The organism is Croceibacterium ferulae (assembly GCF_003660445.1).
GTDB classification, from domain to species: Bacteria; Pseudomonadota; Alphaproteobacteria; order Sphingomonadales; family Sphingomonadaceae; genus Croceibacterium; species Croceibacterium ferulae.
Genome location: NZ_QZVQ01000002.1, coordinates 223,790 through 450,003 on the forward strand (window position 1 = coordinate 223,790; position 226,214 = coordinate 450,003).

216 protein-coding genes and 3 tRNA genes (2 of these 219 running past the window's edge) are annotated in these 226,214 nt (G+C 68.0%); 92 read left to right on the forward strand and 127 right to left on the reverse strand.

Annotated elements, in window-relative coordinates; genetic code table 11:
- The 6 genes from bcsA to D5S08_RS01805 form a co-directional block, all read left to right on the forward strand.
- A protein-coding gene (gene bcsA, locus D5S08_RS01780; RefSeq protein WP_121114908.1) for a UDP-forming cellulose synthase catalytic subunit crosses the window boundary here: on the forward strand, positions 1-3,941 show its 3' portion. The gene continues 532 nt to the left of window position 1, outside the view; only the last 3,941 of its 4,473 coding nucleotides appear in the window; the start codon falls outside the window, past its left edge; the stop codon is at positions 3,939-3,941.
- Positions 3,938-7,210 (forward strand): cellulose biosynthesis protein BcsC, encoded by a 3,273-nt coding sequence (locus D5S08_RS01785; protein WP_121114910.1) that lies wholly within the window; start codon positions 3,938-3,940, stop codon positions 7,208-7,210. The genes bcsA and D5S08_RS01785 overlap by 4 nt, the downstream gene beginning before the upstream one ends.
- Before the next feature lie 13 nt (positions 7,211-7,223).
- Positions 7,224-8,261 carry a family 8 glycosyl hydrolase gene (locus tag D5S08_RS01790; protein ID WP_162301899.1) on the forward strand — a complete coding sequence of 346 codons (1,038 nt, stop codon included), beginning with the start codon at positions 7,224-7,226 and terminating at the stop codon, positions 8,259-8,261.
- A gap of 65 nt (positions 8,262-8,326) precedes the next feature.
- The gene (gene serS, locus D5S08_RS01795; RefSeq protein ID WP_121114914.1) at positions 8,327-9,604 is read left to right on the forward strand and encodes a serine--tRNA ligase; all 1,278 of its coding nucleotides are present in this window, start codon (positions 8,327-8,329) and stop codon (positions 9,602-9,604) included.
- A gap of 1 nt (position 9,605) precedes the next feature.
- Entirely contained in the window at positions 9,606-10,361 is a 756-nt protein-coding gene (gene surE / locus D5S08_RS01800) for a 5'/3'-nucleotidase SurE (RefSeq protein ID WP_121114915.1), read from the forward strand.
- Positions 10,362-10,363: 2 nt separating this feature from the next.
- Positions 10,364-11,425, forward strand: coding sequence for a potassium channel family protein (locus tag D5S08_RS01805; protein WP_121114917.1), 1,062 nt, complete (start codon positions 10,364-10,366; stop codon positions 11,423-11,425).
- Between the two features lie 4 nt (positions 11,426-11,429).
- Here the strand turns inward: D5S08_RS01805 and D5S08_RS01810 are convergent, their stop codons facing one another.
- The 7 genes from D5S08_RS01810 to D5S08_RS01840 all read right to left on the reverse strand — a co-directional run bounded on the left by D5S08_RS01810 (position 11,430) and on the right by D5S08_RS01840 (position 17,247).
- Complete coding sequence (locus D5S08_RS01810; protein ID WP_121114919.1) at positions 11,430-11,861, reverse strand: DUF1761 domain-containing protein; 432 nt, start codon at positions 11,859-11,861, stop codon at positions 11,430-11,432.
- Positions 11,862-11,910: 49 nt separating this feature from the next.
- On the reverse strand, positions 11,911-12,834 hold the full coding sequence (locus tag D5S08_RS01815; protein ID WP_121114921.1) for an NAD-dependent epimerase/dehydratase family protein: 924 nt from the start codon (positions 12,832-12,834) through the stop codon (positions 11,911-11,913).
- Positions 12,831-13,964: a glutamate 5-kinase gene (gene proB / locus D5S08_RS01820; RefSeq protein ID WP_121114923.1), complete on the reverse strand. Its 1,134-nt coding sequence runs from the start codon at positions 13,962-13,964 to the stop codon at positions 12,831-12,833. The genes D5S08_RS01815 and proB overlap by 4 nt, the downstream gene beginning before the upstream one ends.
- 50 nt (positions 13,965-14,014) lie before the next feature.
- Positions 14,015-15,079, reverse strand: coding sequence for a GTPase ObgE (gene obgE, locus D5S08_RS01825; protein WP_121114924.1), 1,065 nt, complete (start codon positions 15,077-15,079; stop codon positions 14,015-14,017).
- A gap of 108 nt (positions 15,080-15,187) precedes the next feature.
- Positions 15,188-15,263: transfer RNA gene (locus tag D5S08_RS01830), tRNA-Ala, on the reverse strand.
- 126 nt (positions 15,264-15,389) lie between these two features.
- A complete protein-coding gene (locus D5S08_RS01835; protein ID WP_126665470.1) occupies positions 15,390-16,277 on the reverse strand; it encodes a hypothetical protein in 888 nt (295 codons plus the stop codon).
- Between the two features lie 187 nt (positions 16,278-16,464).
- Positions 16,465-17,247: a Bax inhibitor-1/YccA family protein gene (locus D5S08_RS01840; protein WP_121114928.1), complete on the reverse strand. Its 783-nt coding sequence runs from the start codon at positions 17,245-17,247 to the stop codon at positions 16,465-16,467.
- 218 nt (positions 17,248-17,465) lie between these two features.
- On the opposite strand from D5S08_RS01840, the gene D5S08_RS01845 reads away from it, so the two are divergent.
- Positions 17,466-17,816 (forward strand): hypothetical protein, encoded by a 351-nt coding sequence (locus tag D5S08_RS01845; protein WP_121114931.1) that lies wholly within the window; start codon positions 17,466-17,468, stop codon positions 17,814-17,816.
- A 7-nt stretch (positions 17,817-17,823) separates the two neighbouring features.
- Here the strand turns inward: D5S08_RS01845 and D5S08_RS01850 are convergent, their stop codons facing one another.
- The 23 genes from D5S08_RS01850 to D5S08_RS01960 all read right to left on the reverse strand — a co-directional run bounded on the left by D5S08_RS01850 (position 17,824) and on the right by D5S08_RS01960 (position 42,703).
- On the reverse strand, positions 17,824-18,621 hold the full coding sequence (locus D5S08_RS01850) for a pyrroline-5-carboxylate reductase family protein (RefSeq protein ID WP_121115441.1): 798 nt from the start codon (positions 18,619-18,621) through the stop codon (positions 17,824-17,826).
- Between the two features lie 7 nt (positions 18,622-18,628).
- Entirely contained in the window at positions 18,629-19,135 is a 507-nt protein-coding gene (locus D5S08_RS01855; protein WP_241557162.1) for a type III secretion system chaperone family protein, read from the reverse strand.
- A gap of 153 nt (positions 19,136-19,288) precedes the next feature.
- A complete protein-coding gene (locus D5S08_RS01860) occupies positions 19,289-20,974 on the reverse strand; it encodes a tetratricopeptide repeat protein (protein WP_121114933.1) in 1,686 nt (561 codons plus the stop codon).
- 103 nt (positions 20,975-21,077) lie between these two features.
- On the reverse strand, positions 21,078-22,652 hold the full coding sequence (gene ftsZ, locus D5S08_RS01865) for a cell division protein FtsZ (RefSeq protein WP_121114935.1): 1,575 nt from the start codon (positions 22,650-22,652) through the stop codon (positions 21,078-21,080).
- A gap of 132 nt (positions 22,653-22,784) precedes the next feature.
- Positions 22,785-24,077: a cell division protein FtsA gene (gene ftsA / locus D5S08_RS01870; RefSeq protein WP_121114937.1), complete on the reverse strand. Its 1,293-nt coding sequence runs from the start codon at positions 24,075-24,077 to the stop codon at positions 22,785-22,787.
- Positions 24,077-24,994 carry a cell division protein FtsQ/DivIB gene (locus D5S08_RS01875; RefSeq protein ID WP_121114939.1) on the reverse strand — a complete coding sequence of 306 codons (918 nt, stop codon included), beginning with the start codon at positions 24,992-24,994 and terminating at the stop codon, positions 24,077-24,079. Before D5S08_RS01875 ends, ftsA begins: the two co-directional genes overlap by 1 nt.
- Positions 24,994-26,004, reverse strand: a complete 1,011-nt coding sequence (locus D5S08_RS01880; protein ID WP_121114941.1) for a D-alanine--D-alanine ligase — start codon at positions 26,002-26,004, stop codon at positions 24,994-24,996. Before D5S08_RS01880 ends, D5S08_RS01875 begins: the two co-directional genes overlap by 1 nt.
- The gene (murB, locus tag D5S08_RS01885) at positions 26,001-26,897 is read right to left on the reverse strand and encodes a UDP-N-acetylmuramate dehydrogenase (RefSeq protein ID WP_121115445.1); all 897 of its coding nucleotides are present in this window, start codon (positions 26,895-26,897) and stop codon (positions 26,001-26,003) included. Before murB ends, D5S08_RS01880 begins: the two co-directional genes overlap by 4 nt.
- Positions 26,894-28,330: a UDP-N-acetylmuramate--L-alanine ligase gene (gene murC / locus D5S08_RS01890; RefSeq protein WP_121114943.1), complete on the reverse strand. Its 1,437-nt coding sequence runs from the start codon at positions 28,328-28,330 to the stop codon at positions 26,894-26,896. The genes murB and murC overlap by 4 nt, the downstream gene beginning before the upstream one ends.
- Positions 28,327-29,547: an undecaprenyldiphospho-muramoylpentapeptide beta-N-acetylglucosaminyltransferase gene (gene murG / locus D5S08_RS01895; RefSeq protein WP_121114945.1), complete on the reverse strand. Its 1,221-nt coding sequence runs from the start codon at positions 29,545-29,547 to the stop codon at positions 28,327-28,329. The genes murC and murG overlap by 4 nt, the downstream gene beginning before the upstream one ends.
- On the reverse strand, positions 29,544-30,752 hold the full coding sequence (locus D5S08_RS01900) for an FtsW/RodA/SpoVE family cell cycle protein (RefSeq protein ID WP_121114947.1): 1,209 nt from the start codon (positions 30,750-30,752) through the stop codon (positions 29,544-29,546). Before D5S08_RS01900 ends, murG begins: the two co-directional genes overlap by 4 nt.
- The gene (gene murD, locus D5S08_RS01905) at positions 30,749-32,101 is read right to left on the reverse strand and encodes a UDP-N-acetylmuramoyl-L-alanine--D-glutamate ligase (RefSeq protein ID WP_121114949.1); all 1,353 of its coding nucleotides are present in this window, start codon (positions 32,099-32,101) and stop codon (positions 30,749-30,751) included. The genes D5S08_RS01900 and murD overlap by 4 nt, the downstream gene beginning before the upstream one ends.
- Positions 32,098-33,165, reverse strand: a complete 1,068-nt coding sequence (gene mraY / locus D5S08_RS01910; RefSeq protein WP_121114951.1) for a phospho-N-acetylmuramoyl-pentapeptide-transferase — start codon at positions 33,163-33,165, stop codon at positions 32,098-32,100. The genes murD and mraY overlap by 4 nt, the downstream gene beginning before the upstream one ends.
- Positions 33,166-33,215: 50 nt before the next feature.
- The gene (locus D5S08_RS01915) at positions 33,216-34,679 is read right to left on the reverse strand and encodes a UDP-N-acetylmuramoyl-tripeptide--D-alanyl-D-alanine ligase (RefSeq protein WP_121114953.1); all 1,464 of its coding nucleotides are present in this window, start codon (positions 34,677-34,679) and stop codon (positions 33,216-33,218) included.
- The gene (locus D5S08_RS01920; RefSeq protein WP_121114955.1) at positions 34,676-36,157 is read right to left on the reverse strand and encodes a UDP-N-acetylmuramoyl-L-alanyl-D-glutamate--2,6-diaminopimelate ligase; all 1,482 of its coding nucleotides are present in this window, start codon (positions 36,155-36,157) and stop codon (positions 34,676-34,678) included. The genes D5S08_RS01915 and D5S08_RS01920 overlap by 4 nt, the downstream gene beginning before the upstream one ends.
- Positions 36,154-37,995, reverse strand: coding sequence for a peptidoglycan D,D-transpeptidase FtsI family protein (locus D5S08_RS01925; RefSeq protein WP_121114957.1), 1,842 nt, complete (start codon positions 37,993-37,995; stop codon positions 36,154-36,156). Before D5S08_RS01925 ends, D5S08_RS01920 begins: the two co-directional genes overlap by 4 nt.
- Positions 37,992-38,495: a hypothetical protein gene (locus D5S08_RS01930; RefSeq protein ID WP_121114959.1), complete on the reverse strand. Its 504-nt coding sequence runs from the start codon at positions 38,493-38,495 to the stop codon at positions 37,992-37,994. The genes D5S08_RS01925 and D5S08_RS01930 overlap by 4 nt, the downstream gene beginning before the upstream one ends.
- Positions 38,492-39,466 (reverse strand): 16S rRNA (cytosine(1402)-N(4))-methyltransferase RsmH, encoded by a 975-nt coding sequence (rsmH, locus tag D5S08_RS01935; RefSeq protein WP_241557163.1) that lies wholly within the window; start codon positions 39,464-39,466, stop codon positions 38,492-38,494. The genes D5S08_RS01930 and rsmH overlap by 4 nt, the downstream gene beginning before the upstream one ends.
- Positions 39,463-39,960 (reverse strand): division/cell wall cluster transcriptional repressor MraZ, encoded by a 498-nt coding sequence (locus D5S08_RS01940; protein WP_121115449.1) that lies wholly within the window; start codon positions 39,958-39,960, stop codon positions 39,463-39,465. Before D5S08_RS01940 ends, rsmH begins: the two co-directional genes overlap by 4 nt.
- Positions 39,961-40,141: 181 nt before the next feature.
- Entirely contained in the window at positions 40,142-40,960 is an 819-nt protein-coding gene (locus D5S08_RS01945; protein WP_126665471.1) for an ABC transporter, read from the reverse strand.
- A 16-nt stretch (positions 40,961-40,976) separates the two neighbouring features.
- On the reverse strand, positions 40,977-41,315 hold the full coding sequence (locus D5S08_RS01950) for a hypothetical protein (RefSeq protein WP_121114963.1): 339 nt from the start codon (positions 41,313-41,315) through the stop codon (positions 40,977-40,979).
- The gene (locus D5S08_RS01955) at positions 41,315-42,322 is read right to left on the reverse strand and encodes a cysteine synthase A (protein ID WP_121114964.1); all 1,008 of its coding nucleotides are present in this window, start codon (positions 42,320-42,322) and stop codon (positions 41,315-41,317) included. Before D5S08_RS01955 ends, D5S08_RS01950 begins: the two co-directional genes overlap by 1 nt.
- A 63-nt stretch (positions 42,323-42,385) precedes the next feature.
- Positions 42,386-42,703: a 2Fe-2S iron-sulfur cluster-binding protein gene (locus D5S08_RS01960; RefSeq protein ID WP_121114966.1), complete on the reverse strand. Its 318-nt coding sequence runs from the start codon at positions 42,701-42,703 to the stop codon at positions 42,386-42,388.
- 71 nt (positions 42,704-42,774) lie between these two features.
- Here D5S08_RS01960 and D5S08_RS01965 point away from each other — a divergent pair, with 71 nt between their 5' ends.
- The gene (locus D5S08_RS01965; RefSeq protein ID WP_121115451.1) at positions 42,775-43,392 is read left to right on the forward strand and encodes a DNA-3-methyladenine glycosylase family protein; all 618 of its coding nucleotides are present in this window, start codon (positions 42,775-42,777) and stop codon (positions 43,390-43,392) included.
- A 10-nt stretch (positions 43,393-43,402) separates the two neighbouring features.
- Here D5S08_RS01965 and D5S08_RS01970 read toward each other — a convergent pair whose 3' ends face one another.
- Both D5S08_RS01970 and D5S08_RS01975 read right to left on the reverse strand, forming a co-directional pair.
- Complete coding sequence (locus tag D5S08_RS01970) at positions 43,403-43,699, reverse strand: hypothetical protein (protein ID WP_421757441.1); 297 nt, start codon at positions 43,697-43,699, stop codon at positions 43,403-43,405.
- 7 nt (positions 43,700-43,706) lie between these two features.
- Positions 43,707-44,990: a capsule biosynthesis protein gene (locus D5S08_RS01975; RefSeq protein WP_175578856.1), complete on the reverse strand. Its 1,284-nt coding sequence runs from the start codon at positions 44,988-44,990 to the stop codon at positions 43,707-43,709.
- Positions 44,991-45,172: 182 nt separating this feature from the next.
- On the opposite strand from D5S08_RS01975, the gene D5S08_RS01980 reads away from it, so the two are divergent.
- Positions 45,173-46,645 (forward strand): LTA synthase family protein, encoded by a 1,473-nt coding sequence (locus tag D5S08_RS01980; protein ID WP_121114968.1) that lies wholly within the window; start codon positions 45,173-45,175, stop codon positions 46,643-46,645.
- On the opposite strand, the gene D5S08_RS01985 is transcribed toward D5S08_RS01980, so the two are convergent.
- Positions 46,634-47,407, reverse strand: coding sequence for an SDR family NAD(P)-dependent oxidoreductase (locus tag D5S08_RS01985; RefSeq protein ID WP_121114970.1), 774 nt, complete (start codon positions 47,405-47,407; stop codon positions 46,634-46,636). The two genes, D5S08_RS01980 and D5S08_RS01985, sit on opposite strands and share 12 nt — an antisense overlap.
- A 182-nt stretch (positions 47,408-47,589) precedes the next feature.
- Here D5S08_RS01985 and D5S08_RS01990 point away from each other — a divergent pair, with 182 nt between their 5' ends.
- The 6 genes from D5S08_RS01990 to D5S08_RS02015 all read left to right on the forward strand — a co-directional run bounded on the left by D5S08_RS01990 (position 47,590) and on the right by D5S08_RS02015 (position 53,799).
- Positions 47,590-48,174 (forward strand): sterol desaturase family protein, encoded by a 585-nt coding sequence (locus D5S08_RS01990; protein ID WP_241557164.1) that lies wholly within the window; start codon positions 47,590-47,592, stop codon positions 48,172-48,174.
- Between the two features lie 376 nt (positions 48,175-48,550).
- Entirely contained in the window at positions 48,551-49,540 is a 990-nt protein-coding gene (locus D5S08_RS01995) for a KpsF/GutQ family sugar-phosphate isomerase (protein ID WP_121114974.1), read from the forward strand.
- A 43-nt stretch (positions 49,541-49,583) separates the two neighbouring features.
- A complete protein-coding gene (locus tag D5S08_RS02000) occupies positions 49,584-50,393 on the forward strand; it encodes a 3-deoxy-manno-octulosonate cytidylyltransferase (RefSeq protein WP_121114976.1) in 810 nt (269 codons plus the stop codon).
- A gap of 12 nt (positions 50,394-50,405) precedes the next feature.
- A complete protein-coding gene (locus tag D5S08_RS02005; RefSeq protein ID WP_121114978.1) occupies positions 50,406-51,017 on the forward strand; it encodes a histidine phosphatase family protein in 612 nt (203 codons plus the stop codon).
- Positions 50,996-52,612 carry a capsular polysaccharide export protein, LipB/KpsS family gene (locus D5S08_RS02010; protein ID WP_241557165.1) on the forward strand — a complete coding sequence of 539 codons (1,617 nt, stop codon included), beginning with the start codon at positions 50,996-50,998 and terminating at the stop codon, positions 52,610-52,612. Before D5S08_RS02005 ends, D5S08_RS02010 begins: the two co-directional genes overlap by 22 nt.
- Complete coding sequence (locus D5S08_RS02015; RefSeq protein ID WP_121114980.1) at positions 52,609-53,799, forward strand: glycosyltransferase family 4 protein; 1,191 nt, start codon at positions 52,609-52,611, stop codon at positions 53,797-53,799. Before D5S08_RS02010 ends, D5S08_RS02015 begins: the two co-directional genes overlap by 4 nt.
- 10 nt (positions 53,800-53,809) lie before the next feature.
- Here the strand turns inward: D5S08_RS02015 and D5S08_RS02020 are convergent, their stop codons facing one another.
- The 15 genes from D5S08_RS02020 to hisB all read right to left on the reverse strand — a co-directional run bounded on the left by D5S08_RS02020 (position 53,810) and on the right by hisB (position 64,365).
- On the reverse strand, positions 53,810-54,346 hold the full coding sequence (locus D5S08_RS02020) for a J domain-containing protein (protein ID WP_121114982.1): 537 nt from the start codon (positions 54,344-54,346) through the stop codon (positions 53,810-53,812).
- Positions 54,347-54,461: 115 nt separating this feature from the next.
- Positions 54,462-54,974 (reverse strand): peptidoglycan-associated lipoprotein Pal, encoded by a 513-nt coding sequence (pal, locus tag D5S08_RS02025; RefSeq protein WP_121114984.1) that lies wholly within the window; start codon positions 54,972-54,974, stop codon positions 54,462-54,464.
- A gap of 59 nt (positions 54,975-55,033) precedes the next feature.
- On the reverse strand, positions 55,034-56,428 hold the full coding sequence (gene tolB, locus D5S08_RS02030; protein ID WP_121114985.1) for a Tol-Pal system beta propeller repeat protein TolB: 1,395 nt from the start codon (positions 56,426-56,428) through the stop codon (positions 55,034-55,036).
- Positions 56,429-56,433: 5 nt separating this feature from the next.
- Positions 56,434-57,345, reverse strand: coding sequence for a hypothetical protein (locus D5S08_RS02035; protein WP_121114987.1), 912 nt, complete (start codon positions 57,343-57,345; stop codon positions 56,434-56,436).
- A 10-nt stretch (positions 57,346-57,355) separates the two neighbouring features.
- On the reverse strand, positions 57,356-57,808 hold the full coding sequence (locus D5S08_RS02040; protein ID WP_121114989.1) for an ExbD/TolR family protein: 453 nt from the start codon (positions 57,806-57,808) through the stop codon (positions 57,356-57,358).
- Positions 57,808-58,515, reverse strand: coding sequence for a protein TolQ (gene tolQ, locus D5S08_RS02045; RefSeq protein WP_121114991.1), 708 nt, complete (start codon positions 58,513-58,515; stop codon positions 57,808-57,810). Before tolQ ends, D5S08_RS02040 begins: the two co-directional genes overlap by 1 nt.
- On the reverse strand, positions 58,515-59,000 hold the full coding sequence (locus tag D5S08_RS02050) for a YbgC/FadM family acyl-CoA thioesterase (RefSeq protein WP_121114993.1): 486 nt from the start codon (positions 58,998-59,000) through the stop codon (positions 58,515-58,517). Before D5S08_RS02050 ends, tolQ begins: the two co-directional genes overlap by 1 nt.
- Positions 59,001-59,003: 3 nt before the next feature.
- A complete protein-coding gene (locus D5S08_RS02055) occupies positions 59,004-59,381 on the reverse strand; it encodes a histidine triad nucleotide-binding protein (protein ID WP_121114996.1) in 378 nt (125 codons plus the stop codon).
- Entirely contained in the window at positions 59,381-59,698 is a 318-nt protein-coding gene (locus D5S08_RS02060) for a phosphoribosyl-ATP diphosphatase (protein WP_121114998.1), read from the reverse strand. The genes D5S08_RS02055 and D5S08_RS02060 overlap by 1 nt, the downstream gene beginning before the upstream one ends.
- Entirely contained in the window at positions 59,698-60,459 is a 762-nt protein-coding gene (gene hisF / locus D5S08_RS02065) for an imidazole glycerol phosphate synthase subunit HisF (RefSeq protein WP_121115000.1), read from the reverse strand. Before hisF ends, D5S08_RS02060 begins: the two co-directional genes overlap by 1 nt.
- The gene (gene hisA, locus D5S08_RS02070) at positions 60,456-61,184 is read right to left on the reverse strand and encodes a 1-(5-phosphoribosyl)-5-[(5-phosphoribosylamino)methylideneamino]imidazole-4-carboxamide isomerase (RefSeq protein ID WP_121115002.1); all 729 of its coding nucleotides are present in this window, start codon (positions 61,182-61,184) and stop codon (positions 60,456-60,458) included. Before hisA ends, hisF begins: the two co-directional genes overlap by 4 nt.
- A 29-nt stretch (positions 61,185-61,213) precedes the next feature.
- Entirely contained in the window at positions 61,214-62,344 is a 1,131-nt protein-coding gene (locus D5S08_RS02075; RefSeq protein WP_121115004.1) for a glycoside hydrolase family 130 protein, read from the reverse strand.
- The gene (locus D5S08_RS02080) at positions 62,341-63,114 is read right to left on the reverse strand and encodes an SDR family oxidoreductase (RefSeq protein ID WP_121115006.1); all 774 of its coding nucleotides are present in this window, start codon (positions 63,112-63,114) and stop codon (positions 62,341-62,343) included. The genes D5S08_RS02075 and D5S08_RS02080 overlap by 4 nt, the downstream gene beginning before the upstream one ends.
- 35 nt (positions 63,115-63,149) lie before the next feature.
- Entirely contained in the window at positions 63,150-63,779 is a 630-nt protein-coding gene (gene hisH / locus D5S08_RS02085; RefSeq protein WP_121115008.1) for an imidazole glycerol phosphate synthase subunit HisH, read from the reverse strand.
- Positions 63,772-64,365 (reverse strand): imidazoleglycerol-phosphate dehydratase HisB, encoded by a 594-nt coding sequence (gene hisB / locus D5S08_RS02090; protein ID WP_121115010.1) that lies wholly within the window; start codon positions 64,363-64,365, stop codon positions 63,772-63,774. Before hisB ends, hisH begins: the two co-directional genes overlap by 8 nt.
- 83 nt (positions 64,366-64,448) lie before the next feature.
- Between hisB and D5S08_RS02095 the strand changes: the two genes are divergently transcribed.
- From D5S08_RS02095 to D5S08_RS02125, 7 genes are all read left to right on the forward strand, one after another.
- Positions 64,449-64,955, forward strand: a complete 507-nt coding sequence (locus tag D5S08_RS02095) for an SspB family protein (RefSeq protein WP_121115012.1) — start codon at positions 64,449-64,451, stop codon at positions 64,953-64,955.
- Positions 64,956-65,099: 144 nt separating this feature from the next.
- Positions 65,100-65,489, forward strand: a complete 390-nt coding sequence (locus tag D5S08_RS02100; protein ID WP_126665472.1) for a hypothetical protein — start codon at positions 65,100-65,102, stop codon at positions 65,487-65,489.
- A gap of 60 nt (positions 65,490-65,549) precedes the next feature.
- Entirely contained in the window at positions 65,550-66,227 is a 678-nt protein-coding gene (gene gmk, locus D5S08_RS02105) for a guanylate kinase (RefSeq protein ID WP_121115016.1), read from the forward strand.
- A 59-nt stretch (positions 66,228-66,286) separates the two neighbouring features.
- Positions 66,287-67,126 (forward strand): 2,3,4,5-tetrahydropyridine-2,6-dicarboxylate N-succinyltransferase, encoded by an 840-nt coding sequence (gene dapD / locus D5S08_RS02110; protein ID WP_121115018.1) that lies wholly within the window; start codon positions 66,287-66,289, stop codon positions 67,124-67,126.
- Between the two features lie 100 nt (positions 67,127-67,226).
- The gene (locus D5S08_RS02115) at positions 67,227-67,538 is read left to right on the forward strand and encodes a hypothetical protein (RefSeq protein WP_121115020.1); all 312 of its coding nucleotides are present in this window, start codon (positions 67,227-67,229) and stop codon (positions 67,536-67,538) included.
- Positions 67,539-67,559: 21 nt separating this feature from the next.
- The gene (locus D5S08_RS02120; protein ID WP_121115022.1) at positions 67,560-67,901 is read left to right on the forward strand and encodes a DUF3140 domain-containing protein; all 342 of its coding nucleotides are present in this window, start codon (positions 67,560-67,562) and stop codon (positions 67,899-67,901) included.
- Positions 67,894-68,322 carry a DUF1810 domain-containing protein gene (locus D5S08_RS02125; protein WP_121115024.1) on the forward strand — a complete coding sequence of 143 codons (429 nt, stop codon included), beginning with the start codon at positions 67,894-67,896 and terminating at the stop codon, positions 68,320-68,322. Before D5S08_RS02120 ends, D5S08_RS02125 begins: the two co-directional genes overlap by 8 nt.
- Before the next feature lie 4 nt (positions 68,323-68,326).
- On the opposite strand, the gene D5S08_RS02130 is transcribed toward D5S08_RS02125, so the two are convergent.
- Both D5S08_RS02130 and D5S08_RS02135 read right to left on the reverse strand, forming a co-directional pair.
- Positions 68,327-69,658: a dipeptidase gene (locus D5S08_RS02130; RefSeq protein WP_121115026.1), complete on the reverse strand. Its 1,332-nt coding sequence runs from the start codon at positions 69,656-69,658 to the stop codon at positions 68,327-68,329.
- A complete protein-coding gene (locus D5S08_RS02135) occupies positions 69,655-70,458 on the reverse strand; it encodes a DUF72 domain-containing protein (RefSeq protein ID WP_121115028.1) in 804 nt (267 codons plus the stop codon). Before D5S08_RS02135 ends, D5S08_RS02130 begins: the two co-directional genes overlap by 4 nt.
- 86 nt (positions 70,459-70,544) lie before the next feature.
- On the opposite strand from D5S08_RS02135, the gene D5S08_RS02140 reads away from it, so the two are divergent.
- Together D5S08_RS02140 and D5S08_RS02145 are read left to right on the forward strand one after the other, a co-directional pair.
- Positions 70,545-71,000: a pyridoxamine 5'-phosphate oxidase family protein gene (locus D5S08_RS02140; RefSeq protein WP_241557166.1), complete on the forward strand. Its 456-nt coding sequence runs from the start codon at positions 70,545-70,547 to the stop codon at positions 70,998-71,000.
- Between the two features lie 4 nt (positions 71,001-71,004).
- Complete coding sequence (locus tag D5S08_RS02145) at positions 71,005-71,406, forward strand: DoxX family protein (protein ID WP_162301900.1); 402 nt, start codon at positions 71,005-71,007, stop codon at positions 71,404-71,406.
- A 3-nt stretch (positions 71,407-71,409) separates the two neighbouring features.
- Here the strand turns inward: D5S08_RS02145 and D5S08_RS02150 are convergent, their stop codons facing one another.
- Together D5S08_RS02150 and D5S08_RS02155 are read right to left on the reverse strand one after the other, a co-directional pair.
- The gene (locus D5S08_RS02150; RefSeq protein ID WP_121115032.1) at positions 71,410-71,661 is read right to left on the reverse strand and encodes an SWIB/MDM2 domain-containing protein; all 252 of its coding nucleotides are present in this window, start codon (positions 71,659-71,661) and stop codon (positions 71,410-71,412) included.
- Positions 71,662-71,733: 72 nt separating this feature from the next.
- Positions 71,734-72,330: a YbhB/YbcL family Raf kinase inhibitor-like protein gene (locus D5S08_RS02155; protein ID WP_121115034.1), complete on the reverse strand. Its 597-nt coding sequence runs from the start codon at positions 72,328-72,330 to the stop codon at positions 71,734-71,736.
- A gap of 153 nt (positions 72,331-72,483) precedes the next feature.
- Between D5S08_RS02155 and D5S08_RS02160 the strand changes: the two genes are divergently transcribed.
- Positions 72,484-73,935 (forward strand): S41 family peptidase, encoded by a 1,452-nt coding sequence (locus tag D5S08_RS02160; RefSeq protein ID WP_121115036.1) that lies wholly within the window; start codon positions 72,484-72,486, stop codon positions 73,933-73,935.
- A gap of 19 nt (positions 73,936-73,954) precedes the next feature.
- On the opposite strand, the gene D5S08_RS02165 is transcribed toward D5S08_RS02160, so the two are convergent.
- Both D5S08_RS02165 and D5S08_RS02170 read right to left on the reverse strand, forming a co-directional pair.
- Positions 73,955-76,801: a M16 family metallopeptidase gene (locus D5S08_RS02165; protein WP_241557167.1), complete on the reverse strand. Its 2,847-nt coding sequence runs from the start codon at positions 76,799-76,801 to the stop codon at positions 73,955-73,957.
- Positions 76,802-76,831: 30 nt separating this feature from the next.
- Complete coding sequence (locus D5S08_RS02170) at positions 76,832-77,425, reverse strand: J domain-containing protein (protein WP_121115038.1); 594 nt, start codon at positions 77,423-77,425, stop codon at positions 76,832-76,834.
- A gap of 54 nt (positions 77,426-77,479) precedes the next feature.
- On the opposite strand from D5S08_RS02170, the gene D5S08_RS02175 reads away from it, so the two are divergent.
- Positions 77,480-77,761 carry a BolA family protein gene (locus D5S08_RS02175; RefSeq protein ID WP_121115040.1) on the forward strand — a complete coding sequence of 94 codons (282 nt, stop codon included), beginning with the start codon at positions 77,480-77,482 and terminating at the stop codon, positions 77,759-77,761.
- A 61-nt stretch (positions 77,762-77,822) separates the two neighbouring features.
- Here the strand turns inward: D5S08_RS02175 and D5S08_RS02180 are convergent, their stop codons facing one another.
- The 9 genes from D5S08_RS02180 to argH all read right to left on the reverse strand — a co-directional run bounded on the left by D5S08_RS02180 (position 77,823) and on the right by argH (position 87,064).
- Positions 77,823-80,078 carry a FepA family TonB-dependent siderophore receptor gene (locus D5S08_RS02180; RefSeq protein WP_121115042.1) on the reverse strand — a complete coding sequence of 752 codons (2,256 nt, stop codon included), beginning with the start codon at positions 80,076-80,078 and terminating at the stop codon, positions 77,823-77,825.
- A gap of 194 nt (positions 80,079-80,272) precedes the next feature.
- On the reverse strand, positions 80,273-81,130 hold the full coding sequence (locus D5S08_RS02185; protein WP_121115044.1) for a manganese catalase family protein: 858 nt from the start codon (positions 81,128-81,130) through the stop codon (positions 80,273-80,275).
- A gap of 99 nt (positions 81,131-81,229) precedes the next feature.
- Positions 81,230-82,153, reverse strand: coding sequence for a transposase (locus D5S08_RS02190; protein ID WP_121115046.1), 924 nt, complete (start codon positions 82,151-82,153; stop codon positions 81,230-81,232).
- On the reverse strand, positions 82,141-83,106 hold the full coding sequence (locus D5S08_RS02195) for a hypothetical protein (protein WP_121115048.1): 966 nt from the start codon (positions 83,104-83,106) through the stop codon (positions 82,141-82,143). The genes D5S08_RS02190 and D5S08_RS02195 overlap by 13 nt, the downstream gene beginning before the upstream one ends.
- A 27-nt stretch (positions 83,107-83,133) precedes the next feature.
- Entirely contained in the window at positions 83,134-83,274 is a 141-nt protein-coding gene (locus D5S08_RS16655; RefSeq protein WP_155522961.1) for a hypothetical protein, read from the reverse strand.
- 108 nt (positions 83,275-83,382) lie between these two features.
- Positions 83,383-84,165 (reverse strand): precorrin-2 dehydrogenase/sirohydrochlorin ferrochelatase family protein, encoded by a 783-nt coding sequence (locus tag D5S08_RS02200; protein ID WP_121115050.1) that lies wholly within the window; start codon positions 84,163-84,165, stop codon positions 83,383-83,385.
- A gap of 10 nt (positions 84,166-84,175) precedes the next feature.
- The gene (gene lysA, locus D5S08_RS02205; protein ID WP_121115052.1) at positions 84,176-85,438 is read right to left on the reverse strand and encodes a diaminopimelate decarboxylase; all 1,263 of its coding nucleotides are present in this window, start codon (positions 85,436-85,438) and stop codon (positions 84,176-84,178) included.
- Positions 85,439-85,443: 5 nt separating this feature from the next.
- The gene (locus D5S08_RS02210; protein ID WP_121115054.1) at positions 85,444-85,686 is read right to left on the reverse strand and encodes a hypothetical protein; all 243 of its coding nucleotides are present in this window, start codon (positions 85,684-85,686) and stop codon (positions 85,444-85,446) included.
- Positions 85,687-85,690: 4 nt separating this feature from the next.
- On the reverse strand, positions 85,691-87,064 hold the full coding sequence (gene argH / locus D5S08_RS02215; protein ID WP_121115462.1) for an argininosuccinate lyase: 1,374 nt from the start codon (positions 87,062-87,064) through the stop codon (positions 85,691-85,693).
- A 19-nt stretch (positions 87,065-87,083) separates the two neighbouring features.
- On the opposite strand from argH, the gene D5S08_RS02220 reads away from it, so the two are divergent.
- Positions 87,084-87,704, forward strand: a complete 621-nt coding sequence (locus D5S08_RS02220) for a TlpA family protein disulfide reductase (protein ID WP_338322931.1) — start codon at positions 87,084-87,086, stop codon at positions 87,702-87,704.
- Positions 87,705-87,992: 288 nt separating this feature from the next.
- Positions 87,993-88,580 (forward strand): DUF4142 domain-containing protein, encoded by a 588-nt coding sequence (locus D5S08_RS02225; RefSeq protein WP_241557168.1) that lies wholly within the window; start codon positions 87,993-87,995, stop codon positions 88,578-88,580.
- A gap of 60 nt (positions 88,581-88,640) precedes the next feature.
- On the opposite strand, the gene D5S08_RS02230 is transcribed toward D5S08_RS02225, so the two are convergent.
- The 5 genes from D5S08_RS02230 to D5S08_RS02250 all read right to left on the reverse strand — a co-directional run bounded on the left by D5S08_RS02230 (position 88,641) and on the right by D5S08_RS02250 (position 94,148).
- Positions 88,641-88,716: transfer RNA gene (locus D5S08_RS02230), tRNA-Val, on the reverse strand.
- A gap of 46 nt (positions 88,717-88,762) precedes the next feature.
- Positions 88,763-90,055 (reverse strand): adenylosuccinate synthase, encoded by a 1,293-nt coding sequence (locus tag D5S08_RS02235; RefSeq protein WP_121115056.1) that lies wholly within the window; start codon positions 90,053-90,055, stop codon positions 88,763-88,765.
- A gap of 94 nt (positions 90,056-90,149) precedes the next feature.
- Positions 90,150-91,256 (reverse strand): ATP phosphoribosyltransferase regulatory subunit, encoded by a 1,107-nt coding sequence (locus D5S08_RS02240; protein ID WP_121115058.1) that lies wholly within the window; start codon positions 91,254-91,256, stop codon positions 90,150-90,152.
- Between the two features lie 67 nt (positions 91,257-91,323).
- Positions 91,324-92,907 carry a phosphoglycerate dehydrogenase gene (gene serA, locus D5S08_RS02245; protein ID WP_121115060.1) on the reverse strand — a complete coding sequence of 528 codons (1,584 nt, stop codon included), beginning with the start codon at positions 92,905-92,907 and terminating at the stop codon, positions 91,324-91,326.
- Positions 92,908-92,996: 89 nt separating this feature from the next.
- Positions 92,997-94,148, reverse strand: coding sequence for a phosphoserine transaminase (locus tag D5S08_RS02250; RefSeq protein WP_121115062.1), 1,152 nt, complete (start codon positions 94,146-94,148; stop codon positions 92,997-92,999).
- Between the two features lie 132 nt (positions 94,149-94,280).
- On the opposite strand from D5S08_RS02250, the gene D5S08_RS02255 reads away from it, so the two are divergent.
- A complete protein-coding gene (locus D5S08_RS02255; protein WP_121115064.1) occupies positions 94,281-94,964 on the forward strand; it encodes an extensin family protein in 684 nt (227 codons plus the stop codon).
- On the opposite strand, the gene D5S08_RS02260 is transcribed toward D5S08_RS02255, so the two are convergent.
- Positions 94,961-96,268: a BNR repeat-containing protein gene (locus D5S08_RS02260; RefSeq protein ID WP_121115065.1), complete on the reverse strand. Its 1,308-nt coding sequence runs from the start codon at positions 96,266-96,268 to the stop codon at positions 94,961-94,963. The genes D5S08_RS02255 and D5S08_RS02260 overlap by 4 nt on opposite strands.
- A complete protein-coding gene (locus tag D5S08_RS02265) occupies positions 96,255-97,448 on the reverse strand; it encodes a glycoside hydrolase family 88/105 protein (RefSeq protein ID WP_241557169.1) in 1,194 nt (397 codons plus the stop codon). Before D5S08_RS02265 ends, D5S08_RS02260 begins: the two co-directional genes overlap by 14 nt.
- A gap of 105 nt (positions 97,449-97,553) precedes the next feature.
- On the opposite strand from D5S08_RS02265, the gene D5S08_RS02270 reads away from it, so the two are divergent.
- Positions 97,554-100,817 (forward strand): glycoside hydrolase family 2 TIM barrel-domain containing protein, encoded by a 3,264-nt coding sequence (locus tag D5S08_RS02270; protein ID WP_121115069.1) that lies wholly within the window; start codon positions 97,554-97,556, stop codon positions 100,815-100,817.
- Between the two features lie 31 nt (positions 100,818-100,848).
- Here the strand turns inward: D5S08_RS02270 and D5S08_RS02275 are convergent, their stop codons facing one another.
- From D5S08_RS02275 to D5S08_RS02300, 6 genes are all read right to left on the reverse strand, one after another.
- The gene (locus D5S08_RS02275) at positions 100,849-101,586 is read right to left on the reverse strand and encodes a response regulator transcription factor (RefSeq protein ID WP_121115467.1); all 738 of its coding nucleotides are present in this window, start codon (positions 101,584-101,586) and stop codon (positions 100,849-100,851) included.
- Positions 101,587-101,799: 213 nt separating this feature from the next.
- Positions 101,800-102,549 carry a proteasome-type protease gene (locus tag D5S08_RS02280; protein ID WP_121115071.1) on the reverse strand — a complete coding sequence of 250 codons (750 nt, stop codon included), beginning with the start codon at positions 102,547-102,549 and terminating at the stop codon, positions 101,800-101,802.
- Positions 102,550-102,595: 46 nt separating this feature from the next.
- Positions 102,596-103,420, reverse strand: a complete 825-nt coding sequence (locus tag D5S08_RS02285; protein WP_121115073.1) for a transglutaminase family protein — start codon at positions 103,418-103,420, stop codon at positions 102,596-102,598.
- A 13-nt stretch (positions 103,421-103,433) separates the two neighbouring features.
- Entirely contained in the window at positions 103,434-104,378 is a 945-nt protein-coding gene (locus D5S08_RS02290; RefSeq protein WP_121115469.1) for an alpha-E domain-containing protein, read from the reverse strand.
- Positions 104,379-104,427: 49 nt separating this feature from the next.
- Entirely contained in the window at positions 104,428-105,858 is a 1,431-nt protein-coding gene (locus D5S08_RS02295) for a circularly permuted type 2 ATP-grasp protein (RefSeq protein WP_121115075.1), read from the reverse strand.
- Positions 105,859-105,928: 70 nt separating this feature from the next.
- Positions 105,929-106,723, reverse strand: a complete 795-nt coding sequence (locus D5S08_RS02300) for an esterase/lipase family protein (protein WP_241557170.1) — start codon at positions 106,721-106,723, stop codon at positions 105,929-105,931.
- A gap of 143 nt (positions 106,724-106,866) precedes the next feature.
- Between D5S08_RS02300 and uvrB the strand changes: the two genes are divergently transcribed.
- Positions 106,867-109,053: an excinuclease ABC subunit UvrB gene (gene uvrB / locus D5S08_RS02305; protein WP_121115079.1), complete on the forward strand. Its 2,187-nt coding sequence runs from the start codon at positions 106,867-106,869 to the stop codon at positions 109,051-109,053.
- A gap of 15 nt (positions 109,054-109,068) precedes the next feature.
- Here uvrB and D5S08_RS02310 read toward each other — a convergent pair whose 3' ends face one another.
- Positions 109,069-109,524 carry a c-type cytochrome gene (locus tag D5S08_RS02310; protein WP_121115081.1) on the reverse strand — a complete coding sequence of 152 codons (456 nt, stop codon included), beginning with the start codon at positions 109,522-109,524 and terminating at the stop codon, positions 109,069-109,071.
- Positions 109,525-109,609: 85 nt separating this feature from the next.
- Entirely contained in the window at positions 109,610-110,626 is a 1,017-nt protein-coding gene (locus D5S08_RS02315; RefSeq protein ID WP_121115083.1) for an alpha/beta fold hydrolase, read from the reverse strand.
- Between the two features lie 75 nt (positions 110,627-110,701).
- Here D5S08_RS02315 and D5S08_RS02320 point away from each other — a divergent pair, with 75 nt between their 5' ends.
- Positions 110,702-111,295, forward strand: a complete 594-nt coding sequence (locus D5S08_RS02320; protein WP_121115086.1) for a hypothetical protein — start codon at positions 110,702-110,704, stop codon at positions 111,293-111,295.
- Here D5S08_RS02320 and D5S08_RS02325 read toward each other — a convergent pair.
- On the reverse strand, positions 111,292-113,307 hold the full coding sequence (locus D5S08_RS02325) for a protein-disulfide reductase DsbD family protein (protein ID WP_241557171.1): 2,016 nt from the start codon (positions 113,305-113,307) through the stop codon (positions 111,292-111,294). The two genes, D5S08_RS02320 and D5S08_RS02325, sit on opposite strands and share 4 nt — an antisense overlap.
- Positions 113,308-113,347: 40 nt before the next feature.
- Here D5S08_RS02325 and D5S08_RS02330 point away from each other — a divergent pair, with 40 nt between their 5' ends.
- Positions 113,348-114,562, forward strand: coding sequence for an FAD-dependent monooxygenase (locus D5S08_RS02330; RefSeq protein WP_121115090.1), 1,215 nt, complete (start codon positions 113,348-113,350; stop codon positions 114,560-114,562).
- Here D5S08_RS02330 and D5S08_RS02335 read toward each other — a convergent pair.
- The 3 genes from D5S08_RS02335 to hemC are packed head-to-tail and all read right to left on the reverse strand — an operon-like array spanning position 114,548 to position 117,095.
- Complete coding sequence (locus D5S08_RS02335) at positions 114,548-115,507, reverse strand: MICOS complex subunit MIC60 (RefSeq protein ID WP_241557172.1); 960 nt, start codon at positions 115,505-115,507, stop codon at positions 114,548-114,550. The two genes, D5S08_RS02330 and D5S08_RS02335, sit on opposite strands and share 15 nt — an antisense overlap.
- On the reverse strand, positions 115,507-116,202 hold the full coding sequence (locus D5S08_RS02340) for a uroporphyrinogen-III synthase (protein ID WP_121115092.1): 696 nt from the start codon (positions 116,200-116,202) through the stop codon (positions 115,507-115,509). Before D5S08_RS02340 ends, D5S08_RS02335 begins: the two co-directional genes overlap by 1 nt.
- Positions 116,199-117,095, reverse strand: coding sequence for a hydroxymethylbilane synthase (gene hemC, locus D5S08_RS02345; RefSeq protein WP_121115094.1), 897 nt, complete (start codon positions 117,093-117,095; stop codon positions 116,199-116,201). Before hemC ends, D5S08_RS02340 begins: the two co-directional genes overlap by 4 nt.
- Positions 117,096-117,145: 50 nt before the next feature.
- Between hemC and tsaD the strand changes: the two genes are divergently transcribed.
- From tsaD to D5S08_RS02385, 8 genes are all read left to right on the forward strand, one after another.
- Positions 117,146-118,180: a tRNA (adenosine(37)-N6)-threonylcarbamoyltransferase complex transferase subunit TsaD gene (gene tsaD, locus D5S08_RS02350; protein WP_121115473.1), complete on the forward strand. Its 1,035-nt coding sequence runs from the start codon at positions 117,146-117,148 to the stop codon at positions 118,178-118,180.
- Positions 118,177-119,166, forward strand: a complete 990-nt coding sequence (locus D5S08_RS02355) for an NAD(P)H-dependent glycerol-3-phosphate dehydrogenase (protein ID WP_121115096.1) — start codon at positions 118,177-118,179, stop codon at positions 119,164-119,166. Before tsaD ends, D5S08_RS02355 begins: the two co-directional genes overlap by 4 nt.
- 35 nt (positions 119,167-119,201) lie before the next feature.
- Positions 119,202-120,734, forward strand: coding sequence for a lipopolysaccharide biosynthesis protein (locus D5S08_RS02360; protein WP_121115476.1), 1,533 nt, complete (start codon positions 119,202-119,204; stop codon positions 120,732-120,734).
- Between the two features lie 39 nt (positions 120,735-120,773).
- The gene (locus D5S08_RS02365; RefSeq protein WP_121115098.1) at positions 120,774-121,424 is read left to right on the forward strand and encodes a hypothetical protein; all 651 of its coding nucleotides are present in this window, start codon (positions 120,774-120,776) and stop codon (positions 121,422-121,424) included.
- An 85-nt stretch (positions 121,425-121,509) separates the two neighbouring features.
- Complete coding sequence (locus tag D5S08_RS02370; protein ID WP_121115101.1) at positions 121,510-121,893, forward strand: response regulator; 384 nt, start codon at positions 121,510-121,512, stop codon at positions 121,891-121,893.
- 61 nt (positions 121,894-121,954) lie between these two features.
- Positions 121,955-122,776 (forward strand): hypothetical protein, encoded by an 822-nt coding sequence (locus tag D5S08_RS02375; protein ID WP_121115103.1) that lies wholly within the window; start codon positions 121,955-121,957, stop codon positions 122,774-122,776.
- Positions 122,777-122,886: 110 nt separating this feature from the next.
- Positions 122,887-123,486 (forward strand): phosphatase PAP2 family protein, encoded by a 600-nt coding sequence (locus D5S08_RS02380; RefSeq protein WP_162301901.1) that lies wholly within the window; start codon positions 122,887-122,889, stop codon positions 123,484-123,486.
- 30 nt (positions 123,487-123,516) lie between these two features.
- Positions 123,517-124,704: an acyltransferase family protein gene (locus D5S08_RS02385; RefSeq protein ID WP_126665473.1), complete on the forward strand. Its 1,188-nt coding sequence runs from the start codon at positions 123,517-123,519 to the stop codon at positions 124,702-124,704.
- Here D5S08_RS02385 and D5S08_RS02390 read toward each other — a convergent pair whose 3' ends face one another.
- The 6 genes from D5S08_RS02390 to D5S08_RS02415 form a co-directional block, all read right to left on the reverse strand.
- Positions 124,705-127,002, reverse strand: coding sequence for an FdhF/YdeP family oxidoreductase (locus D5S08_RS02390; RefSeq protein ID WP_121115109.1), 2,298 nt, complete (start codon positions 127,000-127,002; stop codon positions 124,705-124,707).
- A gap of 61 nt (positions 127,003-127,063) precedes the next feature.
- A complete protein-coding gene (locus D5S08_RS02395; RefSeq protein ID WP_121115111.1) occupies positions 127,064-128,206 on the reverse strand; it encodes a beta-barrel domain-containing protein in 1,143 nt (380 codons plus the stop codon).
- Positions 128,207-128,211: 5 nt separating this feature from the next.
- Positions 128,212-130,413: an ATP-binding cassette domain-containing protein gene (locus D5S08_RS02400; protein WP_121115113.1), complete on the reverse strand. Its 2,202-nt coding sequence runs from the start codon at positions 130,411-130,413 to the stop codon at positions 128,212-128,214.
- Positions 130,410-131,732 (reverse strand): TolC family protein, encoded by a 1,323-nt coding sequence (locus D5S08_RS02405; protein WP_121115115.1) that lies wholly within the window; start codon positions 131,730-131,732, stop codon positions 130,410-130,412. Before D5S08_RS02405 ends, D5S08_RS02400 begins: the two co-directional genes overlap by 4 nt.
- A 173-nt stretch (positions 131,733-131,905) precedes the next feature.
- A complete protein-coding gene (locus D5S08_RS02410; protein WP_121115116.1) occupies positions 131,906-132,487 on the reverse strand; it encodes a nucleotidyltransferase family protein in 582 nt (193 codons plus the stop codon).
- Positions 132,488-132,492: 5 nt separating this feature from the next.
- Complete coding sequence (locus D5S08_RS02415; protein ID WP_162301902.1) at positions 132,493-133,362, reverse strand: XdhC family protein; 870 nt, start codon at positions 133,360-133,362, stop codon at positions 132,493-132,495.
- A 77-nt stretch (positions 133,363-133,439) separates the two neighbouring features.
- Here D5S08_RS02415 and D5S08_RS02420 point away from each other — a divergent pair, with 77 nt between their 5' ends.
- The 7 genes from D5S08_RS02420 (at position 133,440) to D5S08_RS02450 (ending at position 140,273) form a co-directional block, all read left to right on the forward strand.
- Positions 133,440-134,390, forward strand: a complete 951-nt coding sequence (locus tag D5S08_RS02420) for a hypothetical protein (protein WP_126665475.1) — start codon at positions 133,440-133,442, stop codon at positions 134,388-134,390.
- 78 nt (positions 134,391-134,468) lie between these two features.
- Entirely contained in the window at positions 134,469-135,539 is a 1,071-nt protein-coding gene (gmd, locus tag D5S08_RS02425) for a GDP-mannose 4,6-dehydratase (protein ID WP_121115122.1), read from the forward strand.
- A gap of 68 nt (positions 135,540-135,607) precedes the next feature.
- Positions 135,608-136,582 carry a GDP-L-fucose synthase gene (gene fcl, locus D5S08_RS02430; protein WP_121115124.1) on the forward strand — a complete coding sequence of 325 codons (975 nt, stop codon included), beginning with the start codon at positions 135,608-135,610 and terminating at the stop codon, positions 136,580-136,582.
- A 31-nt stretch (positions 136,583-136,613) separates the two neighbouring features.
- Positions 136,614-137,837, forward strand: coding sequence for a WcaI family glycosyltransferase (locus tag D5S08_RS02435; RefSeq protein WP_121115126.1), 1,224 nt, complete (start codon positions 136,614-136,616; stop codon positions 137,835-137,837).
- Positions 137,838-137,845: 8 nt separating this feature from the next.
- A complete protein-coding gene (locus tag D5S08_RS02440) occupies positions 137,846-138,874 on the forward strand; it encodes a glycosyltransferase (protein WP_162301903.1) in 1,029 nt (342 codons plus the stop codon).
- A 4-nt stretch (positions 138,875-138,878) separates the two neighbouring features.
- Entirely contained in the window at positions 138,879-139,778 is a 900-nt protein-coding gene (locus D5S08_RS02445; RefSeq protein ID WP_121115129.1) for a hypothetical protein, read from the forward strand.
- Between the two features lie 24 nt (positions 139,779-139,802).
- The gene (locus tag D5S08_RS02450; protein WP_121115131.1) at positions 139,803-140,273 is read left to right on the forward strand and encodes a hypothetical protein; all 471 of its coding nucleotides are present in this window, start codon (positions 139,803-139,805) and stop codon (positions 140,271-140,273) included.
- A 127-nt stretch (positions 140,274-140,400) separates the two neighbouring features.
- On the opposite strand, the gene D5S08_RS02455 is transcribed toward D5S08_RS02450, so the two are convergent.
- Together D5S08_RS02455 and D5S08_RS02460 are read right to left on the reverse strand one after the other, a co-directional pair.
- Complete coding sequence (locus D5S08_RS02455; RefSeq protein WP_121115133.1) at positions 140,401-142,677, reverse strand: hypothetical protein; 2,277 nt, start codon at positions 142,675-142,677, stop codon at positions 140,401-140,403.
- On the reverse strand, positions 142,674-143,129 hold the full coding sequence (locus D5S08_RS02460; protein WP_126665476.1) for a hypothetical protein: 456 nt from the start codon (positions 143,127-143,129) through the stop codon (positions 142,674-142,676). The genes D5S08_RS02455 and D5S08_RS02460 overlap by 4 nt, the downstream gene beginning before the upstream one ends.
- Positions 143,130-143,346: 217 nt before the next feature.
- Between D5S08_RS02460 and D5S08_RS02465 the strand changes: the two genes are divergently transcribed.
- The gene (locus D5S08_RS02465; RefSeq protein WP_121115137.1) at positions 143,347-144,525 is read left to right on the forward strand and encodes a glycosyltransferase family 4 protein; all 1,179 of its coding nucleotides are present in this window, start codon (positions 143,347-143,349) and stop codon (positions 144,523-144,525) included.
- A 51-nt stretch (positions 144,526-144,576) separates the two neighbouring features.
- On the opposite strand, the gene gcvPB is transcribed toward D5S08_RS02465, so the two are convergent.
- The 4 genes from gcvPB to gcvT are packed head-to-tail and all read right to left on the reverse strand — an operon-like array spanning position 144,577 to position 149,033.
- A complete protein-coding gene (gene gcvPB, locus D5S08_RS02470; RefSeq protein WP_121115139.1) occupies positions 144,577-146,136 on the reverse strand; it encodes an aminomethyl-transferring glycine dehydrogenase subunit GcvPB in 1,560 nt (519 codons plus the stop codon).
- Positions 146,133-147,491, reverse strand: a complete 1,359-nt coding sequence (gcvPA, locus tag D5S08_RS02475; RefSeq protein WP_121115141.1) for an aminomethyl-transferring glycine dehydrogenase subunit GcvPA — start codon at positions 147,489-147,491, stop codon at positions 146,133-146,135. The genes gcvPB and gcvPA overlap by 4 nt, the downstream gene beginning before the upstream one ends.
- A gap of 28 nt (positions 147,492-147,519) precedes the next feature.
- Positions 147,520-147,894, reverse strand: a complete 375-nt coding sequence (gcvH, locus tag D5S08_RS02480; protein WP_121115143.1) for a glycine cleavage system protein GcvH — start codon at positions 147,892-147,894, stop codon at positions 147,520-147,522.
- On the reverse strand, positions 147,894-149,033 hold the full coding sequence (gene gcvT, locus D5S08_RS02485) for a glycine cleavage system aminomethyltransferase GcvT (protein ID WP_121115145.1): 1,140 nt from the start codon (positions 149,031-149,033) through the stop codon (positions 147,894-147,896). The genes gcvH and gcvT overlap by 1 nt, the downstream gene beginning before the upstream one ends.
- Before the next feature lie 64 nt (positions 149,034-149,097).
- Between gcvT and D5S08_RS16335 the strand changes: the two genes are divergently transcribed.
- Together D5S08_RS16335 and D5S08_RS02490 are read left to right on the forward strand one after the other, a co-directional pair.
- Positions 149,098-149,343: a hypothetical protein gene (locus tag D5S08_RS16335; RefSeq protein ID WP_126665477.1), complete on the forward strand. Its 246-nt coding sequence runs from the start codon at positions 149,098-149,100 to the stop codon at positions 149,341-149,343.
- A gap of 27 nt (positions 149,344-149,370) precedes the next feature.
- Positions 149,371-149,868 (forward strand): Lrp/AsnC family transcriptional regulator, encoded by a 498-nt coding sequence (locus tag D5S08_RS02490; protein ID WP_121115147.1) that lies wholly within the window; start codon positions 149,371-149,373, stop codon positions 149,866-149,868.
- Between the two features lie 95 nt (positions 149,869-149,963).
- On the opposite strand, the gene D5S08_RS02495 is transcribed toward D5S08_RS02490, so the two are convergent.
- On the reverse strand, positions 149,964-151,037 hold the full coding sequence (locus D5S08_RS02495) for a YihY/virulence factor BrkB family protein (protein WP_241557173.1): 1,074 nt from the start codon (positions 151,035-151,037) through the stop codon (positions 149,964-149,966).
- 162 nt (positions 151,038-151,199) lie between these two features.
- On the opposite strand from D5S08_RS02495, the gene D5S08_RS02500 reads away from it, so the two are divergent.
- Genes D5S08_RS02500 through D5S08_RS02535 form a run of 8 tightly spaced genes read left to right on the forward strand, consistent with a single transcriptional unit; the run spans position 151,200 to position 161,066 of the window.
- A complete protein-coding gene (locus D5S08_RS02500) occupies positions 151,200-153,473 on the forward strand; it encodes an autotransporter assembly complex protein TamA (RefSeq protein WP_241557174.1) in 2,274 nt (757 codons plus the stop codon).
- Positions 153,473-157,723, forward strand: a complete 4,251-nt coding sequence (locus D5S08_RS02505) for a translocation/assembly module TamB domain-containing protein (RefSeq protein WP_121115149.1) — start codon at positions 153,473-153,475, stop codon at positions 157,721-157,723. The genes D5S08_RS02500 and D5S08_RS02505 overlap by 1 nt, the downstream gene beginning before the upstream one ends.
- Positions 157,723-157,941: a hypothetical protein gene (locus D5S08_RS02510; RefSeq protein ID WP_121115151.1), complete on the forward strand. Its 219-nt coding sequence runs from the start codon at positions 157,723-157,725 to the stop codon at positions 157,939-157,941. Before D5S08_RS02505 ends, D5S08_RS02510 begins: the two co-directional genes overlap by 1 nt.
- A 45-nt stretch (positions 157,942-157,986) precedes the next feature.
- Positions 157,987-158,391 carry a fluoride efflux transporter CrcB gene (gene crcB, locus D5S08_RS02515; protein ID WP_121115153.1) on the forward strand — a complete coding sequence of 135 codons (405 nt, stop codon included), beginning with the start codon at positions 157,987-157,989 and terminating at the stop codon, positions 158,389-158,391.
- Positions 158,388-159,521: an RluA family pseudouridine synthase gene (locus D5S08_RS02520; protein WP_121115155.1), complete on the forward strand. Its 1,134-nt coding sequence runs from the start codon at positions 158,388-158,390 to the stop codon at positions 159,519-159,521. The genes crcB and D5S08_RS02520 overlap by 4 nt, the downstream gene beginning before the upstream one ends.
- Positions 159,521-160,177 carry an HAD-IA family hydrolase gene (locus D5S08_RS02525; protein WP_175578857.1) on the forward strand — a complete coding sequence of 219 codons (657 nt, stop codon included), beginning with the start codon at positions 159,521-159,523 and terminating at the stop codon, positions 160,175-160,177. The genes D5S08_RS02520 and D5S08_RS02525 overlap by 1 nt, the downstream gene beginning before the upstream one ends.
- On the forward strand, positions 160,174-160,380 hold the full coding sequence (locus D5S08_RS02530; protein WP_121115158.1) for a hypothetical protein: 207 nt from the start codon (positions 160,174-160,176) through the stop codon (positions 160,378-160,380). The genes D5S08_RS02525 and D5S08_RS02530 overlap by 4 nt, the downstream gene beginning before the upstream one ends.
- Entirely contained in the window at positions 160,377-161,066 is a 690-nt protein-coding gene (locus D5S08_RS02535; protein ID WP_121115160.1) for an ATP12 family chaperone protein, read from the forward strand. The genes D5S08_RS02530 and D5S08_RS02535 overlap by 4 nt, the downstream gene beginning before the upstream one ends.
- Positions 161,067-161,072: 6 nt before the next feature.
- Here D5S08_RS02535 and D5S08_RS02540 read toward each other — a convergent pair whose 3' ends face one another.
- From D5S08_RS02540 to D5S08_RS02555, 4 genes are read right to left on the reverse strand one after another with little or no spacing between them, the layout of a single operon-like run.
- Positions 161,073-161,672, reverse strand: a complete 600-nt coding sequence (locus D5S08_RS02540; RefSeq protein WP_121115162.1) for an ABC-type transport auxiliary lipoprotein family protein — start codon at positions 161,670-161,672, stop codon at positions 161,073-161,075.
- Positions 161,673-161,694: 22 nt separating this feature from the next.
- Entirely contained in the window at positions 161,695-162,636 is a 942-nt protein-coding gene (locus D5S08_RS02545; protein ID WP_121115164.1) for an MlaD family protein, read from the reverse strand.
- A 9-nt stretch (positions 162,637-162,645) separates the two neighbouring features.
- Complete coding sequence (locus D5S08_RS02550) at positions 162,646-163,572, reverse strand: ABC transporter ATP-binding protein (protein WP_121115166.1); 927 nt, start codon at positions 163,570-163,572, stop codon at positions 162,646-162,648.
- Between the two features lies 1 nt (position 163,573).
- Positions 163,574-164,692, reverse strand: a complete 1,119-nt coding sequence (locus D5S08_RS02555; protein WP_121115168.1) for an ABC transporter permease — start codon at positions 164,690-164,692, stop codon at positions 163,574-163,576.
- Between the two features lie 86 nt (positions 164,693-164,778).
- Here D5S08_RS02555 and D5S08_RS02560 point away from each other — a divergent pair, with 86 nt between their 5' ends.
- Positions 164,779-167,451: a valine--tRNA ligase gene (locus tag D5S08_RS02560; RefSeq protein WP_121115170.1), complete on the forward strand. Its 2,673-nt coding sequence runs from the start codon at positions 164,779-164,781 to the stop codon at positions 167,449-167,451.
- Between the two features lie 19 nt (positions 167,452-167,470).
- On the forward strand, positions 167,471-168,205 hold the full coding sequence (locus tag D5S08_RS02565) for a 7-carboxy-7-deazaguanine synthase QueE (protein ID WP_121115172.1): 735 nt from the start codon (positions 167,471-167,473) through the stop codon (positions 168,203-168,205).
- A gap of 6 nt (positions 168,206-168,211) precedes the next feature.
- Here the strand turns inward: D5S08_RS02565 and D5S08_RS02570 are convergent, their stop codons facing one another.
- The 5 genes from D5S08_RS02570 to D5S08_RS02590 all read right to left on the reverse strand — a co-directional run bounded on the left by D5S08_RS02570 (position 168,212) and on the right by D5S08_RS02590 (position 174,366).
- Positions 168,212-169,846, reverse strand: coding sequence for an ATP-binding protein (locus tag D5S08_RS02570; protein ID WP_121115174.1), 1,635 nt, complete (start codon positions 169,844-169,846; stop codon positions 168,212-168,214).
- Positions 169,847-169,924: 78 nt separating this feature from the next.
- Complete coding sequence (locus D5S08_RS02575) at positions 169,925-170,683, reverse strand: TIGR02186 family protein (protein WP_121115176.1); 759 nt, start codon at positions 170,681-170,683, stop codon at positions 169,925-169,927.
- The gene (locus tag D5S08_RS02580) at positions 170,680-171,594 is read right to left on the reverse strand and encodes a sulfite exporter TauE/SafE family protein (RefSeq protein ID WP_121115178.1); all 915 of its coding nucleotides are present in this window, start codon (positions 171,592-171,594) and stop codon (positions 170,680-170,682) included. Before D5S08_RS02580 ends, D5S08_RS02575 begins: the two co-directional genes overlap by 4 nt.
- Before the next feature lie 55 nt (positions 171,595-171,649).
- Positions 171,650-172,930, reverse strand: a complete 1,281-nt coding sequence (locus D5S08_RS02585; protein WP_121115180.1) for a hypothetical protein — start codon at positions 172,928-172,930, stop codon at positions 171,650-171,652.
- Positions 172,927-174,366, reverse strand: a complete 1,440-nt coding sequence (locus D5S08_RS02590) for a glycosyl transferase family protein (protein ID WP_121115182.1) — start codon at positions 174,364-174,366, stop codon at positions 172,927-172,929. The genes D5S08_RS02585 and D5S08_RS02590 overlap by 4 nt, the downstream gene beginning before the upstream one ends.
- A gap of 147 nt (positions 174,367-174,513) precedes the next feature.
- On the opposite strand from D5S08_RS02590, the gene nhaA reads away from it, so the two are divergent.
- Complete coding sequence (gene nhaA, locus D5S08_RS02595) at positions 174,514-175,710, forward strand: Na+/H+ antiporter NhaA (RefSeq protein WP_121115184.1); 1,197 nt, start codon at positions 174,514-174,516, stop codon at positions 175,708-175,710.
- Between the two features lie 12 nt (positions 175,711-175,722).
- On the opposite strand, the gene D5S08_RS02600 is transcribed toward nhaA, so the two are convergent.
- Together D5S08_RS02600 and D5S08_RS17075 are read right to left on the reverse strand one after the other, a co-directional pair.
- Positions 175,723-176,031, reverse strand: coding sequence for a DUF3297 family protein (locus tag D5S08_RS02600; protein WP_241557194.1), 309 nt, complete (start codon positions 176,029-176,031; stop codon positions 175,723-175,725).
- A gap of 48 nt (positions 176,032-176,079) precedes the next feature.
- The gene (locus D5S08_RS17075; RefSeq protein ID WP_121115188.1) at positions 176,080-176,442 is read right to left on the reverse strand and encodes a hypothetical protein; all 363 of its coding nucleotides are present in this window, start codon (positions 176,440-176,442) and stop codon (positions 176,080-176,082) included.
- 140 nt (positions 176,443-176,582) lie between these two features.
- Between D5S08_RS17075 and D5S08_RS02610 the strand changes: the two genes are divergently transcribed.
- Both D5S08_RS02610 and tig read left to right on the forward strand, forming a co-directional pair.
- Positions 176,583-176,667: transfer RNA gene (locus D5S08_RS02610), tRNA-Leu, on the forward strand.
- A gap of 64 nt (positions 176,668-176,731) precedes the next feature.
- Positions 176,732-178,306 (forward strand): trigger factor, encoded by a 1,575-nt coding sequence (gene tig / locus D5S08_RS02615; protein WP_121115190.1) that lies wholly within the window; start codon positions 176,732-176,734, stop codon positions 178,304-178,306.
- Between the two features lie 69 nt (positions 178,307-178,375).
- Here the strand turns inward: tig and D5S08_RS02620 are convergent, their stop codons facing one another.
- Entirely contained in the window at positions 178,376-179,140 is a 765-nt protein-coding gene (locus D5S08_RS02620) for a glutaredoxin family protein (RefSeq protein ID WP_121115192.1), read from the reverse strand.
- Positions 179,141-179,213: 73 nt separating this feature from the next.
- Here D5S08_RS02620 and D5S08_RS02625 point away from each other — a divergent pair, with 73 nt between their 5' ends.
- The 3 genes from D5S08_RS02625 (at position 179,214) to clpX (ending at position 181,974) form a co-directional block, all read left to right on the forward strand.
- Positions 179,214-179,627 carry a MerR family transcriptional regulator gene (locus tag D5S08_RS02625; RefSeq protein ID WP_121115194.1) on the forward strand — a complete coding sequence of 138 codons (414 nt, stop codon included), beginning with the start codon at positions 179,214-179,216 and terminating at the stop codon, positions 179,625-179,627.
- Between the two features lie 105 nt (positions 179,628-179,732).
- Positions 179,733-180,425 carry an ATP-dependent Clp protease proteolytic subunit gene (locus D5S08_RS02630; RefSeq protein ID WP_121115196.1) on the forward strand — a complete coding sequence of 231 codons (693 nt, stop codon included), beginning with the start codon at positions 179,733-179,735 and terminating at the stop codon, positions 180,423-180,425.
- Positions 180,426-180,705: 280 nt separating this feature from the next.
- On the forward strand, positions 180,706-181,974 hold the full coding sequence (gene clpX, locus D5S08_RS02635; RefSeq protein ID WP_121115482.1) for an ATP-dependent Clp protease ATP-binding subunit ClpX: 1,269 nt from the start codon (positions 180,706-180,708) through the stop codon (positions 181,972-181,974).
- Between the two features lie 268 nt (positions 181,975-182,242).
- On the opposite strand, the gene D5S08_RS02640 is transcribed toward clpX, so the two are convergent.
- The 12 genes from D5S08_RS02640 to D5S08_RS02695 form a co-directional block, all read right to left on the reverse strand.
- Positions 182,243-183,169 (reverse strand): cation diffusion facilitator family transporter, encoded by a 927-nt coding sequence (locus tag D5S08_RS02640; protein WP_121115198.1) that lies wholly within the window; start codon positions 183,167-183,169, stop codon positions 182,243-182,245.
- Positions 183,169-183,840 (reverse strand): monofunctional biosynthetic peptidoglycan transglycosylase, encoded by a 672-nt coding sequence (mtgA, locus tag D5S08_RS02645; RefSeq protein WP_121115200.1) that lies wholly within the window; start codon positions 183,838-183,840, stop codon positions 183,169-183,171. Before mtgA ends, D5S08_RS02640 begins: the two co-directional genes overlap by 1 nt.
- A 72-nt stretch (positions 183,841-183,912) precedes the next feature.
- Complete coding sequence (gene tatC, locus D5S08_RS02650) at positions 183,913-184,737, reverse strand: twin-arginine translocase subunit TatC (protein WP_121115202.1); 825 nt, start codon at positions 184,735-184,737, stop codon at positions 183,913-183,915.
- Positions 184,734-185,189 (reverse strand): Sec-independent protein translocase protein TatB, encoded by a 456-nt coding sequence (gene tatB / locus D5S08_RS02655; RefSeq protein WP_121115204.1) that lies wholly within the window; start codon positions 185,187-185,189, stop codon positions 184,734-184,736. Before tatB ends, tatC begins: the two co-directional genes overlap by 4 nt.
- Before the next feature lie 26 nt (positions 185,190-185,215).
- A complete protein-coding gene (gene tatA, locus D5S08_RS02660; RefSeq protein ID WP_421757442.1) occupies positions 185,216-185,473 on the reverse strand; it encodes a twin-arginine translocase TatA/TatE family subunit in 258 nt (85 codons plus the stop codon).
- Between the two features lie 31 nt (positions 185,474-185,504).
- Positions 185,505-186,104: an SMC-Scp complex subunit ScpB gene (scpB, locus tag D5S08_RS02665; RefSeq protein WP_121115208.1), complete on the reverse strand. Its 600-nt coding sequence runs from the start codon at positions 186,102-186,104 to the stop codon at positions 185,505-185,507.
- The gene (locus D5S08_RS02670; protein ID WP_121115210.1) at positions 186,101-186,871 is read right to left on the reverse strand and encodes a segregation and condensation protein A; all 771 of its coding nucleotides are present in this window, start codon (positions 186,869-186,871) and stop codon (positions 186,101-186,103) included. Before D5S08_RS02670 ends, scpB begins: the two co-directional genes overlap by 4 nt.
- Entirely contained in the window at positions 186,868-187,878 is a 1,011-nt protein-coding gene (nagZ, locus tag D5S08_RS02675) for a beta-N-acetylhexosaminidase (protein ID WP_121115484.1), read from the reverse strand. Before nagZ ends, D5S08_RS02670 begins: the two co-directional genes overlap by 4 nt.
- Positions 187,875-188,420, reverse strand: coding sequence for a cytochrome b (locus D5S08_RS02680; protein ID WP_121115212.1), 546 nt, complete (start codon positions 188,418-188,420; stop codon positions 187,875-187,877). The genes nagZ and D5S08_RS02680 overlap by 4 nt, the downstream gene beginning before the upstream one ends.
- Positions 188,421-188,432: 12 nt before the next feature.
- On the reverse strand, positions 188,433-189,044 hold the full coding sequence (locus D5S08_RS02685) for an SPOR domain-containing protein (protein ID WP_121115214.1): 612 nt from the start codon (positions 189,042-189,044) through the stop codon (positions 188,433-188,435).
- A gap of 4 nt (positions 189,045-189,048) precedes the next feature.
- Complete coding sequence (gene argS, locus D5S08_RS02690; protein ID WP_121115216.1) at positions 189,049-190,791, reverse strand: arginine--tRNA ligase; 1,743 nt, start codon at positions 190,789-190,791, stop codon at positions 189,049-189,051.
- A 51-nt stretch (positions 190,792-190,842) separates the two neighbouring features.
- Positions 190,843-191,493 carry a hypothetical protein gene (locus D5S08_RS02695; RefSeq protein WP_121115218.1) on the reverse strand — a complete coding sequence of 217 codons (651 nt, stop codon included), beginning with the start codon at positions 191,491-191,493 and terminating at the stop codon, positions 190,843-190,845.
- A 78-nt stretch (positions 191,494-191,571) separates the two neighbouring features.
- Between D5S08_RS02695 and ispH the strand changes: the two genes are divergently transcribed.
- Genes ispH through rnhA form a run of 3 tightly spaced genes read left to right on the forward strand, consistent with a single transcriptional unit; the run spans position 191,572 to position 193,959 of the window.
- A complete protein-coding gene (ispH, locus tag D5S08_RS02700; RefSeq protein ID WP_121115220.1) occupies positions 191,572-192,549 on the forward strand; it encodes a 4-hydroxy-3-methylbut-2-enyl diphosphate reductase in 978 nt (325 codons plus the stop codon).
- A gap of 19 nt (positions 192,550-192,568) precedes the next feature.
- Positions 192,569-193,519, forward strand: a complete 951-nt coding sequence (thrB, locus tag D5S08_RS02705) for a homoserine kinase (RefSeq protein WP_121115222.1) — start codon at positions 192,569-192,571, stop codon at positions 193,517-193,519.
- The gene (gene rnhA, locus D5S08_RS02710) at positions 193,516-193,959 is read left to right on the forward strand and encodes a ribonuclease HI (protein ID WP_121115224.1); all 444 of its coding nucleotides are present in this window, start codon (positions 193,516-193,518) and stop codon (positions 193,957-193,959) included. Before thrB ends, rnhA begins: the two co-directional genes overlap by 4 nt.
- Before the next feature lie 10 nt (positions 193,960-193,969).
- Here rnhA and D5S08_RS02715 read toward each other — a convergent pair whose 3' ends face one another.
- From D5S08_RS02715 to D5S08_RS02730, 3 genes are all read right to left on the reverse strand, one after another.
- Positions 193,970-194,470 (reverse strand): hypothetical protein, encoded by a 501-nt coding sequence (locus D5S08_RS02715; RefSeq protein ID WP_121115226.1) that lies wholly within the window; start codon positions 194,468-194,470, stop codon positions 193,970-193,972.
- A gap of 698 nt (positions 194,471-195,168) precedes the next feature.
- Positions 195,169-196,275 (reverse strand): NAD(P)/FAD-dependent oxidoreductase, encoded by a 1,107-nt coding sequence (locus D5S08_RS02725; RefSeq protein WP_277750399.1) that lies wholly within the window; start codon positions 196,273-196,275, stop codon positions 195,169-195,171.
- Entirely contained in the window at positions 196,272-197,222 is a 951-nt protein-coding gene (locus D5S08_RS02730; protein WP_121115490.1) for an alpha/beta fold hydrolase, read from the reverse strand. Before D5S08_RS02730 ends, D5S08_RS02725 begins: the two co-directional genes overlap by 4 nt.
- Positions 197,223-197,275: 53 nt before the next feature.
- Between D5S08_RS02730 and D5S08_RS02735 the strand changes: the two genes are divergently transcribed.
- The 7 genes from D5S08_RS02735 to D5S08_RS02765 all read left to right on the forward strand — a co-directional run bounded on the left by D5S08_RS02735 (position 197,276) and on the right by D5S08_RS02765 (position 204,392).
- Entirely contained in the window at positions 197,276-197,740 is a 465-nt protein-coding gene (locus D5S08_RS02735) for an A24 family peptidase (RefSeq protein WP_121115228.1), read from the forward strand.
- 90 nt (positions 197,741-197,830) lie between these two features.
- Positions 197,831-198,835, forward strand: coding sequence for a Flp pilus assembly protein CpaB (gene cpaB / locus D5S08_RS02740; RefSeq protein WP_121115230.1), 1,005 nt, complete (start codon positions 197,831-197,833; stop codon positions 198,833-198,835).
- 53 nt (positions 198,836-198,888) lie between these two features.
- Positions 198,889-200,355, forward strand: coding sequence for a type II and III secretion system protein family protein (locus D5S08_RS02745; RefSeq protein WP_121115232.1), 1,467 nt, complete (start codon positions 198,889-198,891; stop codon positions 200,353-200,355).
- Complete coding sequence (locus tag D5S08_RS02750; protein WP_162301904.1) at positions 200,352-201,086, forward strand: CpaD family pilus assembly protein; 735 nt, start codon at positions 200,352-200,354, stop codon at positions 201,084-201,086. The genes D5S08_RS02745 and D5S08_RS02750 overlap by 4 nt, the downstream gene beginning before the upstream one ends.
- Positions 201,083-202,375: a CpaE/TadZ family protein gene (locus D5S08_RS02755; RefSeq protein ID WP_121115236.1), complete on the forward strand. Its 1,293-nt coding sequence runs from the start codon at positions 201,083-201,085 to the stop codon at positions 202,373-202,375. Before D5S08_RS02750 ends, D5S08_RS02755 begins: the two co-directional genes overlap by 4 nt.
- Complete coding sequence (locus D5S08_RS02760; RefSeq protein WP_121115238.1) at positions 202,375-203,346, forward strand: type II secretion system F family protein; 972 nt, start codon at positions 202,375-202,377, stop codon at positions 203,344-203,346. The genes D5S08_RS02755 and D5S08_RS02760 overlap by 1 nt, the downstream gene beginning before the upstream one ends.
- Before the next feature lie 17 nt (positions 203,347-203,363).
- Positions 203,364-204,392, forward strand: a complete 1,029-nt coding sequence (locus tag D5S08_RS02765) for a type II secretion system F family protein (protein WP_121115240.1) — start codon at positions 203,364-203,366, stop codon at positions 204,390-204,392.
- 27 nt (positions 204,393-204,419) lie between these two features.
- Here D5S08_RS02765 and D5S08_RS02770 read toward each other — a convergent pair whose 3' ends face one another.
- Complete coding sequence (locus D5S08_RS02770; RefSeq protein WP_121115242.1) at positions 204,420-204,914, reverse strand: MarR family winged helix-turn-helix transcriptional regulator; 495 nt, start codon at positions 204,912-204,914, stop codon at positions 204,420-204,422.
- Between the two features lie 328 nt (positions 204,915-205,242).
- Here D5S08_RS02770 and D5S08_RS02775 point away from each other — a divergent pair, with 328 nt between their 5' ends.
- Entirely contained in the window at positions 205,243-208,503 is a 3,261-nt protein-coding gene (locus tag D5S08_RS02775) for a TonB-dependent receptor domain-containing protein (RefSeq protein WP_121115244.1), read from the forward strand.
- Positions 208,504-208,594: 91 nt separating this feature from the next.
- Positions 208,595-209,587: a 2OG-Fe(II) oxygenase gene (locus D5S08_RS02780; RefSeq protein WP_162301905.1), complete on the forward strand. Its 993-nt coding sequence runs from the start codon at positions 208,595-208,597 to the stop codon at positions 209,585-209,587.
- 6 nt (positions 209,588-209,593) lie between these two features.
- Here the strand turns inward: D5S08_RS02780 and clpB are convergent, their stop codons facing one another.
- Complete coding sequence (clpB, locus tag D5S08_RS02785; protein WP_121115247.1) at positions 209,594-212,173, reverse strand: ATP-dependent chaperone ClpB; 2,580 nt, start codon at positions 212,171-212,173, stop codon at positions 209,594-209,596.
- Between the two features lie 189 nt (positions 212,174-212,362).
- Here clpB and D5S08_RS02790 point away from each other — a divergent pair, with 189 nt between their 5' ends.
- The 3 genes from D5S08_RS02790 to D5S08_RS02800 are packed head-to-tail and all read left to right on the forward strand — an operon-like array spanning position 212,363 to position 214,396.
- On the forward strand, positions 212,363-213,382 hold the full coding sequence (locus D5S08_RS02790) for an LLM class flavin-dependent oxidoreductase (RefSeq protein ID WP_121115249.1): 1,020 nt from the start codon (positions 212,363-212,365) through the stop codon (positions 213,380-213,382).
- A 58-nt stretch (positions 213,383-213,440) separates the two neighbouring features.
- Entirely contained in the window at positions 213,441-213,647 is a 207-nt protein-coding gene (locus tag D5S08_RS02795) for a hypothetical protein (protein ID WP_121115250.1), read from the forward strand.
- The gene (locus D5S08_RS02800; protein WP_121115253.1) at positions 213,644-214,396 is read left to right on the forward strand and encodes a hypothetical protein; all 753 of its coding nucleotides are present in this window, start codon (positions 213,644-213,646) and stop codon (positions 214,394-214,396) included. The genes D5S08_RS02795 and D5S08_RS02800 overlap by 4 nt, the downstream gene beginning before the upstream one ends.
- 6 nt (positions 214,397-214,402) lie before the next feature.
- Here the strand turns inward: D5S08_RS02800 and D5S08_RS02805 are convergent, their stop codons facing one another.
- A complete protein-coding gene (locus tag D5S08_RS02805) occupies positions 214,403-215,743 on the reverse strand; it encodes an MFS transporter (RefSeq protein ID WP_121115255.1) in 1,341 nt (446 codons plus the stop codon).
- Between the two features lie 190 nt (positions 215,744-215,933).
- On the opposite strand from D5S08_RS02805, the gene cyoA reads away from it, so the two are divergent.
- From cyoA to D5S08_RS02850, 9 genes are read left to right on the forward strand one after another with little or no spacing between them, the layout of a single operon-like run.
- Entirely contained in the window at positions 215,934-217,106 is a 1,173-nt protein-coding gene (cyoA, locus tag D5S08_RS02810) for a ubiquinol oxidase subunit II (RefSeq protein ID WP_121115257.1), read from the forward strand.
- Positions 217,107-217,124: 18 nt separating this feature from the next.
- The gene (locus D5S08_RS02815; RefSeq protein WP_121115259.1) at positions 217,125-217,385 is read left to right on the forward strand and encodes a hypothetical protein; all 261 of its coding nucleotides are present in this window, start codon (positions 217,125-217,127) and stop codon (positions 217,383-217,385) included.
- Positions 217,382-219,415: a cytochrome o ubiquinol oxidase subunit I gene (gene cyoB / locus D5S08_RS02820; RefSeq protein WP_121115261.1), complete on the forward strand. Its 2,034-nt coding sequence runs from the start codon at positions 217,382-217,384 to the stop codon at positions 219,413-219,415. Before D5S08_RS02815 ends, cyoB begins: the two co-directional genes overlap by 4 nt.
- 5 nt (positions 219,416-219,420) lie before the next feature.
- Entirely contained in the window at positions 219,421-220,083 is a 663-nt protein-coding gene (gene cyoC, locus D5S08_RS02825; protein ID WP_121115492.1) for a cytochrome o ubiquinol oxidase subunit III, read from the forward strand.
- A complete protein-coding gene (gene cyoD / locus D5S08_RS17435; protein WP_121115263.1) occupies positions 220,080-220,568 on the forward strand; it encodes a cytochrome o ubiquinol oxidase subunit IV in 489 nt (162 codons plus the stop codon). The genes cyoC and cyoD overlap by 4 nt, the downstream gene beginning before the upstream one ends.
- An 18-nt stretch (positions 220,569-220,586) precedes the next feature.
- On the forward strand, positions 220,587-221,327 hold the full coding sequence (locus D5S08_RS02835) for an SURF1 family protein (protein WP_121115265.1): 741 nt from the start codon (positions 220,587-220,589) through the stop codon (positions 221,325-221,327).
- Between the two features lie 18 nt (positions 221,328-221,345).
- Complete coding sequence (locus tag D5S08_RS02840) at positions 221,346-222,680, forward strand: ATP-binding protein (RefSeq protein WP_241557175.1); 1,335 nt, start codon at positions 221,346-221,348, stop codon at positions 222,678-222,680.
- Complete coding sequence (locus D5S08_RS02845; protein ID WP_121115268.1) at positions 222,673-223,242, forward strand: response regulator transcription factor; 570 nt, start codon at positions 222,673-222,675, stop codon at positions 223,240-223,242. The genes D5S08_RS02840 and D5S08_RS02845 overlap by 8 nt, the downstream gene beginning before the upstream one ends.
- Before the next feature lie 42 nt (positions 223,243-223,284).
- Positions 223,285-224,547 carry a spinster family MFS transporter gene (locus tag D5S08_RS02850; RefSeq protein WP_121115270.1) on the forward strand — a complete coding sequence of 421 codons (1,263 nt, stop codon included), beginning with the start codon at positions 223,285-223,287 and terminating at the stop codon, positions 224,545-224,547.
- On the opposite strand, the gene D5S08_RS02855 is transcribed toward D5S08_RS02850, so the two are convergent.
- Together D5S08_RS02855 and D5S08_RS02860 are read right to left on the reverse strand one after the other, a co-directional pair.
- On the reverse strand, positions 224,544-224,903 hold the full coding sequence (locus D5S08_RS02855; protein WP_121115272.1) for a UrcA family protein: 360 nt from the start codon (positions 224,901-224,903) through the stop codon (positions 224,544-224,546). The two genes, D5S08_RS02850 and D5S08_RS02855, sit on opposite strands and share 4 nt — an antisense overlap.
- A gap of 144 nt (positions 224,904-225,047) precedes the next feature.
- Positions 225,048-225,758 (reverse strand): SDR family NAD(P)-dependent oxidoreductase, encoded by a 711-nt coding sequence (locus D5S08_RS02860; RefSeq protein ID WP_121115274.1) that lies wholly within the window; start codon positions 225,756-225,758, stop codon positions 225,048-225,050.
- A 131-nt stretch (positions 225,759-225,889) separates the two neighbouring features.
- Here D5S08_RS02860 and D5S08_RS02865 point away from each other — a divergent pair, with 131 nt between their 5' ends.
- A protein-coding gene (locus tag D5S08_RS02865; protein ID WP_126665478.1) for a DUF6491 family protein crosses the window boundary here: on the forward strand, positions 225,890-226,214 show its 5' portion. The gene runs 80 nt beyond the window's last position; only the first 325 of its 405 coding nucleotides appear in the window; its start codon is at positions 225,890-225,892; its stop codon lies off the right edge, out of view.

A 226,214-nucleotide genomic window follows, 5' to 3' on the forward strand; every position in this document is an offset into this window, starting at 1 on the left:
TCGCGCGGGAGGTCGGCTGCGGTTACCTGACGCGGGCGGACAACAACCACGCCAAGGCCGGCAATCTCAACACCGCGCTTCGCAAGACCAGTGGCGATCTGATCGCGATCTTCGACTGCGATCACGTGCCGACCCGCGCCTTCCTGCAGCTGTCCGTCGGCTGGTTCCAGAAGGACCGCAAGCTCGCTCTGCTGCAGACGCCGCACCACATGTATTCGCCCGATCCGGTGCAGCGCAACCTGCGGTCCGTGAAGGACCAGCCGGGCGAAGGCGACCTGTTCTACGGCCCGATCCAGAAGGGCAACGACCTGTGGAACGCGGCCTTCTTCTGCGGGTCGTGCGCGATCATCCGACGGCAGTCGCTGGCCGATGTCGGCGGCTTCGCGTTCGAGACGGTGACGGAGGACGCGCATACCGCGCTGAAGCTGCAGCGGCGCGGCTGGAACACCGCCTATGTCGACACGCGCCTGTCCGCCGGTCTGGCGACGGAGCGGCTGGTGCTGCATATCGGGCAGCGCATCCGCTGGGCGCGCGGGATGACGCAGATCATGCGGATCGACAATCCGCTGTTCGGGCCCGGCCTCAGCTGGCAGCAGCGGCTTTGCTACCTCAATGCGATGCTGCACTTCCAGTTTCCGCTGCCGCGCATCGTGTTCCTGACCAGCCCGCTGGCCTATCTGCTGTTCGGCGCGAACATCATCCAGGCGTCCGCCTCCATGATCTTCGCCTATGCCCTGCCGCATCTGTACTGTTCCATGGTGGCCGGCAGCCTGACGCACGGGCCCGACCGGCGCCCGTTCTGGAGCGAGATCTACGAGACGCTGATCGCCTTCCATCTGGTCAAGCCGACGGTGCTGACCTGGTTTCAGCCGCGCAAGGGCAAGTTCAACGTGACCGACAAGGGGGAGACGCTGGACCAGAGCTTCTTCGACCGGCAGGCCGTGCGGCCGCATCTGCTGTGCATCGCGCTGATCGTGCTGGGCGTGGGCTGGGGCGCGGTGAAGCTGGTCTTCTTCCCTCATCTGTTCGACATTCAGGGCGATACCTTCGCGCTGAACGCGGCCTGGGCGACCTTCAGCCTGCTGATCCTGACCGCCGCCGTCTCCGTCGCCTATGAAGCGCGGCAGGCCCGCCGCTTCGTGCGCATCCCGGCCGACCTGCCCTGCACCATCCACTTCGCCAACGGCCACATCCTGGACGGCCGGACAGAGGAGGTCTCCATGGGCGGCCTGACCGCGCTGCTGCCGAAGGACATCCTGGCCGACACCAGCAAGTGGGAGCCGACCCATGTCTCCATGCCGATGGCGCACGAGACGCTGACCCTGCCGGTGCAGCCCGTCAGCCTGAAGAACGGCGCCGTGCGCGTGCGCTTCCCGCGCCTCGACCTACGGCAGGAGCGCCAGCTGGTGCGCGCCGTGATGGGCCGTGCCGATGCTTGGACCCGTTCCACCCCACGCCGGCAAGTGCCTGCCCTGACCGCTTTCAAGGACATTCTGGTGATCGCATTCGTCACGATCGGGCGCCTGCTCGGCTTCAACCGCGCGGAACGCCGCGCCGAAGCCGCCGCCATCCGCCTGCAGGAGGAAGAGAACCGCAAGCTGGAACAGGAACTGGGCGGGCGCCAGGGCGCGCTGCGCGGTGCATCGCGGCCCGGCCTGCCGGACCTGGAGCCGGTCGCCAGAACACGCCGCACCCTGCCCGCAGCGCTGGGCGCCATCGCCCTGCTGCTGGCGGGACTGCTGCTGCCCGGCCATGACGGCGCTGCCCGGGCGCAGGCCGGCCCGCAGCCCGGGGTGAACGCGGCCGCAACCACCAGCGCCGCCGGCACCACCCGCCGCGTGCTGACCCTGCGCGACCTCAGGATCCTGCGCCCCATCCGGCTGGAAGGCACCCGCGGAGAGATCGGCATCCCCTTCGGCATGCGGCAGGACGAGGTCGTCACCGGTGCCCGCATGGTGCTGAATTTCGCCAGCAGCCCCGCCCTGCTGGCGGATCTGAGCCAGCTGGTCGTGCTGCTGAATGACGAGGTCGTGCAGGTCATCCCCCTTACCGCGGCCGAGGCCGCCGGGCGGGTCGTCACCATCCCGGTCAACCCGGCGCTGTTCCTGCCCGGCGACAACCGGCTGAACCTGCGGCTGGTCGGCCACTACACCCGCGATTGCGAGGATCCGTTCCACTCCACCTTGTGGACCAACGTCAGCAATGTGCGATCCTGGCTGGACCTGAATGTGCAGCGCCTGCGCCTGCCGCCCGACCTTGCCCGCCTGCCGCGCCCGCTGTTCGATCCGGACCAGACCCAGACGCTGGTGCTGCCCTTCGTCTTCGGCGGCGCGCCCGATGCGCCGATGCTGGAAGCGGCGGCCGCAATCGCCGGCTGGATGGGCGCGGAGGCGAGCTATCGCGGGTTCGACTTCCCGCCGATGGTCGGCCGCCTGCCGCGTGGTGACGCGGTGGTGTTCCTGCGCGCCGGCCAGACCCTGCCCGGCATCACCCTGCCCGTCGGCGGGGCGCAGGCGCGGATCATCCCCAATCCCACCGATCCGTTCGGGCAGCTGCTGGTCGTCAGCGGCGCCAGCAATCGTGACCTGAAGCTGGCAGCCGCCGCCATCGCCAGCGGCCGGGTGGCGTTCCGCGGGCCGGACGCCCAGCTGAACGGCGCGCGCATTCCCGCCTACCCCGCCTATGGCGCGCCGCGTTGGCTGCGCACCGATCGCCCGGTCGCGCTGGGCGAGCTGGTCGCGGCAAACACCCTGCAGGGCATGGGCCTGCGCCCGGGCGCGCTGGCGGTGCAGTTCCGCGCCGCGCCCGACCTGTTCTTCTGGCCGCGCGACGGGGGTCATCTCGACCTCGACTACCGCTACCCCCAGGCTGACTGGATGGACAAGCGCGGCAGCCGGATGGACGTGTCGCTGAACGGCCAGTTCCAGCGCAGCCTGCCGCTGGCCCGGGCCAGCTGGTGGCAGTCGCTGTTCGGCAATTCGGCTGCCAGCTCCCTCACCAGCGATGCCCGCGTGACCCTGCCGCGCTATGACCTGTATGGTCAGAACGAGCTGGTGTTCGATTACAACATGGTGTTGGCCGACAAGCAGGAATGCAGCGGCACCCTGCCCGAGAATGTGCGGACAGCCGTGCTGCCGACCACCAGGATCGACCTGACGGACGCCTATCACGCGCTGCGGATGCCGGACCTCGCCAGCTTCGCCAATGCCGGCTACCCCTTCACCATCCACCCCGATCTGGCGCGCACCGCCGTGGTGCTGGGCCGGGCGCCCACGGCCGAGACGATCCGCGCCTTCCTGGTGCTGATGGGCCGGTTCGGCGATGCCACCGGCGCCCCCGCCACCCGCGTGCGGGTACTGGCAGAAGGCAATGAGCGTCAGCTGGACGGCCTGGACGTGATCGTGCTGGGCGACACGCAGCTGGCCGAAGGCAACCCGCTCTTCACCAATGCGCCGGTCTCTGGCAGCGGCGGGCGGCTGAGCGTGGTGCAGGGTTCGCCCGTGACCCGCGCCTTCGACGGCTACACCCCGTTCTCCGACCAGCAGGGAGAGGCGGCCGAGTTCGTGTCCACGCTGGACGGGTTCCAGGGCATTGTCGGGTTCCAGTCCCCCTACTCCGGCGACCGGTCCGTGGTGGCGATCCTGGCGGACGACCCCGCCTTGCTGCCACTGCTGGTGCAGAACATGGCCGACCTGCAGATCAACGCGCAGATTGGCGGCGACCTGTCCGTGTTCAATGGCGAGGGCATGAGCAGCTACGCCGTCGGCCCAAGCTACTGGAGCGGATCGCTGCCGCTGTGGGTGCGCATCGCCTACTGGTTCAGCCAGTACCCGCTGCTGCTGGCAGCGGGCGGCCTGCTGATCGCATTCCTGGTGGCCGGCCCGCTGCTGCTGGTGCTGCGCCGCCGTGCGGCCCGCCGCCTTGACGGAGAAGGTGCATGAGCCGGCAGGCGACACGCAGCCTCGCCCTGCTGCTGAGTGCCGGCACGCTGGCGCTGGGCGGCACCGCCCTGCCCGCCGGCCCGGCACAGGCGCAGGCCACCGGGGTGGAGGCGCTGCTGGCACAGGCGCGCTATTGGCGCAGCCAGGGGCGGGACGACCGTGCCCGCGATGCCTACCGCCGCGTGCTGCAGATCGATCCCGGCAATGCCGAGGCGCGACGCGGCGTGGCCGGCGGCGGCACACCCGCGCCGACAGCCCGGCCCGCCCCCAGCCCGGCACCCGCGCCTGCACCTGCACCTGCACCCGCAGCGCGGACCAGCGTCGCGCCGGCGCCGGCTGCCAGACCCGCAGCCCGCCCCGCCGCACCACGTGACACCGGCGGCGAACAGCGCGCGCAAGGTTTCCGGGCGCTGGAAGCCGGCCAGCTGGATCGCGCCGCCAGCCTGTTCCAGTCGGCGCTGGGCCGGAACCGGTCGGATGACGAGGCGCTGGGCGGCCTTGGCATCGTGCGCCTGCGCCAGAGCCGCTTTGTGGAAGCGCGCGACCTGCTGACGCGCGCCACCTCCCTGGGCAATGCGACCCAATGGGCCGATGCGCTGCGTAGCGCGCGTTTCTATGGCGGGATCGAGGAGGCACGCGCCACCCTCTCCGCCGGCGACGTGGCCGGCGCCGAGGCGCAGGCGCAGGCGCTGGTCCGCAGCGGGTTCGAAACGCCGGCGCCTGCGCTGCTGCTGCTGGCCGAAATCTACGAACAGCAGGGCCGCTATGCCGATGCGGCCGACATCCTGGCGCAGGCAGGCGCCAATCCCGGAGCCGAGGCCGACCAGCTGCAAAGCCGCGCCGCACGCAACCGTGCGCTGGCGGCAGCCCGCAGCGGCGATGCCGACACGGCAGAGGAAGCCTTCGTCAGCGGCCTGCTGCTCGATCCGAACGATCCATGGATCCGCTACGAGTTCGGCCGCTGGCTGATCGCCCGGGGCCGCGCGGCGGAGGGTGATTCCACGATTGCGGCGCTGTCCGGGATCGGCACGGCCGATGCGCTATATGCGGCGGCGCTGCTGCAGGAGGAGCTGGGCCGGCCGGGAGAGGCGCAACGGCTGGTCGATCGCATTCCCGATGCGGAACGGTCGGCGCTGGTCCGCAGCTTCGCCAACAGCCTGGCGCTGCAGCGGCAGCTGGAACAGGCGCGTGCGCTGGCGGCACAAGGGCAGGAGGCAGAGGCGAGTTCCACCCTGCGTCGCCTGGCCGCCGATCCCGCCTATGCCGCGCAACGCCCGCAGATCGCGCAGGCGCTGCTCGACACCGGCGACCGGGCGGGCGCGGCCGACGTTGCACGGGGCGCGCTGGCAGGCGGCGCGGCCGACGCTGCCGGCTACGAAACGCTGGTGCGCGTGTTGTCGGGTGCTGGAGCCGATGTGGAGGCGCGCGCCGCACTGGCGGGTGCGCGCCAGCGGCTGGGCGGCGCTCAGGTCGAACGGCTGGACGCGGTGCTGTCCGTCTCGCGGGCAGAACGGTTGCGGGCGGATGGCCAGCTGGCCGAAGCGTTCGACCTGCTGCAGGAAGCCTGGCGGGTGGAGCCGAACAGCACGGAGGTGCTGTTCCAGCTTGGCCTGCTGTACGAAGCCGGCAACATGCCCGCGCAGGGCGCGCAGACCTTCCAGCTGCTGCTGGCACGCAAGCCGGACGATGTGCCGGCCCTGCTCGGCCTGGCCCGCACCGCCACCGCCGCGGGCGACAACCGCCTGGCGGAAGATGCGCTGCGCCGGGCGATGGCGCAGGCGCCGGAGGATCACGAGGTCTATCTGGCGGCGGCCGATCTGGCGCGCGCACGGGGTGACGAGCGCCGGGCCGTGCGCCTGCTGGAGCAGGCCCGGCTGTTCTATGGCCGCAGCCGCGGGATGGCGCTGGGCGACCTGTCCGCCGGCAACCCCTTCGCCAGCACCGCGCTCGGCACCAATCCGTTCCGGGCGCAACAGGCGCGCGCGCAAGCCCCCGCCAGCATCAATCCCTTCGCCTTGAGCGGCGGCGATACCCGCCTGCCCGGCGATGCTGTCTCCACCGGTTTTCCACAGGCCTATGCACAGGACGAGCCGACCGTAGCGGCGGACCCGGTGCTGGCGCGGATCGACCGCGACATCCGCACGCTGAGCAACGAGGCCGGCCCGCGGGTCGAAGTCGATGCCGGCTTCCGCGACCGTTCGGGCGAGGAAGGCTTGAGCGCGCTCAGCGAGCTGAATGGCACCGCCCGCTTCTCCACCGATCTCGGCCCCGGCCGGATCGGTGTGGAGGCGGAGCTGGTCGCGCTCGACAGCGGCGTGCCCTCCCGCTCCGCCCAGGCCCGCTTCGGCCGCAACGCCACGGCAGAGGCGCAGGCGATCGTGGACGAGGTCGAGACTCCGCTGGTGCTGGCGCAGACGCAGCATGCGGCAGGCGTGGCGCCCAGCCTGTTCTATGCCGGCGACCGGTTCGATGCGCGGATCGGCACCACGCCATTGGGCTTCGAATATCAGGAGATCACCGGCCGGCTGGAGGCCCGCCCACGCCTCGGCCCCAGCACGGTCGCCCGGGCCTGGGTCGAGCGACAGGCGGTGGATGACACCATCCTGTCCTATGCCGGAACGCGCGACCCGGTGACGGGCGCCTTCTGGGGGCAGGTCATGCAGACCGGCGGCGGCGTGTCGCTGTCGTGGGATCAGGCCGGCAACGGCGTCTATGGCGATATCGCCTATCACCAGTATCGCGGGCGCGAGGTGGCGGACAATCACAGCGTGCAGGGCAATGTCGGTGGCTACCTGCTGCTGCATCAGGGCGCCCGCGACCGGATCGTGGCCGGGGCCAATTTCAATTATCAGGCCTACGACAACAGCCAGAACAACTTCACCTACGGTCATGGCGGCTATTTCAGCCCGCAGACCTTCCTCGCCGTCAGCTTCCCGCTGCGCTACATCCACACGGACGATCGCTGGGAAATGGAGCTGCAGGCCGCGCCCGGTTACCAGAGCTTCGATCAGGACCAGACGGCGATCTACCCCACCGATCCCGCCGCGCAGGCGCAGCTGGATGCGCTGAAGCAGATCAACACCGATGTGCGCAGCTATTATGACGGGCTCAGCCAGACGGGCTTCGCCTTCTCCGGCCGGGGCCGCGCCTCCTATCAGGTCAGCCCCCGTACACGCATCATCGGCGATCTGGGTTACGACACATTCGGGATCTTCAATGAATTCACCTCCACCATCGGGATTCGCCAGCAGCTCGGCGACGGCAATTAGGGTGCGCCATGCATTGTCCCGGCGCCTGTTCTGCATCGGTGCCGCGACCGGCGTGGTGAGCGCCTGCATCGGCAGCGACAGCTCGGCCTCCCCGCCGACACCGACGCCGACGACGACACCGATGCCGGGCGGCACCGCGCCTGTCAGCTGGGCCGGCTTCAGCGGGAGGTTTCTCGACCAATCCGGCCGGGTGATCGACAATGGCAACAAGGGCGTCAGCCATTCCGAAGGGCAAGGCTATGGCATGGTCATGGCCGCCCATGCCGGCGATCGACAAGGTTTCACCCGCATGTGGGACTGGACGCGGGACACGCTGCTGCGGCCCGAAGGGCTGCTGGCCTGGCGCTACGTTCCAACGGCCACCCCCCCTGTGGCCGATCCCAACAACGCCACCGACGGCGATATTCTGGTCGCCTGGGCGCTGGGCATCGCCGGCGCGCGATGGAACCGGCAGGATTGGCTGGCGCAGGCGGCGGTCATGCGCGCCGCAATCCTGGCGCGCGTGACGGTGACGCTTGCCGGGCGGCGCGTGCTGCTGCCGGGGGTCGCCGGCTTTGCAGAAGGCGGGCGGGTGACGCTGAACCCGGCCTATTATGTCTGGCCGGCGCTGGATGCCTTCCACGCGGTGGCGCCTGCTGAAGGCTGGGACACGATCATCGCCGATGGCACATGGCTGCTGACGCAGGCGCGCTTCGGGCAGCACCAATTGCCGACCGACTGGGTGGAATTGGCCCCCGATGGCGCGCTACGGCCCGCTCCCGGCCGATCGCCCTGGTTCGGCTTCGATGCCGTGCGCGTGCCGCTCTATGCCCAGCTGGGCGGGCGCAGCGGGCTGGCGCGGCCGGCGGCGGAATATTGGCAGGGACGGCGGAGTGCCGGGCAGATGATCCCCGCCTGGGTGGATGTCACGAACGGCGCCATCGCGGAATATGCCGGCAGCGCCGGGGTGGAGGCGATCGTTGCGCTGACCGGCGGTGGCACAGCGCCGCACGCCCTGTCCGACGATTATTACGCCGCCGTGCTGCAGGTGCTGGCGACGCTGCGGCCCTAACCCGATGCCTCCGGGATGTGCGGCCGCTCTGGACAAGCAGCCCCGCGCCCCGGCATAGGCCGCTGATGCACGATTTGCGCCTGATCCGCGACGACCCGCAATCCTTCGATGCCGGCCTCGCCCGCCGCGGCGTGGAGCCTGCCAGCGCCCGCATCCTGTCCCTCGACGAGCAGCGCCGCGCCGCCGCCACGTCCGCGCAGGAGGCACTGGCCCGCCGCAACGAGGCTTCCAAGGCGATCGGCCAGGCCATGGGCAAGGGCGACACCGCCACGGCCGAGGCACTGAAGGCCGAGGTCGCCGCGCTGAAGACCGACCTGCCCGCACTGGAACAGGCGGAGCGGGATGCGGCGACAGAGCTCGACGGCATGCTGGCGGCCCTGCCCAACATCCCCGCCGACGATGTGCCCGAAGGCGATGACGAGGGCGGCAATGTCGAGGTCGCCCGCTGGGGCAGCCCGCGAGATTTTGCCTTCCAGCCGAACGAACATGCCGACCTCGGCCCCGCGCTGGGCCTGGACTTCGAGACCGGCGCGGCCATGTCCGGCGCGCGCTTCACCTTCCTGCGCGGGCAAATGGCGCGACTCAGCCGGGCGCTGGGGCAGTTCATGCTGGACCACCAGACGGCGCAGCGCGGCTACACCGAGTGCGTCGTGCCGCTGCTGGTGCGGGACGAGGCGGTGTACGGCACCGGGCAGCTGCCCAAGTTCGCGGAGGATCTGTTCCGCACCACTGACGGCCGCTGGCTGATCCCCACCGCGGAGGTCAGCCTGACCAATTCGGTGCGCGAACAGATCATCGCCGACCTCTCCCAGCCGATCCGCCTGACCGCCCTGACCCCCTGCTTCCGCTCCGAAGCCGGTGCCGCGGGCCGTGACACGCGCGGCTATATCCGCCAGCACCAGTTCGAGAAGGTGGAGCTTGTCAGCATCTGCCGGACGGAGGATCACGCGGCGGAGCACGCCCATATGGTCGCCAGCGCGGAAGGCGTGCTGGAAGCGCTGGAGCTGCCATACCGCCGCATGCTGCTCTGCGCCGGGGACATGGGCGCGACCGCGAAGCGGACCTTCGACCTGGAGGTGTGGCTGCCCGGACAGGGCGCCTATCGCGAGATCAGCTCCATCAGCTGGTGCGGCGATTACCAGGCGCGGCGGATGAATGCGCGCTACCGGCCTGAAGGTCAGAAGGGCACCGCCTTCGCGCACACCCTGAACGGATCGGGTCTCGCCGTCGGTCGCACGCTGGTGGCTGTGCTGGAGAACGGCCAACAGGCGGATGGCTCTGTCATCATCCCGGCGGCCCTGCGCCCTTATATGGGCGGCATCGAAGCCCTGGAGCCTGCCTGACATGCGCATCCTGCTGACCAATGATGACGGCATCCATGCCCCCGGCCTGCACCTGCTGGAGCAGGTCGCCGCCACCCTGTCGGACGATGTGTGGGTCTGCGCCCCGGCACTGGAACAGTCGGGCACCGGCCATTCGCTGACGCTGCACATGCCGGTCCGCCTGCACGAGCATGGTCATCAACGCTTCTCGGTCGGCGGGACGCCCACCGACTCGATCAACCTTGCCTTGCGCAAGCTGTTCACGGACCGAAAGCCTGACCTCGTCATTTCCGGCATCAATCATGGCGAGAACCTGGCGGACGACATCACCTATTCCGGCACGATCAATGCGGCGATGGAAGCGGCGCTGGCCGGCATCCCGGCCATTGCGATGAGCCAGGCGCTGCGCAATGCTGGCCATGGCTTCGCCGCGGCGGAAGGCTGGGCCGCGAAGGTGATCGGCCCGCTGACCCGCTTCGCCATGGCCAAGCGCACGCTGGTCAACGTCAACTTCCCTGCCCTGCCCGCCGCCGATGTGCGCGGGGTGAAGGTGGCGCGGCAAGGCTTCCACGATTACGCGCGCGGGTCGCTGGTCGAAGGGACCGATCCGCGCGGGCGACCCTATTTCTGGTTCGGGCTGGAGGATGTGGAGCACACGCTGGACCATGGCACCGATCTGGAAGCGGTGAATGACGGGTTCGTCTCGGTCACTCCGCTGCAGGTCGACCTGACCGATCATGCGGCGATGGGCCGTCTGGCGGAGGCGCTGGACGGCTAGCGATGAAGCCGGCCAGGAGCCATGTGCAGCGCATCCGCGCCCGCCGCTTCATCCCGCTGAAGCGCGCGTTGCGGGTACCGGTATGGGCCGATATCGGCCTACGGGTGGGCGGCGCGATGGTGCTGGTCTTCCTGGTGGTGCTGATCCACTGGTTCGACCGGGACGGACTGGTCGACAATTATGACGGGCACATCACCTTCCTGGATGTTGTCTATTTCACGATGATCTCCATCACCACGACCGGCTTTGGCGACATCGCGCCGGTCAGCCCGCAATCGCGGCTGGTGGAGGCGGTGCTGGTGACGCCGATCCGCTTCGCCGTGATCTTCATCTTCGTGGGCGCGGCCTACAATTTCGTCATCAAGCGCAGCTGGGAAAAATTCCGCATGAACCGCATCCAGAACCAGCTGACCAACCATTACGTCGTGCTCGGCTTCGGCGTTTCCGGCGCCGAGTCGGTGGCGGAGCTGGTCGCTCGCGGCACCGATCCGCGCTGCATCGTGGTCATGGACATGGACCGCGAACGGCTGGCCCAGGCGGAGGAGATGGGCTGCAACGTGATCGAGGCGGACGCCACCCGCGACGAGCACCTGATGGCAGTGCGGATCGCAGAGGCGCAGACGGTGCTGGTATCCGCGGGGCGGGATGATTCCTCTATCCTGATCGTGCTGACCGTCCGCCATCTGGCGCCCAAGGTGCCGATCAGCGTGGTGGTGCGCGCGGAAGACAATGAATTGCTGGCGCGGCAGGCAGGGGCCAACAACGTCATCAACCCGGTCCGATTCACCGGGCTGCTGCTGGCCGGCAGCGCGCAAGGGGCGCATGTCGCCGACTATCTGATGGACCTGGCCAGCGTGGGCGGGCGCGTGCAGCTGGTGGAACGGCCCGTGCTGGCTGACGAGATCGGCCGGCCGATGAACGAGCTGGCGACCGGCGGCTATGCGCTGCGCATCTACCGGCAGGAGCAGGCGATCGGTTTCTGGGAATGTGCCAATGGCGTGTTCCAGGCCGGCGACGTCGTGGTCGAGATCCGCCCCAACGACCCCGCAGGCACGGATCAGTAAGCCGTCAGTCCAGCCAGCAATGGATCGCGCCCATCAGCACGGTGCCGATGGTGAGATAACCCGCATCGATCGCGAACAGCTTGCCGGGCCGCATCTGCAACAGATACATGATACCGATGGCCGGCGTCAGCAGCATGGCCCCGTAACCGAAGGCGATCATCATCTTCGCCCGGTCCGACGGGCCGGTCATGGCATATTGGTGCCCCAGCGTCAGGGATATCAGCAGCTCGAACGCGAAGACCAGCAGCATGACCAGCCAGGTGGGATTGCGGCGCATCGGCCGGCCACCCAGCGTATTGGCGCGGTTCGCCATCTCGTCCGAAATGCCTGTCAGCCGGCCCCATGCCCCGCCCAGCAGCACAGTGTACCACAGCACGCCCAGCCCGAAGAAAGCGGCGGCGCCCAGAAACACCGCGGTGAAGTTCACATTGCCCATGCCGATCGGCTAGCGCAGATCGGCCCGGCGCGCCATGCGCAATGGCCGGCTACAGCCAGCCTTTCGCGCGGTACCAGGCGGCGGTCGCCGCCAGCCCGTCTCCGGTGGCGATCTCCGGCCGCCAGAGATCCGCTGGCGGCGCCTTTTCCGGCCGGCACACCCAATCCGGATGGGTCATGTAGCCGACCCGGTCCGCCGTCAGCTTCGCCCCCGTGCCCCGCACCATGCCGTCAAGCCGGGCGGCCAGCAGCAGGGCGGCGCGCGGCAGATGCGGCACGCGCACCCGCCGGCCAACAGCGGCCCCGATCGCCTGCGCCATTTCCCGGTGGCTCCATCCGCCGGCGCGGCCATCATCCGGTTCGAACAAACGCTGCGACACGTCGGGACTGGCGGGCACCAACGCCAGCAGCACTCGGGCCAGGTCCATCACATGGATCATGGAGGCGCGCCCTGCCGGCGGCATCGGTATCACGCCCCAGCGGGCAGCCTTGAACAGCTCCAGCATCTCCCGGTCACGCGGGCCGTAAATCGCCGGCGGACGCACGATCGTCCAGTCAAGCCCGCTGACCTGCACCAGTTCCTCCGCATGGAACTTCGACCGGCCATAGGCGGACAGGGCCGGCTCCCGCGCGGACAGGCTGGACACGAAGACGAAGCGCGACACGCCGCCGGCCTGCGCGGCATGGACCAGCGCCTCCGTCCCTTCGACATTGCCCTGGTGGAAGCGGGCCGGGTCGGGCGCGCTGACCACCCCGGCCAGATGCAGCACCGCCTGCGTGCCCGCCACCAGCCGTTCCAGCGCGGCGGTGTCGGCCAGGTCGCCTCGGATCCAGGTCACGCCGGCCCGCGGCGGCTGTTCGGACCGGGCCAGCGCCCGCACCGAGATGCCGCGCCCAATGGCGAGTTCGATCAGCGCGCTGCCGACGAAACCGGTCCCCCCGGTCAGGGCCAGCGGCGGCGTAGCTTCGTTCACAGCACGACCAGCTGATCGCGGTGGATCACCGCGGATCGAGGTGAATAGCCGAGCAGGTCTTCGTGATCTTCGCTGCGATGGCCCATGATCCGCTCCACCTCCGCGCTGGAATATTCGGCCAGGCCCTGCGCCAGCTGGAGTCCGTTCTCGTCGCGCACACCCACCGGATCGCCGCGACGGAACGCGCCTTCGACCGCGCGGATGCCGCTCGCCAGCAGGCTGTTGCCATGCTGCAGCGCTTCAGCGCATCCGCCGTCGACGACCACGACCCCCTTCATCCGCTGCCGGCCGCCCAGCCACGCCTTGCGCCCGCTGTCCCGCCGCGTCGGCAGGAACAGCGTGCCGATGTCCTGCGAGATGGCTCGGGTCAGTGGCCGGGCGTGCTGGCCGTTGATGATGCCCAGCGTGATACCCGCACGGGTGGCGATCTTGGCGGCGATCAGCTTGCTGCTCATGCCGCCCGATCCCATGCCCGATCCGCTGTCGCCACTGGCCATCGCCTGCACGGCCGGGGTAACGCCTTGGATCCTTGGCACAAGGCTGGCGCCCGGCTCCTTGGGGTTGCGATCATACAGGCCGTCCACGTCGGACAGCAGCATCACCACCTGCGCATTGGCCGCCTGCGCCACGCGCGCGGCCAGCCGGTCATTATCGCCGAAGCGGATCTCCTGCGTGGCGACCGAATCGTTCTCGTTGATCACCGGCACCGCGCCCGCCTTCAGCAGGCGGCCCAGCGTGGCCGAAGCGTTGAGATAGCGGCGGCGATCCTCCAGATCCTCCACCGTCAGCAGCAGCTGCGCCGCCACCAGGCCATGCTCGGCCAGCAATTGCGACCACAGGCCGGCCAGCGCGATCTGCCCCACCGCGGCGCTGGCCTGCGCATCGGCCAGGCTGCCGCGCCCGCCATGCGGCAGGCCCAGCTTGGCTGCACCCAGCGCCACCGCCCCCGATCCGACCAGGATGATCTGCTGGCCACGCTTCCGGGCGGCGGCGATTTCCGCCACCAGCCCGGCCATCCACTCCGACTGGGGCACACCGCCTTCGCCGAACAGCAGGGCAGAGCCCACTTTCAACACCAGGCGCTGCACGATTTGCGGATCGGCGAGGTCGGATATGGAAGTAATGGTCATGCCTGCAGCGTCTAGCGGCCCGCACCGGCAGGAAACAAGGGGGGGGGGGCTCAGTCCAGCGGTGACCAGGACTGACCGTCAGCTGCCGGCTCCACTTCGGACTCCACCGTCTTGGTTTCGGTGGCGGTACGGGCCGGCAGGTGCCCGATCACCGCATCCATCAGGGCCGCCATGCCGGCACCGGTCGCACCGGAGATGGGGAACACCAGCTCCGCCCCCGCCGCCCGCAATTCCGCCGCGAAGCCTTCTGCCAGCTCGGCATCGGCCAGGTCGATCTTGTTCAGCGCGATCAGGCGCGGCTTCTCGTCCAGCCCGGCACCATAGGCAGACAGCTCTTCTTCCACGATGCGCATTGCCTGCGCCGGATCGCTGTCGGAGATGTCGACCAGATGGATCAGCACGCGGCAGCGTTCGATATGGCCCAGGAACCGGTCACCGATCCCGGCGCCGTCCGCCGCGCCTTCGATCAGGCCCGGAATGTCGGCCAGCACGAATTCGCGGTCACGATGCTGCACCACGCCCAGGCTGGGCACCAGCGTGGTGAAGGCGTAATCGCCGACCTTGGCGCGGGTGTTCGACACCTGGTTGATGAAGGTGGACTTGCCCGCATTGGGCAGGCCGACCAGGCCGGCATCGGCCAGCAGCTTCAGCCGCAGCCAGACCCACAGCTCCTCACCCGCGATGCCGGGCTGATGGTTGCGCGGCGCGCGGTTGGTGGAGGTCTTGTAGCTGGCGTTGCCGCGCCCGCCCATGCCGCCTTCGACCATGACGACACGCTGGCCGGGCTCGGTGAAGTCGGCCAGCACCGTCTCGCGATCCTCGTCCAGCACCTGCGTGCCCACGGGCACGGCGATGACGAGGTCCGGCGCGCTTTTGCCCGTCCGATCCTTGCCCATGCCGTGACCACCGCGCAGGGCCTTGAAATGCTGGGCATAGCGGAAGTCGATCAGGGTGTTGAGGCCGGCCACCGCTTCGAACACGATGTCGCCGCCGCGGCCGCCATTGCCGCCGTCGGGGCCGCCATATTCGATGTACTTCTCGCGTCGGAAGCTGACGGCACCGGGGCCGCCCGAACCGGAACGCAGATAAATCTTGGCCTGATCGAGGAAATGCATGCCGCTCCAGATAGGTTCGGGGGACGGCTTGCGCCAGTCAGCGGCGCATAATGGCGCCGATCGAACCGACCCGCCCGCATCTCATGATCGCGAGCCGGCGGGTGACACTGGTGGAGCCGAGGGGGATCGAACCCCTGACCTCGTCATTGCGAACGACGCGCTCTCCCATCTGAGCTACGGCCCCGTTCAGTGTCAGCCCCGTCATCGGCCCAGCCGGCAACGCGGAGCGCGCGCCTTAGCGGCAATCGCCGGCGGTTGGAAGGGCTTTGTGAGCCACCTTCAGCCGCCGGCGAAGCTGTGCCTCAGCCGATCAACTGCCCTGAACGCCGCTGGCCACCGGCTGGACAATCGGGGTCTCCTGGGTTGCAGGCACCGCGATCAGCGGGATGGTGGCGCCGGTCTGCGGATCGGTCACCTCCCCGACCAGGGTCGCTTCGGATCCTTCCGTCGGACCGGCCGCGATGCTGCTTTGTCCCGCGCCGTGTACCGCGACATAGCCCGGCTGGGAGGCACCGTAGAGCGCGCCATACTTCGCGTCCCAAGCGGCCGAGTCGGCCAGGTAACGTTCGTACTCCTCGAAGAACCGGGCGAACACACCTTCGAATCGGGCCAGACCGGTGGCGGAGAACGCCATCGGGTCACTCGGCGGATTCGCGATTGCGTCATTCGAAAGCGCCAGCGCCTCGTTGCAGAAGCTGGCACGGGCGCCGGGGCTGGCGAAGTAGTTGTAGACCGCCGTCATGTACAACTCACGCGCCTGGATCGCTTTCCGTCGATCGCCCTGCTCCTGCCGGAACCGGCGCTCGATCGTGGCATTGGCGATATCCAGCTTGGGGTCGGCTGCGCGCAGAAACGCACCATAGGCTTCCGTGATCGGCGCCTGCGATGCTTCGGAACAGTTCAGCGCGGCCACGTTCCAGGCGGAACGGAAGTGCCACAATGTGTCATGCTCCCCCAGATCGGTGTTCACGGTGACGCGGCGACCATCGGGGCCGCGCGCAGGCACCGCCATGAGATACGGCGCACCTGCGGGTGGTACAGGCCGGTAAGGCACTGCCTCCACGACCGGCGGGGGCGGCGGGGGTGGCGGTGGGGGCGGCGGCGGTGCCTTGGCGCACGCTGCCAGCAGGCCGATGGAGGTGGTAACAAGGGTAGCCTTCAGCGCCTTGCCCAACCAGGCCGGCAAAGTGGAATGCATGTGAAAATCGTCCCTGATGTAACGGAGCCACCCTGCCGGTCGCACCGCCTTGCGGCATGTCGAGGACTGATGGTGTAACGCCTTCACAGCACAAAGAAAATGCCCGGAATGCACTGTGGCAATCCGGGCAGGATCAATCGATTTCCCGCAGCGCCGTCGAGTGCCGGCGCCGCTGGTCAGGTCATGCTCAGTCGCGCTGGACGCCCATGAAGCGCAGCAGGAACAGGAACATGTTGATGAAGTCCAGATACAGGCTCAGCGCGCCCATGATCACCATCTTGCCCAGCGGGAAAGCCGCCGCGACGCCCGGATTGGTCACCTTCATGCGCTGCACCTGCAGGTACTCCGTCTTCAGCCGCTGCGTGTCGTAGGCGGTCAGACCGGCGAAGATCAGCACGCCGATGAAGCTGACTGCCCACATCAGGGCTTCGGACTGCAGGAACATGTTGATCAGGCTGGCGATGATCAGGCCGATCACGCCCATGATCAGGAAGCTGCCCATGCCGGACAGATCCTTCTGGGTGGTGTAGCCGAACAGGCTGAGGCCCGCGAAGGCACCGGCCGTGGCGAAGAACGTCGAAGCGACGGATGCGCCGGTATAGACCAGGAAGATGGTCGACAGCGACAGGCCCATCAGGAAGGCGAAGCCCCAGAACAGCAGCTGCAGCGTGCCGGTGCTGAACTTCTTGGCGCCGAAGCTCATCGCGAACACGATCGCCAGCGGCGACAGCGCCACCAGCCACATCATCGGGCCGCTGGCAAAGCTGTAGGCCAGCCCCGACCGGGCGGTCAGCAGCGCGACCACGCCGGTCAGCAGCACGCCAGATGCCATGTAGTTGTAGATGGAAAGCATGTGCTTGCGCAGGCCCGCATCGTTGACCGTGCGGACCTCGCCAGCCTGGCTCGGCGACGCACCGAATGCCGGGCGGCCGAAGCCCTGCCTGCCACGGGAGTCGTTCCAGTCTGCCATTGTAATCCTGTCTCCGTATATGGCGGCCAACAATCGGGGCCGCTCGCTGAAGTGCAATATCATCCTTCGGCGGGGCGCTTTCAAGGAAAACCGGACCGGCGGCGGATACGGCCAAATTCAGCAATCCTTTGATACGTATCACGCCGGGCCGATCTTCGGGAACTCGGCCGCCGGGCGTTCCGTTTCGCCGGCTCTGCCTGCAGAACGGAAGACTCCCCATGGATCATCGCAGAATTGGCCTCGGCCTCGGCATCTTCTCCATCGGGCTCGGCCTGGGCGAGCTGTTCGCCAGCCGCCACATCACACGCGCACTCGATGCCGAAGGGCACGAGACCTTGGTCAAGGCATTCGGCGCGCGCGAATTGCTGGCGGGCGCCGGCCTGCTGGCCGCACCCACCGCGCCAATCAATGCCTGGGCGCGCGCGGCCGGCGACGTGATGGACATCGCCGCCGCCGGTGCCGCGGTGCGCAACAGCCCACGCAACAGCATCGCCTGGGGCGCCCTCGCTTTCGTGGTCGGCGCGCTGGTCCTTGATACGCTGACCGCCCGCGAATTCGCGAAGCGGTAAGGTCCGGTCAGGCGCCGCGCGCCTCGGCCGCCATTTCGGCGCTGCGATCGCGCGCGGCGCGCAGGCAATCCAGCACCAGCGCGTTGATCGCGCCGTCTTTGTCCAGCACATTCAGGCCGGCGCGGGTCACGCCCCCTGGGCTGGCGACGCGATCCGCCAGCACGCCCGGATCGTCCGGGCTTGCCGCGGCCAGCGCCGAGGCGCCTTCCGCCATCGCCACCGCCAGCCGGGCGGCCTTGTCAGGCGCCATGCCCAGTTCGCGAGCGGCAGCAGCCAACGCCTCGATATAGCGGTAGACAAAGGCCGGCCCGGAACCCGCCAGGGCGGTGACCAAGTCGAAATCCTCTTCGCCGAACCATTCGGGCGTGCCCAGCGGCTGCATCAGCGCGAACACCGCATCGCGGGCAGCCTCGTTCAGCCCGTCCGCCGCCAAGGCGACGGGGCTCTTGCCCAGCGCCACCGCCAGGTTCGGCATGACCCGCACCAGCCCTGCTGCATCGGCGAAACGCCGGCGCAGGCTGGCCAGTTCGACACCGGCGAGCAGCGACAGCACGATCGTGCCCGTCCCGGCAAGCGGAGCGAGCGTGGGCGCCGCTCCGTCCAGACCCTGCGGCTTGATCCCCAGCAGAATCGCGTCGAAGCGCTCACCCGTGGGCAGTTCGGCCAGATGCCGGACGCCGGCCGGCAGGTTGGTCGCCCGCGGGTCGACCACGGTGAAGCTGCCGGCGGACATTCCGCCAGCCAGCCAGCCGCGCAGCATGGCGCCGGCCATGTTGCCGCAACCCACCAGCAGGATGTTCTGCATATTCACCTCAAGCCTCCCCTGCGGCATCGACCAGCGCCGCCTCCAGCGCCTCACGCGGGCGCTTGTCCCCCCACAGCACGAACTGGAACGCCGGGTAGAACCGGTCGCATTCGGCCACGGCGCTTTCGATCGCCTGGCTGGCCATGGCGATGCTCAGCAGCCCTTCGTCGCCCAGCATCAGGCCATGGCGGTACAGCAGCACGCCGCCATTGGACCACATCTCGAAATGACCCAGCCAGACCTGTTCGTTGATCAGCGTCAGCAATTCCTGCGCCGGGCGGCGCTTGGCGTCGGGCACACGCACTTCGGGCAGGCACAGGATCTGCAGCACGCGATCCTCCGCCCGCCAGACGCAGCGCAGCTGGTAGCTGGTCCAGCTCCCCTGGATCTCGCCGCTGATCTCGTCATCGCTCACCAGCTGGCAGGGCCAGCCATGCGCTTCGAACAGCTGGGCCAGCATCTCCACCGGCGCCGCATCGTCCGCGTCGTCCATCACTTCCCGCTCGGTATTCATGCGGCCTGGTTCCGTTTCGTCATCATTGCCCTGCTGTGCCCGCTATGCCGGGGCGAAGGCAAACCGCAGGGGCAAGGCTGCGGGGCATAAGCGATCTTGCCTGTTGGCAAGGTGTGCACAATCCCGCCGGAAACAAGCGGCAGACCGCTTCCGTCAGTCGAGGGCGCGGACGTCCTCGCCCCGCGCGCTGGTGAAACGGAAGCTGTCCACCCCGGCTTCCTTCAACGATGCGACAAGCGTTTCGGCCTCCGCCGCGCTGTAGGGGCCGGCCAGCAGGCGGGTACGGCCGTCCCAATCCGCCAGATGCGGCTCGGCATCCTGCAGCAGGTCACCGGCCTTGCGGCGGATGCGGCGCCAGTCGAAGCCCAGCGCGGCCACATCCTGCCCGGTCGCGACCTGCACCCAGTGTCGGCTGGGGACCGGAGGTGGCGGCGGCGGAGCCGGAGGTGGTGGTGGCTTGGGCCGTTCGCGCGGCGGTGCGATCGTGGTGATGTCCACCCCGCCCGCTGCGACCGGATCGGGTGTGGCTGCCGGTTGGACAAAGGTCGCGAACGCTTCCGCCAGGCCAAGCTGTGCGGGAGGCTCGATGAGCGCCGGCGCTGGCGCCGGCGCCTGAACGGGTGCGTGAGCTGCCGCTTCGGCGAAAGCGGGCGCAGGTGCAGGCTGGGGTGCGTAAGCTTCGGCCGCGGGCGGCATCTGCGGCTCCGCCACGGCAACCACCACCGGTACCGCCGCGGGCTGCGGCCCGTAAGTCTCTGCCGTGGGCTGCATCTGCGGCTCCGCCACGGCAACCATCACCGGTTCCGCCGCGGGCGACGGCGAGGGTTGCCCCACCGGCGGCAGTTCTCCGGATACTCCCGCAGGTGTGAAGGCCGGTTGCACCTGCTGCTGCAGAATCAATCCCGTGGCGGGTTCCGGCACTGCCGCAACCACGGTCGCTGCCGGTGCCGGTGTCGGGGACGGCAGTTGCTGCACGACGGGCTGCGAGATCGTGGATGCGGGTGCAGAGCCCATGATGGCGCCGCTGGGCACCAGGCGCGCATCAATCGACCGTGAGTCTTGCGGCGCAGCCACGGGTGCGGCGGCAATCTGTGGCGCAGGCGTCTGAGCTGCCGCGGTCGGCGGCGGCTGCGATCCGGCCGCGATGGTCGGATCGTCCTGCCCGATCTGGCTGGCCTGCGGGAATCGACCCAGATGCGCGGCGGCGGCCTGCTGCGCCCGGGTCAGCCGGGGCATGTAGCGCAAATAGGGCGCCAGCCGGCTCGACAAGCGCGCCGGCAGCATGGTCTCGGCAATGGAGACCGCCTCGTCCTGCTGGCCGTTGATGGCAAGGGCGAAAGCCCGCATGCGAAAGGCCGACAGGTCGCCCTGCTGCAACAGCGGCAGCAGCGTCGCTTCGAACCCGGTGCGATTGCCTGCGATCGCCTGGCTGATCGCCAGCCGCAGCGTCACCGCATCGTCGGGTCCGAGGGTCAGCGCACGATCATACTCCGCCTGCGCCGCCGCATTGTTGCCCACCAGATCGTAGGCCAGCCCGCGATCGGCGGCATAGGGGGCCATGTTCGTGCCGGCCGCCTCTGCCGCAGCGAACGCCGCCAGGGCATCGGCCGGGCGATCCTGCCGGACCAGCAGAACGGCATGGCCAGCAGCGACCCGGCCATCCCCCGGCGCGACGTCGCGTGCCCGGGCGTAGAAGTTCTGTGCCGCCGCCAGATCACCCAGGTAGAGCGCGGCATCCCCGGCCTGCAGCAGCGCCGCCAGATCTTCCGGCTGCTGCGCCAGCACGCGCATCGCATCTGCCAGCCGGTCGGCCTCGGGTCCGGGAATCGCCTGCACCACAGCCTGCCCCCATGCCGGGCCGGCCGTGATCAGAACGGGCAGTGCCAGGGCCGCCAGCGGCAGCAGGCTGCGCCCGGCGACCCGGGCTGCCGGGTGATGCAGCTTACTGATTGCTCTGCCGTCCCAGGAAGCGCGGGATGCGCAGGCCGCCGGTCGATGCCGGCTTGGGAGCCGGGGCAGGAGCGGGGGCCGGAGTGGGCGCGGGGGCCGGCTGTTCGGCCACCGGCTCCGGCGCGCGGGGCGGGCGGGAGACGGTGGACATGCGTTCGAACAGCGAACCGGAGGAGGACGCGGTCGCATCCGCCGCCGGATTGTGGCCGCTGGCCGCGATGCGGCGGCGCTGTGCCGCCGGACCGATGCCGGCAGTGTCGGACGGATGTGCGGCCAGATCATTCTCGCCCAGCAGCAATTCGTCCTGCTGCTGATCGGCGGGATCGCTGTTCAGCGCGTCGAGCGTCAATTCGAGCGGCTCGTCATGCGAAGCATCCTCGCCGGTCTCGTCCGCCATGTTCCTGGCGACCGGGTCTGCCGAAGCAGGGGCAGGCTGACGATCCTGGACGGGCGCGGGTCGCGTAGGCTCGCTCATCGCCGGAACAGCCGCTGCCGGCGCGGCCGCGGCGACCGCCGGACGGCGCAGGCCGCGGCCTGCACCCATGCTGGAGGGCTGCGTCGCGGCAGGCCGCTGCTGGCCTGCGGTCTGCGCCTGCTCGCCCGGCGTCTCGATCCCGGTTGCCACCACGGAGACGCGGATCTTGCCTTCCAGGTCGGGATTGAAGGCGGAGCCCCAGATGATGTTGGCTTCGGGATCGACCAGCTCGCGGATGTGATTGGCCGCCTCGTCGATCTCCAGCAGCTTCATGTCCTCGCCGCCGATGATGGAGATGATCACGCCCTTGGCGCCCTGCATGGACACGCCATCCAGCAGCGGGTTGGCGATCGCCTTCTCTGCCGCCTCAAGCGCGCGGTTCGGGCCTTCGCCCTCGCCCGTGCCCATCATCGCCTTGCCCATCTCGCCCATGACGGAGCGGACGTCGGCGAAGTCGAGGTTGATCAGGCCCGGCATCACCATCAGGTCGGTAATGGACCGCACGCCCTGCTGCAGCACCTCGTCACCCAGCAGGAACGCTTCCTTGAAGGTGGTTTCGGCCTTGGCGATCAGGAACAGGTTCTGGTTGGGGATGACGATCAGCGTGTCGACCGACTTCTGCAGTTCCTCGATGCCGGCTTCGGCCGAACGCATCCGGCGCGTGCCTTCGAACAGGAACGGCTTGGTCACCACGCCCACGGTCAGGATGCCCTTGTCGCGCGCGATCTCCGCGATCACGGGCGCCGCACCGGTGCCCGTGCCGCCGCCCATGCCAGCGGCGATGAAGACCATGTTCACGCCTTCCAGCGCGCGCTCGATCTCCTCGACCGTCTCCTCGGCAGCGGCGCGGCCGACTTCCGGGCGGGAGCCGGCGCCCAGGCCGCGGGTGCATTCGGGCCCCAGCTGGATGCGATGTTCCGCCAGCGAATTGTTCAACGCCTGCGCATCGGTGTTGGCGACAATGAAGTCGACACCTTCGATCTGCGCCTCGATCATGTTGGCGATGGCGTTGCCGCCCGCCCCGCCCACGCCGATCACGGTGATGCGGGGGCGCAGTTCCTCCACCGAGGGCGGGCCGATATTGATGCTCATTGCAATGCTCTCCTCACGGAGCGGTAACGGATGGGACCTTTATCGCTCTAATGCCATAAAGCGTGAATAACAGGCAAAATACGGCAAGGCGCTATCCACAGGCCGTTGCCTGGTCGCGCCCGGCCACCGCCTTCAGAAATATTCCTTCATCGCCCGCCACACCCGGATGGCGCCGGCGATGCCGGACTGGCGCTGCCCCCCGCCATGCCGCGGGCTGAGAAAGCGGATGTCGGCCGGATCCTCCAGCACCTGCAGGATCAGCCCCGCCAGCGTGGAGAAGCCCGGCGCGGCATGCGCTTCCGGCAGGCCCTTCAGCGCGGGCGGCCTGCCGATCCGCACCGGACGGCCCAGCGCGGACTGCATGTAATCGGCCAGGCCGGTCAGTTCCGCGCCGCCGCCGGTCAGCACAACCTGCCCGCGCTGATGCCGCGCCCCGGCACCGGCATAGCCCATTGCCTCCAGCGCGCGGGCGATATCACCCCCCTGCCGGTCGAGTTCCGCCACGATCGTGCTGACGAGATCGGCGCGGCTGATGCGGTTGCGGTCATCCGCGCCGCGCGCGATCGGGCCGATCTGTTCATCACCGGGGCCGTTGACCGGAATCATCTCCCGGTGATCGGCCGGGCTGGCGATGGCCGAGCCGTTGAAGCATTTCAGCCGCTCAGCCTGGTTGCGGCGGATGCCCAGCCCGCTGGCGATGGCATCGGTGATGTCGGCGGAGCCGGTCGGAATGCACACCATGTCCACCAGCGCACCGCCCGCATGGACCGAAACGGTGGTCACCTGCGCGCCCAGTTCCACCAGCGCGACGCCGACGTCACGCTCCTCCACGCTGAGGCAGGCGAGCCCTGCGGCCAGCGGGCTGGCGACCAGCGCCGCGACGTCCAGATGCGCACTCTGCACCGCTTCGCGCAGGTTGCGCATCGGCGCGCCCTCGGCCAGCACCAGGTGGATATCGACGCCCAGGCGGTCGGCATGTAGGCCCAGCGGATTGGCGATGCCATCCGCGCCATCCAGGAAATAGCAGGCCGGGCTCGCGTGCAGCACCATGCGGCCATCCGGTTCCAGCGTGTCGCGCGCGGTGAGCAGCAATTGCTCCAGATCGTCCTCCTCCACGCGGCGGCCGCCGATCTCGATCTCGATCGGGTCCACCCGCGTGGTCAGGCCGGCGCCGGATGCAGCCATGGTGATGGACTGGACACTGGTGCCCGCCAGCTTCTCCGCCCGCTCCACCGCATCGCGTACGGCATAGGTCGCCGCCGCCATGTCGGTCACGAAGCCGCGCTTGATGCCCTGGCTGGCGCGGTGGCCGCTGCCCAGGATCACGGGCGTGCCATCCTCCTGCACGCCGGCGATCATCGCCGATATGCGGAAGGAGCCGAGGTTGACCGCGCCGATGATGCGCGTGATGCGGGGTTCGGCCATCAGCTGTCGCCTGCCTTGGCCAGCGCGGCTTCCTGCGCGCGGCCGGGTACCCGCATGTAGATGCGATCGGGATTGCGCATGTCGAACCGGGCGACGCTGCCGCCCAGCAACCGGTTGACCCCGTCCAGCCGCGCAAAGCTGAGCAGCGCGGCACGGCTGCGCTCCTCCCCTTGCGGCAGGGCCAGCACCTGACCGGTGGAGAAGGTCAGGTCCCAGCGTCGCTTGCCGACCCATTCCGCCCGCGCCACCCGCGGCTGCAGGGCCGGTGCAGCACCCAGCAATTCGTCCAGCGCCTCCACCTGATCTTCCGCCTCGGCCCCGGCGATCTGCAACCGGCCGCGCGCACCTTGCGCGGATACGCGTTCCAGCTTCTGCCCGCTGCCATCGATCAGCGCCAGCGAACCGTCAGCCGCCTGCAGCACCGCGCGCGGGTTGCGTTCGACGATATCGACCACGATCGTGTCGGGCAGCTGCCGCGATACCCGCGCATCGGCCACCCAGGGCAACTGCAGCAGCCCAGCGCGCATCTCGCCCAGGCTGACCAGCGGCATCGCCCGGTCGCGCACGCCCAGCACCCGTTCGTAGACGGTGACCTCGTTCATCCGCTCGACCCCGCGCACTTCCACCCGGCGCACCTCGAACCCGGCATCGCCGATCGCGACGGCAGCCTGCTGCCCGATCATGGCGGGAATGCCGGCCAGGCTCGCGACCAGCCAGGCGATCGCCGCCGCGGCCAGCAGGATCAGGCCCAGGAAGAACTTGTGCAGCTGTTCCTCGGTAAAGGGGAGCAGCCGGGCGGCCGCATCCAGCATGCCGCCGGTATGCGCCTTGGCAGCCCGCGCCTTCTGCGCCGCGCCGGCGCCGCGCGCCTGCCGCCGGACATTGCGCTGCCCGGTGCGCCGGATCGTCTGCGCCATCAGCTGCCCCCGACCGGAAGACGGCCAGCCAGACGCAGCGCGTCCTCCACGATCAGCTCCACTAGATCGGCATAGGAGATGCCGCAGGCGCGGGCCTGTTCAGGCACCAGGCTGAGCGGGGTCATGCCCGGCTGCGTGTTGGTCTCCAGCAGGAACAGCCCGGCCTCGCCCTGCTCGTCATCCCAGCGGAAGTCGGAGCGGCTGGTCCCGCGACAGCCCAGCAGCTGATGCGCCTGCAACGCATATTGCAGGCACAACCGCTCGATCTCGGGCGGGATCTGCGCCGGACAGACATGCCGCGTCAGGCCGTCCGTGTACTTGGCATCAAAATCGTAGAACCCGCTCTCGGGCACCAGCTCCGTCACCATCAGTGCGCGGGGGCCATCCCGCCCGGCCAGCACCGCCGTGGTCAGCTCGCGGCCGCGGATATAGGGCTCCGCCAGCAGGCGCCCGAATTCCTGCCACGGGCCCGCGGCATCGGGGCGGATCGGGTTGCCATAATTGCTCTCGTCCGTGACGATCGCCACGCCCACACTGGAGCCTTCATTGACCGGCTTCAGCACATAAGGGCGCGCCAGCGGATCGCCGTCGTGCAGCGATGCACTGTGCACGATGCGTCCGCCCGGCATCGGCACGCCATGCGGCACCAGCGCGTGCTTGGTCAGTTCCTTGTCGATCGCGATTACGGAGGTGGCGAGGCCTGAATGGGTGTACGGCACGTCCATCAGGTCCAGCATGCCCTGAACCGTGCCATCCTCTCCCGGCACGCCATGCAGCGCGTTGAACACCACGTCGGGCGCGGCCGCCGCGATGCGGGCGGCCACGTCCCGTTCCATGTCGATGCGGGTCACGCGGTGGCCGCGGCTTTCCAGCGCATCGGCGACACCGGCACCGCTGGTCAGCGACACCGGGCGCTCATTTGCCCAGCCGCCCATCAGCACCACGATGTGGAGCGGAGGCAGGCCGATACCAGAGTGCCCGATACCGGCCTGGCCCTGCTGCTCGCTCATGGCCGGCCCACCCGCTTGATTTCCCATTCCAACGTCACGCCTGTCTGTTCCGCCACACGCCGGCGGACCTCTTCACCAAGTTGCTCGATATCCGCGCTGCTCGCAGTGCCGGTATTTATCAAGAAGTTGGTGTGCTTCTCGCTCACTTGTGCCCCGCCCCGGCTCAGCCCCCGGCAACCTGCCCGGTCGACCAGTTCCCACGCCTTGGCACCTGGTGGATTCTTGAAGGTGGAGCCGCCGGTCTTGCTGCGCAGCGGCTGCGTCGCCTCCCGCGCGGCGGCGATGCGGTCCATCTCCGCACCGATGCTGGCGGGATCGTCCGCCACGCCGCGCAGCCGGGCGGCGGTGACGATCGCCCCGTCGGGCAGGCGCGAATGGCGGTAGGAGAAGCCCAGATCGGCCGCCGGCACGGTGATCGCCGCGCCATCCGGCATGACCACATCGCAGTCGACCAATATATCCGCCACTTCGCGGCCATAGGCGCCGCCATTCATGCGCACGAAGCCGCCGACCGTGCCGGGAATCCCGCGCAGGAATTCCAGTCCGCCGATCCCGGCATCGCGCGCCGTGCTGGCGACCAGGATGCCGCTCGCCCCGCCGCCACATTCCAGCACGTGATCGCGGCGCACCTCCACCGTGGCGAACGGCTTGCCCAGCCGGACCACCACGCCCGGCACACCGCCATCGCGGATGATCAGGTTGGACCCCAGCCCCAGCGCCATCACCGGCGTGGCGGGATCGAGCTGGTCCAGGAAGTCCAGCAGGTCGTCCTGGTCGGCCGGCTCGAACAGCCAGTCGGCGGCGCCGCCGCTCTTGAACCAGACCAGCCTGTCCAATGGTGCGCCCGCCGTCAGCCGTCCGCGCACGATGGGCATGTCGTCCAGCCGGGTCATGCCGGCAGACCCGCGACCGGCAGGCGCGCGGCGATAGCCGGCGCCAGGCCGGCGGCCCAGCGGGTGATGTCGCCCGCGCCCAGGCACACGACCATGTCGCCCGGCTGCACCAGCGGTGCCAGCATGTCCGCCAGCGCGTCCGCATCCGCGACCAGCCCGGCCTGCCGCTGCCCGCGCGCCTGCAGCCCGTCGACCAGCGTGGCCGAGCTGACGCCTTCGATCGGTGCTTCGCCCGCGGCGTAGACCGGCGCGGCAAACACCATGTCGGCGTCGGCGAACGCACCCTGAAAATCGCTCATCAGGTCGCGCAGCCGGGTGTAGCGATGCGGCTGCACCACCGCGATCACGCGCCCGTCGGCGGCCTCGCGCGCGGCGGACAGCACCGCCCGGATCTCCACCGGATGGTGGCCGTAATCGTCGATCACCACGGCGCTTCCGCCGTAGAGCGGTACCTCGCCGACGCGGGTGAAGCGGCGACGCACCCCGCCAAAACGGGCGAAGCCGGTCCGGATCACCTCGTCACCGCAGCCCAGCTCTGCCGCGACCGCGATGGCGGCCAGCGCGTTCAGCACATTGTGCCGGCCCGGCATGGGCAGATGCACATCGGCGATCACCCGCCGGCTACCGTCACGCGCCACATGCACTGCATCGAAGGTGTTGCCACCACCGCCGCTGCGCACATGGTCCGCGCGCCAATCGGCTTGGGCGGAGAAGCCGTAGGTGACGATCCGCCGGTCGCGCACGCGGGCGATCACCTGCTGGACCTCCGGATGATCCAGGCACAACACGGCCGCGCCATAGAACGGCACGTTCTCGATGAACTCCACGAAGGCTTCGCGCACCGCGTCGAAGCTGCCGTAATGGTCCAGATGCTCCGGATCGATATTGGTGACGACCGCGATCGTACCGTCGAGCCGCAGGAAGGAGCCGTCGCTTTCGTCGGCCTCCACCACCATCCACTCGCTGGCGCCGAGCCGGGCGTTGGAGCCATATTGTTCGATGATCCCGCCATTGATCACAGTCGGGTCCACCCCGCCCGCATCCAGCAGCGCGGCGACCATGCTGGTGGTGGTGGTCTTGCCATGCGTGCCGGCGACCGCGACCGTGCTCTTCAGCCGCATCAGTTCGGCCAGCATTTCCGCCCGGCGCACCACGGGCACGCGGGCGGACAGCGCGGCGGCGACTTCCGGATTGTCGCGCTTCACCGCCGTGGAGACGACCACCACCGCCACGCCGGCGACATTGCCTGCGGCATGGCCGATGCTCACCGGGATACCGCGGGCGCGCAGCCGCTCCACGCTGGCGCCTTCCGCCTGATCCGACCCTTGCACGCGATAGCCCAGATTGTGCATCACTTCCGCGATGCCGGACATGCCGATGCCGCCGATGCCGACGAAATGGATCGTGCCGATATCGGTGCCGACGCCCTTCACCGGGTCGCATCCGTGCTGCTGACCGCACCGGCCAGCGCAGCGCCGGCGGCGGGCTTGGCAGGGGCGGTGCGGATCACGTCCTGCACCGGTGTGCCGCCGAAGCCTTCCACCAGATCCGCCAGATCGCGTGCGGCGTCGGGGCGGCCGCAATTCCATGCCGCATGGGCCGCAGCGGCCAGTCCGTCCGGATCGGCGGCCAGTTCGGCGACTTGACGGGCCAGTTCCTCCGGCGTGAACAGGTGCTGGCGGATGGACCGCGCACCGCCAGCCGCCGCCAGTTCGGCGGCATTGGCGGCCTGGTGATCGTCCGTTGCGATCGGCAGCGGGATCAGGATCGCCGGACGGCCCGCCGCGCTCAGTTCGGCAATGGTGCTGGCACCCGCGCGCCCCACGAACAGATGCGTGCCGGCAAGGCGGGCATCCATGTCCTCGAAGAAGCTGGCCAGATCGGCCTCGATCCCCTGCTCGGCATAGAAGGCGCGTACGCCGTCCAGATCCTCCGGCCGGCACTGCTGCGTCACCCGCAATCGCCCGCGCAGTTCTGCCGGAAGCAGGGCCAGGCCATGCGGCACCACGTCCGACAGGATGCGCGCACCCTGGCTGCCACCCGTCACGAGGAGGCGGATCGGCCCGCCGGCCGTAACCGGCGGATAGGGCTCTTCCCGCAATGACAGCACCGCTGGGCGCACCGGATTGCCGACGACATGCACCCTGGCCGACAGTGCCGGATCGAGCCGCGCCACCTTCTCGTAAGCGGTGGCGATCGCGTCCACCTGGCGGGCGAGCAGGCGGTTGACCCGGCCCAGCACCGCATTCTGTTCGTGGATCACGGTCGCGATCCCCGCCCCGCTCGCCGCCAGCAGGGCCGGCAGCGCAGGATAGCCGCCGAAGCCGACCACCGCCGTGGGCTGCACCGTCCGGTACAGCGCCTTGGCCATGCGCCGCCCCTTCAGCATGGCGAGCAGGGCGCCCGGCCAGCTGAGCGGGTTCTTGGTGAACCGGCCCGCCGCCATGACATGGGCGGGCAGGAAGTCGGGCTTACCGGGAATGGCCGCGCCGCGCGCGTCGGTGATCAGCGCGACCCTGTGGCCGCGCCGCTCCAGTTCCTGCGTCAGGGCATAGGCTGGCGTCAGGTGCCCGCCCGTACCGCCCGCGACCAGCACGAAATGGCGGGCCACGATGCCCGGCAGCGGGCTGTCCCCGCCCGGCGCAGTCATCGCTGGTGCTCCATTCCGGGCAGGCCTTCACGTTCGACAAAGGGATTGCGTCGGGTGATCGCCAGCAGCAGCCCCACCAGGAAGCACTGTGCGATGGTCGACGACCCGCCATAGCTGACCAGCGGCAGCGTCATCCCCTTGGACGGGAACAGCTGCAGGTTGACCAGCATGTTGATGAAGGCCTGCCCGCCAAACAGGGCGATGAGGCCGGTAGCCGAAAGCAGGGTGAACAGATTGTCCTCGCCGATCATCCGCTGCACCACGCGCAGCACGATTGCCAGATAGACCAGCACGACGCCCGCGCAAACCAGCAGGCCGAACTCTTCCCCGATCACGGAGAAGATGTAGTCGGTATGCGCCTCCGGCAGCATCATCTTGCGGCGGCCCAGCCACAGCCCGCTGCCGGTCCACCCGCCATTCATGATGGTGCGGCGGGCAAGGTCCACCTGGTCATACGCCGTGCCGCCGCCCAGGAAGCTGTCGATCCGGTGCCGGGCATTGTCGTAAGTGAGATAGGCAACGATCAGCGCCGCCAGACCCGCCCCTCCCAGCATCCCAATGCGCTTCAGCGGCAGACCCGCCAGCAGCACAAGCACGAACCACGCGCCGGTGAACAGGATCGCGTCACCCAGATTGGGCTGCAGCATCAGGAGCCCGACCACCAGCGCCAGCAGCCCGGCGCTGACGCCGATCACCGGCAGGTCGGGGTCGCGCAGTCGCCAGCTGAGCACCCAGGCCACCGTGATCAGGAAGACGGGCTTCAGGAACTCCGATGGCTGGAACCGGATACCCAGGTTCAGCCAGCGGCGCGCGCCATTGACCTCGCTGCCGATCAGCGGAACCAGCACCAGCATCAGCAGCATGATGCCGGTCAGCACGATCGATCCCCGTCGGATCAGCGGCAAGGACAGGAACGACGTGGCAATCAGCACCACCAGCCCAAGCAGCTGGAACTGCAGGTGCAGGTAGAAGAAGTACAGGTCGGGCAGAGTGCCCTCGCTGCCCGACAGACGCCGGGCACTGGCCGGACTGGCGGCAGCCACCGCCAGTGCACCCAGCGCCATCAGCGCCAGCACCATGGCCAGCAGCGGCCGGTCGATCTCCTGCCACCAGATGCGCAGCCGCTGCCGCCGGGTGCGCGGGAACTGCACCGTTGGCGCCTGGCGGATGCCGGGACGTGGCACATAGGGGCGGGCGGCGCTCATGCGGCCCGCCCCGGCTCGCAGCAGATATCATCCGTGCCGCCGGCGGTGAGGCTGAGGACAATCTCGCGAAAGGCGTCGCCGCGCTTTTCGTAATCGCGGAACTGGTCGAAGCTGGCGCAGGCGGGGCTGAGCAGCACGACTTCGCCGGGCTGCGCGTGGTGGATGGCGCGGCGCACGGCCTCGCACATCATCTCGCACCGCTCCACCGGCATATGCGGCTGAAGAATGTCGGCGAAGCGCGGGCCGGCCTCCCCGATCGTGTAGGCCCGCACCACATGGGGGAAGCCGGGCGCGCATTCATCCAGATCGTCGCCCTTCGGCAGGCCACCGACGATCCAGTGGATGCGCGGATAGGCGGACAGCGCGGGCGCGGTGGAGGCAGGATTGGTAGCCTTGCTGTCGTTCACGAACAGCACGCCGTCGAACTCGCCGATCCGCTCCATGCGGTGCGGGAGGCCGGGATAGGTGCGCAGGGCATCGTTCAACGCCTCGGCCGAAATACCGAGATGCTGCGCCACCGATGCCGCAGCCCAGATGTTCTGCGCATTGTGCGGGCCCTGGAGCGCGGGAAAGGCGCCTTGGTCGTGAACCCCGGAGTTCGGCTCGTCCGGCGGCAACGACAAGGAGCCTGGCCCAGTCGGCAGGTCGAGCATGTGCTGCAGCACGCTCTCGTCGGCATCGGCCACGATGGCGACGTGCGGCTCCGTCTGCATGCCGAACAGCCGCAGCTTCGACTGCTTGTAGGCATCGAACCCGTCATACCGATCCAGATGGTCGGGCGTGATGTTCAGCAGCACCGCCACATCGCAATCCAGCGAGAAAGTCAGGTCGATCTGGTAGCTCGACAGCTCCAGCACATAGACGCCGCCCGCCAGCAACGGCTCCTGCGCCAGGATCGGCAGGCCGATATTGCCGCCCATCGTCACCGGCAGGCCGGCGACCGCGCAGATATGATGCACCAGCGCCGTCGTGGTGGACTTGCCGTTGGTGCCGGTGATGCCGACCACCTTGTGCGGCGGCAGGTGCGCGCGGGCCTGCGCGAACAGTTCGATATCACCGATCACCGGCACGCCCGCTGCCCGCGCACGCGCTGCGATCGGATGCGTGTTCAGCGGCACGCCGGGGCTGACCACCACGCCATCGAAGCCGGCCAGTTCGATCTCCAGCGGATCGGCGATGGTGCAGGCGGGATCGTTCCGGGCGGCCAGCACCGCGCGCGGGCCGTCCTGCCGGTCCCACGCGGTCACCTGGGCGCCGCTCGCCAGCAGCGCCTCGGCCGTCGCCATGCCGGACCGGGCGAGACCCAGCACGGCGTAGCGACGCCCGGTAAAGGCGGGGCTGGTAATCACCTGACCTTCAACGTCGCCAGCCCGATCACCGCCAGCACGATGGCGATGATCCAGAAGCGGATCACGACGGTGGATTCCTTCCAGCCGAGCTGTTCGAAATGATGGTGGATCGGCGCCATGCGGAAGATGCGCTTGCCCGTCCGCTTGAACCAGAACACCTGGATGATGACGCTGGCAGTCTCCATCACGAACAGGCCGCCGATGATCAGCAGCACGATCTCGTGATGCGCGGCCACCGCGATCGCCCCCAGAGCGCCGCCCAGAGCCAGGCTGCCGGTGTCACCCATGAACACCGCGGCGGGCGGCGCGTTGAACCACAGGAATGCCAGCCCCGCACCCATGATGCCGGCGCAGAACAGGGCCAGCTCGCCCGTGCCCGGCACATGCGGGATGCCGAGATATTCCGAATAATCGACCCGCCCGACCAGATAGCAGATGATCATGAAGGCGCCCGCTGCGATCACCACCGGCATGGTGGCCAGGCCATCCAGCCCATCCGTCAGGTTCACGGCATTGCCGAAGCCGACGATCACCGTGGCAGCGAACACATAATAGAACGGCCCCAGCGGCACGGCCAGCGACAGGAACGGAATGTACAGATTCGTGCTGATCTGGCTGACGATGATCCACGAAGCGATGCCCGCCACGCCGAATTCCAGCAGCAGCCGCACCTTGCCGGATACGCCCTTGTGGCTGCTCTTCGTGACCTTGTCGTAATCGTCCATGAAGCCGATCAGGCCGAACCCGATGGTCACCGCCAGGCACGCCCAGGCGAACGGGCTGGCCGGGTTCATCCACAGCAGCATGGACAGCACCAGGCTGGTCAGGATCATCAGCCCGCCCATCGTGGGGGTGCCGACCTTCGCCAGATGCGTTTGCGGCCCATCGGCGCGGATCGGCTGCCCCTTGCCCTGCCGTACGCGCAGCATGTTGATGAAGCGGGGCCCGATTACCAGGCCGATGGCCAGCGCCGTCAGCATGGTCGCACCCGCGCGGAAGGTCTGATACCGGATGAGGTTCAGCAGGCCTTCAAAGCCGAGATATTCTGCAAGCAGGTACAGCATCAGTGCCTGTCAGTCCTGTTTCCGCCTGGCCCGCATGGGTGCCAGCCGTGTCAATCAGTCGTCTTCTGGGCGAAATGGGCGATTACCTGCCCCAGCCCGACAGAATTGGAGCCCTTCACCAGCACGACGTCGCCAGCGGTCAGGCCCCATTCCTCCAGCGCCGCGATGGCTTCGCCGGAACCGGCGCAATGGACAAAACCGGCCGGCTTGCCAAGCGCGCGCCGCACCGCTTTCCCCAATTCGCCCGCCAGCGCCGCCATCTCCGGCCCCACCAGCACCGCATGGTCGACACCGGCCGCAGCCAGCGGATCGGCCAGCTGCGCGTGGAAGGATGGCGCGAACTCGCCCAGCTCCTTCATCGAACCCAGCACCGCGATCCGCCGTGTGGCCGGCGTCTGCCCCAGTTGCGCCAGGGTGGCGCGCATGGAGGCAGGATTGGCGTTGTAGCTTTCGTCGATGAACAAGGCGTGGCCGCCCGGCACCGGCACGCGCAACCGCGCGCCGCGCCCCTTCAGCCCGCCCATCTCCGCCAGCGCCAGCCCGGCCGCACCCAGATCGGCACCGGCGGCATGCACGGCGGCCATCACGCACAGCGAATTGGCCACCCAGTGCTCGCCCGGATGCGCGACATTGTAGCACAGGTGACGGTCGCCCATCTTCGCGGTCACGAGCGATCCGCCATTGGGTGCGGCAATCGCATCCACCAGCCGCATGTCCGCATGATCCGCGCTGCCGAAGGACAGGATGCGCGCACCTGCCGCCAGCGCAGCATCACGCAGCTGTGTGAAATGCGGGCTGTCGGCGGGGATCACCGCGGTGCCGCCCGGCTCCAACCCGGCGAAGATTTCCGCCTTGGCGTCAGCGATCGCGGCCATGCTGCCCAGGTTCTCGATATGGGCGGGCGCGATCGTGGTGATCACCGCGACATGCGGGCGCACCTGCGTGGCCAGCCCGGCAATCTCGCCGGCGTGGTTCATGCCCATCTCGAACACGCCGAAGCGGCTGGCCGCGGGCATCCGCGCCAGGCTGAGCGGCACGCCGACATGATTGTTGTAGGACCGGACCGACCGGTGCGCGTGGCCGGCGGCGTGGCGCTGCAGGGCGGCGAAGATCGCCTCCTTCACGCCGGTCTTGCCGACGGACCCGGTCACCCCGACGATCCGCGCGGCCGGCACGCGCCCGCGTGCCGCGGCGGCCAGCGCCTGCAGCGCGGCAAAGGTGTCTGGCACCAGCACATGCGGATACGGCACGGGGCGATCCACCAGCGCGGCGGCCGCGCCGTTGGAGAAGGCCTTGGCCAGGAAGGCGTGACCATCGGTTGTTTCGCCGGACAGCGCCACGAACAGGTCGCCGCTGCGCACATCGCGCGAATCGATCTCCACGCCCGATGCCTGGAACTCGCCGCTCGCCTGCCCGCCGGTGGCGGCGGCGATGGACTGCGCGGTCCATAGCGCCAGCGGGACGGGCGGCCTGGGCGTGGCGGGCCAGCGCAGGACCCGGGCGACAGCGTTCATGCGTTGCACTCCGTCAGGCTGGCGGCACAGTCGCGCACCACGGTTACATCGTCGAATGGCAGCACGCGGGCATCGCCCCCGCGCCCGATGATCTGCCCCTGTTCGTGCCCCTTGCCCGCCACCAGCACCAGATCGCCGCTGCGCGCTTCTGCAAGCGCGGCGCGGATCGCCTCTCGCCGGTCGCCGATCTCAAGCGCATCTGGCGCGCCGGCCAGCACGGCGCGGCGGATCGCGGCGGGATCTTCACCGCGTGGATTGTCGTCAGTGACGATCACCATATCGGCCTGCGCCGCGGCGACCGCACCCATTTCGGGCCGCTTGCCCGCATCGCGGTCGCCGCCGGCGCCGAACACGGTGATCAGCCGCCCGCTTGTATGCGGCCGCAGCGCCGCGATGGCGGAACCGAGCGCATCGGGCGTGTGCGCGTAATCGACATAGGCAGGCACGCCATTGGCCAGGATCGCCGCGCGCTCCAGCCGCCCGCGTACCGGCTGCAGCCGGGTGAGCCCGTCCAGCGTGGTCGCCACGTCGCCGCCGGTCGCCAGCACCAGCGCCGCCGCCACCAGCGCATTAGCCGCCTGATAGGCGCCGATCAGCGGCAGGTTCACGGTGTAGGCCGCGCCCGCATGTTCCAGCCGCAGGCTCTGCCCCAGCAGGCCTGCATCGCGCCCGACCAGCCGAAGGAACTCGCCCTGTTGGCCCACGCTCAGCACCCGCAAGCCCCGGGTCCGCGCCACTTCGGCAGCCCGATCGGACCAGGCATCGTCCGCCCACACCACCGCCGCACCGCCATCCGCCACAACTTCGCTGAACAGGCGCATCTTGGCCGCGAAGTAGTCTTCCATGTCGGCATGGTAATCGAGATGGTCGCGGCTGAGATTGGTGAAGGCGCCGGCGGCGACCGGCACGCCCTCGCTGCGATATTGCGACAGGCCATGGCTCGATGCCTCGAACGCCACATGCGACACGCCCTCGTGCGCCAGCCCGGTCAGATTGGCCAGGAAGGTGACGATGTCGGGCGTGGTGAGGCCCGTGGTCACGCTTTCGTCCGGCGTGGTCACCCCCAGCGTGCCGATGGAGGCGGCCCGCTCCCCCGCAATGCGCCATAGCTGCCGCACCATCTCCACGGTGGAGGTCTTGCCGTTCGTACCCGTTACCGCCACGATCGTCTGCGGGACGGGGTGGTAGAAGCCGGCCGCCAGCCGCGCAAAGGCGCGGCGCGGCTCCGCATCGGCCAGATGCACCGCATCGCCGACCGCCACTCCCGGCCGCGTGACGACCGCGATCGCCCCAGCGGCGATGGCCGCCGGAATGTAGTCCTCCCCATTCACCGTCTGCCCGGCGAAGGCGCCGAACACGCAGCCGGGCGTCACCTTGCGATGATCGATGGCGAAACCCGTCACCGTTGGTCCCGCCAGCTCCCCCGCGCCGGCAGGCAGCGCCATGCCGGCGGCGGCGGCGAGGCTGTCCAGCCTCATTCCTTGCCGCCATGGATCAGCGGGTTCAGGTCCGACAGGTCCACCTCGCGATTGTCGTCCGGCATCACGCCCAGCATCGGCCCGATGCGCGGCACCAGCCGGCCGACGATCGGCGCCGCGTTCCAGGCGGCGGTCCGCTGGAAGGAACTGGCGGCCGTGCCCTTGGGCTCGTCCAGCATGGCGATCACCACATAACGGGGATTGTCCATCGGGAAGGCGGCGGCAAAGGTCGCCACCAGCGTGGTGCGGCGGTAACCGCCCGCGCCCGGCTTTTCCGCGCTGCCGGTCTTGCCCCCGATGCGGAAGCCCGGCGCATCGCCCTTGCGGCCCGTGCCCCGGGTGGAGATCAGACGCAGCAGCTGGTTCATCCGCGCGCTGGTCGCTTCCTTGAACACGCGGCGGCCCTGGGGCGCCTGGCCTGGTGCCAGCTTGCGCAGCGTGGCCGGCCGCCAGATACCGCCATTGACCATGGTGGCATAGGCCGCCGCCAGATGCAGCGGGGTCACCGCGACGCCGTGGCCATACGCCACCGTCATCGCCCGCAGCCGCGGCCATTCGCCCGACGGCCAGATGGGAAAACCGCGTGCGGGCAGTTCGATATAAGGGCGCGCGTTGAAGCCCAGCCGGGCCATCGCATCCTTCATCCGCGCCGGCCCCAGCTCGTCCGCGATCTGCGCGGTGACGATGTTGGACGAATGCATCAGCGCCTCCGGCGCGTTCAACGACGCGCCGATGAAGTGGCTGTCGCGGATGCGGAACCGGCCCATCTGCAGCGGACGTGCAGCCTGCCAGCGCCGCGAGATGTCGGTGATGACACCGGCATCGATGGCCGCCGCCACGGTCAGCGGCTTGAAGGTGGAACCGAGCTCGTAGACCTGGTTGGTCACCTTGTTGAACACCAGCGCCTGGGCCGCGGCGTCCATGTGATTGGGGTCGAAGGCGGGCAGGCTGGCCATGGCCATCACCTCTCCGGTGTCGACATCAAGCACGATGCCCGCGCCGCCGACCGCATCCACCAGCCGCATGCCGCGGCTCAGCTCATCCTCCAGCGCGCCCTGCACCCGCGCGTCGATCGACAGGGCGACCGGCTCGTTCCGGTGGGCAGGATCGGCCAGGCGCGCCTGCAGCGCATCCTCCATGCCGACATGCCCTTCGCCGTCCTTCACATAGCCCAGCACATGCGCGGCCAGCGTGCCCTGCGGATAATGGCGATCGTTTTCCTGTGGCAGCTCCAGCGCCAGTTCGCCGATCTCCAGCACGCGGTTGGCATCTTCCGGCAGCACGCGGCGGCGCAGATAACCGCGCTTGCCGCTGGCCAAGGTGCGGGTCAGCTCCGCCTCGTCCATGTCGGGGAAGATCGCCACCAGTTCGCGGGCGACCTGGCGGGCGCCCTTCACCAGCGGCGGGCCGCTATCTTCCAGCGCCTGCGGGTTGTACCACAGGGCATAGGCCGGAAAGGCACGGGCCAGCACCACGCCGTTGCGGTCGGTCAGTTCGGCCCGGGGCGGCAACAGCGCTTCCGCCATGGACTGTTCGGTCGAGGCAGGTTGCACGACGCCCAGCCAGGCAAGCCGCAGCACGGCGACGACCGCCAGCGCGAGAAAGGCGAGACCCAGGCACAGGATACGCGCCTTGGCGGTGAGCAGCAGGTTGCGCCGCCGGTCGATCAGCGGAATGCGCGTTTCGCCCGCGCTCCGCAATGCGGGCACGGGCAATGGCAGGGGGATCGGCGCGTTCAGGGGAAACTGGCGCGCCGTTGTTCCGGTCGCGTGGGCCGAAGGTTCGCCGGATGCGAAGCGTGGTGCGACGAAGCGGGGAGCCGCCGCGAGTGCGGTCATTCAACCCCGCCCCCGGCCAGAGCCGCCAGATGGATCCGCGCGGTCTGGGCGGCCATCTGCTGGCCGTCCTCGGTATCGGCGGCGGCCAGCACGATGGTCTGGGCCGGCCGGTCGGCAAGTGCGGGGCGGACCATCGCGGCGAGGTCCGGAGTGCCGCCTTCCGCCACTGCGCTGGCGAGCCGGATGGGCGAAGGCGTGCCGATGGCCGGCGGCAGGCTGAAGGCCGCCAGCTGCCGCTCGCTGTTCAGGAACTGCGTGGCGGTCGGCGCGCTGTAACCGAAATCCACCCGGTTCCACGCTGCCAGTTGCAACTGGCTGGCGCGTGTCTCGAACTCGGTCGCGAGCAGCAGCTTGCGCTGCTCCAGCGCCACGATGCGGCGTTCCGCCCGCACGATCTCGCTGGTGACCGCCTGCACCTGCAGGTGCAGCGCCACGTACAGGCCACAGGCGATCGCCAGAACGACGATCCAGCCCAGACGGATGCGGATGTGGGGCGTCATGCGGCCTCTCTGGCGGGTGCGGTGGTGCGGGTTGCGGCGCGCAGAGTGGCGGACCGGGAGCGCGGGTTTCGGGCAAGTTCAGCTTCGCCCGCACGAATCGCACGGGTGGCATCGGCAAAGGTCGGCTGCACCCCGGCGGGCGCGTCCGGCAGGTGGCGGCTGGCGCGGGCCGTGCCGCCGGTGGCATCGCGCAGGAAGCGCTTCACCATGCGGTCTTCCAGACTGTGGAAGCTGACCACGGCCAGCCGCCCGCCATCACGCAGCAGCGTCTCGGCGCCGGCCAGGCCGGCCTCGAGCTCTTCCAGCTCGCCATTCACATGGATGCGGATCGCCTGGAAGCTGCGGGTGGCGGGATCCTTGGGCGCCGGCCCCTTGTTGCTGTGCGGACGATAGCCCAGCGCCTTGCGGATCACCTCCGCCAGCTGGCCCGTGGTGGAAAGCGGCCGCGCGGCGACGATGGCGCGCGCCACCCGCCGGCTCTGCCGCTCTTCCCCATACTGGTACAGCACGTCGGCGATCGCGCCTTCCTCCGCCTCGTTCACGAAATCGGCCGCATTGGGCCCGCTCCGGCTCATGGTCATGTCCAGAGGGCCGTCATGGCTGAAGGCAAAGCCGCGCTCCGGCTGATCCAGCTGCATGGACGAGACCCCGATATCCATCACCACCCCGTCCACCCGGGCGATTCCCGCTTGCCCCAGTGCATCAACCATTTCGGAGAAACGGCGCGGATGGAGAACCAGGCGGGGCGGATTTTCCGCGCATTCGGGCCACTTATCCCCAGCCGCGATGGCATCCGGGTCCCGATCGAAGGCGTGAACGGTGGCGCCGGCGTCAAGCAGGGCGCGCGTATAGCCGCCGGCGCCGAATGTGGCGTCCACGATCAGTTCGCCCGGCTGCGGCACCAGGGCGGCAATCACCTCGTCCAGCAGGACGGGAATGTGCGGGGCGACGGGGATGGCGGGGGCGGTCACTTGCGCTTCCCTCGGGCATCGGCTTCCAGCTGGCGGCAATTGGCTTGCGCCGTTTCGAACCCCTTGGGCATGGCGTAGAGTTCTTCGGGGCTCCACAAGGTGAAGTAGCCGCCGGCGCCGTTGAAATAGACTGCCTCGCCCAACCGGCCCAGCTCGGCCAGGTGATCGGGCAGCACGAACCGGCCGCTGGCGTCGAAGGGCAGCTTGGTAAAACCCCACAGCTGCTGCGCGCGCATATCGTAGTCGAATTCCTGGTTGGTGCGGATCGCGCGCTCTTCCTCGCGCAGCAGCTGGTCCTCGAAAGTGGCGGTGCGCGACAGGCCGAAGCCCATCAGGCAGTTCCAGCGCTCATGCCGGGTCAGGCACAGGGTGCGTTCGTCACCTGCATCGGCGAAGGCTTTGCGGAAGTCCGGCGGCAGGACGAGCCGGCCCTTCTCGCCCTTAAGCGAAAAGCCCTGCCCGCTATATCCGGCCGGCACCCCAACCACGATCATGCCCCCCAACTGAACCAGCCGGCGCACACCTTCTTCGCACGGCGCGCACGCTGTGGTGCGGCCGGTCACCCCGCCATGCGCGAGATGCACGATGAATGTGTGCCCGATTGACCAAGCGTATATCGCGGGGCGCAGCGGGAAGGAAGGGGAAATTGCGGGAAGTTAGGGGCGATACGGTATGTTACGGATCGTTGTGCACAGCTTTGTCCACAGCTTGTGCATGGGCACCCTCAGCCAAGTCACTGTTCTGCAAGGCGATGCCTGCCGGACCGAAGCTACGCCGGATCAGGGCCAGCATGGCCTCTTCAGCACCGGCAGCCGGGTGGTAGAGATCCAGCAGATCAGCATCGGCGACGATCACCACCCGCCCTGCGCCGATGCGACAATCTCCAAGGATTCCAGCACCCTGGATCTCGCACCCGGTATTATCCGGGAGGGCCGCAAGGGTGCCGGACAGCCGGTGCGGCAGCAGCATTCCCGCAAATTCCCGCACTTCTTGATCGTGCGACTGGTCGGCAGCGAACTGCAGATCCAGACCCCAGTGGCGCAACAGCGGCGACAGCAGCACCACGTCCTGCGGTCGACGCGAATCTCCCAGGGGGTAGCGTGATTCGCCGCTGAGCAGCGGATCGACGAACAGCAGCAGCCGTCCGCCGCCTCTTACCCAGCCGTCCAGCGCCACGTTCTCCGCCGGGCTCAAGACCCGCGGCTGCGCGATCAGCAGGGCATCGTGGCCGGCCAGCTCGTTCGGCAGCAGCGTGGCGAGCGGACGTAAGGAGTGGCCCTGATCGAGCAGTGCCCGGGCCCAATGCGATGTGGCGGTGCCGGCCAGCACATCCTCCATGCCGTTGCCCTCCCCCCAGTAGATCGGGATGGTGCCGAACAGAGCGAGCTCGGGCTTGTCCGCCTGTGCCTCTGCCGCAGGGGCAGCGTCGGACGATGCCGCATCAGCGGGGGCGGCGTCCTGGGCGCCAGTGGGGCTGCCAACCAGCAGCAGCAATGCGCCAAGCAGCGCCTCAGGTCCCCGGCTGCGGCGCACCGGAACCTCTGGCCCGGGTCGGAGCGACTGCGGCAGTGTCGGTCGACATGTCGGGCACCACGCCGGCATCGGCCAGCGGATCGCTTACCGGCTGCGGCGGCGGAGTGACGGCCACCGTCGGGGCGGCTTCCGGCACGACCAGCGCCTGATTCTGCTGGGCATTGCGCATGATGATGCTGGACAGGCCGACCAGCAGGATCATCGCCGCCAGTCCGGCCAAGCCGATCTGTACCCGTTGCGTCGCCTGCCGCTTGCCGGTGGACGGAAGCACCGGCCTGCGTGCGGCACCGGCGGCGGCATCTGCGTCGCTTTCCATCACGCCAACCAGCTGAAGGGCGGCAAGCCTTTGCTGACCAGCCATTCGCGATTGTACAGGGTGGACAGGTAGCGAAAGCCGGTGTCGCACAGGATGGTCACGACCCGCGCCTCCGGCCCGCGCTCGGCCGCCAGCTGCCGCCCCAGCTCCACGGCGCCGGCGACGTTGACGCCGCTGGACAGGCCCAGGCACATGCCCTCTTCGCGCAGCAGGCGGGCGATCCAGCCCAGCCCGTCTTCGTCAGAGATGCGGAACTGGCGGTCTACCGGGGCGCCTTCCAGATTGGCGGTGATGCGGCCCTGACCAATCCCCTCGGCCACCGAACTGCCTTCCGCCTTCAGCTCGCCATTCTGGTAGAACTCGTACAGCGCGGCGCCGTGCGGATCGCTCAGCGCGATCACGATATTCTCGTCCCGCTCCTTCAGGCCCAGTCCGACGCCGGCCAGCGTGCCTCCGGTGCCGACCGCGCAGGTGAACCCGTCGATCCGGCCATCCATCTGCTGCCAGATCTCCGGCGCGGTGCTTTCGATATGGGCGCGGCGGTTGGCGACATTGTCGAACTGGTTGGCCCAGATCGCACCTGGCGTCTCTTCCGCCAGGCGGCGGCTGGTGTGCACGAAATGGCCGGGGTTCTTGTACGGCGCCGCCGGCACGGTCACCAGCTCCGCACCCAGGGCGCGCAGCGTGTCCATCTTTTCGCGGCTTTGCGTTTCCGGCATCACGATGATGGTGCGGTATCCCAGCGCGTTGGCGACCAGCGCCATGCCGATCCCGGTATTGCCGGCGGTTCCTTCGACAATGGTGCCGCCGGGCTGCAGCACGCCGCGCGCCTCCGCATCGCGCACGATCCACAGCGCGGCCCGGTCCTTCACGGATGCACCGGGATTGGCCCATTCGCACTTGCCCCAGATCTCGCATCCGGCGGCCTCGCTCGGCCCGCGCAGCCGCACAAGCGGGGTGTTGCCAATCAGGTCGAGCGTGTCAGGACGCGCAGCAGGTGCCATCATGTCACAGGAGGTAAGGCCCGCGACACAGCCGCGCAAGCCAAGCACTGTTTGGGACCGCGGGAGCTAGTCTATCTCTGCAATCCGCACGCGCAGGCCGTTCAGTTCGTCCGTCAGCGGTATCTGGCACGACAGGCGCGAAGTCGCATCGCGGGTCTCGCTGGAATCGAGCAGGTCATCCTCGTCCCGCGACATGGGGGGCAGTAGCGGCAGGAAGTCGGGCTCGACATGGACGTGACAGGTCGCGCAGGAGCAGCAACCGCCACACAGCGCCAGCAACTCGTCGAAGCCGTTGTCGCGGATTGCCTCCATCAGCGTGAGCCCGTCCCCGACGGTGACCGTGCGTTCCTCTCCGGACGAGCTGGTGACGATCAGTGTGGGCATGACAACTCCGCCTTTGTGCGCTTCTGCCGGGCTGCTACGGGCTAGAACGGGCAATGGCAAGCGAGGCCGACATGGCGCTGAGCGCGGAACAGATCAGGACCGGCCTGGCGGCCGTCGCGGCGATGGAGCCGGGCATCGCCCGGGCGCTGGAGCGGGCCGGCATGCCGGAGCCGCGCGTGAGCCAGCCGGGCTATCGCACATTGCTGCGCACCATCGTGGGCCAGCAGGTCAGCGTCGCGGCGGCCGCCAGCGTGTGGGCCAAGCTGGAGGCGCTGCTCGGCCCGGAGATCCCACCCGGCGCGCTGCTGGCGGCGGAGTTCGATGCGCTGCGCGCCTGCGGCCTGTCGCGCCAGAAGCAGGGTTATGCCCGCTCGCTGTGCACGCTGGTGAGCGAAGGGCAGCTGGATCTAACCGCCCTGCCCGCCGATGACGAGGAGGCGATCGCCGCGCTGACGCAGATCAAGGGGATCGGCCGGTGGTCGGCGGAAATCTACCTGCTGTTCGCGGAAGGGCGGCCCGACATCTGGCCTGCCGGCGACCTGGCGGTGCAGGCGGGCATCGGCAAGCTGCTGGACCTCCCCGCCCGGCCCGACGAGAAGGCGACCCGCCTGCTGGCGGAAGGCTGGCGCCCGCATCGCGGCGCGGTCGCCATCCTGACCTGGCATTGCTACAACAATCCGGCGCTCTAGGGCCTCAACCCTAGGCGCCCTTGCGTGTCATGATGAAGGCCAGCAGGCAGGTGCCCAGCGTAGGGGCCAGCCAGTCGACAAGCTGGTCCTTCGTCTGCCAGACCCGCGGATCGAACGGGCCCCACCACGGCATGTTGGCGCGCCGCCCTTCGCCGAATTGCTCGATCCAGCGATATTCCGCCTGCGACACTTCGCGCCCGATGAAATAGGCGGAGGCGAGCGCCGCCCCGGCCCACCAGTTGCGGGTCAGCAGGCCGATGGCGATCTGGATGGCCATCGCAACCAGCAGATGTTCGAAGTAGTTCACGCGAGTCTTACTCGGGCAGCAACGGCCGCCCTTCCAGCCGCGCCACTGCGTGACGGACGACCTTGTCCAACGCCTCATCGGAAAAGAAGCCGCCCGGTATCAGGCATCGTTCGATCAGCACGCGGCGATAGGCGGCGAAGGTGTCCGGGTCGGGCGGGACGGGGTGCTGCCAGAAGGCGTCCAGCCCGCCCTGGAACGTCAGGTCCGGCACGTCGTAGACGGCATGGCCCAGCACCACCACCGGCACCCCGCTGGCTAGGCCGAAGGTGCCGCTGGTGCTGTTCACCGTAACCATGCCGCGGGCACGCTGCGTGATGGGCACGATGTCGCCCCAGGGCAGGTAATCGACCCGGTCCGACACGCCGAACAGAGCAGCCATGTCAGCGGTTTCCTGCGCCCAGTTGCGCACGCCATTGTCCAGCGGGTGCTCCTTCACCACCAGCCGCGTATCGGCCGGGGCGTGGGCGGCGAAGGATTCGATCACCAGCCGGATCGCGGGCGCCATGCCGGCGAAGGGGGAATGCAGGCGGATCTGCGCATCGGATTCCAGCTGCAGCGGAAACACGAAATAAGGCTGCTGCGTCCGCTTCAGCCGGCTTAACAAAGCGGCGCTGCTCTGCTCCCGTTCCTTGCGGCCGCGCAGCTTGCGGTACCAGCCGACCCCTTCCACCACCGGGTGCCAGGGGCGGTGATTGTTCCAGTGCGGATATCGCCAGCGCGTCAGCACGTCGGCCACATTGTACATGAGGCCCTCCGTCGCGCGCCGGCGGAAGGAGGCGGGCACCTGCTGGTGCGGCGGCACCGGCGGCAGGGTTGCTGCCGTGTCACGATACCATTGCGGATCACGCGGCAGCGAAGAATGACCGTTGACCCCGCCCAGCTCCAGCGTGACCCAGTCGGGGCGGATGTAGCCTTCGTCAAACACATGGACCGGAACGCCCAGCTGCCGGCAGATGCGCGTGGCGGGCAGGTGATGGTCGCGGCAATCGCCGAACAGCACCACATCGGTCACCGCCAGATCATGCAGCATGGCGCGGAACACATCCGGCCAGTCGGTCAGGTTGCCGCGATAGTCGATGCCATTGGGCAGGCGCCAGAACATCCGGTCGCCGCCATTGAAGTTGACCTTGTGGACCCGGTGCCCAGCCGCCGTCAGGCCCTGCCCCAGTCGCCGGAACAGTGGCCCCATCAGGCCCTGCAGCAACAGCACGGTGCGCGGGCCCGGCGCGGTCTGCGCAAATGGCGAAGCCTGGGAGGCGGGCTCACTGGTGGACCCGTATGTGACTGACATTGACGAAAAATGCTCCCCGCGCCTCGTCCGGCGCGATCATTCTGAAAACGCGCGGTAACTGCGCCGGGGCCGACCGGCAAGCCTTCGGTCGTCCTACGATGACAGTTGATGCAGGGGGCGCTATGGGCGATCCGCCCGCACAGGACGGGACAGTTGACGGGTCGGCGGATACAGCAAGCGTGATGATTGATGACGACCCGGCCATTGCAATCCTGCTGACCGCCGCGGTTCTGCTGGATCGCCTGGTCAGTCCGCGCCCGCAGCTCTCGCGCGGGCTGGCGGGGCGCAGCGTTGCGGGAACCTGGCTGCTGATCTGCATGGTGGTGGCGCTGCAGGGCCTGTTCCTTGCACTCTGCGGCAGCGGGCTGGTGGCGGCGTGCCTGGTGCTGGCGGTGCAGGCAGTGCTGGTGGTCGCGTCCAATGCCAAGCGCGCCGTGCTTGGCGAGCAGTTGCTGTTCCCCGACTTCGCGATGATTCGCAGCATCTTCAATCACCCGGAATTCTACTGGTCTGCCGTGCCGCTGTGGCAGCGTATCGCCGCCGCGCTGGCCGCTTGCGCATTGATCGCCACCCTGGCCCGCCTCTTCGTACCCGACGCGGCGCCCCATGCTGCGGGTCTGGCGCTGTGCGGTCTCGGCGTGGCCCTGCTGTGGGTGACGCTGCGTCGCCCCACCTTCCGCGCGCTGGCGCCGGGGCCGGATGCGGCGGGCGACGTCGACCGGCACGGCCTTGCGCCCACATTGCTGCTGCACTGGCTGCGCTGGAGGCGCATGCCCGATCCCCTTCCCTGTGCCGATCCGCAGCGGACGCCGGCCACCCTGCCCGCGCCCGACCTGATCGTGATCGTGCAGTGCGAGAGCTTCGCCGACCCGGTGGAGCTGTTCGCCGATCCGCAGCTAGCCCTGCCCGCGCTGGAACAGGCGCGCCTCGACGCATGGCAGTGGGGCCGGCTGGAGGTCAGCGGCTTCGGCGCCTACACCATGCGCACCGAGTATGGCGTGCTGTGGGGGCGCGAGGAGGAGGCGCTGGGCTTCCGGCGGTACGACCCGTTCCTGACCGCGATCGGCGAGCAATCCTATGCCCTGCCCCGGCGCCTGCCGGGATGGCGCAGCCTGTTCCTGCATCCGCACGATCTGCGCTTCTATGGCCGGAACCGGATCATGCCGGTGGCCGGCTTCGATACCCTGTTGGGCGAGGCTGATTTCGCGCCGCCGCCTGCCGGGGCCGGCCGCTACGTCACCGATGCGGCGGTGGCCGACACGATCCTGGCGGAAGCCGCCGCGGCGGTCGCGCCGACAATGCTGTATGCTGTGACCATCGAGAATCACGGGCCCTGGACGCCGGACAGTTCGGAAGAGACACCCGACCTGCGTGGGAGCTATCTGCGGCTGGCGCGGCATGGCGATGCGATGCTGGCACAGCTGCGGGACGGGCTCACCGCACTGGGCCGGTCCGCGCTGCTGGTCTTCTTTGGCGATCACCGGCCCAGCATCCCGGGCATGACGGCGCCGGGCGGCGATCGCCATACCCCTTACGTCATGCTGCGGATCGACGCCGCCGGGCACATCATCCCCGGCGCGAACCGCCAGGCAAACCTGACACCGGCCGGTTTGCACCATGCAGTGCTGGACACGGTGCTCGGTTCACCGGCCTGACGGCGGCGGAGCCAGCGACAGCAGCAGTCGATCGCGCAGGAACCGCGGCAACAGGCGATCGAACAGGCGCAGTGCCGCGAACGGCCACGGCATTATCGCATGCGCTGTGCCGCGTTCCGCCGCATGCGCAATCCGTGCCGCAACCTCCTCCGGCTGCAACAGCAAGGGCTTCGGCCCCGGCACGTCCCGGCCCGCCGGCGTGTCGATAAAGCCGGGCGACACCAGCGTGACGGTCACGCCATGTTCGCGGCACGCGAGCCGCAGCGCCTCGGCAAAGCGGGCCAGCCCGGCCTTGGTCCCGGCATAGGCAGCGGCGAAGGGCAGCGCGTGAAACGCCGCCGCCGACCCCACCAGCACGATCCGCCCTGCCCCCCGTTCCACCATGCGGCCCGCCAGGGCGGAGGCCAGCACGGCCGGGGCGGTGAAGTTCACTGCGGCCAGGCGCGCGACCAGCGCAGCATCCTCCACCCGGTCACCCTCCGCGCGAATGTCGCCCAGACCGGCAGCGAACAGTGCCAGATCGATCGCATGCCGCGCGTCATCCTCCGCCAGCGCGGCGGTGGCGGCGGGCAGGTCGGTCAGATCCTGCGACCGGATGTGCACGGTGGCGCCCGCCGCCTCGCACGATCGGGCAACCGCTTGCAGGCGCGCCTCGTCCCGACCCCAGAGTAGCAGCCTGGCTCCGGGTGTGGCATAGTGGCGCGCCAACGCACTGCCGAGACCGCCCGATGCGCCAAGCACAAGGATGCTGCGGGCGGTCATCCGCCTGTGACCTTCGGGCAACGAAAACCTAACCACCCGTCACTGCCAAGGCACGCACAAGCACTCTCCGTCTTGACTTAGGCACACTGCTACTGTCCCACATGGAACCAATGCCAACCCCTGATAATCACGTAGCGCGGGTCAGGCTGTTCAGGAATGAAACCCTTGAACGCCTTACAACGATGTCGCCAACAACATTCGCACTCTTCTGGGCGGTGGCTCTGCCGGCGATCGCCTGGGCGGGCTGGGGCGCTGTTTCGGCATGGACAGGTCTGGCGCTGGTCGCGGCCGGGCTGGGCCTGTGGACATTGTTCGAATATGCCATGCACCGTTATCTGTTCCACCTCAGGTCGGACTTTCCGCCGGTGCGGGCGATGATCTTCCTGATGCATGGCAACCACCATGACGATCCCGGCGATCCCCTGCGCGGACTGATGCCCCTTCCCGCCAGCCTGCCGATCGCCGGCCTGGTCTGGCTGGCGCTGTATCTGGCGGCGGGCACGCCGGGCACCTGGATCTTTCTGGGCTTCATGACGGGATATGTCCTGTACGACGTTGTCCACTTCGCCTGCCATCAATGGGACATGAGCGGGCCCGTGGGTACCATGCTGAAGCGGCATCACATGCGGCATCACTTCGTGGATCATGACCGCAACTTCGCGATCACCGCCATCTGGTGGGATTGGGTGTTCGGCAGCCAGATCACCACGTTGCGCCAGTCGTCGCCCGGACGTGGGCAGACCCGATCGCGCAAAGCCAAGTCGTGATGGTGGGCGCATGTTGATGCGCCAGCTGTCCTGATCCGGAGATTGAGGCGTGACAATGCGCGCGCCGGCTCTCGGGCCGACGGTATGGGCCAGCATGCCGGGGCACCGGCCCGAGGCCGGCAACAGGGCTGGTTGTGGCCAGCCGGCAACGATCCGTCGCAAAGCAGCGCCGCTTGCCCTCTTTTGGGCTGCAACGCACCAAAGCTGCGATAAGGCGCGGAACTTACATGATTGTTCGGAAACCTGGCCTTAATCGTTCGCGGACCAAGGGTTGCTCCGATCCACTCCGTCTCTGCACAGGGATGGGCATGCGCGCAGTTCAGGCATGACTGGCTGACCCGGCGCCCGGCACACAAACGAAGAGGCACATGGCGAAATGACGATCCAGACCATCTCCACCCGTCAGACGACATCGGCGCTGCGCACGGTCGACACCGAAATGGAAGCCCTACGTACGCTGCGCCAGGCGCTGAGCGAGGAGGAACTTGGCGGCGCCGTGGAGGAAGCCATCCAGATCCTCACCGCCGCGACCGGTCGTGTGATCGTGACTGGCATGGGCAAGAGCGGCCACATTGCACGCAAGATCGCGGCCACGATGCGCTCCACCGGCACCTCGGCGCTGTACCTGCATCCGGGCGAGGCAAGCCATGGCGATCTGGGCGTCATCACGCCCCAGGACGTGGTGCTGGCATTCACCTGGTCTGGCGAGACCAGCGAACTGCGCGACACCTTCCACTACTGCAATCATTACGGCATCAAGCTGATCGTCGCGACCTCGCTGGCCGACAGCACGGCGGCCAGCCATGCTGATGTCTGCCTGGTCATGCCGCGGGTGCGGGAAGCCTGCCCGAACGCGCTGGCGCCCACCTCCTCCACCACCGTGCAACTGGTGCTGGGCGATGTGCTGGCGGTCGCGCTGATCGAGGCGCGCGGCTTCACCAGTTCGGATTTCCGGGTGTTCCATCCCGGCGGCAGCCTGGGCGCGCAGCTCGCCACGGTGGCCGATGTGATGGGCGTTGGTGAAGCCGTGCCACGGGTCGCGGGCGATGCATCGCTCACCGGCGCGACGATCGAGATGAGCCGCAAGCGTTATGGCTGCACCGCGGTGGTAGACGCGCAGAGCCGGCTGGTCGGCGCCTTCACCGATGGCGACCTGCGCCGCTGCATCGCGGCGAATGACCTGACCGAATGCATCGCCCTGCACATGTCCCCGCGCCCTGTCTCCGTCACCTCCGACGTGCTGCTGTCCGAAGCGTTGCAGATCATGAACGGCAATGCCGTGTCGGTGCTGTTCGTGGTGGATGCGGCTGACGTGCTGATCGGCATCATCCACATGCACGACATCGTGCGCGCGGGCATCGGCTGACCTGCACCGCGCCTTCCCGCCAAATCCAGGATCCCCTGACACAATGCCCGACCTGATCGTCGTTCCCGCCCGCTACGGTTCCACCCGCCTGCCGGGCAAGCCGCTGCTGCCGATCGCCGGACGCACCCTGCTGGAACGGGTGGTCGCGGTCGGCCGGGCGGCGGCGACGCAGGCCGGCGATTGCGCCGTGCTGGTCGCGACGGACGACGATCGCATCGCCGATCACGCGCGCGATCTGGGTGTGGATGTCGCGATGACGGCGAAGGCGCTCGATTCCGGATCGGCCCGGGCCTTTGCCGCGGCCGAGGGGCGGGTCGGACCGGACGGGCTGGTCATCAATCTGCAAGGGGATGCGCCGTTCATCCCGCCGGCCGTCGTCTCAGGCCTGATTGCCACCCTGCGCAACGGCCAGGCTGATGTGGCGACTCCGGCGTTCCAGCTGGATTGGGAACGGCTGGACCGGTTGCGGGCGCACAAGCAGGCGGCTCCGTTCAGCGGCACCACCTGCATCCGGGCCGCCGACGGCCGCGCATTGTGGTTCTCGAAGTCGATCCTGCCCGCCATGCGCAGCGAGGCCGCGCTGCGCGCCGCCGGGCCGCTGTCGCCCGTGTGGCAGCATCTGGGGCTCTACGGCTACCGCATGGCGGCGCTCGGCTGGTTCGCCGCGGCCGCTCCGGGGCAGTACGAAGTGCTGGAAGGGCTGGAGCAGCTCCGCTTCCTGGAAGGGGGCCGCGTGGTCGCCACGGTGGAGGTCGACACGCCGGCGCATGCCCTGTCGGGCATCGACACGCAGGCGGATGTGGAACTGGCGGAACAGACGATCCAGCGGCTAGGCGATCCGTTCCCCGGCTGATAGCGGCGGATCATGACTGCATTCACGCCCACCCCCAGCTTCGTCATCGTCCGTCACGGCAATACCTTCACCAGCGGCGAACCACCGCGCCGCATCGGCAGCCCCACGGATCTGCCGCTGACGGAGTCCGGCCAGATCCAGGCCGATGCGCTGGGGCAGCATTTCGCGGCCCTGGGCTGGCGCTTCGCCAGCGTGCTGACATCGCCGCTGATGCGGACTCGCGACACCGCAGCCGCCATCCTTCGGCACCTGCCGGACTCGCCCGCGCCCCAGCCGACAGACTGGCTGCGCGAAATCGATCACGGTCCGGACGAGGATCAGCCCGATGCGGCCGTGCTGGCCCGCATCGGGGCGGACGCTTTGGCGGCGTGGGACGATGACGGGGTCCCGCCCCCAGGATGGATCGTCGAGCCGGAGCTGCGGCTGGCGGCCTGGCGTGCCCTGTTCGCGCAGGATGACGGCCCCGTTCTGCTGGTCACCAGCAACGGTGCGGCGCGTTTTGCCCTGCTCGCTTCGGGCCTGCTCGGTTCCGGCAGCCTGAAGCTTCCCACCGGATCCTTCGGCGCCTTGCAGCGGCAGTCAGATGGGGAGTTGCAGCTGGAGTGCTGGGGCGTACGGCCGTGACATTGCCGCCCGACGCGCCCTTGTTGCGCGCGCCGCCCTTCCCGTGGGCGGATGCCAGCGTCTCGGGCGCCGGGCCGGCGGACAAGGCGCCCCAGGACGGCCCCGGCCTGTTCGCGCTGGTGCGGGAGGCACGCGTGGGCGGCACCTTCTGGGCCGCGCCCGCGCCCTCCCCCACGCCGGGTAGCTGGCTGTCGCGGCCGCGCGGGACCGACGACCTTGCAGCTGCGGCCGGTGCTACTCCATGCCCCGGCGAGCTGGACCCCTGGTCCGTCCTGCCCGGTGCCGCCGGGCTGATCGCCCATGGCGACGATGAATGGGTGGCTCTCGCCCGCATCAACACCGTGCCCGTGCGCCTGCTCTCGTCCGGCCGGTTCGGCGTGACGCGTGACGATGATGCCGCGCTGGATGCGCGTGCTGCAAGCGCACTGCTGGCGGCATCGTGGCGCGACCCGTTCACGGGCAGTCCCTCCACCCTGCCGCAGGTGATCGAATTGCTTGCGCTGTGGCGGCGGACGCTCGACGCGAACCGAGCCATCGCCGCCGCCTCCGGCATGGCCTGGTGGAAGCGCCGGGAAATCCGCCGCTTCCTGTGGCACCCTGCGCGCCGGCTGCACATGGTGCGCCGTCCGGCCAGGGCGCTGGCCCTGGCGGAGCGGGCCGGCGGCGGCCTGGCTGTCTGGCCGTCCCGCGTGTCACCACAGCTGACCGCCGATGCGCAGGCCAGGGGCGTGCAGCTGGTCCAGGTGGAGGACGGGTTCGTGCGATCCGTCGGGCTGGGCGTCGATCTGGTGCCGCCATCATCCGTCGTGGTGGATTTCAGCGGCATCCACTTCGATCCCGCGCATCCCAGCGATCTGGAGACCACCCTGGAACAGGGGCCGTTCCCGGCTGCCATGCAGGCCCGTGCGGCACGATTGCGCGAACGGATCGTCGCCGCCGGGATCAGCAAATATTCCGCCGACACAGCTGCCCACGTGCTGCCCGATCGGCAGGTGGGCAGGCGGCTGGTGCTGGTGCCGGGCCAGGTGGCGGACGACATGTCGGTCCGCGCTGCCGGGGGCGACCTGCTGGCGGCCGACAATGTCAACGAGGAGCTGCTGCGCCGCGCCCGCGCCGCGGAGCCCGATGCCGAGATCTGGTTCCGCCCGCACCCCGATGTCGACACCGGCCTGCGCCGCGGCGCGGTACACGACGCCGTTGCCCTGCAGCACGCCGACCGGGTGGTGCGCGGGGGCAGCATGGCTTCCCTGCTCGGCACGGTCGATGCGGTGCATACCCTGACCTCCCTCACCGGGTTCGAGGCGCTGCTGCGCGGCCTGCAGGTCACGTGCCATGGCACGCCCTTCTATGCCGGATGGGGCCTGACCTGCGACCTGGGAGCAGTGCCCGCGCGCCGCACGCGCCGGCTGCAGCTGGATGAGCTGGTTGCCGGAGTGCTGATCCTCTTTCCCCGCTATCTTGACCCGGTCACCGGTCTGCCCTGCCCGCCCGAGGTGCTGGTGGACCGCATGACCGGCACCCGGGCACCCGGTCGGCTGGACTGGGTCGCGCCGATCCGCCGATGGCAGGGCCGCATGCTGGCGCCGTTCCGATGACCGGTGTGATCCTCGACATCTCGCGCCTGATCTCGCGCATCCGCTATTCGACGCCGTCGGGCGTGGATCGGGTGGAGATGGCCTATGCCCGCGGGCTGCTGTCGCATTATGGCGACGATCTCGCCTTCGCCGCGCTGCATCCTGCCGGCCTGTATGGCCGCGTGCGTCGCCCGGTGGCCCTTGCCTATCTCGACACGCTGGAACGCCGCTGGTCCGCGCAGGAGGATGGCCCGCCGCGCCGCTCCCTTCCCTCCATCCTGCCGCAGCTGAACGCACTGCTGCCCACCCGTCAGGGGATCGGCAGCGGCGGGGTCTATGTCCAGGCATCGCCCCATCATCTGACGCGGGCCGATGTGGTGCGCCGGATCATGCAGCGCGAACGCGCCCGCTTCCTGTGCCTGGTGCATGACCTGATCCCGATCGAATATCCCGAATATGCCCGCCCCACGGGCGCTGCGCTGCACCGACAGCGGATCGAGACGGTGGCGACGGTGATCGGTGAAACCAACGGCGGGGCCATCGTCAATTCCGCCGCCACCGGCCGGTCGCTGCAACCCTGGCTGCGGCCCGGCACGCCGGTTCATGTCGCGCTGCTGGGAACAGAGGCGCTGCCGCCGGCCGAACCGGAGCGGGGCGATGGCCGACCTTACTTCGTGTGCCTCGGCACGATCGAGCCGCGCAAGAATCACCTGCTGCTGCTGCATCTGTGGCGCGTGCTGGTGCAGACGCTGCCCCCGGCAGAGGTGCCCCGGCTGGTAATCATCGGCCGGCGCGGCTGGGAGAACGAACAGGTCATCGACATGCTGGAGCGATGCCCCGCTTTGACCGGTCATGTGGAGGAGCTGGGCGGCTGTCCCGACCGGCGCCTGTCCGCCCTGTTGCGGGGCGCAAAGGCGCTGCTGATGCCGTCATTTGCCGAAGGGTATGGCATGCCGGTGGCGGAGGCGCTATCCGTGGGCACGCCGGTCATCTGCAGCGACCTGCCCGCCCTGCACGAGGTCGGCGGCGCTGTGCCGGACTATCTGGACCCGCTGGATGGGCCAGGCTGGCGCCGCGCGGTGCTGGATCATGCCGCCGATGGCCCGGTGCGGACCGCGCAGATGCAACGCTTGCCGCACTGGCGCAATCCGGGCTGGGTGGAGCACATCGCCATTGTGGCAGGTGCGATCGAACAGCTGAGGAGCTAGACCCGGCGGGTCAGCCCCGCCATTCCCGGCGTTCTTCCGCCTGGCGCAGCACCTCGTAAGCCACCTGGTACGCCTGAAACGCCTTGGCCGCCTCGGCATCGTTCGGGCGCACGTCGGGGTGCACCTCCTTGGCCTTGGCGCGCCACGCCTTCTTCACGGCTTCGAAATCGGCATCGGGATCGAGTTCCAGCACATCCAGCGCGCGCATCTCGTCGGCACTGCGGCTACCATCGCCGCTGCCGCCCCAGCCATAGTGTTGCGCCTGGGCATAGCCTGCATTGCTGCTGCTCTCGGCGCCTTCGCGCGCCGCCGCCTCTTCCTTCTCCAGCCCGGCGAAATAGTCCCAGCCGCGATTATACTCGGCGGCGTGCGGCTGGCAGAAATACCAGCGTTCGGGGCTGTTGGGCGCCTTGGGAGCGGGGCAGTTGCCCGGCTGCTCGCAACCATGCCGGTCGCATAGCCGGACCTTCGCCGCTTCCCGCCCGGACTCACCATAGGCGCGCCAGCGGGGAAAACCCCAGTCGAGCGAGCGGCTGTTCCGCACCATTACCAAACACCTGCGTTCATCATGCCGATATAGGGCAGCCCGACGCAGGTGCAAAGCGGCCGGCGCCCACGGACCATCCGGTCCGCGGCACGCCGGCCGAATTGCTTGCCGTAGATCAGTTGATGATCACGGTCACCGCACGGCGGTTCTGGGCATAGGCGGCCTGATCGGAGCCGATCGCCTTCGGGCGTTCCTTGCCGTAGCTGACCGTGGTGACCCGGTTGGCGGGCACGCCCAGGCTGACCAGGTAGTTCTTCGCGGCATTGGCGCGACGTTCGCCCAGCGCCAGGTTGTAGTCACGGGTGCCGCGTTCGTCGGCATGCCCTTCGACCGTGGCGCGGATCTGCGCATACTGCGCCATGTACTGCGCCTGTGCGCGCAAAGCGGCCTGATCCTGGCTGTCGATGTCGTACTTGTCCGTGTCGAAGTAGATCGTGTCCTGCCCGCGCATCGCTTCCACGAAGTGCGCCTGCGTGCCCGGAGCGGCGGCGGCGGGGCCGGTCGGTCCCGTCGTGGGGGCGGGCGTGGTCTGCTGCGGCGGCGGCGGCAGTTCTTCCGGCGCCTTCTTCGAACAGGCGGCAAGCCCCAATGTGCTCACGGCTGCCATGGCCAGAACCAAATTCTTCATGCCCTCATCTCCTTCTCTCGAACACTTGTCGGCTCGTCTCGTCGCGCTTCAGCAACGCTTCAAGGCAGAACCGGACCCCACGAGGGGTCGGATGCATTGACCGGCGTGTCAAGCTTGCGCTCGTTCCGGCCGGTCAGATCGACCTGCCAGATGGTCGTTTCGCCACCGCCACGGGCCGTGCGGAAGAACTGCACGATGCGGCCGTTTGGCGCCCAGGTCGGCGCCTCGTCCTGCCAGCCATTGGTCAGGTGGCGCATGTTGCGCCCGGCCGGGCTCATGACGGCCACCCGCAGGTCGCCGGCGATGTGGGTGAAGGCGATCTGGTCGCCACGCGGGCTCCATTCCGGCGTCGCTGCGCGGCCCCCGAAGAAGCTGATCCGCCGCTGGTCCGATCCGTCGGCATTCATGACATAGACCTGCTGGCTGCCAGAACGGTCGCTCTCGAACACGATCTGCGACCCGTCCGGCGAATAGGATCCGCCCACATCCAGCCCGGGGCTGTCCGTCAGCTTCACGCTCTGCCCACCGGTCGCCGGCACGCGGTAGATGTCCGTGTTGCCGGATGTCGCCATGGAATACAGGATGTACCGGCCATCGGGCGACCAGCGCGGGGCGAAGGTCGGGTTCTGGCTTTCGGTCACCAGCGTCTGTCGCCCGGAACCCACATCGTAGACGAAGATTCGCGGATAGCCGTTCAGGTAGCTGAGATAGACGATCTTCGAATAATCGGGCGAGTAGCGCGGTGTCAGCGCCATGGACTGGCCATTGGTGATGAAGCGCAGATTGGCCCCGTCGCTGTCCATGATGGCCAGCCGCTTGACCCGATTGTCCTTCGGACCGCTCTCGGCGATGAAAGCGATCTTGCTGTCGAAGAACGGGCTTTCGCCTGACAGCCGGGCATAGACCATGTCGGCGCAGCGATGCGCGGCGCGGCGCCAGTCCGTCGGCGCGACCTGCCAGCCTTCGCGCACCAGCTGCTGACCCAGTTGCACATCGTACAAGTAGCATCCGACGGTCAGCTGGCCATCGGCGCCGGCGCGGACATAGCCATGCACCAGCATCTCCGCGGAACGACCGCGCCACTGGTCGAAGGCGGGTGCAGTAATTTGCGGGTAAGCGGGCCGCGGCAGCGAGCCCGGCCCCACTGGCCGGAACAGGCCATTGTTGCGCAGATCGGAATAGACCACCTCCGCCAGGGCCATCCCGAGCGCGGTCGTGCCCTGCGCATTGGCGGGGGTCGCCTGTTCGCGGTCGGTGGCGAAAGCGGGAATGGCGATCCCCAGATCCTGCCAATCGCTCTCGTCCGTGACGGAGCCGGTCAGCCCGCCAGTGTCCTGCCCTTCGCCGGCGGGTGTTTCGGTCGGGTTCGGCAGCGGAGTGGTCCCTTGCGCGAATGCCGGTGCCGCCAACAGGCCCAAGGCGGAGGCGAATAGCGGGATGAGATACAGCTTCATGGCAATCACAATCTCCGGTCGAAGCGCCACGAGGTGACGCGGCGCCACTTGTCGTAGAACTGGTCGGGCAGGTTGAATGGCGCAGCCAGCTGCACGGCGCGGATTGCCCGTTCCGCGTGCAGCTGCGCCTGGGGCCGGTTGGATTCGGTGATGCCCGACTGGCTGACGACGCGCGGCGTGCCTTTCAGGCTGCCATTCTCGTTCAGCTCCCAGCTGAGCACCGTAACGAGCTGGTCGGCATCCACCCCTTGCGGCGCGCTCCAGTGCGGCTTGAGCTGGCGGTTGATGGCCTGCGCCAGGGACGCCTGCTCCGCAGCACCGAACGCCGCGGCAGGCGTACCGCTGGACTGCGTGCGTTCACCGGCGCTGGTACCAGCGAGGAAATCCGATCCGATGCGGCTGCCGCCGGCACGCTCGGCCGGACGGCTGGGCTGCGGCGCCGGACGGGTGGCGGCACGGCTCGGCTGCGCGGCGGGACGTGTGGTAGCGCGGCTTGGCGCCGGGCTGGGCCGCGTCTGCGCGGGGCGCGAAGGTGCGGGTGACGGGCGAGCACTGGCACGCGGGCTTGGCCGGGCGGACGGCCGGGGCGCCGGCTGCGTGCGCTCCACCGGCCGGGGCGGCGGCTCTGCCACCGGCTCCGGCTCCGCTGCCGGTTCGGGTGCGGGTGCCGGCGGCGGGGCCGAAACCGGCGCCAGCTCCGGCGCGATCGCGGCCTGCGCCTGCGCTGAGGGATCGGGCGCGGTGGATTGCAGGCTGACCTCGTCCGCCAGGCTGACGGTGATCGCTTCAGGCTGGGCGAGCGGCACGGATGGCGCCTTGTCATGCAGCCACAGCGCGGCGAATAGCGCGATATGCGCCACCGCCGCGACGGTGAGACCCAGGCGCTCCTCGCGCGAGAGGTGAACGGCCCCTGTCATGTCCGTGTGGCTATGGAGCAGTGGCTGAACCGTTGGTGACCAGCGAGATCGAATTGAAGCCTGCGCGGTTCAACTCACCCATCACTGCCACCACCCGGCCGTAATCCAGCGCACGATCGGCGCGCAGGGTCACCAGCGGCGGCTCGGCACCGCTGCCGGCCGCCAGCGATTCGAGCGCCGCCGGCAGCCCGCCCTCGGGCACCTGGCCATCGTCGATGAAGATGAAGCCCTGCTGATCGATCGACACGGCGATGCTCTGCGGGTCCTGCTCGGCGGGCGCGGCGCGGCTGTCGGGCAGCTCCACCGGCACCGCGCTCTGCATCAGCGGGGCGGTGACCATGAAGATGATCAGCAGCACGAGCATGACGTCGACCAGCGGCGTCACGTTGATCTCGGCCACGGCGGCGCGCCGGCGGCTGCGCCCGCGGCCCCGGCTGCCGCCGGATGCCATACCCATCGCCATCAGCCGCGCTCCAGCTCGCGGCCGATCTGCGCCGCCACCTTGTCGGCGAAGCGCTGCATCCGCGCCTCGTATCCGTTCACCCGGTGGCTGAAGCGGTTATAGGCGATCACCGCGGGAATGGCCGCGAACAGACCGATGGCGGTGGCGAACAGCGCCTCCGAAATGCCGGGCGCGACAACCGCCAGGCTGGAGTTCTGCTGCGACCCGATCTGGAAGAAGCTGTTCATGATGCCCCACACGGTGCCGAACAGACCCACGAAGGGGGCGACGGACCCGGTGGTCGCCAGGAAGTTCAGCCGGTCGGCCAGCATGTCCGCCTCGGCCGAGACCTGTCCTTCCATCGCCAGCGCCACGCGGCCACGTACACCGGCCGCGTCGCGCACGCCATCGGCGGTGGATGCGTCCAGTTCCGCGATGCCGGCACCGGCCACCCGGGCAAACGGCGTATCGCGCCGCGACTTGCCGCCGACCAGCCGGGCGGGATCCTCCGCTTCCCAGAAGGCGCCTTCGAAATCGGTGGAGGCACGGCCGGTCTTGGCCATGCGCAGGGAGAAGCTGACAATGATGGTCCACACCCAGATGCTCGCCAGCACCAGCCCGGCGATCACCAGCTGCACCACGATGTCGGCATCCAGGAACAGCTGCACCGGATCGAGCCGGGTCGGTGCGGCGGTGGCGGCACTGGCTGCCAGCAGGGAGACGATCATCAGGATTCCTCAGACGCAATGAAAGACTGAAAGGCGGTCCGCCAGGCGGCGGGCTGCCGGGTCGGGCGACCTCCAGGACCGACGAAGCCGACGCGCACCTGCGCCTCCGCCAGCATCGGACCCTCACCCATGCCACCATCCCTGTCGCCGTCAAGCTGAAGGAAAGCTTGCTGGATCAGCCGCACGCTCGCCGCGCCGACCTGCAGCGCGCGGGTGCGGATCAACACCGCATCGTCCAGCCGGGCCGGCGCGAGATAGCGGATCGACAGCTCGGACACGGCATAGGTGCCGGTGCCGTCCTCTGCCGCGGCGCGCTGGTTCACGCCCAGCAGGCGCAGCAGGTCCGACCGGGCGCGTTCGCACCAGCGCAGGTAATTGGCGTGGTAGGCGATGCCGGACAGGTCCGTGTCCTCGTAATAGACACGCAGCGCGAACAGATGCGTCGTACCCTGCAGGATGCCCGTCGCCGGGCGCGGCGCCGGCATCGGTCAGCCGGCGATCATGCGGCCGAGCGGCGCGCCGCCGAACAGGTGGACATGCAGGTGCGGCACTTCCTGCCCGCCATCGGCGCCGACATTGGCCAGCAGGCGGTAGCCCGGCTCCACCAGCCCCAGCTGCCGCGCAACCGTGCCGACCGCACGGACGAAGCCGGCGATCAGCTCGGCCGGCGCATGGGCCGAGAAGTCGTCCCAGCAGACGTAAGCGCCCTTGGGCACCACCAGCACGTGGACGGGCGTCTGCGGGGCGATGTCGTGGAAGGCGAGCGCGTGATCGTCCTCGTAGACCTTGTTGCAGGGAATCTCCCCGCGCAGGATCCGGGCGAAGATGTTCCCGTCGTCATACGGCAGGGTCGGGTCGATCGGCATCAGGCTCCCCTTGCGGCTTTCTCGGCGATCCCGGAGACGCCCTCGCGCCGGTCCAGCTCCGCCAGCACATCGGCGAAAGGCACGCCCCGTTCCGCCAGCAGCACCATCAGATGGAACAGCAGGTCTGCGCTTTCACTCACCAGCTTGTCGGGTTCGGCCAGGGCGGCGATGACCACTTCGACCGCCTCTTCCCCCAGCTTGCGCGCGGCGAGCGGCGCGCCGCCGGCCAGCAGCTTCGCCACATAGGACGTGTCAGGCGCGCCCCCCCGACGCGCGGCGACTGTGGCTTCCAGCCGGGCGAGCGTGTCAGCGGCCATCAGCTGCGCGCCGGCAGGCCCGCGGCGCGCAGGGCGGCATGCGCCTCTGCCACGCTGTGCGTGCCGAAATGGAAGATGGACGCGGCCAGCACCGCGCTGGCGCCGCCTTTGGTGACACCTTCCACCAGATGATCGAGCGTGCCCACACCGCCACTGGCGACCACCGGCACGCTCACCCGGTCGGCAATCGCGCGCGTCAGTTCCAGATCATAACCCGCCTTAGTGCCGTCACCATCCATGCTCGTCACCAGCAGCTCCCCTGCCCCCAGCTCGGCCAGGCGCATGGCGTGTTCCACCGCGTCGATGCCGGTGGAGCGCCGGCCGCCATGGGTGAAGATCTCCCACCGCCCGTCACCACTGCGCCGCGCATCGACCGATGCGACCACGCACTGGCTGCCGAAACGCTGCGCGATATCAGCCACCAGTTCGGGCCGGGCAACCGCTGCGGAATTGACCGCCACCTTGTCCGCCCCTGCCAGCAGCAGCCCGCGGGCATCCTCCGCCGATCGCACGCCGCCGCCCACGGTCAGCGGCATGAAGCACACTGCCGCCGTGCGGCTGACGATGTCGAGCAGCGTGCCGCGCCCTTCATGCGTGGCGGAGATGTCCAGGAAGCACAGCTCGTCCGCGCCCGCCGCATCATAGGCGCGGGCCTGTTCCACCGGGTCGCCGGCATCCTGCAGGTCGACGAAGTTGACACCCTTGACCACGCGGCCGTCGGCCACGTCCAGGCAGGGGATCACGCGGATGCGCACAGTCATGCCGGTTCTGCCACCTTCAGCGCCTCTGCCAGGTCCAGCCGCCCGTCATACAGCGCCCGACCGGTGATCACCCCTTCGATGCCGTCGCCGACATGCGCCGCCAGCGCGTGGATGTCACCGATATCGGCCACGCCGCCGCTGGCGATGACCGGGATCGACACCGCCTGCGCCAGCGCAACGGTGGCCTCCACATTGCAGCCTTTCAGCAAGCCATCGCGGCCAATATCGGTGAACAGCAGCGCGGCGACGCCGGCATCCTCGAACCGGCGGGCGAGGTCGGTGGCGGGCACGTCGCTGACCGCGGCCCAGCCTTCGGTCGCAACCATTCCGTCACGCGCGTCGACGGCAACAACGATGCGGCCTGCATGCCTGGCCGCCATCTGCTTCACGAAGTCGGGGTCCTTCAGCGCCGCGGTCCCCATGACCACGCGGGCGACGCCCAGCTCCAGCCAGCCTTCCACCGCAGCAGCATCACGAATGCCGCCACCCAGCTGCACCCGCCCGGGGAAGGCATACAGGATGCCCTCCACCGCCGCGCGGTTCTCCGCCCGTCCGGCAAAGCTGCCATCCAGGTCCACCACATGCAGATTGGTAGCGCCGGCATCGGCAAACAGGCGCGCCTGCGCCGCGGGATCATCGCCATAGATGGTGGCGCGATCCATGTCGCCTTCGGCCAGGCGCACGACCTGGCCAGCCTTGAGGTCGATGGCGGGGAATACGATCATGCCTGCGCGGTTAACATCACAAGTCCGCTTCAGGAAGCCACGAAGGCGCTCTTCGGCACATGCGTGATGCGGCAGGCGAGGTCCGCTTCGCCGCTGGCCACGATGAAGCGGTCCGCCTCCTCCGCGATGCCGGTGGTGAACACCACGTCCTGCACATACATCTGCGCCTGCAAGGGCGCGGTCAGTTGCGGGTTGGCCTCCAGCAGCGGCGGATGGCTGGTGGCCAGCACCTTCCACGGCTCCTCCGCATCGAGCAGCGACCAGTAGGTACGGTACTTGCCGACGATGCCCGACGGCTCCACCCCATGCCACAGCGTCAGCCAGCCGCGCTGCCCCGCCACTTCGGTCAGAATCGGCGGGGTGCCGCCGCCGATCCGCGCGGTGCTGACCGTGCCGGCATGCGGCCGGATGCCGGGCTGCAGATGCGGCTGCCAGTGCCGTGCATCGGGGCTGGTGGCCAGGTTGATGGAGGGTCCGGCATGATAAGGGCTGCCTGGTGGATAGGCGAAGTACAGATCGCCCAGCGGCCGGGTCTGCGCCCAGAACTTGCCGCCGATCAGCCCTTCGAAGATCAGCATGTCCTTGTTCTGGTGATCCAGCACGATCCCCTCGAACGTCCAGTCCAGCGCGTTGTCGGAGGAGTAGAGCGTGGTGGAATGCCGTTCGGGGCTGACGGAGCAGGTGGTCATCCACCAGCGCCCCCCCACACGGCTGATCCGCGCATCCTCCACGCCATAGCACTGCCAGTTGCCCGCCGGCGCGATCGCCTTGTCATAATGGATCGCCACGCGCTGCGTCCCGTCCGGCGACAGCTCCACCGGCAGCAGCCAACTGAGCGAGGTCAGCGCCATGACCTTCCAGCCATGTTCGCGCAGCAGGAACTTGCGCGGATCGGCCGTGTCGGCCTGCGCCAGCGGCCAGGCATCCAGCACATAGCCATCATCCTGCCAGCGGATCGCATGGACATGCCCGTCGCGGATCGGCTCGCGCAGCGCCTCCGCCACCCGGACCATCAGCAGCAGATTGCCATTGGGCAGGCGCGTCATGCCGGGGTTGAAGGCGCCCAGCCCGTAGGTTTCGGCTCCAAGGCCGGCCAGGGGCGACTGGCCGAGGTCGATCTCGTCCGGCGTCAGGACGAGGCTGTCGAACGGGAAGCTCATTCCTCGGTGTTGCGCTGGACCAGCACCAGCTCCTGCACCACCGTCCGGCGCGGCTGGGTCAGCATGAAGTGCACGCCCACCGCGATGTCCTCGGCCCGCATCATGCTCTCCTCGCGGATGCGCTCGCGCTGCTCCGAGTCATCCATGTCCTGCTTGGCGAAGTCGCTGCCGGTCAGTGCGGGGACCACCAGCCCCACCTTGATCCCGTCCTGCCCCACTTCGCGCCGCAGCGCCTCGGCAAAGCCGTGGATGCCGGACTTGATGCCGGCATAGACGGTGGAGGACGGCCCGAGCTTGTGCGTGGCATAGGAGCCGGTGAAGATGATGTCGCCGCCTCCCGCCGCCGTCATCTGCGTGACCGCCTTGTGCGCGCCCAGCAGATAGCCCGTGAAGTTGATCTCGATCGCGTCGCGCACTTCCTGCTCGCTCATGTCGGTCACGCCCTCGGCCGTGATCGATGCGTTCAGGATGGCGATGTCGAAGCCGCCCAGCTTCTCGGTACCTTCGGCGAAGAAGCGATCGAGCTCGCCGGACTTCGCAAGGTCGCAGGTCACGCCATGGCCCACGCCCACCTTGTTCAGGTGATCCAGTGCGTCCGCCAAATCGCCTTCGTCCCGGCCTCCGGTAAACACGGTGACGCCTTCGCTGGCCAGCAGCACGGCAGTGGCCCGGCCTATTCCGGTGGTGCCCCCCGTGATGATCGCCTTGCGGCCCTTCAGCGAAGGTCTGGCAGTATGGGCATCGGCGATATGCGGGTCGGCTTCGGCCATGGAAGTCTCCTTTGGTGCGGAGACGGCGGACAGCCTCAAGGGTTCCAGTCGAGGAACCGAGCCAGCAGCTGCAGGCCATAGGCCTGGCTCTTTTCCGGGTGGAACTGCACGCCCACGATGTTGTCGCGCCCGACCGCCGCCACCAGCCCGCCGCCATGATCGGTCATCGCCGCCACGCGCCGGCCATCCTCGGGCTGGAAGTGGTAGGAATGGAGAAAGTAGGCCTCACCGCCGCGGATCAGCTCGGCACCGTCATGGTGGCCGGCCGGCTCCACGTCGTTCCAGCCCATATGCGGCACCTTGATCGCCGGGTCGGTCCGCTCGATCGGACGTACCACCCCATCGATCCAGCCGAGGCCCGGCGTGATGCCATGTTCGCGGCCTTCGGTCGCCAGCAGCTGCATGCCGACGCAGATGCCCAAAAACGGCACTCCGCCATCCAGCACGCGGCTTTCGAGCGCCTCCACCAGGCCGGGGATCGCCCGCAGGCCTTCGGCACAGCTCCGGAACGAGCCGACGCCCGGCAGCACGATCCGGCGCGCGCCGCGCACCAGATCGGGATCTGCGGTCACGGCGACATGCTCAGCACCTGCGGCCTTCAGCGCATTGTGCACCGAATGGAGGTTGCCGGCACCGTAATCGATCAGCGCGATCGCCTCAGCCACCCAGCTGCCCCTTGGTGGACGGGATCGCCCCGTTCTTGCGCGGGTCCAGCTCGACCGCCTGGCGCATGGCACGGGCGAAGCCCTTGAAGATCGCCTCCGCGATGTGGTGGTTGTTGGTCCCGTACAGCAGCTCGACATGCAGGGTGATGCCGGCGGCCTGCGCCACCGAATGGAACCAGTGGTCGATCAGCTCCGTGTCGAGCGTGCCCAGCTTCACCTGCGTGAAGCCGGCGTGCCACACCAGCCAGGGCCGGCCGGAAATATCCAGCGCCACCCGCACCAGCGTCTCGTCCATCGGCGAGTATGCCGTGCCGTAGCGGCCGATGCCGCCCTTGTCGCCCAGCGCCTGCGCGATCGCCTGCCCCAATGCAATGCCGCTGTCCTCACATGTGTGATGTTCGTCCACATGCAGGTCACCATCGACCTTCAGCTTCACGTCGATCAGCGAATGCCGGCTGAACTGTTCGATCATGTGGTCCAGGAAACCGATGCCGGTCTGGATGTCGAACCGGCCGGTGCCGTCCAGATCGACCTCCACCAGAATGTCGGTTTCCGCCGTGGTGCGGGCAATTCGGCCTGTGCGCATGGGGCCGGCTATAGCCCGGCCTGTCGCAGGCGCAAGCATTGGCGCTTGACCACGGGCACCGGCACCGCCACCTGTGCCCTGCGATGAGCGACACGACACCCGACAGCCTGATCCCCTATGACGAGATCGTGCAGGAAGCCCTGCGCGCGGTGGTAGGGCGTGTACTTGGATCCGTGGAGCGGGGCGGCGGATCGCTGCCGGGCAACCACCATTTCTACATCACTTTCAAGACGGCCGCACCCGGCGTCTCGATCCCGCGGCACCTGTCCGAACGCTTCACGGACGAGATGACCATCGTCCTGCAGAACAAGTTCTGGGACCTGAATGTCGGCGCGGACGGGTTTTCCGTCGGGCTGACCTTCAGCGGGATCCCGGCGAAGCTGCAGATACCGTTTGCCGCCATCACCGCCTTTGTCGATCCCGCGGTCGATTTCGGCCTGCAGTTCCAGGCTGCCGCGGTGGAACCTGCCCCGCGCGACGCAGCCGGCAATGATGGCACCGGCGATCCGGAACGCGCCGATGATGGCAGCGTTGCCCCCAAGGATGACGGTTCGAACGTCGTCACGGTCGATTTCGGCCGCAAGAAGTAGTCTCCGGCACGCCGTTTCACTGCTGCCGGACAGCAGGGGTGAACGGGGCACATGAGCATTCTTTCGACAGAACGCAGGTTGCGGCGGCGCAGCGCACGCAAGGTCAGCCGTGCGGCACACCGCGTCAGCGACAAGGCCCATCGCGTGGGCGACAAGGCTAAAGCCAGCGTCCAGAAGGTATCCGGCCCAAGCCCGAACCCCGCCACCAACCTGCTGATCGCCGACGTCGCGCTGCAGGGTGCCACCCTGCTGTTTCGCCGGATCGTGCAGAAGGGGTTGCTGCAGCTGCGTTTCGATCCGGACAAGGCCAAGGAGATCGTGCAGGGCCGCACCCTTGTGCAGAGCGCCATCTCCTACGCCGCGGGACGCGCGGCGACGCGGTCGGTCCCCGGTCTGTTGATCGTGAGCACCGGTCTGGTCGCCAAGACCATCCTGGATCGCGCTGTCAATCCGCGGGAAGCCAGCGCGAAGGGGCACGAAAAACTGCTGAAGCAGGCGGAAAACGCGCCGGAAGACAGCAGCGAGCCGATCTGATCGGCACATCCGTGTCACCCCGCCCTTGATCCCGCCCCCCTCCATGCGCCATGTGCGCGCATGGACCCGGCCCCCATCGCCCCGCCCCAACCTGCCTCCGCCGATCACGCACCGCTGACGGTGCCCCGGCGCGGACTGATGTTCATCCTCTCCTCGCCTTCGGGCGCGGGGAAGACGACCATCGCCCGCAAGCTGCTGGCGGTGGATGGTGGACTGGACCTGTCCGTCTCCGTCACCACCCGCCCGATGCGGCCGGGCGAGGTGGAGGGGCGCGACTATTATTTCACAGATCGCGCCAGTTTCACGCAGATGGAGGCCGCCGGCGCTTTCCTGGAATGGGCGGAGGTGTTCGGCAATTGCTATGCCACCCCGCACGCCCACATCGCCGAAGGGCTGGCGCAAGGGCGCGACTTCCTGTTCGACATCGACTGGCAGGGCGCGCAGCAATTGCGCACCCGGATGGGACCCGATGTGGTCTCCGTCTTCCTGCTGCCGCCCGACATTGCCACGCTGGAAACGCGTCTGCGTGGGCGCGGGACGGATGACGAGGCGGTGATCACCGGGCGCATGGCGCGCGCGCGGGCGGAGATCAGCCATTGGGAGGCCTATGACTACGTTGTGGTCAATGACGATATCGACGGCTGCTTCACCACCGTCCGCACCATCCTGCAGGCGGAACGGCTGCGCCGTACCCGCCAGACGGGCCTGGGCGATTTCACCGCACGCCTGATGCGCTGATGCTTGCCACCGCCCGGCCGGAAGGTTAGCCGCGCCGCGATACCGAACGGGAGCCTGCCATGTCCGCCGACCTCGCCACTGCCATCGCCGCCGCCTGGGACGATCGCGCCAATGTCACACCCGCCAGTGGCGAGGTGCGCAATGTCGTGGAGCGCGCACTGGCCATGCTCGACAGCGGCGAGGCGCGCGTGGCGGAGCCGGACGGCGCAGGCGGCTGGCGCGTCAACCAGTGGCTGAAGCAGGCGGTGCTGCTGTCGTTCCGTCTGAACGAGAACCAGGGCATCCCCGCTGGTGCCGGCGGCGCGCCCGCCTATGACAAGGTGCCCAGCAAGTTCGCCGGCTGGACCGACGCCCGGTTTGCCGAAGCCGGGTTTCGCGTCGTGCCGGGCGCCGTCGCCCGCCGCGGAAGCTTCATCGGCAAGGGCGTGGTGCTGATGCCGTCCTTCGTGAATATCGGCGCCTATGTCGGCGAAGGCAGCATGATCGACACCTGGGCGACGGTCGGCTCCTGCGCGCAGATCGGACGCAACGTGCATATCTCCGGCGGCGCCGGCATTGGCGGCGTGCTGGAGCCGCTGCAGGCGGAACCGGTCATCATCGGTGACGGCGCCTTCATCGGCGCGCGGTCCGAGGTGGCGGAGGGGGTGCGCGTCGGCGAAGGCGCGGTGCTGTCCATGGGTGTCTATCTCGGCGCCTCGACCAGGATCGTGGACCGTGCCACGGGCGAGGTTCATCGCGGCGCGGTGCCGCCCTATGCGGTGGTGGTGCCCGGCAGCATGCCCGGCAAGCCCCTGCCCGACGGCACGCCCGGCCCGTCGCTCTATTGCGCGGTGATCGTCAAGACCGTGGACGCGCAGACCCGCGCCAAGACCGCGATCAACGAATTGCTGCGCGACTGAGAAGAGGGCCCTCCCTGCACTTGCAGGAACCATCCGCTTGGCTGGGCCGTAGCTTGATCGCCGCAATGTGAATGGCGGCGATGGGCAAGGAGGCGGTGCAATGGTGGGCGATCCCAGTACACAGGACGGCGGGGCGCACGTAGATACGACGGAAGCTCGCGCGGGCAGCACATCGGGCACGGTGCGCCGGGTGCTGGTGATCGGTACCCTGCTCGCCGCCCTTCTCATGGGCGCGGTCGTACTGTTTGGCTTTGCGGACACCGACACGGACCTGCCCAGTGTCTCCAACGAGATCGCCAACTCCGAGGAGTCCTCGCAGCGCCGCGAGGATATAGACGGGGTGGTCGGCATGGATGACGACGCCGCCAGCTTCGGCTCCGAGGGGACCAGCCCGCGCCTGCAGGAAAATTGATCCGTCGACGGAGGCACGACGATGGACGAAGAAGAACGCGAAGCGACCTATGCAGAATTCGGCGCGTGCGTAAACATGGCACCGGCGGAGCTGGACCGCTGGCTCGACAGCGAGGAATCACAGTCGGTTGGCGACACCCATGGTGATGGGGAGAGCACCGGGCACAAGTCCGGCCGGCGCATCATCGAGCTGCGGCATAGGAAGAAGGCCGACCTGACGGACGACGATTACGCACATATGCGCAAGGTCGTCGGCTATGTGCACCGCCATCTGGCGCAGCGTCCGGACGGCGATGTCAGCGAGACCAACTGGCGCTACTCGCTGATGAACTGGGGCCATGACCCGCTGAAGGACGATGGCTGAGACCGGCCTGCAGCGCTTCGTCAGCGCGCAGGAGAGCATCTGGGCGCAGGCGCTGGCGGAAGTGCGTGCGGGTGACAAGCGCAGCCATTGGATGTGGTTCGTGTTTCCGCAGCTCGCCGGCCTGGGCCGCAGCCCGACGGCGCAGTTCTACGGCATCGCCGGCCGCGCGGAGGCGGAGGGTTACCTCGCTCACCCGCTGCTGGGGGCACGGCTACGCGAGATCACCCGGGCCATGCTCGCGTGGACCGGCCAACGCAGCGCCGCCGCGATCCTGGGTCCCGTCGACGCGCTGAAGTTCCGCAGCTCCATGACCCTGTTCGACTCTGTCGCCACTGATCCCGCATTGTTCGCGCAGGCGCTCGACAGCTTCTATGACGGCGAACGGGATCCGCTGACGCTGCGGCTTCTCGCCAGCGTGTAGCGGCCTAGGCCTCCTTCTCCACCGGGGTTTCCAGCGGCAGGTCGCCCGCATGATCCGCGGCATAGGCCTCCGCCGCCCGCAGCACGCGCATCATGTTGCGGCTGCTGATCTTCTCCAGATCCTCCTGGCTGTATCCGCGTCGCGCCAGTTCGGTAAACAGCGCCGGGTAGCCGGCGACATCCTCCATCCCGACCGGCCCGGTGGCCATGCCGTCATAATCGCCACCGATGCCGATATGGTCGATGCCGGCGACGTCACGGATGTGGTCGATGTGGTCGGCCATGTCGGCAATGGTCGCCTGCGCGGGCGGGTTGATACGCAGCCATTCGGCCAGATCGGCATCCACCTGATCGGCGGCACCGGGGTATAGCGCCTCCAGCCGCTCGATCTCCGCCGTCTGCCGGCTGTTCCAGTCACGCACATTGTTGCTGAGATAGCCCGGCAGCGCCACGACCATCACGATGCCGCCATTGGCCGGCATGCGCTGCAGCACGCTGTCAGGCACGTTGCGGGGGTGATCGGCCACCGCCCGCGCGCCCGAATGGCTGAAGATCACCGGCGCGCCCCGCTCGGTGGCGATCACGTCCAGCGCATCCTGCATGGTCGCCTCGCTCACATGGCTCAGATCGACCAGCATGCCCATACGCTGCATCTCGCGTACGACCGTCTCGCCGAACCCGGTCAGCCCGTCATGCTCGGGATCGGCCGTGGCGCTGTCGGCCCAGGGCGTGTTGGTGGAGTGGGTCAGCGTCAGATAGCGCGCGCCCAGCGTGTACATCTGGCGCAGCACCGCCAGGCTGCTGCCGATGGAATGGCCCCCTTCCATGCCCAGCAGGCTGGCGATCTTTCCCTGCTGCATGGCGCGCTGCACGTCGTCGGAGGTCAGCGCCAGGGCCAGTTCGTCAGGGTAACGGGCGATCAGCCGCTTGGTCACGTCGATCTGCTCGATCGTGGCGACCACCGCCTCAGGCTCCGGCATGGCGGCGCTGACATAGACGGACCAGAACTGCGCCCCGACCTTGCCTGCCGCCAGGCGCGGCAGATCGGTATGCATGGCGGTCTCCAACGGACCGGTGCCCTGCGCCCGTGTGTTGCCGAAATCGAAGTTCAGCAGGACATTGTTGTACCGGCCGCGCAGCTGCCAGGGTACGTCATTATGGCCATCCCACACCGGGGCCGCCTCCAGCGCGGCATCGGCGACTTCGGCCGGATCGGGCGCGGGTGGCGCCAGCATGTCCAGCGTCAAGCCGGTCTGCTCCGCGCTTTCCTGCGCCAAAGCAGGGGCGGCGATGGTCAGCGCCAGCGCCGATGCGCAGGTCAGTACAGCAGATCTCATTTTGTCCCTTTCACCCGCTCCGCCAGGGCCATGGCCGCGGCAGGCGCACGCTCTTTCGCGCCATTGATCAGGAAGGCAAACACGTCGCCTCCCGCTGCGGGCTTATCGTCCGATGCGCCCACCATTGGCAAGCCCGGCGGCACATCTCCGTCGGCCCATGCCCGGCACATCCCCGCCAACCGGTCGAGAGCCTCGGGCGTGTAGCCGGCGGGCTCTTCCGGCTGCATGTCCTGGCACCGCAGATAGGCGAAGCCTGCGGTGCGATCGCCGATCCGCACCCGATCGGGATGCTGGGACCAGACCACCGCCACCTCGGCCGCCCGCGCCATGTCGATGAAGGCGGCGCAGGCGAAGCTGTCATGGCCCACCTCGATCGCGTGGCGCAGGGGCAGCCCGGCCTGCTCCCGTGGCAACAGCGCCAGGAACGATGCCATGTCATCCGCATCGAATGTCTTGGTGGTGGCGAGCTGCCAGCAGATCGGGCCCAGCCGATCGCCCAGTTCGGCGATGCCCTGCCCCATGAACCTGCCCACCGCCTCGCCTGCCTCTGCCAGCACCTTGCGATTGGTGACATAGCGGGAGCCCTTCAGCGCGAAGACGAAGCCGTCGGGCGTTTCGTCCCGCCACCTGGCAAAGCTGTCCGGCTTCTGCAGGCTGCGGAACGTCGCATTGATCTCGATCGCGGCGACAGCCCGGGAGGCGAAGGCCAGTTCCTGCTTCTGCACCAGCCTGGGCGGGTAGAAGGTGCCCCCGCGCCATGGAGGATAGACCCAGCCGCCGATACCAGTGCGGATCGTCATGGCGCCCGCTCCTTCCTGTCCGGATCAGCGGAACCGCCACCTCGGCCGGCCAGTTGATCGGTGCACATGATATCAGGAGCACTGCCGTGACCAAGACCCTCAAGGACATTTCCGAGGCGCTGAAGGATATCGATTTCTGCATGCTCGTCAGCCGCGCGGCTGATGGCTCGCTGGCGGGCCGGCCAATGAGCAACAATCGCGAGGTCGCCTATGAGGGCACCAGCTGGTTCTTCACCTCCGACGATACGCGAACTGTCGAGGACATCTCCCGCGATGCGTCCGTCGGCCTGACCTACCAGGGCAGCGCGGGGCTGAAGGGCCTGGTCGGCGCGCCCGGCCTGTTCGTCCATGTGGAGGGTGAAGCCGTGCTGATCCGCGACAAGGTGATCTTCCGCGCACATTGGACCCCCGATCTGGAACGCTGGTTCAAGGACGGCGTGGATACGCCCGGTCTGGTTCTGGTCGAAGTGCGGGCCAAGCGCGTGCATTACTGGGATGGCGAGGAGGAAGGCGAGGTCCAGGTGCCCGCGCAGGCCGCCTGATCCGGTGCGGCCGCGCGCGCTTACCCGCGGTTCGCTGGCGGTGTTCTACGGCGTGGCAGGGGTGTTCCACCTCGCCATGCCGGCACCGTTCCTGACGATCATGCCCGGCTTCGTGCCCGCACCCGAACTGGTCGTGCAGTTGACCGGGGCGGCGGAACTGGCGGGCGCAGCGGCGCTGCTGCAGGGGTGGTCGCCAGGTTTACGGCGCGCTGGAGGGTGGGGGCTGGCGGCCTATGCGCTGTGCGTCTGGCCGGCGAACATCAACCACATGATAATGGATCTGGCCCGTGCGGATGGCGGACTCGGTTTAGTCTATCACATCCCGCGGATGCTGGCGCAGCCCGTGCTGATCTGGGCCGCAATGTGGGCCGGCGGCGTCACGGACTGGCCGTGGCGCCGCCGGTAATCCTCAGCTGAGGTGCTTGGAAACCGCAGCGGTCATCTTGAACATGGAGATCTGGTCCTTGCCGATCACGGCGCCCAGCTTCTCGTCAGGATTGATCTGGCGCTTGTCCTTCTCGTCCTGAAGATTGTTGCCCTTGATGTATTCCCAGACCTTGCTGGTGACTTCGGCGCGGGTCATCGGGCCCTTGCCGATCACCTGTTCCAGATCTTCCGAAACCGTCACCGGCTTGTTCAGCGCATTGTTCTTGGCGGCCATTGCTTGCTTCCCTGTCCTTCCTGATTGACTGCAAAACCCGTCAACGCCCGGCTGTTTCCCGCAAAAGGGCAATCAGCCGTCGTCACCCTCGTCCCATGCCTCCGCATCCGCGTCCCGGCTGTAGGTTCCGGTCAGCGTCGCAACGGCAAGTACATGCCCGTCCATCGCCGCCAGCACTTCGTCCCGGGTGGCCCCGGGCATCTGCGTCAGCGGCAGGTCCAGCGCGAACAGCTGGAACACGTAGTCGTGGCTGCCATGCCCGGTCGGCGGATCGGGCAGCAGCCATTCGGAATTGCCGTAGGAGTTCTTGCCGACACGCGGCGGCGTCTCCCCTTCCAGCAGCTGCCCGGCGCCGGGCGCCAGCCCCCATACCAGCCAGTGGCAGAAGGGCTGCGGCGCCGGGGCATCGGGATCTTCGACCAGCAGCACCATGTCCTGCGTACCGGCGGGCGGCTCCGTCCATTCCAGCGGCGGAGCCACGGCGTCTTCCTCGTCCGCGGTGAAGCACGGGTCCAGCGCCTCCCCATGGGTGAAGGCGGCGGAGCTGAGGGCGAAGCCGTCGCGGCCGATCAGCCCCTCGTCTCCCAGGCGCGCCACGGCCAGCTTGCCATGGCCGGCGCGCACATTGCCCAGCGCGCGGCCGAGCCAGGCGGGCACATGTTCAAGCATCGACAACGCATCTCCCTTGCAATTCGGGGGCGACTCCTGCCCGCTCCCGCAAGCCTTGGCAAGGGTGCGAGCACGGCTTTGATCCGTATAATGACCGCCTTGCCGCACCCTTCAGTCCGAACTATTACCGATGAAACAAGGGGATGGGGCAACATGCGACGTATCGGACTGACGCCTGCACTGTGTGCCATCGCAGCAATGCTGACCGCCTGTGGGGGCGATGACGCCGGCAGCAGCGGGGCGATCTCGTCCGGCGGTTCCTCACCGGTGCCGGGCGCCACACCCACCCCGGCGCCATCCACCGCGGCTTGTTCCCTCGAAAGCCGGCAGGCCTGGGCGCGCGACACACTCAACGAATGGTACCTGTTCCCCGAGAACATCGCCGCCGGCGTACAGCCCGCCAGTTACAGCACGGTGGACGCCTATATCGATGCGCTGGTCGCGCCCGCGCGGGCCTTGGGGCGCGATCGATACTTCACCTATCTCACCTCCATCGTCGAAGAAAACGCCTATTACGAACAGGGAACCAGCGCAGGCTTCGGCTTCCGCCTGGTCTATGACGAGGCGGCCCGGCGGGTGTTCGTCAGCGAAAGCTTCGAAGGTGCCCCGGCCCTCGCCGCGGGCATCGACCGCGGGGCCGAGATCCTGGCGATCGACGGTCGTACGGTAAGCAGCCTGTTCGCCAGCGGCGGCGCGTTCGCGGTCTACACCGCCCTGGGATCGTCCGGCGCAGGCGGGGCAACCACCCTCACCGTTCGTGATGCGAGCAGCGAGCGGGTGATACAGCTGGCGAGGCGGGACTTCGCACTAGACCCGGTATCGGACCGCTACGGCACGAAAGTGTTCACCAGCGGGGGCCAGCGCGTCGGCTACATCAACCTGCGCACCTTCATCGATACGGCGGAGCCTGACCTTGCCGCCGCCTTCGCCGGCTTCCGGGCGGAGGGTATCACGCAGCTGATCGTGGACCTGCGCTACAATGGCGGCGGGCTGATCCGTACAGCGCAGGCGCTGGGCAATCTGATGGCCGCAGATCGCGCCGGCCAGCTGTTCGGGGAGATCACGTTCCGCCCGTCCAAGGCGGCGGATAACGAGCGCTTCACCTTCCAGCCGCCGGCGCAGGCCATCGCCGCCACGCGTGTCGCCTTCATCGCCACGCAGGACAGCGCCTCTGCCAGCGAGCTGCTGATCAACGCCTTCACCCCCTATCTCGGCCCGAACATGGCGCTGGTCGGCAGCAACACCTACGGCAAGCCGGTCGGGCAGATCGCCGTGGATCGGCCCGAATGCGATGACCGCCTGCGGGTGGTGGCGTTGCGGACGGTGAATGCGGCGGGTCAGGGCGACTATTATCGCGGGCTTGCCGCCACCGTGCCGGTGACCTGCGCTGCGAGCGACGACCTGACGCGACCGCTGGGCGATCCGGCGGAAGGCATGATCGCCACCGCGCTGCAATGGCTGGGCGGCGGCACCTGCACGCCGATCTCCGCCACGGCGACGGCCAGCGCCAGCGTGGCGCGCACCGGCACGCCGGCGAAGCGCCGGCTGCTGCAGCCGGCACAGCCCGCCAACACGGTCGAGCGCGAACTGCCCGGTGCGTTCTAGGCCCTGATCAAGCAGCGACCTACAGCGTCGCGGCGTCGATATACTCGATCGGCAGGCCGACCCCCTGCAACTGCGCGTCGATGGCCTGGCGGTCGCCCACGACCACGACTGTCAGGGCGCCGCCTTGCAGATACTGCCCCGCCGCCTGGTCGATCGCGCCGGCATCCATGCTGCGGTAGATGCTGGCGAGCCGTTCTTGGTAATCGTCCGGGCGGCCCAGCTGGCGATTGCCCAGCAGGGCGCCCAGCACCTGCCCATTGGTCTGGAACCGGTTGGGCAGGCCGCGCACATTACCTTCGGTCACCCGCTGCAGTTCCTCCCCGGTCACACCTTGTCCGCTGGCGAAGGCGTTCAGATCGTCCAGGATCAGGCGGATCGCGTCACCCGTGCGGTCGGTCTGCACCGGGGTGGAGACCACGAAGCTGCGCGGCCCCACCGGCTGCGCCACCGAACTGCCGATGCCGTAGGTCCAGCCCTTCTCCTCCCGCAGGTTCATGTTCAGCCGGCTGAGGAAGCCGCCACCGATCACCTCGTTGGCCAGTTCCAGCGCCTCCTGCCCCTGCTCCGTGCCTGCCAGCGGCAGCACGCGGCCGAGCATCAGCACGCTTTGCGGGCTGTTGGGCCGGTCGATCACCACCAGCCGCGCCTGCCCTGCGGGCGTGGCGGCGGCCAGGTTCTTCACCGGCTTCTCCCCCGCCGGGGCCTGCCAGTCGCCGAAGGCCTGCTCCAGCGCCGGCACCAGCTCGGCCAAGGTCACGTCGCCCACCGCGGTGATGCTGGCCGTGTCGGGCCGCAACCAGCGCGCATGCTCGGCCGCCAGCGCCTCGGGCGTCAGCGCCTCGATAACGGCCGGCTTCCCGCTGGCGCCGACATTGCCATAGGGGTGCGCCTCGCCGAAGATCAGCGGACCCAGCGCGCGCCGGGCCAGACCCGCGGGGCTGGCCTGTTCCTGCTGGATGGCGGCGAGGCGCTGGTTCTTGACGCGGGCGACCTCTCCGGCGGCGAAGGCCGGGTTGCGCGCGATATCGGCCATCAGCGCCAGCGACGGCGCCAGATTGGCGCTGAGCGCGCTCATGCTGACGGAGGATGTATCGAGCCCGGTCCCGGTGCTGATCGCCGCGCCCAGCCGCTCCTGCTCCTCCGCGATCTCCACCGCGCTGCGCGTGGTGGTGCCTTCTTCCAGCATCTCCATCATCAGCGACTGCGTGCCCGCCCGCTCCGCGCCGTCAGCGGCCGTGCCCGCATCGAAGACCAGTGCCAGGCTCAGCTTGGGCACGGCGGTGCGGCGCGCCAGCGCGACCTCGATGCCGTTCGACAGCGTGGCCCGTTCCACCTCCGGGAAGTCCAGCTCGCCCACCGACGCCACTTCGGGCGCCGCGCGCGGGGTGGAGGTGATCGGCGGTGCCGCCTGCTCGGGTGCGGGAGCGACGGGGTTGGTGCCCTCATCCCCCCAGCCACCCATCGTGTCACCGCTCTCCGTCCGCTCTCCCGGTACGACCGACAGGGTGTAGGACGGGCGGCCGAGCCAGCGCTGCATGGCCTGTTGCACCTGTGCCGGGGTCAGCGCCGCCAGCTGCTCCAGCTCAGCCTTGTAATGTGCCGGATCACCCGCATACAGCTCGCCTTCGGCCAGGGTGGAGCCCTTTCCGCCGAAGCCGCCGACCACTTCCAGCGCGCCGATCTGGGCGGAGACGATCTGCGTCGCCGCGCGGGTCAGTTCGTCCTGTGTCGGCCCTTCCGCCAGCAGCCGGGCAATGACCTCGTCGAAGCCGGCTTCCGCCTCGGCCGGGTCGACGCCGGGGCGGACCTCCATCTGCGCTGTCAGCCAACTCAGCTGCTCGTCCTGCCCGGCGCTGGCGGACACGCCAACGGCCAGCTGCCGATCCCGCACCAGCACATTGTCCAGGCGGGAGGATGCCAGACCGCCGAGCACGGCCATGCCGGCGGCCAGCGGCACCGCATCGGGGTCGGTCAGGGCCGGCCCGGTCCAGCCGCGCATCACCATCGTGCTGGGCACCTGATCGGCCATCACTTCGCGCACAGGCGCGGCCAGCGTGACCGGCTCGGCCTCCGTTTCGCCCACTTCGGGCCCGCGCGGGATGGCGCCGAACCAGCGCTCCACCATCGGGCGCGCGGTGGCCGCTTCGATGTCGCCGGCCAGCGCCAGCACCACATTGTTCGGACCGTAATTGTCGATGAACCACCTGCGCACATCGGCCAGGCTGGCAGCATCGAGGTCCGCCATCGAACCGATCACCGAATGGCGATAAGGATGGCCGACCGGCAGCAGGCCATCGGTCAGCTTGTAGCGCACCAGGCCGTATGGCTGGTTGTCGCCCTGCCGCTTCTCGTTCTGCACCACCCCGCGCTGCCGATCCAGCTTGGCCTGGTCGATCGCGCCCAGCAGGTAACCCATGCGGTCGCTTTCCATGAACAGCGCCAGGTCCAGCGCCCCGGTCGGCACCGTTTCCACGTAGTTCGTGCGGTCCGTGTCGGTCGATCCGTTGGTGGCGGTTGATCCCGCCGCCTCCAGCGGGATGTCGAAGTTCGGGACGTTCTCGCTGCCGGTGAACATCAGATGTTCGAACAGATGGGCAAAGCCGGTACGTCCGCGCGGTTCGTGCTTGCTGCCGACGCGGTAATAGACGGTGACACCCACCACCGGCGCCTTGCGATCGGTGTGGACGATCGTCTTGAGCCCGTTATCGAGCGTGAACGTCTCGAACGGGATGTCCACCTGCTGCACCAGGTCGGCCAGCGGGGCTGGCCGGGCGGCCTGCTGCGCAGCTACGCCGATGGGGGACAGGATGGTGCCGGCCAGGGCAGCCAGGGCGAAGCTCGATCGGAGCAGGCGGTTCGGTTCCACCCGCCGTGGATAGCACCCGACCGGCGCAGATCAAGCGAAGGCAGCGGCACCCTTCAGCAGGTTGTAGGCCTCCACCACGCGCTGCAGCTTCGCCTCGTGCGCGCGGTCGCCGCCATTGCGGTCGGGGTGGTACCGGCGGACCAGTTCGGAATAGCGCCGCCGCAGCCCGGCGCGATCTGCCTGCGGGTCCAGCCCCATCACGCCCAGCGCCTGCTGCTCGCGTGGGCTGAAGCGCGTCTGGTGCATCTGCTGTGCCTGGCGGCTGGTGGCCCCGCGGCGGATGTCGTTGGCCCGCGCGCCGATTGCGTCCAGCGGATCGTCGAAATCGGCCCAGCGTGGCATGCCGCCATTCGCGTCGGCCCGGAAGGCGCGCGTCTCCCGCGCCCAGCCGGCGATGGGCGACTGCGCCTGCAGGATCTCCTCCGCGCTCATGCCTTCGAACCAGTCGTACCCGGCATTGAACTCGCGCACATGCGGCAGGCAGAACCAGCGCCAGTGGCCCGGCCCGTCGAAACTGCTGCCGTGATTGCCGGGCGCGCGAAACTCGCCCGGTTCATCGCACCCGGGTGCCTCGCACCGCTGACCCCTGCCCTCATGCCGTCCGTGAAATCGCTGCTGCCGCATCGGGCGACAGATGGTAACGGTCCGGCAAATTTGAACCTTTCGGAAAGGACCAAAATGACCGGCCCCCTCGCAAACGAAATGGAGCAGCGCCTGCGCGCCGCCCTTGCGCCTACCCTGCTGGAGATAATCAACGATACCGCGCAGCACCTCGGCCATGCCGGGGATGATGGCAGCGGCGAGTCCCACTTCACCATCGTGATCGAGGCCGAGGTCTTTGCCGGCGTGAGCCGCGTGGAACGGCAGCGCATGGTAAACCGGGCGCTGGGCGATATCCCCGGCAACCGGGTCCATGCGGTCGCGGTCCGGGCCTCTGCGCCGGGCGAGACGCAGCGCTGAGGCCTATCGGTGCGGGCCGGAGCGGTGCTTTCCCGCCCCGGCCCGCGCCGACAATGGCGGATCAGAAGGTGAAGTTGGTCGTCAGGAAGAAGGCCCGGCCCGGCTCGTTGTAGTTGTTCGCGCCCGAACCATTGTTGCTGCTTTCACGAAACAGCGCCTCGTCGAACAGGTTGTTCACGCCGGCGCTGAGGCGGAAATACTCATTCGCGCGGAACAGCAGGTTGAGATTGACCAGATTGTACGGGTCGCGCGGACGCAGTTGGTCCGCGGTCGGCGTTGCCCCGCTATACAGTGTGGCGTTGGGCTTCTGCTCGCCATAGCGGGTGAAGGTGCCAACGAAGGTGAACTGGTCGGTAATCTGCCAGTCCAGCGTGGTGTTGATCGTGTATTCCGGCACCACCGACAGCAGCCGGCCCGTGTCGCGGCTTTCGTTCCGGATCATGTAGGTGACGTTGGTGTTGATCGACAGGGTGGGAAGCACAGGCACCAGCAGGTTGCCCTCCAGCCCTTCGACGATCGCCTCGCCCGAATTGTACCACTGGAAGATTTGCGCGTCCTGGCCGTTATATGGTGCGGTTCCGATGGGCACGTTGTTGGCGATGATCTTGTTGTCGTAATCGTTGCGGAAATAGGTGGCGGTCACGTTCCAGCCGCCGGGCGTGTAGGCGACGCCGATCTCCTTGTTGACGCTGGTCTCCGCCGACAGTTCGGCATTGCCCTGCACATAGCAGCCGCCGCCCAGATTGGGGAAGGCGAAGGGGCAGCCATTGCCGCGGGTGTAATACAGGTAATTGGGGTTGGACTGGTACAGGTTGGGCGCGGCGAAGGCGCGGGCGATGCCCCCCTTGATGGTGAAATCGGGGAACGGCTCCACCGCGGCGGAGAAGCTGGGCGACCAGTTGGTGCCGAAGGTGCTGTGATCGTCGACCCGGACGCCGGGTGTCAGCGTGACGATGCCGACCGTGATGTTGTCCTCGATGAAGGCCGCCAGCGTGGTCGCATCGGATTCCGGATTGCGCAGGCCATCCGCCACCGGCTCCAGCCCCGGAATGGGGGCGGTGGTGCCCTGCGACACGGCGAAGGCATCGTTCAGATATTCATGGCGGAACTCGGCGCCCACCGTCATCACGTGCGCAGCCGGACCGGTCTCGAACGGCAGGTTCAGCGATGTCTGGCCGTACCAGTTGCGCAGCGTGGCTTCCGAGAAGTCCGTGGTCGTGCTCGGCGTGCCCTCGCCGGCGCCAGCCAGGCCCTCGTTCAACCGGCGGTTCCTGGTCTGCTCATATTGCAGCACCGCCTCGACACTGCCGAATGCGAACAGCCCGTCATAGCTGCCGCCCAGCGTCGTGCGGCGCATGACGTTCGTTTCTTCGCCGATCAGGTCCTGCACGATCGGGCTGGTGGCGCCGCCGCCCAGGCGATACTCGCCCTGATATTCGTTGCCCTGCCGGCTGTAGGCTGCCGTCACGTCCATCCGGTGACCGGGCGCCATCTGCCACCGCAGCAGGCCGTTGATGTCCTTGTTCTCGACGCCCTCGCGCCCGCCCGGCGGCACGCTGCCCTCCGGCGCATCGGCAGCGGCGGCGTTGATCCGCGGATCGTCGCCGGTCGTCTTGCTCCAATTACCATAGACCCGGAAGCCCAGCCCATCGGCCAGCGGGCCCGCGATCGAGGCATTACCGCGATAGGTCATGCTCTCCAGATCGCTTTCCGGCTTCAGGATGTAGGTCGACACATTGCCGCGGAACTCGGTCGCCGGTCCCTTCGTGATGATGTTGATCACGCCGCCAGCTGCGCCCGCGCCATAGCGGGCCGCCGCGGGGCCGCGCAGGATCTCGATCCGCTCCACCTCCTCGGCCGGGACCCAGTTGGTGTCACCGCGCGTGTTCCGCTCCCCGTCGCGGCCCATGCGCACGGCATTGCGCGACTGGGCCGGCTTCCCATCGACCAGGATCAGGGTGTTTTCCGGCCCCATGCCGCGGATGTCGATCTGGCGGTTGTTGCCATAGGTACCGGCGCTGCCCGCACCCGTCAGGTTCAGACCCGGCTGGCGGCGCAGCAGGTCCGACAGGTCGTTGACCGGCGGCTGCTTGGCGATGTCTTCGGCCGTGATGGTGGTGGCGCCCAGCGCCTGGAGGCCCTGCACCTCCGCCGTGACGACAATGTCCTGCGGATCGCCGGAATCCTGCGTGTCGACCACATCCGCCAGGTCCTGTTCTGCCGTCTGCCCGCCCGCTGCGTCTTGGGCCAGGGAGGGCATGGCTGCGACAAGGCAGATCGCGCTGGCAGACACCAGCACGGTGGGACGGAAACGCATGACAAACCCCCTGAAACTCAAGACCCGGCTGCAAGTGCGTGCGAACGCCTCGCAGTAGCCGGCTCATGGAAGAGGGCTGCCGAGATAGCAAGCGCTATTGCGACCGATTTGCTACTGCGTGGCGCAATGCCGCCGTCTGCCGTCCGCCAGACAGAGGTGCGGGCGAGGCACATCGACCCCGCCCGCGACCGGCTTCAGCCGATCTGTTCCTTCTGCGCGCCGCTGTCCGGGCGTGCGGGGCCGAGGATCGGCTCCTGCCCCAAGGGAACGCTCTGCACCATCGTGAAGGTGCCCTTGCCGTCCAGTGACGGGCCGGACGTCCAGCGGCCTTCGGGCGGCGGGGTGCCGTCTGCGGCATGGCCGTAGAAGTTGTAGTTGTTGGCCTGGTCTTCCATTTCCTGCGGGAAGGAATTGGGGATCGGCAGGTTGCCCTCGGCCCCGCCAAGTTCCTCGATGACGGCGAGCCACTGCTGCTGGTGCATGGTGTCGCGCGCGATCATGAAGTGCAGCATGTCCTTCATGCCCTGGTCGGTGGTCGCGTTGTACAGCCGGGTCGCCAGCACACGGCCGGTGCTTTCCGCGGCCACGTTGCAGTACATGTCCGCCGCAACGTTACCGCTGGCATAGATGTGGCTCATGTCGAACGGAATGCCGTCCGAATCCACGGGCTGTGCGGCCAGGCCGGTGGACAGGATGTGCTTGTGCAGCATGCCCTCGATCGCCTGACGGCCACCGGCACCGCCCATCACGGCCCCGACGATGGAATCCTTCACGCCTTCTTCCTGTTCGGAGACGGGCGCTGTTTCCAGGTTCAGCGCGACAGCGGTCGCCAGCATCTCGATATGACCGATTTCCTCGGTGGCCGTGTTCAGCAGCATGTCGCGATACTTGGTGTTGGGCGCGCGATTGCCCCACGCCTGGAAGAAGTACTGCATGCAGACGCGGATTTCGCCTTCCACGCCGCCGATCGCCTGCTGCAGCATGCGGGCGAATTGCGGATCGGGCTTGTCCACCTTGACGGGATATTGCAGCCGCTTGTCGAAGTAATACATTCGCGTAGCTCCTTGAGTGGCACGGCGCGCGCTGTAGATTACGCACGCTCATGTTCTTAATGGAGCGGGTGCGGATAGGGTCCGCACTTCACAAATGTTTTAAAGGGCCGTCACCAACGCCAGTTCGCGCCGGTATCGCGCGGCCTCCAGCGCGACGAGACGGCTGCCGGACCCTTCCGCGCGGCGCCACAGATCGTCAGCAGCCACGGGATCGAGCATGCCGGCGCGTGCCTGCAATGCGGTGAGGCGCATGCGGTCACTGGGGTGACGGGCGGCGAACCGCTCCGCCAGGTCCATCGCCTCCGCACCGCCCAGCCCCACGGCAATGCGCAGGAACACCTCGCTGGCGCCAGGGCTCAGGATGCCGTCGACCTCGTCCTTGTCCGTGTCGAAGCGATACTGGTCGGTCCAGCCCTGCGCACCGCCCGAATGCATCACGTTGAGCGATACGGACAGGGCGGCCGGCGGCAGCTGCGAATGCACGTCGCGGTGGGCACGATAATGCATCAGCTTGCCCGGGTTCAGCCCCGTCCGCTCCACGAAGCGCAAGCCGGCATGTTCGCCGATGGCACCCGCGACGGTCTCGTAATCATATTCGTAGTAATCGGACTCGTAGCCCGGTCCGAAATAGCCGTAGGTCAGGAAGTCGAAATTGTGATCGTGCGGCAGTTCGTACACGAAGGCGCTGCCGCCGCTGGCGCGGAACATGTGCTCTTCGGGCGACGGCCAGATGGCCGCGCGCAGGAAATAGGGTCGGCCCAGCGGTGACAGCATGATGACCTGCGGGCCATAGGTGCTGCTCCCGTCATCCGCCTTGTGCCGATTGCCGAGCTCGGCAACCATGATGTCGGCCAGGAAATCGTTGTTGGCGCCCAGCCGGGCCAGCCAGTGCGCGGCGCCAAGCAGGCTGTCCTCCGCCTGCGGATCGAAACCCTGATATTCCAGGGCATCGATGCACTCCTCCACACTGCATGCCGTGGCGACGGCGGTGGGCAGTTCGGTGGGTTCGATCACGCGGGGCATGTGGCCTCCAGGGCAAGCAGTTCCGGGTGCGCCTCCACCAGCTGGGCGCGCAGCGCACCGGCCGCGCGGGCGAGTGGATCGTGAGGGCGGCGGGCAAGCGCCACCAGGGCGGTGAAGCCGGCCGCGGTGTCGAGCGCCAGGCTTTCGCGCATCGCCTGCCAGCGGAGCGATGGATCGCCCTCCTCGCAGGCCATCTCCGCCATGACTGGTGCGGCTTCCGCCCGCTTCATGCGGCCGAGCAGCGCCAGCATCATCTCTTGCCGGCTGGAGCGGATGGATCCGCTGGCCTGCCGCAGCACGCGGCCATCCTGCAGCGAATGTTCGCGCGCCGGAGCCGGGCTGGCGGCTTCACGCTGCAGACGCAGCGTGACCAGCCGCACACGGGCCGACATGACCTGCAAGGTTTCGCTGTTCAGGTCCAGCGCCAGCCGGCCGCCGGGGGTCAGCTGGATCGTCTCGTTGTCGAGCTGCGGCGTGCCGTCCGGATGACGGGCGCAACGCACGATGCGTCCCTCGCCCTCCCCGGCCAGCACCGCCTCGTGCCGCAACGCATCGCTGTATCCGGCGAAGTCGTAGGACCATTGGCCGGGCTCGCGCGCATGGATCGTCAGGCATGCCCGGCCGGACCGGGCAAGCAGCAGCGTGGACAAGGCGCCGGCATGGCTGTGCCGGAAAGGCGGGTGGGCGAAATGCCTGTCCCGCAAAACTGGCAGGAAGTGCCGCATCAGCGCGCTGGTCAGTTCCGGCGCGGTCACCTGGTCGGTGAACATCGCCTCCAGCGCGGGGCAGGCTTCCAGCGGAGCGCCGTTGCCATAGCGGTCGAGATCCCCGATCGCTGCGGCCACGGCCCGATCCGCCCGCCAGGCAGTGCAGGTGGCACCCATGGCCATCTGCGCCTGCTGCTGCAACGACCGGTCTGCCCGGAGCGCCGCGATGGCTGGATCGATCCGCATGGAAGCCTCCCCTGCCTGGGCTGGCGCTTAGAGCGCGTCGTACAGGTAGGTGGCCAGGATCACGATCGAATCGTCGTGGCCGGGCGCGCTGTAGGTCAGCGAACCGAACATGCCGGTCAGGGTGTCGAGGTCGGGCAGAGCGGACAGGTCGATCTTGGGCAGCTGCATGGTACGTCTCCGATGGCAGGTCGGGTGCGGCACCACGCCGCCCCCGCTGCTCAACTGCACGGGGCGGAGGCATAACTTAAGTTAAAGGATTGTAATCGCCGACCGCGCTCAGCCGGTATGCTGCAGGCGCAGGATCAGCCCCGCCTGAGCAGATACGTTGTTCGGTGCGAGCCGGATTGCATCTGCGCGTGCCCGCGCCAGGATTGCCGGCGGGAAGCCCTCGGGGACCAGCAACGCGTCAGCCGTGCCCAGCAGTCGCGCCTGCCGCAGGGTGAGGTCGTCCGGATCGTCGGATCCGATCACCAGATCGATGGTGGTGGCCCGGGGGCCGCCGGCCCCGGCATCAGCCAGCCACGGCTCCACCCGGCCGGCTGCTCCTTCGCGCAAGGGGTCGAGCACGCCGCCCTGGGCCAACGCCGCGTCCAGCGCGCGGCGCCGCTCCGCCCCGGTCGGCCAGCGCCGGCGCAAGGCGCCACGCGCCGCCTGCAATGCCAGCGCCAGCTGCCCCAGATCGGCCGGCAGCAGCCCTTCCAGCCGCAGCCGCAGCTGCTTCACCAGCCCGGCCGAGGTGCCGTCGCTGCCCAGGGCGATCAGGACGGGTTCGCGTTCCAGCAGGCTGGGGGTGGTGAAGTCGCACAGCTCCGGCCGGTCGACCACGTTGACGAGCAGGCCAGCGGCGCGCAGCCGGGCGGCATCCCCCTCGCACCGGGCGGCATCGTCATGCGCTACAAAGGCCAGCCGCGCCCCGGCGGCGATACCGGCGGCCATGTCGGTGACGACCGAACCGCCGGCCCGCTCCACCAGCCGGCGCTTGGGCTCCGCCCCGTCGCCGTCGCCTAGAACGATCACCGGACGACCGGTGACACGGTGGAACAGCGGCAAGGCGCGCATTGACGGCTCCCTATTGCAGCCAGTCCGGCACGCGCTCCGCTGCGGTGATGGTTTCTGGCGCGATGCGGTCGGCCACGGTGGCGAAGCGATCTCCATCGACCATCACCTCCGCCACGAAGCCGCGGCTGTTGTAGCTGGATGCCATGGTCGCGCCATAGGCACCGGCAGTGCGGAACACCGCCAGATCGCCCGCCGCGACCGCATCGATTTCCCGCCCCATGGCAAAGGTGTCGCCGGTTTCGCAGATCGGGCCGACGATGTTGGCGGTCATGCGCGTACCATTGGGCCGCACGGCCTCGAAATCGTGCCACGCGCCGTACATGGCCGGACGGGCGAGGTCGTTCATCGCCGCGTCGACGATCACGAACGGGTCACGGTTGGCATTGCGCTTGACCCGGATCACGCGCGTCAGCAGCACACCGGCATTGCCCGCGATCACCCGGCCGGGCTCGAACGTCAGCGCCGTGTCCCAGCCACGCGTGACACGCGCCACCATGGCGCCATATTCCGCCGGGGACGGAAACACCTCGCCCGCCTTGTAGGGGACGCCCAGCCCGCCACCCAGATCGGCATGGGTGACAGTGCGACCAGCGGCGCGCAGCTCCCCGATCAGATGGCCCAGCCGCGTGAAGGCGGCCTCCAGCGGATCGAGCGACGAAAGCTGGCTGCCGATATGCACGGCCAAGCCGCGCATCTCCAGGCCGGGCAGATCGGCGAGGCGGGCATACATCGCCACCGCCTGGTCGATCGGCACGCCGAACTTGTTGTCCCGCCGGCCGGTGGAGATCTTCTCGTGCGTGCCGGCGTCGATATCCGGGTTCACCCGCAGCGCACACGGCGCCCGCATCCCGCGTGCGGCAGCGAGCGCAGAAAGCTCGACGCCTTCTTCCTCCGACTCGATGTTGATCTGTCCGATACCGGCCTCCAGCGCAGCGACCAGCTCGTGCATCTGCTTGCCGACGCCCGAGAACACGATGTCACCCGGAGCGATGCCGGCGGCCAGCGCACGCAGCATCTCCCCGCTCGAGACCACATCGGCACCGAAGCCTTCGCGCTGCATCACTCGCAGCACGGCCAGGTTGGGGTTCGACTTCACGGCAAAGGCGGTGTGTACCCGGCCGGCGGGCGCCACCGCATCGCGGAACACGCGGGCGTGGCGCTCCAGCGTGGCACGCGAATAGACATAGACGGGCGTGCCGACGGCAGCGGCGATATCGGCCAGCGACACGTCTTCGGCATGCATCACGCCGTCACGAAGGTGGAAATGGTCCAAGGGTCTCAGATCTCCGGCGGGGGCAGGTCGAAAGGATCGTCGGCCCGTTCCTCGGACCGGCTGCGCAGCTCGTCGGAACGCGGCGGCGCGGCTTGCGGATCAAGCTGCAGCAGCTCGCGCGGCGAAGGCGGGTCGATCCGGCCGTATGGCGCAGGTGGCAGGCTCTCGCCGGCGGCAGGCTGCAGATCGGCTTGCTGTGCACAGGCGGCCAGCAGCAGGGACGTCAATGGCAGCAGGTATCTGGTCACGACATCACTCCATTCCCAGGGCGCCGCGCGCCTCGGCCACGCGCTTGCGCACTTCGGCCGGTGCGGTGCCGCCATGGCTGGCGCGGGCCGCCACGGAGGCCTCGACGGACAGGGCCGCGAACACCGCATCGGTGATCCGGCCGTCGATCGCCTGCAGGTCCGCCAGCGACAGCGCATCCAGCGGCACGCCGCGGCTTTCCGCCAGCTTCACCGCCGCGCCGGTGATGTGATGCGCCTGGCGGAACGGAATGTCGGCCTGCCGCACCAGCCAGTCGGCCAGGTCGGTCGCCGTGGCATAACCCAGCTCCGCCGCCTGCCGCATCCGGCCGGTATGGAAGGTGGCGTCGGCCACCATGCCGGTCATTGCCGCCAGGCTCAGGCCCAGCAGGCCATGCGCCTCGAACACGGGCGGCTTGTCGTCCTGCATGTCCTTGGAATAGGCCAGCGGCAGGCCCTTCATGGTCACGGTCAGCGCCACCAGGCACCCGGTGATCCGGCCCGCATGCCCGCGCACCAGCTCCGCCGCATCGGGGTTCTTCTTCTGCGGCATGATCGAACTGCCGGTGCTGAGCGCATCGGGCAGGCGCACGAAGCCGAAGGGCTGGCTGGCCCACAGGATGAACTCTTCCGCCAGCCGCGACAGGTGCAGCGCGCACTGGTTGGCGGCCTGCAGGTAGTCGAGCGCGAAATCGCGGTCGGACACGGCATCCAGGCTGTTGGCGGTCGGCCGGTCGAAGCCCAGCGCCTGCGCCGTCATCGCCCGATCGATCGGGAAGCCCGTGCCCGCCAGCGCCGCACTGCCCAGCGGGCATTCGTTCAGCCGCCGCCGCGCATCGGCCATGCGCGAACGATCACGGCGGAACATCTCGTAATAGGCCAAGAGGTGGTGGCCCAGCGTCACCGGCTGCGCGGTCTGCAGATGGGTGAAACCGGGCATGATGCTGCCGGCATGCTCGTCCGCGCGGCGGACCAGCGCGCCCTGCAGCGCCGCCAGTGCCCCATCCATCTCGTCCAGCGCATCGCGCACCCACAGGCGAAAATCGGTCGCCACCTGGTCGTTGCGGCTGCGCCCGGTGTGCAGGCGCCCGGCCGCGGCGCCGATCAGCTCCGCCAGCCGGCTTTCCGTAACCATGTGGATGTCTTCAAGGTCCCAATCCTCGGGCACGCCGTTGGCGGCGTATTCCCCGGCAATGGTGTCCAGCCCACCCTCGATCGCCAGCGCGTCTTCCGCCGTGACGATGCCGCAGGCGCCCAGCATGGCGGCATGCGCCTTGCTGGCGGCGATGTCCTGCCGCCACAGGGCCTTGTCGAACGGGATGGAAGCGTTAATCTCCCGCATCACGCTGGAGGGCCCTTCGGCGAAGCGCCCGCCCCACATTGCATTGGAGCCGCCATCCTTGGCCAAGCTGTCGCCCTTCCCGTTCACGCTGCGCACCACCTTCGGATTAGCAGGCGCCCCATTGATCCTTGGCACCCTGCTGCTGGGGGGATGCGATAGGCAAAGCGCGGAGCCCGCGCAACCTGCGGAGGCATCGCAGGCCGCGGCCCCGGCACCGACCGGCACGATCGACCGCAGCTTTGCCGGCCGCATCATGCCCGCGGCCGACCTGATCGACCCGGACGGCGCGACCCTGTCGCTGGCTGACACACGGGGCCAGCCGGTGCTGCTGAACCTATGGGCCACCTGGTGCGTGCCCTGCGTCACGGAGATGCCGCTGCTGGACGATCTGGCCGGCGATTACGACGGCCGGCTGCGGGTGCTGACCGTCAGCGAGGACATGCAGGGCGCCGAAAAGGTGGTGCCGTTCTTCGAGGAGCGCGGCTTTGCCAATCTGCCGCGCTGGATGGACGAGAACAACGATCTGGCCGTGGCCTTCGGCGGCGGCGCGGCCCTGCCGCTGACCGTGCTGTATGACGCGCAAGGGCGTGAAGTATGGCGGGTGATGGGCGGCCATGACTGGGCGGATGCCCCGGCGCGGCAGGCGATCGATCACGCACTGGCGCAGACGGGCAGATAGAACGGGATGCCTTACGGCTCGTCTGGCTGTTACTGATCCGATGTGCCGGCGGCAGTTTCGGGTGGCCGGATCTGCAATCCCGATAGGCGTCGGTTGTGAAACGATCACCACCTCCAGTCGTGCGCCCGCAAATATTGATCAAAGTTAGGCACAGGGAGGGCCAATTTCGCCGCTCTTGTCCGGCTCGACTTATATTCATCTGGAACTCTACCGCTCTCCGGTCATTCCGACGGGGATTGCCCCAGCCGCGTTGTGCCGCTGCCGGAGGCACGTTCCAAGGAGATGAATATGCGCCTGATCCTCACCACCCTGACGGCAGCTGCCGCTCTGTCGCTCGCAGCTTGCAGCAATGCGGAAGAAGCCGGGCAGACCGGCCCGACCGGCGACACCGCCGCCACCCCCGCCATGCAGGAAACCCCTGCCGCCGGCGCGACCGCCGCCCAGACGCCGACTGACGGCAATGGCTATGTGACCATGGCCGGCGCAAGCGACCTGTTCGAGATCCAGTCCTCCGAACTCGCGCTGGAAAAGAGCCAGAACGCCGACGTTCGCGAATTTGCCCAGATGATGATCGATCATCACCGCAAGACGACCGAGCAGGTGACGGCGGCCGCCCGTGCCGCCGGCATGACCCCGCCCGCCCCGCAGCTCAACTCCATGCAGCGTGACATGATGACGCAGCTGCAGTCGGCCAGCGGCGCCGATTTCGACCGCATGTATATCGACCAGCAGCGGCAGGCTCACCAGATGGCGCTGGCGCTGCACCAGACCTATGCGGCGCAGGGTGACACGCCGCAGCTTCAGGAAGTTGCGCGAACCGCGGTTCCGATCATCGAGCAGCACATCACCGAAGCCCAGGGCCTGAACGCGGCCTGATCCGCCACATCGGGGATGGCGCGGAAGCTTCCGGCGTCGTCCCCGATCCGGCCGGGGAAGTGGTGGGCGATGACGGGCTCGAACCGCCGACATCTTCCGTGTAAAGGAAGCGCTCTACCAACTGAGCTAATCGCCCCCAGGAGGCCGCCCGGCGCTTGGCGCGCCGGAACGCCCGAGTCAACTCACCGATCGGCGAAGGGGTTGCGCACCAGGATCGTGTCGTCACGTTCCGGGCTGGTGGAAACCGATGCCACCGGCGTCTCGATCAGCTCCTCGATCCGGCGGATATACTTGATCGCCTGCGCCGGCAGGTCGGCCCAGCGGCGGGCGCCCTTGGTGCTGCCGGTCCAACCTTCCATCTCTTCGTAGATCGGCTCCAGCAGGGCCTGGTCGGCCGCGCTGGAGGGCAGATGGTCGATCTCCTGACCCCGCAGGCGATAGCCGGTGCAGATGCGGATCGTCTCGAACCCGTCCAGCACGTCCACCTTGGTCAGCGCGATGCCCGTGACCCCGCTGATCGCGCAGCTCTGCCGCACCAGCGCGGCATCGAACCAGCCGCAGCGCCGCTTGCGCGCGGTGACCGTGCCGAATTCATGGCCCCGCTCGCCCAGCCGCTGGCCGATCTCGTCCGTCAATTCGGTCGGGAACGGACCGGACCCGACGCGGGTGGTGTACGCCTTGACGATCCCCAGCACGAAGCCGGCTGCATTGGGCCCCAGGCCGCTGCCGCTCGCCACCGTGCCGCTGACGGTGTTCGAGCTGGTGACAAAGGGATAGGTGCCGTGATCCACATCCAGCAGCACGCCCTGCGCGCCTTCGAACAGGATGCGGGCGCCTTCCGCCCGGGCATCGCGCAGCCGCTTCCACACGGGCTGCGCGAAGGCGAGCACGAAGGGGGCGATCTCGCGCAGTTCCGCCTTCAGCGCGGTGCGATCCACCGGCGGCTCGCCGAAGCCGGCGCGCAGCGCGTCATGATGCGCGCACAGGCGATCCAGCATCGGCTCGATCTCGTCCAGATGGGCCAGGTCGCAGACGCGGATCGCGCGGCGGCCGACCTTGTCTTCGTAAGCAGGGCCGATGCCGCGACCGGTGGTGCCGATCTTGCCCTTGCCGGCGGCCGCCTCCCGCATCACGTCCAGATCGCGGTGGACCGGCAGGATCAGCGGGCAATTGTCGGCGATCGCGAAGTTGTCCGCCGTGATCGACACGCCTTGCCCTTCCAGCCGGGCGATCTCGCTCTGCAGCGCCCACGGGTCCAGCACCACGCCATTGCCGATGATCGACATCGTGCCGGTGACGATGCCCGACGGCAGCAAGGACAGCTTGTAGGTGGTGTCGCCCACCACCAGCGTATGGCCGGCATTGTGCCCACCCTGGAAGCGCACGACGACGTCGGCGCGGGCGGCCAGCCAGTCGACGATCTTGCCCTTGCCTTCATCGCCCCATTGGGCGCCGATCACGGTGACATTGGGCATGGGCATCTTCCTGCTGGATCACGAACCGCGCGGCCCTAGGGGAGCGGGCGCGCAAGGGCAACTGCCCGCTGCCGGCCGTGCCGGCAACCCTTGTTCACAAAGGACGGATGGCACCCTCTGCCAGGACATGCGTGCAGCCGAGGGCGGCCGCATCATCATCGGCCGTCAGCGCACTGATGGCGCGCCAGCCTTCGTGCCGGGCGCTCGCCCCTGCTGCCGGATCATGACCGAGCGGCAGGAACAGACAATCACGCCGGATCTCCGCCGCGCCCAGCCGCTCGACCAGCTCATCCGGGTAGAGCGAGAAGCCGGTAGCAGCGTCATCGGTGCCCGCGATCTGGTAGGACCCGCCGCGTCCCAGCGCGCCGCGCACGCCATCTGCGTACAGGGTGAATCCAAACCAGCTCTGATAGCCGAAGCCGTGCCGTTCCGCCGGATCCAGCGTCAGCCGGGCGCGTCCGCCGACCCGCGCGGCGACCTGCCGCAAGCCTTCGATCCGGCTGGCCAGGATCGCGCCCGTGTCGAACTCGGCCAATCTGGCGATCGCGTGATCGAACGGTCCGCTGGCATAGAGTAGCGGCACGAAGGCCTCTCCGCCCGCCGCCACCAATGCGCCGGCATCCTTGCTGTCCAGCTCCCGCCGGATGGCCTGGGTGGTCGCCTGATCCAGCGATTGCTCCGCCGCCAGCAGGTCCACGCTGTCCGGCAGCGTGAAATCAACCGAGATGCCGGTGGCGCCGGCCGCTTCCAGAGCGGCGATCGCCAGTTCCACGAGTTCGCCAGCGGCGGCCACGCCGTCACTGCCGATCAGTTCCGCCCCCAGCTGCAGGTTCTCCCGCCGGGGATCGAGCATGTCGCCCACCATGCGCGCGACCTGCCCGGCATAGCACAGGCGCAAGGGCCGCGGCCGGTCGGCCAGGCCGGTGGCGGCGATGCGGCCCACCTGCGGGGTCATGTCGGATCGCAGCGCCAGCATCCGCAGGGATGCCGGATCCACGAAGCGGAACATGTGGCGGGTGTGCATGCCCGTCATGCGGCGCATCATCGCCGGCTCGAACTCCACCAGCGGCGGGCGCACGCGGTCGTACCCATGCGCGTCCAGCAGGTCGAGCACGGCACGCTCCACCCGCGTGGCGGCGGCGGCGCTGTGGGGCAGGCGGTCTTCCAGCCCTTCGGGCAGCAGGTCGGCAGGATCGATCATGATGGGGCGGGCCTTAGCGGCGGGCGGGGCGCAGGGGAAGCACCCCGCCCCGCCCGCCGCCGCGAGGTCAGAAGGAAAGCGGCGTCACGACCTTCACGCCCTGCAGCGCCTGCGCCTTGGCGACGAGGTCCTGCGTGATCGGCTGGTCGACGCTCAGCAGCAGCACCGCCTCGCCTCCGGTGTCGCGGCGGCCCAGGTGGAAGGTGCCGATGTTAATCCCCGCCTCGCCCAGCAGCGAACCGATGCGGCCGATGAAGCCGGGCGCATCCTCGTTCACGATATACAGCATGTGGCCTTCCAGCTCCGCCTCGATGCCGATGCCGAAGATCTCCACCAGGCGCGGACCGCCATGGCCGAACAGCGTGCCGGCGACGGAGCGGTCACCCTGGCTGGTCGCCACCGTCACGCGCACCAGCGTGCTGTAGGTGCCTTCGCGCTCGTTGCGGATCTCGCGCACCTCGATCCCGCGCTCCCGCGCCAGGAAGGGAGCGTTGACCATGTTCACGCTCTGGCTGAAACGCTTCATCAGGCCGGCCAGCACCGCGCCGACGATCGGCTTCTGGTTCAGCTGCGCCGCCGCGCCTTCCGTCTCCACGCTGACGCGCGGCAGGTCGCCATGCGCCAGCTGCCCGACCAGCGAGCCGAGCTTTTCCGCCAGCGCCATGTAGGGCTTCAGCCGCGGCGCTTCCTCTGCCGACAGGCTGGGCATGTTGAGCGCGTTGGTGACGCCACCGGACACCAGGTAATCGGCCATCTGCTCCGCCACCTGCAGTGCCACATTGACCTGGGCTTCGGTCGTGGAGGCGCCCAGATGCGGGGTGCAGATGAAGTTGGGCGTGCCGAACAGCGGGCTCGACTTGGCCGGCTCCTCCACGAACACGTCCAGCGCGGCGCCCGCCACATGGCCGCTGTCCAGCGCATCCTTCAGCGCGGCCTCGTCGATCAGGCCACCGCGGGCGCAATTGACGATCCGCACGCCCTTCTTCACCTTCTCCAGCCGCTCGCGCGACAGGATGTTGCGGGTCTCGTCTGTCAACGGAGTGTGCAGCGTGATGAAGTCGGCACGCTGCAGCAGGGTTTCCAGATCGACCTTCTCGACCCCGAGCTCGACCGCGCGGTCGGGCGTCAGGAACGGATCATAGGCGACGACCTTCATGCGCAGGCCCAGCGCACGGTTGGCCACGATCGCGCCGATATTGCCGGCACCGATCAGGCCCAGCGTCTTGCCGGTGACCTCCACGCCCATGAAGCGGTTCTTTTCCCACTTGCCGGCCTGGGTGCTGGCATCCGCCTCCGGGATCTGGCGGGCGAGTGCGAAGATCATCGCGATGGCATGTTCGGCGGTGGTGATCGAATTGCCGAAGGGCGTGTTCATCACCACGACGCCGCGTGCGGAGGCGGCGGGAATATCGACATTGTCGACGCCGATCCCGGCGCGGCCGATGACCTTCAGGTTCGGCGCGGCGTCCAGGATCTCGGCGGTCACCTTGGTGGAGGAGCGGATGGCGAGGCCGTCATACTGGCCGATCACCGCCTTCAGCTCGTCCGGGGTCATGCCGGTCTTCACGTCGACGTCGCAGCCATTCTCCTGGAAGATGCGCGCGGCGTTGGGGTCCATCTTGTCGGAAATCAGGACTTTGGGCTTGGTCATGTGATGTCTCCATCTCCCCTGATGCGGGGAGGCAACCGGGTGCGCGCAACGGCGCGGCACCCGGCAAATTTCAGATCAGTCGCGAAGTGTCAGGCCCGGGCTTGGGTGTAGGCCCAGTCGAGCCAGGGGCCGAGCGCCTCGATATCCGCCGTGTCGACGGTGGCGCCGCACCAGATGCGCAGGCCAGCTGGCGCGTCGCGATAGCCGGCGATGTCATAGGCCGCGCCCGCATCCTCCAGCAGCTTGGCGAAACGCTTGATGAAGTCGGCATCCGCGCCCTCCACCGTCAGGCAGACGGAGGTGTTCGACCGGCTGGCTGGATCGGCCGCGAGATGGCCCAGCCAGTCACGGTCCTGCACCAGCTGGTCAAGCGCCGCGGCATTGGCATCAGCGCGTGCCTTCATGCCGGTGAGGCCACCGATCGACTTGCCCCATTCCAGACAGGCGATCGTATCCTCGATCACCAGCATGGAAGGGGTGTTGATCGTCTCGCCCTTGAACACGCCTTCCACCAGCTTGCCGCCCTTTGTCAGACGGAACACCTTGGGCAGCGGCCAGACAGGGGTGTAGCTTTCCAGCCGTTCCACAGCACGCGGGCCCAGGATCAGCACGCCATGCGCGCCCTCCCCGCCCAGTGCCTTCTGGAAGGAGAAGGTCACGACGTCGCACTTGTCCCATGCGATGTCCTGCGCGAACACCGCGCTGGTGGCGTCGGCGATGGCGAGGCCGGCACGATCCGCGGCGATCCACTCGCCATCGGGCACGCGCACGCCGCTGGTGGTGCCGTTCCAGGTGAACACCACGTCATGGTCCCAGTTCACTTGGCGCAGATCGGGCAGCTGCCCGTAATCGGCGCGCAGCACGGTGGGCTCCAGCTTCAGCTGCTTCAGCGCATCCGTCACCCAGCCCTCGCCGAAGCTTTCCCAGGCGATGGTGGTAACAGGGCGGGCACCCAGCATGGTCCACATCGCCATCTCGACAGCTCCGGTGTCGGAGCCAGGGACGATCCCGATGCGGTGCGTGGCCGGCACTTCCAGCACTTCGCGGATCAGGTCGATGCAGGTGGCGAGGCGCGACTTGCCGATCTTGGATCGGTGCGAGCGGCCGAGCGATTCGGTGGGGAGCTGTGCCGCATCCCAACCCGGCGGCTTGGCGCAGGGGCCCGAGGAAAAGAACGGGCGGGCGGGAGTTGTGGCAGGCTGCGGACGGACTTCGTCCGGCAGGGTATTGGTATCAGTCATGTCAGTCTCTCCTTGCAGAGAGCTCGCGCGGCGTTGGGACCGCGTGGCCCGGCGCCGGGACTAGAGGCGGGGGGCTGCGAGTCAAGCAATTAGCGGTTGCATCGGCGACCATCCACAGGAATGTCCCCCGGCATGCCTGCCCGTCACGCCGCCGCTGCCGCCCTGCTCGCCACGCTCTTGCTGGTGGGCTGTGCCGGGCGGACGGACGATGCACCTGCTGGCGGTGAAGGGCCGCTCACCACATCCGTTCCGGTGGCGCAGACGCCTGTGGGGCGGCAATGCCTGGTCGGACTGACGGCGACCGACGCGCTGTTCTCCATGCTGCCCGACCGGTATCCCGGGCCGGGCTGCAGCAACGTCAACACGGTGCAGGTGTCCAGCCTGGCGGCGGATGACGGGACGGTGGCTGTCGGCAATATCGGCCCGCTCACCTGCGAGGTCAGCACCGTCTTCGCCGGCTGGATCCGCTATGGCGCCGATCGCGCCGCCCGCTCGGTGCTGGGTTCACCCTTGCGCTCGGTCGAGACGATGGGCTCCTATTCCTGCCGCAACGTGGCCGGCACCAACAGACGCTCCGCCCACAGCACCGCATCCGCCGTCGATATCGGGGCCTTCGTGCTGCAGGACGGCCGGCGGATCACGGTGCTGGCGGGCTGGAGCGGCGGCACGCCGGCAGAGCAGGAGTTCCTGCGCACCGTGCAGCGCAGCGCCTGCCGCCGCTTCGCCACGGTACTCAGCCCCGAATACAACGCCGCGCATCGCGACCACCTGCATCTGGAAGGGGTGGCGGGCAGCGGCAGCAGCTTCTGCCGCTAAGGCTCCACCAGCCGCAGCACGGTTGGCGGCGGAATGTCCGTCAGCGGCAAATCGCGGTGCGGCGGCAGCGTGGGCCAGGCGATGGCGAACCCGTTTGCATCCTCGATCGTGTGGAGCTGCATTCCCTGCGGCACCGCCAGGCCGGATGCCAGCCTGTCGGCCAGCCGCCTGTCCGGCGCTTCCCCGATCAGCGCCAATGTCGCGCTGTTCAGCGTCAGCAGCAGCGGCGCACCGTCGCGCACCACGCGGATGGTCAGGCGGTCCTCGCCCAGCGGCTCGGCCCCGCTCACCGTCAGCCGGCTGGCCAGCGAACCGCCGCCGCCGAAATCCCAGCGGAAGTCCGGCCAGCGCGTCACCTGCACGCTGCGCCAGCCATCCGCCTCCCGCCGGGCGACGAAGATCTGCGTCTGCCCGGCCGCGTCGAACTTGTGATAGGTGATCAGCACCCGGCCCTGCTGATCGAAGCCCGGCACCGTGTTGTTGTTGATCATGCCGCCGCGCACCGGCACCGGGTCGACCACCTCCGCATCGGGCAGCCGGATCGGCAGCGGCAGCGGGGTGCCATCCGATCGCTCCCAGCTCTGCAGGTCGCGGCTGCGGGCATAGGACAGGTCGCGATTGGTCGCGGCATCGGGCGTGTCGCGCCACACCCACGCCAGATGAAACCAGCCGTCGGGGCCGAGCACAGGGCCGACGAAATAGGCGTTGCGCTGCCCTTCCCCATCCACCAGCGGCGCGGCCAGCAGCTTGTGCCAGCTGCGGCCGGCCGGGTCATACCGGCTGTAGATCTCGTTGCCATTGCCGCTGCCGCCATCGCGGTACTTGAAGATCAGCCGCCCCTCACCGTCGTGCAGGAACACCGGATAGGTCATCCGTTGCTCCAGCGCAGGGTCCGCCATGGCCGGCACCCGCTCCAACGTGCGCACATCGTCGCCACCCGTGCTGCGGAAATAGACCAGCGGGTCGTTGTGCATGTTGGCGACCACATGCACCTCGCCATTCGCATCCACCGCCATGGCAATGGCATTGTGGCTGTCCCACCCGGTCCAGCTGTCCAGCCGGTGATAGGTCCAGTAGCTGCCATCGCGCGGCCGCCGGGCGACGGTCAGCTGGCGGTTCGCATCGTAATTGGCGACCAGGATGGCCCGCTCGCCGACCGCCAGCGCGAACGGGACATAGTGCCCGGACCAGACCCGATCGATCGCGGACAGCTCCGCCGCCGTCGCGCCGGCAGGCTGCGCCACCACCGGACCGGCGGGGGCGACTGCCAGCAGCAGCGCCCCCAGCCAGTCAGCCGCCTTCATGCAGGTCGGCCATCGCGGTGGCGGCCATGATGAAACCCCCGACGCCGTAATATTGCGTGTCGGTGGCGGCGACCTGCTCGGGCCGGTCGCTCACCTGCTGCACCCAGCCCAGCCCGCCATCGGGCTGCACCGCGCGGGTCAGCGCCGCCCAGCCCAGTTCCGCCGAGGGGCGATAGGTGGCTGGGTCGAGCAGTCCCGCCTTGATGCCCCATGCCAGGCCGTAGGTGTAAAACGCCGTGCCGCTTGCCTCAGGCGGGGAGCCTTCGGGCGCCAGCAGCGACGGCGCCCAGTACCCATCATCCTTCTGCAAGGTGACGAGCTTCGCCGCCATTTCCTGGAATAGGGCTTCCATCCGCACCCGGTCCGCACTGCCTTCGGGCAACAGCGGGATCATCCGCGCCATGCCGGCGAACACCCAGCCATTGCCCCGGCTCCAGAACTGCTTGCGCCCCTGCTCGTCCCGCCGGTCGAAGAAGCGGCTGTCGCGGTAATATAGGTGCTCCACCGGATCGTAGAGGAAGTCCGTGGTGGCCCAGAACTCGGATGTGGCGAAGTCGCGGTAACGCGGATCACCCGTCTGTTCGCTCAGTTCCGCCAGTGCCGGCGGTGCCATGAACAGCGCATCGCACCAGCACCAGCGCACCAGGCATTCGGTGGCGCCGTAGCCTTCGGGCGGCACCACAAAGGCCAGCGTGGATTTTGGCGGATCGGCCAGGATCCTGTCGAAGGTCGCCTTGGTCGGCCCCAGCGCCTTGGCCCCGGCGCCGTTCTCCGCCGCCCACAGATAGGCCTGCGTGATGACATGATCGTCCGCGAAATAAGGCAGGCGGCCCGGCTGCCAATCGGTGCGCTGTCCCAGGTCGAGAATGGCTTGCGGGATGCGCGGTGGGGTGCCGGGTGCGTCGGCCAGATGCGTCAGCCCGACCCAGAACACGGCCTGCTCCCACGCACGCGGGTCGCCCGTTTCGCGGCTGGCCCGCGCAACATGGCTGCCATCGAGCCGCTGCAGCTGCCAGTCTGCCATGCGGACAGCCAGCGCACGCATGGCAGCCGGCTCCCGCAGGACATCGCCCGGGGCTGCTGCTTCGGCCGCCGGCGTTGCGGCAGTGCTGGCGCAGGCCGGAGCCAGGACCATAAGCCCGGCAAGAACCGCATGGCGGATGATTGTTCTGCTTCTCACCGAGGTCTCCTTTTCTCCCACCGCCAACAAACAATGGCTCGTGGGACTTGGCAAGCCTGCAGGACCTTTTTATCAGACAAATAAACGACGGAGAGGATGACACAAATGAGGTTTATCAACGGCGCAGGCAACCTGCCTGGTGTTGTCAGCCTGGCGGCGCTGCTTGCCGCATCGGCGGCCCCGGTTCTGGCGCAAGGCGCTCCCGCAGTCGCTCCGGTGCAGGGCGACCCTTCGCGCCCCGACTGGGAAAACCCGCAGGTCAACAGCACCAACCGCGAAGCGGCCCGCGCAACCGGCTTCCCGTTCGAGGATCGCGCCCGTGCACTGGCCGGCGACCCGGCGGCCTCCTCCCGCTACCTTTCGCTGAACGGCCAATGGAAGTTCCATTTCTCCGACAATGCGGACAACCTGCCCGACGGGTTCGAGCAGCCCGGCTACAATGTCGGCAGCTGGCCGGAAATCGCGGTGCCGGCGGACTGGCAGGCCGAGGGGTACGGACAGGCGCGGTTCGCCAACATCACCTACCCTTTCGTGCCCAACCGGCCGTTGGTTCCGCATGACGACAACGAGGTCGGCTCCTACCGCCGGACGGTTACCCTGCCCGCCGGCTGGGATGGCAGCGACGTGATCCTGCATGTCGGTGCAGCGGGCTCCGCCTACTATGTCTGGGTGAACGGGCAGAAGGTCGGTTACGCCGAGGATTCCAAGCTGCCGTCGGAGTTCGACGTCACCCCCCACCTCCGCAGCGGCGAGAACGTGATCGCGCTGCAGGTGATCCGCTTTTCCGACGGGTCCTACCTGGAGGACCAGGACTTCTGGCGTGTCTCCGGGATTGAGCGCGACATATACCTGACGGCGGCGCCCCGTACCCGCATCCGCGACACATTTGTCCATGCCGGGCTGGACTCCGCCTATCGCGACGGTGTGCTGGCGGTCGATCTGGCGGTGACCGGCGGCGCGGCTGGCAGGGCCCGCATGGTGCTGCTGGATGGCGACCGGGTCGTCGCAGAAGAGCGGATCGCCGTGCCCGCCGACCAAGCGGAGCGCAACGTCACGCTGCGCGCCGAGGTGCCGGGCGTGCGACCATGGACTGCCGAAACGCCCAACCTCTACCGCCTGGTGACCGAGCTGCTCGATTCCCGCGGCCGCGTCGTCCAGTCCACCGCCCGCGCCATCGGCTTCCGCACGGTGGAGATGAAGGACGGCCTTGTCAGCGTGAACGGCCGCCCGATCACCATCCGCGGCGTGAACCGGCACGAACACGATCCCGACACCTTCCACGTCATCAGCCGCGAATCCATGGAGCGGGACATCGTGCTGATGAAGCAGGCGAACATCAACGCGCTGCGCACCTCGCACTACCCCAACGATCCCTACCTGTACGAACTGGCGGACCGGTACGGCCTGTATGTCATGGACGAGGCCAATATCGAGAGCCACCAGTACATGGATGCCGGGCACAAGGACCCGGAGCGTCGCGCCGAACTGCAGATCGGTTTCGACCCGGCATGGCGGGACGCGCATGTGGATCGGGTCATGAACATGGTGGAGCGGGACAAGAACCACCCGTCCATCATCTTCTGGTCGCTGGGCAACGAGGCGGGGATCGGCCCGGCCTTCTCCGACGCGGCATTGACGGCCAAGGCGCGCGATGCCGGGCGGCTGATCAGCTATCTGGGCTGGGGCACGTGGGACGGCATCAGCGATCACCGGCCCAACTGGTATGCCGATATCTACGCCCCGATGTACGATCCGGCGGTGAAGATGGCGGACTATGCCACCAACTGGGATTTCCGCCAGCCGATGATCCAGTGCGAATACCTCCACGTGCAGGGCAATTCGGGCGGCAACATCCAGGAATATTGGGACACGATCTACGCCCACCCGCACAAGCTGCAGGGCGGCTTCATCTGGGACTGGGTCGACCAGTCCATCAACCGCACCACCGAAGATGGCCGGCATTACTGGGGCGACGGCAGCAGCTTCGGCCCGCATCATGGACAGATCGTCGAATTCGGGGACGGCCTGCTGCAGCCGGACCGCACCCCCAACCCTCACTTCTACGAAGTGCAGAAGGTCTACGCCCCGGTGCAGTTCGACGGCTTCGATGCCGCTGCCGGCACGGTGACGGTGACGAACCGGCACGATTTCGTGGACACGTCCGACTACGATTTCAGCTGGCAGGTGCAGGAAGATGGCGTCCGCGTGGCTGGTGGCGCCCTGAACCTGCCGCCGGTCGCGGCGCGGACCAGCGCCAGCGTACCGGTCAGCTGGGCCGGTTATCGCCCCACGCCGGGTGCGGAAGCGTTCCTGACGGTTATCGCCCGGGCAAAGGCGGACACGGTGCCGGGCGTCGCTGCAAACCATGTGATCGGCTGGGAACAGTTCGCCCTCTCCGCCGCGCCCGTCGCCCTGCCCGCACCTGTCGCAGGCCAGGTCACCGTGGCGCGGGATCGTGGCGTCGTGCGCCTGACTGCGGGCAATGCGGAGCTGGTGATCGACCGCGTCAGCGGCCTGGTCCGCACCTATCGCGCGAACGGACAGGAGCTGCTGTCCGGCGGTGCGCCGCATTTCACCCGCGCGCTGATCGACAACGACCTGGGCGTCGGCAGCGACAAGCGTGATGTGCCCTGGCGCAAGGCGAGCGAGGAGCGGAAGGTCGAAAGCGTCACCGTGGCGGAGGCGGACGGCCGCAGCATCGTGACCGTCCGGCACCTGACCGGCGATGATGTGGCGCGCTTCACCACCCGGTACAGCATGGCCGGTGACGGCAGCGTGGACGTGACCGCCAGCATGGAACCGTTGCGCGACGATCTGGGCGATCCGCTGCGGATCGGAATGATCTACACCACGCCGGCTGCCTATCAGACGGTGCAATGGTACGGCCGTGGCCCGCATGAGACCTATGCCGACCGAAAGACCTCCGCACCCATGGGCCTGTGGCGCGGCGGGCTGATGGAGCAGTATCACGACTACATGCGCCCGCAGGAAAGCGGCAACAAGGTCGATGTGCGCTGGCTGGAACTGATCCGCGGCACGGCGGGCGGCGGCCTGCGCGTGGCGGGGGCACAGCCATTGTCCGTCAATGCGTTGCCCTTCCCCTATGCGGATCTGGATCGCGCGGAACCGGGCACACGGCGCAGCAGCGACATCATGCCGGGCAGCGAGGGCAGCCTGCTGGTCGATCTGGTGCAGTCGGGTGTGGGCGGCGACACGGCGTGGAGCGATTTCGGTCGACCCCTGCCGGAGTACCGGATCAACGTGGCGCCCGTAACCTATAGCTTCCGCCTGTCGCCTGTGGCGGATAGCGGCATCAGCGACGGGGCCCTGCCGGCCAGCGCCACGGGAGCCGGCGCCCTGCCGGGCTGAGCACGCGCCCCGTGGCGTTCAGGCGCCAGGTTCAGGCGCGGCGGAGTACCGGGAAGGCAACCTGATCCTGCGGCATGGCGTGCGGGCGGGCGATGCCGACCGGCTCCGCCGCCATGCGCTGGCGCGGCAGCGGGGTGGCGGCGAGGGTGGGCGCGATCCTGCCAGCGTCGCCCAGCTGCGCATCCATCCACAGCCGCACGGCATCGGCGGCGTGGCCGGCATCCAGCTTGGTCATCATGTTGGCACGGTGGATCTCCACCGTGCGCGGGCTGATGCCCAGGTCGCGGGCGATCAGCTTGTTCGACCGGCCGGCTGCCAGGCATTCCAGCACCTCCCGCTCGCGGCGGCTGAGCTGTCCGATGCGGCTGCGCGCTTCGATCTGCCGGCGGCGGACCTCCACCATGGGACCGGCGGCAATGATGACGCGCTGCAGCCGGCGGGCCAGCGTGCCCATCTCCAGCGGCAGGGCCAGGCAGTCGATCGCGCCGTCGCCAATCGCATCCACCACCTGGTCGATGGTGAAATCGTCGCCCGTCATCACCAGCGGCAACCAGACGCCGGCTTCGCCCAGGCGCCGGATCAGCCCGGCGGTGCCGCCGGTGACCGTGTCCTGCGCAGCGAGAATGACACCCTCGGTCGGCGGACGATCGAAGAACTCGTCCAATCCGCCATAGACCTCGGCATGGTGACCCAGGGCAAAGGCGATGCGGGCCTGTTCGGCGCGAGAGCGGCTGGTGCCGCCGAGGATGTGAAGGTGTGTGCGTTCCATGCCCTGCAGGGTGCCGCCGGTTGAGCGATCCTGCACGACGATGCCCCGCCACCGTGAAGCGATCGAACCGTCGCGGTGGGAAAAATGGCGGATTTCCGCGCCTGCAAAAGCACCATTTTGGCGCTATCACTCGCACGGGACATCCGGACAAGTGCCTAGCAGGCGATCCCTAGGCGGAACCGCCTAACCGCAAACCACATGGTGCGGCGCGAATCAGCCGTCCTGCTTCTGGTAGAAGCTGTAATCGGGCAGCGAATGGAACGCGCTGCGCAGCGCATCGCCCCAGGAATTGCTGATCTTCTCGAAATAAGGGTTCGTGCTCTCGATCCGGCGATCATGCAGCGGCTCGAACGTGTCGCGTTCCAGCACCAGCAGGTCCAACGGCATGCCGACCGACAGATTAGCCTTCAGCGTGGAATCGAAGCTGACCATCAGCAGCTTCACCGCATCCTCGAAGCTCATCGTCCGGTCATAGCCGCGGATCAGGATGGGACGGCCATATTTGGTCTCGCCGATCTGAAAGAAGGGCGTGTCGAAGCTCGCCTCGATGAAGTTGCCTTCCGGATAGATCAGGAACAGGCGCGGCTCCATGCCCTCGATCTGGCCGGCCAGGATCATGGAGGCGGTGAAGCGCCCCTTGCCGCTGGCGCCGTTCTCCGTCTGCGTTTCCTGCACCGTCTCGCGCAGCAGCCGGCCCACCTCCGCCGCGACCTGGAACATGGTAGGCAGCTCCAGCAACGAATTGTGCCGGTCGGCCGGCGCCTTGCTGCGTTCCTCCAGCCGGCTGACGACAGCCTGCGTGGTGGCCAGATTGCCCGCGGTCATCAGCGCGATGGTGCGATCGCCGGCGCACCAGTGAAACATCTTCCGGAAGACGGAGATGTTGTCGACACCCGAATTGGTCCTCGTGTCGCTCATCAGCACCAGCCCGCGATCGAGCACCATTCCAACGCAATAGGTCATCTCAAAACAAATCCTGCCTGCCGCCCGCTGCCTGCGGGCCGCCTGTTCATTGCTGCTGCTGACCGGTGAACTGCTGCTCCACCGACAGTTCCACTTGCAGCTCCTGCATCGCGCCGCCGAAGCTCATGCCCGTAAGCGGCGCGGCGTCGCGGTAATCGCGGCCCGTCGCCACCCGGACATAACGTGTATCGGGGCTGATGCCGTTGCTGATGTCGAACCCGACCCAGCCCAGGCCCTGCACCCATGCCTCTGCCCAGGCATGGGTGGCCGACTGCTCCACCCGGTCGTCCAGCATCAGATAGCCGCTGACATACCGCGCCGGCACTTCCAGCGCGCGGGCCGCCGCGATGAAGATATGCGCATGGTCCTGGCACACGCCCTGCCCGCCCGCGACCGCTTCCTCCGCCGTCGTGGCGACATTGGTATGCCCGGTCTCGTACGCCACACGCTCCAGGATGGTGGCGGACAAATTGTGCAAGGTGGGCACCATACCCCGTGGGCTGCGCTCCACCTGCGCGATCAGGCGGCGAATATTCGGGCCCGCCTTGGTCAGGTCGGTCTGCCCCAGGAATGACCATAGCGGCATGTGGCCTGAATGTGCGCCCAGCACCCCGGCGCGATCCACCGTGTCGACCTGCCCGGTGGCGGTGATGGCCAGTTCCTCGGCATCCTCGTCCACGCTGATCAGCGTCACGCGATTGTGGTTCTGATCGTCATAGACCAGCTCCTCCCGCGCGCCCGTCAGCTCCATCGCCCATTCGTTCACCCGCTGCCCCTGCGTGGCCTTCGGCGTCAGCCGTAGCCGCTGGAGCCCGTGCTTGACGGGCCGGCTGAAACGGAACCGCGTGGTATGCCGGATGGCGAGGCGCATGATCGGCGGCGTCCTACTCGTTGAAACGGTATTGTTCGGCGATGGCGTTGGCCATCGCCTGGTTGCGGCCGATGAATTCGACCAGGAACTGGTGCAGCCCCTGATCGAAGATGGACTCCACGGTACGGCCGGTCAGCCGTTCGTCCAGTTCGTTCATCAGCTGGTGGGCCGGGCCTTCGCGCCCGTGCAGCTGCGCCAGCGCATCCAGGTTCTCGCGCAGGGCGGCGTAGCAGAAGGCGAGGCTGCGCGGAAACCGGCTGTCCAGGATCAGCAGCTCCGCGATGCTGCGCGCCTCCATCCGCCCGGCATTCAGGTAGCGATAGGCCCGCTCCCCCGACAGGGATCGCAGCACATTGTCCCACTGCCCGGTATCGAGCGGCGTGCCGACATAGGAGAGCGATGGCAGCAACAGGTAGTATTTCACGTCAAGGATGCGCGCGGTGTTGTCCGCCCGTTCTATGAACGTGCCCGCGCGCACGAAGGAATAGACCTCGTTGCGCATCATCGAACCATGGGTTGCGCCGCGTGCCAGCGTCGATTCCCGCCGGATCGCGGCCAAGGCTATGTTCAGGCTGGTATCCCGCACCGGCCGGGCCAGCAGATCGCGCAGGGTCATCCACCCTTCGTTCACCGCCTCCCACACCTCGGCCGTGATGGCAGAGCGGCAGGCCCGGGCGTTGGTGCGTGCGCGTTCGAACATGGACAGCACGCTTTGCGGGTTGCCCTTGCCCCGCAGCACGAAGTCGCAGACATGCGCGCCGGTGAAATCATCATGCTGCGCGGTGTAGGCGGTCAACTGGCCCAGCGTGGTCAGGACCGACTTCCATTCCTCGCTCGCGACGTCCTCCCCCCGGGTGATCGCCATGCGGTGCCCGGCCGCCAGCAGCCGGGCCGTGTTCTCGGCCCGCTCCAGATAGCGGTACATCCAGAACATGCCGGTGGCGACGCGGCCCAGCACGGGCACTTCGCCGCGATCCTGCACGATCATGCTGCCGGGTTGTCCTTGCCTACTCATCCAGCACCCAGCTGTCCTTGGTGCCGCCGCCCTGACTGGAATTGACCACCAGCGATCCCTTCTTCAGCGCCACGCGGGTCAGCCCGCCGGGCGTGATCTCCACCCCATGGGGCGACAGCAGCACGAACGGGCGCAGGTCCACATGCCGCGGCGCGAGCCCGCTGCGGGTGAAGATGGGGCAGGTGGACAGAGCCAGCGTGGGCTGCGCGATGTAATTGTCCGGGCGCGCCTGCAGCTTGGCGCGGAAGGCGGCGATTTCCTTGCGGCTGGCGGTCGGGCCGATCAGCATGCCGTAGCCGCCCGATCCGTGCACTTCCTTCACCACCAGCTCGGGCAGGTTCTCCAGCACATATTTCAGGCTGTCGGGATCGGCGCAGCGCCAGGTCTGCACATTGTTCAGCAACGGCTTCTCGCCGGTGTAGAACTCCACGATGTCCGGCATGAAGGAGTAGATCGCCTTGTCGTCCGCGACCCCGGTGCCCGGCGCATTGGCGATGGTGATGCGGCCGGCCCGATACACGTCCATGATCCCCGGCACGCCCAGAACGCTGTCCGGGTTGAAGGTCAGCGGGTCCAGAAACTCGTCATCCACCCGGCGGTACAGCACGTCGATCGGCCGGTAGCCTTGCGTGGTGCGCATCTGCACCCGTCCGCCGATCACGCGCAGGTCGCTGCCTTCCACCAGTTCCGCCCCCATCTGGTCCGCCAGGAAGGCGTGTTCGAAATAGGCGGAATTGTAGATGCCCGGCGTCAGCACCGCCACGGTGGGGTTCGCCGCGGCGCAATCGGGCGCGCAGGCGCTGAGGCTCTTGGCCAGGCGGCGCGGATAGTTGCTGACCGGCTGCACCTTCACCTTGGTGAACAGTTCGGGGAACATGGCCATCATGGTTTCGCGGTTTTCCAGCATGTAGCTGACCCCGCTGGGCGTCCGGGCATTGTCCTCCAGCACCAGGAATTCGTCCGGGCCGGTGCGCACCAGATCGACCCCGGTGATATGGGTGTAGATGTCGCCCGGCGGTCTCAGCCCCACCATCTGCGGCAGCCATGCGGCATTGTTGCGGAACAGCCGTTCGGGCAGGCGGCCGGAACGGATGATGTCCTGCCGGTGATACAGATCGTGCATGAAGGCGTTCATCGCCTTCACCCGCTGCTCGATCCCGCGCGAAAGCTTGCGCCACTCGGCCGCGGCGATGATACGCGGCACCATGTCGAACGGGATCAGCCGTTCCTCGGCATCATCCTGGCCATAGACGTTGAAGGTGATGCCGGTGCTGCGGAAGAAACTCTCCGCCTCGAAATTCTTGCGCCGCATCCAGGCGCTGTCCTGCTGCGAGAGCCATTCGTGATATTGACGATAAGCCTCGCGGACTGTGCCGTCAGGCGCCAGCATCTCGTCGAACTTGGCGGGTGACGGCGCGTCCATGGCATCCTTTGCTGCTGCTGCGTTGCACAATGGCACGGCGGATGCCCGTCGCCAAGCTGCGCTTTCATATTCAACCCGGACGGGTTCGTTCAAGTTCCTGAGCAACGGTCCGGATGGCCTCTTCCGCGTTGGAAAAACCGATATGGGTGCACCGCAGGGCAATCGCCCGATCCCGCTCCCCCGGCCGCCCGGCCGCGCTGCGCGGGGTTATGATGCCGTCGCGCGGGCTCCACAACGCGACCGTCTCGACCGGCGGCTTCACCGCCAGTTCCGCCTCCACCGGCGGGTGGTCCACCGCATGGCCGGCCAGCAGCTGGTACAGGCGCCACGCATTGTTGGCATAAGGCGTGCCGGAAAACGGCGAGCCCATGGTCACCACCTTCGCCACATGTTCGGGCTGATGCTTGGCGATCTCCCGCGCGAAGATGCCGCCCAGACTCCAGCCGACCAGCACCACCTGCCGCCCATAGCGGGCGTGGATCTCGGCCAGTCGGGCGCCCAGCGTCGCGAACTTCTCCTCGCTCGGGCCGAGATTGTAGCCCAGGCCCCAGCGCTTGGTACGGTGGCCCGCCTGTTCCAGCTTCTCCGCCATGAAGCGCATGCGCACGGGATGGGTGGCCAGACCGGGCAGCAGCATCACGATCTGCGGATTGCCGCTGCGCTCCAGGGTGAAATCACGCCGGAACGGGCGCATGATCGGCGCGGCGAATGTCGCCACTTCCCCCAGCAACAGGCGCGCGGCGGGGCCGCGCGCATCCGCCGGTGCAGGCCCGCTGGCGAGCACGGCCCGGCGCGAAGCCTCCGCCAGAAATCCGACAGGGGAGGCGCCCGCCATGCGGGACGATGTAAGCGGGGTGCTGGCCATGACGTCCAATGTAACACAAATGACTTGTTGCTGCATTAACGGTCTTTGCCCCGGCCGTTTCCTGCAATTGCCCAGCTTTCGGCAGTCCGGCTCATCTGCGTGCGCCGATTGCACTGGCCGGACCTGCCGCCCATATTGGCGCCATGGCCGAACTCGTCATCCGCCGCGGGCTGCAAGAGCCCGACACCTCCGGCAATTTCGTACCCCACAAGCCCGCCCGGCCCGAAAAGACAGAGGGCGGGCGTCGCTTCGAACTTGTCAGCGAATACAGCCCCAGCGGCGACCAGCCGCGCGCCATCGGCGAAATCACTGCCGCCGCCCGTGAAGGCGAACAGACGCAGGTGCTGCTGGGCGTGACCGGCAGCGGCAAGACCTTCACCATGGCAAAGGTGATCGAGGAGCTGCAGCGGCCCGCCCTGATCCTGGCCCCCAACAAGATTCTCGCGGCGCAGCTTTACGGGGAGTTCAAGAGCTTCTTCCCCAACAATGCGGTCGAATATTTCGTCAGCTATTACGACTACTACCAGCCGGAAGCCTATGTGCCCCGGTCGGACACCTATATCGAGAAGGAAAGCTCGGTTAACGAGGCGATCGACCGGATGCGCCATTCGGCCACACGGGCGCTGCTTGAGCGGGACGACGTGATCATCGTCGCCAGCGTCTCCTGCCTTTACGGCATCGGCTCGGTCGAGACCTATTCGGCGATGATCTTCGACCTGAAGGCGGGCGAGACGCAGGACCAGCGGGAGATCATCCGCAAGCTGGTGGCGCTGCAATACAAGCGCAACGACATCAACTTCGCCCGCGGTTCGTTCCGCGTGCGGGGCGACAATCTGGAGCTGTTCCCCAGCCATTTGGAGGACACCGCCTGGCGCATCAGCTTCTTTGGCGACGAGATCGAGGAGATCGCCGAGTTCGATCCGCTGACCGGCGCCAAGGGGCAGGTGCTGCCGAAGGTGCGCGTCTTCGCCAACTCGCACTACGTCACCCCCGGCCCGACCATGCAGCAGGCGGCGCAGGCGATCCGGTTCGAACTGCAGGAGCGGCTGAAGGAACTGCACGAGGAAGGCCGCCTGCTGGAAGCGCAGCGGCTGGAACAGCGCACCAATTACGACCTGGAGATGATCGCCGCGACCGGCAGCTGCAACGGGATCGAGAATTACAGCCGCTTCCTGACCGGCCGCCTGCCGGGCGAGCCGCCGCCAACCCTGTTCGAATACATTCCCGAAAATGCGCTGCTGTTCGTGGATGAAAGCCACCAGACCGTGCCGCAGGTCGGCGCGATGGCCAAGGGCGATCACCGGCGCAAGATCACCTTGGCGGAATATGGTTTTCGCCTGCCATCCTGCATCGACAACCGGCCGCTGCGTTTCAACGAATGGGATGCGATGCGCCCGCAGACCATCGCCGTCTCCGCGACGCCGGGCGACTGGGAGATGGACCAGACCGGCGGCGTGTTCGCCGAACAGGTCATCCGCCCCACCGGGCTGATCGACCCGCCGGTGCAGATCAAGCCGGTAGAGGACCAGGTGCAGGATTGCATCGCCGAGTGCAAGGCGACCGCCAAGCTGGGCTACCGCACGCTGGTCACCACCCTGACCAAGCGCATGGCGGAGGACCTGACCGAGTTCATGCACGAACAGGGCGTACGCGTCCGCTACATGCACTCCGACGTGGAGACGCTGGAACGTATTGAGCTGATCCGTGACCTCCGGCTGGGCGTCTATGACGTGCTGATCGGCATCAACCTGCTACGCGAAGGGCTCGACATCCCCGAATGCGGGCTGGTGTGCATCCTGGATGCTGACAAGGAAGGCTTCCTGCGTTCCGAAACCTCGCTGATCCAGACCATCGGCCGTGCGGCGCGCAATGTGGAGGGTCGCGTGATCCTCTATGCGGACCGCATCACCGGCAGCATGGAACGGGCCATGGCGGAAACCGACCGCCGGCGCGAAAAGCAGCGCGAATATAACGAAGAACACGGGATCACCCCGCAGACCATCCGCCGCGGCATCGCCGACATTGTCGCGCATACGGCGGCGCAGGACGGCGTGCTGATCGGCACCGGCGATGACGAGCGCAACAACCTCGTCGGCCACAATCTCCGCTCCTATATCGAGGATCTGGAGAAGCGCATGCGCAACGCGGCCGCCAATCTGGAGTTCGAGGAAGCGGGCCGCTTGCGCGACGAGATCCGCCGGCTGGAGAATGACGAGCTTGGCCTGCCCGACGGCGAGAAGAAGGCGCCGATGGTCGGGCGCAGCAACGAGGGCAAGCCGGGCACGCGCAAGATGCGGTACGGCAAAACGCAGAAGAAGTGGGGGAAGTAGCTTTCCCGCCGGCCGTCAGGAATCCTGCAGGAAAGCGATGATGTCGGCCCGGTCCAGCGGGTCGGCGATACCTGCAAAGCGCATGGATGTGCCCGGCACGACGGATTGCGGGTCCGCCAGCCACGCATCCAGCGTCGCGGCATCCCACCGCCCGCCTTGCTTCCCTGCGGCGAGAAGCGCGGCGGTGTAGCCGAACCGCGGGTTTCCTTGCGCCAAACCCTTACCGTAGACGCCCGCGAGATTCGGCCCGGCAAGGTTCGGCCCACCCGCAGCGATCGTGTGGCAGGCGGCGCAACGCCCGAACTTCTGTTCGCCCACAGCCGCGGCGGCGACGCGCAGCAGATCGGCCAGGTCGGGCTCCGCGCCGGCAGCCTGCAGGCGTTCCTCCCGCCGCTCGTCTGATGAGCAGCCGGCGAGGCCCGGCACTCCGATCGTCAGACCCAGCACAAGAAAAGGCGCGGCTATCTTCATCGGCCAACCGGTAGGGTATCCGGCAGGGCGCGGCCAGCGGGCAGCTCTGCGCTCCCCCAACCAGCCATCGTGAGCGGTAGCCGCGTCATTCCGGTCGGCTCGTCTTGCCGCCGGCCTTCAGCACTTCCACCAGCATCTGCTGGAACACCGCAGGATCCTGCACCATCGGCGAGTGGCCCAGCCCCTCCAGCGGCACCAGCTCCGCATCGGGGAAGCGTTCGACCGCGGCCTCCGCGGCTTGCGGCACGGTGGCGATCTGCACGCCTTCGGGTGCGGTGTTGCCGCGGAACGCCGTCAGATCCTCCTGCCCGATAATCAGCGTGACCGGCACCTTCACCTGTTCCAGGCGATGAGCGGTCGGCTGCGTCTGGATCATGTCGGACAGCCGCGCCTGCGCCTGGCGCACCGCGGTGCCGCCATCGGTGGCATATTGCCCGGCGAGCATGTCGACCCAGCGCTGATAGTCGGGCGACCAGTCGCCGCCGTAATAGACCCTCTGCTGATAGGCGCGGATGCTCGCCGCATCCGTCACCGCCTCCTCCTCCAGCAATGTCTGGAGCGGCGCATAAGGGGCGCCTTGAGCGATCGGGTCATTGAGGCCGAGCGGATTGACCAGCACCAGCCGCTCGACCGCATTGGGAAACAGCAGGGCATGGTGCAGCGCCAGCATTCCGCCGGTCGAATGACCGATCAGTACCGGCCGTTCCACGCCCGCCTGTTGCAGCAGGTCGCGCGTCAGGCTGGCCAGCTGGGCGAAGCTGTACTGGAAGCCGGTCGGCTTGGACGATTTGCAGAACCCCACCTGGTCCGGCACGATCACCCGCCAGCCCTGCGCAGCCAGCGCCTCGGCGGTTTCCACCCAGGTCGCCGCGCAGAAGTTCTTGCCATGCAGCAGGACCAGCGTCTCCCCGCGCGCCTGCCCCTGCGGCGCGAAGTCGAGCCACGCCATGCGCACTGCCTGCCCCTGCGCCTCCGTCTCGAACCAATGAACCGGCGCGCCATAGTCGAACCGTTCCAGGTTCTGCCCCAGCGGCCGGGTCTCCTGCGCAAGGGCGGTAGACGGAAGGACGAGGCAGGCGAGCGCGACAGCGAGGCGTTTCATGCCCCCTCAACCCGCTGGCCTCGTGGCGGTTTCACACCCGCTTGCATCGGCGCGGCCCGCCAGCCATGGGGCCACATGATCCGCCGCACCGCCTGCCGCCTGTCCCTGCTCGCCCTGATTCTGATCCCCGCCGCTTGCGGCAGCGATGGCGAGGGCGAAACTAGCCGCTTCACCCGCGAGCAGACGCGCGGCAACAATGATCCGGTGCTGCCCAGCCCTGACACATCCGGCGCAAGCTGGACCGTCAGTGCGGACGGGCAGTCGATCGCCTATGGCGACAAGGATGCCGAACCGTTCCTGTCCCTGACCTGCCGGCTGCGCGACGATCCGCCGCGCATGGCCATCGTGCGGCATGTGGCGGCCCGTCCGGGACAGCAGGCGCTGTTCCCGGTGATCGGCAATGGTGCGATCTCCCGGTTCAAGGTCGATGCGGCGCTGGTCGGCGGAAAGTGGCGCTGGCAGGGCGCGGTCGCCGCGACCGATCCGCAGCTGTCGGTCTTCAGCGGTCCGCGCACGATCGAGGCGACATTGCCGGGCGGTGGCACGCTGGTGGTCGGCGCCAGCCGCATTCCGGCGGAGTTCGTGCGCTGGTGCCGGGCGGGCGGCGCGATGCAGCGCGCGCAGCGGATCGAGCAGGCGGTCGGAGCGCTGGATACCAGCCGGCCCTAACGCCTGCGGGCGAGTTCCGGCAGGATCCCGGGCGACAGCACCTGCGGCAGCACCTGCGCCTCGGCTCCCGGTGCATACCACAGATAGAGCGGCACGCCGGCGGCGCCGTGCGCGGTCAGGAAACGGGTGATGGCAGGATCGCTGCGCGTCCAGTCGCCACGCAGGGCCACCGCGCCCGCCTGCTCGAAAGCGGCACGGGTCGCTTCCCGCTCGATCGCGGCGCCTTCATTGACCTTGCAGGTCAGGCACCAGTCGGCGGTGAACCACACGAAGACCGGCTTGCCGCTCGCTCGCGCCTGCGCCAGTGCCGCCTCGCTGAACGGCTCGGGCGCGAGCAGCCCTGCATCATCCGACGCCGCCGGCTCCGCATGAGCGAAGGGCAGCACCGCCGCCACTGCGACGCACAATGCCGCCGCGCCCGCCAGCTTCGCCCACTCGCTCCGCCGCCACAGCACCAGCAGACCGACGACCAGCACGGCCAGCGCGAGGGCCAGCAGCGCGAAGCCTGTGCCGCCCAGCCGCCATGCCAGCCACAACAGGCCCAGCGCGGTCAGGCCCATCGGCACCGCCAGCACACGCTGCAGCCGCTGCATCCACGCGCCCGGACGCGGCAGCATCCGCCGCAGCGCCGGCACGAAGCCCAGCGCCAGGAACGGCAGCGCCAGGCCCAGCCCCAGTATGGCGAACAGCACCAGCCCCTGCCACCATGGCAGCAGCAGCGCCGCGCCCATCGCGGCTGCCATGAACGGTCCGGTGCACGGCGTCGCCACAAAGGCTGCCAGCAGGCCGGTGGCAAAGGCGCTGGACCGGCCGCCTGCGCGGGTGAAGGAGAGAGCCGGCAATTCGTACAGGCCCGCCAGATTGGCCGTGATCGCCAGGCTGAGCACCAGCAGGGCCACCACCACGGCTGGCTGCTGCAGCTGGAAGGCCCAGCCGATCTGGCTGCCCCCTGCGCGCAAGGCCAGCAGCAGCCCGCCCAGCGCCAGGCAGGCGAGCAGCACACCGGCGCTATAGGCCAGCGCCTCCCGCCGGGCGCCGCCGGCACTCTCGCCCGCGCGGGCCAAGGTCAGTGCCTTCAGGCTCAGGATCGGGAACACGCAAGGCATCAGGTTCAGGATCAGCCCGCCCAGCAACGCTCCGCCGATCAGCGCCCAGAACGGCGCGTTGGGCGCAGCGGCATCGCCCACCGGATCTCCGCCTGACGGGACCGGACCGGGAATGCCCGCGAACCGCAGCCCCTGCATGCCCTCGCCTGTCGTCAGCACACCGGCGATCGTCTGCGGCTGCGTCCGCAGGCTGGCCCGCGGCAGTTCCGCCACCAGCAGGTCGCCGGCCCGGAAGAACCGCTGCTCGCCACCGTAATCCACGACCTGCTCCGTCTGCAGGAACAGATGCGGCGCACCCAGCGGCGCGCTGGCCGGCAGCGGAATGGCGATGCGCAGGGCCTCCTCGGTCAGCTCAAACCGGGCCGGCTGGTCGATCAGCGGCGGAAGCGCGGCGCGCCATTGGTCGAACCGCGTATCGCGCACCGGCAGCGGCAGGCCGGAACCGGTCACAGCCAGCCGCAGGGTCAGGGTCGCGCTTTCCGGCACGCAGATCTGGTCGGTACAGGCCAGCCATTCCGCCTGCACCTGGATTGGCACGATGCCGCTCGCCCCGGCGGGCACGCGCAACGGCAGCAGCACGGCATAGGGCCCTTCATAGACGTGGTTCATCAGCCCGCCGATCAGCAACCGCTGCGGCACGGGGTAAAGGGGATCGCCCACGCTCCACCCATCGGGCAGCGTCCAGTCTAGCCGCATGCCATAGCCGGCATCGCCGGGGTTGGACCAATAGCCATGCCAGCCCGCTTCCGGCCGGAAGGCCAGCGCCAGCGTGACCTCTGCGCCCGGCACCGCCGCCTGCTCGACGGCGAGCTCGGGGGCGATGTGCGTGGGAGGCGCAACCTGCGCATGGGCCGGTACGACCCAGAGGGCCAGCAGCGCCAGCAGGCACCGGATCACTGCCATCATGCTTGCGCCCATAGTATCTGTGCCTCTAGGACGCTGCCCCATGGCGGACAAGCGCGAACTCCTGATCCTGGGCGGCGGACTGGTGGGCATGACCCTGGCGCTGGCCGCGGCCCGCAAGGGGATGGCCAGCCATGTGGTCGACCGGGCCGACATGGCCGAACTGACCGCCGACGGCTTTGACGGACGCGCCAGCGCGATCAGCACCGCCAGCTGGAACCTGTTCATCAATCTGGGCATCGCCGAGGGGCTGGAGCCACTGGGCTGCCCGATCACCTCGATCGCGGTGACGGATGCCATGCGCCCGGGCCGGATCGACTTTCAGCCCGAACCGCACGAGGGCACCCTGGGCCGGATGTTCGCCAATCGCGACCTGCGCCTGGCGCTGTTCCGCGCGGCGGAGCGCGAGCCGCTGATCCAGTGGCATCAGAAGGCGCATGTCGTCACCCGCGAACGCGGTGAACATGGCGTCGCCGCCACGCTGGCCGATGGCACCCGGCTGGAGGCTGCGCTGATGGTGGCGGCGGAAGGGCGGCAATCGCCGACTCGCGAGGAAGCGGGCATCAATGTCGCCCGCTGGGATTACCGCCACCGCGCGATCATCGCCGGGCTGATCCACGAACGGCCGCATGGCGGTGTCGCGTGGGAGATCTTCTATTCCGCCGGCCCCTTCGCGCTGCTGCCGCTGCAGGATGATGCGCAGGGCCGCCATCGCAGCGCGCTGGTCTGGACCGTGAACGAGGATGACGCCGCCGGCATACTGGCGCTGTCCCCCCGCGCCTTCCTGGCGGAGGTGGGCAAGCGCATGGGCGGCATGTTCGGCGCGCTGGAACTGAACGGCCCGCGCGCCGGCTGGCCGCTGGGCTTCCACCATACGGCGAAGATCACCGCCGACCGGCTGGCGCTGGTGGGCGATGCCGGGCACGGCATCCACCCGATCGCCGGGCAGGGCTTCAATCTGGGGCTGCGCGATGTCGGCGCGCTGGTGGAGGTGCTGGCGGATGGTCGCCGGATCGGGCTCGATCCCGGCGACGCGCAGCTGCTGGCCCGTTACGAAACGTGGCGCGGGCTCGACACCTTTACCGTGGCGCTGGCGACCGACGGACTGACCCGGCTGTTCGGCGTTCCCGGTCGCCTGCCCAGCGCGGCGCGCCGGCTGGGCATGGGCGTGGTGCAGCGCACCCCCGCGCTGAAGCGCTGGTTCATGGACGAGGCGCGCGGCGTTTCAGGCGACCTGCCCGAACTACTCCGCGGCTGACACCTCGCCCATCGGCGGCTCGGCCGCCGGGCTCAGCTGCTCCACCGGCTGCCCGGCACTGTCGCGCAAGGTGCGCGCATCCAGGATGGCGGCGGTCTCCAGCAGGTCCAGCGCCTTCTGCGCGGCGGCGAAGCGGCGGGCATCGCCCAGCCAGTCGGCCGCGCTGGCGGCGTTGGGCAGCAGGCGCACCTCCGCGACGGCGGAATTGACCCGGCCGGTTTCCAGGAACAGGCGCGCGCGCCTCAGCCGCTGTTCGGCGGCGGGTGACGGCGTATCCTCGCGGCGGATCACGAACAGGTGGCTCGCCTCGCGCCGCAGCCAGGTCCACACACCTTCGTCATCGGGCGCACCGGCCAGCCTGGTATGCAGCCCGTCGAGCCGCGCGATCAGCTGGTCCAGGGTGACCGGATCGGCGGCAGCGGCGATCACCGTGCCCACCGCATTGGGGTGGCCGTCGGCAAAGCGTAGCCGCAGCTGGTCCGCCAGATAGCCGAGCGGCGCTCCGCGATCGAGCGCGCGACGCGCGGCGAAGGCGATCAGCAGCCCTTCGGCCCGGGCCGCATTGCCGGCGGCCGCCTCCGCCCGCAGGTCCAGCCGGGCGAGCCGCTGCTCCAATGTGGCGATGCGATCCTCGATCGGCTCCGGCATGGGAGGCACGACCACGGGCCGCGCCGCTGCCCGCGGCACCGTTGCGGCGGGCGCTTCGGGCTGAACTGCGGGCTCATTCAGGGAAAAGAGCGTGCCATCAGCCACCTCTTGCCGGTGATCCACCAGGTAGATCGCGGCCGCGCCCAGCAGGAAGGCGCCCGCCGCCAGGCCCAGCATGGCCCGCGTGCGACCACCGCCGCGCGGCATCCTGCGCGCAGGCTCATCGGCCGGGAAGCCGGTCTCGCTCATCTCGCCAAGCGGGCTCGTGCCCCTCCCGCCGTATCCGTAACGCTCCATCACGGCAGGTCATGGCACAGTTGCGCAGCAAGGGCCAGCAATGCGGGATCGGTCGGTTGGCCGGCATCCGCGACATGGCGCCAGCCCTCTCCCGCAGCCGCGGAGATGCGGGGGCCCAGGCTCGCCAGCGTGACCTGCCCGCGCGGCAGATGCAGCCGCGTGAACTCCGCCGCCAGATGCGCGGCCGCATCCGCCGAATGCAGCAGGACAATGCACGGCCGGTGCAGCACCGCCTGCAGATCGGCGCCGAGCGGCTGCGGCAGGACTTCGTACACGGGCACGAAGCTGATCGTGACGCCTGGGGGCGGATCCACCGGCACATGGCTGCGTCCTCCCAGCCGCAGCAATCGTGGCGGGCAGGAAGGTTGCGCGTCCAGCACCTGCTGCAGCCCGCCAGTGCCGACCGCCCGCACCACCAGCCCCGCCGCCTGCGCGGCTTCCGCCGTCGCGACCCCCACGCACAGGGCCGGCTTGCCGCGATACGAGGCCAGCTGCGCTCCCGCATGACGCAGCGCATTGGCACTGCCCAGCAGCAACGCGTCGATCTCACCCGGCGGCCGGGCGGTCCAGGGCAGCGGTTGAACGGCAAATAGCGGGTGCGCCTGCATAGACAGGTTCAGCGCGGATCCGGCAGCGACGGTGGCGGCGTTACCGGGTTCCGGGCGGATGACGACGACCGGCACGCCGGCGCTCATGCCGGCGGTCCGCTGAAATGCACCGCGATCCCTTCCGTCGCGCGGGCGAGCAGGTCGGCGGCGAGCGCAGCGGGATCGCTGCCCTGCCCCCACACCTTTTCCGCGCCATCCGGGCTGAACAGGGCGGCGATCAGTGTCGTCCCGTCGCTGAGTACGGCGATCGGGCTGTGGCAATTGCCGCCGAGCGCAGCCAGCAAGGCGCGCTCCGCCATCACCTCGGCCCGGCTGGGCGCGTGGTCGATGGCGGCCAACAAGTCGCGCGCGCGACTGTCGTCCGCCCGGCATTCTACGCCGATGGCCCCTTGCGACGGAGCCGGCAGCCATTCCTCCGGGTCGAGCGGGTGACCGACGCCGCTTTCCCCCAGCCGTTCCAGGCCGGCCGCTGCCAGGAAGGTGGCATCCACCTCTCCGGCCGCCAGCTTGGCCATGCGAGTGGCAACATTGCCGCGAAACGTCACCACCCGGCAATCGGGCCGCAGATGCAGCAGCTGCGCCGCCCGGCGGGGCGCGCTGGTGCCGACAACCGCGCCTTGCGGCAGGGCCGAGATGCTGGCCGCGCCCAGCAGGCGGTCGCGCTTGTCCGCACGCGGCAGGATCGCGGCCAGCGCCAGTTCGGGCGGGCGTAGCGTTTCCACATCCTTCAGCGAGTGCACGGCACCGTCGATCCGCCCTTCCGCCAGCCATTCATCCAGCTCGCGGGTCCACAGCGCCTTGCCGCCGATATCCGCCAGCGCCCGATCCTGCACCTTGTCGCCGCTGGCGGTCACGGGCACGAGTTCGATGGCATCGGGCGAAAAGCCGTGGGCTGTGGCCAGCCGGTCACGTGTTTCCAGCGCCTGCGCCATGGCGAGCGGCGAGCGGCGGGTGCCGAGACGGAGAATGATTTCGGGCATTGCGGGTCCGCTTGCCCTAAAGCCGCTCTTTGTCCAAGGGCAAGCACACCATGCTGGTACTGGGTATTGAAAGCAGCTGCGACGAGACGGCCGCGGCGCTGGTCACCGCCGATCGCACGATCGTGGCGCAGGCCATCGCCAGCCAGGATGCGGACCACGCCCCGTTCGGCGGTGTGGTGCCGGAGATCGCGGCGCGCGCGCATGCGGAGCGGCTGACCCCCATGATCGAGCGGGTGCTGGCCGAGGCGCAAGTGACGCTGGCCGATTGCGACGCCATTGCCGCCACCGCCGGACCGGGCCTGATCGGCGGGGTCATGGTCGGCCTCGTCACGGCCAAGGCGCTGGCCATGGCGGGCGACAAGCCGTTGCTGGCGATCAACCACCTGGAAGGGCACGCGCTCAGCCCCCGCCTGGCCGATCCGGCGCTGGCCTTCCCCTATGCCCTGCTGCTGGTGTCGGGCGGTCATTGCCAGCTGCTGCGGGTGGATGGCGTGGGCCGGTATACCCGCATTGCCACCACCATCGACGATGCACTAGGAGAGGCATTCGACAAGACCGCCAAGATCCTGGGCCTCGGCTTTCCCGGCGGCCCGGCGGTGGAGCGGCACGCCGCCACCGGCGATCCCCGCGCCGTTCCCCTGCCCCGCCCCTTGTTCGGCAGTGCCGAGCCGCATTTCAGCTTCGCCGGCCTGAAGAGCGCCGTGCTACGCGCGCAGGATAGCGGCCTGCATGCCACGGCCGACATCGCCGCCAGCTTCCAGCGGGTCGCGATCGACTGCCTGCTGGACCGCACACGGCGCGGGCTGGCCGGCATGGGCCCGGTCGGCGCGCTGGTCGTGGCCGGCGGTGTCGCCAGCAATCGCGCGGTGCGTGCCGCGCTGGAAGGGCTCGCGGCCGACCACGACCTGCGCTTCGTCGCTCCGCCGCCATCCTTGTGCACGGACAATGCGGCGATGATCGCCTGGGCCGGGATCGAGCGGCTGCAGGCCGGCTTCGCGTCCGATCCGCTGGACATCTCCGCCCGGCCGCGCTGGCCGCTGGACCCGGCGGCGGAGCCGGTGCGCGGCGCGGGGGTGAAGGGATGAGCGCGATCAGCGTGATCGGCGCCGGTGCCTGGGGCACCGCCCTGGCGCAGATGCTGGCCGCCAATGGCACGCCCGTGACCCTGTGGGCGCGGGAGGCCGGGCTGGCCGATGCCATCAACAATGGCGAAGGCAACCAGCCCTACCTGCCCGGCGCCGTGCTGGCGCCCACGATCCGCGCCACTGCCGACCTTGCCGAAGCGGGCGCAGCGGACATAGCGCTGCTGGTAACCCCGGCGCAGCATCTGGGCAGCGTGCTGTCCGCCATGCCGGCGATCCCGCGTGACCTGGTGCTGTGCGCCAAGGGGATCGAGGCGGGGTCGCTGCGCCTGCTGCATCAGGTCGCCCACGATCATGCGCCGGCGGCGGAGATCGCCGTCCTGTCCGGCCCCACCTTCGCGCATGAGGTCGCCGCCGGCCTGCCCACCGCGGTGACGCTGGCCTGCGCCGGTGGCGAGGCGCAGTGGGCACGGCTGTCACCCGCCATCGCCCGCCGGACCTTCCGCCCCTATTACACGGACGACGTCGCCGGGGCCGAAGTGGGCGGCGCGATCAAGAACGTGCTCGCCATCGCCTGCGGCGTGGTCGACGGGCTGGGCCTGGGCCTCAACGCCCGGGCGGCGCTGATTTCCCGTGGCTATGCCGAAATGCTGCGCTTCGGCACGGCGCTGGGCGGGCGGGCGGAGACGCTGGCCGGGCTGTGCGGCCTGGGCGATCTGGTGCTGACCTGTTCCTCCACCGCCAGCCGCAATTTCAGCCTGGGCAAGGCGGTGGGCGAAGGGCAGGCGCCCGCCGCCCTGCTGACCGATCGCCGCACCGTGGCGGAAGGCGCGCATACCGCGCCCGTGCTGGCCGAACTCGCCGCCCGCCGCGGCATCGCCATGCCGATCTGCGACGCGGTGCATCGCCTGCTGCAGGGGGCACCCGCGCGCGCCATCGCCGACGCGCTGCTGGCCCGTCCGCTCGTCGCCGAAGGGCCGGGCGCTTGAGCGAGGCCGCGGACGACCGGTCCTCCAGCGGCGACATGGCGGCGCTGGCCAAGGGCGGGCGCACCAACCTGATCGGCTTCATGATGCGCCTGGCCGCGCGCCTGCCGTTCCTGTTCATCGCCGGGCGCCTGTATGGCGCGGAGGCGCTGGGCCGCTTTGCCTCCGCCGTGATCATCGTCGAACTGGTGGCCATGCTGTGCACCGTGGGCGAGAAGCGTGGCTTGGCGCAGCGTCTGGCGGAGGAGCCGAGCGCGGAGGATGGCGGCCGTGCGCCGGAGGCGGTGATCGCCGACGGGCTGCTGCTGGCCACGATCAGCGGCGTGCTGGCGGCCGGGGTGCTGTGGCTGGTGCCGCAGCCGATGTTCCCCAGCGGCCTCTATACGCAGGCGGACCGGCTGATGGTGCTGGCCATCCCCGCGCTGGCGCTGACGGAGATCCTGCTGGCGGCGCAGGCCTACCGCTTCGACATCGCCGCCACGGTGCGCGCGCGTGCGATCGTGGAGCCGTGGACCATCAGCATCGCGGTGGGCGTGCTGTTCTACGTCACGCCCGATAGCGGCCTGGGGCTGGCCTACCTGCTCAGCATCTATGCCGCGCTGGTGACGGCGCTGTTCCCTTATGCCCGCACCTATGGCCGCCCGCGCGGCTGGCGACCCTCGCTCTCCCGCAGCCGCCGGCTGCTGGCGCGCGGCTCTCCACTGGCGGCGGCCGATGCCATCGAATGGGGCACCAGGCGGCTGGACATCTTCATCCTGGGCCTGTTCGCCGCGCCGGCCGCGGTTGGCATCTATTACGTGGCGCAGCAGGTCGCCAGCCTGCCGCAGAAGCTGAAGACCAGCTTCGAACCCATCTTGGGCCCGGTGCTGACCCGCAAGCTGGCGGAGCGGGATTATGCCGCCATCGCCCGGCAGGTGTGCCAGGTCGGTTTCTGGATCACCGCCGCGCAGGCCGGCGTCTCGCTGGCGCTGGGTATTCCGGGAGAAGCGATCATGGGTATCGTGGGTCCCGGCTTTGTGGGTGGCAATGGCGCGCTCGCCTTCCTGCTGCTGGCGGAAGTGGTCGCGGCAACCGCTGTGGTGGCCGAAAGCGCGCTGGTCTATGTCGCCAGACTGCGCAATCTGTGGCTGTCGATCGCCACCATCGTGCTGCAGGGCGTGCTGACCGTGGGCGCCATGCTGGTGGCCGACAGTTACGACCTGCCCGGCAGCTGGCGCGCGGCGATGGCGGCGGGCTGCCTGATGGTGGCGCTGGCCGCCGCCTCGCTCGCAAAAGCGACGCTGCTCGGCCGCATTTTGGGGCACATGGTGAATAATTGGCGCTGGGCGCTGGTCTGGGCGGCGCTGGTCGCGACCGCCGTGGGGCAGATCGCCATCCGCCTGCCCGAATGGGCGGAACTGGTTTTCGGCATTCCGATGATCCTGGCCGCTTACGGCCTGGTGATCTGGCGCTGGGGCTTCGGGCCGGAGGATCGCGTGCTGTTCACCCGCAAGCTGGCCAAGGAGGACGAGGTCGATACGGTCGAGCAGCAGGAAGCGCCCAAGCCGCTGCGCGGGCCCGAACCGCTGTAGCTTGTCAGCCGCCCCGGCGGCGCATTACAGGAAGTGCCCATGAACCAATGGATCGAGGCCAACTGGCTGCTTGTCGTGATCGCGCTGGCCATTGCCGCGCTGATCTTGCTGTGGATCATCGCCGCCAACCGGCGCACGAAGGTGGACCTGACGCGGGACGAGAGCACCGCCGATGCGCCCGCCCGCCGCAACCAGGCGCTGATCGACGCGCCGCCGGCGGCTGCGCCATCGCCGATCCCGGCGCCGTCGCTGACCCCTGCCCCCGCCCCGAGCCCTGCTCCCGTAGCTGCTCCGTCGGCGGCCGCCGCTCCGTCCGCAATTGCCATCGAAGAGCCGGTGCGTGCCGTGCCCGACGACATGGCTGGCGTGGAAGAGGCTATTCTGGTCGGCGCCTCGCTGACGCCACCGCCGGCAATGGTAGCGGATTCGCCGCTCCCCGCTGCGGATGGAGGCGAAAGCGAGCTGCTGCGGATCAAGGGTCTCGGCCCCAAGCTGGTGGACCAGCTGCGGTCGCTCGGCATCACCCGGCTGGATCAGATCGCGGCATGGAACGATGCGGAGATCGACCGGATCGATGCGCAGCTTGGCCGTTTCCAGGGCCGCATCCGGCGGGACGACTGGCCGACGCAGGCCCGGCTGCTGGCGGCCGACGACATCGCCGGATACGAGGAACGCTTCGGCCGCGTATGATCGCATAGCAGGGAACCAACCGTCCTGCTCTCCTGTTCGTCCTGTCAAGCATCAGAGTCCGTGCCGACTCTGCAGGAGAACAGAAATGGCGACGTTGAATAACGGGCGGCCCAAGGTTCTGGTCGTCGAAGACGAGTTTATCATCGCACTGGACTTGTCAGAGACGGTCCGCGATCTCGGCTTCGAACTGGACGGACCTTATGCCGACAAGGAAAATGCCTTCGTGGCGATCGACGAGCATCTGCCGGATGCCGCGATCCTGGACGTCCATACCAGGGATGGGGAGGTCTTCCCGCTGGCCGATGCACTGACGGCAGCGGGCGTGCCGATCATCTTCCATTCCGGCCATGTCACGCCGGGGGAGGTCCATGCCCGCTACCCGCAGGCATGGGCCTGCACCAAGCCGTGTCCGCCCGATCACCTGATCGACGTGTTGCGGGCGGCGGTGGAACAGCACACGCAGCATTGATGCGGGAATGACGGGCGTCGGCGATTGGTTTCGCCGGCGCCACCCGCTATGGCCACCGGCAATGGCCACCCCAGCCCTGTCTCAGGACCCCGCATTGACGCCGATCGGCCGCCTCCGGCAGCGTTTCGGCGATCGCGCTATCGGCATTGCGGTGGCCGTGGCGATCGAACTTGTCCTGCTGCTGGTGCTGCTGACGCTGGGCACCGGCATCACCCGTCCGGGAGAGCCGGAGGGCACGGCGATTACCTCCTTCGATGTTGCCCCCGCCCCGCCTGCAGAGGAGCCGAGCCCGGTCGAGCCTGCCGCCGAGCAGCCGACTCAACCGGCCGAGCAGCAGCCGCAGGTCCAGGAGCAGGAGCAACCGCCGGCGCCCCGCCCGACCGTGGCGGACAGCGCCGCCCCGCCCCGCCCGGTACTGATCCTGCCCCGGCCCGATGCCTTCCGCCTGCCTGCGCCCGACAGCGCCCCGCCTGCGCCCCCGCGTCCGGCTGCCGCGCCACCAGCTCAGGTCTATGGCCCGCCAGCACCGCCCGCCGGCGCCGGCATGCCGGGCGACACCGAACGGGTCGGCACCGCCCCTAACGGGGAGCCGATGTATGCCGCCCGCTGGTACCGCGAACCGACCGACAACGAGCTGGCCGGTTACCTCTCCACCGCCAACAGCCCGGGTTATGGCCTGATCACTTGCCGTGTGGTGACGGGCTACCGCGTCGAAGAGTGCGTGGGCCTGTCCGAACAGCCGCAAGGGTCCAACCTGCTGCGCGCCGTGCTGGCGGCTTCATGGCAGTTCCGCGTCCGTCCGCCCCGGATCGGCGGCAAGGAAAGGTTCGGGGAATGGGTGCGCATCCGCATCACCTACAGCGACCGCCGCATCCCCAGCTGATTGCCGGGTGCCGGCGCGCTTGCCGCCCGCATCTGCTGAACCGCTTGCCGCGCTCTGGCGGTAAGGGGCGACGGTTCCTAGCTTAGTGCATGCAACAAGAGCAGGAGCCGATGGCGAACACGACCGACGAGATCGCGCAAGCGGCGGAACCCTTGTTCGAACTGGACCGCAAGACGCGCGACCTGCTGCATCCGCATCACCGCACGCCGCTGGTCCGCCTGCTGCGCGTCATCGGCGAGGCGGGCGACCAGCCGCAATTGCGGCTGCTGTGCGCAGGCATGGCGGTGGCGGGCCTGCTGCGCGGCGATGCGCGGATGGTGCGGGCCGGTGCCCGCATGTTGCTGGCGCATGAGATCGCCACCCAAGCCAAGAGCGCCGTCAAGGGATCGGTCGATCGTTGGCGCCCGCGCAGCTCCGCCGACGGCAAGGAACACCGGCCGCAAGTCGGTGGACAGCGGGCCAAGGAGCTGTCCAGCTTCCCCTCCGGTCACAGCGCCGGCGCGTTGGCGGTGGCCGGCGCCTTTGCCACCGAATATCCGCAGCACGGAGCGGCGGCGCTGGCGGCAGCGGGCGCGATCGGCGCCATCCAGGTACCGACCTGCGCCCATTACCCCAGCGATGTGGTGGCCGGATGGAGCATCGGCGCGGTTGCGGCACGGCTGGCAAGCTGGCCGCTGCATCCACGCCGCAGGGAACCAAGCCGGCCGTAACGGCTTGCTCCCCGTCAGGGGGAAGCAACATTGATCAGTCTGGCATCGTCACCCGCACCGCGCGAACATTACTGGGATACGCTGCGGGCCTTCGCCATGTTGCTGGGCATCCCCTACCATGTGGCGCTCTGCTATCGCCCGGGCGAGGACTGGATCGTGCGCACGGGCGAAGGCGTGCCGGGCATGAACCGGCTTGCAGAATTCATTCACCTGTTCCGCATGCCGGCCTTCTTCCTGATCGCCGGCTATTTCGCCGCCATGCTGCTGACCCGGCGCGCACCCGGCACCTGGTTGCGCGGGCGGGTGAAGCGGCTGGGGATCCCCTTTGTGGCCACCATCCTGACGCTGGTGCCGCTGCTGAACCTCGCCTGCGAGTTCTCCACCCTGCCTTATGCAGAAGCGCTGCGGTCCTTCCGCGACAATGCGCTGACATCGGGCGGTTATTGGGTGCGGCATCTGTGGTTCATCATCGTGCTGCTGTATTGCAGCGCCATCGCCGCAGCCCTGGTGCGGATCGTGCCGGCCTTGGCACGGGGGCATGTTCCGCCTCGGGCTGACACGATGGTGGCCAATCGGCTGCCGCTGGTCTTGCTGGCGACGGCCAGTATCGTCGGTCTGTGGGAAGGCGCGGCGGTGGAGGCGTTCTGGGACTGGGGCTTCGCCACCAACCTGTACCAGCAGATCCTGCGTATCGACGAGTTCATCGCCTACCTGCCCTATTTCGCGCTAGGCTGCCTGCTGCAGCGGATGCCGGCGATGCAGGCCCGCTTCGGGCAGCTGAGCCCGACGGTGCTGGTGATCGCGATCGCCGCCACCTTCGTGTCGATGCACTGGGGCGGCGAGGTTCACCCGGCGACCGGGCGCTTCATGGCGACCTTCGCCGCGCTTGCCTGGACGCAGGTGCTGGTGGCGGCGGCACGGACCTGGTTCGACCGGCCGAGCCCCACCGTCCGCGCGGTGACCGAGGCCGCCTTCGTGATCTACCTGTTCCACATGCCGATCGTGATCTGGCTCGCCTGGCTGGGCCAGGACGTGCCGGTGCCGACATGGGGCAAGGTGATCGCGGTCAACCTGCTGACGCTGGCATTGTCCTGGGGGGCGTGGCTGCTGATCCGCCGGTCCGGCACCCTGTCGCTGGCGTTCAACGGCGTGCGCAGTCCCGTGCCGCTGCACCGTGCCGGAACGGGCACCGATGCAGCGGAAGGGCCGCCTCGCTGATCAGGCCCTGATCCGGACCGGCACGCCCTTCGCGGCAGGAGTCTTCGACATCTCGTCATGGTACCATAGCGGCATCAGCGGGTTCAGTTCGGGAAAGTAGCCGGCCAGCGTACCGGCGGGCAGGTCATAGGGCGTCACCGTCAGCCCGCCGACCTCGCGCACGACATCGTCGCCCGCATCGCCGACCAGCGTCACCTCCTGCCCTTCCACAAGCCCCAGCCGCTGCATTTCCGCCGGGCTGACCAGCACGATCATGCGCGAGCCCGAGAGGCCGCGCAGCCGGTCCGAATGGCCGTAAATCGTGGTGTTGAACTGATCGTTGGACCGCAGGGTGACGAGGTGGAAGCGGTGCTCCGCCCGGCCGATGCCGCAGGCGTTGAGGACGGTCGGCGTCGTGAACTCCGCCTTGCCGCTTTCCGTCTTCCAGATGCGGTCACGTGCGGCATTGCCGCGATAGAAGCCGCCGGCCTGCCACATGCGGGCATTCATGTCGTGAAACTGGTCAGGATAAGTGCGGGCGATCAGGTCACGCACCTGGCTGTAATCGGCGGTCCAGCTGTCCCACGGGCAGTTCGGATTGGGATCGAGCGTCGCTTGCGCCAGGCCGGCGACGATCGCCAGTTCGGACTTCAGCAGCTCGCTTGCCGGAGAGCGCCGCCCTTGCGAGCCATAGATGTGGCTGAAGCTGTCCTCCATGCTGACCGCCTGCGGCCCACTGGCCTGCATGTCCTCCTCCGACCGGACGAGGCAGGGCAGGATCCACGCGCTCTTGCCCGGCATGCAATGGGTGGTGTTCAGCTTCGTGGCGATATGGACGGTCAGTTCCATGTCGCGCCAGGCGCCATGGGCGCGCTCATGCTCCGGAATGGCCATTGCCAGATTTCCGCCCAGGCCGATGAAGCCCTTGTTCTCGCCCGCCAGCAAGGCCTCCACGAAGTCGACGGTGGTGTGCCCGTCCTCCATCGGCGGCTCGAAGCCGAACAGCTCGCGATATTTGTCGTTGGGCGCCAGTTCCACCTTCTCGGTGATGCCGACGGTGCGCTGGCCCTGCACGTTGGAATGGCCGCGGATCGGATTGCAGCCCGCCCCTTCCCGGCCGATATTTCCGCGCAGCAGCAGCAGGTTGACCAGCATGCCGATGGTCTGCCCGCCATGCACATGCTGCGTCAGGCCCATGCCATAGATCCCGATCACGCGCTCGGCCGCGCAATAGACGTCGGCGGCTTCTTCCATTTCGGCGCGGGTCAGGCCGGATTCCTCCTCGATCGCCTCCCAGCCGGTCGCGTCCACCTTGGCCAGGAAATCCTCCATGCCGTGGGTGTGCTGCTCGATAAAGGAATGGTCCAGCACCGCGCGCTCGCCCGCAGCCTGCGCCTGCCGCTCGCGTTCCAGCACGCGCTTGCACAGGCCCATGATGGCCGCGATGTCGCCGCCCGGGCGCACCTGCAGGTACATGTGGTTCATCTTCGTCGGCGTGCCCACCGTCATCTGGATCGGGTTCTGCGGATCGGTGAATTCGATCAGCCCCTTCTCCTTCAGCGGATTGAAGACGATGATCTTGCAACCACGCTCCACCGCATCCTTCAGCGGGTGCAGGATGCGCGGGGAGTTGGTGCCGGGATTCTGCCCGAAATAGAAGATCGCGTCACACTTCGACAGATCCTCGAACGTGCAGGTGCCGACCGGCGACCCTGTCACCTTCTTCAGGCCGACGGAGGTCGTCTCGTGGCACATGTTCGAACTGTCGGGCAGGTTGTTGTGCCCGTACATCCGCGCAAACAGGGCATAGAGATAGGACGGCTCCAGCGCGGCCTTGCCCGACGCGTAGAAGGTGACCGATTTGGGATCGAGTTCCCGCAGCTTCTGCCCGATGGCGGCAAAGGCCGTGTCCCAGCTGACCGGCAGGTAGCGGTCGGTATTCGCATCATAACGCAGCGGCTGCGGCAGCCGCCCCTGCATCTCCAGCTCGTAATCGCCCCAATGGCGCAGCTCGCTGACGGTGTGGCTGGCGAAGAGTTCGGGCGTACAGCGGTCACTCGTCAGATCCCACAGGGTCGCCTTGGCGCCATTCTCGCAGAATTCGAATGCGTGCGGATTGGGCGGCTTCGCCCAGGCGCAGGAGGTGCACATATAGCCGCCGGGCTTGTTCTGCCGGCTGAGAGTCTCGATCGCGCCCGGGCTGGCGCGTTCCTTCAGCGCAATGCGGGCGATGCCCTTGAGCGAGCCCCAGCCACCGGTAGAGCCGGTATATTCGCGCGGTGGAACCATGCCGCCCGCACCATTGTCACTGTCCGCCATCGCCCGCTCCCGCACACCTGTTCCGTAACAGGAACGCGCGAGCGGGCGATAGTTTCACGGATCAACGTTCGCGCATCGCCTGGTGCGAGGACTTGAGCAGCGGCTTGGTCAGATATTCGAACACGGTCTGCTCGCCAGTCTTGATGTCGGCGGTGGCGGTCATGCCGGGCTGCAGGTCGATGATCTCGCCCTCGCGCCGGGGCCGCAGGTTGGAGATGTCGACGTCCAGCGTGACCCGGTAATAGGTGTTCACCGATCCGTCGGCCCCTTCCTCGCTCAGCGTGTCGGGACTGATATAGACCACCTTGCCATCGGCCGAGCCGTAGATCGTGTAATCATAGGCATCGAAGTTCACCCGGGCTTCCTGCCCGGTGCGGACATAGGCGATGTCGCGCGGGGGCACCTGCGCCTCCACGATCAGGCGTGCCTCGGTGGGCACGATCTGCAGCACCTCGTCGCCCGGCGCCAGCACGCCGCCGATCGTGGTCAGGCGCACATTCTTGACGATGCCCGTGGCCGGCGCCACCAGATTGGCCGCCTGCAGCGATCGTTCGCGCTGCGCCAGCTCCTGCTGTGCGGCGACCAGCTCCTCCTCCGTCGAGGTGAATTCGGTCTGCAGTTCCTGGATATATTGCGAGCGGATGTTGCTCATCTGCCCTTCTGTCTGCACCACCTCACGCTGCATGCGGATGATTTCCGAACGGGCCACATCGCCACTTTCGACCAGCGGCTGGTTCAGTGACAATTCCTCGCGCTGCAGCCGGGCCATGGAGCCGAGCGACTGCAGTTCGGACTGCAGCGCGGCACGGCGGCGCTGGAACAGCTGGCGCTGGTTCGCCACGAAGTCGGGGAACTGCGAGACGGAGGCCGGGAAGCTGAGCGGACGGTCGAACAGTTCCGCATTGATGCGGGCCATGCGGCTCTGCAACGCGGCGACTTGCGCGCGTGCCTCCCGGATGCCGGCATCCAGCTTCACGCGGTCCAGCTCCACCAGCAGGTCGCCCTTCTGCACCCGGTCGCCTTCGCGCACATTGATGGCGGAGATCGGTCCGCCTTCCTCGCTCTGCACGATCTGCACGCGGCCGAAGGGGATGACCTTGCCCGGGGCGCGGGTCACCTGGTCCAGCGTCGCCCAGTTGGCCCAGACGATGAAGCCGATCAGCGCGACCGCGATGGTGATGATGATCCAGTAGGACGGGCGCATGCGCGTCACGATGCGTTCTCCTCGTCCGCCGCTTGAACGGGCGGAGGCGTGTCGGTGTCCGCCGGGCCGGCAGGCGGGCGCTTGATGGTGGTGGTCACGCCGCCTTCCGGCGGGGCGACCGGCCGCGGCGGCTGGCCCGGAGCCTGGCCCTGCGGCCGGCGGGGCGGCGCCAGTTCGCCGATGATGTCCTTGGCCGCGCCGTCACGGATGATCCGCCCTTCGCGCATCACGATGATGCGGTTGAAGCGGGGCAGCAGCTGCAGCTTGTGCGTGACGATCACCAGGATGTCCTCGGCCGCGAGCTGCCGGTCGATCGCGTCCAGCGCGGCGCCTTCGGTCACCTGGTCCAGAGCTGCACTGGGTTCGTCCAGCAGGTAGACGGACGGCGCGGCATGCAGCAGGCGGTTGATGCCCACCAGGCTGCGCTGTCCGCCCGACAGGCCGCGACCGCCTTCCTGTATCTGCATGGCGAGGCCGTTGGGGTGGGAGGCGATCATCACCTCCAGCCGGGTGGCCTTGGCCGTTTCCATGATGGCGGCATCGCTCACCTCGCCCAGACCCATGACGAGGTTGTCGCGCAGCGATCCATTGATCATGCGCGAATCCTGCGGGAGGTAGCCGATGTGCCGGCGCACGACCTCTTCCGCCACCTGATTCAGGTCCAGCCCGCCGATCAGCGCGGTTCCGGTCTGCGGGGCATAGAGCCCGGTCAGCAGCTTCAGCAGGGTCGACTTGCCCGATCCGATGCCGCCGACGATGGCGATCCGGTCGCCCGGCGAGATCACCAGTCGGTCGATCTGCACAGCCTGTCGTCCGCCGGCATAGGTGAAGCCGGCATCGGTCAGCATGATCGGCCCGGACAGATGATCGGGCCGCAGCGCGCCGGAGGATGTCGCAGGATCGAGCGGCAGCTGCAGGATGCCGTCCAGCGCCCGCAGGGAGGATTTGGCATAGCTCCATTGCACGATCAGCGTCGGCAGCTGCGCGACCAGCGGGCCGTTGATCCGCCCGGCGATGATGGAACAGGCCAGCAGCGCGCCGGTGGTGATCATGCCCTGCGCGGCCATCCACGCGCCCCAGCCCATGATCAGGACATAGGACAGCTGCTGCAGCGTGGAGAACAGCGTGCTCGACACGGCGGAGGCCCGCTTCACGGGATCCTCGTAATGGTGGACCTCGCGGATCAGCGCGTTCCAGCGGCCCATCATGAACCAGGTGCCGCGATTGGCCTTCACCATCTCGGCCGCGTCCAGCGATTCCACCAGCATGCCGTTCTTGCGGTTGCCGCTGACCTGCGCCTTGTCCGCCCCGGTGCGGATCACCCGCGACAGGATCAGCGCCATGGCGATGGCGATCGGCAGGCTGGCGATCGGCACCACGGCCAGCCAGCCGCCGATCATGGCGATGACGACGATGAAGAACAGCGCAAAGGGCAGGTCCGCCAGCAGGAACAGGGAGCCGGAGGACATCACCTGGCGGATCTGTTCCTGTCCGCGCAGCTGCGATGCCAGCGTGCCGATCCCCGGCGGGCGCGCATCCAGCCGGATCGCCTGGGCGCGGGCGAAGAAGAACTCGCTCACCTCCGCATCGATCGAGTTGGCTTCCTTCTCCACCAGCACGGCGCGCAAGGCCCGCAGGGCCAGGTCGAGACCCAGCGCGAACACCACGCCCGCAGTCAGCACATACAGCGTATCGAAACTGCCGAGCGGGATCACCCGGTCATACAGCTGCATGGAATAAAGCGAGGTCGCCAGCGTCAGGATGTTCGCGAACACGGTGGCGACGCCCGCCATCACCAGCGCGCCGCGCCGGCGGCCGATCGCCCGTTTGAACACATCGATCGCCTTCTCGCCCCCGCCCGACAGCGGATCGGGCAGGCGCATGCGATAAAAGCGCTGGTCAGGGTCGAAGGCCAGCAGCCCGCGCTCGCCCGCCAGCAGCATGGCATCCGGGCTGTCCCATTGCCGCACCACGGACCAGCCGCTGCCGGCATCATAGACGAGCAGCGGGAACTGGTCGGGCCGCGGCCGTCCTTCGATGCGGGTGGGATAGGGCCAGCCGAGCACGCCGCACAGGCCGGCGAGCGCATCCGCGTCCTCCGCCAGCTCGTAATCGCCCAGCTCCGCGCTCCATTGCGGAGACAGCGGTGCGCCGGACGCGCGGGCGTAGGTCTCGATCGCCCGGATTATGCTGCCCTGCCCGCTCATTCTGTGCCCCCTGTCGGCATTGGTTCCCAGCGGCAGGAGAAGGCCAGGATGCGCGCGGCGGAGGCGGCGGTCGTGACCCGCGCCTCACTTTCCGACAGGCGCGCATTGGCGGCTTCCCGCACGGCGTTCATCACATCCAGCCAACTGCGCCGGCCGGCAATGAACTGCCGCTGGTAGGATTCGATCAGTTCGGCCGAAGTATCGGCGGCCAGGGTGCCGGCCTCGATCCGGGCTTCCGCCGCCTGCAATTGCACGTAATCGGTCTGCAATTGCTCCCGCAGCTCCCGTTCGGCCTGGCCGAATTCGGCATAGGCGCGCGTGATCCGCGCTTCCGCGCTGTCGATCGCGGAGAGGCGCGACAGGCCGCTGCCCGTCTCCGCTCGCAAGACCAGTGCGGCGCGAGCGCCGGTGATCTCGTTCTGCGACAATTGCAGCAGCACCTGCGGCAGCAGCTCGCCCCGCGCCACCCTGCGGCGGGCCTCCGCCACATCGACCTGGCTCAGCAGCGCCTGCAGCGTGGGGCTGCATTGCAGCCCTTCCGCCACCGCCTGCTCGACCGGCGGCAGGTCCGCCAGCCTGACCGGCAGGGGCATGACCGGCTCTATCGGCACACCGCCCGTCAGCTGTAGCAGCCGCGTGCGGGACCGGGCCTGCAGTTCCTGCGCCGAGGCCAGTTCCAGCTCGATCTGGGCGACCCGCGACCGGGCGAGCGTCAGGTCCACCTGGGGGGAGACCTCCTGCGCGACGCGCCGTTCGATGGAGCCGACCAGGATGCGATGCTGTTCCAGGCTGTCGGTCAGCACACCGATCCGCTCCGCGCCCAGCACCTGCTGGTAATAGGCGGTGGCGACATCGACGGTGATCTGACGGGAAGCCTCGCCGATGCGCTGCCGCCCTGCGCGGGCGGACGCGGCGGCGCTCTCGATCTCGCCGTCGATCGACCCGCCCGACCACAGCGGTTGTTCGGCCACGATGTTGGCGGTCAGCCCGTCCCGATCGGCGAAGTTGCTGCCCTTGGTGGCAGCGAGTGCCTCCACGCCCAGATTGGGGTAGCGCAGCCAGCGGGCCCCACGCAGCTCCGCATCCAGGGCTTCGCTTTCGGCTTCAGCCGCGTTGACAATGGGGTGCGTGGTGACGGCCAGCGTCGCCGCGCGGTCCAGCTCGGTCGGGATGGTGACCGGGGGCGGAAGATGTCGGGGGCCGATGTCGGCAGCGGGCGGGCCGTAGACCTCCTGCGCGCGGACATGCGGCGCCGCAACGCCGGCCAGGAGAAGCGCGGCATGGATCGGCAGCGGCAATCGGCGAATAGCGTGCAGCATGAACAATTGCTTCAGGCAGACGATCGGCGGTGATCCCGCCGATCGCGAAAACGGTCAGCCGCCCAGACCCCCCATGGACCGTGAGCCAGAATGCTAGTTATAGATGCTGTCGATATGCGCTGCGGCAACCGCCGTCAAACAGGATCGCCACCCGGCAACTGCGCATTCCGGCGTTAAGGACGGATTTGCAACAGCATGGCCGCTTGCCGCAGGCCTGCAGGATCATCGACGTCCAGCAGCGCGGCCGGCGGGGCCGTTACCAGCGACAGGTCCGGCACCGCGCGCAGCAGCCCGGCGGCGCCCCGGTCGCCGGCAAATTTGTCGAGTTGCGCAAAGGTGCTGGCCGGCAGCAGCGCAGGCACGCCCGGCCGGCCGGGTGCATGTTCGATCGCGGCCGGCGCCGGCGATGCCAGCAGCCGGCATAGCAGGCTTGCGTCGATCAGCGGCATGTCGGCCAGCAACACCAGCAGCTGCGTCGCCCCGTCGGCCGCGGCAGCTTGCGCGGCGCAGGCCAGCGACGTGCCCAGGCCACGCTCCGCCGCCCGGTTGGTGACCAGCGGCCAGCCGGACTCGCGGGCGAAGATCGGGGCTTCAGGGGGCACGACGATGATCGCGCGACCGACCCCCGCCTGCTCCACGGCCCGCACGGCCCAGCTGCCCAGACGCCGCCCGGCGCAGGGCGCGTCCAGCTTTCCGCCGCCGAACCGGCGCGCCTGCCCGGCGGCCAGCATCGCCGCCAGCACACGCTCAGCCATGTTGGTCAGCCATGCGGGTGCAGCTGTTCGTATCGGCCCACGATCTCCGACAGCACGGACAGCGCCAGGACCAGCGGCTCGCGGGTGCGGGGGATCAGGCCTATGGGGCTGGTGATCCGGGCCAGATCATCGGCGCCGAAGCCGTCGCCCGCCAGCTGTTCCAGCCGCTGGGCACGGGTGCGGGCACCACCTTGCGCGCCGATCAGGAAGGCCGGCGTGCCCAGTGCCCAGTGCAGCAGCGGGCGTTCCCATTCATGATCGTGGTACAGCAGCACGATCGCGGTCCAGGGATCGACCGGGTGCCCCGCCGGCGCCTCGCCCAGCGCCATGTCGCGCCCGGGCAGTTCCGCAGCGATTCCGGCCGAGGCGGCAAGATGCAGCAACGCCGCCTGTTCCGGCCCTTCCCCGAACACCAGCAATCGCAGTGGCGGAATATAGCGACGCAGGGGAAGTTCCCCCGCCACATGCGGCAGCGCCAGGGTCGCAGCCCGGCGGCTGTCCAGGGCGGCAACCGCCTGCCGACAGGCATCGCGGTCTGGCGCGGGATCGATCAGCACATCGATCCCGCTGCCGCAGGGCAGGCGGAAGTCGATATGGGCGGACCCGGCGCCGAAGCGGCGCACCACGGGGGCGCCCGCCCCACCTGATTGCCGCAGCTCGCTCGCCAGCTGCTGTTCCAGGCAGCCATCGGCCAGGCTGCCGGCCATCTCGCCCGCGGCGGTCACGGCCAGTTGAGCGCCCAGCCGGCGCGAATAGCTGCCATCGATACCGACGATCGTGCACAGGCCCGTCCCCGGCTGGCAGGCGGCCCGCAAGGCGGCCCGATCGTCGTGGGATGCGGGCGCCGCGGCATCGCTGGAATGAAATTCTGTCACCGCAAGGAAGTAGCGGCGCGACACCCGCTTTTGAAGATGCGGCCGCGCAGGACAGGTGCCGGCGCAGGAGCTTCAGCTTGTCCAAGGGTGTGTCGGCTGGGCACACAAGTTGCGATGTGATAGTGCGCCGCCGCCGTAGCCTAGACCGGCTTCAACAAGGGGCACACACCATGGCTGATGTTCAAGTCGCTCGCCAGGCAGCCGCGGCGGAGCAGGTCTTCCACCGGTATCCGGTGCCTGGCGCCGGGATGCAGCGCTTCTGGTGGTTCACCCGGTTCGTCGCCACCGTGCCGTTCAACAGCTGGCGCGGCAGCCGGGCGCTGCAGCGCCATGTGGACGACCGGGTGCCCGCCGCGTGGCCGGCGGAATTCGCCGGCAAGCGCGCACTGATCGTCGGCACCGGACCCAGCCTGGATCGGGTCGATCAGACCTTCTTCAATGATTTCGACGTGCTGGTATATGTGAACTTCGCGCTCCGCCGCGCCCGGTTCGACCGGCCCGAATACTTCTTCACCATGGATCCCGGTCCGTCCCGCGAATACATCGACGCCTTCGGCGCAGATGCCTTCCGGCGCCTCGGCCCGGATCATTGCGTGATCGCCCCGATCTTTTTCGATTTCTGGCATCTCATGACGGAAGAAGGCCGGGCGATGTTCACCTGGCTGCGGCCCGATGCGGTTGGTTGGCGGACAGAGCGTTTCAAATCGATACCCGTGCCAGTGGTGCTGCGCCGCTATCCCCGCCAGCCGGACTGGCAGGATTACCGCCTGCCGCAACTCGGCCGGGTCATCCCGATCCTGAAGCCGACCTCAGCGCTGACCGCGGTGATGTTCGCCGCGATGTGCGGATCGCGCGACGTCGGGCTGATCGGATGCGATTTCTCGGACAGTCGCGCAGCTTCGGTTGGCGGCGCCCAGACGGCGGTCGCGGCAGGCACGTTCAACAGCGCACGCACGGAGTTCACGGCGATGCAGGCGAATTTCGCTGACCAGGGCGTCCGCCTGACGAATCACTCCTGGCTTCGTTGACAAATCGTGAAGGCCGTTGTGCAGCGCCGATGCTCGATGTAAGAATTTCTTCACACTTGCAGCATTCTAGGGGTGATTATGGCATCGGGTGATAAGCGCGCATTGATCACCGGCGTGACAGGGCAGGATGGGGCATATCTGTCGCAGCTCCTGCTGGACAAGGGATACGAGGTCCACGGGATCAAGCGCCGTTCGTCCTCCTTCAACACGGGCCGGATCGAGGATATCTATCAGGATCCGCATGAGGAGAATGCCCGGTTCCACCTGCATTACGGCGATCTGACCGACTCCACCAACCTGATCCGGATCATGCAGGAAGTGCAGCCGACGGAGGTGTACAACCTGGCGGCGCAGAGCCATGTGGCAGTCAGCTTCGAAACGCCGGAATACACCGCCAATGCCGATGCGATCGGCACGCTGCGCCTGCTGGAGGCGATCCGCATCCTGAAGCTGGAAGACACCACCCGTTTCTACCAGGCTTCCACCAGCGAGCTGTACGGCCTGGTGCAGGAAGTGCCGCAGCGCGAGACGACGCCGTTCTATCCGCGCTCCCCCTATGGCGTGGCCAAGCTGTACGGATACTGGATCGTGGTGAACTACCGCGAAGCTTATGGCATCCACGCGTCCAACGGCATCCTGTTCAACCACGAAAGCCCGCTGCGCGGCGAAACCTTCGTGACGCGCAAGATCACCCGCGCAGCCGCGGCGATCAAGCTGGGCCGGCAGGAGCGCCTCTATCTGGGCAATCTGGACGCCAAGCGCGACTGGGGCCATGCACGCGAATATGTCCGCGGCATGTGGATGATGCTGCAGCAGGACGAGCCTGACGATTACGTGCTGGCGACCGGCGAGACGACCACCGTGCGTGACTTCGTGCGCTGGTGCTTCGAAGATGTCGGCATCAATATCGAATTCCGTGGCGAAGGCGTGGAAGAGGAAGGCTATTGCCAGAACAGCGGCAAGTGCCTGATCAAGATCGATCCCCGCTATTTCCGCCCTACCGAGGTCGAGTTGCTGATCGGCGATCCGGCCAAGGCGCACCAGAAGCTGGGCTGGAAGCACGAGACGTCGGTGCGCGAACTTGCGCGCGAGATGGTCGAGGCCGATCTTCAGGTGATGCGGGACGCACCGATCGCAAAGGATAGCTGAACGCACCATCTCAGCGGACGGCGCGTCATCGTGAAGAGTGGCGCGCCGCGGGCCGACCATTTCCCGCCATGCACAGATTGCTTTCGGAGACAGACCAAGTGACCTACTCGCTGCAGGGCAAGCGCATCTATGTCGCCGGGCACAAGGGCATGGTCGGTTCGGCCATCGTGCGCCGGCTGGCGGGCGAAGGGTGCGATATCCTGACCTCCGACCGCTCCGTCGATCTGCGCGAGCAGGCGGCGGTGCGTCAATGGTACGCTGACAACCGGCCGGATGCCGTGATCGTGGCGGCCGCGAAGGTGGGCGGGATCCTGGCGAACGACACCTATCCGGCAGAATTCCTGTACGACAATCTGATGATCGAGGCGAACCTGATCGAAGGCGCCCGCCAGGCCGGTGTGGAAAAGCTGCTGTTCTTGGGCTCGTCCTGCATCTATCCCAAGATGGCGGACCAGCCGATCACCGAAGATGCGCTGCTGACCGGTCCGCTGGAACCAACCAACGAATGGTATGCGATCGCCAAGATCGCCGGCATCAAGCTATGCCAGTCCTACCGGCGGCAATATGGCTGCGACTATATCAGCGCCATGCCGACCAATCTGTACGGCCCAGGCGACAATTACGACCTGAAGGGCAGCCACGTACTGCCCGCCCTGATCCGCAAGGCGCATGAAGCGAAGCAGGCTGGTGCCGCCAGCATCGAGATCTGGGGCACGGGCACGCCCCGGCGCGAATTCCTGCATGTGGACGACCTGGCCGATGGCTGCGTCTTCCTGCTGCAGACCTATTCGGGCGACGAACACGTGAATCTGGGATCAGGCACCGATCTGCCAATCATCGAACTGGCGCAGATCGTGTGCGACGTCGTCGGGTTTCGTGGCGAGATCACCCGCGACACCAGCAAGCCCGACGGCACGCCGCGCAAGCTGATGAGCGGCGACAAGCTTGCTGCCCTGGGGTGGAGCCCGAAGATCGGCCTTCGCGACGGGATCGAACATGCCTATGCCGGCTTTCTGGCGGGTCACGTCAAGGGACAGGGATGAGGAACTACGCCGGCGAGAGGATGTCGGGGCGATGAGAATACTTATTCTCGGCTTGAACTACGCGCCCGAACCGGTCGGCATCGGCCCTTATACGAGGGGCCTTGCCGAAGGTCTGGTTGAGCGCGGCCATGCCGTGTCGGTGATCGCCGGAAAGCCTTATTACCCGCAATGGCGCCCCTATGCCGGTCAGGCGAAGGGCATAACCACGGCGGTGGAGAATGGCGTCACCGTTACCCGTGTGCCGCATTATATCCCCGCCACGCCCAGCGCGGCGCGCAGGCTGCTGCATCATGCCAGCTTCGCAGCATCTGCCCTGCGCCCGGATGCGCAGGTCGCCGGGGCCGCGCCAGACCTGGTGTTCACGATCGCGCCTTCGCTGATGTCGGTTCCGGTTGCAGCTTTGGCGGCATATCGCGCGCGGGCGCCGCTCTGGCTGCATGTGCAGGACTTCGAGGTCGAGGCGGCATTTGCCACCGGCCTGGTTGGCAAGGGCGGCCGGCTGCGCAGTGGCGCGCTCGCGGCGGAGGAACGTATCCTGCGCATGGCCGACCATGCCTCCTCCATCAGTCCGCAAATGTGCGCCAAGCTGGTCGACAAGGGCCTCGCGCCGGAACAAGTCTACCAATTGCGGAACTGGAGCACGACGCAATTCGATTTCGCCAGCAGCGACAGCGCCGCCTATCGCAGCCGGTGGAACCTGGGCGACCGCAAGGTTGCGCTGTATTCCGGCAACATCGCCAACAAGCAGGGTCTGGACGTGGTGATCGAAGCCGCCCGCCTGCTGCGGAACCGCACCGACATCGCCTTCGTGATCTGCGGCGAAGGGCCGAACCGGGCCAACCTGCAGGCGCAGGCCGACGGGCTGGACAATGTGCAATTCCACGACCTGCAGCCCGCGGAACAGATGGGGAGCTTCCTTTCGCTCGCCAGTGTCCAACTGCTGCCGCAGATCATGGGCGCGGCCGATCTCGTGCTGCCGTCCAAACTGACCAACATGCTGGCTTCGGGCCGCCCGGTGCTGGCCACGGCAGAGCCGGGCACCGGCTTGTATGCCGAGGTCGAGGGATGCGGCACGCTGACCCCGCCGGGTGACCCTGCCGGCATGGCGGAGGGACTGGTGCGACTGATCGACGATCCGGACGGCAGCGCCCGCTATGGTGACGCAGCCCGGCGCCGCGCGCAGGAGCGCTGGAGCAAGGACAGCATCCTGGATGCGCTCCATGCGCGGCTTTGCAGCCTGCAGCCTGCGGCATGACTCGGCCGTTGAAGACCTCTGCACCGGTCAACTTCGTCTACGAATCCACCTTTGATCGCGCAGCGCTCGAAGCGGCCCCGTCCTTCGAGCACCATGCCGTTCACGATGCGGACTTCCGGGCGTTGCTATCCTCGCGCGGGGACACGTGCTGGGCGGTAGCCACATATTACCACCTGCGCGAACGCGGCTACACCGGCATATCGCTGTCGCTCGCTCCGCGGCGCGACTGCATTAACGTTCTTCATTCGGAACAGTTGCGCAAGATCGGTGCTGACCCGCGCAGGTTCGATATCTGCATACAGGCCGATTTTGCTCATCGACCGGCAGCACAATTCCACATTCTGCAGAATGCCAGGTATGAAGGGGAGAACCGGGCTACGATCTGGCTTTATCCGCAGATCGGCATTCTCCCTCGCACCGCGCCCGCAGGTCGCCTGACGCGTATCGGCTACTTGGGGCATGTCAATAACAGCTCGGTTTGGTCCGGAGAGCGCTGGCAGGCATTTCTGCAGCCTCTGGGTGTCGAATTCGTGACTGCGCCGCCCAGACTGTGGCATGATTTCAGCGACCTGGATGCAGTCATCGCAATCCGCGACTTCGGCAAACGACCGCATTACTCCAAGCCGCCCAGCAAATTGATCAATGCCTGGATCGCCGGCGTGCCGTTCATTGGGGGATCCGACTCCGCATATCGCCAGATCGGCACCCCTGGTGAGGACTTCCTGCTCGCTACCAGCCCGCAGGAAGTGCGGGATGCGCTTGACCGTCTACGTCGCGATCCGGCGCTGGTCAGCCGTCTTGTCCAGAACGGGCGGCAGCGAATGGCCGATTTCACCGTCGACCGTTTGATCGAGAAGTGGGTCGCCACCCTGGAAGGTCCGGCAGAAGCCAGGTTCCTCCAGTGGCAGCATCGCCCCGGTTACGAAGCGCTGCGCAGCCACGCATTGGCGACCATCGACCGCGGATGGGTGCAGACCAAAGCATTGCTGCGCACGGCGGCCAGGCTTGCTTCTTCAGCCCGCAAAGCAGTCGCCTAAGACAATGCAAGCGCCCAAATATGGTCCGCAAGGCAAGCGGATGCTGAGCGGCATCATCGCCAGCGGCTTCAACATCTTCTCGCGCATCGGCGTGCAGCTTCTGATCGTCCCGATCCTGTTCAGCAACTGGAGCGCGGAACTGGTTGGCACCTGGCTGCTCCTGTCATCGATCCCCAGTTACCTCGGCCTGACCGCCAGCGGCTTCGGCTCGGCCGGCGGCAATCTGGCGATCGCGGCCGAGAAGGACGGCGATCGCGCCTTGGCCCAGGCATCGTTCTGGGCCACCTGGCTGCTCGTATCCGTTACCAATCTGGCGATCGTCATCGCCTTCATTGCGGCGAGCGGCTGGATCGTCAGCGCGGACCTGTTCCAGATCGACATTGTACCGGCGTCCGAACTGCAGGCTGCAATCTACTGGCAATGTGCCTATGTGCTGCTGTCCGTCCAGGCGGCTGCACTGGTCCTGCCCTACCGGCACGGGGGACAGTACCCACGCAACATCTTCCTGGGCAGCCTGCAGTCGACGGCCGAAGTGGTGGCAACCGCGATCGTGGTGATGCAGACCGAACGGCTGGACCTGATGGCAATGGCGCTGGCCGGGGTGCGGCTGGCGTTCCTCGTGGTGATCTTCGCGTATGGCTACCGCGCCAGTCCGGGTCTGTTCGGCTGGCCGCCTGCGTCCAGGATACGGGAGGCCCTTGCCGCAATCTGGCGGCCGTCTTTGGCTTTCATGGCCGCCCCCCTGGTCTTCGGTTTCAACCTGCAGGGCTACAATCTGCTGGTCGGCGCATTCTTCGGCCCTGCCGCCCTGGCGAGCTTCGTCGCGACCCGCATCTTCGTGCGCGTGCTCGATATCCTGACCAACTTTGCCTATTCCATGCAGTTCTTCGAACTTCCCTATTAGGAAGGTCCGGCTGCCGAAGGGCTGATGCGGCGCATCGTTGCCGCGATGACGGCGTCGATGCTGGTGCTGTCGGTTGCCTTCCTGATCGGCCTCGGCACGATGGGGGAAGTCGTGCTGGCGATCTGGACGGTTGGCCAGGCTCGGTATGACTGGGCCGTTGCGATCGCGCTTGCCCTCTCCGGGACGATCCGTGCCATCAGTATCAGTCCGGCGGCGACGCTTTCGGCGATGAACCTGAACTCGCGGTTCATGACGATCTACATGCTGAGTTCGGGCTTGTCGTTTGCACTTGCCTGGTGGCTCGGCAGCATGGGCCTGCCCTTGGCCATGCTGGTGCTGACCTTGCTGCTTGCAGAACTGGGTCAGGCCATTCCGGCTTTCCTGGGGACGTCGCGCGTGCTGGGATACCCGCTGCGTCAGATGCTGGTGGATGTGCTGTCGATTCGCGCCCGATTTCACGACGTGCTGTCGCTCCGCAAGGAACTCACCGCCTGAAGAACGGTCTCAGGCGAGCCGCCGGCACGATACCGGAAACTCGCCTGAGCCGAGGCGCAACGGTGACGTCGAGGTGCAAGGCCGTGAACCTACGCTTCCCGTATCATCGCTTCACGCTTCAATTTGGTCAGCTTGCCCATTCCGCGGTGACGCGCAAGGCACTGCTCGTCATCGTAAGCGGGGCGGCCAGATTGAGATTGCGCACCCGAACCGCCACCGTGTTGTCGGCCGATACACGCGCCATCAACTGCGCATCCGAAGCGAGGCTGGCCATGGGCGTCACTCGCACCTCCATGCCCGGACGAACACCGGCAATCGTCAGTGTCACTTCGTCCGAGACATCACCGGCCGGGATGGGCGCCCCTCCTTTCTGAAGCACCGCGGTGACGGAACCGCTCAAGGTTGCTCCTGGAGTATCGGCGATCCAAAGTGTGCCGTCGGAAATGAAGTCATACTGGACGTTCGGCAGCATCAACATCCGCTTGCCCATGCGAGTGTTGCTGGTGCTCAACGAAAAAACGACGTTTGAGATGTAGTGCACCAGCCGCAGCCGCGCGCCAGCGGGAAACCTGCTACTACCTGCCGGCAGCGTGAACGGAAAGTTTCCGCCGGACGCCGTGTTGGTGACGGACAGCCGCAGATACCATGCGGGAATATCCGTCATTACGGGCGTGGTTTCGATGTTGTACGGGCCAGCCGGTACTCCTGTCCCCTTGATCTCCTGCACCACGGGCGAGAAGCCGGTCGAAGCTCCGCCTGTGTTGCGAGGCGCGCGCATGTAGTCGCCCGATACACTTCCAATCCGGATGTTGGGGCCGTAAGTGCTGCCGGCCCACTGGAAGGCATCTCCCGTCCCCGCACCGTTGGCCCGCGCAAGTGGGGATCGCTGGTGGATGATCTCACCCACCCAGCTGTCTTGCGGGGAGGTCGCGTCAAGGCTGAGAGTGGGTGCGAAGTAGACCTGACTCGATTTGTTTTCGTGAACCATCACGATGCGACCGACGCTGCTCGACCAGAAGTTCCCCCCGACGGCTCCCAGGGCGACGGGGCTGTCAGTTGCGACAATCTCTCCGATGTTCGTCAGATGGGTGACAGCATAGGCCGCGTTGCGCACGCGGATCCTGCCGATAGTGAATGATGGACGCGCGGTGAATCCTGCGGGATTGCTGACATAGCGGGTTGCGGCGAGCGAACCACCTTGCAGACAGTTGTCGATCTCCAGCAGGTCGATTTTCGACGCACCATCACCAAACCCGCCCTCCATGGCCTGGAACGCGTTGGCCAGGATCAGGTGGTTGATCTCCAGCCTTCCCGGCTTGCCGTCACCGCAAAGATGCGGATGCGGGTTGATCGCGTCGGCGTCGGTATCGTGGAGATGCAGGCGGTTGCCGCGGATCGAACCGTGATTATTGCCGGCCTGGTAAATCAGCTCTCCGCGAAAACCGCCAATCTCGAGGTTGTCGAAATTGATGTCGCCGCACCAGCCCTGCTGGCTCGCCCAGATCGGCTTGTCGGACCAGTCCCAGCCTGCCCCGTCTTCCGGGCGCAATTTGCCCGACGCATACGGGTAGGACTCACCGGTCGGAACATACTGCCCGCCGAAGCCGGACTGCGGAATTCCGCCATCGAGGATCCATTTGCCTTCAAAGTCGATCGCGGCGAGGCCATCATACCCTTCGCTGGCCAGAACAGCATTTCCCTGTGCGAAGGTCAGACCCATCAGGAAGAACATGCCGCCACGCCAGTAGTACCCGCCACCCCGCGTGGGGTGCGGGTCCAGCTGCTGCGTCCCCGCCCATATGGCCGGGTCGCTGCCGTCATACTTGCGGCGGGCAAAAGTGGTCCCGCCCGATGCGGCCCGCAACGCCACCCGTTTGCGCACGATCAGGGGGAACCCGCTATAAACACGCGGGTCAGTATGGGGCACGGATGTGCCGGCTGCCGTGATCCAGGGGGTACCCTGGTTCATCGACGGGTCACGCAGGGGAACCCAGATTTCATAGCGGTTCTGCTGAAAAGCGACCCCTCTGACGCCATGCGTCCGCATGGCATGCGCATAGTCGATCGCCATCTGGATCCATGCGCGCTGGTCAACGCCTTTCTGGGACGGCGGGCAACCCAGCTGTTCCGGCGTGATCATGCCATCCTGGCTGGGCAGCAGCCGGAAGAACCGACCCTGCCGGGTGCAGAACACGGCCGTTGGGAAGCGGGCCATCAGCTCCGCCGTGGCCTGGTTGTCGCAGACATAGGTGGCTGCGCCATGGGCCGGGCGATCATGGCCGGTACTGTCGATCCTCTGAATCGACGAGGGCAGATTGCTGTTGCACAGCTGCGTAAAGGATTGCGGGTTCAGCGCCGCAGCCTGCGCTGCAAGCCCGCGCGCGTTCAGGTCCATGGCGCTCATTGCGACACCCGATAGGCGATCGTGCCTGACTGCAGCGCGATATTGAGATAGAAGGTCGCCCCAACCTCGCTGTCCTGCCATACGGGTTCGTTGGCATTGCTGTTGAAGACAGCCCACGGCATCCCGCCGACCGTGAGCGGATAACGGGACTTGCCGTCATCGATCGAGCGTTCCAGCGAAACCGATCCTGTCCACACACCACTCAGCTGCACATGGATGGGTCGGTTGACGGTGGCCTTGAAGGGGCCTGTCACGGTCGAGCCGGCGGCATCGCCGGCAAGCGGTGTTGGTGGTGGCAGCGCTTCCACCGGCTGCGTTCCACCCCCGGTCACGACGACCGGAAGCGGGGCCTGTGGCGTGACCAGCGAGAAGTTGCCGGCGGGGTCGGAGAAGCCGAGCGCGGACGGGGCCACGTAGCTGGTCGGAGAAAGGATTGTCGTTATCTTGGACACGAAGGAGCCTCCCGTTTGGAAAAGACCTCAGCCAGCTAGACAAGACGAACCGTGTAGGAAAATTGTTTATCGCTTTTCACGTCGTTCTGGTTATCCCCACGGTGTGCGTGCTCCCCTCAGTGTTCGCCTGCCTTGCAATGGTGCGTTGCGGAATCCTGCCGCCCGGTGTTACCAGTTTGCAGGCCCCGGCCGGCAACCATCTGGGTAGGATAAGCACATGATCGCGGAAGACCGTGAGCGGATTGCCGGCCTTCGCGTGACGATCGTGTCGCACGCTTTCGGCTATTCCGGCGATCTGATGTATTTCGGTGAGATATTCCGCAGCTTGCGCCAGCGCTTGCCCAAGCTGCAGGTGGTTGTGGACGATCGCACCGTGTACAAGAACAGCTACGGGATCAAGCTGCTGCCCTTGATGCGCCTGCGCCGGCGCACGCTGGAGCGCAGCACGCCAGATGGCATGGCCTACGCTACGGAAGTCGCCATTCCCGGACCGCTACTGCTGCCCCGGCTCATCAGGGAAAAAGCGGACGTGATCGTCACAATCGAGTTCACGCTGCCCGCCCTGATCGCCGTGATGGCCACTTCGCTCCACCCGCGCCGGGGCCTCGTGCTGCTGGTGGAGTCGGACCCGGCCGCCCGCGGGGGCAGCAGCAACCCGATGGTTCGCCGGATCAAACGCTGGGCTGTGAAGCGGGCCGACGTCCTGCAGACCAACAACGAACGGGGCCGGCGCAATCTGGTGGAAGACCTCGGCGCAAACCCTGCTCGCGTACGTGTGGCGCCGTACCTCACCTCTCGTCCGCCTGGACCGGCCCAGCAGATTGTGCTGGCGCCGGGAAGGACACGGATATTGTTCGCCAACAGCATAAATGAACGGAAAGGTTTGCGGCAGTTCCTGGGCGCCTTGGCGCTCGTGCCGGCATCGTTGCGCCAGCCGATCGAACTGACAGTGATCGGCGATGGTCCCGAGCGTGCAGAACTGGAAAGGGAGGCTGCCGAACTGTCCCTCGGTCAGGTGCAGTTCTTCGGCCGCAAGGCATATGATGAGCTTGGCATCCATTATGCTGCCGCCGATATTCTGGTCATTCCCTCGCTGGCTGATTACCGTTCGCTCGCGGGTTTTGAAGGGCTGGGCTATGGTCTTGCCCTGCTGTCGTCCTGCCATGATGGCGCGACGGAGGAAACGGTGCAGGACGGGATCAATGGCTTCGTCATCGACCCCTATGATATGCCTGCCGTGGCAAGCCGGATCCTGGCACTAACGCAGGATGCCGACCTACTGCTGCGCATGCGCCAGCAGTCACTGCAGCGCTACCATGACCTGTTCTCGCTTGATGTCATCGCCGACAACCTGACGGACAGCATTGCACTGGCCGCGCGCTGTCGTCTGGGATGAAGCGTTGCGGCACGGGCAGGCTGCGTCCAGACCTGCCTGTGCCACCCAGACCTATGCTGCCGGCTCACGCCAGACGAGCCGCGGCTTGCGGGCAGCGGCAGTCTCGTCGACGCGGCGGCGGGGAGCCAGCATCGGCGCGGCGCCCAGATTCTCGTCACCCGCATTCGCCCGTTCGGCAATGGCCCGCATCGATGCGATGAACTGGTCGAGCGACGCCTTGCTCTCGCATTCGGTCGGTTCCACCAGCATGGCCCCATGCACCACCAAGGGGAAGTACATGGTCATCGGGTGGAATCCCTCGTCGATCAGCGCCTTGGCGACGTCCAGAGTGCTGACACTCTTGGCAAAGCGCGCATCACTGAACAAAGCTTCATGCATGCAAGGGCCGCTGGCTGCAAAGGGCGCGTCCAGCAGGTCTTCCAGACTGCGCAGCATGTAATTGGCGTTGAGCACCGCATCTTCCGCCACCTGCCGCAGACCATCCGCCCCGTGGCTGAGGATATAGGCAAGCGCGCGGGTGAACATTCCCATCTGGCCGTGGAACGCGCTCATCCGGCCGAAGGATTGCGGGTGCCGGTCACCGGCGGTTTCCTCTTCGACCAGCGTGATGTGCCCATCCGCCTGCCGTTCGGTGAAAGGCAGCGGAGCATAGGGGCTGAGCGCTTCCGACAGGACCACAGGGCCGGAGCCCGGTCCGCCGCCGCCATGCGGGGTGGAGAAGGTCTTGTGCAGGTTGATGTGCATGGCGTCGATGCCAAGGTCGCCCGGGCGCACCCGGCCGACGATGGCGTTGAAATTGGCACCATCGCAGTAGACGTAGCCGCCGGCCGCATGGACCGCGTCCGAGATCGCCTTCATGTCGCGTTCGAACAGGCCGCAGGTGTTGGGATTGGTGATCATCACCCCGGCCACGTCCGGCCCCAGCCGACCGGTCAGCGCCGCCAGATCGACCCGGCCGTTTGCGTCGGCCGGAATGCCCTCCACTGTGAAACCGGCAAATGCCGCCGTCGCCGGGTTGGTGCCATGGGCGCTTTCGGGCACCAGGATCACCCGGCGGTCCTCCCCTCGTGCCTGCAGCGCGGCCTTGATGCACAGGATGCCGCAGAGTTCGCCATGTGCGCCGGCCTTGGGCGTCATGGCGACGCTGTGCATGCCGGTCAGTTCGATCAGCCACACGGCCAGTTCGTCAATCACACCCAGCGCACCCTGCACCGTATCTACCGGCTGCAGCGGATGCACGTCGGCGAAGCCGGGCATCCGCGCGACCTTCTCGTTCAGCCGCGGATTGTGCTTCATGGTGCACGAGCCGAGCGGGAAGATCCCGCAATCGATGGCGTAGTTCTGCCGGCTGAGACGGGTGTAGTGCCGCACCGTCTCCGGCTCGGACAGACCCGGCAGGCCGATCGCGCTGGTGCGGGCATGCTTGCCCAGGCGGCTGGGGCCATCGGCGGCAGGTTCCGGCAGGTCGATGCCGGTCGTTTCCGTCGTGCCGATCTCGAAGATCAGCGGCTCTTCCAGCATCAGTCCGCGATTGCCGCTGACCGTGCTGAAGTCGTCACCTGCCGGGACCGGGGTGCCGGGCTTCCACCCGCTGGCGTTCAACACGTTCATGCGAGCACTCCTTCTAGCCCGGCGACCAGGGCGTCGATATCCTCGGGCGTGACGGTCTCTGTCACCGCGATCAGCAGCGCATCCGCCAGCCCGGCATCCTGCGGGTAGAGCCGGCCGAGCGACACACCGGCGAGCACGCCCTGAGCCGCCAGGTCGCGCACCACCTGGCGGGCATCGCGGCCGATGCGGATAGTGAACTCGTTGAAGAAGCTGTCATTGACCAGCTCCACACTCGGGATCGCGGCCAAGCGATCCGCTACCTCACAGGCCAGCCGATGGTTCTCTGCCGCCAGGGCCCGCAGGCCCTTCTCGCCCAGCAGCGTGACATGGACGGAGAACGCCAGCGCACACAGGCCCGAATTGGTGCAGATGTTGCTGGTCGCCTTCTCCCGCCGGATATGCTGTTCGCGGGTGGACAGGGTCAGCACGAAGCTGCGCCGGCCCGCGGCGTCCACCGTCTCGCCGCACAGGCGCCCAGGCATCTGGCGGACATATTTGTCGCGCGTGGCGAACAGGCCCAGATAGGGGCCGCCGAACTGCAGCCCGACGCCGAGCGACTGCCCTTCCCCGACCACGATGTCCGCGCCGAGCTCTCCCGGGCTGGCGATCGCACCCAGCGCGACCGGCTCCGTCACGACGGCGATCAGCAGCGCACCTTGCGCCTGTGCCGCTGCGGCGATTGCAGCAAGGTCAGGCAAGCGGCCAAGGATGTCGGGATATTGCACCACGACGCAGCTGGTTTCGCCGTTGATCTGGCCAATCAGGGCATCCTCCCCGCAATCGGCCGACAACGCCGGTGGCGCATATTCGATCACGTCGCCGGTGAAGCGGGCCATGGTCTGGATCGTCGAAACGTAATGCGGGTGCAGGCCGTCATGGATCAGCACGCGCGCGCGCTTCGTGATCCGGCGCGCCATCACCACCGCCTCCCATGCCGCGGTGGAGCCATCGTACATGGAGGCGTTCGCGACATCGCAGCCCACCAGACGCGCCACCTGGGTCTGGAACTCGAACAGCATCTGCAGCGTGCCCTGCGCGATTTCCGGCTGGTAGGGCGTGTAGGCGGTCAGGAACTCGCCGCGCTGGATCAGATGGTCGACGCTGGCCGGCACATGGTGGCGATAGGCCCCCGCCCCCAGGAAGAACGGCGCGTCTGCCGCCGACAGATTCTGTGCGGACAGTCGCCGCATGTGGCGTTCGACCGACTGTTCGCTGGCATGCAGCGGCAGGCCTTCGATCGGCCCATACAGATGGGCACTTTCGGGCACATCGGCGAACAGGACATCCACGGATGGCGCACCGATCACGTCCAGCATGGCTGCGCGATCGGCATCGGTCAGGGGGAGGTAGCGCATGGTGTCTCGTGCTTTCCGTCCGGCTGGCTCAGTCGAGCCCGGCCACGTATTCCTTGTAAGCGGCATCGTCCATCAGACCGTCCAGTTCGGCCGGGTCCGCGATGGTCAGGCGGAAGAACCACCCTTCGCCTTCCGCATCGGAATTCACCAGGGAGGGATCCTCTTCCAGCGTGCCGTTGCTCTCCGTCACGGTACCGCTGACGGGGGAGTAGACGTCCGAAGCAGCCTTGACCGATTCGACCACGCCGGCTTCCTTGCCCTTCAGCAGTTCGGTTCCGGCGGCCGGCACTTCCACGAAGACCAGATCGCCCAGCTGACTCTGCGCATGGTCGGTGATGCCGATCGTGGCGCTGTCGCCATCGACTTCGATCCATTCATGTTCGGTGGTGAAGTAACGTGCCATCAAGCCTCTCCTTTGCGATGGTAACGATGGGGAACGAAGGGCGGCCGCACCACCGTGGCGGGCAGGCGCTTGCCGCGGACTTCGGCAAACAGCGCCGTGCCGGGCGCGATATGGGCCGTGTCGACGAAAGCCAGCGCGATCGGATGGCCCAGCGTGGGGGAGAAACCGCCGGAGGTGACCCGGCCGACCTGCTCTTCGCCGGCGAATACCAGGCTGCCCTCGCGGGCGGCCATGCGCCCTTCCAGCACCAGGCCCACGCGGCGCATCGGCGCACCGTCGCGCAGCAGCGCGGTGATGCGCGCGGCACCCGGGAAGCCGCCATCAGCCCGGCGCGCCTTGGTGATGGCGAAGGCGAGGCCCGCCATGACCGGATCGGTTTCGGTGTCGAGGTCATGGCCATACAGCGGCAGACCTGCCTCCAGCCGCAAGGAGTCGCGCGCGCCGAGGCCGATCGGTCGCACCTCATCCTCTGCCATCAGGCGATCAGCCAGCGTGACGGCATCGACGGCCGGGAGCGACAGCTCGAACCCGTCCTCCCCGGTATAGCCCGAGCGGAAGATGCGGACCGGCACCTCGCCCAGCATGCGGCTGGTCGCTTCCATGAAGCCGAGTTCGGTAGCGATGCCGGGGAACAGGCGGTCGAGCACAAGGGCGGCCTCCGGTCCCTGCAGCGCCAGCAGCGCCAGATCGGGCAGCGGCGTAAGCGCCACCTCTGCGGGCAGCCGCGCCTGCAGATGGGCGATGTCGCCGACCTTGGTCGCGCCGTTGACGACCAGGAAATAGGTCGGCTCACCTTCCGTGATGTTGGTGACGATCAAATCGTCGATCACGCCGCCCTTGTCGTTCAGCAGCAGCGAATAGCGCATCCGCCCCGGCGCCAGCGCCTGCAGGTCCGCCGGCAGCAATGCTTCCAGCGCGGCGGCAGCGCCGGCACCGGAGACAGTGAGCTGCCCCATATGGCTGACGTCGAACAGGCCGGCATGGCTGCGCGTCCATTCATGTTCGGCGATGATGCCGTCCGGATACTGGATCGGCATGGCATAGCCGGCAAACGGCACCATCCTGGCACCGGCCGCACGGTGCCAGGCATCCAGCGGCAGGGTGGCAGGGGGGTGGTCGATCGTGGGGCGGTCAGTCATGCTCAGGCAGGCTCCGGTAATGGTCCAGCCAGCTCGGCCTGAAGCTGGCAGGTGACGGTTTGCGGTGAAGAGGTCCGGCGGGCAAGCGGGCATGCAACGGCGGCAACAGAACATCGCGACCAGCGTGGTCTGCGTCACGCCGGAGACCAGCACCACGCCGATCGAGCAAGCCCGCGCCGTTCAGAAACAGGCGACCCATGAACCCTTTTTCTTGTTGATCCGGCGCGGCCGGCTTTCGCCGCCGGAACGCGTTACCATTCCCGCTCTTGCAAATCTTGGGAAAAACGGCACTTATTTGCCTGCACTTTGACGGTTTATGCGGCAACGGGGGATTGTTATGGCAAAAAGCGTGCGTGAAGCGCTTGACCGCACGGATTTTCGAGTCCTGCGCGCCCTGGTTGATGATGGGCGTGCTGCCGATGTCACCTTGGGGGAAACCGTTAACCTCTCCAGCACCGCGGTGGCCCGCCGGCGCAAGCTGCTGGAGGAAAAGGGCGTGGTTACCGGATATTCGGCCGTTATAAATCAGCAGAAGTTGGGTTATGCGATCACCGTGCTGGTGATGATCGAGCTGAGCAGCCAGTCGGAAAACAAGCTGATGGAGTTCGAGGAGGCGGTGATGTCCTGTCCCTCCATGTCGTTCTGCTCGTTCATCTCCGGCGAAAACGACTTCATGATGCTGATCAACGTCCGTTCCTTCGACCACTACGATCTGGTCTATCGCAAGGAGCTGTCGAACTTGCCCCATGTCGCAAGAATCCGCTCCAGCTTCCTGCTGCGGGAAGTCGCTCGGCGCCGGGTGGCGCCAGCCGTGCTGGACGAACTGGAAGGCTGAGCGCCAGGGCGGCAAGACGAACCTTTCCGGGTGCAATGTCCTGAAGGCACCGCTTCCGCACAGGTGCGGCGACACCAGGTCGGGCCCTCGTGCGGTCAGGCCCGCGCCTCCCGCCGGGCGGCCTTGCGTGCATGCCGGCGGGCTTTGCGCTGTTCGGTCTTGTGCAGCCACTGCTCCATCGACATGCCGCCTTCCGCCAGATCGGCCAGCACGGCGCCGCGCTGCCCCATCGGCTTCGGCTCGCCCGCGGTGGTGTCCACTGTGGTCTGCCGCTCCAGTTCCGCATTCAGCAGCGCGCCGGCCAGGATGCCGTAAGTCGACAGGAACAGCCACATCAGGAAGACGACGATTGCCGACAGGGAACCGTAGGTGGCGTTATAGTCGCTGACAAAGGCGACATAGAACGAGAAGCCGAAGGTGATGGCGATCCACAGCACGGTCGCCAGCAGCGCACCCGGCGTCAGCCAGCGCCACTTCGCCGGGCGGCGATCAGGGCCGTAGCGCATGATCAGGGCAAAGCCGATGCTGCCCAGCAGGATCGATGCGGTCCAGGTCAGCAGCTTGAACAGGGTCGCCACCCAGGGTCCGATCAGGCTTTGTGTATGCGTCTGGAGCCAGGCGAACACGCCGCCACTGATGAGACCCGTCAGGGCCACGAACACCACGGCAAGCGTCAACATCATGGCGCGGATCGTCAGCGTGATCATTCCGCGGGTCTCATGCTCCTCGTTGATGATGTTCAGCGCGCCGATCAAGCCGTTGGCAGCGCGTGTGCCGCCATACAGCGCGAAGAACAGCGCGATCACCAGCGCAAAGCCCGTGACGCCGGCATTGGCGTTCACGGCGCCCAGCAACTGGTCCTGAAGCAACACGGCCGCTTCCTGAGGAATGACCTCCACCAGCGCGCCCATCTGTCTCCGAACGGTCTGGGTGTCGCCGATCAGGCCGTAGATCATCACCGTGGATGCGATCAGCGGGGTCAACGCCAGGAAGGTGAAGAAGGCCACGCCCGCACCGATCAGCGACAGGTTGTGGTAGCCCCACATCGTGATCATCCGCTTGATCACCTCGATCCAGCCCGCCCGTGGCACCTCCCTGGGGGAACTTGCCTGCGCTCCCGCTGCCTGGTGGGCGACCGGCTCGCACTGCTCGGAACCATTTTGTTCCATGGCAAGTTGATGATCGACGGCAGTCTGCTGGGTCGTGCCGTCGGGGGCATGATCATCAGGGATCAAGTGGGGAATCCTCTTTTGCGAAACACGGTCTGGCTCAGGCAGGGAACAGGCGAGCTCCGAAATGGTGCCGCATATGGCCGACGTGCCCTGCCCGGGTTGAGTGGCATCACGCTTGCGCTGGCCATCGCGCTGGCCGGCAATGCCGCAGTTGCGCAGGATTCGGCGGATTCGGTCGCGCAGCAGCCTGCGGGCCAACCTGCTACCCCGCTGGACGTGCCTGCCCTGCCTGCCGATACCCAGCTGCCGGCCGTGGACCCCATTATTCCCGATGCCGAGTTCGAGGCCACCGTGCCGTCGCTGGATGCCAACGCGGATGCCGCGCTGGACGGCCCACTGGAATCGATCGAAGAGTTCGAGCGGCGGATCGCGACCGAGCAGGCAGCCGCCGCCCCGCAGGACGGGCAGGCGGCGCCAGTCGGGAACCCGGCCCTGGCCGATGGCGACACGCAGGAGACGATCGGAGATGCCCCGATCCGCGATGCCGCCCTGAACGAGCCTCTGCCCCCGCTGGAAAGCTTCCAGGTGGAAGAGGTGCAGTTCACCGAAGCCGAGGTCGAGAGCGAGCCTACCGAGATCGCCTATGACGTCACGATCAATGGCCTGGACTCGGTGGATGATGACAGCGCGGCGAACCTCGCCGGCATGTTCGATTCCCTGTCGGCGCTGAAGGACGATGACGATGCGGCCAATGTTGCGCAGGTTTCCGCCCGGCTGACCGAAGACAGTGCCTTGCTGCAGAGCATTCTTGCCTCCGAAGGCTGGTACGATGCCACGGTGACCAGCCGGCTGGACCGCACGGGCGAGGATGATGCCCCGCCCCTGACCGCGGTGCTGGATGTGGTCCCGGGGCAGCGTTACACCTTTTCCGACATCACGGTCACCGCCGACCCGACCGAACCCGCCGATCTGATCAGCAGCAATCTGGCGCTGAAAGTGGGCGAACCGATCATCGCCGAACGCGTCCAGGGCGCAGAAGCGCAGGTCGCAGTGGCCCTGCCCGAGAACGGCTATCCCTTCGCCACCGTGGGTCAGCGCGACATTCTGCTGGATCCCGAGACGGGTGGCGGCGACTACACGCTGCCGATCGAGACCGGGCCGCGATCCGTGTTCGGTGGTATCCGCACCACCGGCAATCTCGCCTTCGATGCCGAGCATATCGACGTGCTCAGCCGGTTCGAACGCGGAGAGCTGTATGACAGCCGCATGGTGGACGACCTGCGGCAGGCGCTGGTCGCGACCGGCCTGTTCAATACCGTATCGGTCACGCCGGAGCAGACGGGCGAAGATGCCGGCGACGGCACGCAATATGCCACAATCCTGGTAGACCAGGATGCTGGCCCGCCGCGCACGCTCGCGGGCAGCGCCGGTTATGGCACCGGTCAGGGCGTGCGGCTGGAAGGCAGCTGGACGCATCGCAACCTGTTCCCGCCGGAAGGCGCACTGATCGCCAATGCCGTCCTCGGCACCCGCGAGCAGGGTGTAGGGGCGACGTTCCGCCGATCCAATGCGGGCCGCCGCGACCGGACCTTCAGCCTGACGGCAGAGGCCCTGCACAGCGATTATGATGCGTTCGAGGCCTATACCGGGCGCCTTGCAGCGCTGGTGACATATGATTCCACGCCAATCTGGCAGAAGCGGTTCACCTATGCCTATGGCGTGCAGCTGCTCGGCTCCGTCGAAGAGGATTTCGATTTCTCGATCAACGATCTGGCCGACCGCACCTTCTTCATCGGCGGGCTGACCGGCCAGGCCGGCTTCGACACGTCCGACGACCTGCTCAATCCCACCCGCGGCTTCCGCCTGACCACGCTGATCGAACCGGAGGCATCGCTGCAGGACGGGTTCGACACCTATGTCCGCGCACGGATCGACGGCACCGCCTACGTGCCGATCGGCGACAGCTTCGTGATTGCCGGCCGCCTGCGCTTCGGCACGATCCAGGGTATCGAGCGCTTCGACCTGGCGCCTTCGCGGCGGTTCTATGCTGGTGGCGGCGGCTCCGTCCGCGGCTTCGGGTTCCAGCAGCTTGGTCCACGGGTCGAATATGCCAACCCGGATTTCGATCCGACGGACGAGGATTCCGACGAGCCCGAGACCCTGATCCGTCCGATCGGTGGCCGCAGCGTGGCCGAAGGCGCGGCCGAAGTGCGGTATCGCTGGGGCAATTTCGGTGTGGTCGGCTTTGTCGATGCGGGTCAGGTCTATGAAGAAACCTACCCCACCTTCGACGATGTCCGCATCGGTGTCGGCGTCGGTGGGCGCTACTACACCAATTTCGGGCCGCTGCGGGTGGACATCGCCACCCCCATGAACCGGCGGCGAGGCGAGAGTCGCCTCAACCTCTACATCTCGATCGGGCAGGCTTTCTGATGGCGGACGACACCACCATGACGCCCACCGATACCGACCGGGCGGACAGCGCAGTGGCCGGACCGCATCACCGCAACCCGGCGCTGCGCATCGCCAAGTGGATCGGCATCGTTCTGCTGGTGTTGGTGCTGCTGGTCGCCGCAGTGCTGGTGGGCATCAATACGGCCCCCGGCAAGCGCTTCGTGGTGCGTCAGATAGAGGCGCTGGAGTTCGAGAACGGGATGCGCATCGGCATCGGCGAGATCGACGGATCGCTGTATGGCCGCATGGTGATCCGCGATCTGGCAGTCGCCGATCCGAAGGGCGTGTTCGTCACCAGTCCCGAGATCGCGGTCGACTGGCGCCCCTTTGCTTTCGCCAGCGGGCATATTGACGTCCGCTCGCTCGCCAGCCCTCTTGTGACGCTGGCGCGGCTGCCGGAATTCAACGAAACTCCGCCGAGCGACGCCCCGCTGCTGCCCGACTACGATATCGACGTGAACACGCTGCGCATCGGCCGCTTCGTGGCCGAGGCGCCGGTCAGCGGCGAGCGCCGCGTGGTGGGCATGGATGGCGAGGTGCATATCGCCGATGGCCGTGCCCAGGTCGACTTCAATGGTCGCACCATTGCCGGTCAGGGCATCGCCGGCGGGGATACCGTGGCGCTGGTGCTGGACGCAGCGCCCGAAGACAACCGGCTGGATATCAAGCTCGACCTCAATGCTCCCGAAGGCGGCGTGATCGCAGCGCTTGCAGGCCTGAGCGATCCGCTACGCGTGCAGGTGGACGGGCGCGGTGACTGGGCGCGCTGGGACGGCCGGCTGAATGCCGACCTGGCCGGCAGCGCCTTCGCCCGCGTGCAGGTTCTCGCCCGCGATGGCACCTTCACCCTGCGCGGCCCCACGCGGGTGGCGCGCCTGTTCGAAGGGCCGACCGCCACGCTGCTGGGGCCGATCCTCAACCTGGACCTGACCGGCAAGCTGGCCGAGCGGCGGGTCGATCTGGCGGGCAACGTCAATTCGGACGCGTTCAGGCTGAACACGGCCGGCATTGTCGATCTGTCGGACAACAGCTTCGACGCGTTCAGGCTCGGTTTCGTCCTGCTGAAGCCGGCGGCGATTGCGCCCAATCTGGGCGGCAGCGGCCTCCGGGCACAACTGGTACTGGATGGCGCCTTTACGACGCCGGCGGTGCAGTACGAAGTGAACGCCACGCGGCTGTTCATGAACGACATGGGGCTGGAAAACCTCGCCGCCAGCGGCGCGGCGCGTGTGGATGCGGACCAGATCCTCATCCCGGTGGATGCACGCGTCAGCCGGGTCGTCGGGCTGGACACGGTTGCTGGCGGTACATTGCGCAATGTGCGGCTGGCGGGTGATCTGGCGATCGACGGCACCCGCATCCTGTCCGACAATCTGCGCCTGCGTTCCGATCGCATCGATGCCGGGCTGATCGTCGTCGCGGATACCTCCACCGGCCTGTATACCGGCGCCATCGATGGGCGGATCGACGATTATCGCGTGGAGAGCGTCGGCATCTTCAACATCGAGACGGACATCGACCTAAAGACTGTGCCCACCGGCGGGTTCGCCATGCAGGGACGCGTGCGCGCACGCTCCACCCGGCTGCTGAACGACAGTGTCCTGAACTTCCTGGGCGGCAATGCGGTGGCGGCGACCAACGTCCTTTATGGCCCGGACGGAGTTGTCCGCTTCTCCAACCTCCGCCTGGATGCGCCGGACGCGCGGATCACGGATGGCCGCGGATCGTGGTCGCCGGACGGGCGCCTGTCCTTGACCATGGCCGGCACCACCACCGCCTATGGCGCCGTGGGCGTGCAGGTCGCCGGCACGATCGCCGACCCCGATGCGGTGATCACGGTGGAACGGCCCGGCTTCGGCATCGGCCTTGCCAATGTGGAGGCGCGGATCACCGGCGCACAGGGCGGGTACCGCCTGGATGCGACCGCGCAGACCGATTACGGTCCGCTGACCGCCGACGTGGTGCTGGGCACCGCCGCCCCGCTGACGCTGACGATCAACAACGCCAATCTGGGCGGTATCGACTTTGCAGGGCGCGTGCAGCAGACCAGTGCCGGCCCCTTCGCCGGGCAGCTGACCGCCAACGGCAATGGCCTGGGCGGCGTGGTGCGGCTGTCGGCGCTGGGCCAGTATCAGCAGGCGCTGGTCAATCTGCGGGCGCGCGACACCGTTCTGCCCGGCCCGGCGCAGCTTGCGATCGGTTCGGCCATCGTGGATGCGCAGATCGTGCTGTACGATCAGCCGCGGATCGTGGCGGACGCGCAGCTGGCGCAGACCCGTTACGGCGCGCTCAACATCGTCGCCGCCCGTGCGCAGGTCGATTATCGCGATGGCCGCGGCACGGCCCGCGTGCTCGCGGAAGGCACCAGCGGCGTGCCGTTCCGCATTGCCATGAATGCCGATCTGCAACCGCAGCTGTGGCGCGCGGCGCTGCAAGGCCGGGTCCGCGGCATCGACTTCCGCACCGCCACGCCGGCGCGGATCGTGCCGGGCGACGGCAGCTACGAACTGCTGCCCACCCGCATAACCTTCGGCCAGGGCGACATCCGCGTTGCCGGCAAGTATGGCGAGGGCATAGAGCTGCAGACCCGCCTCGACCGGCTGGACCTCGCGATCCTGAACGCCTTCGCGCCGGGCTTCGGCATCGGTGGGCAGGCGACTGGCAGCCTCGATTTCGCGCAAGCCAGCAGCACCGCCTTCCCCAGCGCCGATGCGCGCCTGTCGATCGACAACTTCACCCGCACCACCGCCGCGGCGGTCAGCCGGCCGATCGACATCAACTTCGTCGGCAAGCTGCTGTCCGATGGTGGCGAGGCACGGGCGGTGATGCGGGATCGCGGCGCCGTGATCGGCCGGGTGGTCGCGTCGCTGCGCCCCCTTGGGCCGAGCGCCGGCACCTGGACGGAACGGATGCTGGCGGCACCGCTGGGCGGCGGCATCCGCTACAACGGGCCGGCTGCCACGCTGTTCTCCTTCGCCGGGCAGGTGGACCAGACCCTCACCGGTCCGGTCGGCGTCGCTGCCGATTTCACTGGGACCGTCTCGGCCCCGTCCTTTGCCGGGCTCATCCGTTCCAGCAATCTCACTTATGAGAACCAGACCTATGGCACCCGCCTGACCAATCTGGCCGTGAACGGGCGGTTCACCGGTGACCGGCTGGAAGTGCGCAGCCTGACGGCCAATGCCGGGGATGGGACCGTCAGCGCCAGCGGCTATGTCAGCCTGGCCGCGGACGCCGGCTACCCGATGGATCTCGCGGTCACGATGGACAATGCCGAACTGGCGGACAGTGACCAGATCGCCGCCCGCGCGACCGGCAATCTGCGGCTGGCGAAGGCCGCCGGGCAGAATGCGCTGCTCTCCGGCCAGATCCAGCTGCCGGAAACCCGGTACCAGATCGTGCGCCAAGGTGCAGCGGATGTGCCGCGGTTGACCGGCGTGCGCTTCAAGCCGCCGCGCGGTCCGCAGCGCATCACGGGCGACGAACCGGCGGAACCTTCGGCCGGCCTGTTCGAGCAGCTTGCGCTGGACATCGACCTGGTGGCGCCCGAGCGGTTGTATGTTTCCGGCATGGGGCTGGAATCCGAATGGCGCGCCGACTTCAACGTGGCCGGCACCAGCGCCGCGCCCCGCATGTCGGGCGAGGTGGAACTGATCCGCGGAACGCTGGGCTTTGCCGGCCGCAACTTCGACCTGAGCGATGGGCGGGTGCAGTTCACGGGCGGCAACACCATCGATCCGACGATCACCATCGTTGCGACGGAGGATATCGAGGACGTGACGGTGAACGTGAACGTTGAGGGCCGCGCGATGGACCCGCAGATCACCTTCTCCAGCACGCCTGGCCTGCCGCAGGACGAAATCCTCAGCCGCATTCTGTTCGGCAGCTCCGTCGGCAACCTGTCCGCCATCCAGGCGGTGCAGCTGGCGGCCTCGCTCAACTCGCTGCGCGGCTCGGGCGGCGGGCTCAATCCGCTGGGCACCCTACGCGCGGCCAGCGGGATCGATCGCCTGCGCATCCTGGGCAGCGATGACGAGACCGGCCGCGGCACCGCACTGGCGGCGGGTCAGTATCTGACGGACGACATCTATGTGGAGTTCATCACCGATGCGCAGGGCTTCACCGCCACGCAGCTGGAAGTCAGCCTGACCCCAGCACTGTCGATCCTGAGCCAGGCGGGCGGTTCCGGCGCGACCAATGTCAGCGCCCGGTATCGCAAGAACTACTGATGCGGCTGGTCCTCGCCCCCACCCTGCTCCTGCTGGCGGCCTGCCAGCAGGAGCCGAGCTTCGATGAACGGTACGAGGCGGCGCAGAAGAAGGTCGGCACCACGGCCGCCGGGATCGAGGCGGACATGCGCAAGGCCGACCAGCAGGCGGTCGCCGACCGGCGCCAGCTGGAGGCTGCAGACGCGGCCCGGCAGCAGCAGGCGAGCGGCGACAACTGATACGGGTTCCCTGCCCCGCGCCCGGCGGCTAAGGCAGGTCCGATCATGAATGCTTCAACACCTCTTCTTTCCTCGCTTTCGGTGGCGCTTGGCGGCGGCATCGGTGCGCTGCTGCGCTATCAGGCGGGCCGCTGGATGACGGCGCTGCTCGGCCCCGGCATGGTCAGCGTCTTCCCCTTCGCCACTCTGGTCGTGAATGCGGTCGGCAGCATCGCCATGGGCGTGCTCGCCGGCGTTCTGGCCCGGGGCGGCGGCAGCGAACAGGCCCGGCTGCTGCTGGGCGTGGGCCTGCTTGGCGGCTTCACCACCTTTTCCGCCTTCAGCCTGGAAATGGTGCTGCTGATCGAGCGTGGCCAGCTGCTGTTCGCCATGCTGTACCTGATCCTGTCGGTCGGCCTGGGGATCAGCGGGTTGATGATCGGCCTCAACATGATGCGGATGCTGGGATGACCGAGGCTGCACCTTCCACCCCGTCCTCCACGGTACGGCAGTTCACCGTCGGCCCCGATGATGATGGCGTGCGGCTCGACCGCTGGTTCCGCCGTCATCTGCCGCAGATCGGCTTCGCCACCATTTCCCGCTGGGCTCGCACCGGGCAGATCCGAGTGGATGGTGCCCGCGCCAAGCCGGAGGATCGCCTCACCACCGGGCAGGTGGTGCGCGTGCCGCCAGGTGGCGACGCGCCGGCCACCGGTCCGCGTCCGCAGGCCGAACTGACGGACGAGCAGCGGGCGGAAGCCGCTGCCATGCTGATCACCCGCACCGATTCCGCGCTGGTGCTGAACAAGCCCCCAGGTCTGGCCACGCAGGGTGGCACCGGCATGCGCCAGCATGTCGACGGCCTGCTGGACGCCTATGCCGATGAAGGCGCGCCACGTCCGCGGCTGGTGCACCGGCTCGATAAGGACACGTCGGGCGTGCTACTCGTCGCCCGCACGCCGGGCAGCGCGGCGTTCTTCTCCAAGCGGTTCTCCGGCCGCTCTGCCAAGAAGGTCTACTGGGCCTTGGTGATCGGCGTGCCGGACGTCTACGAAGGCTTCATCGACGCGCCCATCAGCAAGCAGCCGGGCACCGGTGGCGAGAAGATGCATGTGGACGAGGCAGAAGGCCAGGCGGCCCGCACCCGTTATCGCGTGCTGGACCGGGCCGGCAACAGCGCCGCCTGGGTGGAGCTGCAGCCGCTGACCGGGCGCACGCACCAGCTGCGCGTGCACATGGCGGCGATTGGCCATCCGATCGTCGGCGACGGCAAATATGGCGGGCAGGCCGCGTTCCTGACCGGTGCGGTCAGCCGCAAGATGCACCTGCATGCCCGCCGCCTGATCATCGACGCGCCGGGCGGCAATAAGCTGGACGTGACGGCGGACCTGCCCGAACATTTCGCCGCCACCATGACGCAGCTGGGCTTCGACGAGAAGGCCAGCAATGCGGAGCCCGAAGGGCCGCCGCCGGAACGGACCCGCGAAGAAAAGAAGCAGGCGGCGCGCGCGCATGCCAAGCAATACCGCAAGGAACGCCGCGGCGAGCGGCGCGGCCGCCGCGAGGCCGGTGCTCCGCCGTCGAAGGGCCCGCGCCGCTGATGGCACGCGTGCGGCTGGCGGTGTTCGACTGTGACGGAACGCTGAGCGACGGGCAGGCGGCGGTCTGCACGGCCATGGCGCAGGCCTTTGCCGAAGCCGCCCTGCCCGCGCCGTTCGGCCACGAGGTGCGGCGGATCGTCGGCCTCAGCCTGCCGGAGGCGGTCGCGCATCTGGCCCCCGATGCCGCGCCGGATGTGCAGGCCCACGCGGTCGATGCCTACAAGTCTGCCTTCCGTCTGGCGCGCGAAGAGGGACGCCTGCGTGAACCGCTCTATGATGGTATCGCGCCGCTGCTACGCCAGTTGCATGCCGATGGCTGGGTGCTAGGCGTGGCCACGGGCAAGAGCGATCGCGGGCTCGCGGCGTGCCTGGCGACACACGGCCTGGCGGACCTGTTCACCACCTTGCAGACGGCCGACCGCCACCCTTCCAAGCCGCACCCGGCGATGCTGGAGCAGGCCATGGCGGATGCTGGCGCCATGCCCGCCGACACGGTGATGATCGGCGATACGGTGTTCGACATGGCGATGGCCGAGACGGCCGGGGTGCGGGCGCTGGGCGTCAGCTGGGGATATCACGAACGGGCGGAGCTGCTGGCCGCGGGTGCCGTGGCCGTGGCGGACACGCCCGGGGAACTGGAAAGATTGCTGTTATGAACGATCCCGCAAAGGGCCGCTGGGTGCTGCTGGGCGTGTTGCGCGGCATCGGGGTCGCGCTGGTCCTGCTGGGCCTGATGGTGACTGAGGGGCGCTTCGGCCTGCCCTACTGGAGTGGCATCGTGCTGCTGGTGATCGGCTTTGCCGGGGCCTTCGTCGCCCCACGCGTGCTGACGCGCCGCTGGCGCAGCCCGCGCCCGTGAAGCGCTTCTGGCGGGAAGTGACGCTGGGCGAAGCGGCGGGTGGCTGGCAGGTGCTGCTGGACGGCCGGCCGGTGCGCACGCAGGGCGGCGCAGCGCAGATCGTGCCCCGTCATGCGTTGGCGGAGATATTGGCACAGGAATGGGCCGCGCAAGGCGAGACCGTCGATCCGGGTTCCTTCCCGATGCGCGACCTGACCGATCTGGCGCTGGACCATGTGGCGCCCGATCCTGCACGGCAAGCCACCAGCCTGCTGCGTTATGCCCAGACCGACACGCTGCTTTATCGTGCCGACCCGGACGAGCCCCTGCATCGCCGCCAGCTGGAGCGCTGGGAGCCGCTGGTGCAGGCCCTGGAGGCGCGCTACGGCATCGCCTTTGAACGGATCAGCGGTGTCATGCCTCGGCCGCAGCCTGCCGCCACGCTCGACACCCTGCGCGGCGTGCTGCTGGATCAGGATGCCTGGCATCTCGCGGCGATCGCCACATTGGCTCCGCTGGGTGCGTCCCTGATCGTGGCGCTTGCGGCTCTCGACCCGGAGGCCTCCCCCGAAGACCTGTTTGCCGCCGCCAATCTGGAAGAGGACTGGCAGGTGGAACTCTGGGGTCAGGACGAGGACGCAGCGCGGGTCAGGGCAGCGCGGGAAGCCGCATTTGCGGCCGCAACCCGCTTCGCCCGGCTGGCCTGACCTCGCTCAGTTGAGCCAGTCGGCGACCTCGATCGCCACCTGGTTCGCCGCCTGGTTCAGCGCCGGACCGACCGACGCCGCATCGGCCGTGACACCGGGCACGCGGGCTTCGAACCGCCGTGTACGGACCTGCCCGCCGGGCATGGTCAGCATCGCATCGTACCGGACCACCGCGCTGGAACTGGCCACGTCATAGCCCATGTCGACCAGCCGGCCGCCGAGCTTCACCGGCGCAGTGTAGAGCAGCGGCGGTTCGTCCAGCACCAGCCGGTTGCGCCGGACCCGAATGGTTTCGGCCAGCAGCCGTTGGAACAGGCGCGCGGGACGTTCGGCCCAGAATGCCTCCTGCAGATAGGCCAGGCTGGCCTCGTCCACCCGCACGGGGACGCGGGTGACGGCCAGGCTCTGCGGCGTTTCCGGTTCCAGCACGGCCAGCGCGTTGGCGGTGTCACTGTCCAGCACGGCACCCGCGGCAACGCGCTGCGTCGGCGTCAGCGTGAACAGCCGCTCCGGCGGCTCTGCCCCGAAGCTGATGCAGCCGCTGAGCAGCGTCGTGGCCAGGGCCAGCGCGGCAATGCGGGGAAAGGCGGAATTGCGAAGCTTCATCGTGGCGGCACCCCTATCGCGCTCAAGGCTGGTAATCGGGCAGCTGTGCGCCCCGCACCAGCGAACCGGCGCCTTCTGTTTCGATCCGTTCCGTGATCGCGCGCAGCGCTGCGCTGGTCCGGCGCAGATCCTGCAACGTGGCATCGGCAGCCGGCAAGGTGGTTCGGCTGAGTTCGTTGATCACCGGCTGGGACGAGTTCAGCGTCGCTTCCAGCGCCTTTGCGGCGGAACCGGCCTCGTCCAGTGTCTGGCGCAGTTCGTCGGCAATCCCGCGCCCTTCCCCGTTGATCACGTCATTGGTCGATTGCAGCGTCGTCTCGAACGCGCCCAGCGTCCGCTGCGACTGCTGCAGCGTGCCCTGCAATTCGCGCAGGGTGTTGCCGATCTCGGGCGAAGTCTCCGCCAGCGAGGCGCTGATCTGCGATGTGTTGGCCAGGATGCCGCGGATGGATTCCTGATTGTCGTCGGACAGAACACGCGTCAGCCGGTCCGTCAGCGTCGCCAGCCGTTCCAGCAGCAATGGCGCGCTGGCCAGGATCTCGCCCAGGCCGCTGGCCTTGGGCGGGATCACCGGCACGCCTTCGGGGCAGGACGAGGTGCTGCAGGTGATCGGCCGATTGCCGCGCGCGCCGCCATTCAGGCTGATCGTCGACACGCCGGTAAAGCTGGAAGAGACCGAAGCGGTGGTTCCCTGCAGGATCGGCGTGTCCGAATCCACGCTGATGCGCACCTTTACGAACTGCGCCTGCCACAGGTCGATGTCGCTCACCTGCCCGACGGGCACGCCGGAATAGGACACCTCCGACCCCTTCGCCAGCCCGCCAACGGACTGCTGGAAGAAGATGTCGTATTCCTTCTGGTTGTTCTCGTTCAACCGGGCGAGCCAGATGAAGAAGGCCGCAACAGCCGCGAGCAGCAGCAGCGTGACCACACCCACCCAGACGTAATTGGCGCGCGTTTCCATGTGCTGTGCCTATGCCCCTGTTATCTTGCCGTGCAAAGCGGCTGCCGGCGCCGATTGCTCGCGCGCGGCGTCACCCTCTGCAACCGTCAGTTCCGCCGCACGATCCCTGCTGTCGCGTGCCGCCCGGCTGCGCGGGCCGTTGAAATATTCCTGGATCCACGGGTGATCGCTTTCCAGCAGTTCGGGGATCGTCCCTACCGCAATCACCTGCTTGTCCGCCAGCACGGCCACCCGGTCGCAGATGGCATAGAGCGAGTCCAGATCATGCGTGATCAGGAACACCGTCAGTCCAAGCGTGTCGGTAAGGTCGCGGATCAGCTTGTCGAAATTGGCCGCGCCGATCGGGTCGAGACCCGCCGTCGGCTCGTCCAGGAACAGCAGTTCGGGATCCAGCGCCAGCGCCCGGGCCAGACCGGCACGCTTCTTCATGCCGCCCGACAGCTCCGAGGGATACTTGCTGGCGGCCTCCCCCGGCAGGCCGGTCAGCACCACCTTGTAGCGAGCGATCTCGTGCATCAGCTCCGCCGACAGTTCGGGGTAGAACTGCTTCAGCGGCACTTCCACATTCTCCGCAACCGTCAGGGTGGAGAACAACGCGCCGCCCTGGAACAGCACGCCCCAGTGATTGCGCACGCCGATCACCTCGTCCGGGCCGGCGGCGGTGATGTCGCGGCCGAACACCTCGATCGTGCCGCCGGTGGGCCGCTGCAGGCCGATGATGGAGCGCATCAGCACCGACTTGCCGGTGCCCGATCCGCCGACGACGCCCAGGATCTCCCCGCGGCGCACCTTGAGCGCCAGATCCTGGTGGATGACGTTGTCGCCAAAGGCGTTCTGCAACCCGTCGATGACGATCGGATACTTGCCGTCATACCGCTCGGTGCCGAGCTCCTCCGCATCTGCCGGCGGTACGATATTGCCGGGATCGCTTCCCATGTCAGTTCCAGCCCAGATTGCTGAAGAACACGGCAAAGAATGCGTCGAGCACGATCACCATGAAGATCGCCTGCACCACGGCCTGCGTCGTGCGCAGCCCGACCTCTTCGGCATTTCCTTCGACCTGCATGCCCTGGTAACAGCCGGCCAGCCCGATGATCAGGCCGAAGACCGGCGCCTTGATCAGGCCGATATACAGATCGTACACCGGCACCACCTCGCGGATGCGCAGCAGGAACGACACCGCCGGCACGCCCAGCGTCACATCGGAGATGACGGCACCGCCCAAGATCGCGATCACGCTGGCATAGAAGCCCAGCAACGGCATCATCAGCACCGAAGCCAGGATGCGCGGGATGATCAGCGCCTCCATCGGGGCGACGCCGATCGTCCGCATGGCGTCGATCTCTTCCGTCAGCTTCATGGTGCCCAGCTGCGCCGCAAAGGCGGAGCCGGAACGGCCCGCGACCATGATCGCGGTCATCAGCACGCCCAGTTCGCGCAGGGTCAGCCGGCCCACCAGGTTGACCGACAGGGATTCCGCCCCGAACTGCGACAGCTGCGCCGCCCCCTGCTGGGCGATCACGATGCCGATCAGAAAGCTCATCAGGCCGACGATCGGCAGGGAGGCGACGCCCACCAGCTCCATCTGCCGCACGATCGCGCGGCCACGGATGCGGCGCGGGTGGCGGATCATCCCGCCAAAGGAGAGCACGATGGCGCCAAGAAAGGCGATCACCCGCAAGGTGCCGTGGCCCAGGCCGACCATGAAGCGGCCGAAATCCTCCAGCGCGCGCATCGGCATGCCCAGTTGCTGCGGGCGGATGTCGGCGCTGCTCTGCGCGCCCTGCACGACCTCCAGCAGGCGGGTGGCCTGATCGCCGGCGCCGGTGATCTCGGCCCCGTGCTGTTCCGCCAGGCGCCAGACGATCCAGGCGCCCACCGTGTCGATCTGTCCGGCATCGGACAGGTCGATGGTGCTGATCGGTCGGTCGATCGCCCGCAATCTTTCGTCCAGCGGACCGACGGAGGACACCAGCATAGGCCCGTGCAACGCAATTGCGCCGCGCCCGCTATCCCCGTCGCCGTCCTGCCAGCTGAAATCCGCCCACTCGCGCATCGGCAACGCTATGTGGCCAAAGCGCTTGTGGCACAACCCAAGAGAATTGCCTTGTCCTCCACCGTGTCGCTAAGGCGTGAGGCAGCATGACCGACACCATCACCCCTGCCGCCCAAGCCGCCGCCGAGTCCGCCGGAGAGCTGGCCAAGACCTTCGACCCCGCCGCGATCGAGCCGCGCTGGTATGCCGATTGGGAGAATTCCGGGGCGTTCCGCCCGCATCGGCCGGACGCCGCGCCCTTCACCATCGTAAACCCGCCGCCGAACGTGACGGGATCGCTGCATATCGGCCATGCGCTTGATAACACGCTGCAGGACATTGTGATCCGGCATGAACGGCTGAAGGGCAAGGATGCGCTGTGGGTCGTCGGCACCGATCACGCAGGCATCGCCACCCAGATGGTGGTGGAACGCAATCTGGCGAGCCAGGGCCTGAAGCGCACCGACATGGGGCGCGACGCCTTTGTCGATCATGTCTGGGAATGGAAGGAACAGTCCGGCGGCGCGATCACGCGGCAGATGCGGCGGCTGGGCTTCTCCATGGACTGGTCGCGCGAACAGTTCACCATGGACCCGCATTTCACCCGCGCGGTGGTCAAGGTGTTCGTCGACCTGCACCGGCAGGGGCTGATCTATCGCGACAAGCGGCTGGTGAACTGGGATCCGGCGCTGAAGACCGCGATCAGCGACCTGGAGGTGGAAACGCGCGAGGTGCAGGGCCATTTCTGGCACCTGACCTACCCCCTCGCCGATGGCAGCGGGACGATCTCCGTCGCCACCACCCGGCCCGAGACCCTGCTGGCCGACATGGCGGTGGCCGTGCATCCGAGCGATGAACGCTATGCCGCGCTGCTGGCGCGCGGTGCGCAGGTGCGCCTGCCGATCACCGGCCGCCTGGTCCCCATCGTGGCGGACGAGCATGCCGATCCCGAGCTCGGCAGCGGCGCGGTGAAGATCACGCCCGGGCATGACTTCAACGATTTCGAGGTCGGCAAGCGTGCCGGGATCAAGGCGGCGGACATGCTCAACATGCTCGATGCCGAAGCGCGCATCTGCCAGACGGCGGACGAGCTGATACCGGCGGAGCTCCTCGGCATGGACCGCTTCGATGCCCGCCGTCGGATCGTGGAGCTGCTGGACGCCGAGGGGCTGCTGGAACGGGTCGAGGACCGCACCATCGCCACCCCCTATGGCGACCGTGGCGGTGTGCCGATCGAACCCTGGCTGACCGACCAGTGGTATGTCGATGCCGAAACCCTGGCCCGCCCCCCCATCGAGGCGGTGCGCGACGGCCGGGTGGAGATCGTGCCCAAGACCTGGGAGAAGACCTTCTTCAACTGGATGGAGAACATCCAGCCGTGGTGCGTCAGTCGGCAGCTGTGGTGGGGTCACCAGATCCCCGCATGGTACGGGCCGGACGGTCAGGCCTACGTGGCGGAGACGGAGGAGGAGGCGCAGGCCCTCGCCGGCAATCTGCCGCTGACCCGCGACCCCGATGTGCTCGACACCTGGTTCTCCTCCGCCCTGTGGCCCTTCGCCACCCTGGGCTGGCCCGACCGGACCGACCTGCTGGACAAGCACTACCCCAACGACCTGCTCGTTTCCGGGTTCGACATCCTGTTCTTCTGGGATGCGCGCATGCTGATGATGGGCATGCACTTCATGCCCGAGGCGCCGTGGAAGCAGCTGTACCTGCACGGTCTGGTGCGTGCGGCCGATGGCGCGAAGATGAGCAAGTCCAAGGGCAATGTGGTCGATCCGCTGCTGCTGATCGACAAATATGGCGCGGATGCCCTGCGCTTTTTCATGGCGGCGATGGAAAGCCAGGGCCGCGACGTGAAGATGGATGAAAGCCGGGTGGAGGGATATCGCAACTTCGCCACCAAGCTGTGGAACGCCACCCGCTTCTGCCAGGCCAACGGTATCGGCGCATCGCAGACGCTGGCGGCGCCGTCGGCGACCAGTGCGGTGAACCGCTGGATCGTGGGCGAGGTGGTGAACACGCGGGCCGCGCTCGACAAGGCGATGGCCGAACGGCGCTTCGACGCGGCGGCCAATGCGATCTACCAGTTCGCCTGGGGCACCTTCTGCGACTGGTATCTGGAGCTGATCAAGGGCCAGATCGACGAGGAGACCAGGGCCGTCGCCGGCTGGGTGCTGGACCAGATCCTCGTCATGCTGCACCCCTTCATGCCCTTCATCACCGAGGAACTGTGGCACGCGCAGGGGGCACGTGCGAACGCCCTGATCGTCGCCCGCTGGCCCGAGCCGCAGGCGGCAGTGGACCCGGCTGCCAAGGCGGAGGTCGAGTGGCTGATCGGCCTCACCACGGCCTTGCGCGGCGCCAAGAACGAGCTCGGCATTGCGCCCGGCGCCCGGCTGGAGGCGTTCCTGCCCGCACCGTCCGCCACCGCGCAGGCAGTGATCGGCGGATCGATGCCAGCGATCGAGCGATTGGCGCGCCTGTCCGCCATCCACTCCACACCCGCGCCCGACGGCCCGGCCATGCAGGTATCGGCAGGGGCGGACCTGTTCGTGATTCCTCTGGAAGGGGTGATCGACATCGCCGCCGAACAGGCCAGGCTGGCCAAGGCCAGGGCGGAATCGGAGAAGGAGCGGGACAATCTGGCCAAGCGGCTGGGCAATCCTGCCTTCGCCGAAAAGGCCAAGCCGGAAGCGGTGGAGAAGGCCCGGGCCGATCATGCGCATCACGCGGCGGAGGTCGACCGCTTGACCGCGGCGCTGGCGCGGCTGGGCTGAGGCGCGCCGCGCAGATCACATGTCGCTGGTCCTTGCCACCACCACGCCGGGTGAGCCGGAAATCTTCGCCTCCTTGCAGGGCGAAGGGCCGAGCATCGGGCGCAGCGTCGCCTTTGTGCGACTGTCGCGCTGCAACCTGGCGTGCCGCTGGTGCGACACGCCCTACACCTGGCACTTCACCGGCGACAATCGGCCGCATCGCGACGGCATGACGCATGACCGGGCGGCCAACCAGCTGACCCTGCCCGAAGAGGAGGTTGCCGCCCGCATCGCCGCTTTCGCCAAGCCGCGGCTGGTCGTCACCGGCGGGGAACCGCTGCTGCAGGGCAAGGCGCTCGCCCGCATGCTGGCGCTGCTGCCGGGCATGGCGGTGGAAGTGGAAACCAACGGGTCAGTGGCGCCGCACCCCGATCTGGACCCGCTGATCGGCCAATACAATGTCAGCCCCAAGCTCGCCCATTCGGGCAACCCCGCCGATCTGGCGCTGCCGCCCGAACGGCTGGCGCACTGGGCCAGCGATCCGCGCGCGATCTTCAAGTTCGTGATTGCCGAGCCGGAAGACCTGCCGGAGGTGCTGTCGCTGGCCGAGCGGTATGCCATCGCTCCGCAACGTATCTGGTTGATGGCGGAGGGCACTGACAATGCCACGCTGGCCGCGCGCCAGGGCTGGCTGGCGGAGTTGTGCCTGCGCCACGACATGAACCTGTCCCCGCGCCTGCACATCGCGCTGTATGGCGACACGCGCGGCACCTGAGCGGGATCAGCGCCCCTGCGCGCGCCAGCGGCGCACCGTGCGCGCGATCGCCTCGCCACCTTCCGCCGGCTGCTGCCACAAGGCGCTGAACAGCGGGTCGGCGCTGGCCGGGCGGCGGTGCTCTTCCAGATCGGCGAAGCTGACGCGCATGGGCACGGCCACGCCCTCCCCGCAGATGATCGCCTCCCGGTTGCGCAGCGCCGGAATGGCGTCGAGGAAGCCGCGCGCCCCTTCCGGCATGGCGGAGCGGACGAAGGCCTGATCGCGCTCGTTGTTCAGCCGCATGGCAATGATCGTGCCGCATTGCGACAGCACCCCTTCGGCAAGATCGCTAGGCCGTTGGGTGATCAGGCCCAGCGCGATGCCGTATTTGCGCCCTTCCTTGGCGATCCGGCTGAGCACCTGGCCGACGCTGGAACCGTGCGCCTGCCGTTCGCTGGGGACGTAGCGATGCGCCTCCTCGCACACCAGCAGGATGGGGCGCAGCGCTTCCCCCCGGCTCCAGATCGCGTGGTCGAATACCATCCGGCTCAGCACCGCGACCACGGTGGCGGTGATGTCGGATGGCACGCCCGACACATCGATGATGGTGATCGGGCGGCCATCGCCATCCATGCGGAACAGCCGGGCGACCAGTTCCGCCATGGTGTCCGCCACCAGCATGCCGGAGAACATGAACTGGTAACGCGGATCGCCCTTCAGCTCCTCAATCTTGGCGCGGATGCGCAGAAAGGGGGCGCTGCTGCTCGCCTTGTCGAGCTGGCCCATCTCCTCGTTCAACAGCCGCAGCAGATCGCTCAGCAGATAGGGGATCGGCGAATCGACCGTGATCCGCCCGATCTCCGCCGCCAGCCGATTCTTGCCCCTTGCGGCCAGCAGGCAGCGGGCCAGGATGTCGGCATCCTCCTGCCGGTCGCTGCCGGTCGTGGTCAGGAACACCTCGCAATGTTCGGCGAAGTTCATCAGCCAGTAGGGCAGCTGCAGGTTGCCGACGTCCAGCACCATGCCCCGCTCCTGGAAGGCGGCGCCATATTCGCCATGCGGGTCGATCATCACGACATGGCCGTGGGGTGCAGCATCGCAGATGCGGTGCAGGATCAGCGCGGCGGCAGTGGACTTGCCGGTGCCGGTGGAGCCCAGCAGTGCGAAATGCTTGCCCAGCAGCGCGTCGATGAACAGGCCCGCGCCGACGGTGGCGGTCGGGTGCACGGTGCCGACCGTGATCGCGGCCCGCCCGGCCGGATCGTAGATACGTTCAAGCTGCGCCGTGGCGACTGGATGAACGGTGCTGCCCGGCAGCGGATAGCGGGTGACCCCGCGGCGGAATGTGCCGCCGGTTGCACCATCGGTCCCTTCGCCCATCAGGTCCGCGATCGCGGTGATGGCGCCGTCTACCTGCTGCAGATCCCGCAGGGAAGCCAGCAGCCACGCGCCGTCCGGGCCCGCGATGCGGATCGCGCTGCCGACCTGCCCGGCCATGGCGATCGCGGGATCGTCGCTGCCGGCGCATGCCGCCAGTGCCGCATCATCCAGCACCAGCCGGGCCTGCGCGCCGGATATCGCCTGCACGGTGCCGATGGCCAGCGCCTCCGCCGGCAGGGCGGCGGCGACCGGCCAGGGCTGCGGGGAAAACTCGCTCATGGGCCATCCTTCGTGCCGGCGTGGCCCCGGACGATAGCCGGCAGGTCTAAACAGGCCCTAAATGTCTGAAAGGGCGGATCAGACCAGCGCGAACAGCCGCCCGGCCGCCCAGCCGGTGAACAGCGCCAGCAGCACGACGCAGATGCCGTACAGCAGGCCGGAATCCTGCGACCGGTCGGCCACCAGCTTCTCGAACCCTTCCTTGCTGACCTCCACATCCGCAATGGCGGAGGCGATCACCCGGCCCCGCTGGATGGCGAAGGTCTCGGCGGTGTAGCTGCCGGTGATCACGTTGGAGGGGACGGCAATGCGCGCCTGGTACAATACGTCCTGGCTGATAGAGACGCCGCGGCCGTCCTCCTTGTACAGCCCCTGCTGTCGTCGCAGTTCGACCAGCCCGGTGGAAAAGCGCGCCTGCTCCTCCGGCTCGATCAGGCCGGTGGGAGACAGCTGCATGAAGTCGAGCCCCAATTCGTAGATCGCGGCGGTCCGTTCGTCCACGATCTCGCCGATCGGGCGGGAGGATGCGACGGCGAAGAAGGACGGGGCGGAGCGAAAGGCGGTGCTGTCGGCATTGACCCAGATGCCCAGCCGCTTCTGCTTCTCGCGCACCAGCATCGCCTCCGTCGGGCCCTTCAGCACCACCACGATGTCGTAGGGCTCGGTCGCGCGGCGCCCCTGCGGATCCAGGATGGCGCCATACAGCAGCAGTTCGGTGCCGGTGAAATCCTGCCGCACCTCGATCCGGCTCTGCGAAACGGCGGGGACCAGCACGGGATCGCGCTGCGCGGTCAGGGCCAGGAAGCTCAAGACCAGCAGCAGCAGCCGGCCGCTCACAGCTCGATCACCGTATAGACCGCGTCGGGCCGCACCCCCAGGCCGAAGGCCATGCGCAGCGCGATGCCCAGCACGATCAGCGCCAGCACCAGCCGCAGCAGTTCCGGCTTGGCGGTCACCGCCAGGCGGGTGCCGATCTGCGCCCCGGTGACCGATCCGATCAGCAGCAGGCCGGCCAGCACGATGTCCACCGCGCGGGTGGTCAGCGCATGCATCATGGTGGTGGCGACCGTCACGAACAGGATCTGGAACAGCGAGGTCCCGACCACGACCTGCGCGCTCATGCCCAGGATATAGAGCATGGCCGGCACCAGGATGAAGCCGCCGCCGACCCCCATCAGCATGGTCAGGATCCCGACCACCACACCCAGGATCAAAGGCGCGAGCGGGGAGATGTAGAGGCCGGATTTGTAGAACCGCCAGCGCAGCGGCAGGCTGGCGACCAGCGGGTGATGCCGCCGCCGCTTCGCCCGGCGGGGTGCGCCCGATCGCCCGGCCCGCAGCGTGCCGATGCTTTCACGGCCCATCAGTCCGCCGATCGTGCCCAGCAGCACGACATACAGGATGTTGATTACCGTATCGATCTGGCCCCAGGATTGCAGCAGGCGGAACAGCAGCGCGCCGATCCCCGCGCCCACGATGCCGCCCACCACCATCACCGCGCCGATCTGCGGATCGACCCCGCCGCGCCGGCGATGCGCCAGCACGCCCGAGACGCTGGCGCCCGTCACCTGGCTGGCGGCGGAGGCGGCCGCCACTGTAGGTGGCACGCCGTAGAAGATCAGCAGCGGCGTGGTCAGAAACCCGCCCCCGACGCCGAACAGGCCGGACAGGATGCCCGTGCCGGCCCCGAGCAGCACGATCACCAGCCCGTTCACTGACAGGTTCGCGATCGGCAGGTAAACATCCATCAGCCATGCCTAGCCCAAGCGGCGGCATGTTTGAAGCGACGGGACGCGTCGGCGGTCAGAAACCGGCGGAGATCGTCACTGCCGGGCCGGATGCCGGCTCCGCATTGCCGGCCACTCGCAGGCGGTAATCGGCGGCCACCCGCCCACGCAGGCCCCTGATGCCGAAGCCGACGCTGGCGCTCGGCCCCACATCCAGTCGATTGCTGCCCCTCTGTGCCCCGCCCCACACCGCTGCGCCGACACGCAGCTGCGCGCGGCCGCCGTCTACCAGCGGACGGTCCAGGCGGGCCTGGCCGTCGACAAAGGCACTCGCGAAGTCACCGCCGACATAGCCGGCCTGGACATAGGCCTCACCGACCGTGCCGCCCGGCAAGGCCACAGGCGGCAGTTCGGTCACCGCGAAGGCGGCCGGGCGCAGCTGGCTGCCCGTCAGATTGTCGTTCACCCGCAACTCCGCCGCCAGCCGCACGGGCACACCCGGCAGCGGGCGCACCGCTGCACCCGCCGCGACCTCCTGCTCCCGCGCGCCGGCCAGCGCGGTGCTCCCGCGCAGGTAAAGCTGCGGCGAGAAGCCCCCGATGGCAGGTGTCAGGCGATACCGCAGCACGGCGCCGGCCTGGCTGCGGCCATAGGACGGCCTTCCGGGTGTCAGCGACGTGGCGGTGCCGTCCCGCAGCAGCACCCAGGCATCGGCGCTCCAGCGCGCGGCGCCGGCCGTGCGCGGCAGTGGCGCGATCGTCGCCCCGACCGCCGCCTGCGGCACGCCCGGCCGCGGCGGGAGAGCTGCGGTCGTCGGTTGCGTCCGTGCAGGCGCGGGCGGGCTGCCGGCACCCGGCTGCAGATAGGCAAGCAGCATCTCCGGCACTTCCATCTGCGCCAGTCCGGCGAGCATCAGCAACTCGCTGCCGATCAGCGTGGCAGGCGCCATGTCGTGCGACTTGCCACCTGCGGGCGGCACCACATCTGCGACCTGCCGCATCTGCCAGGGGATCGCGGTGAGACGCGCCACGCGTGCGGTGCCCGTCCTGTCCAGTACGGTCAGGCGCTGCCAGCCCGGACGCTGCGGGACTGGAGCCGGCAGGGGGCGCTGCAGCCAGCCGCTGCCGGTGTCGCCATCGCTCGGCCCGGTTGGTTCATCCGTTGTGCCGGTGGCGGGAGCCGAGCCAGGGACGCTTCCGACAGCCGGCTGCACCAGCTCCGCCACAGCATCTTCTGCCGGAAAGGGCGATTCCCAGCTGACCGCCCGCAACCCGCACCAGCCCAGCACCAGCCCACCGAGCAGCAGCAGCGGCTGCCCGCGAAAGGCGGTCCTGGAATTGACGGGTCGCCGGCTCACGAGAATGCACGGTTCCGGCGATAAGGCGCGACGCGATCGGCCATCGTGCTGGGATGAGCGTGATGGTGCGTCTTGTCCCACTGCGGCGCTGCGCCCCGAAGGGTGCGGACATAGGCCACCAGCGCCCGGCGACCCGCCATGATGGCGATGATGTTCGACAACGGGATGCGCAGCACGGCGCGCAGGCCTTCCGCCGGGCCGTATTCGCGCGTGGTGAACAGGTAGCGGGAGCCGGCGCGCCAGAGGAAGCTGGCAAAATTGATCGCCAGCAGCCACTTCGCCGTGGTGCCGATCGCGAACGGATGGTCATAACCGGCCAGGCTCGCGACCCACAGTCCGGTGCCCAGCGCCAGCAAGGTATAGGCGGTGAACAGCACCAGAGCGGACAGCGGACCACGCCGGTCGCGCATGCGCATCCATGCCTCCCCCATCCCGGCTCCACTGGCCCAGCCCATCCGGTCCCAGCCCTGCAGCGCGATGCCGTGGACCCAGCGCGCCTTCTGCCGCACCGACTGGTCCAGCTGTGCCGGGAAGCAGGCGCGGGTGGCGATCAGGCGCCCATCCTCGCCGCGCACCCGCAGAAAGCGCGATCGCCCGCCAGCGGCCTTGATGCGCAGGCCCAACTCGTAATCTTCGGTCAGCGAGTCCACGGAGAAGGGGCCGGCAGCACCCGCCGTGGTCGCCATCTCGTCCGCGATGCGCGCCAGCATGGTGCGGGAGAACGCGCAACCCACGCCGGCGGACGGCAGCGATGCGGACAGGGCATCGCGGACGACCATGGCCTTGCCATGCGCCTCGGCAAATTCCTCGCAGTAGTGGCTGCCAACCCAGCGCGAACGCGCCTGCGGTTCGGGCAGGACGGGCAGCTGCACGAACTCCGCCTCGGCAATGGCGCGGTCCAGCAGGGCCAGCCCGGCCGGATCGACCATGTCTTCCGCATCGTGCAGCACCACCATGCGGAAGGAGTAGCCGCCGCGCTGCTCGTCCTGCTCCATGGCGGTGTACAACCGGTTCAGGCAGTCCGCCTTGGTCGTGGGGCCCGCGCGGTCATGCACCACCAGGCGCACCCGCGGATCGCCGCCGGTCCCGCGGATGATCGCTTCCACCGTGCGCGGATCGTTGCAATAGCAGCCGACATACAGACGCAGGGCATCGTGCGGCCATGCCTTCAGCGTGGTGGCGATGGTGTCGGTAATGACATCGTGTTCCAGCCACGCCGGGATGAACACCGCGGCCCGCCCCGACAGCGCCCGTTCCCCTTCTTCCCGATCGATGGTCCAGTCCGGCACACGACCGGTTACCCGCAGGAAGCCGAACACGGCGTCCACGGCAAGCTCGTCGAGCGCGCCGACGAGGAAGAACACACCTGCAAACAGCAACAGTTCATGCTCGACAAGTGCTGCAAACTGCAGCACCGTCACACCCCCAGAGATCATAGCCCCCGAGACCCTTTTCTGAACGACCCACCGCGGTATTTAGTCGATTGATCCCGCGGGTAAACAATTTTTGTTAGGGTTGCGGGAACCAAACTGAAAAAAGTTGGTTTGCCTTGCCCTCCGAAATGTGATGGGCATAAGCGCGGCATGTCGAGAACAAGAATTCTGACCGCCGCGGCACGCCCCTTGCAGGCGCTGTTCGTCAGTGACGCATTCGGAGGCATCCTGTTGATCGCGGTCGCCATACTGGCGATCGCGGCGGCCAATTCCAGCCTGTCCGAAGCCTACCACCACCTGTTCCATGGGCAACTGGCCTGGACGCCGGTGCCGAAGCTCGACTCGTTGCATCTGTGGATCAACGATGCGCTGATGGCGATCTTCTTCTTCGTCGTCGGACTGGAAGTGAAGCGGGAGATCGTTTCCGGCGCGCTGGCCGACCCACGCAGCCGGCGCCTGCCGGTGCTGGCGGCCGTCGCCGGGATGGCGGTTCCGGCGGTGATCTTCCTGCAGTTTGTCGGCGGCGACCCGGTGCTGATACGCGGTTGGGCGATCCCGGCCGCCACGGACATCGCCTTTGCCATGGGGGTCATCGGCCTGCTGGGCAGCCGCGTGCCGGCATCGCTGCGCCTGTTCCTGCTGACGGTCGCTATCGTGGACGATATCGGCGCGGTGCTGGTCATTGCGTTGTTCTACACCGCCTCGATCGATCTGGGCTGGCTGATCGGTTCGGCCGTGGTGCTTGCCGGGCTGATCGCCATGAACCGGATGCGGGTGGACAGCCTGCTGCCGTTCATCCTGGGCGCGTTGCTGCTGTGGGTCTGCGTGCTCTATTCGGGGGTCCACGCCACCATCGCCGGCGTCGTGGCCGCCCTGACGATCCCCATGCACCGGCGCGACGGAAGCGCCATGCTGATGAAGGTGGAACATGCGCTGGTCGGCTGGAACGCCTACCTGGTGGTGCCCCTGTTCGGCTTCGCCAATGCCGGTGTGGCGCTCGGCGCGATGGGGCTGGACGCCTTCAGCGATCCGCTGCCCCTGGCTGTGGGCGCAGGCCTGGTGATCGGCAAGCAGCTGGGCATTTTCACCAGCGTGGCGATCGCCGACCGGATCGGCTTTGCCAAGCGGCCGGCCGGGGCCAGCTGGGGTCAGCTGTGGGGCACCAGCGTGCTGTGCGGGATCGGCTTCACCATGAGCCTGTTCATCAGCGCCCTGGCCTTCCCCCGCTATCCGCTGCTGGTGGAAGAGGCGAAGCTGGGCATTCTGGCGGGATCGGCACTTTCGGCCGTGCTTGGCTACATCATCCTGCGGGTGGTCACGCCAGCGCCTGCCCGCGCGCGAGCGTGACCAGAGTCGCCGTTACAGGCGGTTGACGGGCGCGTCTTCGCCCAGATCCTCGAACCAGGCCTCCACCGGGCCGGTCAGCTTCAGCGTCAGCGGCCGACCCTTGCGATCCATCGCCTTGCCGGCCTGCACCCGCACCCAGCTTTCGGGAATGCAATATTCCTCGATATTGGTGCGCACCGTGCCCTTGAACCGGATGCCCACGCCGCGGCGCAGCACTGTTTCGTCAAAAAACGGGCTGGCCGGGTCGATCGCCAGCCGGTCGGGCGGGGTCGTGGCGCCTTGCGCGGTGGTGTCGGGCTGGCTTTCGGCCGCGGGAGGCATGTCCTGTTCGTTCATGATTGAGGCCGCTGACACGCGCCGGCGGCAAAATCAATATTGGGGCGGCGGGGTTTCGGCGGGAGCCTCGCCCGGAAGAGACGGCGCCTCGTCCGGAACGGAGCCGGGCTCGTCGATGTCACCGCCGTCCGGGAACACTTCCGGCGGCGGGGCCGGCTCGATCGGATTGGGTGTGTCGGGGACCACCTCGTCCGGCGTAGCACCGGGCTGCAGTTCCTCGTCCTCGGCCGAGCGGTCGCCATCCCACAGCACGCTGCCGGGCGAATCACTGTCTCCATCCGCGTCGGTCAGGGTGGCGGCATCCTGGGCACTGGCATGCCCGTCCAGCGCCGGCGGGGTTGCAGGCGGGATGCTGGGCGTACCGTAATCGTCGGCGGAATAGATGGGGTCGGCCATGGGAAGCACTCCTTTCCCAACCAAACGTGATGCAGGGCACACGCGTTCCCCACAGCGGGTTGCCCTTTCCGGTCCAGCCGATTAAGGGCGCAGGCTTCGCATCGCAGGTGTCTCGCCTGCTGCGCTTCGTCGTGATCCGTGCGGGCGTGGCGGAACTGGTAGACGCGCTGGATTTAGGTTCCAGTATCGCAAGATGTGGGGGTTCGAGTCCCTTCGCCCGCACCAGCGCAGCCGTCGCCGCCGTTCCGCCGAGGTGCCCCGTTCGCTTATGTGTGGAAGGCTTGTTTGAATGCAGATCGTCGAGACCACGAATGAAGGCCTGAAGCGCGCCTATACGCTGACGATTCCGGCCGGCGAGATCGAGGCACGCATCGATGCGGAGATCCAGAAGGTCGCCCCGCAGGTGAAGATGCCCGGTTTCCGCCCCGGCAAGGTGCCGGCCAACCTGGTGCGCAAGATGCACGGGGAGGCCATCCACGCCGATGCCCTGAACACCACCCTGCGGGAGTCAGTGGACACGCTGCTGCGTGACAAGCAGCTGCGCCCGGCGCTGCAGCCCAAGGTCGACATGGCCGAGGGGTATGAGCAGGGCAAGGATGCCGAGCTGACCGTCGAGCTGGAAGTGCTGCCCGACATCGCGGCACCGGCCGTGGACGGCCTGACGCTGGAAAAGCTGATCGTGCCCGCCACGGACGAAGCGGTGGAAGCCGCCATCCGCCAGCTGGCCGACCGGCAGAAGAGCTACACCGATGCGCCCGAAGGCCACGCGGCCGAGGACGGCAACCAGCTGATTATCGACTTCACCGGCAGCATCGACGGTGTCGAGTTCGAAGGCGGCAAGGCCGAGGACCAGCCGCTGGTGATCGGTTCCGGTCAGTTCATCCCCGGATTCGAGGAGCAGCTGTCGGGTGCCAAGGCCGGTGAGGAAAAGACCATCACCGTGACCTTCCCCGCCGACTATCCGGCGGAGAACCTGAAGGGCAAGGACGCCGAGTTCGCCATCACCGTGAAGGCGGTGAAGGTCGAAAGCGAGACGGTGATCGACGACGAGCTCGCCAAGAACTTCGGCCTGGAAGGCCTCGACAAGCTGAAGGAGCTGATGAAGGCCCAGGTCGAGCAGGAAACTGCCGGCCTGACCCGCACGCAGATGAAGCGTCAGCTGCTGGACCGTCTGGCCGCCGATCACGACTTCGCCGTGCCGCCGAGCATGGTGGAAGCCGAGTTCAACCAGATCTGGCAGCAGCTGGAAGCGGAGATCGCGCGCGAGGACGACCCCGAGGCCGCCCGTGCCGAGATCGAGGGTGAGAAGGACGATTACCGCCGCATTGCCGAGCGCCGCGTGCGCCTGGGCCTGCTGCTGTCCGAGATCGGCCAGGCCAATGGCGTGGAGATCAGCCAGCAGGAAATGGGCATGCTGGTGCAGCAGGCGGCGCAGCAGTACCGCCCGCAGGATCGCGAGCGTTTCGTCGAGTTCGTGCGCAACGATCCGATGGCCCTCGCCCAGCTGCGTGCGCCTCTCTACGAGGACAAGGTTGTCGATTTCCTGTTCGACAAGGCCGAGGTGACCGAGCGTGAAGTGACCCGCGAGGAACTGGAAGCCGCGATCGAGGCGGAAGAAGGCGCCGACGCCAAGCCGGCCGCCGACAAGCCCGCCAAGAAGGCTCCGGCCAAGAAGGCCAAGGCTGATGCCGGGGACGCCCCTGCCGCGGAAGCGGCTGACGAGGGCGAGGCCGAGAAGCCGAAGAAGAAGGCTGCTGCCAAGAAGAAGGCAGAGCCCGCCGCCGAGGGCGAGGACGCGGCCGACAAGCCCGCGCCCAAGAAGAAGGCTGCGCCGAAGAAGAAGGCCGAAACCGAAGCGGAATAAGTTCGCTGCGCCCGCCATCCCGGTGCATTGTGCCCGGGATGGCGGCGTTGCCGTGCTGTGCCGCTGCTGTCAGGCAGTTGCGCCCATCCACACGGCCCCCATCCACACGGCCATTGCGATCATCATCAGGTTCTCTGTCAGTGACAGGAACCCCAAGGGCACGTTGCTGGCGCCGCCTACGCAGGCGCATTTCAGCTCCCGCCGGTCGATATAGACCGCCTTCACGACCGACACCGCCCCGATCGTGCCGATGAACAGCGCGATGGGCGCCGACAGCCAGGTCAGCACCCCCGCAATCATCAGCACACCCGCAACCGCTTCGGCGAAGGGGTAGATATACGAATACGGCACCCAGCGCTTCGCCAGCAGGTCGTAGTTCAGGAACATCGTCGCGAAGCTCTCGACATTCTGCAACTTCAGCAATGCCAGCACGGCCATGCTGAAGCCGATGAACCACTCCCCTGCGCGCATGGTGAACATCGTCCCGTAGGCAGCATGGCTGGCCGCCAGCGCCATCAGGGCAGTGAGCGCGAACAGCGCAGCCACCGGCCTGTAAGTGGTGGCCTTTGGATCAGGGACGCTCTTGCCGAGATGCCGGCGCAGGTCATCATACCCCCCGACCCGCTTCCCCGCGATGAAGATCTGCGGCGTCGTCCGGACTCCATGCTCGGTCTTGAACGCGTCCGTTTCCTCCCGCGTGCGCAACCAATGATCCTCGACCACATAGCCCTCCCTGCGCAGGAGATCCCTGGCCTTCAGGCCGAAGGGACAGACATGCTTGTCCATCACCATGCGGTAAAGGATGGCGCGGCGGGGTTCGTTCGGTGAGGTCATGGCGGCAGCTTTCGACTGGGATCCGGTGCTCTGCCACCCATATAGGGTCCGTAGTATGGTACGGAGTCAACCGATGTCTGGAATGACGATCGCCGGGCTGGCCCGCGCGGCGGAAGTAAGTGTCGAGACGGTGCGATATTATCAGCGGCGTGGACTGCTCACCACGCCGGAGCGTCCCGCTGGCGCCGGGCAGGCGGGTGGCATCCGCCGCTATGGCGACGAGCATGTCCGCCGCCTTCGCTTTGTCCGTTCCGCGCAGGCGGCGGGGTTCACGCTGGAGCAGATCGGCGAGTTGCTGGCGCTGGACGCGACCGAGGACCGGGCACGGGCGCGCGAACTCGCCAGGGAGCGGATCGCCGCACTGGACGCCAGGATCGGGGAGCTGGAGAAAGCCCGGGCTTCGCTGCAACGGCTCGCCCATGAATGCAGCACCGGTTCGGCCGGACCTTGCCCGATCCTGACCTCCTTCGAGCATCGCGCAGACTGAGGAGGCGGTCGCCCGGATCGCCTTCGCGCCCGCTGGCTGCAAAGCCACTTGAACCGGCGGCTGGCAGGGGCGACATAGGCGCCCTGTTTGACGGAAGGGTTTGCAATGATCGACGTGTTTGGCGACGCCTATGGTGCACAGGGGCAGTTCCGGCAGGATCCGGTAACAGGTGCCCTGGTGCCGGTGGTCGTGGAAAGCACCAGCCGGGGCGAGCGCAGCTTCGACATCTTCAGCCGCCTGCTGCGCGAGCGTATCGTATTCGTGACCGGTCAGGTGGAGGACAACATGGCGTCCCTGATCGTGGCTCAGCTGCTGTTCCTGGAAAGCGAGAACAGCCAGGACATCTCCATGTACATCAACTCGCCCGGTGGCGTGGTGACGGCCGGCATGGCGATTCACGACACGATGCAGTACATCAAGCCCAAGGTCCGCACCGTGTGCGTCGGCCAGGCCGCGAGCATGGGCAGCTTCCTGCTGGCCGCGGGGGAGCCGGGCATGCGCGTGGCGCTGCCCAACGCCCGGATCATGGTCCACCAGCCCAGCGGCGGCGCACGGGGCATGGCATCGGACATCGAGATCCAGGCGCGGGAGATCCTGCGCATCCGCAAGCGGATGAACGATCTGTATGTGGAATATACCGGCCGCACGCTGGAAGAGATCGAACGGGCGATGGACCGCGATACCTTCCTGGAGGCGGAAGAGGCGCTGAAGTTCGGTCTGGTCGACAAGGTGTTCGCTCACCGGCCGAAGGATCAGGAGACCGGCAAGGAAACCGGCTCCGGCGGGGCGCCGGAGTAAGCCCCACGGCACTTCCGCGCTTTCCTACAGGCAAGCGCCTGCGCCATGCGGATGAGCGATGGCGGCGAATCGGCCCGTCGTGCCTGCGCTGCAGGCCGGCGCGCCGCAGTTCACCGGCAGCGAAGTGTAACCTTATGGCAAGCCTCCGGGCCGATGAAGGTCGGCCCGGGGATCACAAGTTTGCCCAGAATTGCTATTGCGCCACCGCACCTTACATTTGCGATGGCAAATCCCTCCAACCGAATCGTCGGGCATGCCTGCCCGGGATCAGGACGAGAGCATGACTAAATTGAGCGGATCGGACAGCAAGAGCACCCTTTACTGCAGCTTCTGCGGCAAGAGCCAGCACGAGGTTCGCAAGCTGATTGCCGGCCCGACCGTGTTCATCTGCGATGAATGCGTCGAGCTGTGCAACGACATCATCCGGGAAGAGGCCAAGGGCGGCATCGCCGGGCGCAAGGACGGCGAGGTAACCTCCCCGCGCGAGATCTGCGACACGCTGAACGATTACGTGATCGGTCAGGACAAGGCCAAGCGCGTGCTCTCCGTCGCGGTGCACAACCACTACAAGCGGCTGAAGCACAGCGGCAAGTCGGGCGATGTCGAGCTGGCGAAGTCGAACATCCTGCTGATCGGACCCACCGGCAGCGGCAAGACGCTGCTGGCGCAGACGCTGGCGCGTACCTTCGACGTGCCCTTTACCATGGCCGACGCCACCACGCTGACGGAAGCCGGCTATGTGGGCGAGGATGTGGAGAACATCATCCTGAAGCTGCTGCAGGCCAGCGACTACAATGTCGAAAAGGCGCAGCAGGGCATCGTCTACATCGACGAGATCGACAAGATAACGCGCAAGGCGGAAAACCCCTCGATCACCCGCGACGTATCGGGCGAAGGCGTGCAGCAGGCGCTGCTGAAGCTGATGGAAGGCACCACCGCCAGCGTGCCGCCGCAGGGCGGGCGCAAGCATCCGCAGCAGGAATTCCTGCAGGTGGATACGACGAACATCCTGTTCATCTGCGGCGGCGCCTTTGCCGGTCTGGAGAAGATCATCGGTGATCGCCTGCAGAAGCGCTCGATCGGCTTCGGCGCGCATGTCGCCGACCCGGATCAGCGCAAGGTCGGCGAGATGCTGATGAGCACGGAGCCGGAGGATCTGCTGCGCTTCGGCCTGATCCCCGAATTCGTCGGTCGCCTGCCGGTGATCGCCACCCTGCACGACCTGGACGTGCCGGCGCTGGTGATGATCCTGAAGGAGCCCAAGAACGCGCTGGCGAAGCAATATGCCAAGCTGTTCGAGCTGGAAGATGTGAAGCTGACCTTCACGGACGAGGCGCTGGAAGCGATCGCGAAGAAGGCGATCAAGCGCAAGACCGGTGCCCGCGGCCTGCGCTCCATCGTCGAGGCGATCCTGCTCGACACCATGTTCGACCTGCCGGGCATGGATGATGTGACCGAAGTGGTGGTCGATCACGAAGTGGTCGAAGGCCGCAAGGAACCCGTCCGCGTGGTCAGCAGCGAGGGCAAGCAGCAGGAAGCTGCCGCCTGATCAGGCGAGTTGAGGGCCGGGCGGCACCGCATGGGCCGCCCGGCCCTCAACCTTTCGTTCACCGCATATCGTCACGTGGCCTAAATACGTCGCCGGCCATGACGCTCCTGCACCCTGCAGGAGCCTCCGATTGCGCCTTCTCCGACTGCTCCCCGTCCTCGCCTGCGCCCTTGCCCTCGCGGCAGCCCCAGGCGACGTGGCGGCGCATGTCCCTGCGATGATGTCGGTCGGCAGCAACGCCTAGCCCGGCAGCGGCAGAGCGGCCGCTTCAGCGGTGCCCCTGATCCAGCGCACAGGCGGCATGGTCGCCCGCTTCCACCTGTACGGTGGTGTGGCCGATGCCGAAGCGGTGCTCCAGCCGGTGCGCCAGATCGTGCAGGAAGGCATCGCCGCCGCCACCGGCCGGCATGACCAGATGGGCCGTCAGCGCCGTCTCGGTCGTGCTCATCGGCCAGATGTGCAGGTCATGCACCTGCGTCACGCCCGGAAGCCCGGCCAGGAAGCTGCGCACGGCCGCCTCGTCGATCGACGGCGGCACGCCCAGCAGGCCCATGCGCAGGCTGTCCTTCAGCAGGCCCCAGGTGCCCCAGCCGATCGCCGCGACGATCACCAGGCTGGTGACCGGGTCCACCCACCATGCGCCGGTCAGCAGGATGGCGACGCCCGCGATCACCACGCCCAAGCTGACCAGTGCATCGGCCGCCATGTGCAGGAAGGCGCCGCGAATGTTGATGTCGTGCTTGCCGCCACCGGCGAACAGCAGCGCCGTGGCGCCGTTCACCACGATGCCGATCGCGGCCACCACGATCATGGTCCAGCCGGCGACCGGCGCCGGGTCGGCTAGGCGTTGCACCGTTTCGAACAGGATCGCCCCCAGCGCCACCAGCAGCAGCGCGGCATTCGCCAGCGCCGCGAGGATGGAGCTGGACTTGTAGCCCCAGGTGAAGCGCGCACTGGCGGGCCTGGTGCTGGCCACGCTGGCGGCCCATGCGACGATCAGGCTGAGGACGTCCGACAGATTGTGCCCGGCATCGGCGACCAGCGCCATGGAGCCTGACCAGATGCCGAAGCCGGCCTCCACCGCCACGAACAGCGTATTCAGCACCACTCCGATGGCGAAGGCGCGGCCATAGCTCGCCGGCGCATGGTGGTGGCCATGGGCATGGTGGTGATGGTGGTCGTGCGCGCCGCCCATCAGCGGTAGATGCAGCTGTCGAGCCCGTCACGCCGGACGATGCCCAGCCGCGCACGGATGCTGTTGCCATAGCGGCGGGTGAAACCCGACGGGCTGACCACCGACCGTTCCTTGGGCAGCGGCAGGGCCGCCGCCATGCGCGCCGCCTCGCTGGCGGAAAGGCGCGCGGCGGAGTGGTTGTAGTAACGTTCCGCCCCGGCAGCCACGCCATAGGTGCCGATGCCGGTCTCGGCGACGTTGAGGTATACCTCCATGATCCGCCGCTTGCCCCACAGCTGTTCGATCAGCAGGGTGAACCAGGCCTCCAGCCCCTTGCGCAGATAGCCGCCGCCCTGCCACAGGAACACGTTCTTGGCGGTCTGCTGGCTGATCGTCGAGCCGCCCCGGATGCGCCCGCCTTCCATGTTGCGGCGGAACGCCTGCTCGATCGCCTCCCGGTCGAAACCGTCATGGGTGCAGAACTTGGCATCCTCGGCCGCGATCACCGCGCCCACCATCGTGCGGTCGATGCGGCTGAGCGGCTCCCAATCCTTGGTGATGCCATTGGGGTCCATCAGCATGGTGGCGGTGACGGGCACCGGCACGAAGCGGAACAGCAGCACGGCCGCCAGGCTGAGGCCCACGAAGCCGATGGCCAGCCAGATGAGAAAACGCAGGATCGATCCGATCATGGTCCGGAGTGCTAGCGCGTGCCGGGCCGGACCGCAAAGGGGTTGCGGCACATGCCCGGCGGACACGCAGCCTTATTCCGCCGGCGCCTCGTCCAGCTTGGCCTCTGCCTCCCGCGCGGCACGTTCGGCGAGGTCGCGCTTCTCGTAGATCTTCATCAGCACCATTGTGCCTTCGAACAGGATCCACAGCGGTATCGCCAGCATCAGCTGGCTGACCACGTCGGGCGGAGTGATGATCGCGGCAACGATCGTGATCCCCACGATGATGTAGCGGCGCGAGGTCGCCAGTTGCGCGCGCGTGACCAGGCCGGCGCGGTTCAGCAGCATCAACAGCACCGGCAGCAGGAAGCTGATGCCGAAGGCCAGGATGAAGCGCATCACCAGGTCAAGGTAATCGCCCATCGCCGGCAGCGCTTCCTGCTGCAGACCGGCGGACACGCCCTGGAAGCCCAGGAACCAGCGGAACGCGGTGGGCATGACCATGAAATAGGCCAGCGAGGCGCCCATGGCGAACAGGATCGGCGTCGCGATCAGGAAGGGCAGGAACGCCTTCTTCTCCCGCGCATACAGCCCCGGCGCGATAAAGGCCCACAGCTGGTTGGCGATGATCGGGAAGCTGATGAAGAAGGCGGCGAACAGCGCCACCTTGATCTCGACGAAGAACGCCTCGTACAGCTTGGTATAGACCAGCCGCCCCTCCCCGTCCGGGAAGGCCTGCGCCAGCGGCCGGACAAGCAGGGCGAAGATGTCTTCTGCGAAATACATGCAGACGGCAAAGGAGATCGCCAGCGCCACGATCGCGCGCAGCAGGCGGGCGCGCAGTTCAATCAGGTGATCGAGCAGCGGCGCCTGCGTATCGTCGATATCGGCGACGGAAAAGGGTTTCAGCGGCTTCATGCCCGCTGTTCCTCTGCCGACTGCGAAGCGGGCTCAGGCGCCGTTTCCGGATCCGACGGTGCGGGCACGGGCACAGGCGGCGGGGCGATGGCGGCCGGGCTCTCGGGAGCAGGCGGGGCCTCTGCCGTGTCGCTCATGATCGGCTCGGCCTGGACCGGGCGTGGTGCGACCGGCGCAGCGTCAGGCAGGGCGGCTGCCTCTGCTGAGGCAGCGCTGCCGCCCTGCGCCTGCATGATCTGCTCGTTCTGCTCGCGCCATTTCTTCTCCATCTCGGCCATCTCCGATTCGCGGATCATGGCGTCGAGCCCCGCGCGGAAATGGTTGGAAAGGCGACGCATCTGCCCGATCCACTTCCCCGCGGTACGCAGGGCGAGCGGCAGGTCCTTCGGGCCGATGACGACCACCGCCACGACCACGATCAGCAGCAATTCGGTGGCGCCGATGTCCAGCACGCCGGGGCTCTCCGCCTAGGTCCGGGTCAAACCGGGTTCTTGTCGGCGGGCTGCGCGTCGACCACCGTTTCGGCCGGGGTGGCCGTGCGGCTGACCGGCGCCGGCCCTTCGATGCGCTGCGGCGTCACCGGCGGATCGGTCTTCTGGTCTTCTTCGGTCAGACCCTGCCGGAAGCTTTTCACGCCCTTGCCGAAATCACCCATCATCTCGCTGATACGGCCACGGCCGAACAGCACCAGGATGACGAGCGCGATGATCAGGATCTGGAAGGGTCCGATGTTCACGATTGGAAAACTCCGTTGCGTTTCATCCGGTCTAGGCGCTTTCCCCGCCCTTTTCCAGCGCCCCCTCATCAACCGGGTCCGCGCCTTGCACCAGCGCCTCGAACGCCTCGTCGACCGGGTCGAGCAGGCCGGCGGCACGCAACTCGTCGATTCCCGGCAGGTCGCGCCGGCTGGCGAGGCCGAACTGGTTGAGGAAATCGGGCGTGGTGGCATAGATCACCGGCCGCCCCGGCACGTCCCGCCGCCCGACCACGCGCACCCAGCCTGCTTCCAGCAGCACGTCCAGCGTGCCCTTGGCCGTCTGCACGCCGCGGATCGCCTCGATCTGCGCGCGGCTGACCGGTTCGTGATAGGCGATGATCGCCAGCACCTCCGTCGCCGCGCGGCTGAGCCGGCGGGGCTGTTCGCGCGTCCGGCGCAGCAGGTGGGCGAGATCGGGCGCGGTCTGGAACTGCCAGCGTCCGCCGCGCTCCACCAGATGCACGCCGCGATCCGCATAATGATCGGCCAGCATGCGCAAGGCGGGCAGGACGGCGGCGCCGTTCAGGATGGCGGAAAGCTGGTCGGCGGTGAGCGGTCCCTCCGAAGCGAACAGCGCGGCTTCGACCGCGCGGGTCAGATCGTCGCTCATGCCACCCGGCGCAGATGCAGCGGCCCGAACGTCACGTCCTGCCGCAGATGGGCACGGCCCTGTTTGGCCAGTTCCAGCGCCGCCACGAAGCTGCTGGCAAGGGCCGAGCGGCGCAGGCGCGGTTCGGTCCAGTCACCATCGCGCGCCGGCAGGAACTCGCGCAGTTCCATCCAGTCGAGCGTGATGCCCAGCAGGGCGGAGACCCGCTCCAGCGCCGAATCGAGCGTCATCACCGGCCGTTCGCGCACCATGTGCACCACCGGCTGCGTGCGAAGCTGCACCTGACCGTAGGACGACACCAGCCCGAACCAGTCGCATTGCCAGCGCGTGCGCCGATCCAGCCGCAGCCCTTCGGGCGCGCCGCGCGCGAACACGTCGCGGCCCAGCCGGTCGCGCGCCATCAGCCGGGCGGCCGCTTCCCGCATGGCCCCCAGCCGCTGCAGCCGCAATTGCAGGCGCAAAGCCAGCTCCTCCGGATCGGGATCGGGCTGTTCCTCGCGTGGCAGCAGCAGCGCGGATTTGAGATAGGCCAGCCAGGCGGCCATCACCAGGTAATCGGCCGCCAGCTCCAGCCGCATCCGCTCCGCCTCGATGAAGGCAAGATACTGGTCCACCAGCGCCAGGATGGAGATCTGCCGCAGATCGACCTTCTGCCGGCGCGCCAGATCGAGCAGGAGGTCCAGCGGCCCTTCCCATCCGTCCAGTTCCAGATGCAGCTTGTCCGCCTCCGCCGGCCGGGCAGGAGTGAACAGGTCGGCTTCGTTCACGCAGCGATCCGGAGCAGCGCGTCCCGACTGGCCAGCAACCCCGGCCGGTCCAGCGGTTCGGCCATGTCCGCCACGGCAAGCGCCGCGTCCAGGCGCGCGAGGCGGGCTTCGTCCATGGGGGGCAGCAGCTCGGCCATGCCGATCATGTCGTCCATCCTGGCCCAGCAATTGAGCGCCAGGTCGCAGCCGGCGCGATGGGCGGCCAGCGCCCGTTCGGGCACGGAACCGGACAGCGCCTGCATGTCGAGATCGTCGCTCAGCAACAGGCCGGCAAAGCCGATCGCCTCGCGGATGATCGTCTGCACCACGAAGGGGGACAGCGTGCCCGGCACGGCATCGTCCCACGCGGTGTAGCGGACATGCGCGGTCATGCCGATGCGGGCACGGGTCGCCAGCGTGCGGAAGGGGGCGAGGTCCAGCTCCAGCTCCGCCGCATTTGCGGTGACGGTGGGCAGTTCCTTGTGGCTGTCCGCCCCGGCGCGGCCATGACCCGGCATGTGCTTGATGCAACCGGCGACCCCGGCGGCGGCGAGCCCGTCGAGCACAGCGCGTCCCAGAGCGGCAACCTGCAGCGGATCCGTGCCCAGCGCCCGATCGCCGATCACGTCATGCGCGCCCGGCTGGCGCACATCGAGCAGCGGGGTGTAGTCGACCGTGATGCCGGCCTCCGCCAAGTCGAGGCCGAGCAGCGCACCGTTGCAGCGGGCCGCCTCGATCGCGCTGGACGGGGCGACCTGCCACAGATCGGCAAAGGCCTGCCCCGTCGGGTAGGCGTCCCAGACTGGCGGCTTCATACGGGCCACGCGGCCGCCTTCCTGGTCGATCGAGATCAGCAGCCGGTCGCGCCCGTGCAGTCCGCGCAGATCGTCCGTCAGGGCGCGCAGCTGCTGGCGATCCGACACATTTCGACCGAACAGGATATAGCCGGCCGGCTCCGCGTCGCGAAAGAAGGCACGTTCCTCGGCCGACAGGGTCAGGCCGGCGGGGCTGAAGATGGCGGGGGTCACCGCCCGCGCCACATGCGGGATAGTGTGCCGTCGCGGCGGACCAGCCCATGCCACAGCGCGAAGGCGACATGGCCGACCACCAGCGATGCCAGCACCCAGCCGAACGTGCCGTGCAGCAGATTGCCGGCGGCGGTGAGCGCCGGAACCTCGGGCGTGCCCTCCGGCAGCCACTGGATGCCGTAGAGCCGCACGCCGCTGCCGCGGCCGGCCGCGCGCAACAGGGCCAGCGTCGGCACGACGACCATTAGCGCGTAAAGCGCCAGATGGCCGGCTGTGGCAGCCCGCGCCTGCAGCGGCGATCCTTCGTGCGGCGGACGGTTGCGATAGTTCGCCAGCGCCCATGTGCCGCGCAGCAGCACCAGCCACCACAAGGTGAAGCCGATCTGGAAATGCAGCGGCCACACCGTCTTCGCCGCCGCGCTCTCACCCGCCAGCAGGTGCAGCGCAGCGGTGGTCAGTTGCAGCACGAGCAGCAGCGCCATGGACCAGTGCAGCGTGCGGCTGACGATGCCGTATCCTTGAGCGCTATCTCGCAGTCGCATCACCCATCCTCCTCAGCGCTTGACCTGGCAGTCGCCGCCTTCGCGCCGCAGGGCGCCGCATAATGCGCGCGCCTCGGGTGCCGAGCCGGCGACCACCTGCAGCCACCAGATGACCCCGTTGTCCACGCGCCCTTCGACCACGCGATGGGAACGGCCCTGCAGGATCTGCAGCCGCGCCACCATCTGCTGCCAGCCAGCTTCGGCCGCTTCCTTTGTCGGGTAGGCGCCGATCTGCACGCCGACCAGCCCCGGTAGCGAAGCCGGCGCGGCGGGCACGCCTGTCCGTTCCACCCGCGCCTCCACGGCCCGTCCCTCCGCCACCTTGAAGCTGGTGTCGCCGGTCCCTTCCACCGTGCGGCCGCCGGGGTCGGTCGGACGCACCTTGTACGGGCCGGCGGGTGCCTCGATCAGGCTGCCATCCGCCTCCGGCGCGGCATCCCCGGGCCCGACCAGCAGCCACCATCCCGCGAGGCCCAGCGCCAGCAGCACGACCAGCGTGGCGAGGCCCGCGCGGGCGACGCGCGCGGTGTCGAGGCCGGCATCCTCGTCCTCGTCACCATCGAGCCAGGGGTGCTGCTCGTCCTCCAGCGCCAGACGCAGGGTGCCATCCTCATCGCGCGCCATCGCCTTACAGCTCCTCCACCGCCTCCACGCCCAGCAGAGCCAGGCCGTTGCGCACAACCTGCCCGATCTGCACCGCCAGGAACAGCCGTGCCTGCGTCAGGGCGGCATCTTCGGTGATGATGCGCAGCGCCGGGTCATCATTGCCCATGTTCCAGAAGGCATGGAACGCGGCGGCGAGATCATACAGGTAGAAGGCGATCCGGTGCGGCTCGCGCGCCTGCGCGGCGGCTTCCACCTCGCGCGGGAACTGCGCCGCCAGCTTCACCAGCGCCAGTTCGGGCTGGCCCAGCCGGTCCAGCGCGCCGCCATCGGGGCCCAGCCCCTGCTCCTTCGCCTTGCGCAGGGTGGAGCTGATCCGGGCATGGGCATATTGCACATAGAAGACCGGATTGTCCTTGGACGCCTCCACCACCTTGGCGAAGTCGAACTCCATCTGCGCCTCGGGCTTGCGGGTCAGCATGGTGAAGCGGACCACATCCTTGCCCACCTCCTCCACCACCTCGGCCAGGGTGACGAAATTGCCCGACCGCTTGGACATCTTCACCGGCTCGCCATCGCGCAGCAGGGCGACCATCTGCACCAGCTTGACGTCGAACGGGATCGGGCGTCCTTCGCCTTCGGCCAGCGCCTCCACGGCGGCCTTGATGCGCTTGACCGTGCCGGCATGGTCCGCGCCCCAGATGTCGATCAGCTCGTCTGCGCCTTCCGCCTTCTGCATGTGATAGGCGAGGTCGGCGCCGAAATAGGTCCAGTTGCCGTCTGACTTGCGGATCGGGCGGTCCTGATCGTCGCCAAAGCGGGTGGAGCGGAACAGCGGCAGCTCGACCGCCTCCCAGTCTTCCAGCACCTTGCCCTTGGGCGCTTCCAGCACGCCGTCGAACACCAGATCGTGCCCGCGCAGCCAGGCTTCGGCCGCGGCGGGCTTGCCGGCGCGCTGCAGCTCCGCCTCGCTGGCGAAGACGGCATGGTGGATGCCCAGCAGCGCCAGGTCGGCGCGGATCATGTCCATCATGGCCGCGACCGACCGCTCCCGGAACAGGTCGAGCCACTCGGCCTCCGGCGCGGCGGCGTAGCGGTCGCCGAACTCGGCGGCCAACGCCTGCCCCAGCGGCACCAGATAGTCGCCCGGATAGAGGCCCGCCGGGATCTCGCCGACAACCTCGCCCAGCGCCTCGCGATAGCGGACATGGGCGGAGCGGGCGAGCACCTGCACCTGCGCGCCGGCATCGTTGACGTAATATTCGCGCGTCACCTCATGCCCGCCGAATTCCAGCAGGGCGGCCAGCGCATCGCCCACCACCGCGCCGCGGCAATGGCCCATATGCATCGGACCGGTCGGGTTGGCGGAGACATATTCGATGTTCACCCGCCGCCCCGCACCCTTGGTGCTGCGGCCGTAATCGGTGCCGGCGGCGGCGATCGCCTCCAGCTCGGTGACCCAGTTGCGGTCAGCCAGGCGCAGGTTGATGAAGCCCGGCCCGGCGATCTCCGCGCCGGTCAGCAGCGGATCGCCGGACAGCTTCTCCACGATCTTTTCCGCAAGCGCGCGGGGATTGGTCTTCGCCTGCTTGGCCAGCACCATGGCGGCATTGGTGGCGAGGTCGCCATGCGCGGGGTCGCGCGGCGGTTCCAGGCTGACATTGGTGCGCGGCGTGCCCGGCGGCAGCGCGCCTTCCATCTCCAGCGCGGCAAGCGCGGCATCGATGCGGGCGGCGAAGGCGGCGTAAAGCGTGGGTGTATCGGCCATGGCGCGCGCCGTTAGCCTGTTTGCGCTTCGCCGCCTAGCGGGCGCAGGATCTTACCGCGTGGCGTTGTAGGCCAGCTGGTCCTGCGTCAGCTGGAAGCCGACCAGCACCTCGAAGGTCGCCTGCGCGACTGCGGCGCGCACTTCCGGGCGGTTCAAGGGGTCGATCGCGGCGGATTCGTCGCCGGCCTTGCGGCGTTCGGTGATCTGCCGGCGGATGTCGTCCGGCAGGGTCGCCGCGGCACGGTTCACCGTGCCGCTGGCCACGCCCTGCCCCTGCGCACGCGCCTCCCCATCGGCGAACTGCAGCACCACCGTGCCCACGCGCTTGGCCGTCACGGCGGTTCCACCGCGCACCACCGTCGAGAAATAGGGCAGCTCCACCGTCCGGGCGCCGGCCGTGTTGCGCCGCTGGGCCACCACGTCGAAGGTCGCTTCGGTATAGACCTGGTCGGACGCATCGTTGCAGCGGCTGCGCACATTGGTGATGGAAGCAGTTACGTCCAGCGCGTCGGCCGTGCGGGCATCCGCGGGCGAGAACAGGGTGATATTGCCCGTATGATCGGGCACGCCCACCGCCGGGCACACGGTGCGCAGGGCGGTGATCCCCACGCCCTGCTCGATCACCAGATCACCTTCCGATCGGCAGCCCGTCAGCGCGATGGCGGCAGCAGTAGCGGCGAACAGCGCCCGGCGAGCGATCATGCGTCACAATCCTTCTGGAACAACGAGGCGCGGCCCTAGCCCTTTCCCCTTTGGCCAGCAACCGCTACAGCCCGCGGCATGAACGCTTCCTTTCAGACCCCTGCCCCGCCCACGGCCGACAAGCTGCCGCTGGAGGTGCTGATCGCCGCCCCGCGCGGTTTCTGCGCCGGGGTCGATCGCGCCATCGAGATCGTGGAAAAGGCGATCGAGCGCTATGGCGCGCCGGTCTATGTCCGGCACGAGATCGTGCACAACAAGTTCGTGGTCGACGGGCTGAAGGCCAAGGGCGCCATCTTCGTGGAAGAGCTGGACGAGGTGCCGGTGGATGCGCCGGTGGTGTTCAGTGCGCACGGCGTGCCCAAGAGCGTGCCCGAAGAGGCGCAGCGGCGGAACATGATCTGGCTGGATGCCACCTGCCCGCTGGTCAGCAAGGTCCACCGCCAGGCGGAACGCGGCGTGAAGGACGGGCGGCACATCATCTTCATCGGGCATCGGGGCCATCCGGAGGTGATCGGCACGTTCGGCCAGGTGCCCGAAGGCCAGATGACGCTGGTGGAGACGGAAGCGGACGTCGCCGCGCTCACCCTGCCGCAGGATCAACCGCTGTCCTTCCTGACGCAGACCACGCTGTCGGTGGACGATACCGCCAAGGTGGTGGACGCGCTCAAGGCAAAGTACCCGGCCATCAAGGGGCCGCGGGCGGAGGACATCTGCTACGCCACCTCCAACCGGCAGGCATCGGTGAAGGCGATCGCGCCGTCCTGCGACCTGGTGCTGGTGATCGGTGCCCCCAATTCGTCCAATTCCGTGCGGCTGGTGGAAGTGTCGGAACGCTGCGGCACGCCGGCCAGGCTGATCCAGCGCGCGAACGAGATCGACGCCGAATGGCTGCACGGCGTGGGCACGATCGGCGTCACCGCCGGAGCCTCGGCCCCCGAACTGCTGGTGCGCGAAGTTGTCGACCAGCTGGCACAATGGCGGCAGGTGTCGGAACGGCAGGTCACGACGGCGGAGGAGACGCTGATCTTCAAGCTGCCGCGCCAGCTGACCATCTGACGGCGGGCGTCCGACCGACATGGCTGTATACACCACGCTGGCCGCGCACGAGCTGGCCGCACTGATCGCGCATTACGATGTCGGCACGCTGGTCAGCGCCAAGGGCATCGCCGAAGGGGTCAGCAATTCCAACTGGCTGATCGAGACCAGCGAAGCGCGCTTCATCCTGACCATGTACGAACAGCGCATGGACGTGGCGGAGCTGCCGTTCTTCCTGGGCCTGCTGGATCATCTGGCGGCAGAGGGCAGCCCGGTGCCGCGCACCATCCACGATCGGGATGGCGCGGCGTTCCGCATGATCGCCGGCAAGGCGGTCGCGCTGATCGAGTTCCTGCCGGGCGTGTCGGTCGACCGGCCGACACCCGCCCAGGCGCGGGCCGTGGGTGCCGCGCTGGCCGGGCTGCACCGGCATTCGGCGGAGTTCGCGGGCGACCGGGCCAACAGCCTGTCCCTGCCGCAATGGCGCGAGCTGTTCGACAGCTGCGGCGCGGACGGCCTTGCCAGCATCGACGCGGGCCTGCCCGCCATCGTGGCGGAAGAGCTGGCCTTCCTGCAGGCGAACTGGCCGCATCACCTGCCGCGCTCGGTCATCCATGCCGACCTGTTTCCCGACAATGTGCTGCTGCTGGGTGACCGGGTCAGCGGGCTGATCGACTTCTACTTCGCCTGCCGCGACCTGACGGCGTATGATCTGGCGGTGACGCACAGTGCCTGGTGCTTCGATGGGGACGGCGCCTTCCGCGCCGACATCTCCGCCGCGCTGCTGGCCGGCTATGGCCCGCTTTCGGCGGACGAGAGCGCCGCCTTGCCGGTGCTGGCCCGGGGCGCGGCCATGCGGTTCATGGCGACGCGCGCCTATGACTGGCTCAACACCCCGGCCGATGCGCTGGTGACCCGCAAGGACCCGATGGATTTCGCCCGCCGCCTCGCCTTCTACCGCCAGGCCGGCGCGGAGGCGTTCGCAGCATGAAGCAGGTCGAGATCTTCACCGATGGCGCCTGCAAGGGCAATCCCGGCCCCGGCGGCTGGGGCGCGATCCTGCGCATGGGCGAGCACGAGAAGGAACTGAGCGGAGGGGAGGCGCAGACCACCAACAACCGCATGGAACTGACCGCCGCGATCCGGGCCCTGACCGCGCTGACCCAGCCCTGCACGGTGACGCTGCACACCGACAGCAAATATGTGATCGACGGGATCACCAAGTGGATCCACGGCTGGCGCCGCAACAACTGGATCAATTCGCAGAAGAAGCCGGTGCTGAACGCCGATCTGTGGCGCGAACTCGCCACCGCCAGCGACGCGCACAAGGTCGACTGGCAATGGGTCAAGGGCCATGCCGGCCACCCGGAGAACGAACGGGCGGACCGGCTGGCGAGCAATGCGGCGGAGGCTGCGGGGCGCAAGCGGTAAGCCACAGGGGTTACACCGAACAGCGGAAGAGTTTGCGCATGTCGGGCCATGCGAAGGGGCCGTCCAGAACGTCGCCGATCATCCGGTCGAGCCCGTGGATGGCGGACAAAAGCCTTGAATCATCGGGCTTTCTCCAGATCGTGCGGGCCCGGCCGCGATACAGCGCAACATGGAACGGCCCTTTAAGCGCCAGGGTGCGCGCCTCCACCGGTGTGAACTTCCAGCGGGGCTGCTGTTTTCCCTTTATCGCAGTGTCCCATGCAGCGCGGAAGGAGCCGGCGCCGGGATGCTTGCGCAGGCGGTAGGCGGACTCGCGGGTCAGGCCGAGCAGCTGTGCGGCCTTCCGCACGCAGGCGGTCTCCGCCAGCAGGGCGATGAAGCGGGCCTGCCGCGCCGGGGTCCAGCCGTCACGGCGGGTGCGCAGCGGGACGGGCAGGAAGGCGGGCAGCTTGAGGTAAGGTGCCCACGGCTTGTGGCGGGGCCGTTTGCTGGAGTTGCGGCGGTTGCTCATGCCCACGCGCGTAGGCGGGGCGTGTGGGTGTAGGAAAATGCTTTTGGCTGGCGTGGTGCGGACGAAATCCTCCCCAGCACGGGGAGGGGGATCGCTCGCGCAGCGAGGGGTGGAGGGGCACCCCGCGATCTCTCCGAACGCTCCTGGCCAGCTCCCTGTTGAGAGGCGGCGCGTGCCCCTCCACCACCCTGCGGGTGGTCCCCCTCCCCGTGCCGGGGAGGATTGTCCGCTAACGCCCCTTAGCGGACATCAAGTCGCCCTTTCAGTAACCCGTATCTTAAGTGATCGATCATCGGGTCCCGGCAGCCACGAAAAATTGCTAAAGCCCCAAATCTTATCCTCTGGGCCGATCACCAGATCCAACCCGGATGGTGATATCTTCCAGATTGGCGCCGGTCCGTCGTGTGTATCCACAATACCGGCTACCTCGCAGTCAGTGAGGTTTGCCTGACAGATCCAAGCCTTGTGCAAGGTGTCACCTGTTGCCCCGCCAGAATACGTCCTCTCAAGCACCGCCTTTGCTCCGCCCGGCAACGGGAGTGCGGACGTTAGGCTTGCTGCGTCTATTGCGTCCCGCTTTTCGCTCGCTGGTCCACCACTACAGGCGGACACCAGCGCAACAAGAAATATCAAACACAGGGCAGACCGCATCGATCTAGGCTAGCCGCAGCGGCGTCCGCTTTCCACCCAAACCGCCCTCACCCGAACCGCGCCGGCGCATACAGCTCCGCATCCAGTCCGTCCGTCATCGCGTCCCGCGTCCGGCCCAGCAGCAGTTGCGCACCGAACCGGGCAGCGGCAGGAGCGGTCTGGATGCCGAAGCCGCCTTGTCCGGCGAACCAGAAGAAGCCCGGCACCCAGGCGTCCCAGCCATAGACCGGCCGCCGGTCCGGCGCGAAGCTGCGCAGGCCGGCCCAGCGGCGCTCCACCGCCTGCACCTGCCAGTCGACCACCTGCTCCAGCCGGTCGATGGCGAGGGCGACGTCCAGCTCCTCCGCCGCGGCGTCGCATGGGGGGCTGGGGGTCTCGTCATGCGGGCTCAGCCACAGGCGGCCGGATTCGGGCTTGAAGTAGAAGCGGCCCGCCAGATCCAGCACCAGTGGCAGGCTGGCGGGCGCGGGCGGATCGGTGCGCAGCTGCGCCACCGTGCGCCGCAGGGGTGCGATGCCGAGCGGGCGCGCGCCGGCAAGACCGGCCACCGTATCGGCCCAGGCACCGGCGGCGTTTACCACCGATCCCGCCCTGATCTCGGCGCCATCCTCCGTCCGCAGCCGCCAGCCGGTGCCTTCGCGCTCCAGCGCGGCGATGCGGGAGGCTGCGCGCAGCGTCACGCCGCCATCCCGCGCCAGCGCCAGATAGTGTGCGTGCAGCCCGGCCACATCGATGTCGGCGCAGGCGGGTTCGTGGATCGCAAGATCCCAGCCGGGCCGCAGCCCGGGGATCATCGGGGCCAGCTGGGCGCGGTCCAGCGCCCGGATCTGCACGCCCGTTCCGGCGAAGCGGTCCATGAAGGCGGCGATCTCGGCCTCGTCACCGGCACGCGCGACATAGAGCGCGCCGCGCGTGGTCAGGAAGCCGCCATCGCGCAGATAGGGGCCGGAGGCGAGCGTGAGCGGCACGATCGGCGGGCCGCCATAGCACTCCTCCCAGAACGCCGCCGAGCGCCCGGTCGTGTGGTAGCCGGGCTGGCGCTCCGCCTCGATCAGCAGCACGCTGGCGTCGGCAGCCTGCGCGGCAAGCTCCGCCGCGATGCTGGCGCCGGCCATGCCGGCCCCGATCACCGCAATGTCGCAGGTGGTCGTCACGCAGGCGTCACCCGGTCCAGGAAGCCATCGATTCCCGCCAGGGCGGGCAGGCGCACCGCATCCACCTCGCGCAGGAGCTCGTGCCGCGCCTCGGACCCGAACCAGCGCACCTCCGCCCGGGGCAGGCGTGTTGCGGCGCGGCGGATCGCGCGCGGGCTGACCAGCCGGTCCGCCGTGGTGGCGACGATGCAGCAGGGGGTGGCGACGGCTTCCAGCAGGCCGGGGCGGTTCAGCCGGTGGATGGAACGCATCGCGCCCGCCATCCAACCCCAGCTGCCCGGCCCCATCGCCAGTTCGGGCCGCTCCCCGCGCCACCACAATTCATCGGCATAGCGGTCGTCGCAATGCGTCAGCAGCGTCTGGCGCGACAGCACCTTGCCGCCCGGCTTCTCGCTGGTCTTCCACGCCGGTCGTCGCGGATCGCCGACGCGCACCATCGCTGCCGCCAGCGCCCGCTTCAACAGGCCGGGCAGCGCATCGGGGCCGATGTCGAGCATGGGCGCGCTCAGCACGCATGCGGCAGGCACCGGGTCCAGCATCCGGTCCGCCAGTGCGCGCAGCACCAGATGGCCGCCCATGGAATGGCCGGCCAGCACATGCGGGCCGGGATTGCGCGCCGTCCAGTCGCGCCAGAACGCCGCCAGATCGTCCAGCCAAGCGGCAAAATCGTTGATATGTCCGGTGGTCGCATCCAGGCCCAGCCGGCCCGATCCGCCCTGCCCGCGCCACTCCGCCGCCGCGACCTGCCAGCCCTGCCGGCGCCAGTGCTCCAGCGTTTCCAGATATTTCTCGTAGGCATCGCCGCGCCCGCACAGGAACAGCAGCGATCCGCGCGGGGCGCCGGCTGGCGGGGTCCAGTCCAGCTGGCGGATGAGGTGGCCGTCGGCGGCCCGCAAGCGGCTTTCCCGTGCGGTGGCAGGGATCCGGCGCCGGTCGAAAGCGGGCATCTCGCTGGCTCCGGTTACCATTTCGCAAGCGATCCAGCTGTAGCAGCGGCAGGGTGACGCCTCATACATCTGCGACCTATGGCCTGCTGGCCCTGTTGGCAATCGTCCTGCTGGCGGCGGCGGTGGGCGACTGGCGCCATCGGCTGATCCGCAACCGGCTGAACGCCACGATCGCGGCGGGCGCGCCGCTGTTCTGGCTGGCCATCGGGATGGAGCCATGGCCCGGCATGGCGCTGCAGCTGGGCCTGGCGCTGCTGGTGCTGGCCATCTGCGCCGCTCTGTTCGCGCTGCGCATGCTGGGCGGCGGGGATGCCAAGCTGCTGGCGGCGCTGGCGCTGTGGGTGCCGCCGCCCGCCTTTGCGGAGCTGGTGCTGGTGATGGCGCTGGCGGGGGGCGTGCTGGCTGCCGTGATGCTAATCGGCGGGCCGCGTCTGGCGGCGAACAGGCCGGCGGGCCTGCCCTACGGCATCGCGATCGCGGCCGGCGGGCTGTGGGTGCTGCCCACCCTCTCCGCATGAACCCGCTGCCACGGCGAACGGGCCGTTAACCATTCGGGGCTAATCCTGTCCGGCAGGGCCGCAGGGCGAAGAAGGGGCATCGGCAGGATCATGGACAGGAAGAAGCTGGCATTGCTGGGGGGCGCGATGATGGTGGCGATGGCCACCGCGCTTGCCGCCCGTTCGATGTTCGCCGGCGCCGCCGCGCCGCAGGCGATGGCGGTCGAGGCGCCTGTGCCGACCGGGCCCAAGGTGCTGGTGGCTCGCCGTGGCCTGCCGGTCGGCACGATCATCTCCGCCGATGCCATCAGTTATCAGCCGTGGCCGTCCGAACTGGTGCAGGACGCCTATTTCGTGGATGGCGAGGCGGAGATCGACAAGCTGCTGGGCACGGTGGTCCGCTACCCGATCACCGCGGGCGAGCCGGTGACGCAAGGGTCGCTGGTGAAGCCCGGCGATCGCGGCTTCCTGGCGGCGGCGCTGGGCGCGGGCATGCGCGCGGTGACGGTCGAGGTGTCCGCCCGCACGGGCGTCGCCGGCTTCGTGTTCCCGGGCGACCGGGTGGACATCATCCTGACGCAATCGGTCAGCGGCGAAGGCGAGCCGCTGCGCGCGACCGAGACCATCATGAACAATGTGCGCGTGCTGGCGACCGACCAGTCGGCGGAAAGCACCACGGAAGAAGGCAAGACGCTGGTGCAGACCTTCCGCACCGTGACGCTGGAGGTGACCCCGCGCATGGCGGAAAAGATCGCGGTCGCCGAGACGATCGGCACCCTTAGTTTGTCGCTGCGCTCCATCGCCGACAGCCAGGGCGAACTGGACCAGGCGCTCGCATCGGGCGAGATCGACCTGCCCCCGGGCGCCACGCCCGAGCAGGAGGAGCGGCTGCTGCGGGCGGCCATCTCCCGGCCGCAGGACGTGCGCGGATCCTTCGTCACCGGGGGCGACGTCTCGCGCTTCCAGCGCAGCTCCATGCCGCGGCAGGCGAGCACGTCCTCGAGCGCCCCAGCACCCGCGCAATCACCGGCCGGCGATGCCGCGCCTCGCCCGGCCGGCCCGTCCGTGCGGGTGACGCGCGGCCAGCAGACCAGCCTGGTGCAGGTGGCGCGATGACCGTCCTGCCGCCCTCCCTGCGCCCTGCCCCATCCCCTCGCGAGACCACCGCCATGACCCGCCGCCTCCTGCCCTGCCTGCTGGCTGCTGCCGCCATCGCCCTGCCGGCCGGCATGGCAGAGGCGCAGCATCAGTCCGCCCCGGCGGCGGAGGTGGTGCTGTCCATCGGCCGGGGCCAGCTGGTCACCCTGCCGGTAGCGATGAGCGACATCTTCGTGGCCAATGACGCGGTGGCCGATGTGGAGGTGAAGAGCCGCCGGGAGCTTTACGTGATGGGCCGCGCCGGGGGCGAAACGGTCGTCTATGCCAGCGATGCGGCGGGCGAGACGATCTGGTCCGCCAATATCCGCGTGGGATCGAACATCGACAGCGTGGACCAGATGCTGACGCTGGCCATGCCCGATGCCCGGATCGCCGTCGCCACCATCGGCACCGGCACGCTGCTGCTGACCGGCACCGTCGCCGCGCCGGAAGATGCGGCGGAGGCGGAGCGGCTGGTCAGGGCCTATGCCGGGAAGGATGCCAACGTCATCTCCCGCCTGCGCCTGACCACGCCGCTGCAGGTCAGCCTGCGGGTCCGCATCGCGGAGGTCAGCCGGTCGCTGGTGCGCGCGCTGGGCGTCAATGTCGCCACCGGCGATTCGACGGGCGGCTTCCAGTTCGGGCTGGGCCAGGGCCGCAACTTCTTCGACCAGTTCGCGCCCGGCGGCCCGTCCTGGATCGCGCCTGACGGGCAGCTGGAAGGCGCCGGCACCCTGCTGAACGGCGTCAGCCCCGGCACCACGATCAGCGGCATGGGCCGGTTCCTGGGGCTGGACCTGCTGGGCGCGCTGGACCTGGCGGAAACGGACGGGCTGGTGACCACGCTGGCCGAACCCAACCTGGCCGCCATTTCCGGCGAGACCGGCCAGTTCCTGGCAGGTGGCGAGTTTCCGATCCCGCTGAACCAGGGGCTGGGCAACACGACGGTCGAGTACAAGAATTACGGCGTCAGCCTGGCCTACACCCCCGTGGTGCTGTCCAACGGCCGCATCTCGCTGCGGGTGCGCCCGGAAGTGTCGGAGCTGTCGAGCCAGGGCGCGGTGACACTGAACGGCTTCCAGATCCCGGCCCTGACCGTGCGCCGGGCCGAGACGACGGTCGAGCTGGGCTCCGGCCAGAGCTTCATGATCGCCGGGCTGATGAGCAACAGCGCCCAGAACACCGTCAACCGCGCGCCGGGCCTGGGCAATCTGCCGATCATCGGCAATCTGTTCCGCTCCTCCGAATTCCGCCGGGGCGAGACGGAGCTGGTGATCGTGGTCACCCCCTATCTGGTGCGCCCGGTGGATGACAGTTCCATCCGCCTGCCGACGGACGGGCTGCGCGTGCCCACGCTGGGCGAACAGCTGCTGCACGACAGTGCCAGTGCGCGCGACAGCGGCGGTGCCCGGCCCGGCCCGATGGCCGCCGACGCCGCCGCGCCGAGCGGCACCAATCTCGAACCTGCCGCCGAACCCGGCTTCAGCCCGATCCCGTGAGCGCGAGGACCATCATGCCGCCACTTCGCAGACACCTGCCGTCTGGGCCCGCCCCCCGGCCCCGCCCTGCCCGGCCCCACCCTGCCTGCAACCGGTCGCTGCTCGCCCTGTCGATCGCGGGCGCGCTGGCCGGCTGCAGCAGTGCCACGGCCGGGCCGGCCGGCATCAACCGCGCGCTGCACTCGGTCCATCAGCCGGTGGTGGAACGCACCACTTATACGCTGGACCTGATGGGCGGCATCGCCGGGCTGCCGGCTGGCGAAGGCCGGCGGCTGGACGCATGGCTGGCTGCGCTGGGCGCCGCGCCGGGCGACACGCTGGCGGTAGACGGCACTGCCAGCCCGGCGGCGATGACGGACCTGGCCGCGATCACCGGACGGCATGGCCTGCTGGCGGATGGGCAGCGCGCCGCATCGGGCGGCCTGCCCCCCGCGGGCATGCTGCGGGTCGCGCTGACCCGTTCAAGCGCGCAGGTGCCGGGCTGTCCCGACTGGGCCGATCACACCGGCAACCAGCTGGATAATCGCACCTCGAACAATTATGGCTGCGCGATCAACAGCAATCTGGCGGCCATGATCGCCGACCCGCAGGATCTGCTGCGTGGCCGCAGCGATGCCGGTGGCACGCAGGTGATGACATCCGATCGCGCGATCCAGACCTGGCGGGAGCGTACGCCGGGCGTGGAGAACGAACTCCCGCGGGTGCCGGGTAGCAGTGGAGGCGCGCAGTGAACGCGCCATGGAAACCGCAGGGCGCCCGCGACGGCTTCGCCGCCTTTGTCTGCGACGACCAGACGCTGGACCGCGTGCGATCCGCCGCGATCACGCTGGGCTTCGCGCCCGAGAAGTGCGTGCGCGGTGGCCTGCGCAGCGCGATCCAGGCGCTGGCGGTCAGCACCAGTCCGGCGATCCTGCTGGTCGACCTGTCCGACTGCGCCGATCCGGTGAATGAAATCCAGGGCCTGGCCGAAGTGTGCGAACCGGGCACGGTGGTGGTGGCGCTGGGCCAGGTCAACGATGTGCGCCTGTACCGCACCCTGCTGGCGAGCGGCCTGCACGATTACCTGCTGAAGCCGGCAATGGCGGACCAGCTGGCCGAGGCACTGGCCAGCGCCCGGGCCGTGCTCTCCGCCCCCCGGTCCGGCGGGGCCGAAGGGGAGCGGCCACATGCGGCGATCGCGGTGATCGGCACGCGCGGCGGCGTGGGTGCCTCCACCATCGCGGCATCCCTGGCCTGGAGCTCCGGCACGCTGGATGCGACGGGCACCGCCCTGCTCGACCTGGACGTGCATTTCGGCACTGCCGCGCTGGCCTTCGACCTGGAGCCGGGACGCGGCCTGGCCGATGCGATCGAGAATCCCGGACGGATCGACGGGCTGTTCATCGAACGGGCGATGTCACGGGTGAACGCGAACCTCGCCATCCTGTCATCGGAGGCGCCGCTCTCCACCGCTTTGGCGACGGACGGCACCGCATTCGTGCGATTGCTGGAGGAATTCCGCACCAGCTTTGCCCGCACCGTGATCGACCTGCCGCGCGGGGTGATGATCAACTTCCCGCAGGTGCTGGCCAATGTCGGCACGATCGTGCTGGTGACGGAACTGACCCTGGCCGGCGCGCGCGACGCGATCCGCATGCTGGCCTGGCTGCGCGCCCATGCGCCCGCGGCACAGCCGGTGGTCGTCGCCAATCGCACAGGGCCCGGCACGGGCGAGATCGGCCGGTCCGAGTTCGAGACCACGATCGAGGGCAAGATCGCCCATCTGGTGCCGCTGGACCCGAAAGCCGCCGCCACCGCCGCCAAGCAGGGCCAGTGCCTGGCCGAAGCAGCGCGGGGCAGCAAGACGGGCGCGGCGCTGGCCGCCCTGCAGGCGACGATCGACGCCGCCTGCGCAGGGGATGATGGCGATGGCGCGCTGGTGCTGCGCGATCCCACCGGCGCGCCGGTGGGCAAGGCCAAATTCGATCTCAAGGCGCTGCTGGGCCGCGCTCGACCCGGCGCCAAGGTGGCGGCGTCCTGATGGATCCGGTCGACCTGCTGCTGATGGGCGGCATGGTGGCCGGCGCCATCGTGCTGGGGGCAATGCTGCTGACCGGCGGCACGTCGGGCAAGCAGGCGCAGCGGCGGTTGCAGGCGGTGCGCCTGCGCCATGGCGACAGCGCGCAGATGCGCGTCGAATCGCAGCTGAAGAAGGCGATCGCCGCGCGCCAGCCCAAGGCGAACGGCGCGGGCGGAGCGCAGGACCGCATCGCCGCGCTGGCGCTGCGGCTGGAACGCAGCGGCACGAACTGGTCGATCAGGCAGTATGGCCAGGCCTGTTTCGGGATCGGCATGGTGGTGACCGCCATCGCCTGGATCCAGACGGGCGCGCTGCTGCTGGCGTTGGTGCTGGGCCTCGCCGCGGGACTGGGCCTGCCGCATCTGGTGCTCGGCCGCATGATCGCACGGCGCCTGAACGCCTTCAACGCCCGCTTCCCCGATGCCCTGGAGCTGCTGGTGCGCGGCCTCAGGTCCGGCCTGCCGGTCAGCGAGACACTGAACGTGATCGCCAACGAGGTGCCCGGCCCTGTCGGGCGGGAGTTCCGCACGGTGGTGGACGGTATCCGCATCGGCCGGTCGATGGAGGAAGCATTGCAGTCCGTCGCCGACCGGCTGGCCATGGCCGAGTTCCAGTTCTTCGTCATCACCATCTCCATCCAGCGCGAGACGGGCGGCAACCTGGCCGAGACGCTGGCGAACCTGGCCGAGGTGCTGCGCAAGCGCGGGCAGATGAAGCTGAAGATCAAGGCCATGAGCTCGGAATCCAAGGCCTCCGCCTACATCGTCGGCGCGCTGCCCTTCGCCGTGTTCGCCATGGTGACCTTCGTGAACCCCGCCTACGTGGCCCCCTTCATGACCGATCAGCGGCTGACCGTGATCGGCCTGGGCGCCATGGTGTGGATGGGGATCGGCGTGTTCGTGATGGCCAAGATGGTCAGTTTCGAGATCTGACGGGAAAGCCTGCCGCCATGGAACCGCTCCTGCACCAGCCCGCCGGCCCCACCCTGCTCGGCATTGACGTGATCACCGTCGGCACCGTGCTGGCCGGCATCGCCGCCATCGCCGTGATGGTTGCCTTCTACGCCGCGCTGGGCGTGCGCGATCCGATGAGCCGGCGCGCCAAGGCGCTGGTCGCCCGGCGGGACGAGCTGAAAGCCGGCATCCTGACGCGCGCCGGCCCCGGTCGCCGTCGGCAGAGCCTGGCGCGCCGCACCGCCACCACCGACCGGATCCGGGAATGGCTGAACCGGATGAAGGTGCTGCAGGACAGCCAGATCACCGCCATCCAGCAGAAGCTGGCCCATGCGGGATATCGCAACCGGGAACTGGCCGTCACGATCATCCTCGCGCGGCTGATCCTGCCGGTGGCGCTGGGCCTGCTGGCCGTCGTGGTGCTGTACTGGGCGGAGCTGTATCCGGACTGGGGGTCGATGAAGCGCTTCGCCGGCTTCGCCGGCGCAATCATCACCGGCTACAAGGGGCCGGAGATCTACCTGTCCAACAAGGCCAGCAAGCGCACGCTGGCGATCCGCAAGGGCCTGCCCGACGCGCTGGACCTGCTGGTCATCTGCGCGGAGGCCGGCCTGACGGTGGATGCCGCCTTCACACGCGTCAGCCGCGAGCTGGGCCGCGCCTATCCGGAGCTGGGCGAGGAGTTCGCGCTCGCCGCGATCGAGCTGTCCTTCCTGACGGAGCGGCGCCATGCGTTCGAGAACCTGGCCTTCCGCGTCAACCTGGACCAGGTGCGCGGCGTGGTCACCACGCTGATCCAGACCGAGCGTTACGGCACCCCGCTCGCTTCCTCGCTCCGCGTGCTGTCGGCCGAATTCCGCAACGAGCGGATGATGCGGGCGGAGGAGAAGGCCGCGCGGCTGCCCGCGATCATGACGGTGCCGCTGATCCTGTTCATCCTGCCGGTGCTGTTTGTGGTGATCCTGGGTCCGGCGGCCTGCTCCATCAGCGATGCCTTCAGCGGGGGGGCGCTGGGGGGCGGCTGACCCGATCGCGCGGCCGAACAGGCCCGGTCAGTCGAAGCCCCAGCTGCCGCTGATCGCGGCACCGTCCAGCTGGCGCCCGTCCAGATTGCCAACCTGGCTGCGCACCCGTTCCAGCAGGGCGCGGAACTGGTGCTGCTCCTCCTCGCTCAGCACGCCCATGATCCGGCGGGTCATGTCGACCGCCAGCGGCATGATCTGCCCGTGCATGTCGCGGCCTTCGGCGGTCAGTTCCAGCAGGTGGGAGCGGCCGTCCTGCGCATTGGGGCTGCGGGCGATCAGGGCGCGTTCCTCCAGCACCTTGCACGCACGGTTCACCGCCACCTTGTCCATCAGCGTCATGCCGGTCAGTTCCCGCTGGGTCAGCGGCTCGCGATCGCCGAGCACTGCCATGACGCGCCATTCCGGGACAGAAAGCCCGAACTGCACCTTGTATTCCAGCGCGATACGCCCGCTCACCGCATTGGAGGTGACGGACAGGAGATAGGGCAGGAACTCCAGCAATGGTGTATTCGCTTTGCTCATTGGTTACCGGCGATATCATCCGGGAGAAACTTTGCAAGCTCGCCATTGCCGCTGGTGATCGTCTTGCCACTGCCATTGCTGCGCTGACGCAACATTAATGCGCACGAGCTGCCCACGGCTTCGACGAAGGGAGGCGCTTACGGGCGGCTGCCGATTGTATGCCACATACCATTAGTGTCGCCAAAAAGTCACACTGCTGCAAAGATCAGCCGCCGGGGTAATGGTTCTGATTGTAACGATGCTGCCAATATCGCAGCAACCTGTTCAGATCAGTGAAAGAATTGCGTCAGGCGCACACTGGCTGAAGAACAATGGGGACTGCACAAACATGAACAGCAACCAATTCCGCGGACGCGTGCTCAAGGCAGGCGTGGCCATGCCCGCTTTGGCCCTTATGGGCATTGCGGCCCCGGCCTTTGCGCAGGACGCGACCAGCACCACCACGCAGCCTGCGCGCGACTGTGCCGATGCCAACACGGACGGCCTGTGCGACGGCGAAACGGTTCAGAGCAACGCGATCATCGTAACCGGCTCGCGCATCGCCCGCACCAACCTCGATTCGCCCACGCCCGTCACCGTCGTTTCGGGCGAAACGTTCTTCAACCAGGCCACCGTCAATGTCGGTGACGCGCTGAACGACCTGCCGCAGCTGCGCAGCACCTTCAGCCAGTCCAACTCGGGCAACAGCCTCGGCACCGCCGGCCTCAACCTGCTGGATCTGCGTGGCCTGGGCACGCAGCGCACGCTGACGCTGGTCAATGGCCGCCGCCATGTCGCGGCCGATATCCTGAACAACGGCGTGTCGGTCGACGTCAACACGATCCCGACCGATCTGGTCGAGCGGGTCGACATCGTGACCGGCGGCAATTCCGCCATCTATGGTTCCGATGCGATCGCCGGCGTCGTCAATTTCGTGCTGAAGGACGATTTCGAAGGCTTCCAGGTTCGCGGCCACGCGAACGTGAACACCGATGGCGACTTCAACGGCCAGTACATTTCCGGCCTGGCGGGCACCAACTTCGCCGAAGGGCGCGGCAACGTCACCGTACATGCCGAATTCGCCAATCAGGATCGCGTGTTCGCTTCCAACGTGCCGTGGCTGCGCCAGAACAACGCCTTCGGTGTGATCGACGCCGATCCGGCGCTGGGCGCAGGCCGGAACGGCAGCGACGGCTACCCCGACCGCGCCTTCTTCCGCGATATCCGCTCGGCTTCGATCCACTATCTCGGCCTCGTGCCGATCCCGCAGGCAGCCGGCGCCGCCGGCTGCGGCACGGGTCTGGGCAACAGCGATGGCGGTCCGGTCAACACCGGCACGCCTTACAACTGCACCTACATCTTCAACCCCGACGGCACCCTGTCGCCCCAGACCGGCAGCCGTTTCAGCACCGGCCCGATCGGCGGCATCGTGGGTGGCAACGGCCAGACCGGCCGCGAAGGTCAGGTGCTGAGCGTCCTGCCGAGCCAGGAACGGATCAACGTCAACCTGCTGGCGAAGTTCGAAGTATCGCCGGCGCTGATCCCGTTCGTCGAGGCGAAGTACGTCAACATCAAGACGCGCGGCCTCAACTCCGGTCCGGCATTCGGGCAGGGCGGCACCTATGGTGACTCGCGCGAACGGCCGCGGCTGGACAACCCCTATCTGAACCCGGCTGCCAGCACGACCATCGCCAATGCGATCCTCGCTTCGGGCCTGAATGCCACCAGCCTGACTGCCCGCACTCCGCTGACCGACGTGCAGCGTGCCGCTATCGCCGACGGTAGCTACCGTTTCGCCGTCGCCCGCAACCTGACCGACCTCGGCATCCGGGACGAGGATTCCGAGCGTGAAGTGTACCGCATCGTCGCCGGTCTTCGCGGCGACTTCGGTAGCAGCTTCGCTTACGAACTGTCGGCCAACTACGGCAAGGTGACCGAGAACACGACCGTCCTCGGCAACCTGATCCCGCAGCGGTTCATGCTGGCGATGGATTCCGCCCGCAACTCTTCCGGCCAGATCGTCTGCCGGTCGCAGATCGATCCTGCCGCGGCTTACGAGTACGGCAATCCGGGCGACGCGGAAGCGCTGGCTGCGGATATCGCGAACTGCGTGCCCTACAATCCGTTCGGTGCCGGCGACAACCGCGCCGCGGCGGCCTACATCACGCAGGACACCGTCTCCAAGGCTACGCTGGAGCAGCTGGTCGTGTCGGGCTTCGTCTCGGGTGACACCTCCTCCTTCTTCGAACTGCCGGGTGGCCCGATCGGCTTCGCCGTTGGTGGCGAGTATCGCCGTGAGGAACTGTTCTTCCAGGCCGATCCGCTCGTCGAAAGCGGCCGCACGTTCTACAACGCGCTGCCGACCTTCGATCCGGAGCCGTTCGAGGTCAAGGAAGCCTTCGCCGAACTGCGTCTGCCGCTGCTGGCCGACCTGCCGTTCGTGGAAAGCTTCTCCGTCTCGGGCGCGGTGTGCGTGTCCGACTACAATGGCGCCACTGGCACGACTTGGGCCTACAATGGCGGCGCGGAGTGGGAGATCGTCCGGGGTCTGCGTCTGCGCGGCGCCTATGGCCGCTCGGTGCGTGCGCCGAACCTGCAGGAAACCTCGTCGTCGTTCGGCCAGAACTTCGCACCTGGCTTCAGCGATCCGTGTCTGCCGCAGAACATCGGTAACAACCCCAATCGTCTGGCGAACTGCTCGGCGGATCTGGGTGGCCTGCTGAACAGCGCACAGTTCATCGCCCTGCCGGCCTACTCGCTGGAGATCCTCAGCGGCGCCAACCCCGACCTGTTCGAGGAAACGTCGGACTCGTACACGTTGGGCGCGGTGTTCACGCCGGTCGCCATTCCGGGCCTGAACCTCACTGTCGATTATTTCGACATCTCGGTGGACAACGTCATCACCTCGCTCAGTGCGCAGAACGTGGTGAATGCGTGCTACGACCAGCCTGACCTGAACAACCAGTTCTGCAGCCTGTTCCAGCGCTTCCGTGGTCCGGGTGCTGGCCCGAACGGCGAGGTTCCGGGTCAGGTGCTGGATCTGAGCGCGCGGATCACCCCGCTCAACTTCGCATCGCGGACGGCGCGCGGGATCGACTTCGATCTCAGCTACTCGACCGATCTCGGTGCCGATGCGACGGTCAGCACGCGCTTCCTGTACACCCACAACATCGAACGCAGCAATTTCGAGAACCCGTCGAACCCTGACTTCGAGAACCGGATCCTCAGCGAACTGGGCAACCCTAAGGACGAGTTCCGCTGGAACGTGAACCTGAACAAGGGTCCGGTCACGCTGGGCTACACGATGTCCTACATCGGCCCGCAGACGATCAACCTGTACGAGGATACGAACGCGCTGCCGGGTGCCTGCACCCCCAATGGTTGCCCGCCGAACAACCTCGATTATGCGGACATCCTGGAATATCCGGACGTGTTCTACCACGACGTCCGCGTGGAGTTCGAGGTCGAGGAAGACTCGCGGTTCACCATCGGTATGGACAACATCCTCAACACGATCCCGCCGCTGGGCCTGACCGGCACCGGCGACGGCAGCGGCATCTACCGCGTGCGCGGCCGCAACATGTTCGTCAGCTTCCTGGGTCGCTTCTGATCACGGTCTGACTGACAGTCACAAGCGAAGGGGTCGGAACCGGTCGGTTCCGGCCCCTTTTCTTATGGGGCCATCCGGTCCAGACAGGGGCATGGCCGTCCCGCAGCAACCGTCAGACATCGCCACCGAACTTGCGCAACGCGGCGCGGTGGATCAGGCCTACGCCGTGTTGAGCCGCGCGGTGGAAGATGGCGATGCCACCGCCGCCATGCTGCTGGCAGGCTGGCGCATGGCCGGCACGCTGATCCGGCGCGACCTGGCGGCGGCCCGGGAACTGTACGGCCTCGCGGCTGCGCTGGGCGCCGATGAAGCGGAGCCGGTGTTCATCGCCCTGCTCGCCAACGGCGCCGGCGGAACACCTCGCGACTGGACCCGCGCCCTCACCCTGCTGCGCCGGCGCGCCGTCCGCGATCCCCTGGCCCGGCGCCAGGCCGATCTGCTCGACGCCATGGCGCTGGACGGCGATGGCAATCCGCTGAACCGGCCCCCCGTCACCAATCTGCCCGCCGCCGCGGGCATGTGGCACGCGCCACGCTTCCTGACGGCGGCCGAATGCCGCTATGTCACCGATCGCGCCGCCCCGATGCTGCAGCCGGCGACCGTCGTCGATCCACAGACCGGGGCCATGGTCCAGCACCCGGTGCGCCGGGCTCATGCCACCAGCTTCCCCTTCGTGCAGGAGGACATGGTGATCCATGCGCTCAACCGGCGGATTGCCGCCGCCGCCGGTCACGCGGTCGATCATGGGGAGCCGCTGCAGGTGCTGGGCTATGGCCCCGGACACGAATACCGGCTGCATTCGGACGCCCTGCCACCCGGCGGAAACCAGCGCGTCTCCACCGTCCTGATCGTGCTCAAGGCCGACTTCACCGGCGGCGCGACTACCTTTCCCAAGCTCGGCTATGAATGGCGGGGCAAGCTGGGGGAGGCGCTGCACTTCCCCTGCCTGGATGCAGCCGGCCAGCCGGACCAGAGAATGTGGCATGCCGGCCTGCCGGTGGCGCAAGGCGTGAAGCTGATCGCCTCGCGCTGGATCCGGGCCGCCCCGCTGGACCTTGCGGGTCCGCTGGGACGACCCTTCTGACGAGCTTTACCGGACGTCAAACACCAGCGCGCCGTCGCCATCCTCCACATGCACGGTGCTGCCATCGGGCACCTCGCCCGCCAGCAGCTTCTCGGCCAGCGGATCCTGCACGTAGCGCTGCACCGCGCGCTTCAGCGGCCGGGCGCCATAGACCGGATCGTAGCCGACACGCCCCAGCCAGCGCTTCGCCGCATCCGACAGGTCGAGCACGATCTTGCGGTCGCGCAGCAAGGTCTGCACCCGGCCGACCTGGATCTCCACGATCGGCGCCATGTGCTCCTGCCCCAGACGGTGGAACAGGATGATCTCGTCCAGCCGGTTCAGGAATTCGGGGCGGAAATGCCCGCGCACCACATCCATCACCTGCGGCTCGACCTCCTCCACGCTCTGCCCTTCGTCCATGCCGGCCAGGAACTGGCTGCCCAGATTGCTGGTCAGGATGATCAGCGTATTGCTGAAATCGACCACCCTGCCCTGCCCGTCGGTCAGCCGGCCGTCGTCCAGCACCTGCAGCAGCACGTTGAACACGTCAGGGTGGGCCTTCTCCACCTCGTCGAACAGCACCACCTGATAGGGGCGGCGGCGCACGGCCTCGGTCAGCACGCCGCCTTCCTCGTAGCCGACATAGCCCGGGGGGGCGCCGATCAGGCGGGCGACGGCGTGCTTCTCCATGAACTCGCTCATGTCGATCCGCACCATGGCGCTGTCATCGTCGAACAGGAACGCGGCCAGCGCCTTGGTCAGCTCCGTCTTGCCCACGCCGGTGGGGCCCAGGAACAGGAAGCTGCCGAGCGGCCGGTTCGGGTCCTGCAGGCCGGCGCGCGCGCGGCGCACCGCCTTGCTGACGGCGGCGACGGCCTGCTGCTGGCCGATCACCCGCTGGCCGATCACCTGCTCCATGCGCAGCAGCTTATCCCGCTCGCCCTGCATCATCCGGTCGACCGGCACGCCGGTCCAGCGGCTGACCACGCCGGCGATGTCGTCCGCCGTCACCTCCTCGCGCAGCATGGCCGTGCCGGTCAGCGCCTGCGCCTCGGCCAGCTTGCGCTCCAGATCGGGGATGCGGCCATAGGACAGCTCGCCCGCCCGGCCGAGATCGCCGGAGCGCTGCGCCTGCTCCAGCTCCAGCCGCAGGGCGTCCAGCTGCTCCTTGATGCGGGCTTCGGCATGGATCTTGTCGCGTTCGCCCTGCCAGCGCGCGGTCAGTTCCGCGCTCTCGCCCTCCAGCCGGCCGAGTTCCTGGCGCAGAGCGGTCAACCGGTCGCGGCTGGCCGTGTCCGTTTCCTTGCCGAGCGCCTGCTCCTCAATCTTCAGCTGGATGATCCGGCGGTCGAGCCCTTCGATCTCCTCCGGCTTGCTTTCCACCTCCATGCGGATGCGGCTGGCGGCCTCGTCCATCAGGTCGATCGCCTTGTCGGGCAGGAAGCGATCCTGGATGTAGCGGTTGCTGAGCTGCGCCGCCGCCACGATAGCGCCATCGGTGATGCGCACGCCATGATGCAGCTCGTACTTCTCCTTCAGCCCGCGCAGGATGGAGACGGTGTCCTCCACCGTCGGCTCCGCCACGAAGACCGGCTGGAAGCGGCGCTGCAAAGCGGCGTCCTTCTCCACATATTTCTGGTACTCATCCAGCGTGGTCGCGCCGATGCAGTGCAGTTCGCCGCGGGCGAGCGCCGGCTTCAGCAGATTGCCGGCATCCATGCTGCCCTCGCTCGCCCCGGCGCCGATCAGCGTGTGCATCTCGTCGATGAACAGGATGATGTGCCCCTCGGCGCCCTTCACCTCGTCCAGCACGGCCTTCAGCCGCTCCTCGAACTCGCCGCGATATTTCGCGCCGGCGATCAGGGAGCCCATGTCGAGGCTCATCAGCGCGCGGTCCTTCAGGCTGTCGGGCACGTCGCCATTGGCGATGCGCAGCGCCAGACCTTCGGCGATGGCGGTCTTGCCGGTGCCGGGTTCGCCGATCAGCACTGGGTTGTTCTTGGTCCGGCGGGCGAGGATCTGGATGGTGCGGCGGATCTCCTCGTCCCGGCCGATCACCGGATCCAGCTTGCCCGCGCGGGCGGCTTCGGTCAGGTCGCGGGCATAGCGCTTCATCGCGTCATAGGCTTGTTCAGCATTGGCGCTGTCGGCATTGCGGCCATTGCGCAGCGCGTTGATGGCGGTGTTCAGCGCCTCTGCCGTGACGCCCGCTGCCTCCAGCGAGCGGCCGGCGGAGGTGGTCTTGGCCAGCGCCAGCGCCAGCAGCAGCCGCTCCACGGTGACGAAGCTGTCGCCTGCCTTGGTCGCCACCTGCTCCGCCTGGTCGAGCACGCGCACCGCATCATTGTCGAGGCCGGGCGTCGCCTGCGCGCCGGAGCCGGAGACGGCAGGGATCTTCGCCAGCGCCTGCGCCAGCGCGTCGGTCGCGGCCTTGGGATCGCCGCCCGCACGGGTGATCAGGCCGGCGGCCATCCCTTCGGGGTCGTCCAGCAGCGCCTGCAGCAGATGGTCCGGGCTGATCCGCTGGTGGTTGTTGCGGATGGCGACCGTCTGCGCGGCCTGCAGAAAGCCCTTTGCCCGATCGGTGTACTTGTCCAGGTTCATGCCTGCCCTTGCTCCCCAGCGATGATGATAGGGTGAAAAGTAGTGTTGCCATGGGGCAACACAAGAGGAAGGTGTCTCACGAGACTAAAACAGTGCGGCCAGCGGCGGTAACATCCGTGTCCCTTCTTGCGCGAAGGCCGGCCGATGCCTTGATGGTGGACACACATCACCCGGACGGACCCATTCGCCATGCGCAAGAATATCGGCTTCCTCAGTTTCGGTCACTGGTCGCCCCACGGCCAGTCGCACACCCGCTCCGCACAGGACGTGCTGCTGCAATCGATCGACCTGGCCGTGGCGGCGGAGGAGCTGGGCGTGGATGGCGCCTATTACCGGGTGCACCATTTCGCCCGCCAGCTCGCCAGTCCGTTCCCGCTGCTGGCCGCGGTGGGCGCGCGGACCAGCCGGATCGAGATCGGCACGGGTGTGATCGACATGCGGTACGAGAACCCGTTCTACATGGTGGAGGATGCCAGCGCGGCGGACCTGATCAGCGGTGGCCGGCTGCAGCTCGGCATCAGCCGGGGATCGCCCGAGCAGGTGATCGAGGGATGGCGCCACTTCGGCTATGCTCCGCAGCCGGGCGAAAGCGATGGCGACATGGGCCGGCGCCACGGCGCGCAGTTCTTCGACCTGCTGAAGGGCGAGGGTTTTGCGGAACCGAACCCCCGCCCGATGTTCCCCAACCCGCCGGGCAGGCTGCGGCTGGAGCCGACCTCCACCGGGCTGCGTGACCGCATCTGGTGGGGCAGCGCCAGCAATGCGACCGCCGTCTGGGCGGGCGAAATGGGCATGAACCTGCAGAGCAGCACGTTGAAGGAAGACGAGAGCGGCGAGCCGTTTCACGTGCAGCAGGCACGGCAGATCAGGCTGTACCGCGAGGCGTGGGCCGCAGCCGGGCATACGCGCAAGCCTCGCGTATCGGTCAGCCGTTCGATCTTCGCCATCACCGATGATAGCGACCGGGCCTATTTCGGGCGCAGCGGCGACCAGGACCAGGTCGGCATCATCGACAATATGCGCGCGGTGTTCGGCCGCAGCTACGCCGCGGAGCCGGACCGGCTGGTGGAGCAGTTGCGCGCGGACGAGGCGATCGCCGAGGCCGACACGCTGCTGCTGACAGTGCCCAACCAGCTGGGCGTCGACTACAACGCGCATGTGCTGGAGAACATCGTCCGGCATGTGGCGCCGGCGCTGGGCTGGCGCTGAGCGGGTGATTGCAAGACCGGCGCTCCGGACCTAGATTGAGCGGGTTCTGGAGCGCCGCATGCAAGTCAATTCCGATCAGTCCCTGGAACGCGCCGGTGCGATCCACCGGCATTTCGGCAGCTGGAATGCTGTCCGGAAAGCGGTGCGGGAGAACGGCTGGTCCTGGGTGTTGGATAATGCGGGGGTTCCCGAGCCGGAACCTGACGAACGCCAGACCTATACCGGGCGGGTGTCGGTGGTGATGCGGCAGCCCGAGAACCCATGAGCTTCAGCTACGCGCTGTTCCTGGTCCTGCTGTTGCTGGCGCCAGGCTTCAGCGTGTGGGCCGGCCTGAGATTGGCCGAGTATAACGAGCTTGTCTCGCAGGCGCCGGAGCGGCCGAACTCCACCTTTTCCCTGCTGACAATCGTCTTCGGTGCGGTGGCGGGGCATTTCATCATGTCGACCCTGCTGGCCGCGCAGGAGACTTTCTGCCGGCTTGTCACGACCTGCCTCCACGTCCGGTTCGATCCGAACATCTATCGTGTGATCGTGGTGGGCGAACAGGCGAAGGCTGGCAGCAACAGCTTCGCCGACCTACCCGGCTGGTCCGTACCGTACTGGCTGCTGAGCCTGCTGCTGCCTGCCGTCATGACAGGTGTGATCGCCTTCCGTCTTGGCTCACGGCAACAGGTGCGTCGCCTGCGGGAGCGATCCGTACTTGGCTGGTTTCAACCGTGGATCGCGCAGGCCCGATCGGCGGATCAGTTCGTGGTCGCCTATGTGGTGACCAGCATGGCGCATGACGGAGGCTATGTCGCGTATGAAGGCGTGCTGGCGAACGTTGCGCTGGACGATAACCGCGCAATTGCCATGATCGTGCTCGACAATTGCGACCGCTTCCTGGTCAAGATCACGGAGGATGGCGTCAAGCGCGTCGACGCCCCCACCTCCATCGGGCTGATCCAGCTGGATGCACGCAATTGCCTGAACATCGCGCTGGAGCTGTTCGGAGACCCCAGCGCGATATCCTGACGGCCATTATTCGATGTTCTTGCCCAGCTCACGGTTGATCCACAGCGCCACCAGCGTGCACACGGCACCCGAGAGCAGATAGGCGCCCGCGGCGATCAGCCCGAAGCGGGACGACAGCCACAGCGCCGCCAGCGGGGCAAAGCCCGCGCCGAACAACCAGGCGAAGTCCGACGTCAGTGCCGATGCGGTGTAGCGGTGCCGCTGCGCGAAGCGCTGCGACAGCGCGCCGGAGGACTGGCCGAAGGCGATGCCCAGGATGACGAAGCCGACCATCATGAACACGATCTCCCCATTCTCGCCCGCATCCAGCAGCTGCGGGGCGAAGAAGGAGAATACCGCGATCAGCGCCGCAGTGATGCCCAGCAGCGTGCGGCGGCCGAACCGGTCGGCCAGCAGCCCCGATGCAATCACCGCCAGCACGCCCACGCCGCCCGCGATCGCCTCGATCACCAGGAAGCGGACCGGGCTTTCTTCCGTGTAGAGGAACACCCAGGACAGCGGGTAGACGGTGACCATGTGGAACAGCGCGAAGCTGGCGAGCGGGGCGAAGGCGCCGGCGGCGATCACCTTCCACTCGCTGCGGATGGTGTCGAGGATCGGGGCGGGCTGCAGCTCCCGCTTTTCGAACAGGGTGGAATATTCCGGCGTCACCACGATCCGCAGGCGCGCGAACAGCGCCACCACGTTGATGGCGAAGGCCACGAAGAAGGGGTAGCGCCAGCCCCAGGCCAGGAAATCCTGTGCCGGCAGCACGCTGACCAGGAACACGAACAGCAGGCTGGCCACGATCAGGCCGATCGGCGCGCCCAGCTGCGGGATCATCGCCCACCAGCCGCGCCGGCCTTCCGGCGCGTTGACCGCCAGCAGCGATGCCAGCCCATCCCAGGTTCCGCCCAGGGCGAAGCCCTGCCCCATGCGGAACAGTGCCAGCAGGACGGCAGACCAGGTGCCGATCGATTCGTAGCCCGGCAGGAAGGCGATCACCACGGTGGAGACGCCCAGCAGGAACAGCGCCGCGATCAGCTTGGCGCCCCGCCCCTTGCGCTGGTCGACCCAGGTGAACACGATGGTGCCCACCGGCCGCGCCAGGAAGGCGAGCGCGAAGATGCCGAAGGACCACAGCGTGCCCTGCAGCGGATCCATGTACGGGAACATCAGGCGCGGGAACACCAGCACCGACGCGATCGCATAGACGAAGAAGTCGAAGAATTCGGACGTGCGACCGATGATCACGCCAACGGCGATCTCCCCCGGCTCGATCCGGTGACCCTTCTGTTCGCCTCTGTCGGAGTTGGCGACGCGGGCATCGCGTTCTGCCTCTGTGCTCGGCAGCGTTCCGGCGGCCATGATGATCCCTCTTGTTCCTGCAGCTGCTTGGACCGCCCGCCTTTACCCGGCAAGCGCCAGGATGCAATCGGCATTGCTGCACTGCGACAGCCAGCGGATTAATGATGCCGTTTGCCCGCCACATCGCGCGGTGCCGATTGGACAAATTGCCCTATGTGCAATGCAACATCATCGGTGTAGGCGGCCAGATATGCCTACGAATCCGAACGCTGGCCGCCTGATCCGTCGCGCCCTGCCCGTGCTTGCCACCCTGCCCCTGCTGGCCGGTTGTGGCGAGCTGATCGTGCTTGACCCTGCGGGCGACATCGCCCGGCAGCAGGGCAATCTGGTGGTCATATCCACTCTGCTGATGCTGCTGATCGTGGCACCGGTGATGGCCGCAACCGCCTGGTTCGCGTGGAAGTACCGCGCCGCCAACACGGACGCGAAATACGCGCCCGACTGGGACCATTCGACTCAGCTGGAGCTGCTGATCTGGGCAGCGCCGCTGATGATCATCATCTGCCTGGGCGCATTGACCTGGGTCAGCACCCATCTGCTCGATCCTTACCGCCCGCTCACCTCCGGCGGCGCGGAATCGCCGCTCGGGCCCGGGCAGGAATTGCAGGCCCCGCTCGAGGTGCAGGTGGTGGCGCTCGACTGGAAGTGGCTGTTCATCTACCCCGAACAGGGCATCGCCACGGTGAACGAGTTCGTCGCGCCGGTGGACCGGCCGATCAGCTTCCGCATCTCCGGCTCCTCCGTGATGAACAGCTTCTACATCCCGGCGCTGGCGGGGCAGATCTACGCCATGCCCGGCATGGAGACGAAGCTGCATGCGGAGTTCGACCAGACCGGCTCCTTCTTCGGCCTGTCCGCCAACTATTCGGGCGCGGGCTTCTCCAACATGCAGTTCGGCGCGCACAGCATGTCCGCGGGCGATTTCGACCGCTGGGTGCAGAAGGTTCGCAGCAGCCCGGGCGAGCTGACCCGCGACGCCTATCTGCTGCTGGAGCGCCCGAGCGAGAAGGTGCCGCCGATGCACTTCTCCGCCGTGGAACCGCAGCTGTTCGACCTGGTGGTCAACATGTGCGTGGAAGAAGACAAGATGTGCGCGCACGAGATGATGGCCATCGACGAACGTGGCGGCCTGGGCCTCGCCGGCATCCACAATGTCCGCCGGCTGGCTTACGACAAGCATGCCGGTCGCGGCAGCGCTGGCCCGGACAGCATGCTGCTGGCCGATGGCTCGCGCTACGTCCAGGCGACCTGCCTGGCGCAGCTCGACCCCGTGAAGGGCGGCCTGCTCGATCCCGTCAATGTCGCGCCGCTGACCGGCGCCGGCCTGTCGCGGCCGGCCTCGCTCGCCGCCGCGCTCCTGTAATCCTGGGAACACCGCACCATGGACAAGCAATCACCCCCCAGCTCGCGCAAGCTCGGCCGCACCGCCGTGATCGTCGTGGCGCTGCTGGCCGCAATGGGCGCCATCGTCTTCGTCGGCATGAACATCTGGCATGCGACGGAAGTGGCGGAGGACGAGGCGACCGGCCAGACCCGCAACACCGAGCATACGCCGCCCAACTTCGTCGACCGTAACGACGTGCCCGAACATGATCCGGGCGTTCCCGCAGACCTGACACAGAGCGACCAGCCGCAGCCATGACTCCCCATCCCGCACCCGAAGTCGGCCCGATCCTCGGCCGCCTGTCGCTCGAGGCCATCCCGCTGCACGAGCCGATCCTGGTCGCGACCTTCGGCGCCGTGGCCGTGGGCGGCCTGGCGATGCTGGCGCTGCTGACCAAGTTCCGCCTGTGGGGCTATCTGTGGAACGAGTGGTTCACCAGCGTGGACCACAAGAAGATCGGCATCATGTACATGGTGCTGGGCCTGGTCATGTTCCTGCGTGGCTTCGCCGATGCCATCATGATGCGCATCCAGCAGGCGATCGCCTTTGGCGGGTCCGAAGGTTATCTGAACGCGCACCACTACGACCAGGTGTTCACCGCCCATGGCGTGATCATGATCTTCTTCGTGGCGATGCCCTTCGTCACCGGCCTGATGAACTACGTCGTGCCGCTGCAGATCGGCGCGCGCGACGTCAGCTTCCCGTTCCTGAACAATTTCAGCTTCTGGATGACCACCGCCGGCGCCGTGCTGGTGATGGCGAGCCTGTTCATCGGCGAGTTCGCGCAGACCGGCTGGCTGGCCTATCCGCCGCTGTCCGGCATCGCCTACAGCCCCAATGTCGGCGTCGACTACTACCTGTGGTCGCTGCAGGTCGCGGGTGTCGGCACGACCTTGTCGGGCATCAACCTGATCGTGACGATCCTGAAGCTGCGCGCGCCCGGCATGGGCCTGATGAAGATGCCGATCTTCACCTGGACAAGCCTGTGCACCAACATCCTGATCGTGGCGTCCTTCCCCGTGCTGACCGCCGTGCTGACGCTGCTGACGCTGGACCGCTATGTCGGGACCAACTTCTTCACGAACGATTTCGGCGGCAGCGCCATGATGTACGTGAACCTGATCTGGATCTGGGGCCACCCGGAGGTCTACATCCTGATCCTGCCGCTGTTCGGCGTGTTCAGCGAAGTGACCAGCACGTTCAGCGGCAAGCGCCTGTTCGGCTATACCTCCATGGTCTACGCCACGATCGTCATCATGATCCTGAGCTACCTGGTGTGGCTGCACCACTTCTTCACCATGGGTAGCGGTGCGTCGGTGAACAGCTTCTTCGGCATCACCACCATGATCATCTCGATCCCGACGGGTGCCAAGCTCTTCAACTGGCTGTTCACCATGTATCGCGGCCGCATCCGGTACGAACTGCCGATGATGTGGACGGTCGCCTTCATGCTGACCTTCACCGTGGGCGGCATGACGGGCGTGCTGCTGGCGGTGCCGCCGGCGGACTTCGTGCTGCACAACTCGCTGTTCCTGATTGCTCATTTCCACAATGTGATCATCGGGGGCGTGCTGTTCGGCCTGTTCGCGGCGATCAACTTCTGGTGGCCCAAGGCGTTCGGCTTCAAGCTGAACACCTTCTGGGGCAAGGTCAGCTTCTGGTGCTGGGTGCCCGGCTTCTGGGTCGCGTTCACCCCGCTCTATGTCATGGGCCTGATGGGCGTGACCCGCCGGATGCGCGTGTTCGACGATCCCGACCTGCAGATCTGGTTCGTGATCGCGGCCATCGGCGCGGTGATGATCGCGGCCGGCATCGGCGCCATGCTGGTGCAGTTCGCCGTCAGCATCTGGAAGCGGGAGGAGCTGCGCGACGAGAGCGGCGATCCGTGGAACGGCCGCACCCTGGAATGGGCGACCAGCAGCCCGCCGCCGGAGTACAACTTTGCCTTCACCCCGATGATCCATGACCTGGATGCGTGGCATGACATGAAGAACCGCCACCACGACCGGCCGATCACCGGCTATCGCGACATCCACATGCCGCGCAGCACGGGCACGGGCGTGATCCTGGCCGGGATCAGCCTGGTGATGGGCTTCGCGCTGGTGTGGCACATCTGGTGGCTGGCAGCCCTCAGCTTCGTGTCGCTGATCGGCTACGCGATCTACCACACCTTCAATTACGACCGCGATTTCCACATCCCTGCCGCTCGGGTGGCAGAGGTGGAGGAAGCCCGCTCGCGCCAGCTCGATGCGTTGCGCGCAGCGGAGCCGCAGGCGGCAGGAGCATGAGTGCGATGACCACCTCCGACTGGGCGATCGAAGTGCCCGATGCTCCCCACACCGAAGAGGTGGATGGCCAGCCCATCCGCTTCTACGATGTGGAAGAGCATGCCCATCCGGAAGGCTACAGCACCATGCTGGGCTTCTGGATCTACCTGATGAGCGACTGCCTGATCTTCGCGATCCTGTTCGCCACCTATGGCGTGCTGGGGGGCAATTACGCCGCCGGGCCGGGGCCGCAGGACCTGTTCGAGCTGCCGCTGATCGCGCTGAACACGGCCATGCTGCTGTTCTCGTCCATCACCTATGGCTTTGCCATGCTGTCGATGCAGGCGAACAGACTGCGCGCGACGCAGGGCTGGCTGGCCGTGACCGGCCTGTTCGGCCTCGCCTTCCTGGGCATCGAACTGTACGAATTCCAGCACCTGATCCACATCGGTGCGGGCCCGCAGCGCAGCGCGTTCCTGTCGTCCTTCTTCACACTGGTCGGCACGCACGGCCTGCACGTGACCTTTGGCCTGGTCTGGCTGGTCACCCTGATCGTGCAGCTGAACAAGCGGGGCCTGATCCCCGCCAACCAGCGGCGCGTCGCGTGCCTCAGCATGTTCTGGCACTTCCTGGATGTCGTGTGGATCGGCGTCTTCACCGTTGTCTATCTGATGGGGATGCTGCGATGAGCGGTCACGACCAGACCACCGCCGACCCGGGTACTGCCGACCTGTCGCATCCGGATCTCAAGCCGAGCGGGACGCTGCAGGCAACGCAGCCGACCGGGCACGAGGCAGGCCATGGCGCCCATCACGGCGGGCAGCATGACGGCCATGCCGTGGCGGAACTGCCGCATGCCACCATGCGCGACTATGTGATCGGCTTCGTGGCGTCCGTCATCCTGACCGCCATCCCGTTCTGGCTGGTGATGACCGGCACCTTCTCCGCCGCCGCGACCGCCGCGATCATCACGGTCTTCGCGGTGGTGCAGATCGTGGTGCACATGATCTTCTTCCTGCACATGAATTCCAAGGCGGAGGGCGGCTGGTCGCTGTCCACGCTGGTGTTCACCATTATCGTGGTGGTGATCATGCTGTCGGGGTCGCTGTGGGTCATGAGCCATCTGCACAGCAACATGATGCCGCAGGCGCACGAACTCTCGCAGATCCCATGACCAGGCACGGGGCCGGGCATGATTGACCGTCCCCCTTCCCCTCCGCCGGCGCCCGCCCGGCGGGGCGGCCGGTGGGTGCTGGCAGGAATCGCGATCGTGCTGGCGGCGACCTGCATCGCCCTTGCCATCTGGCAGGTCCAGCGACGCGAATGGAAGCACCAGCTGATCGACGCCGTGGAGACCCGCGCCACCGCTGCGCCGGTCCCCGCCCCCGGTCCGGATCGCTGGCCCGCCATCACCGAAGCCGATGATGTCTATCGCCGGGTCACCGCGACCGGCACTTTCCGCCATGATCGTGAAACTCTGGTCCAGGCCGTGACGGATCTGGGCGGCGGGTTCTGGGTGATGACCCCGCTGGTCACCGATCAGGGCTTCACCGTGCTGATCAATCGGGGCTTCGTACCGCGCGAACGCCGCGCCTCCGCCACCCGCGCCGCGGGGGATGTTGCGGGACCGGTCACCGTAACGGGTCTGTTGCGCGTCACCGAGCCGGATGGCGGCTTCCTGCGCAGCAACGATCCCGCGGGCGGGCGCTGGTTCTCCCGCGATGTGGCGGGGATAGCGCGCACCAACGGGCTGGCGCGGACGGCACCATACTTCATCGACGCGGACGGCGCGGCCAATCCGGGCGGCTACCCCGTGGGTGGCCTGACCGTGCTGCACTTCCCCGACAATCACCTGCCCTATGCGCTGACCTGGGCCGCGCTGGCGGCATTGTGCCTGTTCGCCGCATGGCGGGTGTTGCGCCTGCCACGCTGATCGGGCCACATGCGCCCCATGGCCGTGCCCGCTGTCCCGACCGAGATCCTGCCAGCCGATGCACCGGCCGATGCCGGCCGCCGCAACCTGCTGCTGCTGATCCAGCTGCGCTGGTTCGCGGTCGGGGGGCAGCTGATCACGATCGAGGTCGTCCGACATGCCATGGGGATCACCCTGCCGCTGGTGCCGCTGCTGTCGGCCGTGCTGTTGCTGGTGGCGGTCAACCTGCTCAGCCTGCCGCTGCTGCGCCGCCGGCGGGATGTCACCAATCGCGAGCTGACACTGGCAATGATGCTGGATGTGGCGGTGCTGGCCTGGCAGCTGCATTTCACCGGCGGCATCGCCAATCCCTTCGCACCTCTGTTCCTGCTACAGGTGGTGCTCGGTGCGATCCTGCTGTCGCAACGCGCCGCCTGGGCGCTGGCCGCGGCGGCGCTGGCCGCGCTGCTGGCGCAATCGTTGTGGACGCAGCCCCTGGGACTGCCGGCACCCTATGCTGCCGATCCGCTGCAGCTCTATCTGCAGGGCAGCTTCGTCTGCTTCGCTTTGATCGCGGTGCTGCTGCTGGTCTTCGTAACCCGCACCGCCCGCAACTTGGCGGAGCGGGATGCGGCGCTGGCGCAGGTGCGGCAGCGCGCGGCGGAGGATGATCACATCGTGCGGATGGGCCTGCTCGCATCGGGTGCTGCGCATGAACTGGGCACGCCGCTGGCTTCGCTGTCCGTGCTGATCGGCGACTGGCGCGGCCTGCCGCAATTGGCGGCAGAGGAGGATCTGCAGGAGGACCTGGCCGACATGGAGGCAGCGGTACAACGCTGCAAGACGATCGTCAGCTCCATCCTGATGGCCGCGGGCGAGGCGCGCGGCACCGCGACGGAATTCACCAGCGTGCGCGCCTTCCTGCAGGCGATCGTCGCCGAATGGCGCAGCAATGCCACCGGGCGGATGCCGGCCGAGCTGGCCTTTGCCGACCATTTCGGGGAACCGGATGTGCCCATCATCGCCGACCCGGCATTGCGGCAGGTGATCGGCAATGCGATCGACAATGCGGTGGAGGTCTCCCCCCACTGGATCGGCCTTACCGCCCTGCGGGTGCGCGGCTGCCTGGTGCTGGAGGTGTCCGACCGCGGGCCGGGTTTCGATCCGGCGATGCTGGAATCCTTCGGCCGCCCCTATCATTCGACCAAGGGGCGCGCCGGGGGCGGCGTGGGCCTGTTCCTGCTGGTCAACGTGCTGCGCAAGATGGGTGGCGCCGCCAGCGCCCGCAACAATCCGGAAGGCGGCGCCACCGTGCGGATGGAGATCCCGCTGGCCGCCCTCGCCCTCGACGCGCATGGTGATCCGGATGAATGATGACCTTCAGCCCCCGCCCGCCGGCGGAGCCGCAACGCCGCCGCTGCTGCTGATCGTGGAGGACGACGCCGCGTTCGCGCGCACGCTGCGCCGGTCGTTCGAACGGCGCGGCTATCACGTGATCGCGACCGACAGCCATGACGGCATGGTCGAACTGCTGGCCGGGCACCGGCCGGACTATGCGGTGATCGACCTGAAGCTGGGCGGCGCGTCCGGTCTGGCCTGCGTGCAGACGCTGCGCGCTGCCCTGGCCGACGTCCGGATCGTGGTGCTGACCGGCTTCGCCAGCATCGCCACCGCGGTGGAAGCCATCAAGCTCGGCGCCTCGCACTACCTGGCCAAGCCGGCCAACACCGATGATATCGAACGCGCCTTCGGTCTGACGGCCGGCAATCCCGACGCGCCGGTGGATGGGCGGCAGTCGAGCATCAAGACTTTGGAATGGGAGCACATCCACCAGACGCTGGCGGAGGTGGACTTCAACATATCGGAAGCGGCGCGAAGGCTGGGGATGCATCGCCGTACCCTGGCCCGCAAGCTGGAGAAGCGCCCCTTGCGCTGAGGCGCGCTTGCCCCTGCCGGCGATAGCGGCAATGGGGCGGCGATGAAGCAAGGCACCGCCACCGCCCGGCCCACCGTCGTCCTGACCATGCTGCTGCTGGTCTATATCTGCAACTTCGTCGACCGGCAGATCCTGGCCATCCTCGCCGCACCGATCCAGCGTGATCTGGCCCTGAGCGATGGGGAGATGGGCCTGCTGGGCGGAGTCGCCTTTGCCCTGCTCTACGCCACCTGCGGCGTGCCGCTCTCCACCCTGGCCGACCGGACCGGGCGCGCTCGAGTGATCGGCTGGTCGCTGGTGGTCTGGAGCGCCTGCACCGCTTTGTGCGCGGCGGCGCAGGGCTTCTGGCACATCTTCCTGGCGCGGCTGGGCGTAGGCGTGGGGGAGGCCGGCGGCGTCGCGCCGTCCTACGCCCTGATCGGCGAGTACTTCCCCTCCGACCGGCGGGCCCGCGCGCTGGCCATCTATTCGCTCGGCATCCCGATCGGTTCGGGCGCGGGCGTGCTGGCGGGTGGCACGATTGCCGCGCTGGTCGACTGGCGGCTGGCCTTCGTGGTGGTGGGTGCCTTTGGCCTGATCCTGGCACCGATCTTTGCGCTACTGGTGCGGGACCGCCAAAGCGTGGATCGCACCCCGGCCGCGCCCTTGCGCCGCACGGCCGCCCTGCTGATGCGGCGGCGTTCGTTCTGGCTGCTGTCGCTGGCGCAGGCGCTGGCATCGATGGCCGGTTATGGCATCGTGTTCTGGCTACCTTCCGTGCTGCAGCGCAGCTTCGGGCTGGACCTGATCGGCTCCGCGCAGTTCTTTGCCGGGCTGCTGCTGTTGGGCGGAATTGCCGGGGTGCTGGGCGGCGGCTGGCTGGGCGATCGGCTGGGGCGCAAGGATCGCGCCTGGCATGCCTGGCTGCCGGGTGTCGCTTTCCTGCTGAGCGCACCCCTGTTTGCCGCCGGCATCGTCAGCGGCGACTGGCGGGCGGCATTCGTGCTGTTCCTGGTGCCGCAGGCGCTCAGCTATTTCTGGATGGGGCCGGTCCTGTCGGCCGTGCAGCATCTGGTGGCGTCGGCGGAGCGGTCGATGGCGAGCGCGCTGTTCCTGCTGATCAACAATCTGCTGGGGCTGGCAGGCGGCACCTGGGCGCTGGGCGCGCTGGCCGATCATCTGCGACCGCTGCATGGCGACGATGCGCTGCGCCATGCCATGCTGTGGTCGCTGCTGTTCTACCTCGCCGCCGGCCTGCTGCTTCTGGCGGGGGGCCGCTGGCTACGGCAGGACTGGGTCCCGGAGCCAGCGGCGACCGATCCCTAGATTGCCTCTCCAGCAGCTGCGACGGCCGCGGTGGCGGCGTAGCCGCGGGCGTCCAGCTGTGCCAGCGCGCCAGAACGTGCCTTGTCGAAGCAGTTCAGCGCGGATGGCGTGGTGTTCAGCACCGATCCCCGCTGCATGTCGCAGACCTCGTAGGCAGCCTGCTTCACCCGCAGCGCAAGGGCGCGCTGGTCATAGGGTGAGGCGAGGTTGAGGTCAGAGACCTTCACTGCGATCGATCGGGTGTCTTCGCGCTGCTGCGAGACGACCATCTGATCGCCGGCAAGAGCCGGCGAAGCGAGGGCGCCGAGCGCGACGAGGCCCGTCAGCATGGCGCGGGCGGTGAAAAGCGGCATCATTCTCTCCTGCAGAAGCCACCGTCGTCATTGTTCGCGGCGGTTGGTCTTACCTGCTTATAATTGTGGCAGCGTGCCTAATCAATACGCAGTGCATCAATTCGTCGCTGCGCTGCAGCGCTGCGCGTGTCGGTTGCGGCATTCTTGCTAGAAGGAGACTTCCTTGCCTTCGAAGTCGAACAGCTTGCCGCTGTCGATCACCTTCAGTTCCTCGATCACGTCGAGCAGCTGCATGGCGGCACGCTCGGCGGTAAACAGTCGGCCGGGCTGCACATTGCCCTGGAAAGGCCGGGACAGCGCGGTATCGACGGTGCCCGGATGGAGCGCGACGACGATGGAGCGGTCATTACGGCGACGCTCCTCTATCGCAAGATTGCGGATCATCATGTTGAGCGCCGCCTTCGATGCGCGATAGCCATGCCATCCGCCCAGCCGGTTGTCGCTGATCGACCCGACCCGGGCGGACAAGGCGGCGAACACGGCGCGCCCGCTTTTCGGCATGATCGGAAGGAAGTGCTTGGCCACCAGCGCAGGACCGATCGCGTTCACGGCGTAGGTCTGCGCGAGCCAGCTCGGATCCAGATCCCGCAGCGCCTTTTCCGGCCCGCTATCCCCTGAGTGCAGCAGACCGGTCGCGACGATCACCAGCGTCGGGGGCGGCCCCGCACTGACATGGGCGGCGGCAGCGACGATGCTCGCCTCGTTAACCAGATCCAGATGCTGCACCCCGCTGCGTGATCTGGCGAAGCCATGAACGATGCGGAAGGTGCCTTCCTCCACAAGTGCCAATTCCAGCGCACCGCCTATGCCGCCGGAAGCCCCGATCACGACCGCAGATGTATCGCTTGCCCCGCTCATGCGAGCGCCCCGGCTGTCGTGCTTGGCATCGCGTTCCTTGTACGTGTTAAAGAGATCAGAACGAAAATCGCCGGCAACGGTTCGGGTGGCACGGCAGCGTCGTGTCGGGTGTACAGCAAGGTGGAGTTTCCGTGCGCAAATTCATGTTCTTCGCCGCCGCCTTCACCTGCTTGTCAGCCTGCGCCGCACAGGATGCACGCACCTCGACTGGAAGCGCGGCCGGCCCGGCGGACCAGTGCTTCTTCGCCTCCCAGGTCGGTGGCTTCACCGCTGGCGGTCCGGACCGGGCGCTGGTGCGGATCGGCTTCCGAGCCGGATACGAGCTTACCCTTTCACCCGGCTGCCCGAACGTCGACTATGCGACCGACATCGGCATCGTGTCACGGGGCGGCAGCCGCATCTGTACGGGCCGGCCTGCCGAACTGGTCGTCCCCCGCCCCAGCGGAAGCGGAGCCC

Excerpts from the sequence above, each read along its gene's own strand:
- D5S08_RS01785 (WP_121114910.1), top strand. The coding sequence starts at position 3,938 with ATGAGCCGGCAGGCGACACGCAGCCTCGCCCTGCTGCTGAGTGCCGGC.
- serS (WP_121114914.1), top strand. The coding sequence starts at position 8,327 with ATGCACGATTTGCGCCTGATCCGCGACGACCCGCAATCCTTCGATGCC.
- surE (WP_121114915.1), top strand. The coding sequence starts at position 9,606 with ATGCGCATCCTGCTGACCAATGATGACGGCATCCATGCCCCCGGCCTG.
- D5S08_RS01805 (WP_121114917.1), top strand. The coding sequence starts at position 10,364 with ATGAAGCCGGCCAGGAGCCATGTGCAGCGCATCCGCGCCCGCCGCTTC.
- D5S08_RS01810 (WP_121114919.1), bottom strand. The coding sequence starts at position 11,861 with ATGGGCAATGTGAACTTCACCGCGGTGTTTCTGGGCGCCGCCGCTTTC.
- proB (WP_121114923.1), bottom strand. The coding sequence starts at position 13,964 with ATGACCATTACTTCCATATCCGACCTCGCCGATCCGCAAATCGTGCAG.
- obgE (WP_121114924.1), bottom strand. The coding sequence starts at position 15,079 with ATGCATTTCCTCGATCAGGCCAAGATTTATCTGCGTTCCGGTTCGGGC.
- D5S08_RS01835 (WP_126665470.1), bottom strand. The coding sequence starts at position 16,277 with ATGCATTCCACTTTGCCGGCCTGGTTGGGCAAGGCGCTGAAGGCTACC.
- D5S08_RS01840 (WP_121114928.1), bottom strand. The coding sequence starts at position 17,247 with ATGGCAGACTGGAACGACTCCCGTGGCAGGCAGGGCTTCGGCCGCCCG.
- D5S08_RS01845 (WP_121114931.1), top strand. The coding sequence starts at position 17,466 with ATGGATCATCGCAGAATTGGCCTCGGCCTCGGCATCTTCTCCATCGGG.
- D5S08_RS01850 (WP_121115441.1), bottom strand. The coding sequence starts at position 18,621 with ATGCAGAACATCCTGCTGGTGGGTTGCGGCAACATGGCCGGCGCCATG.
- D5S08_RS01855 (WP_241557162.1), bottom strand. The coding sequence starts at position 19,135 with ATGAATACCGAGCGGGAAGTGATGGACGACGCGGACGATGCGGCGCCG.
- ftsZ (WP_121114935.1), bottom strand. The coding sequence starts at position 22,652 with ATGAGCATCAATATCGGCCCGCCCTCGGTGGAGGAACTGCGCCCCCGC.
- ftsA (WP_121114937.1), bottom strand. The coding sequence starts at position 24,077 with ATGGCCGAACCCCGCATCACGCGCATCATCGGCGCGGTCAACCTCGGC.
- D5S08_RS01875 (WP_121114939.1), bottom strand. The coding sequence starts at position 24,994 with ATGGCGCAGACGATCCGGCGCACCGGGCAGCGCAATGTCCGGCGGCAG.
- D5S08_RS01880 (WP_121114941.1), bottom strand. The coding sequence starts at position 26,004 with ATGAGCGAGCAGCAGGGCCAGGCCGGTATCGGGCACTCTGGTATCGGC.
- murB (WP_121115445.1), bottom strand. The coding sequence starts at position 26,897 with ATGACCCGGCTGGACGACATGCCCATCGTGCGCGGACGGCTGACGGCG.
- murG (WP_121114945.1), bottom strand. The coding sequence starts at position 29,547 with ATGACTGCGCCGGGCGGGGACAGCCCGCTGCCGGGCATCGTGGCCCGC.
- D5S08_RS01900 (WP_121114947.1), bottom strand. The coding sequence starts at position 30,752 with ATGAGCGCCGCCCGCCCCTATGTGCCACGTCCCGGCATCCGCCAGGCG.
- mraY (WP_121114951.1), bottom strand. The coding sequence starts at position 33,165 with ATGCTGTACCTGCTTGCAGAATATCTCGGCTTTGAAGGCCTGCTGAAC.
- D5S08_RS01915 (WP_121114953.1), bottom strand. The coding sequence starts at position 34,679 with ATGAACGCTGTCGCCCGGGTCCTGCGCTGGCCCGCCACGCCCAGGCCG.
- D5S08_RS01920 (WP_121114955.1), bottom strand. The coding sequence starts at position 36,157 with ATGAGGCTGGACAGCCTCGCCGCCGCCGCCGGCATGGCGCTGCCTGCC.
- D5S08_RS01925 (WP_121114957.1), bottom strand. The coding sequence starts at position 37,995 with ATGACCGCACTCGCGGCGGCTCCCCGCTTCGTCGCACCACGCTTCGCA.
- D5S08_RS01930 (WP_121114959.1), bottom strand. The coding sequence starts at position 38,495 with ATGACGCCCCACATCCGCATCCGTCTGGGCTGGATCGTCGTTCTGGCG.
- D5S08_RS01940 (WP_121115449.1), bottom strand. The coding sequence starts at position 39,960 with ATGATCGTGGTTGGGGTGCCGGCCGGATATAGCGGGCAGGGCTTTTCG.
- D5S08_RS01950 (WP_121114963.1), bottom strand. The coding sequence starts at position 41,315 with ATGGAAAGCGACGCAGATGCCGCCGCCGGTGCCGCACGCAGGCCGGTG.
- D5S08_RS01955 (WP_121114964.1), bottom strand. The coding sequence starts at position 42,322 with ATGATGGCACCTGCTGCGCGTCCTGACACGCTCGACCTGATTGGCAAC.
- D5S08_RS01960 (WP_121114966.1), bottom strand. The coding sequence starts at position 42,703 with ATGCCCACACTGATCGTCACCAGCTCGTCCGGAGAGGAACGCACGGTC.
- D5S08_RS01965 (WP_121115451.1), top strand. The coding sequence starts at position 42,775 with ATGGCGCTGAGCGCGGAACAGATCAGGACCGGCCTGGCGGCCGTCGCG.
- D5S08_RS01975 (WP_175578856.1), bottom strand. The coding sequence starts at position 44,990 with ATGTCAGTCACATACGGGTCCACCAGTGAGCCCGCCTCCCAGGCTTCG.
- D5S08_RS01980 (WP_121114968.1), top strand. The coding sequence starts at position 45,173 with ATGATTGATGACGACCCGGCCATTGCAATCCTGCTGACCGCCGCGGTT.
- D5S08_RS01985 (WP_121114970.1), bottom strand. The coding sequence starts at position 47,407 with ATGACCGCCCGCAGCATCCTTGTGCTTGGCGCATCGGGCGGTCTCGGC.
- D5S08_RS01990 (WP_241557164.1), top strand. The coding sequence starts at position 47,590 with ATGTCGCCAACAACATTCGCACTCTTCTGGGCGGTGGCTCTGCCGGCG.
- D5S08_RS01995 (WP_121114974.1), top strand. The coding sequence starts at position 48,551 with ATGACGATCCAGACCATCTCCACCCGTCAGACGACATCGGCGCTGCGC.
- D5S08_RS02000 (WP_121114976.1), top strand. The coding sequence starts at position 49,584 with ATGCCCGACCTGATCGTCGTTCCCGCCCGCTACGGTTCCACCCGCCTG.
- D5S08_RS02005 (WP_121114978.1), top strand. The coding sequence starts at position 50,406 with ATGACTGCATTCACGCCCACCCCCAGCTTCGTCATCGTCCGTCACGGC.
- D5S08_RS02015 (WP_121114980.1), top strand. The coding sequence starts at position 52,609 with ATGACCGGTGTGATCCTCGACATCTCGCGCCTGATCTCGCGCATCCGC.
- D5S08_RS02020 (WP_121114982.1), bottom strand. The coding sequence starts at position 54,346 with ATGGTGCGGAACAGCCGCTCGCTCGACTGGGGTTTTCCCCGCTGGCGC.
- pal (WP_121114984.1), bottom strand. The coding sequence starts at position 54,974 with ATGAAGAATTTGGTTCTGGCCATGGCAGCCGTGAGCACATTGGGGCTT.
- tolB (WP_121114985.1), bottom strand. The coding sequence starts at position 56,428 with ATGAAGCTGTATCTCATCCCGCTATTCGCCTCCGCCTTGGGCCTGTTG.
- D5S08_RS02035 (WP_121114987.1), bottom strand. The coding sequence starts at position 57,345 with ATGACAGGGGCCGTTCACCTCTCGCGCGAGGAGCGCCTGGGTCTCACC.
- D5S08_RS02040 (WP_121114989.1), bottom strand. The coding sequence starts at position 57,808 with ATGGCGATGGGTATGGCATCCGGCGGCAGCCGGGGCCGCGGGCGCAGC.
- tolQ (WP_121114991.1), bottom strand. The coding sequence starts at position 58,515 with ATGATCGTCTCCCTGCTGGCAGCCAGTGCCGCCACCGCCGCACCGACC.
- D5S08_RS02050 (WP_121114993.1), bottom strand. The coding sequence starts at position 59,000 with ATGCCGGCGCCGCGCCCGGCGACGGGCATCCTGCAGGGTACGACGCAT.
- D5S08_RS02055 (WP_121114996.1), bottom strand. The coding sequence starts at position 59,381 with ATGCCGATCGACCCGACCCTGCCGTATGACGACGGGAACATCTTCGCC.
- D5S08_RS02060 (WP_121114998.1), bottom strand. The coding sequence starts at position 59,698 with ATGGCCGCTGACACGCTCGCCCGGCTGGAAGCCACAGTCGCCGCGCGT.
- hisF (WP_121115000.1), bottom strand. The coding sequence starts at position 60,459 with ATGACTGTGCGCATCCGCGTGATCCCCTGCCTGGACGTGGCCGACGGC.
- hisA (WP_121115002.1), bottom strand. The coding sequence starts at position 61,184 with ATGATCGTATTCCCCGCCATCGACCTCAAGGCTGGCCAGGTCGTGCGC.
- D5S08_RS02075 (WP_121115004.1), bottom strand. The coding sequence starts at position 62,344 with ATGAGCTTCCCGTTCGACAGCCTCGTCCTGACGCCGGACGAGATCGAC.
- D5S08_RS02080 (WP_121115006.1), bottom strand. The coding sequence starts at position 63,114 with ATGGCCGAAGCCGACCCGCATATCGCCGATGCCCATACTGCCAGACCT.
- hisB (WP_121115010.1), bottom strand. The coding sequence starts at position 64,365 with ATGCGCACAGGCCGAATTGCCCGCACCACGGCGGAAACCGACATTCTG.
- D5S08_RS02095 (WP_121115012.1), top strand. The coding sequence starts at position 64,449 with ATGAGCGACACGACACCCGACAGCCTGATCCCCTATGACGAGATCGTG.
- gmk (WP_121115016.1), top strand. The coding sequence starts at position 65,550 with ATGGACCCGGCCCCCATCGCCCCGCCCCAACCTGCCTCCGCCGATCAC.
- dapD (WP_121115018.1), top strand. The coding sequence starts at position 66,287 with ATGTCCGCCGACCTCGCCACTGCCATCGCCGCCGCCTGGGACGATCGC.
- D5S08_RS02115 (WP_121115020.1), top strand. The coding sequence starts at position 67,227 with ATGGTGGGCGATCCCAGTACACAGGACGGCGGGGCGCACGTAGATACG.
- D5S08_RS02120 (WP_121115022.1), top strand. The coding sequence starts at position 67,560 with ATGGACGAAGAAGAACGCGAAGCGACCTATGCAGAATTCGGCGCGTGC.
- D5S08_RS02125 (WP_121115024.1), top strand. The coding sequence starts at position 67,894 with ATGGCTGAGACCGGCCTGCAGCGCTTCGTCAGCGCGCAGGAGAGCATC.
- D5S08_RS02130 (WP_121115026.1), bottom strand. The coding sequence starts at position 69,658 with ATGAGATCTGCTGTACTGACCTGCGCATCGGCGCTGGCGCTGACCATC.
- D5S08_RS02135 (WP_121115028.1), bottom strand. The coding sequence starts at position 70,458 with ATGACGATCCGCACTGGTATCGGCGGCTGGGTCTATCCTCCATGGCGC.
- D5S08_RS02150 (WP_121115032.1), bottom strand. The coding sequence starts at position 71,661 with ATGGCCGCCAAGAACAATGCGCTGAACAAGCCGGTGACGGTTTCGGAA.
- D5S08_RS02155 (WP_121115034.1), bottom strand. The coding sequence starts at position 72,330 with ATGCTTGAACATGTGCCCGCCTGGCTCGGCCGCGCGCTGGGCAATGTG.
- D5S08_RS02160 (WP_121115036.1), top strand. The coding sequence starts at position 72,484 with ATGCGACGTATCGGACTGACGCCTGCACTGTGTGCCATCGCAGCAATG.
- D5S08_RS02170 (WP_121115038.1), bottom strand. The coding sequence starts at position 77,425 with ATGCGGCAGCAGCGATTTCACGGACGGCATGAGGGCAGGGGTCAGCGG.
- D5S08_RS02175 (WP_121115040.1), top strand. The coding sequence starts at position 77,480 with ATGACCGGCCCCCTCGCAAACGAAATGGAGCAGCGCCTGCGCGCCGCC.
- D5S08_RS02180 (WP_121115042.1), bottom strand. The coding sequence starts at position 80,078 with ATGCGTTTCCGTCCCACCGTGCTGGTGTCTGCCAGCGCGATCTGCCTT.
- D5S08_RS02185 (WP_121115044.1), bottom strand. The coding sequence starts at position 81,130 with ATGTATTACTTCGACAAGCGGCTGCAATATCCCGTCAAGGTGGACAAG.
- D5S08_RS02190 (WP_121115046.1), bottom strand. The coding sequence starts at position 82,153 with ATGCCCCGCGTGATCGAACCCACCGAACTGCCCACCGCCGTCGCCACG.
- D5S08_RS02195 (WP_121115048.1), bottom strand. The coding sequence starts at position 83,106 with ATGCGGATCGATCCAGCCATCGCGGCGCTCCGGGCAGACCGGTCGTTG.
- D5S08_RS16655 (WP_155522961.1), bottom strand. The coding sequence starts at position 83,274 with ATGCAGCTGCCCAAGATCGACCTGTCCGCTCTGCCCGACCTCGACACC.
- D5S08_RS02200 (WP_121115050.1), bottom strand. The coding sequence starts at position 84,165 with ATGCGCGCCTTGCCGCTGTTCCACCGTGTCACCGGTCGTCCGGTGATC.
- argH (WP_121115462.1), bottom strand. The coding sequence starts at position 87,064 with ATGTGGGGCGGGCGCTTCGCCGAAGGGCCCTCCAGCGTGATGCGGGAG.
- D5S08_RS02225 (WP_241557168.1), top strand. The coding sequence starts at position 87,993 with ATGCGCCTGATCCTCACCACCCTGACGGCAGCTGCCGCTCTGTCGCTC.
- D5S08_RS02235 (WP_121115056.1), bottom strand. The coding sequence starts at position 90,055 with ATGCCCAATGTCACCGTGATCGGCGCCCAATGGGGCGATGAAGGCAAG.
- D5S08_RS02240 (WP_121115058.1), bottom strand. The coding sequence starts at position 91,256 with ATGATCGATCCTGCCGACCTGCTGCCCGAAGGGCTGGAAGACCGCCTG.
- serA (WP_121115060.1), bottom strand. The coding sequence starts at position 92,907 with ATGACCAAGCCCAAAGTCCTGATTTCCGACAAGATGGACCCCAACGCC.
- D5S08_RS02250 (WP_121115062.1), bottom strand. The coding sequence starts at position 94,148 with ATGACTGATACCAATACCCTGCCGGACGAAGTCCGTCCGCAGCCTGCC.
- D5S08_RS02255 (WP_121115064.1), top strand. The coding sequence starts at position 94,281 with ATGCCTGCCCGTCACGCCGCCGCTGCCGCCCTGCTCGCCACGCTCTTG.
- D5S08_RS02260 (WP_121115065.1), bottom strand. The coding sequence starts at position 96,268 with ATGAAGGCGGCTGACTGGCTGGGGGCGCTGCTGCTGGCAGTCGCCCCC.
- D5S08_RS02270 (WP_121115069.1), top strand. The coding sequence starts at position 97,554 with ATGAGGTTTATCAACGGCGCAGGCAACCTGCCTGGTGTTGTCAGCCTG.
- D5S08_RS02275 (WP_121115467.1), bottom strand. The coding sequence starts at position 101,586 with ATGGAACGCACACACCTTCACATCCTCGGCGGCACCAGCCGCTCTCGC.
- D5S08_RS02280 (WP_121115071.1), bottom strand. The coding sequence starts at position 102,549 with ATGACCTATTGCGTTGGAATGGTGCTCGATCGCGGGCTGGTGCTGATG.
- D5S08_RS02285 (WP_121115073.1), bottom strand. The coding sequence starts at position 103,420 with ATGCGCCTCGCCATCCGGCATACCACGCGGTTCCGTTTCAGCCGGCCC.
- D5S08_RS02295 (WP_121115075.1), bottom strand. The coding sequence starts at position 105,858 with ATGGACGCGCCGTCACCCGCCAAGTTCGACGAGATGCTGGCGCCTGAC.
- D5S08_RS02300 (WP_241557170.1), bottom strand. The coding sequence starts at position 106,723 with ATGGCCAGCACCCCGCTTACATCGTCCCGCATGGCGGGCGCCTCCCCT.
- uvrB (WP_121115079.1), top strand. The coding sequence starts at position 106,867 with ATGGCCGAACTCGTCATCCGCCGCGGGCTGCAAGAGCCCGACACCTCC.
- D5S08_RS02310 (WP_121115081.1), bottom strand. The coding sequence starts at position 109,524 with ATGAAGATAGCCGCGCCTTTTCTTGTGCTGGGTCTGACGATCGGAGTG.
- D5S08_RS02315 (WP_121115083.1), bottom strand. The coding sequence starts at position 110,626 with ATGAAACGCCTCGCTGTCGCGCTCGCCTGCCTCGTCCTTCCGTCTACC.
- D5S08_RS02320 (WP_121115086.1), top strand. The coding sequence starts at position 110,702 with ATGATCCGCCGCACCGCCTGCCGCCTGTCCCTGCTCGCCCTGATTCTG.
- D5S08_RS02325 (WP_241557171.1), bottom strand. The coding sequence starts at position 113,307 with ATGATGGCAGTGATCCGGTGCCTGCTGGCGCTGCTGGCCCTCTGGGTC.
- D5S08_RS02330 (WP_121115090.1), top strand. The coding sequence starts at position 113,348 with ATGGCGGACAAGCGCGAACTCCTGATCCTGGGCGGCGGACTGGTGGGC.
- D5S08_RS02335 (WP_241557172.1), bottom strand. The coding sequence starts at position 115,507 with ATGGAGCGTTACGGATACGGCGGGAGGGGCACGAGCCCGCTTGGCGAG.
- D5S08_RS02340 (WP_121115092.1), bottom strand. The coding sequence starts at position 116,202 with ATGAGCGCCGGCGTGCCGGTCGTCGTCATCCGCCCGGAACCCGGTAAC.
- hemC (WP_121115094.1), bottom strand. The coding sequence starts at position 117,095 with ATGCCCGAAATCATTCTCCGTCTCGGCACCCGCCGCTCGCCGCTCGCC.
- tsaD (WP_121115473.1), top strand. The coding sequence starts at position 117,146 with ATGCTGGTACTGGGTATTGAAAGCAGCTGCGACGAGACGGCCGCGGCG.
- D5S08_RS02355 (WP_121115096.1), top strand. The coding sequence starts at position 118,177 with ATGAGCGCGATCAGCGTGATCGGCGCCGGTGCCTGGGGCACCGCCCTG.
- D5S08_RS02360 (WP_121115476.1), top strand. The coding sequence starts at position 119,202 with ATGGCGGCGCTGGCCAAGGGCGGGCGCACCAACCTGATCGGCTTCATG.
- D5S08_RS02365 (WP_121115098.1), top strand. The coding sequence starts at position 120,774 with ATGAACCAATGGATCGAGGCCAACTGGCTGCTTGTCGTGATCGCGCTG.
- D5S08_RS02370 (WP_121115101.1), top strand. The coding sequence starts at position 121,510 with ATGGCGACGTTGAATAACGGGCGGCCCAAGGTTCTGGTCGTCGAAGAC.
- D5S08_RS02375 (WP_121115103.1), top strand. The coding sequence starts at position 121,955 with ATGGCCACCCCAGCCCTGTCTCAGGACCCCGCATTGACGCCGATCGGC.
- D5S08_RS02380 (WP_162301901.1), top strand. The coding sequence starts at position 122,887 with ATGGCGAACACGACCGACGAGATCGCGCAAGCGGCGGAACCCTTGTTC.
- D5S08_RS02390 (WP_121115109.1), bottom strand. The coding sequence starts at position 127,002 with ATGGCGGACAGTGACAATGGTGCGGGCGGCATGGTTCCACCGCGCGAA.
- D5S08_RS02395 (WP_121115111.1), bottom strand. The coding sequence starts at position 128,206 with ATGCGCCCGTCCTACTGGATCATCATCACCATCGCGGTCGCGCTGATC.
- D5S08_RS02400 (WP_121115113.1), bottom strand. The coding sequence starts at position 130,413 with ATGAGCGGGCAGGGCAGCATAATCCGGGCGATCGAGACCTACGCCCGC.
- D5S08_RS02405 (WP_121115115.1), bottom strand. The coding sequence starts at position 131,732 with ATGCTGCACGCTATTCGCCGATTGCCGCTGCCGATCCATGCCGCGCTT.
- D5S08_RS02410 (WP_121115116.1), bottom strand. The coding sequence starts at position 132,487 with ATGGCTGAGCGTGTGCTGGCGGCGATGCTGGCCGCCGGGCAGGCGCGC.
- gmd (WP_121115122.1), top strand. The coding sequence starts at position 134,469 with ATGGCATCGGGTGATAAGCGCGCATTGATCACCGGCGTGACAGGGCAG.
- fcl (WP_121115124.1), top strand. The coding sequence starts at position 135,608 with ATGCACAGATTGCTTTCGGAGACAGACCAAGTGACCTACTCGCTGCAG.
- D5S08_RS02435 (WP_121115126.1), top strand. The coding sequence starts at position 136,614 with ATGAGAATACTTATTCTCGGCTTGAACTACGCGCCCGAACCGGTCGGC.
- D5S08_RS02445 (WP_121115129.1), top strand. The coding sequence starts at position 138,879 with ATGCAAGCGCCCAAATATGGTCCGCAAGGCAAGCGGATGCTGAGCGGC.
- D5S08_RS02450 (WP_121115131.1), top strand. The coding sequence starts at position 139,803 with ATGCGGCGCATCGTTGCCGCGATGACGGCGTCGATGCTGGTGCTGTCG.
- D5S08_RS02455 (WP_121115133.1), bottom strand. The coding sequence starts at position 142,677 with ATGAGCGCCATGGACCTGAACGCGCGCGGGCTTGCAGCGCAGGCTGCG.
- D5S08_RS02465 (WP_121115137.1), top strand. The coding sequence starts at position 143,347 with ATGATCGCGGAAGACCGTGAGCGGATTGCCGGCCTTCGCGTGACGATC.
- gcvPB (WP_121115139.1), bottom strand. The coding sequence starts at position 146,136 with ATGAACGTGTTGAACGCCAGCGGGTGGAAGCCCGGCACCCCGGTCCCG.
- gcvPA (WP_121115141.1), bottom strand. The coding sequence starts at position 147,491 with ATGCGCTACCTCCCCCTGACCGATGCCGATCGCGCAGCCATGCTGGAC.
- gcvH (WP_121115143.1), bottom strand. The coding sequence starts at position 147,894 with ATGGCACGTTACTTCACCACCGAACATGAATGGATCGAAGTCGATGGC.
- gcvT (WP_121115145.1), bottom strand. The coding sequence starts at position 149,033 with ATGACTGACCGCCCCACGATCGACCACCCCCCTGCCACCCTGCCGCTG.
- D5S08_RS02490 (WP_121115147.1), top strand. The coding sequence starts at position 149,371 with ATGGCAAAAAGCGTGCGTGAAGCGCTTGACCGCACGGATTTTCGAGTC.
- D5S08_RS02495 (WP_241557173.1), bottom strand. The coding sequence starts at position 151,037 with ATGGAACAAAATGGTTCCGAGCAGTGCGAGCCGGTCGCCCACCAGGCA.
- D5S08_RS02505 (WP_121115149.1), top strand. The coding sequence starts at position 153,473 with ATGGCGGACGACACCACCATGACGCCCACCGATACCGACCGGGCGGAC.
- D5S08_RS02510 (WP_121115151.1), top strand. The coding sequence starts at position 157,723 with ATGCGGCTGGTCCTCGCCCCCACCCTGCTCCTGCTGGCGGCCTGCCAG.
- crcB (WP_121115153.1), top strand. The coding sequence starts at position 157,987 with ATGAATGCTTCAACACCTCTTCTTTCCTCGCTTTCGGTGGCGCTTGGC.
- D5S08_RS02520 (WP_121115155.1), top strand. The coding sequence starts at position 158,388 with ATGACCGAGGCTGCACCTTCCACCCCGTCCTCCACGGTACGGCAGTTC.
- D5S08_RS02525 (WP_175578857.1), top strand. The coding sequence starts at position 159,521 with ATGGCACGCGTGCGGCTGGCGGTGTTCGACTGTGACGGAACGCTGAGC.
- D5S08_RS02530 (WP_121115158.1), top strand. The coding sequence starts at position 160,174 with ATGAACGATCCCGCAAAGGGCCGCTGGGTGCTGCTGGGCGTGTTGCGC.
- D5S08_RS02540 (WP_121115162.1), bottom strand. The coding sequence starts at position 161,672 with ATGAAGCTTCGCAATTCCGCCTTTCCCCGCATTGCCGCGCTGGCCCTG.
- D5S08_RS02545 (WP_121115164.1), bottom strand. The coding sequence starts at position 162,636 with ATGGAAACGCGCGCCAATTACGTCTGGGTGGGTGTGGTCACGCTGCTG.
- D5S08_RS02550 (WP_121115166.1), bottom strand. The coding sequence starts at position 163,572 with ATGGGAAGCGATCCCGGCAATATCGTACCGCCGGCAGATGCGGAGGAG.
- D5S08_RS02555 (WP_121115168.1), bottom strand. The coding sequence starts at position 164,692 with ATGCGCGAGTGGGCGGATTTCAGCTGGCAGGACGGCGACGGGGATAGC.
- D5S08_RS02560 (WP_121115170.1), top strand. The coding sequence starts at position 164,779 with ATGACCGACACCATCACCCCTGCCGCCCAAGCCGCCGCCGAGTCCGCC.
- D5S08_RS02565 (WP_121115172.1), top strand. The coding sequence starts at position 167,471 with ATGTCGCTGGTCCTTGCCACCACCACGCCGGGTGAGCCGGAAATCTTC.
- D5S08_RS02570 (WP_121115174.1), bottom strand. The coding sequence starts at position 169,846 with ATGAGCGAGTTTTCCCCGCAGCCCTGGCCGGTCGCCGCCGCCCTGCCG.
- D5S08_RS02580 (WP_121115178.1), bottom strand. The coding sequence starts at position 171,594 with ATGGATGTTTACCTGCCGATCGCGAACCTGTCAGTGAACGGGCTGGTG.
- D5S08_RS02590 (WP_121115182.1), bottom strand. The coding sequence starts at position 174,366 with ATGATCTCTGGGGGTGTGACGGTGCTGCAGTTTGCAGCACTTGTCGAG.
- nhaA (WP_121115184.1), top strand. The coding sequence starts at position 174,514 with ATGTCGAGAACAAGAATTCTGACCGCCGCGGCACGCCCCTTGCAGGCG.
- D5S08_RS02600 (WP_241557194.1), bottom strand. The coding sequence starts at position 176,031 with ATGCCTCCCGCGGCCGAAAGCCAGCCCGACACCACCGCGCAAGGCGCC.
- D5S08_RS17075 (WP_121115188.1), bottom strand. The coding sequence starts at position 176,442 with ATGGCCGACCCCATCTATTCCGCCGACGATTACGGTACGCCCAGCATC.
- tig (WP_121115190.1), top strand. The coding sequence starts at position 176,732 with ATGCAGATCGTCGAGACCACGAATGAAGGCCTGAAGCGCGCCTATACG.
- D5S08_RS02620 (WP_121115192.1), bottom strand. The coding sequence starts at position 179,140 with ATGACCTCACCGAACGAACCCCGCCGCGCCATCCTTTACCGCATGGTG.
- D5S08_RS02625 (WP_121115194.1), top strand. The coding sequence starts at position 179,214 with ATGTCTGGAATGACGATCGCCGGGCTGGCCCGCGCGGCGGAAGTAAGT.
- D5S08_RS02630 (WP_121115196.1), top strand. The coding sequence starts at position 179,733 with ATGATCGACGTGTTTGGCGACGCCTATGGTGCACAGGGGCAGTTCCGG.
- clpX (WP_121115482.1), top strand. The coding sequence starts at position 180,706 with ATGACTAAATTGAGCGGATCGGACAGCAAGAGCACCCTTTACTGCAGC.
- D5S08_RS02640 (WP_121115198.1), bottom strand. The coding sequence starts at position 183,169 with ATGGGCGGCGCGCACGACCACCATCACCACCATGCCCATGGCCACCAC.
- mtgA (WP_121115200.1), bottom strand. The coding sequence starts at position 183,840 with ATGATCGGATCGATCCTGCGTTTTCTCATCTGGCTGGCCATCGGCTTC.
- tatC (WP_121115202.1), bottom strand. The coding sequence starts at position 184,737 with ATGAAGCCGCTGAAACCCTTTTCCGTCGCCGATATCGACGATACGCAG.
- scpB (WP_121115208.1), bottom strand. The coding sequence starts at position 186,104 with ATGAGCGACGATCTGACCCGCGCGGTCGAAGCCGCGCTGTTCGCTTCG.
- D5S08_RS02680 (WP_121115212.1), bottom strand. The coding sequence starts at position 188,420 with ATGCGACTGCGAGATAGCGCTCAAGGATACGGCATCGTCAGCCGCACG.
- D5S08_RS02685 (WP_121115214.1), bottom strand. The coding sequence starts at position 189,044 with ATGGCGCGCGATGAGGATGGCACCCTGCGTCTGGCGCTGGAGGACGAG.
- argS (WP_121115216.1), bottom strand. The coding sequence starts at position 190,791 with ATGGCCGATACACCCACGCTTTACGCCGCCTTCGCCGCCCGCATCGAT.
- D5S08_RS02695 (WP_121115218.1), bottom strand. The coding sequence starts at position 191,493 with ATGATCGCTCGCCGGGCGCTGTTCGCCGCTACTGCTGCCGCCATCGCG.
- ispH (WP_121115220.1), top strand. The coding sequence starts at position 191,572 with ATGAACGCTTCCTTTCAGACCCCTGCCCCGCCCACGGCCGACAAGCTG.
- thrB (WP_121115222.1), top strand. The coding sequence starts at position 192,569 with ATGGCTGTATACACCACGCTGGCCGCGCACGAGCTGGCCGCACTGATC.
- rnhA (WP_121115224.1), top strand. The coding sequence starts at position 193,516 with ATGAAGCAGGTCGAGATCTTCACCGATGGCGCCTGCAAGGGCAATCCC.
- D5S08_RS02715 (WP_121115226.1), bottom strand. The coding sequence starts at position 194,470 with ATGAGCAACCGCCGCAACTCCAGCAAACGGCCCCGCCACAAGCCGTGG.
- D5S08_RS02730 (WP_121115490.1), bottom strand. The coding sequence starts at position 197,222 with ATGCCCGCTTTCGACCGGCGCCGGATCCCTGCCACCGCACGGGAAAGC.
- cpaB (WP_121115230.1), top strand. The coding sequence starts at position 197,831 with ATGGACAGGAAGAAGCTGGCATTGCTGGGGGGCGCGATGATGGTGGCG.
- D5S08_RS02745 (WP_121115232.1), top strand. The coding sequence starts at position 198,889 with ATGACCCGCCGCCTCCTGCCCTGCCTGCTGGCTGCTGCCGCCATCGCC.
- D5S08_RS02760 (WP_121115238.1), top strand. The coding sequence starts at position 202,375 with ATGGATCCGGTCGACCTGCTGCTGATGGGCGGCATGGTGGCCGGCGCC.
- D5S08_RS02765 (WP_121115240.1), top strand. The coding sequence starts at position 203,364 with ATGGAACCGCTCCTGCACCAGCCCGCCGGCCCCACCCTGCTCGGCATT.
- D5S08_RS02770 (WP_121115242.1), bottom strand. The coding sequence starts at position 204,914 with ATGAGCAAAGCGAATACACCATTGCTGGAGTTCCTGCCCTATCTCCTG.
- D5S08_RS02775 (WP_121115244.1), top strand. The coding sequence starts at position 205,243 with ATGAACAGCAACCAATTCCGCGGACGCGTGCTCAAGGCAGGCGTGGCC.
- D5S08_RS02780 (WP_162301905.1), top strand. The coding sequence starts at position 208,595 with ATGGCCGTCCCGCAGCAACCGTCAGACATCGCCACCGAACTTGCGCAA.
- clpB (WP_121115247.1), bottom strand. The coding sequence starts at position 212,173 with ATGAACCTGGACAAGTACACCGATCGGGCAAAGGGCTTTCTGCAGGCC.
- D5S08_RS02790 (WP_121115249.1), top strand. The coding sequence starts at position 212,363 with ATGCGCAAGAATATCGGCTTCCTCAGTTTCGGTCACTGGTCGCCCCAC.
- D5S08_RS02795 (WP_121115250.1), top strand. The coding sequence starts at position 213,441 with ATGCAAGTCAATTCCGATCAGTCCCTGGAACGCGCCGGTGCGATCCAC.
- D5S08_RS02800 (WP_121115253.1), top strand. The coding sequence starts at position 213,644 with ATGAGCTTCAGCTACGCGCTGTTCCTGGTCCTGCTGTTGCTGGCGCCA.
- D5S08_RS02805 (WP_121115255.1), bottom strand. The coding sequence starts at position 215,743 with ATGGCCGCCGGAACGCTGCCGAGCACAGAGGCAGAACGCGATGCCCGC.
- cyoA (WP_121115257.1), top strand. The coding sequence starts at position 215,934 with ATGCCTACGAATCCGAACGCTGGCCGCCTGATCCGTCGCGCCCTGCCC.
- D5S08_RS02815 (WP_121115259.1), top strand. The coding sequence starts at position 217,125 with ATGGACAAGCAATCACCCCCCAGCTCGCGCAAGCTCGGCCGCACCGCC.
- cyoB (WP_121115261.1), top strand. The coding sequence starts at position 217,382 with ATGACTCCCCATCCCGCACCCGAAGTCGGCCCGATCCTCGGCCGCCTG.
- cyoC (WP_121115492.1), top strand. The coding sequence starts at position 219,421 with ATGACCACCTCCGACTGGGCGATCGAAGTGCCCGATGCTCCCCACACC.
- cyoD (WP_121115263.1), top strand. The coding sequence starts at position 220,080 with ATGAGCGGTCACGACCAGACCACCGCCGACCCGGGTACTGCCGACCTG.
- D5S08_RS02835 (WP_121115265.1), top strand. The coding sequence starts at position 220,587 with ATGATTGACCGTCCCCCTTCCCCTCCGCCGGCGCCCGCCCGGCGGGGC.
- D5S08_RS02840 (WP_241557175.1), top strand. The coding sequence starts at position 221,346 with ATGGCCGTGCCCGCTGTCCCGACCGAGATCCTGCCAGCCGATGCACCG.
- D5S08_RS02845 (WP_121115268.1), top strand. The coding sequence starts at position 222,673 with ATGAATGATGACCTTCAGCCCCCGCCCGCCGGCGGAGCCGCAACGCCG.
- D5S08_RS02850 (WP_121115270.1), top strand. The coding sequence starts at position 223,285 with ATGAAGCAAGGCACCGCCACCGCCCGGCCCACCGTCGTCCTGACCATG.
- D5S08_RS02855 (WP_121115272.1), bottom strand. The coding sequence starts at position 224,903 with ATGATGCCGCTTTTCACCGCCCGCGCCATGCTGACGGGCCTCGTCGCG.
- D5S08_RS02860 (WP_121115274.1), bottom strand. The coding sequence starts at position 225,758 with ATGAGCGGGGCAAGCGATACATCTGCGGTCGTGATCGGGGCTTCCGGC.